At 65.4% G+C, this 176,217-nt stretch carries 162 protein-coding genes, 1 tRNA gene, 2 rRNA genes and 1 pseudogene; 120 read left to right on the top strand and 46 right to left on the bottom strand.

The annotated features are described in order from the left end of the window. Window positions 1-93 precede the first annotated feature (93 nt). Window positions 94-209, top strand: a 5S ribosomal RNA gene (gene rrf / locus GEV37_RS15785). 168 nt (window positions 210-377) lie between these two features. Further along, window positions 378-974 (top strand): isochorismatase family protein, encoded by a 597-nt coding sequence (locus GEV37_RS15780; protein WP_227391224.1) that lies wholly within the window; start codon window positions 378-380, stop codon window positions 972-974. Here the strand turns inward: GEV37_RS15780 and yaaA are convergent. Beyond that, window positions 949-1,728: a peroxide stress protein YaaA gene (yaaA, locus tag GEV37_RS15775; RefSeq protein WP_227391223.1), complete on the bottom strand. Its 780-nt coding sequence runs from the start codon at window positions 1,726-1,728 to the stop codon at window positions 949-951. The genes GEV37_RS15780 and yaaA overlap by 26 nt on opposite strands. A gap of 109 nt (window positions 1,729-1,837) precedes the next feature. After that, window positions 1,838-2,869 (bottom strand): NADP(H)-dependent aldo-keto reductase, encoded by a 1,032-nt coding sequence (locus GEV37_RS15770; RefSeq protein ID WP_227391222.1) that lies wholly within the window; start codon window positions 2,867-2,869, stop codon window positions 1,838-1,840. Window positions 2,870-3,111: 242 nt separating this feature from the next. On the opposite strand from GEV37_RS15770, the gene GEV37_RS15765 reads away from it, so the two are divergent. After that, a complete protein-coding gene (locus tag GEV37_RS15765) occupies window positions 3,112-3,597 on the top strand; it encodes a tetratricopeptide repeat protein (protein ID WP_227391221.1) in 486 nt (161 codons plus the stop codon). Window positions 3,598-3,605: 8 nt separating this feature from the next. Then, the gene (locus tag GEV37_RS15760; protein ID WP_227391220.1) at window positions 3,606-4,127 is read left to right on the top strand and encodes a 3'-5' exonuclease family protein; all 522 of its coding nucleotides are present in this window, start codon (window positions 3,606-3,608) and stop codon (window positions 4,125-4,127) included. 45 nt (window positions 4,128-4,172) lie between these two features. On the opposite strand, the gene GEV37_RS15755 is transcribed toward GEV37_RS15760, so the two are convergent. The 4 genes from GEV37_RS15755 to GEV37_RS15740 are packed head-to-tail and all read right to left on the bottom strand — an operon-like array spanning window position 4,173 to window position 6,028. Beyond that, a complete protein-coding gene (locus tag GEV37_RS15755; RefSeq protein ID WP_227391219.1) occupies window positions 4,173-4,718 on the bottom strand; it encodes an LOG family protein in 546 nt (181 codons plus the stop codon). Between the two features lie 32 nt (window positions 4,719-4,750). Continuing rightward, window positions 4,751-5,269: a DUF501 domain-containing protein gene (locus GEV37_RS15750; protein ID WP_227391218.1), complete on the bottom strand. Its 519-nt coding sequence runs from the start codon at window positions 5,267-5,269 to the stop codon at window positions 4,751-4,753. Between the two features lie 18 nt (window positions 5,270-5,287). Beyond that, entirely contained in the window at window positions 5,288-5,584 is a 297-nt protein-coding gene (locus GEV37_RS15745; protein ID WP_227391217.1) for a hypothetical protein, read from the bottom strand. A gap of 42 nt (window positions 5,585-5,626) precedes the next feature. After that, window positions 5,627-6,028, bottom strand: coding sequence for an acyl-CoA thioesterase (locus tag GEV37_RS15740; RefSeq protein ID WP_227391216.1), 402 nt, complete (start codon window positions 6,026-6,028; stop codon window positions 5,627-5,629). A 76-nt stretch (window positions 6,029-6,104) separates the two neighbouring features. On the opposite strand from GEV37_RS15740, the gene GEV37_RS15735 reads away from it, so the two are divergent. Continuing rightward, on the top strand, window positions 6,105-6,461 hold the full coding sequence (locus GEV37_RS15735; protein WP_227391215.1) for a hypothetical protein: 357 nt from the start codon (window positions 6,105-6,107) through the stop codon (window positions 6,459-6,461). 1 nt (window position 6,462) lies between these two features. Here GEV37_RS15735 and GEV37_RS15730 read toward each other — a convergent pair whose 3' ends face one another. Further along, window positions 6,463-6,894 (bottom strand): hypothetical protein, encoded by a 432-nt coding sequence (locus GEV37_RS15730; protein WP_227391232.1) that lies wholly within the window; start codon window positions 6,892-6,894, stop codon window positions 6,463-6,465. A gap of 39 nt (window positions 6,895-6,933) precedes the next feature. Between GEV37_RS15730 and GEV37_RS15725 the strand changes: the two genes are divergently transcribed. Then, window positions 6,934-8,106 (top strand): MalY/PatB family protein, encoded by a 1,173-nt coding sequence (locus tag GEV37_RS15725; RefSeq protein ID WP_227391214.1) that lies wholly within the window; start codon window positions 6,934-6,936, stop codon window positions 8,104-8,106. Here the strand turns inward: GEV37_RS15725 and GEV37_RS15720 are convergent. From GEV37_RS15720 to nikA, 7 genes are all read right to left on the bottom strand, one after another. Beyond that, entirely contained in the window at window positions 8,100-9,038 is a 939-nt protein-coding gene (locus GEV37_RS15720; RefSeq protein WP_227391213.1) for a co-chaperone YbbN, read from the bottom strand. The genes GEV37_RS15725 and GEV37_RS15720 overlap by 7 nt on opposite strands. 123 nt (window positions 9,039-9,161) lie before the next feature. Continuing rightward, entirely contained in the window at window positions 9,162-9,515 is a 354-nt protein-coding gene (locus GEV37_RS15715) for a hypothetical protein (RefSeq protein WP_227391212.1), read from the bottom strand. Between the two features lie 35 nt (window positions 9,516-9,550). After that, entirely contained in the window at window positions 9,551-10,378 is an 828-nt protein-coding gene (gene nikE / locus GEV37_RS15710; RefSeq protein WP_227391211.1) for a nickel import ATP-binding protein NikE, read from the bottom strand. Next, window positions 10,375-11,154 (bottom strand): ATP-binding cassette domain-containing protein, encoded by a 780-nt coding sequence (locus tag GEV37_RS15705; protein ID WP_227391210.1) that lies wholly within the window; start codon window positions 11,152-11,154, stop codon window positions 10,375-10,377. Before GEV37_RS15705 ends, nikE begins: the two co-directional genes overlap by 4 nt. Beyond that, entirely contained in the window at window positions 11,151-12,017 is an 867-nt protein-coding gene (gene nikC / locus GEV37_RS15700; RefSeq protein ID WP_227391209.1) for a nickel ABC transporter permease subunit NikC, read from the bottom strand. Before nikC ends, GEV37_RS15705 begins: the two co-directional genes overlap by 4 nt. After that, window positions 12,014-12,958 (bottom strand): nickel ABC transporter permease subunit NikB, encoded by a 945-nt coding sequence (nikB, locus tag GEV37_RS15695; RefSeq protein WP_227391208.1) that lies wholly within the window; start codon window positions 12,956-12,958, stop codon window positions 12,014-12,016. The genes nikC and nikB overlap by 4 nt, the downstream gene beginning before the upstream one ends. Continuing rightward, window positions 12,958-14,526: a nickel ABC transporter substrate-binding protein gene (gene nikA / locus GEV37_RS15690; RefSeq protein WP_227391207.1), complete on the bottom strand. Its 1,569-nt coding sequence runs from the start codon at window positions 14,524-14,526 to the stop codon at window positions 12,958-12,960. Before nikA ends, nikB begins: the two co-directional genes overlap by 1 nt. A gap of 247 nt (window positions 14,527-14,773) precedes the next feature. Here nikA and GEV37_RS15685 point away from each other — a divergent pair, with 247 nt between their 5' ends. From GEV37_RS15685 to GEV37_RS15675, 3 genes are all read left to right on the top strand, one after another. After that, entirely contained in the window at window positions 14,774-15,427 is a 654-nt protein-coding gene (locus GEV37_RS15685) for a DUF1826 domain-containing protein (RefSeq protein ID WP_227391206.1), read from the top strand. An 83-nt stretch (window positions 15,428-15,510) separates the two neighbouring features. Further along, window positions 15,511-15,678, top strand: a complete 168-nt coding sequence (locus GEV37_RS15680) for a TraR/DksA family transcriptional regulator (RefSeq protein WP_386111657.1) — start codon at window positions 15,511-15,513, stop codon at window positions 15,676-15,678. 11 nt (window positions 15,679-15,689) lie between these two features. Beyond that, on the top strand, window positions 15,690-16,757 hold the full coding sequence (locus GEV37_RS15675) for a CobW family GTP-binding protein (RefSeq protein ID WP_227391205.1): 1,068 nt from the start codon (window positions 15,690-15,692) through the stop codon (window positions 16,755-16,757). A 109-nt stretch (window positions 16,758-16,866) separates the two neighbouring features. Here GEV37_RS15675 and GEV37_RS15670 read toward each other — a convergent pair. Then, a tRNA-Met gene (locus GEV37_RS15670) sits at window positions 16,867-16,943 on the bottom strand. Window positions 16,944-17,211: 268 nt separating this feature from the next. On the opposite strand from GEV37_RS15670, the gene phbB reads away from it, so the two are divergent. After that, complete coding sequence (gene phbB, locus GEV37_RS15665) at window positions 17,212-17,958, top strand: acetoacetyl-CoA reductase (RefSeq protein ID WP_227391204.1); 747 nt, start codon at window positions 17,212-17,214, stop codon at window positions 17,956-17,958. A 77-nt stretch (window positions 17,959-18,035) separates the two neighbouring features. On the opposite strand, the gene GEV37_RS15660 is transcribed toward phbB, so the two are convergent. After that, on the bottom strand, window positions 18,036-20,822 hold the full coding sequence (locus GEV37_RS15660; protein WP_227391203.1) for a DUF349 domain-containing protein: 2,787 nt from the start codon (window positions 20,820-20,822) through the stop codon (window positions 18,036-18,038). Window positions 20,823-21,014: 192 nt separating this feature from the next. Between GEV37_RS15660 and minC the strand changes: the two genes are divergently transcribed. From minC to sbcB, 4 genes are all read left to right on the top strand, one after another. Further along, on the top strand, window positions 21,015-21,755 hold the full coding sequence (gene minC, locus GEV37_RS15655) for a septum site-determining protein MinC (RefSeq protein WP_227391202.1): 741 nt from the start codon (window positions 21,015-21,017) through the stop codon (window positions 21,753-21,755). Between the two features lie 155 nt (window positions 21,756-21,910). Beyond that, a complete protein-coding gene (gene minD, locus GEV37_RS15650) occupies window positions 21,911-22,729 on the top strand; it encodes a septum site-determining protein MinD (RefSeq protein ID WP_227391201.1) in 819 nt (272 codons plus the stop codon). Next, window positions 22,726-22,977: a cell division topological specificity factor MinE gene (gene minE / locus GEV37_RS15645; protein ID WP_227391200.1), complete on the top strand. Its 252-nt coding sequence runs from the start codon at window positions 22,726-22,728 to the stop codon at window positions 22,975-22,977. Before minD ends, minE begins: the two co-directional genes overlap by 4 nt. 101 nt (window positions 22,978-23,078) lie before the next feature. Continuing rightward, window positions 23,079-24,575: an exodeoxyribonuclease I gene (sbcB, locus tag GEV37_RS15640; RefSeq protein WP_227391199.1), complete on the top strand. Its 1,497-nt coding sequence runs from the start codon at window positions 23,079-23,081 to the stop codon at window positions 24,573-24,575. A 12-nt stretch (window positions 24,576-24,587) separates the two neighbouring features. On the opposite strand, the gene GEV37_RS15635 is transcribed toward sbcB, so the two are convergent. Together GEV37_RS15635 and GEV37_RS15630 are read right to left on the bottom strand one after the other, a co-directional pair. Then, window positions 24,588-27,440, bottom strand: a complete 2,853-nt coding sequence (locus tag GEV37_RS15635; RefSeq protein WP_227391198.1) for an insulinase family protein — start codon at window positions 27,438-27,440, stop codon at window positions 24,588-24,590. Continuing rightward, window positions 27,440-28,126, bottom strand: a complete 687-nt coding sequence (locus GEV37_RS15630; RefSeq protein WP_227391197.1) for an SOS response-associated peptidase — start codon at window positions 28,124-28,126, stop codon at window positions 27,440-27,442. Before GEV37_RS15630 ends, GEV37_RS15635 begins: the two co-directional genes overlap by 1 nt. A 214-nt stretch (window positions 28,127-28,340) precedes the next feature. Between GEV37_RS15630 and GEV37_RS15625 the strand changes: the two genes are divergently transcribed. Beyond that, window positions 28,341-28,955 (top strand): TetR/AcrR family transcriptional regulator, encoded by a 615-nt coding sequence (locus GEV37_RS15625; protein WP_227391196.1) that lies wholly within the window; start codon window positions 28,341-28,343, stop codon window positions 28,953-28,955. Between the two features lie 53 nt (window positions 28,956-29,008). Beyond that, a complete protein-coding gene (locus GEV37_RS15620) occupies window positions 29,009-29,638 on the top strand; it encodes a 1-acyl-sn-glycerol-3-phosphate acyltransferase (RefSeq protein WP_264477834.1) in 630 nt (209 codons plus the stop codon). Here GEV37_RS15620 and GEV37_RS15615 read toward each other — a convergent pair. Beyond that, window positions 29,635-30,909: an HlyC/CorC family transporter gene (locus GEV37_RS15615; RefSeq protein ID WP_227391194.1), complete on the bottom strand. Its 1,275-nt coding sequence runs from the start codon at window positions 30,907-30,909 to the stop codon at window positions 29,635-29,637. The genes GEV37_RS15620 and GEV37_RS15615 overlap by 4 nt on opposite strands. 84 nt (window positions 30,910-30,993) lie before the next feature. Then, a complete protein-coding gene (locus tag GEV37_RS15610; protein ID WP_227391193.1) occupies window positions 30,994-31,791 on the bottom strand; it encodes a cytochrome C assembly family protein in 798 nt (265 codons plus the stop codon). A 217-nt stretch (window positions 31,792-32,008) separates the two neighbouring features. On the opposite strand from GEV37_RS15610, the gene ffh reads away from it, so the two are divergent. From ffh to GEV37_RS15555, 11 genes are all read left to right on the top strand, one after another. Next, entirely contained in the window at window positions 32,009-33,418 is a 1,410-nt protein-coding gene (ffh, locus tag GEV37_RS15605; RefSeq protein ID WP_227391192.1) for a signal recognition particle protein, read from the top strand. A gap of 320 nt (window positions 33,419-33,738) precedes the next feature. Continuing rightward, complete coding sequence (gene rpsP, locus GEV37_RS15600) at window positions 33,739-33,987, top strand: 30S ribosomal protein S16 (RefSeq protein ID WP_007111767.1); 249 nt, start codon at window positions 33,739-33,741, stop codon at window positions 33,985-33,987. Between the two features lie 46 nt (window positions 33,988-34,033). Beyond that, entirely contained in the window at window positions 34,034-34,576 is a 543-nt protein-coding gene (gene rimM, locus GEV37_RS15595; RefSeq protein ID WP_227391191.1) for a ribosome maturation factor RimM, read from the top strand. Between the two features lie 17 nt (window positions 34,577-34,593). Continuing rightward, window positions 34,594-35,355 (top strand): tRNA (guanosine(37)-N1)-methyltransferase TrmD, encoded by a 762-nt coding sequence (trmD, locus tag GEV37_RS15590; protein ID WP_227391231.1) that lies wholly within the window; start codon window positions 34,594-34,596, stop codon window positions 35,353-35,355. Window positions 35,356-35,492: 137 nt separating this feature from the next. Further along, on the top strand, window positions 35,493-35,849 hold the full coding sequence (gene rplS, locus GEV37_RS15585; RefSeq protein ID WP_227391190.1) for a 50S ribosomal protein L19: 357 nt from the start codon (window positions 35,493-35,495) through the stop codon (window positions 35,847-35,849). Between the two features lie 115 nt (window positions 35,850-35,964). Further along, the gene (gene xerD / locus GEV37_RS15580; protein WP_227391189.1) at window positions 35,965-36,846 is read left to right on the top strand and encodes a site-specific tyrosine recombinase XerD; all 882 of its coding nucleotides are present in this window, start codon (window positions 35,965-35,967) and stop codon (window positions 36,844-36,846) included. A gap of 4 nt (window positions 36,847-36,850) precedes the next feature. After that, a complete protein-coding gene (locus GEV37_RS15575) occupies window positions 36,851-37,615 on the top strand; it encodes a DsbC family protein (protein WP_227391188.1) in 765 nt (254 codons plus the stop codon). Between the two features lie 77 nt (window positions 37,616-37,692). After that, window positions 37,693-39,009, top strand: a complete 1,317-nt coding sequence (locus tag GEV37_RS15570) for a homoserine dehydrogenase (protein ID WP_227391187.1) — start codon at window positions 37,693-37,695, stop codon at window positions 39,007-39,009. A gap of 4 nt (window positions 39,010-39,013) precedes the next feature. Continuing rightward, the gene (gene thrC, locus GEV37_RS15565; RefSeq protein ID WP_227391186.1) at window positions 39,014-40,408 is read left to right on the top strand and encodes a threonine synthase; all 1,395 of its coding nucleotides are present in this window, start codon (window positions 39,014-39,016) and stop codon (window positions 40,406-40,408) included. Further along, a complete protein-coding gene (locus GEV37_RS15560) occupies window positions 40,408-42,216 on the top strand; it encodes a single-stranded-DNA-specific exonuclease RecJ (protein WP_227391185.1) in 1,809 nt (602 codons plus the stop codon). The genes thrC and GEV37_RS15560 overlap by 1 nt, the downstream gene beginning before the upstream one ends. A 32-nt stretch (window positions 42,217-42,248) precedes the next feature. After that, window positions 42,249-42,866: a YitT family protein gene (locus tag GEV37_RS15555; RefSeq protein WP_227391184.1), complete on the top strand. Its 618-nt coding sequence runs from the start codon at window positions 42,249-42,251 to the stop codon at window positions 42,864-42,866. Between the two features lie 69 nt (window positions 42,867-42,935). On the opposite strand, the gene GEV37_RS15550 is transcribed toward GEV37_RS15555, so the two are convergent. Both GEV37_RS15550 and GEV37_RS15545 read right to left on the bottom strand, forming a co-directional pair. Further along, on the bottom strand, window positions 42,936-45,197 hold the full coding sequence (locus tag GEV37_RS15550; protein ID WP_227391183.1) for a heavy metal translocating P-type ATPase: 2,262 nt from the start codon (window positions 45,195-45,197) through the stop codon (window positions 42,936-42,938). Further along, window positions 45,194-45,622, bottom strand: coding sequence for a MerR family transcriptional regulator (locus GEV37_RS15545; protein WP_227391182.1), 429 nt, complete (start codon window positions 45,620-45,622; stop codon window positions 45,194-45,196). The genes GEV37_RS15550 and GEV37_RS15545 overlap by 4 nt, the downstream gene beginning before the upstream one ends. A gap of 243 nt (window positions 45,623-45,865) precedes the next feature. Here GEV37_RS15545 and GEV37_RS15540 point away from each other — a divergent pair, with 243 nt between their 5' ends. The 8 genes from GEV37_RS15540 to rimI all read left to right on the top strand — a co-directional run bounded on the left by GEV37_RS15540 (window position 45,866) and on the right by rimI (window position 53,665). Further along, window positions 45,866-47,221: an OmpP1/FadL family transporter gene (locus GEV37_RS15540; RefSeq protein ID WP_227391181.1), complete on the top strand. Its 1,356-nt coding sequence runs from the start codon at window positions 45,866-45,868 to the stop codon at window positions 47,219-47,221. 174 nt (window positions 47,222-47,395) lie between these two features. After that, window positions 47,396-48,494 (top strand): peptide chain release factor 2 gene (prfB, locus tag GEV37_RS15535; protein ID WP_338035137.1). Its coding sequence is split into 2 segments (ribosomal slippage): window positions 47,396-47,470 and window positions 47,472-48,494, totalling 1,098 coding nucleotides; the frame shifts between segments, so codons are not numbered across the junction. A gap of 112 nt (window positions 48,495-48,606) precedes the next feature. Continuing rightward, on the top strand, window positions 48,607-50,118 hold the full coding sequence (lysS, locus tag GEV37_RS15530; RefSeq protein ID WP_227391180.1) for a lysine--tRNA ligase: 1,512 nt from the start codon (window positions 48,607-48,609) through the stop codon (window positions 50,116-50,118). Between the two features lie 63 nt (window positions 50,119-50,181). Continuing rightward, window positions 50,182-50,568, top strand: a complete 387-nt coding sequence (locus GEV37_RS15525) for a hypothetical protein (RefSeq protein WP_227391179.1) — start codon at window positions 50,182-50,184, stop codon at window positions 50,566-50,568. 87 nt (window positions 50,569-50,655) lie between these two features. Beyond that, on the top strand, window positions 50,656-52,056 hold the full coding sequence (locus GEV37_RS15520; RefSeq protein WP_227391178.1) for an MFS transporter: 1,401 nt from the start codon (window positions 50,656-50,658) through the stop codon (window positions 52,054-52,056). Window positions 52,057-52,098: 42 nt separating this feature from the next. After that, window positions 52,099-52,419: a BolA family protein gene (locus GEV37_RS15515; RefSeq protein ID WP_227391177.1), complete on the top strand. Its 321-nt coding sequence runs from the start codon at window positions 52,099-52,101 to the stop codon at window positions 52,417-52,419. Then, window positions 52,416-53,228, top strand: a complete 813-nt coding sequence (locus GEV37_RS15510) for a hypothetical protein (RefSeq protein WP_227391176.1) — start codon at window positions 52,416-52,418, stop codon at window positions 53,226-53,228. The genes GEV37_RS15515 and GEV37_RS15510 overlap by 4 nt, the downstream gene beginning before the upstream one ends. Further along, window positions 53,225-53,665 carry a ribosomal protein S18-alanine N-acetyltransferase gene (gene rimI, locus GEV37_RS15505; protein ID WP_227391175.1) on the top strand — a complete coding sequence of 147 codons (441 nt, stop codon included), beginning with the start codon at window positions 53,225-53,227 and terminating at the stop codon, window positions 53,663-53,665. The genes GEV37_RS15510 and rimI overlap by 4 nt, the downstream gene beginning before the upstream one ends. Here rimI and zapB read toward each other — a convergent pair. Both zapB and rsmD read right to left on the bottom strand, forming a co-directional pair. After that, complete coding sequence (zapB, locus tag GEV37_RS15500; protein WP_227391174.1) at window positions 53,662-53,847, bottom strand: cell division protein ZapB; 186 nt, start codon at window positions 53,845-53,847, stop codon at window positions 53,662-53,664. The genes rimI and zapB overlap by 4 nt on opposite strands. A gap of 92 nt (window positions 53,848-53,939) precedes the next feature. Then, complete coding sequence (gene rsmD / locus GEV37_RS15495) at window positions 53,940-54,542, bottom strand: 16S rRNA (guanine(966)-N(2))-methyltransferase RsmD (protein WP_227391173.1); 603 nt, start codon at window positions 54,540-54,542, stop codon at window positions 53,940-53,942. 90 nt (window positions 54,543-54,632) lie between these two features. Here rsmD and ftsY point away from each other — a divergent pair, with 90 nt between their 5' ends. The 4 genes from ftsY to rpoH all read left to right on the top strand — a co-directional run bounded on the left by ftsY (window position 54,633) and on the right by rpoH (window position 58,855). Then, window positions 54,633-56,114, top strand: a complete 1,482-nt coding sequence (gene ftsY / locus GEV37_RS15490; RefSeq protein ID WP_227391172.1) for a signal recognition particle-docking protein FtsY — start codon at window positions 54,633-54,635, stop codon at window positions 56,112-56,114. After that, window positions 56,111-56,779, top strand: coding sequence for a cell division ATP-binding protein FtsE (gene ftsE, locus GEV37_RS15485; protein ID WP_227391171.1), 669 nt, complete (start codon window positions 56,111-56,113; stop codon window positions 56,777-56,779). The genes ftsY and ftsE overlap by 4 nt, the downstream gene beginning before the upstream one ends. After that, window positions 56,776-57,822 (top strand): permease-like cell division protein FtsX, encoded by a 1,047-nt coding sequence (gene ftsX, locus GEV37_RS15480; protein WP_227391170.1) that lies wholly within the window; start codon window positions 56,776-56,778, stop codon window positions 57,820-57,822. Before ftsE ends, ftsX begins: the two co-directional genes overlap by 4 nt. Before the next feature lie 166 nt (window positions 57,823-57,988). Beyond that, entirely contained in the window at window positions 57,989-58,855 is an 867-nt protein-coding gene (gene rpoH, locus GEV37_RS15475) for an RNA polymerase sigma factor RpoH (protein WP_227391169.1), read from the top strand. A gap of 82 nt (window positions 58,856-58,937) precedes the next feature. On the opposite strand, the gene slmA is transcribed toward rpoH, so the two are convergent. The 5 genes from slmA to coaBC are packed head-to-tail and all read right to left on the bottom strand — an operon-like array spanning window position 58,938 to window position 63,662. After that, on the bottom strand, window positions 58,938-59,546 hold the full coding sequence (gene slmA / locus GEV37_RS15470) for a nucleoid occlusion factor SlmA (RefSeq protein WP_227391168.1): 609 nt from the start codon (window positions 59,544-59,546) through the stop codon (window positions 58,938-58,940). Window positions 59,547-59,562: 16 nt separating this feature from the next. Next, on the bottom strand, window positions 59,563-60,462 hold the full coding sequence (argB, locus tag GEV37_RS15465; protein WP_227391167.1) for an acetylglutamate kinase: 900 nt from the start codon (window positions 60,460-60,462) through the stop codon (window positions 59,563-59,565). A gap of 53 nt (window positions 60,463-60,515) precedes the next feature. Further along, window positions 60,516-61,898: a phosphomannomutase/phosphoglucomutase gene (locus GEV37_RS15460; protein WP_227391166.1), complete on the bottom strand. Its 1,383-nt coding sequence runs from the start codon at window positions 61,896-61,898 to the stop codon at window positions 60,516-60,518. Between the two features lie 34 nt (window positions 61,899-61,932). Beyond that, window positions 61,933-62,400: a dUTP diphosphatase gene (dut, locus tag GEV37_RS15455; protein ID WP_227391165.1), complete on the bottom strand. Its 468-nt coding sequence runs from the start codon at window positions 62,398-62,400 to the stop codon at window positions 61,933-61,935. Beyond that, window positions 62,397-63,662, bottom strand: a complete 1,266-nt coding sequence (gene coaBC / locus GEV37_RS15450; protein WP_227391164.1) for a bifunctional phosphopantothenoylcysteine decarboxylase/phosphopantothenate--cysteine ligase CoaBC — start codon at window positions 63,660-63,662, stop codon at window positions 62,397-62,399. The genes dut and coaBC overlap by 4 nt, the downstream gene beginning before the upstream one ends. Window positions 63,663-63,822: 160 nt before the next feature. Here coaBC and radC point away from each other — a divergent pair, with 160 nt between their 5' ends. From radC to GEV37_RS15420, 6 genes are all read left to right on the top strand, one after another. Next, entirely contained in the window at window positions 63,823-64,497 is a 675-nt protein-coding gene (gene radC, locus GEV37_RS15445) for a RadC family protein (protein ID WP_227391163.1), read from the top strand. A 226-nt stretch (window positions 64,498-64,723) separates the two neighbouring features. After that, the gene (gene rpmB, locus GEV37_RS15440; RefSeq protein ID WP_038481085.1) at window positions 64,724-64,960 is read left to right on the top strand and encodes a 50S ribosomal protein L28; all 237 of its coding nucleotides are present in this window, start codon (window positions 64,724-64,726) and stop codon (window positions 64,958-64,960) included. A gap of 47 nt (window positions 64,961-65,007) precedes the next feature. Further along, on the top strand, window positions 65,008-65,163 hold the full coding sequence (gene rpmG, locus GEV37_RS15435) for a 50S ribosomal protein L33 (protein ID WP_227391162.1): 156 nt from the start codon (window positions 65,008-65,010) through the stop codon (window positions 65,161-65,163). Window positions 65,164-65,346: 183 nt separating this feature from the next. Continuing rightward, window positions 65,347-66,165 carry a bifunctional DNA-formamidopyrimidine glycosylase/DNA-(apurinic or apyrimidinic site) lyase gene (gene mutM / locus GEV37_RS15430; RefSeq protein WP_227391161.1) on the top strand — a complete coding sequence of 273 codons (819 nt, stop codon included), beginning with the start codon at window positions 65,347-65,349 and terminating at the stop codon, window positions 66,163-66,165. 39 nt (window positions 66,166-66,204) lie between these two features. Further along, a complete protein-coding gene (locus tag GEV37_RS15425) occupies window positions 66,205-67,395 on the top strand; it encodes a class I SAM-dependent rRNA methyltransferase (RefSeq protein WP_227391160.1) in 1,191 nt (396 codons plus the stop codon). Window positions 67,396-67,425: 30 nt separating this feature from the next. Then, window positions 67,426-67,866 (top strand): acyl-CoA thioesterase, encoded by a 441-nt coding sequence (locus GEV37_RS15420; protein WP_227391159.1) that lies wholly within the window; start codon window positions 67,426-67,428, stop codon window positions 67,864-67,866. A gap of 44 nt (window positions 67,867-67,910) precedes the next feature. Here the strand turns inward: GEV37_RS15420 and GEV37_RS15415 are convergent, their stop codons facing one another. Next, window positions 67,911-68,159, bottom strand: coding sequence for a SlyX family protein (locus GEV37_RS15415; RefSeq protein WP_227391158.1), 249 nt, complete (start codon window positions 68,157-68,159; stop codon window positions 67,911-67,913). Between the two features lie 168 nt (window positions 68,160-68,327). On the opposite strand from GEV37_RS15415, the gene GEV37_RS17000 reads away from it, so the two are divergent. Then, a complete protein-coding gene (locus GEV37_RS17000; protein WP_275951408.1) occupies window positions 68,328-68,864 on the top strand; it encodes a cold-shock protein in 537 nt (178 codons plus the stop codon). 67 nt (window positions 68,865-68,931) lie between these two features. On the opposite strand, the gene GEV37_RS15405 is transcribed toward GEV37_RS17000, so the two are convergent. From GEV37_RS15405 to map, 7 genes are all read right to left on the bottom strand, one after another. After that, window positions 68,932-69,321, bottom strand: a complete 390-nt coding sequence (locus GEV37_RS15405; RefSeq protein ID WP_227391157.1) for a hypothetical protein — start codon at window positions 69,319-69,321, stop codon at window positions 68,932-68,934. Then, window positions 69,318-70,490, bottom strand: a complete 1,173-nt coding sequence (gene dapE / locus GEV37_RS15400; protein ID WP_227391156.1) for a succinyl-diaminopimelate desuccinylase — start codon at window positions 70,488-70,490, stop codon at window positions 69,318-69,320. The genes GEV37_RS15405 and dapE overlap by 4 nt, the downstream gene beginning before the upstream one ends. Then, on the bottom strand, window positions 70,477-71,502 hold the full coding sequence (gene dapD, locus GEV37_RS15395; protein ID WP_227391155.1) for a 2,3,4,5-tetrahydropyridine-2,6-dicarboxylate N-succinyltransferase: 1,026 nt from the start codon (window positions 71,500-71,502) through the stop codon (window positions 70,477-70,479). Before dapD ends, dapE begins: the two co-directional genes overlap by 14 nt. A 41-nt stretch (window positions 71,503-71,543) precedes the next feature. After that, the gene (locus GEV37_RS15390) at window positions 71,544-71,891 is read right to left on the bottom strand and encodes a Spx/MgsR family RNA polymerase-binding regulatory protein (RefSeq protein ID WP_227391154.1); all 348 of its coding nucleotides are present in this window, start codon (window positions 71,889-71,891) and stop codon (window positions 71,544-71,546) included. Window positions 71,892-71,924: 33 nt separating this feature from the next. Further along, entirely contained in the window at window positions 71,925-73,121 is a 1,197-nt protein-coding gene (gene dapC / locus GEV37_RS15385; protein WP_227391153.1) for a succinyldiaminopimelate transaminase, read from the bottom strand. 109 nt (window positions 73,122-73,230) lie between these two features. Then, window positions 73,231-75,921: a [protein-PII] uridylyltransferase gene (locus GEV37_RS15380; RefSeq protein ID WP_227391152.1), complete on the bottom strand. Its 2,691-nt coding sequence runs from the start codon at window positions 75,919-75,921 to the stop codon at window positions 73,231-73,233. Beyond that, entirely contained in the window at window positions 75,921-76,709 is a 789-nt protein-coding gene (gene map / locus GEV37_RS15375) for a type I methionyl aminopeptidase (RefSeq protein ID WP_227391151.1), read from the bottom strand. Before map ends, GEV37_RS15380 begins: the two co-directional genes overlap by 1 nt. Window positions 76,710-77,038: 329 nt before the next feature. On the opposite strand from map, the gene rpsB reads away from it, so the two are divergent. The 18 genes from rpsB to tilS all read left to right on the top strand — a co-directional run bounded on the left by rpsB (window position 77,039) and on the right by tilS (window position 97,756). After that, window positions 77,039-77,785: a 30S ribosomal protein S2 gene (gene rpsB, locus GEV37_RS15370; protein WP_227391150.1), complete on the top strand. Its 747-nt coding sequence runs from the start codon at window positions 77,039-77,041 to the stop codon at window positions 77,783-77,785. 187 nt (window positions 77,786-77,972) lie between these two features. Beyond that, window positions 77,973-78,842, top strand: coding sequence for a translation elongation factor Ts (gene tsf / locus GEV37_RS15365; RefSeq protein ID WP_227391149.1), 870 nt, complete (start codon window positions 77,973-77,975; stop codon window positions 78,840-78,842). A gap of 113 nt (window positions 78,843-78,955) precedes the next feature. After that, on the top strand, window positions 78,956-79,723 hold the full coding sequence (gene pyrH, locus GEV37_RS15360; RefSeq protein ID WP_227391148.1) for a UMP kinase: 768 nt from the start codon (window positions 78,956-78,958) through the stop codon (window positions 79,721-79,723). A gap of 4 nt (window positions 79,724-79,727) precedes the next feature. Then, window positions 79,728-80,285, top strand: a complete 558-nt coding sequence (gene frr / locus GEV37_RS15355) for a ribosome recycling factor (protein ID WP_227391147.1) — start codon at window positions 79,728-79,730, stop codon at window positions 80,283-80,285. An 85-nt stretch (window positions 80,286-80,370) separates the two neighbouring features. After that, entirely contained in the window at window positions 80,371-81,156 is a 786-nt protein-coding gene (gene uppS / locus GEV37_RS15350) for a polyprenyl diphosphate synthase (RefSeq protein WP_227391146.1), read from the top strand. After that, on the top strand, window positions 81,149-81,970 hold the full coding sequence (locus GEV37_RS15345) for a phosphatidate cytidylyltransferase (RefSeq protein ID WP_227391145.1): 822 nt from the start codon (window positions 81,149-81,151) through the stop codon (window positions 81,968-81,970). The genes uppS and GEV37_RS15345 overlap by 8 nt, the downstream gene beginning before the upstream one ends. Then, window positions 81,967-83,187, top strand: coding sequence for a 1-deoxy-D-xylulose-5-phosphate reductoisomerase (gene ispC / locus GEV37_RS15340; RefSeq protein WP_227391144.1), 1,221 nt, complete (start codon window positions 81,967-81,969; stop codon window positions 83,185-83,187). The genes GEV37_RS15345 and ispC overlap by 4 nt, the downstream gene beginning before the upstream one ends. A gap of 3 nt (window positions 83,188-83,190) precedes the next feature. Further along, entirely contained in the window at window positions 83,191-84,549 is a 1,359-nt protein-coding gene (gene rseP / locus GEV37_RS15335) for an RIP metalloprotease RseP (RefSeq protein ID WP_227391143.1), read from the top strand. 100 nt (window positions 84,550-84,649) lie between these two features. After that, window positions 84,650-87,001, top strand: a complete 2,352-nt coding sequence (gene bamA / locus GEV37_RS15330; RefSeq protein WP_386111687.1) for an outer membrane protein assembly factor BamA — start codon at window positions 84,650-84,652, stop codon at window positions 86,999-87,001. 71 nt (window positions 87,002-87,072) lie between these two features. Then, window positions 87,073-87,570, top strand: a complete 498-nt coding sequence (locus GEV37_RS15325; RefSeq protein WP_227391142.1) for an OmpH/Skp family outer membrane protein — start codon at window positions 87,073-87,075, stop codon at window positions 87,568-87,570. A 53-nt stretch (window positions 87,571-87,623) separates the two neighbouring features. After that, window positions 87,624-88,661 carry a UDP-3-O-(3-hydroxymyristoyl)glucosamine N-acyltransferase gene (gene lpxD / locus GEV37_RS15320; RefSeq protein ID WP_227391141.1) on the top strand — a complete coding sequence of 346 codons (1,038 nt, stop codon included), beginning with the start codon at window positions 87,624-87,626 and terminating at the stop codon, window positions 88,659-88,661. Between the two features lie 133 nt (window positions 88,662-88,794). Continuing rightward, window positions 88,795-89,238 carry a 3-hydroxyacyl-ACP dehydratase FabZ gene (fabZ, locus tag GEV37_RS15315; protein ID WP_227391140.1) on the top strand — a complete coding sequence of 148 codons (444 nt, stop codon included), beginning with the start codon at window positions 88,795-88,797 and terminating at the stop codon, window positions 89,236-89,238. After that, window positions 89,235-90,002, top strand: a complete 768-nt coding sequence (gene lpxA, locus GEV37_RS15310; RefSeq protein ID WP_227391139.1) for an acyl-ACP--UDP-N-acetylglucosamine O-acyltransferase — start codon at window positions 89,235-89,237, stop codon at window positions 90,000-90,002. Before fabZ ends, lpxA begins: the two co-directional genes overlap by 4 nt. 90 nt (window positions 90,003-90,092) lie before the next feature. Next, complete coding sequence (gene lpxB / locus GEV37_RS15305; protein WP_227391138.1) at window positions 90,093-91,265, top strand: lipid-A-disaccharide synthase; 1,173 nt, start codon at window positions 90,093-90,095, stop codon at window positions 91,263-91,265. Further along, complete coding sequence (rnhB, locus tag GEV37_RS15300) at window positions 91,265-91,891, top strand: ribonuclease HII (RefSeq protein WP_227391137.1); 627 nt, start codon at window positions 91,265-91,267, stop codon at window positions 91,889-91,891. The genes lpxB and rnhB overlap by 1 nt, the downstream gene beginning before the upstream one ends. Before the next feature lie 32 nt (window positions 91,892-91,923). After that, complete coding sequence (gene dnaE / locus GEV37_RS15295; RefSeq protein WP_227391136.1) at window positions 91,924-95,433, top strand: DNA polymerase III subunit alpha; 3,510 nt, start codon at window positions 91,924-91,926, stop codon at window positions 95,431-95,433. A 102-nt stretch (window positions 95,434-95,535) separates the two neighbouring features. Beyond that, window positions 95,536-96,492, top strand: a complete 957-nt coding sequence (locus GEV37_RS15290) for an acetyl-CoA carboxylase carboxyltransferase subunit alpha (RefSeq protein WP_227391135.1) — start codon at window positions 95,536-95,538, stop codon at window positions 96,490-96,492. Beyond that, entirely contained in the window at window positions 96,473-97,756 is a 1,284-nt protein-coding gene (tilS, locus tag GEV37_RS15285; protein ID WP_227391134.1) for a tRNA lysidine(34) synthetase TilS, read from the top strand. Before GEV37_RS15290 ends, tilS begins: the two co-directional genes overlap by 20 nt. Here the strand turns inward: tilS and ppx are convergent. Continuing rightward, window positions 97,742-99,274 carry an exopolyphosphatase gene (gene ppx / locus GEV37_RS15280; RefSeq protein WP_227391133.1) on the bottom strand — a complete coding sequence of 511 codons (1,533 nt, stop codon included), beginning with the start codon at window positions 99,272-99,274 and terminating at the stop codon, window positions 97,742-97,744. The two genes, tilS and ppx, sit on opposite strands and share 15 nt — an antisense overlap. A gap of 431 nt (window positions 99,275-99,705) precedes the next feature. Between ppx and rho the strand changes: the two genes are divergently transcribed. The 7 genes from rho (at window position 99,706) to GEV37_RS15245 (ending at window position 106,286) form a co-directional block, all read left to right on the top strand. Beyond that, window positions 99,706-100,965, top strand: coding sequence for a transcription termination factor Rho (rho, locus tag GEV37_RS15275; protein WP_227391132.1), 1,260 nt, complete (start codon window positions 99,706-99,708; stop codon window positions 100,963-100,965). 33 nt (window positions 100,966-100,998) lie between these two features. Further along, a complete protein-coding gene (gene ubiD / locus GEV37_RS15270; protein ID WP_227391131.1) occupies window positions 100,999-102,495 on the top strand; it encodes a 4-hydroxy-3-polyprenylbenzoate decarboxylase in 1,497 nt (498 codons plus the stop codon). 34 nt (window positions 102,496-102,529) lie between these two features. Continuing rightward, window positions 102,530-103,324 (top strand): ferredoxin reductase domain-containing protein, encoded by a 795-nt coding sequence (locus GEV37_RS15265; protein WP_227391130.1) that lies wholly within the window; start codon window positions 102,530-102,532, stop codon window positions 103,322-103,324. Window positions 103,325-103,691: 367 nt separating this feature from the next. Next, window positions 103,692-103,847, top strand: a complete 156-nt coding sequence (locus GEV37_RS15260; protein ID WP_227391129.1) for a hypothetical protein — start codon at window positions 103,692-103,694, stop codon at window positions 103,845-103,847. Between the two features lie 4 nt (window positions 103,848-103,851). Continuing rightward, complete coding sequence (locus tag GEV37_RS15255; RefSeq protein ID WP_227391128.1) at window positions 103,852-104,916, top strand: 3-deoxy-7-phosphoheptulonate synthase; 1,065 nt, start codon at window positions 103,852-103,854, stop codon at window positions 104,914-104,916. 74 nt (window positions 104,917-104,990) lie between these two features. Beyond that, window positions 104,991-105,500, top strand: a complete 510-nt coding sequence (locus GEV37_RS15250) for a DUF3087 family protein (RefSeq protein WP_227391127.1) — start codon at window positions 104,991-104,993, stop codon at window positions 105,498-105,500. A gap of 39 nt (window positions 105,501-105,539) precedes the next feature. Further along, the gene (locus tag GEV37_RS15245) at window positions 105,540-106,286 is read left to right on the top strand and encodes a C-type lysozyme, inhibitor (RefSeq protein WP_227391126.1); all 747 of its coding nucleotides are present in this window, start codon (window positions 105,540-105,542) and stop codon (window positions 106,284-106,286) included. Here the strand turns inward: GEV37_RS15245 and GEV37_RS15240 are convergent. Next, window positions 106,283-107,359 carry a metal-dependent hydrolase gene (locus tag GEV37_RS15240; RefSeq protein WP_227391125.1) on the bottom strand — a complete coding sequence of 359 codons (1,077 nt, stop codon included), beginning with the start codon at window positions 107,357-107,359 and terminating at the stop codon, window positions 106,283-106,285. The two genes, GEV37_RS15245 and GEV37_RS15240, sit on opposite strands and share 4 nt — an antisense overlap. 194 nt (window positions 107,360-107,553) lie before the next feature. On the opposite strand from GEV37_RS15240, the gene gloA reads away from it, so the two are divergent. From gloA to GEV37_RS15165, 14 genes are all read left to right on the top strand, one after another. Next, window positions 107,554-107,994, top strand: a complete 441-nt coding sequence (gene gloA / locus GEV37_RS15235) for a lactoylglutathione lyase (RefSeq protein ID WP_227391124.1) — start codon at window positions 107,554-107,556, stop codon at window positions 107,992-107,994. Window positions 107,995-108,024: 30 nt separating this feature from the next. Beyond that, the gene (locus tag GEV37_RS15230; protein WP_227391227.1) at window positions 108,025-108,468 is read left to right on the top strand and encodes an META domain-containing protein; all 444 of its coding nucleotides are present in this window, start codon (window positions 108,025-108,027) and stop codon (window positions 108,466-108,468) included. A gap of 3 nt (window positions 108,469-108,471) precedes the next feature. Further along, complete coding sequence (gene cysQ / locus GEV37_RS15225; protein ID WP_227391123.1) at window positions 108,472-109,242, top strand: 3'(2'),5'-bisphosphate nucleotidase CysQ; 771 nt, start codon at window positions 108,472-108,474, stop codon at window positions 109,240-109,242. A gap of 234 nt (window positions 109,243-109,476) precedes the next feature. After that, window positions 109,477-109,743: a 30S ribosomal protein S20 gene (gene rpsT / locus GEV37_RS15220; RefSeq protein ID WP_018918970.1), complete on the top strand. Its 267-nt coding sequence runs from the start codon at window positions 109,477-109,479 to the stop codon at window positions 109,741-109,743. Between the two features lie 75 nt (window positions 109,744-109,818). Beyond that, a complete protein-coding gene (gene murJ, locus GEV37_RS15215; protein WP_227391122.1) occupies window positions 109,819-111,390 on the top strand; it encodes a murein biosynthesis integral membrane protein MurJ in 1,572 nt (523 codons plus the stop codon). Window positions 111,391-111,491: 101 nt separating this feature from the next. Beyond that, the gene (ribF, locus tag GEV37_RS15210) at window positions 111,492-112,547 is read left to right on the top strand and encodes a bifunctional riboflavin kinase/FAD synthetase (protein WP_227391121.1); all 1,056 of its coding nucleotides are present in this window, start codon (window positions 111,492-111,494) and stop codon (window positions 112,545-112,547) included. A 7-nt stretch (window positions 112,548-112,554) separates the two neighbouring features. Further along, entirely contained in the window at window positions 112,555-115,386 is a 2,832-nt protein-coding gene (gene ileS / locus GEV37_RS15205) for an isoleucine--tRNA ligase (RefSeq protein ID WP_227391120.1), read from the top strand. Between the two features lie 28 nt (window positions 115,387-115,414). Beyond that, window positions 115,415-115,918 carry a signal peptidase II gene (gene lspA, locus GEV37_RS15200; protein ID WP_386111697.1) on the top strand — a complete coding sequence of 168 codons (504 nt, stop codon included), beginning with the start codon at window positions 115,415-115,417 and terminating at the stop codon, window positions 115,916-115,918. Window positions 115,919-115,926: 8 nt separating this feature from the next. Beyond that, complete coding sequence (gene fkpB, locus GEV37_RS15195; RefSeq protein WP_227391118.1) at window positions 115,927-116,370, top strand: FKBP-type peptidyl-prolyl cis-trans isomerase; 444 nt, start codon at window positions 115,927-115,929, stop codon at window positions 116,368-116,370. Between the two features lie 145 nt (window positions 116,371-116,515). Further along, the gene (gene ispH / locus GEV37_RS15190; RefSeq protein WP_227391117.1) at window positions 116,516-117,469 is read left to right on the top strand and encodes a 4-hydroxy-3-methylbut-2-enyl diphosphate reductase; all 954 of its coding nucleotides are present in this window, start codon (window positions 116,516-116,518) and stop codon (window positions 117,467-117,469) included. 62 nt (window positions 117,470-117,531) lie between these two features. Continuing rightward, window positions 117,532-117,924, top strand: coding sequence for a type IV pilin protein (locus GEV37_RS15180; RefSeq protein WP_338035136.1), 393 nt, complete (start codon window positions 117,532-117,534; stop codon window positions 117,922-117,924). Further along, complete coding sequence (locus GEV37_RS15175; RefSeq protein ID WP_227391116.1) at window positions 117,924-118,316, top strand: type IV pilus modification PilV family protein; 393 nt, start codon at window positions 117,924-117,926, stop codon at window positions 118,314-118,316. Before GEV37_RS15180 ends, GEV37_RS15175 begins: the two co-directional genes overlap by 1 nt. A gap of 10 nt (window positions 118,317-118,326) precedes the next feature. Then, window positions 118,327-118,797, top strand: a complete 471-nt coding sequence (locus GEV37_RS15170) for a PilW family protein (RefSeq protein ID WP_227391115.1) — start codon at window positions 118,327-118,329, stop codon at window positions 118,795-118,797. Beyond that, complete coding sequence (locus GEV37_RS15165; RefSeq protein ID WP_227391114.1) at window positions 118,778-119,260, top strand: pilus assembly PilX family protein; 483 nt, start codon at window positions 118,778-118,780, stop codon at window positions 119,258-119,260. Before GEV37_RS15170 ends, GEV37_RS15165 begins: the two co-directional genes overlap by 20 nt. Window positions 119,261-119,331: 71 nt before the next feature. Here GEV37_RS15165 and GEV37_RS15160 read toward each other — a convergent pair whose 3' ends face one another. Further along, on the bottom strand, window positions 119,332-119,850 hold the full coding sequence (locus tag GEV37_RS15160) for an Hcp family type VI secretion system effector (RefSeq protein ID WP_126950157.1): 519 nt from the start codon (window positions 119,848-119,850) through the stop codon (window positions 119,332-119,334). Window positions 119,851-120,497: 647 nt separating this feature from the next. On the opposite strand from GEV37_RS15160, the gene tssB reads away from it, so the two are divergent. The 24 genes and pseudogenes from tssB to GEV37_RS15040 all read left to right on the top strand — a co-directional run bounded on the left by tssB (window position 120,498) and on the right by GEV37_RS15040 (window position 154,135). Then, a complete protein-coding gene (gene tssB / locus GEV37_RS15155; RefSeq protein WP_227391113.1) occupies window positions 120,498-121,007 on the top strand; it encodes a type VI secretion system contractile sheath small subunit in 510 nt (169 codons plus the stop codon). A gap of 49 nt (window positions 121,008-121,056) precedes the next feature. After that, window positions 121,057-122,541, top strand: coding sequence for a type VI secretion system contractile sheath large subunit (gene tssC / locus GEV37_RS15150; RefSeq protein ID WP_227391112.1), 1,485 nt, complete (start codon window positions 121,057-121,059; stop codon window positions 122,539-122,541). A 1-nt stretch (window position 122,542) separates the two neighbouring features. Beyond that, window positions 122,543-122,986, top strand: a complete 444-nt coding sequence (tssE, locus tag GEV37_RS15145) for a type VI secretion system baseplate subunit TssE (RefSeq protein ID WP_227391111.1) — start codon at window positions 122,543-122,545, stop codon at window positions 122,984-122,986. An 18-nt stretch (window positions 122,987-123,004) separates the two neighbouring features. Continuing rightward, complete coding sequence (gene tssF / locus GEV37_RS15140; RefSeq protein WP_227391110.1) at window positions 123,005-124,765, top strand: type VI secretion system baseplate subunit TssF; 1,761 nt, start codon at window positions 123,005-123,007, stop codon at window positions 124,763-124,765. Continuing rightward, the gene (gene tssG, locus GEV37_RS15135) at window positions 124,729-125,751 is read left to right on the top strand and encodes a type VI secretion system baseplate subunit TssG (protein WP_227391109.1); all 1,023 of its coding nucleotides are present in this window, start codon (window positions 124,729-124,731) and stop codon (window positions 125,749-125,751) included. The genes tssF and tssG overlap by 37 nt, the downstream gene beginning before the upstream one ends. Window positions 125,752-125,754: 3 nt before the next feature. After that, entirely contained in the window at window positions 125,755-127,131 is a 1,377-nt protein-coding gene (gene tagH, locus GEV37_RS15130) for a type VI secretion system-associated FHA domain protein TagH (protein WP_227391108.1), read from the top strand. Continuing rightward, window positions 127,128-127,667 carry a type VI secretion system lipoprotein TssJ gene (gene tssJ, locus GEV37_RS15125; protein ID WP_227391107.1) on the top strand — a complete coding sequence of 180 codons (540 nt, stop codon included), beginning with the start codon at window positions 127,128-127,130 and terminating at the stop codon, window positions 127,665-127,667. The genes tagH and tssJ overlap by 4 nt, the downstream gene beginning before the upstream one ends. Continuing rightward, on the top strand, window positions 127,667-129,001 hold the full coding sequence (gene tssK / locus GEV37_RS15120) for a type VI secretion system baseplate subunit TssK (RefSeq protein WP_227391106.1): 1,335 nt from the start codon (window positions 127,667-127,669) through the stop codon (window positions 128,999-129,001). The genes tssJ and tssK overlap by 1 nt, the downstream gene beginning before the upstream one ends. Window positions 129,002-129,004: 3 nt before the next feature. Then, window positions 129,005-129,841 carry a type IVB secretion system protein IcmH/DotU gene (gene icmH, locus GEV37_RS15115; RefSeq protein ID WP_227391105.1) on the top strand — a complete coding sequence of 279 codons (837 nt, stop codon included), beginning with the start codon at window positions 129,005-129,007 and terminating at the stop codon, window positions 129,839-129,841. 8 nt (window positions 129,842-129,849) lie between these two features. Beyond that, a complete protein-coding gene (tssH, locus tag GEV37_RS15110; RefSeq protein ID WP_227391104.1) occupies window positions 129,850-132,453 on the top strand; it encodes a type VI secretion system ATPase TssH in 2,604 nt (867 codons plus the stop codon). 4 nt (window positions 132,454-132,457) lie between these two features. Next, a complete protein-coding gene (locus tag GEV37_RS15105; protein ID WP_227391103.1) occupies window positions 132,458-134,050 on the top strand; it encodes a sigma-54 interaction domain-containing protein in 1,593 nt (530 codons plus the stop codon). Continuing rightward, entirely contained in the window at window positions 134,047-134,694 is a 648-nt protein-coding gene (gene vasI, locus GEV37_RS15100; RefSeq protein ID WP_227391102.1) for a type VI secretion system-associated protein VasI, read from the top strand. The genes GEV37_RS15105 and vasI overlap by 4 nt, the downstream gene beginning before the upstream one ends. A gap of 9 nt (window positions 134,695-134,703) precedes the next feature. Beyond that, on the top strand, window positions 134,704-136,152 hold the full coding sequence (tssA, locus tag GEV37_RS15095) for a type VI secretion system protein TssA (RefSeq protein ID WP_227391101.1): 1,449 nt from the start codon (window positions 134,704-134,706) through the stop codon (window positions 136,150-136,152). An 83-nt stretch (window positions 136,153-136,235) separates the two neighbouring features. Then, window positions 136,236-139,871 (top strand): type VI secretion system membrane subunit TssM, encoded by a 3,636-nt coding sequence (tssM, locus tag GEV37_RS15090; RefSeq protein WP_227391100.1) that lies wholly within the window; start codon window positions 136,236-136,238, stop codon window positions 139,869-139,871. Then, window positions 139,855-140,439: a GNAT family N-acetyltransferase gene (locus GEV37_RS15085; protein ID WP_227391099.1), complete on the top strand. Its 585-nt coding sequence runs from the start codon at window positions 139,855-139,857 to the stop codon at window positions 140,437-140,439. The genes tssM and GEV37_RS15085 overlap by 17 nt, the downstream gene beginning before the upstream one ends. A gap of 78 nt (window positions 140,440-140,517) precedes the next feature. Next, a complete protein-coding gene (locus tag GEV37_RS15080; protein WP_227391098.1) occupies window positions 140,518-141,402 on the top strand; it encodes a type VI secretion system PAAR protein in 885 nt (294 codons plus the stop codon). Continuing rightward, complete coding sequence (locus GEV37_RS15075; RefSeq protein ID WP_227391097.1) at window positions 141,396-141,875, top strand: hypothetical protein; 480 nt, start codon at window positions 141,396-141,398, stop codon at window positions 141,873-141,875. Before GEV37_RS15080 ends, GEV37_RS15075 begins: the two co-directional genes overlap by 7 nt. Window positions 141,876-141,930: 55 nt before the next feature. After that, window positions 141,931-143,907 (top strand): annotated as a pseudogene (locus tag GEV37_RS15070) (type VI secretion system Vgr family protein); the annotation flags it as partial. Window positions 143,908-143,952: 45 nt separating this feature from the next. Beyond that, window positions 143,953-147,726: an RHS repeat-associated core domain-containing protein gene (locus GEV37_RS15065; protein WP_422822642.1), complete on the top strand. Its 3,774-nt coding sequence runs from the start codon at window positions 143,953-143,955 to the stop codon at window positions 147,724-147,726. A 732-nt stretch (window positions 147,727-148,458) separates the two neighbouring features. Then, the gene (locus GEV37_RS15060) at window positions 148,459-148,635 is read left to right on the top strand and encodes a hypothetical protein (protein WP_227391096.1); all 177 of its coding nucleotides are present in this window, start codon (window positions 148,459-148,461) and stop codon (window positions 148,633-148,635) included. Between the two features lie 156 nt (window positions 148,636-148,791). Beyond that, window positions 148,792-149,811, top strand: a complete 1,020-nt coding sequence (locus GEV37_RS15055; protein ID WP_227391095.1) for a tryptophan--tRNA ligase — start codon at window positions 148,792-148,794, stop codon at window positions 149,809-149,811. Between the two features lie 179 nt (window positions 149,812-149,990). Then, complete coding sequence (locus GEV37_RS15050) at window positions 149,991-151,019, top strand: AI-2E family transporter (protein WP_227391094.1); 1,029 nt, start codon at window positions 149,991-149,993, stop codon at window positions 151,017-151,019. 44 nt (window positions 151,020-151,063) lie between these two features. Next, window positions 151,064-152,290, top strand: a complete 1,227-nt coding sequence (locus tag GEV37_RS15045) for a YeeE/YedE family protein (protein WP_227391093.1) — start codon at window positions 151,064-151,066, stop codon at window positions 152,288-152,290. A 168-nt stretch (window positions 152,291-152,458) separates the two neighbouring features. Then, the gene (locus GEV37_RS15040; protein WP_227391092.1) at window positions 152,459-154,135 is read left to right on the top strand and encodes an NAD-dependent malic enzyme; all 1,677 of its coding nucleotides are present in this window, start codon (window positions 152,459-152,461) and stop codon (window positions 154,133-154,135) included. A gap of 159 nt (window positions 154,136-154,294) precedes the next feature. Here the strand turns inward: GEV37_RS15040 and acnA are convergent, their stop codons facing one another. After that, the gene (gene acnA / locus GEV37_RS15035) at window positions 154,295-157,030 is read right to left on the bottom strand and encodes an aconitate hydratase AcnA (protein WP_227391091.1); all 2,736 of its coding nucleotides are present in this window, start codon (window positions 157,028-157,030) and stop codon (window positions 154,295-154,297) included. 277 nt (window positions 157,031-157,307) lie between these two features. On the opposite strand from acnA, the gene trxB reads away from it, so the two are divergent. Continuing rightward, window positions 157,308-158,258 (top strand): thioredoxin-disulfide reductase, encoded by a 951-nt coding sequence (gene trxB, locus GEV37_RS15030; RefSeq protein WP_227391090.1) that lies wholly within the window; start codon window positions 157,308-157,310, stop codon window positions 158,256-158,258. On the opposite strand, the gene GEV37_RS15025 is transcribed toward trxB, so the two are convergent. After that, complete coding sequence (locus GEV37_RS15025; protein ID WP_227391089.1) at window positions 158,237-158,773, bottom strand: GspH/FimT family pseudopilin; 537 nt, start codon at window positions 158,771-158,773, stop codon at window positions 158,237-158,239. The genes trxB and GEV37_RS15025 overlap by 22 nt on opposite strands. 101 nt (window positions 158,774-158,874) lie before the next feature. Between GEV37_RS15025 and thiO the strand changes: the two genes are divergently transcribed. After that, window positions 158,875-159,978, top strand: a complete 1,104-nt coding sequence (thiO, locus tag GEV37_RS15020) for a glycine oxidase ThiO (protein WP_227391088.1) — start codon at window positions 158,875-158,877, stop codon at window positions 159,976-159,978. Window position 159,979: 1 nt separating this feature from the next. Here the strand turns inward: thiO and GEV37_RS15015 are convergent, their stop codons facing one another. Beyond that, window positions 159,980-160,243, bottom strand: a complete 264-nt coding sequence (locus GEV37_RS15015; protein ID WP_227391087.1) for a PP0621 family protein — start codon at window positions 160,241-160,243, stop codon at window positions 159,980-159,982. A 148-nt stretch (window positions 160,244-160,391) separates the two neighbouring features. On the opposite strand from GEV37_RS15015, the gene GEV37_RS15010 reads away from it, so the two are divergent. Further along, entirely contained in the window at window positions 160,392-162,023 is a 1,632-nt protein-coding gene (locus GEV37_RS15010) for an NAD+ synthase (RefSeq protein WP_227391086.1), read from the top strand. 78 nt (window positions 162,024-162,101) lie between these two features. On the opposite strand, the gene GEV37_RS15005 is transcribed toward GEV37_RS15010, so the two are convergent. Both GEV37_RS15005 and GEV37_RS15000 read right to left on the bottom strand, forming a co-directional pair. Beyond that, window positions 162,102-163,784 carry a methyl-accepting chemotaxis protein gene (locus tag GEV37_RS15005; protein WP_227391085.1) on the bottom strand — a complete coding sequence of 561 codons (1,683 nt, stop codon included), beginning with the start codon at window positions 163,782-163,784 and terminating at the stop codon, window positions 162,102-162,104. Window positions 163,785-164,046: 262 nt separating this feature from the next. Beyond that, window positions 164,047-164,871 (bottom strand): outer membrane protein assembly factor BamD, encoded by an 825-nt coding sequence (locus tag GEV37_RS15000; protein ID WP_227391084.1) that lies wholly within the window; start codon window positions 164,869-164,871, stop codon window positions 164,047-164,049. 162 nt (window positions 164,872-165,033) lie between these two features. On the opposite strand from GEV37_RS15000, the gene rluD reads away from it, so the two are divergent. The 5 genes from rluD (at window position 165,034) to ilvN (ending at window position 172,177) form a co-directional block, all read left to right on the top strand. After that, a complete protein-coding gene (rluD, locus tag GEV37_RS14995; protein WP_227391083.1) occupies window positions 165,034-165,993 on the top strand; it encodes a 23S rRNA pseudouridine(1911/1915/1917) synthase RluD in 960 nt (319 codons plus the stop codon). After that, on the top strand, window positions 165,990-166,757 hold the full coding sequence (gene pgeF, locus GEV37_RS14990) for a peptidoglycan editing factor PgeF (RefSeq protein WP_227391082.1): 768 nt from the start codon (window positions 165,990-165,992) through the stop codon (window positions 166,755-166,757). The genes rluD and pgeF overlap by 4 nt, the downstream gene beginning before the upstream one ends. A 140-nt stretch (window positions 166,758-166,897) precedes the next feature. Beyond that, the gene (gene clpB / locus GEV37_RS14985) at window positions 166,898-169,486 is read left to right on the top strand and encodes an ATP-dependent chaperone ClpB (RefSeq protein WP_227391081.1); all 2,589 of its coding nucleotides are present in this window, start codon (window positions 166,898-166,900) and stop codon (window positions 169,484-169,486) included. 475 nt (window positions 169,487-169,961) lie between these two features. Further along, complete coding sequence (locus GEV37_RS14980) at window positions 169,962-171,686, top strand: acetolactate synthase 3 large subunit (protein ID WP_227391080.1); 1,725 nt, start codon at window positions 169,962-169,964, stop codon at window positions 171,684-171,686. Beyond that, complete coding sequence (ilvN, locus tag GEV37_RS14975; RefSeq protein ID WP_227391079.1) at window positions 171,686-172,177, top strand: acetolactate synthase small subunit; 492 nt, start codon at window positions 171,686-171,688, stop codon at window positions 172,175-172,177. Before GEV37_RS14980 ends, ilvN begins: the two co-directional genes overlap by 1 nt. A gap of 66 nt (window positions 172,178-172,243) precedes the next feature. Here the strand turns inward: ilvN and ilvY are convergent, their stop codons facing one another. Beyond that, on the bottom strand, window positions 172,244-173,131 hold the full coding sequence (gene ilvY / locus GEV37_RS14970; RefSeq protein ID WP_227391078.1) for an HTH-type transcriptional activator IlvY: 888 nt from the start codon (window positions 173,129-173,131) through the stop codon (window positions 172,244-172,246). 184 nt (window positions 173,132-173,315) lie between these two features. Here ilvY and ilvC point away from each other — a divergent pair, with 184 nt between their 5' ends. The 3 genes from ilvC to GEV37_RS14955 form a co-directional block, all read left to right on the top strand. Further along, window positions 173,316-174,332 carry a ketol-acid reductoisomerase gene (ilvC, locus tag GEV37_RS14965; protein ID WP_227391077.1) on the top strand — a complete coding sequence of 339 codons (1,017 nt, stop codon included), beginning with the start codon at window positions 173,316-173,318 and terminating at the stop codon, window positions 174,330-174,332. 149 nt (window positions 174,333-174,481) lie between these two features. Further along, window positions 174,482-175,357, top strand: a complete 876-nt coding sequence (gene pssA / locus GEV37_RS14960) for a CDP-diacylglycerol--serine O-phosphatidyltransferase (RefSeq protein WP_227391076.1) — start codon at window positions 174,482-174,484, stop codon at window positions 175,355-175,357. 491 nt (window positions 175,358-175,848) lie between these two features. Beyond that, window positions 175,849-176,217 (top strand): 16S ribosomal RNA (locus GEV37_RS14955); the annotation flags it as partial.

Here is a 176,217-nt window from a genome sequence, read left to right as displayed (position 1 = left end):
TGACAACGAATGAAAGAACACCGGATACGTGCCGAGAACGCTCGGCAGAGACGCCACGAAACACGCCCAGCATGATGTACATTGACAGTTACGCCTGACGACCATAGCCTGCGTGAACCACCCGATCCCTTGCCGAACTCGGAAGTGAAACCGCAACGCGCCGATGGTAGTGTGGGGTCTCCCCATGCGAGAGTAGGTCATCGTCAGGCACCTATCCGAAAAATCCCCCGTCTCCTCGAGGCGGGGGATTTTTTTTGTGCCTGCGAAACGACTTTTTACTTTTGTCCTCTTCGGTGTTTGAACTCGGACGGTCATCGCGGTACAACGAAACGCTCCACCTCGACTAGAATCCACCTCGACTAGAAAGAGGTAATCCGATGCGATTGAGCGCCAATGATAGCCTGCTGCTGATGGTCGATTTTCAGGCGGGGCTTCTGCCCGCGATAGGCGATGCCGACGCCGCCGTGCAGGAGGCAGCCTGGCTTGGCGGCGTGGCAGGCGAGCTTGGCGTGCCGGTCTGGCTCACCGAGCAGGCGCCGGAGAAGATCGGCCACAGCGTGAACATGCTGACCGAGCGCCTGGGGCCTCATCAGGTATGGGAGAAGCGCCACTTCGGTGTGACCGAAGAGCCCGGCTTCATGCGTGCGCTCGAGGTGACCGGGCGACGTCAGGTCGTGATCTGCGGCGCCGAGGCGCACATCTGCGTACTGCAGAGCGCGCTGGGCCTTCTTCAGTCAGGGTACGAGCTCTACTGGTTGGTGGATGCCAGCGTCAGTCGACGGCGGCAGGAAGCCTTGCTTGCTCTGGCACGCGTTCAGGGCCACGGCGGTATCGGCGTCAGCGCCGACATGGTGGCCTACGAGTGGCTCTACCGCTGTGACGGCGAGCTTTTCAGCCGAGTCCATCGCCACTTTCTCAAGCCTCGCGCCGGGCGCGAGGTAACGTTTTTCAGCGCTGATTCTCGCCCCGCGTGAAGACCAGCGTGCCGGCCTCGGAGGCGCCGGGGTCGAACGTGTAGCCTGCCACGTCGAAGGCCTTGAGCTTTTCCGCCGAGTCGATCTTTTCGCGAATGATCCAGGCGGCCATCAGCCCACGCGCCTTCTTGGCGTAGAAGCTCACGATCTTGAACGTGCCATTCTTCTCGTCCTTGAAGACCGGGGTGACGATATCGGCATCGAGTTTCTTGGTATCCACTGCCTTGAAGTACTCGTTGGAGGCCAGGTTGACCAGCACTTTCGAGCCGCTCTCGTCGACGGCTCTGGAGAGCGCCTGGGTGATCGTCGGCTTCCAGTAGGCGTAAAGGTCCTTTCCCGACGGGTTCGCCAGCTTGGTACCCATTTCCAGCCGGTAGGGCTGAATCAGATCCAGCGGGCGCAGCAGCCCATAGAGTCCCGACAGAATACGCAGGTGCGTTTGCGCGTAGCGATTGTGAGCGTCATCGAAGGTGTCCGCTTCGAGTCCCGTATAGACATCGCCCTGGAACGCCTGGGCGGCGGGCTTGGCGTTATCCAGGGTGAATGGGGTCTCCCACTCCTCGAAGCGCGCCGCATTGAGCCCGGCGAGCTTGTCGCTGATACCCATGAGCTCGCTGATTCTCTGCGGCGAGTAGTCACGCAGCAGATCGATCAGCGCTTGGCTCTGGTCGAGAAAGTCTGGCCGGGTCACTTCCCGAGTCGTCGACGGGGTCTCGAAATCCAGCGTCTTGGCCGGCGAGATAACGCTTAACATCGCATGCTCCTTGTACGCAGCGCCAAGGCTGCATCGATCCATGGTGAGGGCCCATGATAGCAAGCCCCGGCCTAGGCCGGGGCTATAGGGGCGATAGGTGGCGTTGCATTTAAGGGCTTGGGTTGGAGAGGCGGCGGTGGATCGCCTCGATGCCTTCGAGTACCTCGTCGCCGAGCTTCAGCGCTTCGCTCTCGAGGTTGGACTCGAGCTGCTCCATGGTCGTCGCGCCGATGATGTTGCTGGTCAGAAACGAGCGCGAATTGACGAAGGCGAGCGCCATCTGGGCCGGGTCGAGCCCGTGCTCCCGGGCAAGCGCCACGTAGGCCTGGGTAGCCTCTTCGGCCTGGGGCGAGGTGTAGCGCTTGAAGCGCTCGTACAGCGTGAGGCGACCCTTGGCCGGCTGGGCGCCGTTCAGGTACTTGCCCGACAGCACCCCGAAGGCCAGCGGCGAGTAGGCCAGAAGCCCGACGTCCTCACGATGGGCGATCTCTGCAAGGCCCACTTCGAAGGAACGGTTCAGCAGATTGTAAGGGTTCTGGACCGACGCCACGCGGGGCAGGTCGAACGTCTCGGCCAGCTGGAGCATGCGCATCACGCCCCAGGGCGTCTCGTTGGAAAGCCCGATCGCGCGGATCTTGCCCGCGTCCACCAGCGCCTTGAGCGCCTCAAGCGTCTCCTTGAGCGGCGTGGCATCGTGGTCATCTGTGGCGGTGTAGCCGAGCTGGCCGAAGAAGTTGGTCTTGCGCTCCGGCCAGTGCAGTTGATAGAGGTCGATGTAGTCGGTCTGCAGGCGCTCGAGACTGGCATCGATGGCCTGGTGGATGTGTTCCCGGTTCATGCGCGCGCCACCGCGAATGTGCTCGATGCCCGGGCCCACCGCCTTGGTGGCCAGAATTACGTCGTCGCGCGCGCCGCGCGCCTTCAGCCAGCTGCCGACGTACGTCTCGGTGAGGCCCTGGGTCTCGGCCTTGGGAGGAACCGGATACATCTCGGCGGTGTCGATGAAGTTGATGCCGAAGGCCACGGCGCGGTCGAGTTGCTCGTGGGCTTCGGCTTCGCTGTTCTGTTCACCGTAGGTCATGGTGCCCAGGCACAGACGACTCACGTCGAGGCCGGTTCTGCCGAGTGGACGGGTTTGCATGGTGCGCTCCTTGTGCGGTTGGATGCTGCGTCGCAGGCCGACTCAAACGGTGCGACGATGACGAGTCAGGGCATGTTAGCGAGGCGCGTCCCATGCGGCAAATGAAGGGGGTTGAGTCGAGGCGAAGGCAAGCGTATGCTTGCCAGCCCATTTACCGGCCAGGCGCCGGATCATCGTAGGGTTGGCCGCACGCTAAGGGTTCGGCTGATCAGGCTTTCAACAGACAGGCAGGGTGGTTTGCCATGCCGCAGGCATCATCTTTGTTCATTCGGCTGGAGTTTCGTCTGGCCGAACAGCTGTTTCGTTCCCGGTGGCTGTTGCCGCATTCGCCCCGCACCCAGCGGCTGACCATGCGCCTCTACAAGCGCTGCGCCGAAGCGGGGCATCCGGATGCGCTGTCGACCTACGGGCGGATGCTGTTTCAACGCAGCCGCTCGCCCCAGGACAAGGCGCGCGGCGCGCGCTACGTGCTCGAAGCCGCCCAGGCCGGCGATGTCCAGTCCCAGTACCAGGCCGCTCAGATCCACGAGCACGGCTGCGTGCAGTACCCGTGCCGCGAGGACTACGCGGTTACCTGGTACGCCCGCGCGGCCCAGGCCGGGCATCGGCTCGCCGCCGAGCGCCTTGCCCGCGCCTATCGACTGGGCGAGCTGGGGCTTTCCCGAGACAGCGAGCAGTCGGCCTACTGGGCGAGTATCGCCAGCCCCGCACCGCTGGTCGCGGCCTAGGTATGAGCATGACGGCACCGGCGATGGAGACGCTGCCCACTGTGCTGGACATCGAGGCCTCCGGCTTCGGGCGTGGCAGCTACCCGATCGAGATCGGTCTGGCCCGCGCCGATGGCAGCTGCTGCGCGTTCTTGATCCAGCCCTTGGATGAGTGGACGCACTGGGACCCCAAGGCGGAGCTTCTGCACGGCATCTCGCGGGAGCGACTCTTTCAGGAAGGGTATCCGGTGCGCCAGGTCGCCCGCTGGCTCAACGACGAGCTGGCAGGGCTGGGCAAGGCCTACAGCGACAGCTGGGGTTACGACAACACCTGGCTTTCACTGCTGTTCCACCATGCGGGTATGCTGCCGCGCTTTCGGCTTGAGGCGCTGCGAATTCTGCTGACCGAACCGCAGCAGGCGCTCTGGAGCCAGACCAAGGAAGCGATCATCGGTGACCAGCCCATCCAGCGCCACCGCGCCGGCGACGATGCGCGCCTTCTGCAACTGACCTACCAGCATACCCGCTGCGCCGCCGAACAGGGCACCTGAAGGCCCCGTCATCCTTGGCGGTGGCCGATGCCGAGGGATGATGCGTCAGGCCAGGCGGTCTTCCAATTGCTGAATGAGCGATGCAGGCGACTCGGCGTCGAGCAGCATGGTACGAGTCGCCTGCGCAAGAAACCCCTGCTCGACGGTGTTGTCCAGAAATCCGAGTAGCGGCGCGTAGAAGCCGTCGGTATCGAGCAGCGCCAGCGGTTTCTCGTGAAGCCCCAGGTAGCCCCAGGTCCACACCTCGAACAGCTCCTCGAAGGTGCCGATGCCGCCGGGCAGCGCCACGAAGGCATCGGCGTGGGCCGCCATGGTGGCCTTGCGCTCGTGCATGTTGGTCACCCGGATCAGCTCGGTCAAGCCAAAGTGGGCCTGCTCTCGCTCCACCAGATGATCCGGCATCACGCCGATCACCTCGCCGCCGGCCTCGAGCGCTGCATCCGCCAGCGCCCCCATCAACCCGATACGTGCACCGCCGTATACCAGCGTGTGACCGCGTTCGGCCATCAGCGCCCCAAGCTCCCGTGCCTGCTTCATGAACGCCGGGCTTCGGCCCTCGCGCGAGCCCAGATAAACGCAAATTCGCGCCATGTCGATTCCTTGATGATGAGTGACGCGCCGGGCTAGACGAAGCGGTCGATGCCGTAGTGCTCGTCCATCCACGCCCCGATCACGTTATGACTACCCAGGTGGTGGGCGTATTGCGTGTGCAGACAGCGTATCTGCTGCCAGTTGCTGATGCCACCGACGCCGCGCTCGGTCAGCACCTCACGGTAGCCCAGCCGCTCGACCTGCTCGCGCTGAGCATCGCTCATGAACGACCAGCGCGCCGCCACGTAGTCGCGGTGGCTCTGCTGATAGCGTTCGAGAAAGTCGGGTTCCTCCTGAAGACGCTGCTCCAGGGACTTGATCACGCCCACCGCCTCGACCCGAGAGATCTCGATCTTGAGCACGTCCGAGCAGAGCCAGTAGAGGGTAGGAAAGGGCTTGCCGTCGACGATCGGTGCCATGCGCAGCGCCAGCGGTGTCCCCGCAGCGTCCGTCGCGGCGACGGCTTCGATACCGCGCGGCGCCCGGCCGAGCTGCTGGGTGATGATCGCGAGCTCGCGCTCGTCGGGGGCGTGGTCGGTGCGAATTACCATCGTGACACTCTCTTGGTATTACTCGTCTTGGACGAATTTGGTGGAGCGGCCCACGGCGCGAAAGAAGCAGCGATTGAGCTGTTCGGGGGAAGCCACGTAGTGCCAGGTGCGCTCGCAGTACTCGGCGGCGCGGGCCATCAGGACGTCGTAGAGACGATTGAACGGGGCATCATAATCGTAGGGGTCGGCGCCGAACAAGCGGATGTGCGGATAGTCGGCGAAGCGCTCCAGAAAATAGTGCTCCAGGTGCTTCTCGACGGCACGGTGGCGCTCGGTATCGTCCGGGTCTATCCACAGGGTGTAGCGAATGGCCATGGTGGGCTCCCGTCGTGTGGGGCGAAAGGCTCGCGTGCGGCCTCAGCTCGGGGCATCCTGCAGGTGATGCGTCAGTGACTCGCGCAGCTCGCCTTCGATGGGAACCGCGCGCTTGGCGTGGTGGTCGTACTGGATGAGCACCGTATGCCCGAGGTTGGTCAGGGTATCGAACTGGCGCGCTTCCTGGGTCACCGTGAAGGAACTCGTGCCCAGGCGCGTCAGGTAGGTACGCAGTTCGATGTCGTGACCGTAGAACAGTTCCACCCGGTAGTCGATCTCCATGCGCGCCATGATCAGCCGCCACTGGCGCGGATTCAGATCCGGCGTGAAGAGCTTGAAAAGATCGTTGCGGGCGAGTTCGAACCACGCCGGCAAACGGGTGTTGTTGATGTGGCCGAGGGCGTCGGTATCATAAAACGCGGGTTCGATATGGCGAGTGAACATTGAAAAAGCCTTTCAGGAGTGTGAGCGTCACCCTGCAGAATTGCCTCCCCGGCGCACCCGGTCAAGGTATTGCACCGTGAGCGCGCGCGAGGACAAGGCCGCACCGCCGCTTGCGCCGCCGCCCCGGCCCGAGGGCTGCGAGCTCTGCCATCGCCAGGCGGCGCTGACCAAGCACCATCTGATTCCCCGCACCCTGCACAACAAGGCGCGCTATCGAAAGCGCCACAGCCGCGAGGAGCGGCTCACGGCCATCGCCTGGCTGTGTCACCCCTGCCACAAGCACATCCACCGCCTCTACAGCGAGCGCGAGCTGGCCGACCGCTTCTCGAGCGTCGAGGCGCTCGCAGGCGATCCGGCCATAAGCGCCTTCGCGGCCTGGCTTGCCACCAAGCCAGCAGGCTTCAAGCCCAAGTCGCCCACGCGCAAGCGCTAGCTCATACCAGCCGCAGACCTTGCTGGTCGCGCCAGGCGGCGTCCAGGGCCTTTTCGAGCGGCGCCTTCAGGTGCTCCGGCAGGGCGTCGCGTGCCTGTTCCCGAGAATCGAAGGCGCGGTTCTTGAGCCAGCAATAGGCCCAGGCGCAGGCCTCGGCTTCGCTTTGCGGCGCCGGGCGGGCAGGCATCTGGTTGAGCAGGAACACCGCGGTGCGCGGTGCCCACAGCGGCATCGTGCCGGCGCTATCCTCGCTCCAGCGCGCCAGCTCCTCGCCGCTGGGGGTGGTCTCGGGCGTGCCGAGCTTGGCGACCCGGGCGGTCTCGGCCAGAATCAGCGCCAGCTGATCGGCATCCGCCTGGCCTTGGGAGCGCCACTGCTGCAAGAGCGCGGCTAGCCCTGCGCGCACCTTGGTGTAGAAGTCGTTTTGCGGCATGCTCATCGTCCGTCTTGTCGATCTCAAGTGAGAAGTATCATGGCTTTTGATTTTGCCACGCCTGTCGAGCGGCGCCACCCCGAAGGCGGCTACCCGTCCCAGAAATGGCACCGCTACGCCGAGGACATCCTGCCGCTCTGGGTCGCCGACATGGATTTTCGCGCACCGCCTGTGGTGGTCGAGGCGCTGAAGGCGCGCATCGACCACGGCGTCTACGGCTACGGCGAGATTCCCGCCTCGCTGACGGAGGCCCTGTGTCGCTGGAGCGCGACCCACTACGACTGGGTCATCGAGGCCGACTGGCAGCACTGGCTGCCCGGCGTGGTGCCGGCGCTGCACTTTGCCGCGCTGGCCTTGACCGACCCCGGCGATGCCATCCTGTCCGTCGCGCCCATCTACCCGCCGTTTCTGGCCGTGGCAGAGCGCACCGGGCGGCAAGCGCAGACGGCGCTACTCGCCGAGCCCGACGCTCCCGGCGAGCCCTGGCGGCTCGACATCGCCGCCCTGGAGGCCTCGATCACCCCGCAGACCAAATTGCTGCTCTGGTGTCACCCTCACAACCCGACCGGGCGAGTGTGGCGCGAAGAGGAGTTGGCGGGGCTGGCCGCGCTGGTCGAACGCCACGACCTGTGGGTGGTCTCCGACGAGCTTCACTGTGACCTGCTGCTCGACGAAGGCGCCCGGCACCGGCCGCTGGCCGCACTCTTCCCGGCGCTCGCCCGGCGCACCATCACGCTCTGGGCGCCTTCCAAGACCTTCAACCTGGCGGGGCTGACCAGCGCTTGCGCGGTGATTCCGGACCCACAGGTCCGCCAGCGCTTCGCCGCCGCTTGCAAGGGGCTGCTCCCGGACGTCAATGTGCTCGGGCTGGTGGCCGCCGAAACCGCCTATCGAGACGGCGAGCCCTGGCGCCAGGAACTGCTGGCGGTGCTGCGCACGCATCGCACGATGCTTGAATCACACGTGGATCGCTGGCCGGGCGTCGAGATGAGCCCGCCCCAGGCAACCTATCTCGCATGGCTGGACGTTCGCCGGGCGGGGCTGGGCGAGGCGCCCTACCAGGCGCTCAAGGAGCGGGCGGGCGTGGCGCTTTCTGACGGCGCCGCTTTCGGGCGCCCCGGCTTTCTGCGCTTGAATTTCGGCACCACCGCTGCCCAGCTGGCGGTGGCGCTGACGCGGATGGATCGCGTGCTCGGCGAGCAGGCTCAGTAGAGCAGGGCGAAGAGCTTGCGCCGGTAGGCGACGGTCAAGGGGTGGTCGGCGCCAAGGGCGTCGAACACTTGGAGGAGGGTCTTGCGCGCCGCGTCGTCCTCGAAGGCGCGGTCACTTTTCATCAGCGCAAGAAGCCCTTCGAGCCCCTGGTCGTAGTCGCCGTCGGCCACCTGGCGAAGTGCGCGCTGGTAGCGCGCTTCGCTGTCATCGCGATCGCCGAGCGCGCTGATCGCATCAACGCTCCAGGCGCGCTCGCCGAACTCGATGCTGGCGCGCACGCCCCGGGCAGGGGCGGCGTCGCGCTCTTCCGGCGGCAGGTTGTCGAGCAGCGCGCGGGCTTCGTCGATCTGGCCCTCGCTCACCAGCACGCGGGCAAGTGCCACCTGATAGGCGTAGTGCTCGGGATACTGGGTCATCAGCGTCTGGTAGAGCTCGCGGGCGGTGGCGGTGTCACCGGACTCCAGCGCGGCTTCGGCCTGCTCCTCGGGGCTCATCGAGGCGCCTTCCGGCGCCTTGAGGTAGCGCCCCAGCCACTCGCGCACCTCCTTCTCCGACAGTGCCCCCTGAAACCCGTCGACCAGGCCGCCCTGGCTCACGAGTTTGACGTCGGGCACCGAGCGTACCCCGAGCTGGGCGGCGATCTCCGGATTGGCCTGGCCATCGAGGGTGGCCAGCAAGAAGCCACCGGCGTACTCGAGGGCGAGCCTCTCGAGCACCGACAGCAGCTGGCGACAGGCATCGCTCTCCGGCGAGAAGCTGGCCAGCAGCACCGGCACCTGCATCGAAGCTTCCAGCACCTGCTGGACGTTGGCGGCGCCGAGTTCGATGACGACGTCTTCGCGAGCGACGCTACCGGGTGTGCCAGCGGCAGGCGCCTGGCCTGCCGGCTCGGAGGTCAGGGTATTGCCGGTGCGGGGATCAATGATCGTCATGGCTATCTGCGCTCTGCTGAAAAGAAAACAAGGGAAGCATGGCACAGGATATGTAGGCAAGGCGGGCGATATTCAAGCGGTGTCGGCCATGCGACACCGCTTGCCACCGCCTTCGGGCGTGGCTTACTGCTGTTCGTCGAGCGCGTCCTGCATCTGGTCGAGCATGGCGTACATGTCGTCGCACAGCGCCTGGGAGGGTTCGTGGTCCATGCCCGGCTCCATCATTTCGAGCTCCGCCTGATGACGGCTCAGCACCTCTTCGGCGTTGCCGGCGCGGGTGATCTCCTCCATGGAGGCAGAAAGCTCCTCGGCGCTCTTGCCCTGCTCCATCTGGTTGGCGGCGAAGGCTTCGAACTGGTCGTAGAGGCTCTGGTTGGCGGCCATCAGCGCCTCGGTCGAGCACGCCTGATCCTGGGCGAACACGCCCGGTGCGGCCAGCAGGCCCGTGAGGCCGAGCAAGAAAGCGGTCTTCTTCATTGGATCGTGTCCCATGCAAAGTGATGATAAGGCGCTCAACAGACCCGCTCCGGCGCCAGATGTTCCCTCGCGGTCGACAAACGCCGGGGAAGCGCAGGCAGCACCGCTTCGGCGAGTGCGCGCCCTTCGCTGGAGACGAGCGACAGTGGCGCGCTCACGGCGGCGTTCTCCACCACTCGGCCACGCTCCATCACCAGCACCCGCGAGCAGACGCGCTCCACCAGGCGCAGGTCGTGGGTCACGAAGAGAAACGCCACGCCCTGCTCCCGGGAGAGCAACGCGAACAGGTCGAGCATCTGGATCTGCAGGTGCAGGTCCAGGTTGGAGACCGCCTCGTCGAGCACGATCAGCGATGGGTTCGATGCCAGCGCCCGGGCGATGCATACCCGCTGCAGCTCGCCACCGCTGAGCTCGAAGGGATAGCGGTGCGCCATGGGGGCGGCAAGCCCGGCTCTCTTCAGCAGTTTGACAATACGCCCGGCGTGGCGCGCGCGCGGCAGATCGGTCAGGTGAATCAGCGGTTCGCCGATGATCTCGGCGACGGTCAGGCGCGGGTTCACCGCCCCCTGGGGGTCCTGGAACACCATCTGCACCCGGCGGCGAAAGTCGCGCCGGCGCGCCTTGTCGAGCCGTGAAAGCGCCGCCCCCTCGAACAGTACTTCGCCCCGGGTCGGCGTCTCGAGTCCGGTCAGAAGCCGTGCCAGCGTGCTCTTGCCACAGCCGCTGCGTCCCAGCAGGCCGACGATCTCGCCGGGCTGGAGCTCGAGCGACACGTCCTCGAGCACCGCCACCGCTGTCCGGGTGCGAAAAAGCGATGTACGCGAATAGTGATGATGGACGTCGCGGGCGGACAGCAGGCTCATGGCGTGATCTCCTGGGCGGGGTAGAGCGACAGGTGCGCCGCCACCAGCGCCCGGGTGACGGCGTGGCGCGGCTGGCGAAAGATCGCCTCCACCGGCGCGCTCTCCTGAACACAGCCTTGGTCCATCACCAGTACCCGGTCGGCCAGGCGGGCGACCACTCCCATGTCATGGGTGATCAGCAGGATGCCCAGCCCGAAGCGCTCGCGAAGCCCCGCCAGCAGGTCGAGGATCTCGCGCTGGTGGATCACGTCGAGGTCGGTGGTGGGTTCGTCGGCGAACAGAAACGGCGCCTCGCTCGCCAGGGCCAGGGCGATCATCGCGCGCTGCAGCATGCCGCCGCTCATTTCGAAGGGGTAGAGGCCGAGCAGTCGCTGCGGTTCGTCGAGTCCCGCCTCGCGCAGGGCGCGGTGAATACGCTCCTTCCAGCAGCTTTTCTCCATCCCCAGCGCCTGGAGAGTCTCCTCGGCGTGATCACCCAGCGTCCTGACCGGGTTGAAGGCGCTGCGCGGGTTCTGCAGCACCGACGCCACCACGCGGCCGCGAAGCCGCTCCGGGGCGATCGGCGCGCCGTCGAGCCAGACCTGGCCGCCCTGGCGGCGGGTGCCGGCGGGCAGGGCGTCGAGGGCCGCCGCGCAGGTCAGCGACTTGCCCGAGCCGCTGGCGCCGACCAGTGCGACCACCTCGCCCCGGGCGAGGGTGAGCGAGACACCGTCCACCAGGCGGATTGCGCCGGCATCGACGGCGATGTCCACGAGGTTCAGCGTCTGATGGCTCACGAGGCGTACTCCCGGCGCAGTTGGGGGTCGAGGCGGTCGCGCAGCGCGTCGCCCAGCAGGTTGAAGGCCATGACGCTCAGAAACAGCGCAAGCCCCGGCCACAGCATCAAAAGCGGTTCGGTCCAGACGAACTGGCGGGCGTCCGAGAGCATCACGCCCCACTCCGGCGTCGGCGCGGCCACGCCAAGACCCAGAAACGACAGACCCGAGACGTGCAGCATGATATGGCCGATATCGAGCGAGGCCAGCACCGCCAGCTGCGACAGCGTGGCGGGCAGCAGGTGGCGGATGAAGATGCGCGTTCGGCTGGCACCGGCCATGGCGGCGGCGCTGATGAAATCGCGGTGCTTGAGTGACAGCACGATGCCGCGCACGATGCGCGCGTACCAAGCCCAGTGGGAGAGGGCGATGGCGATCACCACGTTGGTCAGCCCGGTGCCGAGCACGCCGATCATGAACAGCGACAGCACGAAGGTGGGGAAGGTCAGGAAGATATCGGTCACGCGCATGATCACCTGGTCGGTGCGCCCGCCGACGAACCCCGAGGTGCCGCCGATCACGATGCCCAGCGCCAGCATCAGCGCAAGCGTCACGGCGACCACCCCGAGCGAGAGCCGGGTGCCGGCCATCAGCCGGGCGAAGATGTCGCGGCCCAGGTGGTCGGTGCCCAGCCAGTGGCGCTCACTCGGCGCCTGGAGCCGGTCGGCGAGCGCTACCGCATTGGGGTCGAAGGGTGAAAGCCAGGGGCCGACCAGAGCGGCCGCCATCAGCAGCGCCACCAGGGCGAAGGCCAGCCGCGTGGTCGGGCGCGCTTGGCGCCAGAGCGAAATAGCGGGCGACGAGGAGAGGACATGAACGCTCATTGGACCCCCTGCCGGGAAACCCGGATGCGCGGGTCGGCAAAGGCGTAGACGATGTCCACGACCAGGTTGCAGACCACGAAGATCGTCACCATCAGCAGCGTGAAGCACTGGATGACCGGATAGTCGCGGTTGAAGATCGCGGTGATGGCGAAACGCCCTACGCCCGGCCAGCCGAAGATGCTCTCGATGATCAGCGTGCCGCCGATCAGCTCGCCGATATGCATGCCCGTGGCGGTGATGATCGGCAGCAGAGCATTGCGAAACACGTGGGAAGACTCCACGTCGCGCTCGGCGAGCCCGCGCAGGCGGGCGTAGCGCACGTGGCGCTGGCCCTGCACCTCCAGCATGCTGGCGCGCAAGAGCCGCGCGTTGATCGCAAGCGACATCAGCGAGATCGCCACCGCCGGCATGATCAGGTGCGTCACCCCCCCGCGGCCCATGGGCGGCAGCCACCCCAGGTAGATGGAAAACAGTGCCACCAGCAGAAAACCGAGCCAGAAGTTCGGCATGGAGACGCCGACGAAGGCGATCAAACGTACCAGGTGGTCCGGGCCGCGGTGGTGGTGACGCGCCGCCCAGCGGCCCAGCGGAATCGAGACCAGCAGGGTGAGGGCGAGCGCAACGCCTGCAAGCTCGAGTGTGGCGGGCAGGTAGTGCATCAGGTCCTGGAACACCGGGCGCTGGGTCGCGTAGGAGACGCCGAAGTCCAGGCGCACCGCGCTTGAAAGCCAGTCCAGGTACTGCACCGCGAGCGGCCGGTCGAGCCCGAGTGTTATGCGGGCGTGCTCCAGGGCCTGCTCCGTGGGCGGTACCTGGGAAAGTCGCAGGTAGTCCATGGCCGGGTCCGACGGTCCCAGGTGCAGGAGCAAGAAGATCACCAAGGAGGCCGCCAGCAGCAGCACCGGCAGAAGCAGCAGCCGCCGGGCGATGAAGCCCCCCATCAGTCGTTCACCATGGGTGTGATGCGTTCGAAGGGGATCTCGCTGGTCATGGCACCGAAGGGAATCGGGCCAAGCGCAGGATCGGCCACGGCGATCACGTTGGTGTAGGTCAGGGGCAGGTAGACGGCAGCGTCGTGCAGGCGGTTCAAGAGACGTGCATAAAGTGCCTGGCGCTCGTCTTCATCGACGCTTGCGAGAATCTCGTCGATCAGTGCGTCGATCTCGGGCTTGTCGTCGAGGCCCGACTGCGCCTGGTAGTCGGCGTGGGAGGGCGTGCGCATGGAGCTGATGAAAGCGTGCGGGTCGAAAGGGGCACCCCAGGTGCGATTGAAGATCATCCCGAAGCGGCCGTCGCGCTGGCGCGCGTAGACGCTGCTCTCCTCCTCGCCGATCAGGCGCACCAGCATGCCCAGCGTCATCAACTCCGCCTGAACGATCTCGGCCAGCGACTTGGCGACGGCGTCGTTGCCGACGAATACCAGCTCTATCTGCAGCGGCTGGCCGTCGCGCTCACGCACGCCGTGGTCCAATGTCCAGCCCGCCGCATCCAGTAGCGTGGCGGCGCGGGCGGTGTCGAAGTCATACGCGGCGAGGCCGACATCGGCATAGGGAACGCTAGGCGCGAAGAGCGTGTCTGCCGGCACCTGGGTACCGTGGAAGACGCTCTCGATCATGCTCGCCTTGTCGACAGCGTGGTTGATCGCCTGGCGCACGGCGAGCTCCGCGGTAGGGCCGTGCTGGCTGTTGAGTGCCAGCATCAGCGTTTCCGCCGGAGGCGAGAGCGCGGTGGTGTACTCGCCGCTTTCGGCCAGGCGAGCGAAGGTGTCCGGCGAGATCGGCCCGTCGGCGCCATAGATCAGATCGATCTCACCGGTCTGCAGCGCGATGGCGCGGGTGTTGGGATCCACGATCACCTTCATGTTGACCTCATCAAGCGCCGGCGCCTCGCCCCAGTAGGTCTCGTTGCGCGCGAAGCGGTCGAACTCGCCCAGCCGCGTCTCGGCCAGTACCCAGGGCCCGGTGCCGATCGGTGCGCGAATGCCGTGGGCGGACGTGCGATCAATCAGCTGCGACGGCGCGATGAAGCGAAACGGGCGCGGCAGCGCCAGGTCCTGCAGCACCGGGTAGTAGGGCGAGGCCAGGGTCAGCGCGACGGTGTGCGCGTCCAGCGCCTCGACGCCTGCGATGGCGTCGGTCAGCCCGAGCCAGGCGTGACGCTCGCGGTTGGCGAGAACGGCCTCGAAGTTGGCCACCACCGCCGCTGCGTCGAAGGGCTCGCCGTTGGAGAAGGTGACATCGTCGCGCAGCGTGAACGTATAGGCGAGACCATCCTCGGAGACGTCCCAGCGCTCGGCGAGCCAGGGGATGATCGTACCGTCGGCCTGGTAGCGTACCAGCGGCTCATACACCATCGCCTGGGCGAACATCTGGTTGGGGGTATAGAGGTGCGGATTCAGCGGGCCTACATTGCTTGGCCAGGAGACGTCGAGTCGTGTCTGCGCCACCGCTTGCCCGGCAAGCCCTAGCGTGAAAAGGAGTACCGTCAGGGCACCAAGAGCCGCGCGCATGCTTACCTCGATCGTCTTGAAAAGAATGAAGAAGGCAGGAAATTATCATACTTGCGCGGTCGGGCGTAGGGCGCGCCCACGTGCGGCCAGCATAAACGACGCTTGCCAGACCATAAAGTCAGATCGCTGTGCGTTATATGTTATGATATAACGTAATTATATGCGGCGAGTAGCCATGACCCGCGGGCATTTCTCGACACGCTTTATCTCGACTCGATGTACTCGCAATTTCTAAAAGGAGGCATCCGTGCCATTACATCCGATTTCTCGGCCAGCCGCCTGGCCCGACCATGCGGCCATCGGCGACGACATCAGCGTCTTACCGCGTATCTTCGAGGACGCGATCAACCTCGCGGTGCTCACGCGCCCGCTCGGCGCCGATGTGGTGCTCAGTGCCCAGGCCCAGTGCCAGACCGATCGCGACTGGCAGTACGCCTGGCTTGGCGGCATCGACGACGCCTTCAAGGCGGATCTGGCGCGACACCTGCCCGCGCCCCAGGCCGGAGCGGCGCTGATCGATGACGTGGCGACCATCGCCGAGGCGATTGCCTTTCTGTTCGAGACCGAGACGGTTGGCATCCGGCTGCGTCTGCTCAACCGCGCCATGTGCCCGCGCTTTCACTGCGATAACCTGCCCGTTCGACTGGTCGCGACCTACGTGGGCCCGGGCAGCGAGTGGCTGCTGGAGCACGCTGTCGACCGGGCCGGCCTCGGTGCGCCCCGTCCGGATCGCCCCGAGATCATTCGCGACCCGGGGGCGATCCAGCAGTTGGCCCCCGGCGACATCGCACTGATCAAGGGCAGCGGCTGGGTCGGATGTGAAGAGCGGGCGCTGGTCCACCGCAGCCCGACGCTGACACCCGGCGAGAAGCGGCTTTTGATGACCATCGACCCGGCGTGATGTGAATGTGCACTCTTGTGCGATCGTATTTTCGAGGAGGAACTTCGCTTCTCGCGCGCCAGGCCGACCGCGAAAGCCGGCGGATGAAGAACATCGATGCTGCCCTGACGCGTATCGAAAACGGAAAGTACGGCTTCTGCGAGGAGACCGGCGAGCCCATCGGCATCCCAAGGCTGCTGTTTCGCCCCACCGCGCGGCTCTGCATCGAGGCAAAGGAGCGCCAGGAAAACCATTATCGCAAGGCCAGATGAGACTGAACGTCATGACCGATAAAGCGCTGATTCCGATCAACATCCTTACCGGCTTTCTGGGCAGCGGCAAGACGACGCTGCTCAACCGGTGGGTGCACCAAAGCTCCATGCACAACACCTTGGTGGTGATCAACGAGTTCGGCGACATTGGCCTCGACCATCAACTGATCACCCAAAGCGACGAGCAGGCGGTGATCGAGATGAGCAGCGGCTGCCTGTGCTGCACCCTGCGCGGCGATCTGAGCCGCACCCTGCAGGAGGCGCTGAAGGATCTCGAGGCGCGCGGAAAGCCCGCTCCCGCCAGGGTGGTGATCGAGACCACCGGGCTTGCCGCACCCACATCGCTGTTGCAGCTTTTGATGATGGATCGCTGGCTGGCCCACCACTTCAGACTCGACAGTGTCGTGACCTGTGTCGATGCGATCAACGGCGACGCGACCCTCGACGCCCATGACGAATCCCGCCAGCAGGTGGCGGTGGCGGACAAGCTGTTGATCACCAAGACCGACCTCACTGACGAGTCGGGCGTGTCGCGCCTGGCCAACCGGCTGGCGCGGCTCAACCCCGCCGCCGAGCAGTGGCAAGTGGTGGACGGCGAACTCTCCGCCTCGCTGCTGGTGGGGGCCGGGCTCTCCCGCGACGGGGAGGCAGGCTTTCAGGCCGAGGGGTGGCTCAAGGCGGGGCAGTACACGATTACTCCAACGCCGGCCCACGCCGGCACCGCGATTTCGCTCGGCAATGCCCACGCTCGCCACGATACCACTCGCCACGCAAGCGGCATCAACGCCTTCTGCTTCACCGTGGAGGAACCCATCGCCCCGGAGACCCTCGATAACTGGCTGAATATCCTGATGTCGCTGATGGGCGAGAAGATGCTGCGGGTCAAGGCGGTGGTGCATCTGACCGACCGGGAGGCGCCGCTGGCACTGCACGGGGTGCAGCACATCTTCCACCCGCCGGTAACGCTGCCGGTGGCGAGCGTCAAGGATCGTATTTCACGGTTCGTGTTCATCACCCAGCACGTCTCGCCGGAGACGGTAGCCGAGATGTACCACTTCTTCAGCGCCTCGAAGGTGTAGGTGGCCAACGTGACGCCAGGACGGCAGCTTTCTGGACTTTCCTTGCGCCCGCTCAAGTAACGGACACGAAAAAGCCGCTACCTTTCGGTAGCGGCTTTTTCGTAGAAGATGGTAGCGGGGACCGGATTTGAACCGATGACCTTCGGGTTATGAGCCCGACGAGCTACCAGACTGCTCCACCCCGCATCAACGTGGGGCGTATTCTACCTAAGTAGCGGTTAGAGTCAAGAGGAAAGAATGAAAATGCGTCGAAACGGCGTGGGTGTTATCACCCTGCAACAATGGGCGAGTAACGCTATGCTGTCAGGGGGCCTTGAAGAGCGGCGATGGCCCCTGGCGGAAACAACAACAGCGTGCGCGAGGGACAGGTAGGCTCGCGCGCCCATTCAGAATGGCTTGCGACACCGCCCGTCTTGTCGGGTCTGGGTCATTCGTTCTCTCGGGGAGGTAGTCAATGGCTAGTCAGTCCCAGGTAGCTTGGGTCACGGGTGGTACGGGCGGGATCGGCACGGCGATCTGCCGATCGTTGGCGGCAGCGGGCTATTTCGTCGTCGCCGGGTATCGCAACCCGGAGAAGGCGAAGACGTGGCTCGAGAGCCAGAGGGCCGACGGTTTTGACAACATGGCGCTGTCCGGCGTGAATTTGTCGGATTACCATGCGTGCATCGATGCCGCGCGTGAGATCACCGAAACACATGGCCCGATCAGCGTGTTGGTGAACTGCGCCGGCATCACCCGCGATGGCACGATGAAGAAGATGTCCTATGAGCAGTGGGACGAAGTGATCGACACCAACCTCAACAGCGTCTTCAATACCTGTCGCAGCGTCGTCAACGCCATGCTTGAGCAGGAGTACGGGCGCATCATCAACATCTCCTCGATCAACGGACGCAAAGGGCAGTTCGGGCAGGTCAACTACGCCGCCGCCAAGGCCGGCATGCACGGTCTGACCATGTCGCTGGCTCAGGAGACCGCCACCAAGGGCATTACGGTCAATACCATTTCACCAGGCTACATCGCCACCGACATGATCATGGCGATTCCCGAGAAGGTGCGCGAGGCGATTCGCGAGACAATCCCGGTCAAGCGCTACGGTACCCCGGAGGAGATCGGGCGACTGGTGGTGTTTCTGGCCGACAAGGAGTCCGGCTTCATCACCGGCGCCAACATCGACATCAACGGTGGCCAGTTCATGGGCTGAGGTTTGCCGCCACGCGGCGACGAGCACGCAGCAATGACAAAGGGAGGCTTCGGCCTCCCTTTTGACTGTGTCGCCCGCTAGACGCCGAGCGGGCGCGACAGCCGCTCCAGAAGGCGATCGAATTCGCCGACCTCTCGCTCCCAGAGCGCCAGGGGCATCGGCCCCAGCGCCAGAAGTTCCGCGAGCACGCGCTCGATCTCCTCGGCCTGACGGCGTTCACCGCCGAGCCCGTCGTTCAGGCGCTCGACCTGGATGGCCAGGCGCAGCGGCTCGTCCCGGGGGCTGACACTGCCCAGCGCCAGCAGCGAGAGATGTACGCGAAGCCGCGCCAGGGCGTCCTGCAGTGCCGCCTCATCGGGTGGGGAAGCCTGCAGGCGGGCGGCGTTGCGGCGCTGGTGGGCGGCGGCGAAGGCGCCCGCCGGGAGCGCCGTGCCGGCATCGACCGGGGCAGCGAGCTCGTCGGTAAATGCAGCCTGATCCGCCTCCAGGTGCGCCTTTACCAGCGCGCTCAGCGCGTGCCAGCGGTGAATGACCTCTGCCCCCTCCAGGCGGGAAAGACGGTCGCGACGGGCGCGCACGATGCCGCTCAGCCTTCGCTGCATGCCTTCGCTGCGGCGGTTGTGGGGCAGCGGTTCGAGCGCGGCGGCGCGGCCCAGGAAGGCGTCGAGCGTCGCCGCGTCACTTGCCTGACGGGGTTGCCAGGCGTCCATCTCGTCGATCAGCGCCTGCAGCGTGTCGAGCGCCTGCTGGCGCTGGGCCGCCAGGGCATGCTTGTCGGCATCGCGCTGGGCGAAGAGTCGGTCGCAGGCGGCCTTGAAATGCTTCCACAGCGCCTGCTCCTCGCCCTTGGGCGCCCGCCCCAGCGCCCGCCAGCGGCGCTGGAGCGCCTTGGCCTGCTCGATGCGCTCGCCAAGCGGTGCGCCGTGCGACTCGAGCAGCGCCTGGGCCTCGTCGATCAGCGCGCGCTTGTCGCCGGCGATCTGCTCGGCCCGGGAATCGATCAGCGACTGCAGTCGGTAGCGCGCCTTGCCGAAACGCTGGCCGATAGCCTCGGAGGCCTCGCGCGGGACCGGGGCGTAGGTGCGCCACTGGTGGCGGGCCTTGTCGCGAATCTCACGCAGCGCATCCGGGTCGGCGTGCTCGGAGGGCTGGTCGCACAGCGTCTCGAGCTGTTCGCACAGCGCTTCGCGATGGCGAAGGTTGGTTTGGCGCTCTTCGTCCTGGGCCTGATGCCAGTCCGCCAGGCGCTGATGAATGCGCTCGGAGGCGGCGCGAAAGCGCGCCGAGAGTTCACGGCTGGCCGCCGCATCGCCCAGCGACGACCACTCCTTGATCAACTGGCGGTGGTGACGGTCCCGCGCCGACTCCGCCATGTGCGGATCGGCGGCCAGCACTTCGATGCTGGCACATAGTTGCTCGCGCTTTGGCCCGGCGACGAAGCCGCGCCAGTCGCGAAGCTCGGCGAGCTTCGCGCCGAGCTGCCTGAGGCGCGACTTGAGCGGCTTGCCCGCCGGCTCGGTCAGCGCCTCGAAGGTGGGCTTCAGGCGCTGATGCAGACGGCTGGCGCTCTTGAAGGCGCCGCGTTCGATCAGGTGTTCCAGGGTATCGAGCTCTGCCTCGAGCGTCTCGAGGGGCGGCGTTTGCTGTGCCTCTCGGGTTCGCTCCAGCGTCAGCAGCTGGCGGGCACGTTGCAAAAGCGCCGGTCGGGCCAGTCCGTCCGGCCACGCGCAGCGGGGAGCCAGCTCGCTCAGCGTCGCAATATCGTGCTGAGTCACTGCGCCCTCGATTGCCTCCTGATGCGTCTGCCAGCGCTGCCAGGCCTCCATCACCCGCTCGGAGGCGGCAAGCGCCACCGTAAAGCGCGCCTGGCTCGACTCGGCAGGGGCGTGCACGTCCGACAGCGACTGCCAGCGCTGGCCGAGCAGCCGGCGCTGGGCGCTCAGGCTGTCGATATCCTGGGAGGTGAGCGTCTCGGTGTGGTAGAGCCCCTCGATGCTCTCCTCGAGCCCTTCGAGCAGTTGCTCGCGGGTGCTGTCCGCTTCGCTGCGGCGCGCCTGGCGCACTTGGCGTGCCTGTTCCTGGGTCTCGTGATCGCTGTGCGTCTTGTGCGCGCGCAGGATCGCCTGGTGAAAGCGACGCTCCTGCTCGGCGCTGGGCGACTGGTCGAGGGCGCGCCATTCGCGCTCGAGGTGCCTGAGCCGGCCACCGTAAAGAGGCTCCCAAGGGGTATTGGCATGCTGTTCGAGTTTCGCGAGCAGTTCGTCGCGGCGCGCCGCCTGGCGGTCGTGCCACTCGGCGTCATGGCGCAGCTTCGCCAAGGCGTCGCGGGCCAGGCGCGCGACCTGGCGATCGCGGCGCGCCTCTTTCAAGAGCCGCTTCAATCCCTGTTCGCTCTCGACGCGCTGCGCCGCCTGCTGGCGAACGGCGGCCACGCCGTTGTGGCAAGCCTGGTGGACCAGGTCGCTTTCATCGTCGAGGCGAGCGAGGGCGGCCAGGCGGAGTTCCAGGTTGTCGCCGTTCAGGGCGACCTCGCCGGCAAGCCCCGGATGATCGAGGCGCTCGATGAGCTCGCGCCGGGTGCGCAGGTCTGCCTTGCCCAGGCGTCCGGTCAGGCCATCGCGCACGGCGTCGAACCAGGCGGGCTCGTCGCGATGGCGCGAAAAGCGCGCCACCAGGGTCTCGAGATCGTCAAGGCGGACCAGGGCCTGACGCTGGATGTCGTGCTGAGGGTCGTCGGCGAGCGCCTTCAAGGCGTCGCGCTGGTCGGCGTACTGCGGGTCGAGTTGATCGAGTGCCTGGCGGCGGACCTCGGGGTCGGGATGCTGCCACCGAGGCGCGAACAGGCGTCTTAACAGTGCGTGCATGAATCTTCCTGCAAGAGAGGCGTCGCGTGAAAAAAGTCAGTCGTCGGCATTTTGGTTGTTGCAGTCACCGGCGCTGTCGCTTAGTTTTGCCAGTAGCCATGTGACGTCGCCCGGCGAATCCGGCGGGCCATCACATCCCGGGCGCGAAACTGCGCTTGTTCCATCCTATCCGACATGACATGGAGTTCGGCCATGAGCCTCAATGCCGATAGCGCCGACAACGCCTTCACCTTCAAAGGCGGCATGCTGCCCATGACCGTCATGGAGTTGAGCAGTGCCGATCCCGAGCAGATCAGGCGTCAGCTGGCCGGCAAGCTCTCCCAGTCCCCCGCCTTCTTTCAGCATACACCGGTTGTGCTGAGCGTGGAAAAACTCGATGAACCGCACCTGTCACTGGAGCGCATCTGTGCAGTGTGCCGCGACCACAAGCTTCTGCCGGTGGCAGTGCGCGGCGGCCCGGAGCCGGTTCGCCAGTCCGCCTGGGCGCTGGGCCTGGGCTGGTTCGCCCCGGTCGAGGAGGCGCGTGCGCGTACCCTGGAAAGCGTCGAGCGCGTCGAGGCGCCGGTGGAACCCGCTGCCCCGGTCGAGCTCGAGGCGCCCACGGCGGCGACGCGGCTCTACCGCGGCACCGTGCGCTCGGGCCAGCAGGTGAGCGCCGCCGAAGGCGATCTGATCGTGATCGGTGCGGTCAACGCCGGCGCCGAGGTGCTGGCGGCGGGCAGCATCCATGTCTACGGGGCGCTCAGAGGCCGGGCGCTGGCAGGCATCCATGGCAATACCCAGGCGGGTATCTACTGTCGCGAGCTCGAGGCGGAGCTTCTGTCGGTGGCGGGCAACTACAAGCGCCTTGAAGATATCGATCCCAAGCTTCTGGGGTGTGCGGCCCAGGTCCACTTCAGCGAAGAGCAGCTCGAGATCAAGGCGTTGGTCTAGCCGCGCAGGCGAACGGTGTAGCGACGTGGCGGCCGCTTTTCGTTAGAGTAGAGGCTGGATCGACACGTCATATGATTGACATTGATGTTCTCGTTGCGCGCGATGACGACAACAAGACGCCCGCGCCGGCAGCGACCTCTGAAAGGAAATGACTCTTGGCCAAGATTATCGTAGTGACCTCAGGTAAAGGGGGGGTCGGCAAAACCACCAGTGCGGCGGCCATTTCGACGGGGCTGGCGCTTCGCGGCAAGAAGACCGTGGTGATCGACTTCGACGTCGGCTTGCGTAACCTGGATCTGATCATGGGCTGCGAGCGCCGCGTGGTATACGACCTGGTGAACGTGATCCAGGGCGAGGCGGGGCTCAACCAGGCGTTGATCCGCGACAAGCGGGTGGAGAACCTGTTCATCCTGCCTGCCTCGCAGACCCGCGACAAGGATGCCCTGACCAAGGAGGGCGTGGCCGAGGTGCTGGAGCAGTTGAAGAGCGACTTCGACTATATCCTGTGCGACTCGCCCGCCGGCATCGAGCGCGGCGCGCAGCTCGCCATGTACTTCGCCGACGAAGCCGTGGTGGTCACCAACCCCGAGGTCTCCTCGGTGCGCGATTCCGACCGCATCCTCGGGTTGCTCGGCTCCAAGACCCAGCGCGCCGAGCAGAGTCTCGATCCGGTCAAGGAGCACCTGCTGATCACCCGCTACAACCCGTCGCGGGTGACCTCCGGTGACATGCTGACCCTCGAGGACATTCGCGAGATCCTGGCCATCAACCTGCTCGGGCTGATTCCCGAATCAGAAGCGGTGCTGCGGGCATCGAACCAGGGCGTGCCGGTCACCCACGACGCCGCGAGCGACGCGGGTCAGGCCTACGCCGACACCGTCGCGCGGCTGCTCGGCGAAGAGGTGCCGCTGCGTTTTCACGAAGTTCAGCGCAAGAGCCTGCTGGGCCGGATGTTCGGGGGAGGCCGTCGATGAAATTACTGGAGTTCCTTAAGCGCGAGCGCAAGAAGTCCGCCTCGGTGGCCAAGGAGCGCTTGCAGATCATCGTTGCTCACCAGCGCAGCCAGCGTGGCCAGCCCGACTACATGCCGATGCTCGAGCGCGAGCTGCTGGAAGTGATTCGCCGCTACGTGCATGTCGATGACAACGCCATCCAGATCTCGCTGGACAGAGAGGACAACTGCTCGGTGCTCGAGCTCAACGTCACCCTGCCCAAAGGTTAGGCGAGCGTTGCGCGTCGGGGGCGACGCGGGTTGTGCTAGGCTAGAACGTTGATGCCCATCAGTACGTTAGGGCACGAACACGTTCACGGGAGTACTAGCCCATGGCGCCAGCCAACGCCGCCCCCGCCAGCTTTCTCTGGCACGATTACGAGACCTTCGGCGCCGACCCGCGCCGCGACCGTCCGGCCCAGTTCGCCGCGATCAGAACCGACGCCGACCTCAACGAGATCGGTGAGCCCATCGAGCTCTACTGCCGGCCCAGCGACGACGCGCTGCCACACCCCGCTGCCTGCCTGATCACCGGCATCACTCCCCAAAAAGCCCGACGCCACGGCGTGCCCGAGGCGGATTTCGCCGGGCGAATCCAGGCCGTGATGAGCGAGCCCGGCACCTGCGTGGTGGGCTACAACAGTCTGCGCTTCGACGACGAGGTCTCGCGCAACCTGTTCTACCGCAACTTTCTCGACCCCTACGCCCGCGAATGGCAGAACGGCAACTCGCGCTGGGACCTGATTGACGTGGTGCGCGCCTTCTATGCGCTGCGACCCGACGGCATCACCTGGCCCGAGCGCGAGGACGGCGCGCCGAGCTTCAAGCTCGAGGCGCTGACCGCCGCCAACGGCATCGAGCACGCCGGCGCCCACGACGCCCTGGCGGACGTGCGCGCCACCATCGCCCTGGCACGGCTTCTGCGCGATCGCAATCCCAAGCTCTTCGACTACCTGCTGGGGCTGCGCGGCAAGCGCGCCGTGGCACAGCAACTCGATATCGCCAGCGCCAAGCCGGTGCTGCACATCTCGCGGCGCTACCCGGCGAGTCGCGGCTGCAGTGCGCTGGTGATGCCACTCGCCGAACATCCGACCAATCCCAACGGGGTGATCGTGTTCGATCTCGGCGCCGACCCTGCCGAGCTTCTGTCGCTCGGCGTCGAGCAGATCCGCGAGCGGGTCTTCGTCAGCCAGCAGGACCTGGCCGAGGGTGAGTCGCGCATTCCCTTGAAGGTGATCCACATCAACCGCTGCCCGGTGGTGTTCCCCGCCTCGGCGCTCAAGGACGTGCAAGGCCCCAAACAAGGCGACTACGGCGAAATCCAGGCGCGTCTGGGCATCGACGTGGATCAGTGCCGGGTGCACTGGAAGACGCTTCGCGACAGCGCCGCTCAAGTGGCGCAGAAGGTCATCGAGGTGTTCGGCGCGGGTTTTGATGAGGGTCCTCAGGATCCGGACCTGATGCTCTACTCCGGCAGTTTCTTCTCCCCCGCGGATCGCCAGCAGATGCAGCGGGTGCGCGAGACCTCGCCCTGGGATCTGGTCGGCGCGCGCTTCGCCTTCCAGGACCCGCGCCTCGAGGAGATGCTGTTTCGCTTTCGGGCACGCAACTACCCCGAAACGCTGGAAGGCGAGGAGCGCGAGCAGTGGGAGGCGTTTCGCTGGGCGCGGCTCAACGATGCCGCCGTCTCCGGCTTCACCCTGAAAGCCTTCGCCCGGGAGATCGAGCGCTACAACCAGCAGAGCCTGACCGACTACCAGCGCCAGATCCTCGAAGAGGTAGTGATGTTCGTGGAGGCGATGCTGCCCGCCCAGGCGTTCGACGCCTGAGCGGGCCCGCGTTCAGCGCGTTTCGGCGCTGCGCGGGAAGGGCGACAGAGTCGCGCGGAAGGCGGTCAGGTCGCTTGGCTCATCGTGCGGGTCGAAGCGAACGTCCAGGGTACGCGCCATTAGGGCTGGCCACGCGGCCTGAATGCGCTCGGGGCTTACCGTCATCACCTCCTTGGCAAGCGCCTCGCGGCGATCAAAGCGCACCGGGTCGCGAGCGGTGGCCTGCCAGTAGCGGTTGGCCATGCCGGCGAGGCTGGTGTCGCGCTCCAGCAGGCGATCCGCCAGCGCCCGGCGGTAGGGGGCGAGGGTAGCATCGTCGAGGGTGTCGAGCTCTTCGCCCGCGCTTTCCAGGAACGCATCGATGCGGTGGGCGATCTCGTCGCTCTCGACATCGGCAGACTGCACCATGAAAGCGATACCCGGAGCGTCGAGCAGCGGCGAGTAGCCAGCGTTGACGACGTAGCCGAGCTGCTGCTCGGTGCGCAGGCGCTGGTAGAACGGCGTGCCCAGCCACTGGGCGATCACGCCGAGGGTCGCCTGCTCCTGCACGCTCTCGTCGCGCCCCTGTGCGTAGCGCAGCACGAGCGACTCGTCCCGGGCGCTGTCCGGATGCAGTACCTGGCCGCCTTCGTCGATGGCCAGCGGCGTCAGGTTGGCCACCTCGTCTCTTTCGAGCCGCGGGCGCAGGGCGTCGCGGATGAGATCCGCCTGGGCGCGGGCCTCGTCGGCGTCTAAGTTGCCCACCGCCATGGCGTCCACGTAGAGCGAAGCAAGAAAACGCCGGCGGAAATCCTCGAGGTGATGGCGTTCGAGGCGCTCGCTTGCCCGGTAGAGCTCGGTGCTCGACCACTGCGGGCGCATCAACGCCTCGCTCAGGGCGCGTCCGGCCTGGCCGTAAAGCGCGGCCTGCGGAGCGTTGCGCCACTCTCGAGCGAGCTGGTAGCGCACCCGGTCGAAGACCTCATCGGTGATCGGCGCGCGTTCGAGCTGCTCGATCGCCTGCTCGATGAACGGCGTCTGGCCGTCGCGCCAGCCCGAGAACGACAGCGTCATGCCGCGGGCATGGGGGTAGGCGCTGAACGACTGACCGGCGAGCCAGGCGGGGTAGAGGGTAGTGCTCAGGCTATCGTTGAGCCAGCCGGCGAGCATCCGGGTCAGCACCGCTTCCTCGGCGGAGTAGCTCGCACTCGGATGCTGGAGGCTGATACGCCACTCCACGCTCGGGGTGTTGAAGCGGCTGTCCTGCATGTGCCATACCCTGAACGAGGGCGTCTCGACCAGTATGCTCGGGGCTTTGTCCTGGCCCGGTTCCAGGGTCAGGTCATGGGCGATGAAGGGGTTGGGCGCGGGCAGCGAGAGCCCGCCCAGCGCCTGTCCGCTGGCGGGCGGTGCGGCCAGGGCGCGCCACTGGGTGTCGAACCAGGGCGAGACGGTGTCGCTCTCGATGTCCGCCGCCGAGTAGACGCGAATCATGTTGTCCGGCGTGAGCGCGTCGAGGTAGCGCGCCTGAGTGTCGTCGTCCATGGCGTCCATACGGTAGGGGGCGTACTGGACATCCTCCACTGGATAGCGCGACAGGCTCATGGCGAGCTGGGTGGCCTCGCTCTGGGCGTCGCCGTGCTGCTGAAAGCGAAACGCCTGCTCGGCGAGCGTGGCTTGCTCATCGAAACGCCACTGCTCGATGCCTTCACGGCGAATCTCGTCGACGGCAGCGAACAGGGTCGCCTGCACGTCCTCGAGGCGCTCGGCGCCGCGCGGCGTCAGGCTGATAGCCACGGTGAACAGCGCGTGCTCGCCGTCACCGCGGCCCACGCCCGCCGACAAGCCGTCCGCCAGACCCGCCTTGCGCAGCACGGCGAGCAGGCTGCCCTCGCTCTCATCGCCCAGCAGGTGGGCGATGAGGCTTGCGGGCTTGGTGCGGTAATACTGGATCGGGTCCGGCACCGGGAAGTACACGTTCAGCTGGCGACGATCCAGCAGCGACTGACGCTCGAGGTACAGGGGAAGCTCGTCGGCCAGCGCCAGCGGAGCGTCGATGGTGGGCGCCGTCAGGCCATTGTCGGGAATGTTGGCGAAGCGCTCGACCACCCACTCCTCCAGCGTATCCAGCGGCTGCGGGGCGATCACCGCCAGGTTCATGACGTTGGCGTCATAGTGGCTATGGTAGAAGTCGATGATCCGCTCGCGCAGCGACGCCTCGCCGGTGGCGGGGTCGGCCAGCGTCTCGCGGCTGCCCACGGCGAAGCCAGTGGTGGCGTTGTCCGGATTCAGCACCTGGTCGAGCACGTCGTTCTCGCGGCGCGACTCGTCGCGAATGCGCGCCATGTACTCGGAATGGATGATGTTGCGCTCGCTCTCGAGCTGGTCGGCGTTGAACAGCGGCGACAGGAAGAACGCGCTGAAGCGGTCGAGCGCCCCGGGCAGCGCTTCAGGGGCGACGTCGAAGAAGTAGTTGGTGTCCTGCTGTGACGTGAAGGCGTTGTGCGAGCCCGCGTTGTCGGCGATGTAGCGCTGGTAGGCGTCCGGCTCCGGGTAGGGCGTGGTGCCAAGAAACAGCATGTGCTCGAGAAAGTGGGCAAGCCCCTCGAGGTCGTCCGGATCCTGGGCGCTGCCTACCCGCACGTTCATCGAGGCGGCGGCCTTGTCGGCGTCCGGGTCGCTGACCAGCAGTGCCTGCAGGCCGTTCTCCAGCGTCAGCACGCGGTAATCACGCGCATCGTACTCGCTCTGCACGGGCGTGAGCGTGTCGAGCACCGGGCTCTCTTCGGCCCACAGGGTGGGGGCGTACCAGGCCAGGCTCAGCACCGCGCCGGTCAGGGCGTAGCGCATCGAGGGAGGGGGGACGAGTTCGCTTAGGCGTAGCATCAGGGCTCCAGGGGCACGGTCCAGCGCAGCATGGGTCCTTGCGGATGGGCACAGGACACCGACTGGTGGGCAGGGTTGTTGACATGCTTTGATACCGGAAAAGCGCCCAACAGTTCCAACGGCGCCGGCACAAGCAGCGCTTCGAGGGTGGCGGCGGCGGTCTCGGGGGAAAGCCAGGAGGCCAGCGCTTCGGGCGCAATCACCACCGGCAGGCGGTCGGTCAGCGAGGCCAGGCAGACGTTGGCGGGCACCGTGATCAAGGCAGTGGAGTCGGTGAACTCGGTCAGCGTGGTGTGATAGCGACACCACAGCGCGCCGAGCAGCAGCGGCGCGCGGTCCGTGGCAGTGACCAGGTACGGCTGCTTGCCGCCGGGGCGCGACTGCCAGACGTAGAACCCGGTGACCGGAATCACGCAGCGCCGCGCCCGAAAGGCCTCGTCGAACATCGGCCGGCGCGACAGCGACTCTGCCCGGGCGCAGTGCGGGGCATGGTCGAGCACCTCGAGCCAGGGCGGGGTCAGCCCCCAGAAAAGATGGCGGTGGCGATAGATGCCCTGCTCCAGGCGAATGGCCGAGACCGGCCGACGCGGCGCGAGATTGGGCGATTCGATGAAGGCGTTCGCGTCGTGAAGCTCCGGCACTCGGCGGGAGAGCGCCAGGCGCTGCACATGGAGGCGTCCCGTCATGCGTGTCTCCTTGTGGCCCGAAGATAGGCCGGTGCCGAAAAAAGTCGTCGACCGCGCAAAAACGCCTTGGTCCAAAAGGTAACAAGATTGCGCTAAATGTCGTGGTCGAGTATCGAAAACAGTGTTCGATAGAGGTATCCTATCTTATATTACCCACTCGCTCACGCTTAAGTGCGCTGAGATCGTCTTGTTTGCCTGACCTTAAGAGATCGCCATGGCCCGTCCCAGACAGCATGCGCCCGATGCCCTTCATGCACAGGTCATGCGCGCCTGCGACGAGTGGCTGGCCTCACGGCCGGTCCACGGTCTGTCGCTGCGTGCCCTGGCAAGAGAGGTCGGCTGCGCGCCGAGTACGCTGCTCAAGCTCTATGGCAGCTTCAACAACCTGTTGCAGCACGTCAACGTCGAGACGTTGGCGCGCCTTCAAAAGACCATCGAGAGTTTGACCGAAAACGAGCCCGAGCCTTGGCTGCGTGCGCTGGCCCATGCCTACTGGCGCTTTGCCGAGCAGGGATGCTACCGCTGGCAACTGCTGTTCGATCACCCTTTGGCGGAGGAGGGCGAGCTCGACCGTCGCCAGAGCGATCTGATCGAGGCACTGTTTACTCAGGTGGAGAGTTCGCTGACCCGCTACCAGCCGGCGCTCGATGATCTCGAGGCGCGCCGGCTCGGCCGTACGCTATGGGGCAGCGTTCACGGGCTCGTCCAGCTCGGGCTCAACGAGCGCCTGGGCTACTGGCAGGGCCACCAGCTCAAGGTCGACGAACTTCTCGAGCAGCTTTTGAGTACGGTGCTGGCGGGGCTTCGCGCCCGTGAGGCGCATTCGTGAAGTGGCTGATTCGACCGACGCGCTGCGTGCTGCGCCATGCGATCTATTTCAGCATGCGCGCAAGCTACCGTATCCGCGTTCAGGGGCGTGAATACCTGCCCGCCAAAGGCGCAGCGCTGGTGGTGTGCAACCATGTAAGCTTCATGGACGCGCTGGTGCTTGGCGGCTGCAGCCCGCGGCCGCTGCGTTTCGTGATGGACCAGCCGATCTTCGATTCGCCCTGGCTCAAGTGGTGGTTTTTGCTGGTCGGCGCGATTCCCGTCGAGTCCGAGCGGCGCAACACCGCCGGGCTCAGGCGCACCCTCGACCAGATCAGCCAGGCACTGCGCGACGGCGAGGTGGTGATGGTGTTTCCCGAAGGGCGTCTGACCCCGGATGGCGAGATCCACCCCTTCCGCCGCGGCCTCGAGACGATGCTGGCCCGCGATAACGTGCCGGTAATTCCCGCGGGGCTCGCCGGGCTCTGGGGGTCGTGGACCTCCCACTGTGGCGGGCGGGCGCTCAAGAAGTGGCCCTCGCGGTTTCGCGCACCGGTCAGGCTCTACTTCGGTGCGCCAGTGATGACCCATGAGGCCGAGGGGGTGGCGCTGCGCCACTTTCTCGAGGCCCGGGTGAAGGCGCTCAAGACCGCAGGCGATGTGGACATCGCCCGGCGGTACCGGGGCAGCGCCGAGCGCGACTAGCGCCTGGGCAGGCGAATCACCGGCCAGCAGCGCGCTGAGGTGATCAAATTGTCGCGAATCTCGAGAATCTCCATGCGTGTGTTACCGATCTGCAGCGACGCTGACCCTTCGGGGAAGGCTTCGAGGTGCTCGAGAATCAGTCCGTTCAAGGTCTTGGGACCGTCGGTAGGCAGCTGCCAGCCAAGCATCTTGTTGATCTCGCGAATGTTGGCGGTGCCCTCGATCACGTGGCTACCGTCGTCCTGCTGATGAATCTCCTCGTCCTCGGAGACGTCGGTGGTGAATTCACCGACGATCTCCTCGAGGATGTCCTCCAGCGTCACCAGTCCCTCCACGTCGCCGTACTCGTCCACCACGATGCCGATACGTCGCTTCTGCTTCTGGAAATTCAAGAGCTGGGTGTGCAGCGGCGTGGATTCCGGGATGAAGTAGGGCTCGCGCGCCTCCTGCACCACCGCCGCCTTGGTCACCTCCTCCTTGGAGAGAAAACGCGCCGCGTTTCTCAGGTGCAGCATGCCGATGATGTTGTTGATGTCGCCCTTGTAGACCGGAAGCCGCGTGTGCTGGCTGGTGCGGATCTGGGCAAGTATCTCCTCGAGCGGATCATCCAGGTCGATCCCCAGCACCTCGTGGCGCGGCACCATGATATCGTTCACGGTGACGTTCTCCAGATCCAGAATCGACAGCAGCATCGCCCGGTGGCGGTAGGGGATCAGCGTGCCCGCCTCGTGCACCACGGTACGCAGCTCGTCGCGAGTGAGGCTATCACCGCCGTTCTCCACGCTCTTGACGCCGACCAGTCGCAGAAGACCGTTGGAGACCGCGTTGACCACCCACACCAGCGGGTACAGAAGCTTCAGAAGCGGCTCCAGCGCCATCGAGGCAGGGTAGGCGATGCGCTCGGGCTTGATCGCCGCGTAGGTCTTCGGCGTCACTTCCGAAAACACCAGAATGGTGATGGTCAAGAGCGCCGTGGAGATCGCCGGGCCCGACACCTCGCCGAAGAAGTGGATCGCGATGATGGTGGCGATGGAGGCGGCGAGGTTGTTGACGAAGTTGTTGCCGATCAGGATGACGCCGATCAGCCGGTCCGGGCGGGTCAGAAGGCGCATCACCCGCTTGGCGCGCTTGTCGCCGCTGCCTGCCTGGTGGCTGAGCCTGTAGCGGTTGATCGACATCATGCCGGTTTCGGAGCTCGAGAAGAAGGCGGATAGCAGCACCAGCAGGCCCAGCAGGCCGAACAGTAATCCCAGCGGGAATTCGTCGCTCAAGTCGAAAGTTCCTTTATGGCGTATCAAGCTCGTTTTTAGAAGCAGCGGCGGGGCGCTGTCAAGGCGCCCTCGTTCGAGGTGCGGTCAGCGGGCGAGGACTATTTCCAGCACGAACTTGCTGCCGAAGTAGGCCAGTACCAGCAGCAGGCCGCCGCCGAGCGTCCAGCGCACCGCGCGCATGCCGCGCCAGCCGAAGCGGTAGCGCCCGACCAGGAGCGTGGTGAAGATACCCCAGGCGGCGATCGACAGCACCGTCTTGTGCACCAGGTGCTGGGCGAACAGGTTGTCCAGAAAGATCAGGCCGCTGGCGATCGACAGCGTCAAGAGCGCAACGCCGGCCCAGATCAGCTCGAACAGCACCCGCTCCATGGTGGTCAAGGGTGGCAGCGACTGCACGATGCCGCGAATGTGGTGATGGCGCAGCGCCTGGTTCTGAAGCCCCACCAGCACCGCCTGCACCGCCGCGATGGCCAGCATCGCGAAGGCGAGTGCCGAACTTGTCGCGTGAATCAGGATACCCGGGGTGAGTCCGGTATGGCCGCCCTGGCTCGGTAGCCACGTGGCGAAGATCAGCGCCACCCCGGCCAGCGGGAACAGCGCGATGCCCGCGTTGAGCACCGGCTTGAACAGGCTCGCCACCAGCAACACGTTGACCACCACCGCCATTAGCAGCGTGGCGCTGGTGGTGAAGCCCGGCAAGAGTCCCGGCGTCTGGTTGATCAGCATCACCACCACCGGAATATGCAACAAGAGACCCAGCGCCGCGATCAGACGAACCATGCCCCGGCGCGGCGGCACCCGGCGAAACAGCGTCATGCCCTGCCAGACGGCGGCAGCGATATAGAGTACAAAAGCGATGGTGGCGAGAGGGAGCGCCTGCATGATGCTATCCGTGCGCTGGCCGCGCGTCGTTGAGAAAAAAAGGGCAGTGAAGACAAGTCGGTGCGAGCTAGAGACTAGCGCCTACTATAACCAATCGTAAAGCGTCGCACAGCACCGCGCGGCGAACAGCCATAGAGACTCACAGGCGGAGCGCGTATAATCTCGCCCACACGTGCCCGGCTGCGAGCCCGGCGTCAGCGACAAAGGCAGAGGCCCCATGTTCCAGAATCTGAGCGAGCGTCTTTCCCAGACGCTGAAGTCGATCAAAGGCCAGGCGCGCCTGACCGACGACAACATCAAGGACACCCTGCGCGAGGTGCGCAAGGCGCTTCTCGAAGCGGACGTGGCGCTACCCGTCGTCAAGGCATTCATCGAGCGCGTACGCGAGCGTGCCGTCGGCCAGGAGGTCTCGAAGAGCCTCTCGCCGGGCCAGCAGTTCGTCAAGATCGTCCAGCAGGAGCTCGAGGCGATCATGGGCGAGGCCAACGAGGGGCTCAACCTCAAGGGGTCGCCCTCGGTCGTCCTGATGGCCGGCCTTCAGGGCGCGGGCAAGACCACCTCGGTCGCCAAGCTCGCCCGCTTTCTTCGCGAGCGCGAGAAGAAGAAGGTGCTGGTGGTCTCGGCGGACGTCTATCGCCCTGCGGCCATCGACCAGCTCGAGACCCTGGCGAAGGAAGTCGAGGTCGACTTCTTCCCATCGCACTCCACTGAAAAGCCCGTCGACATCGCCAATGCCGCGATCAAGCACGCCAAGATCCAGTTCCACGACGTGGTGCTCGTCGATACCGCAGGCCGTCTGGCGATCGATGAAGCGATGATGGCGGAGATCCAGGCGCTGCACAAAGCAGTCTCGCCCCAGGAAACCCTGTTCGTCGTCGATGCCATGACCGGCCAGGATGCGGTCAACACTGCCAAAGCGTTCCACGAGGCGCTGCCGCTGACCGGTGTGATCCTCACCAAGGCCGACGGCGATGCCCGTGGTGGCGCGGCGCTTTCCGTGCGCCACGTCACCGGCAAGCCGATCAAGTTCATGGGCGTGGGCGAGAAGGTCGACGCCCTCGAGCCCTTTCATTCGGACCGCGTCGCCTCGCGCATCCTCGGTATGGGCGACATGCTCTCGCTGATCGAGGAAGCCGAGCGCACCGTCGACAAGGACAAGGCCGCCAAGCTCGCCAAGAAGGTGAAGAAGGGCGACGGCTTCGACCTCGAGGATTTCCGCGAACAGCTCCAGCAGCTCAAGAAGATGGGCGGCATGGGCGGACTGCTCGGCAAGCTCCCCGGCATGGGCCAGATGGCCGAGCTTGCCCAGGGTCCGGGGCCCGAGAAGGAGATGGGCAAGCTCGAGGCGTTGATCAACTCGATGACCCCCGCCGAGCGGCGCAAGCCCGAGATCATCAACGGCTCGCGCAAGCGGCGCATCGCCGCCGGCGCCGGCCTTGACGTACCGGCGCTCAATCGCCTGCTCAAGCAGCACAAGCAGATGCAGAAGATGATGAAGAAGGCCGGCAAGAAGGGCGGCATGCAGAAGATGATGCGCGGCATGTCCGGCATGATGGGCGGCGGCGGCCCGGGAGGCCCCGGTGGCATGGGCGGCATGGGTGGCCCGGGCGGGCTGCCCTGGCGCTGAGTATTGTTTGATGCCTGACGCCCGAACGCGGCAGAGGTGTTCAAGTCGATTGACGCCTTGAGAGTTTTCTGGCTGTCAGGCTTTCAAAGCGGTTCGCGTTTGCGTAGAATGCGGCCTCTTCATGCGTGGGTGTTGGCGATCGGTGCGTTTATCGCACGGATTAGGCCTGCCAATGAAGCGTAAAAAGGGTGCACCGCAAGCACTTGGACGACATCGCGTCGACCGGGCGAGCAGTGTGCCGCAAAACTGCATGATGAGTGTTCTGGTGGCGATGTCGCCATGCTCCACTCTCGTAACCTCAACCGAAGGATAGTTATCGTATGGTTACCATTCGTTTGGCACGTGGTGGCGCCAAGAAGCGTCCCTTTTATCACCTCACCGTGACCGACTCGCGTAACGCCCGTGATGGTCGTTTCATCGAGCGTATCGGCTTCTTCAACCCGGTCGCCCGTGGTCAGGAAGAGCGTCTGCGCGTCGATCTGGATCGCGTCGTTCACTGGCAGAGCCAGGGTGCGCAGCTCTCCGGTCGCGTTGCTGAGCTGGTCAAGGAAGCACGCAAGCAGGCGTAAGCCTGTTGGCGCGAGACAGGATGATGCACCGTAGGAGCCTTGGTTCATGACGCGTTCAGACGCAGGCCAGACCGACGAGCACGTGGTGCTCGGCAAGCTGACCAGCCCCCACGGGGTGAAGGGTTGGCTCAAGGTCTACTCCTACACCAATCCTGTCGACGGTATTCTGGAGTACCCCGAGTGGTGGGTGCGCCGCGGGGAGACCCTCGAGCGCATGACCGTCGTTCAGGGGCGTCGGCAAGGCAAGGCGCTAGTGGTGCAGCTTGAAGAGATCGACGACCGGACTGCTGCACAAGCGCTGGCCCAGGCCGAGATCCTGCTGCCCAAGGGCGTTCTGCCCGAACTCGCCGACGACGAGTATTACTGGCACGAGCTCGAAGGCCTCGCCGTCTTCACTCGGTCAGGCGAACGGCTCGGACGGATCAGCTATCTGTTCGAAACCGGCGCGAACGATGTCATGGTGGTACGCGGCGATCAGGACGCCATCGACCGGCGCGAGCGGCTTGTGCCGTTTCTGCCCGATGACGTGGTGCTCGAGGTGGACCGCGAGGCGGCCCGCATGGTCGTCGAGTGGGACCCCGAGTTTTGAGCGACGAGACGCCCGCGATGTGGATCGGCGTGGTATCGCTGTTCCCCGAGATGTTCGAGGCCATGACCCAGCAAGGGGTGGTGGGGCGAGCGATCGAGCGCGGCCAGATCGAGCTCGGGTTCTGGAACCCGCGGGATTACGCCACCGACAAGCATCGTAGCGTGGATGATCGGCCCTACGGCGGCGGCCCCGGCATGTTGATGAAGGTCGACACGCTGCGCGGCGCGATCCACGATGCGAAGGCGCAAGGCCAGGCGCTGACCGGCCGCTCCCCCAAGGTGATCTACCTGTCACCCCAAGGGCGCAAGCTGGATCAGAACGGCGTCGAGACCCTGGCGAGTGCCGGCCCCCTGGTGGTGGTCGCCGGTCGCTACGAGGGCATCGACGAACGCGTGGTCGAATGTGACATCGACGAAGAGTGGTCGATCGGCGACTATGTGCTCAGCGGCGGCGAGCTGCCCGCCATGGTACTGATCGACGCGGCGGCAAGGCTGATCCCCGGCGTACTGGGGCATCACGACTCCGCCATCGAGGACTCGTTCAGCGACGGCCTGCTGGACTGCCCGCACTATACCCGTCCGGAAGTGATCGACGGCAAGCGGGTGCCGGATGTGCTGCTCAGCGGTCATCACGGCGACATCAAGCGCTGGCGCTTGAAGCAGTCGCTCGGCAGGACCTGGCAGCGTCGACCCGACCTGCTGGCCGGTCGCGAGCTTGATGCCGAGCAGCGGCGTCTGCTCGACGAGTACATCGAGGAACACGCCAAGGCTACCTCGTAGCGTTGGCGGCGGTGCAGGGCCAAGGCACCTGCGTCACCCATGACGACTCCCGCGTGGCTCGTTTCGAGCGCCGGGATCACGGTTCGCCCCTTCCACGACTGCGTGGCGAACCATCACGTTATTCAGGAGCAAGACAGATGAGCAGCAAGAACAAGGTGATCCAGGCGATCGAAAACGAGCAGATGAGCAAGGAAATTCCGAGCTTTGCACCGGGTGACACCATCGTCGTCCAGGTCAAGGTCAAGGAAGGTACCCGCGAGCGTCTGCAGGCCTTCGAAGGCGTTGTCATCGGCAAGCGTAACCGCGGCCTGAACTCCGCTTTCACCGTGCGCAAGATCTCCCACGGTGTCGGCGTCGAGCGTACCTTCCAGACCTACAGCCCGCTGGTCGACTCCATCGAAGTCAAGCGTCGCGGCGACGTTCGTCAGGCCAAGCTGTACTACCTGCGCGAGCGCAGCGGCAAGTCGGCGCGTATCAAGGAAAAGCTGGCTTAATCGCCGCTTTTTCCCCGGGTGTCTCGGCGCCCGGGTACGCAAGACCCCGTCTCCGCTCTGCGGGGCGGGGTTTTTTATTGGCGCCGTTCAATCAAGAACGCAAGAGCGTTAACCTATGAGCGACATCGATGCCTTTCTTGACGCCCTGTGGCTGGAGCAGGGCGCAAGCGATCATACGTTAGCGGCCTACCGGCGTGACCTGGACGCCTGGCAGCACCACCTGGAGCAGGCCGGCGAAACGCTGTTTTCGCCCACGCCCGAGCGCTGCCCCGCCTGGCTCGAGGCGCGCCGCGCGTCGGGCTACCAGGCGCGCAGCAACGCCCGGCTGCTGTCGTCGTTGCGAAGCTTCTACCGCTGGGCGCAGCTGAACGGGCGCGTCGAGCACGACCCGCTCGTCGACATGGCGCTGCCTGTGGTGCGCCCGAGCCTGCCGGACACCCTCGAGGAGGAGGAGGTCGAACGGCTGCTGGCCGCGCCGGACGTCGCCATGCCGCTGGGCCTGCGCGACCGCGCCATGCTGGAGCTGCTCTACGCCTGCGGGCTGCGGGTGTCGGAACTGGTGGGCCTGACCACCGACGCGGTGAATCTGCGCCAGGGCGTGGTGCGGGTGCGTGGCAAGGGCGACAAGGATCGTCTGGTGCCGATGGGCGAAGAGGCCGGCGAGTGGCTCGAACGCTACCTGGCGAGCGGCCGCCCCGCCCTGATGGCGGATGTCACGCGGCCGGCGCTGTTTCCCGGGCGGGGCGGCAAGGCAATGACGCGCCAGACCTTCTGGCACCGCATCAAGCGCCACGCAACGACCGCCGGCATCAACCGGCCGCTGTCACCGCATACGCTGCGCCACGCCTTCGCGACGCATTTATTGAATCATGGCGCCAATTTGCGTGTCGTACAGCTGCTTCTCGGACACAGCGACCTGTCCACGACGCAAATCTACACGCACGTTGCCCAGGCGCGCCTGGAGCAGCTGCACGCCGATCACCATCCACGAGGTTGACAACATGCGCCACCGCACGACGTTCATGACGCGAAGCATCCTGGCCGGCCCGGGCCTGGCAACATTGCTGGCGCTGGGGGCAGGCCTTGGTGCGCTGCCGGCGCTGGCCGATGCCCCGGCGCTTGCCGAGCGCCTTGAAGTGAACGGCCAGCCCATGCCGGTCGAGCGCGTCGTCGAGACGCCAATGGAGGGCATTTACCAGGTGCGCCTGGAGAACGGCGAATCCTTCTACTCCAACGCCGATGGCAGCTACTTTCTGGTCGGGGACCTGTTCGAGAACGCCGACCAGGGGCTCGTCAATCTGACCGAGCAGGCCAAGAATCAGGAGCGCGTCGAGGCGCTTGCCGCTGTGCCGGAGCGTGATCGCTTCGTGTATCGCGGCGTGGACGAGCCCCGGGCCACGGTGGTGGTCTTCACCGATCCGACCTGTCCCTACTGCGAGCGCCTGCACGAGACTCTTCCCGAGCTCAACGAGCGCGGCATCGCGGTTCACTACCTGGCCTTTCCACGGGCGGGCATGGAGAGCGACGCTGCTGCCACGATCCAGCGCGCCTGGTGTTCGGACAACCGCACCGAGGCGATGAGCCGCGCCCAGCGGCGCGAGCCGGTCAGCGGCGAGATCTGCGACAACCCGGTGGCCGAGCAGTATCAGCTCGGCATGGCGCTCGGCGTCCAGGGGACGCCGGCGATCATCCTGCCCGATGGCCGGATGGTACCGGGGTTCGTGCCGCCGGATCGCCTCGCCGACATGTTAGGCTTGAACGACTAGACAGCCGCTTCGGGCGGCGCACGCCAATTCAACGTCAAGACGCAGCACCTTGAGTGCGTATCAAGAGGGGAAGTATTTTGAAACCGGTAAGAGTAGGCCTTTGTGGTTTGGGAACCGTCGGTGGCGGCACGTTCAACGTATTGACGCGTAACGCCGACGACATTACCCGTCGCGCCGGCCGTCCGATCGTCATCGAGCAGGTCGCCCATCGCAGCATTCACCCCGATTGCGACATTACCGGCATCAACGCCACCACGGACGTGTTCGCGGTGGCGACCAACCCCGATATCGACGTGGTGGTAGAGCTGATCGGCGGCTACGACCTGGCCCGTGAGCTGGTGCTGACCGCCATCGAGAACGGCAAGCACGTGGTCACCGCCAACAAGGCGCTGATCGCCGTCCACGGCAACGAGATCTTCCGCGCCGCCCACGACAAGGGCGTGATCGTGGCCTTCGAGGCGGCGGTCGCCGGCGGCATTCCGGTCATCAAGTCGCTGCGCGAGGGCCTGGGTGCCAACCGCATCGACTGGGTGGCGGGCATCATCAACGGCACCGGCAACTACATCCTGACTCACATGCGCGACGAAGGTCGCGCCTTCGAGGACGTGCTCGCCGAGGCCCAGGCCCTGGGTTACGCCGAAGCCGACCCGACCTTTGACGTCGAGGGCATCGACGCCGCCCACAAGCTGACCATTCTCGCCTCCATTGCCTTCGGCGTGCCGCTGCAGTTCGAGAAGGCCTTCACCGAGGGCATCGCGCGCATCACCGCCGAGGACGTCGATCAGGCGGACAACCTGGGTTACATCATCAAGCACCTGGGGATCTGCAAGCGCACCGAGGGCGGGCTCGAGCTTCGCGTGCACCCGACGCTGATTCCCAAGGAGCGCCTGCTCGCCAACGTCCATGGCGTGAAGAACGCCATCGCCGTGATGGGCGATGCGGTCGGCCCGACCCTCTACTACGGCGCCGGCGCCGGCGCCGAGCCCACTGCCTCGGCGGTGGTGGCGGACATCCTCGATGTCGCCCGCGACATCGCCACCGACCACCACTACCGCGTGCCGTATCTCGCCTTCAGCGGCATCGACGATGGCGACAACGACCTGCCCATCATGCCGATGGAAGAGATCACCACCGCCTACTACCTGCGCCTTCTGGCGGTGGATCGCCCCGGCGTATTGGCCCGCGTGGCGACCATCCTGGCCGAACAGAGTATCTCCATCGAGGCGCTGATCCAGAAGGAAGCCACCGAAGGGGAGCTGGTGCCGATCATCCTGCTGACCCACCGTACCCGCGAGCGCCAGATGAACGAGGCGATCCGGGAAATCGAGGCGATGGCGGACATCGCAGGCCCCGTCACCCGCATCCGCGTCGAAAGCCTGGACGAAGGAGAGTAAGCATATGCGCTACATCAGCACGCGGGGCCAGGCCCCGGCGCTTTCGTTCGAAGAAGTGGTGCTCACCGGCATGGCCAGCGACGGCGGCCTCTACGTGCCCGAAGAGATCCCCGCGTTTTCCCGCAAGGAGCTCGCCGACATGGCCGGGCTCTCCTACGCCGAGATCGCCTTTCGGGTGATGAAGCCGTTCGTCAACGGCGAGATCGACGATGCGACCTTCAAGCGCCTGGTGACCGATGCCTACGCCACCTTCAGCCACGACGCGGTGGTGCCGCTCAAGCAGCTCGATGCCAACCACTTCCTGCTCGAGCAGTTCCATGGCCCGACGCTCGCCTTCAAGGATGTTGCGCTGCAGCTTCTCGGTCGCCTGCTCGACCACTTTTTGAAAAAGCGCGGCGAGCGCGCGGTGATCATGGGCGCGACCTCCGGTGATACCGGCTCGGCGGCCATCGAAGGCTGCCGCCACTGCGACAACCTGGACATCTTCATCCTGCACCCGCACAACCGCGTCTCGGAAGTGCAGCGCCGCCAGATGACATCGGTGCTTGCCGACAACGTCTTCAATATCGCCATCGAGGGCAACTTCGACGACGCACAGGCGATGGTCAAGGCGAGCTTCGCCGACCAAGGCTTCTTGCAGGGCACCCGGCTGGTGGCGGTCAACTCGATCAACTGGGCGCGCATCATGGCCCAGATCGTCTATTACGTGGCCGCCGGCGTCGCACTCGGCGCGCCGCACCGCGAGGTAAGCTTCTGCGTGCCGTCGGCGAACTTCGGCAACGTCTTCGCCGGCTACATGGCCTACAAGATGGGGCTGCCGGTGAAGCAGTTCATCATCGCCACCAACGCCAACGACATCCTGCACCGCACGCTCGCCGCCAACGACTTCTCCAAGAAGGAGCTCGAAGCGACGCTTGCGCCGTCGATGGACATCGTCGTGTCCTCTAACTTCGAGCGCCTGCTTTTCGATGCCTACGAGCGCGACGGCAAGGCGGTGGCGGCACTGCTCGAGCGCTTCCAGCAAGAGCCCACAGCGCTTGCCGAGGCGCCGCTTTCACGCCTGCGCGAGAAGTTTTCGAGCTTTAGTGTGGACGACGCCACCATTCTGGAAGTGATTCGCGAAGCGCACCAGCGCACCGGCGAGATGCTCGACCCGCACACCGCCACCGGCTACCGCGCCGCCGAGCGTGCACGCAGCGACCAGACCACGCCCATGGTGACGCTGGCTACCGCCCACCCGGCCAAGTTCGCCGAAGCGGTGGTCAAGGCGGGCTTCCAGGGTGTGCCGCTGCCCACCCATATGGACGATCTGCTCGAGCGTGAAGAGCGCTACACGGTGCTGCCCGCCGAGCTCGAAAGCGTGCAGCGCTTCGTGGCCGACAACCGGCGCCCGGGGTAGTGACCGACTTGAGTGCCGCCCCCGCCACGCTGTTGCAAGACGCCAGCCGTCCTCGACTGACGCCTCGTCCCCTGGACGAGGCGGTCTACGCCCGCGCCCAGCAGGAGGGGCTCTCGGAGCTTCAGGCCAGGCTTCTCGCCTCGCGCCTGCCGGGCTACACCGAGCCCTTGGCACCGCTGGTTTCGCCGAGTCTTCGCTATCTCGCCCACCCCGAGAAGCTGGCGGACGCTCGGCGCGGCGCCGAGCGCATCGCAAGAGCCGTTGCCGAGGGCGAATCGATCGGCATCCTCACCGACTACGACGTCGACGGCATCACCTCCCACGTGGTGATCAGGCGTACGCTGGTCGAGCTTTTCGGCGTGCCGCAGTCGAAGCTTCATAGCCTGATCGGTCACCGCATCAACGACGGTTACGGCATCAGCCTGCCGCTGGTCGAGCGCACGCTGGCGCTGTCGCCGCGCCCGAGCGTGGTGATCACCGCCGACTGCGGAAGCAGCGACGAGCCGCGCATCGCGCGCCTGAAGGCAGCCGGCATCGACGTGGTGGTGAGCGATCACCACGCGCTGCCCTTGGCCGGCCCGCCGGAATCCGCCTACGCCTGCATCAACCCGACCCGCGATGATTGCGACTATCCGGACAAGACCATCGCCGGCTGCATGGTGGCCTGGCTTCTGATGTCACTGGCCCGCGGCGTGCTGATCGAGTGGGGCGAGCTGAGCCCGGCCACGCCCAAGCTCTCGCCCTGGCTCTCCTATGTGGCGCTGGGGACCGTTGCCGACTGCGTGTCGCTCGGCGCAAGCCCCGCCAACCGTGCAGTGGTCAGTCACGGACTCACGTTGATCAACCGCATGGACGCTGCCTGCTGGCGGGCGATGGCGGCGCGGCTCGGCACCGACAGCGTGCCCTTCAGCGCCGAGACGCTGGCCTTCCAGATGGGCCCGCGCATCAATGCCCGCTCGCGTCTCGACGACCCCTACGCCGCGCTTCACTACATGCTCGCCGAGAGCGACGTGGTGGCCAACCGCCAGCTCGAGGTACTCGACCAGGACAACCAGTCGCGCAAGGCGATCGAGGCGGACATGGCCGACGAGGCCAAGCGTCTGGCGCTGCCCGCCATCGAAGCCGGCGAGCCCGCCGTGGTGGTGTTTCTCGAGGATGGCCATGCCGGCGTGCAGGGCATCGTCGCCTCGCGCCTGGTGCAGGCCTTCGGGCGCCCGGCGGTGGTATTAACTCGCGCCGCCGCGCCCCACATGCTCACCGGCTCCGGGCGCTCGATCGAGGGGCTGCACCTGCGCGACGCGCTGGCGCGTACCTTCGAGCTTGCCCCCGAGGCACTGCCGCGCTTTGGCGGCCATGCCGGTGCGGCCGGAGTGGGGCTAGCCGAAGAGCAGTATGAGGCGTTCAAGGCGGCGTTCCTGCAGGCCGTGGTCGAGCAGCTCGGCGAGACGCCGCGCACGCCCCAGCTCTTGACCGACGGTACGCTCGGCGCCGCCCAGCTCAATCTGGCCACACTCGACGAGATCGACGCCCTCGGCCCCTTCGGGCGCGAGTTCGAGGCGCCGCTGTTCCAGGGCGAGTTCATCGTCGAGGCGCTGCGCCCGGTGGGCGGTGAGGGCATCCACCTGATGCTGGAGCTCTCCCAAGGCCCCGTGACCTGCAAGGCGATCTGGTTTCGCGCACTGACGCCGGGCGAACTGCCGGCTTTTGGCGTGGGCGATACGCTTGCCTGCGCGTTCAAACTCAACCGCAACCGCTGGCGCGGCCGGGAGTCGCTGCAGCTCATGATCGAATACGCCGAAGCGGTTTGAGCGGGATGAACCAACAATAAAAGGACGCTTCAATGCGCGTGGAAGATCTCCCCGAGGATCGGCACACCTTGGTCGAAGACGCCATGGCGATGTTGCTGGGCACGCTGTTCGTGGCGCTCGGGGTGACGTTCTACACCCAGGCGGTGCTGCTCACCGGCAGCACGGCGGGGCTTGCGCTGTTGCTCAACTACCTGAGCGGCTGGGGATTCGGCGCCTGGTTCTTCGTCATCAACCTGCCGTTCTACTACCTCGCGATCAAGCGTATGGGCTGGAGCTTCACCCTGCGCACCTTCATCGCCATCGGCCTGGTGTCGCTGTTCTCGGAGCTCACCCAGGGCTGGGTGGTGTTCGAGGGCTTGCCCTCGCTCTACGCCGCGGTGATGGGGGGGGCGCTGATGGGGATCGGCATGCTGATGCTGTTTCGCCACCGTACGAGCCTTGGCGGTATCAATATCCTCGCGCTCTACCTGCAGCAGCGCCACGGCCTGCGGGCGGGCTACGTGCAGCTCGCCATCGACGGGGTAATTCTCGCCGTTGCGCTCACCCAGCTGCCGCTGGATCGCGTGGCGTTTTCAGTGCTGGGCGCGCTGACGCTGAACCTCATCATCGCGTTCAACCACAAGCCCGGGCGCTATATCGGCGTCAGCTGATGCCGCCCTTCCAGAACCAGGCGACGATCAGGCCGATCAGCGTGAGCCCTGCGAGGTTGACCAGTAGCGTCATGCGTTCTTCTCCTTGGCGGGTGTCCAGCGCCGCAGGCGGTTGGCGTTGCCGACCACGGTGATCGAGGAGAGCGACATGGCAACGCCTGCGATCATCGGCGAAAGCAGAGTGCCGGTCAGCGGGTAGAGAGCGCCGGCGGCAATGGGAATGCACAGCACGTTGTAGCCGAAGGCGCCGACCAGGTTCTGCTTGATGTTGGCAAGCGTGGCGCGACTGATCTCGATGGCCGAGGCCACCCCGTGCAGTGAACCGCGCATCAGGGTCATGCCGGCACTCTCGATGGCGATATCGGTGCCCTGGCCGATGGCGAAGCCGACGTCGGCGCGGGCCAGCGCCGGGGCGTCGTTGATGCCGTCCCCTACCATGCCCACCACCTCGCCTTCTTGCTGCAGGCGCTCGATGAACGCGTGCTTCTCCTCCGGCGCCATGCCGGATTCGAACTCGGTAATGCCGGTTTGCCTCGCGATGGCGGCAGCGGTGTGGTGATTGTCGCCGGTCAGCATGACCACCTTCATGCCATCTGCCTGCAGCCGCGCGACCGCGTCAAGGGCGTCACTGCGCAGCGGATCGCTGACACCGAACAGCGCGATCGGCGCGTCGGCTCTGGCGAGGTAGACGAGCGTGCGCGCCTGCGCCTCCAGCGCCTGCGCTTGTGATGCGGCGGGCGCGAGATCGACGCCGGCCTGCTCCAGCAGCCGGGCGCTGCCGAGCAGCAGCCGCTCGCCATCGACGGTGTACGCCCGAACGCCCTGACCGGTGACGCTCTCGAAGTCGCGGATCGCGGCGGGAGTAGCGCCCCCGGCCTCGGCGTGGTTGACCAGCGCAGCGGCGAGCGGGTGCTCCGAGCCGCGCTCCAGCGTCAGGGCGAGGCCGAGCGCGGTCGCGGCATCGCCTGCGAGGATGTCGGTGTCGGTGACCCGGGGCTTGCCTTCGGTCAGCGTGCCGGTCTTGTCCACCACCAGCGTGGTCAGGTGGCTTGCACGTTGCAGCGCCGCGCCGCTTCGCACCAGCACTCCCTGCTCGGCGGCCTTGCCCACGCCGATCATGGTGGAGATCGGCGTGGCCAGGCCCAGGGCGCAGGGACAGGCGATGATCAGCACCGTGGTCGCCGCCACCAGCATGTGGATCACCCGCGGCTCGGGGCCGAGGTTGAACCAGGCAAGCGCCGCCAGCACCGCGACGATCATCACCGCCGGTACGAATACTGCAGAGACCTTGTCCGCCAGCTCGCCGATCGGCGGGCGCGCGTTCTGGGCGCTGGCCACCTGCTCGGTGATCCGGCCCAGGCGCGTGTCGCTGCCCACGCGGGTGGCGCGGTAGACGAGCCCGCCCGCGCCGTTGACGGTGCCGGCGCTGACCTCGTTGCCTGGTTGCCTGGGAACCGGCAGCGGCTCGCCGGTGAGCATCGATTCGTCGATATGGCTCTGGCCTTCGACCACCAGCCCGTCCACTGGCAGGCGCTCGCCGGGGCGTACGCGCAGGTGGTCGCCTTCGCGCACTGCGTCGATATCGACTTCCTGCTCGATGCCATCGCGCAGCACCCGGGCGGTGCGGCTTTGCAGTGCCAGCAGGCGTTTCAGGGCGCTGCTGGTGCGCCCTCGGGCGCGAAGCTCCAGGGCGTTGCCGAGCAGGATGAGCCCGACCACCATGGCCGAGGCCTCGAAGTAGAGCCCTTGGGCGGCGGCGGGAAGCCAGGGTGCGAACAGCACTACGACCATCGAGTAGACCCAGGCGGTCCCGGTGCCCAGCGCCACCAGCGTATCCATATTGGCCTGTCGGCGCTGAAGGTTGTGCCAGGCGCCGACGAAGAAGTGGCGCCCAGGAAAGGCGAGTACGTAAAGCGTCAGAAGCCCCACCGCCAGCCAATAGAGCCTTCCGGCCCCCACCGGATGCGGATGGAAGACCCCCATGCCGAGCATCAGCGGCACGGCCAGCGAGAGCGCCACGGCGCTGCCGTGCAGGCGCTGGCGGTAGGTGGCCGCGTCCTGCTTGGCGCGCGCGCGCTCGGCCTCGCGCAGATCGACGATCGGCTCGGCCTGGTAGCCCGCGCCGGCCACGGCGTCGATCAGCGCCTGGCGTTCGGCGTGGCCGGCCACCTGGGCGACGTGGGTGGCGAAGTTGACACTCGCCGTCTCGACGCCGGGGGTGGCCGCGAGCGCCCGCTGCACGCTTTTGACGCAGCCGGCACAGGTCATGCCGCCGATGGAGAGGCGCTGCACCGGCGCACGCGATGCCATGGTGGTTCGTTCGTCGTTCATGGGGCCTCCTGGGAGCGCGTGTCGTCGGGGAAGCTTTCGATCAGCCGGCACAGGCTATGGCCGTCCGGGGCGGCGTCGGGCATCTCCTGCCAGCTCTGCAGTGCCTGCTCCATGCGCCGTGCCAGGGCTTCGAGCTCCTCGATGCGCGCGCGAATCTGGGGCAGGCGGCTTGCCAGCAGATCGCGCACCATCGGGCAGGGCGAGTCGCCGTGATCGGCGTGGCGCAGGATGTCGCGGATCTCGGCCACGCTGAAGCCGAGCTTGCGCGCCCGCTGGATGAAATGCAGCCGCTCGAGGTCGGTCGCACAGTAGAGGTGATAGCCGTTGTCCGGATGACGCTCGGGGGAGAGCAGGCCCTCGCGGGTATAGTGGCGCACCGTTTCCGGCGTCACGTGGCCGTGTCTGGCGATGTCGCTGACTTTCATGCGGTGTCGTCCCGTCGCTGTAGGTCTTCAGTGTAAAACCCTTGTGCCACCCAAAGGTCAAGCGAGTGCCTGGCAAGGTGGTTGCCACGGCCCTAAGACTAATGGATGGGCCCGAAACGAAATAAAACGAGCGTTTGCCCCTTGAACCCGCGCCGACATTGGGCGAAAACTACTCCTCGTGACGTATTAAAATAACCTAGGCGGGTGGCAACGCTCGTCGGATCATCGGGAAAGAGGCTCACTATGTATAACAACGTCAAGAAGCTCGCGCTGGTCTCTGCCGTGGCCGCCGCGGCCTGGGCGAGCCAGGCCAGTGCTGGCGGCTACCAGATCAACGAACAGAGCGTCAGCGGGCAGGGCTACGGCCACGCCGGGCGCAGCTCCAACGTCAACGACGCCACCATCGTCTTCGGCAACCCGGCGGGCATGTCGTTTCTGGATCGCGCGCAGATCACCGCCGGCGGCACCTACCTGAATCCCAAGACCAAGATCAGCAACGTGGAGGCCAGCCGGACACTGGATTCCGGCGTGGCGCTGGGCGGCGCGCCCAACGGCATCCAGGTTCCCGTCGGCGGCATCCCGGGCACCAACGAAGGCGACATGGTACCGGGCACGCTCGTCCCCTTCGCCTTCTACGCCCACCCGGTCAACGAGCGTCTCGCCTTCGGTTTCGGCGTCTACGCGCCGTTCGGCTCCAAGACCGACTACGAAAAGAACTTCCAGGGCCGCTATTTCGGCGACTATACCGAAGTGACCGTGATGACCGCCCAGCCGACGGTCTCCTACCGCTTCAACGACCAATGGTCGGTGGGCGTGGGCGTGACCTACAACAAGGTGGACGGCGAACTGCGTCGCCAATTGCCCTCCGGGCCCGCCTTCAGCGCCGCCACGGATATCGACTCGCGGGTTGAAGGCGACGACGAGGCCTGGGGCTACAACCTCGGCGTGATCTACCAGCCGGTGCCGGAGACCACTTTCGGCCTGACCTACCGCTCCAAGGTGGACTACACCCTCGAGGGCAGCTTCGCCGCTACCGACCCGCTGGGTAACGTGGTGCGCTCGGACCCCAACGCTTCTCTCGACCTGACCACGCCGGAGACGGTCAACTTCTCCGTCACCCAGCAGATGAGCGACCGCCTCAAGCTGATGTTCGGCACCTCTTGGGTGCGCTGGAGCCAGTTCGACGAGATTCGCGTCACCGGCACGAGAGGCGACGTCATCACCCAGGAAACCCAGGACTACACCAATGCCTGGGCCTTCGCCACCGGCGGCGAGTACCAGCTGACGCCAGAGCTTGCGCTGCGCGCGGGCCTGACGCTCGACTACACCCCGACCAGCGACGAGCACAGAAGCGTGCGCATTCCCTCGGACGACCGGCGCATCTTCTCGATCGGCGCCGGCTGGACGCCGATCCCCGATCTCACCCTGGACGTCGCCTACTCCTACCTGACCGAGCGCGGCACCCACGTCGAGCAGCAGCGCCGCGACCTGCTGGCAAGTGCGGCGACCGGTGGGGCTGCGGTGGGTGGCGCCAACTACGCAGCGGACTACAAGAACGAAGCCCACGGCTTCGGCGCGCAGTTGACCTACCGCTTCTAGAAAAATACAGCAAGACCTCAATCTCGAACGAACCCGGCGCCAGCCGGGTTTTTTCGTGGGCGCCACGGGGAGGATGCACCGGCGCCCGGGTTTCCGTTACACTAGGCGGTCATCGCCAGAAGGCGACCCTCCTTTTCGTACCCGACCCCTTTTTGACCAGACAAGGCGCGCTGCATGTTGGAAACCAATCCGATTCATACCCAGATCAAGGACCTGTCTGAGCGGACAGACGTTCTTAGGGGGTATCTTTGACTATGCCGAGAAGAAGGATCGGCTAGAGGAAGTCACCCGCGAGCTCGAGGACCCGAACGTCTGGAACGATCCGGACTACGCCCAGAAGCTGGGCCGCGAGCGCGCCTCGCTCGAGACGATCGTGGCGACCATCGACGAGCTCGACCAAGGCCTTGGTGATAGCCAGGACCTTCTGGAACTCGCCGAGATGGAAGAGGACGAGGCCACCGTCGAGGAGGTCAGCCGCGAGCTCGACACCCTGCAGGCGTCGCTCGAGAAGCTCGAGTTCCGGCGCATGTTCTCCGGCGAGATGGATCCCAACAACGCCTACATGGACATCCAGTCCGGCTCCGGCGGCACCGAAGCCCAGGACTGGGCGAACATCCTGCTGCGCATGTACCTGCGCTGGGCGGAAAGCCACGGCTTCAAGGCCGAGATCGTCGAGGTCTCCGCCGGCGAGGTGGCGGGCATCAAGTCCGCGTCGATCCATATCCAGGGCGATCACGCCTTCGGCTGGCTGCGCACCGAAACCGGCGTTCACCGCCTGGTGCGCAAGAGCCCCTTCGACTCGGGCGGTCGTCGCCACACCTCCTTCGCCTCGGTGTTTCTCTCCCCGGAGATCGACGACAGCTTCGAGGTCGAGATCAACCCGTCGGATCTGCGCGTGGACACCTACCGCTCCAGCGGCGCCGGCGGCCAGCACGTCAACACCACGGATTCCGCGGTGCGCATCACTCACGAGCCGACCGGCATCGTGGTGGCCTGCCAGAACCAGCGCAGCCAGCACGCCAACCGCGATTTCGCCATGAAGCAGTTGAAGGCGAAGCTGTGGGAGCACGAGATGCAAAAGCGCAACGCCGCAAAGCAGGAAGCGGAGGACTCCAAGGCCGACATCGGCTGGGGCAGCCAGATCCGCTCCTACGTGCTCGACGACCAGCGCATCAAGGATCTGCGTACCGGCGTGCAGTCCAGCAACTGCGACAAGGTGCTCGACGGCGACCTGGATCAGTTCATCATCGCCAGTCTCAAGCAGGGCCTTTGATGCTTTGCGGGCCGCCGGCGCGGCCCGCTGGCGTCTGAAAGCGTATTCCTTCGAATACCGCCTTCGAACACGACCTTCGAAACCGATCTTCGACATACATACAGGGTGCCGGATGGCTAACCAAGACGCGTCTCCCGCTGAAAACGAGAACCACCTGATCGCCGAGCGCCGCGCCAAGCTCGCCAAGCGCCGCGAAAGCGCCACCGCCCAGGGCAAGAGCGCCTTCCCCAACGACTTTCGCCGCGACAGCCTGACCGTCGAGCTCGATGCGCAGTTCGGCGACAAGGAGAAGGACGAGCTCGAGGCGCTGGATCACCACGCCGCCGTGGCCGGGCGCATCATGCGCAAGCGCGGCCCCTTCATCGTCATCCAGGACGTCGCCGGCCAGATCCAGCTCTACGTCGACAAGAAGGGCCTGCCCGCCGACGTGCTCGAGGACGTCAAGGGCTGGGACATCGGTGACATCGTTGCCGCCCGTGGCCCGGTGCACAAGTCCGGCAAGGGCGACCTGTACGTGATGATGAAGGAAGTGGCGCTGCTCACCAAGAGCCTGCGCCCGCTGCCCGACAAGTTTCACGGCTTGACCGATCAGGAGGCGCGCTACCGCCAGCGCTATGTCGATCTGATCATGAACCCGCAATCGCGCAAGGCCTTCGAGACCCGTGCGGCGGTGATCGCCTCCCTGCGCCGCTTCTTCGAGGCGCGTGGCTTCATGGAGGTGGAAACCCCCATGCTCCAGCCGATCCCCGGCGGAGCGACGGCGCGCCCGTTCGTCACCCATCACAACGCGCTGGACATGGACATGTACCTGCGTATCGCCCCGGAGCTCTATTTGAAGCGTCTGGTGGTGGGCGGCTTCGAGCGCGTCTTCGAAATCAACCGCAACTTCCGCAACGAAGGGCTCTCGACCCGGCACAATCCCGAATTCACCATGGTCGAATTCTACTGGGCCTACGCCGACTACAACGACCTGATGGACATGACCGAGGCGATGCTGCGCACCGCCGCCGAGGAAGTGCTGGGCACCACCATGCTCACCTACCAGGGAGCGAGCTACGACTTCGGTCAGCCCTTCAAGCGTTTGACCCTCAAACAGTCGATTCTCGATCACGGCGACGGCATCGTGGCAGCGGATCTCGACACCCTCGAGGCGGCGCGGGCCACCGCCGGGAAGCTCGGCATCAAGGTGAAGGAGAGCTGGGGCCTGGGCAAGCTGCAGACCGAGATCTTCGAGGAAGTGGCCGAGCACAAGCTCGACCAGCCGACCTTTATCACCGAGTACCCGGCGGAGGTCAGCCCGCTGGCCCGGCGCAGCGATTCAGACCCCTTCGTCACCGACCGGTTCGAGTTCTTCGTCGGCGGTCGCGAGATCGCCAACGGCTTCTCGGAGCTCAACGACGCCGAGGACCAGGCCGAGCGTTTTCGCGCCCAGGCCGCGGAGAAGGACGCAGGCGACCTCGAGGCGATGTACTATGACGCCGATTACGTGCGCGCGCTCGAGTACGGCATGCCGCCGACGGCGGGCGAGGGCATCGGCATCGACCGGCTGGTGATGCTGTTCACCGACAGCCCCTCGATTCGCGACGTGCTGCTGTTCCCGGCGATGCGCCCGGAAGTCGAGTAAAAGTTGGTAAGGGCGCGTCTTAGCGCCCATAATGGTCAACGTTTCGACGGCGAGGAGAATCCCATGAAACTGCTTAATCGCTCCGCTCTGAGCGTCAGGCCGACCCAGCCCTTCGTGGACTGGATCAACGCGCTGGAACCCACCACGGGCGACGACGACCTGACGCTTGCCGACGTCGAACGTGAAAGTACCATCTACCTGATTCCGGAAATGGATACGCCGGAGGCGCTCGAGACCCTCGTGCGCGATCGCTGCGTCGAGATCCTCGAGACCGAGCTTCGCGCCTGGGAAGAGGACGAGCGCCAGTGGCCACAGACGCTGGACTGGACGCTGTTCCAGACGTTTCTGAACGTCGAGCACAGCTATCTGGCCATCGACCTGGATGATGAGACGGCACTGGAAATTTCCGATGTCGACGACGCGTTGCTGCTCGACAACGACCCAGACTAGCGTTGCCGTCACGCGCTTTTCCTGTTTGCCAGAACCGGCCTCGGCCGGTTCTGGCGTTTAGCGGCGGCCTGAAGGAATCCCCCACCCATGCGACTCTTCGAAACCCGCCCCGGCGATGACGGCCTGCCGGGGCCGGAACGGGCCCTCGCGGTGCTGGCGTTGGTGACCGGCACTCTGATGGCGGTGGTCGATACCACCATGATCAACCTGGCCCTGCCCATCATCGCCGCCGATCTTGGCGCCTCCGCCTCGCGGTCGGTGTGGATCACCAACATCTTCCAGGTGGTGTGCGCGGCCTTTCTCCTTGTGTTCGCCGGGCTCAGCGAACTGATCACTCGGCGCAGGCTCTACCTGCTGGGGCTTTCCACCTTCGTTGTCGCCTCGCTGGGCGCGGCGCTTTCGCGCAATCTCGAGATGCTGCTGGTGTTTCGCGCCTTCCAGGGGCTCGGTGCGGCGGCCACGCTCTCCATCGGGCCATCGCTCTACCGGCTGATCTTTCCGTCACGCCTTCTGGGCAGCGCCCTGGGCCTGAGCGCGCTGGTGGTGGCAGGGGGCTACGCCGCCGGCCCGACACTCAGCGGGGTGATCCTGTCGTTTGCCGACTGGCCGTGGCTTTTCGCCCTCAACGTGCCGCTCGGGCTCTGCTCGCTCTACTTCGCCGCCAAGGCCTTGCCCCGGGACCCGGCGCGCCAGGGCAGCTTCGACGTGGCCGGCGCCCTCTACTCGATGGCGATGCTGGCGAGCTTCTTTCTGGCCATGGACGGCGTGGGGCACGCTGCCTATCTAGAGGCGGGTGCCTGGAGCGCGCTCTGCGTGGTAGCGGCGTTTGCCTTCGTGCGCCGCCAGCGCCGCGCCGCCTATCCGCTTTTGCCGCTAAGCGTCTTCAGCGAGATGCGCTTCACGCTTGCGGTCTCCGCCTCGGGGCTCGCCTTCATCGGCCAGGGACTGACTTTCGTGGCGCTGTCGTTCTTCTACCAGGACCAGATGGGGCTCTCGCCGCTGGAGACCGCCTGGCTCTTCACTCCCTGGCCGCTGGCCATCATGGTGGTGGGGCCGCTGGCCGGGCGCCTGGCGGACAAGGTCAACCCGAGCGTGCTGTCGAGCGTTGGCCTTGCTTTTCTGATCGTCGGACTGGTAGCGCTGGCGCTGGTCGACGAGAGCACCTCGGCGGCGGGCAGCCTCTGGCGCACGGCGCTGTGCGGCATCGGCTTCGGGCTTTTTCAGCCGCCCAACAACCGCGAGATGATGGCGAGTTTGCCGGTTGCGCGCAGTGCCAACGTCTCCGGGGTGATGAGCACCATGCGTACCGTGGGGCAATCCTTCGGCGTTGCCGTGGTGGGGGCCGCCCTCGCCCTGGGGCTCGCCGTGCAGGCAACGCTCTGGTTCGGCGCCTTCACCACCTTGCTGGCCCTGGTAGCGAGCCTCTCCCGGGTATCGCTTGCCGGGCGCGCCCTCGTTGAACGTCGGGCATCGTCGAGGCGCGACTAAGGGCGTACAATGGCAGGCGTTTATCTAACCAGGAGGCCCGCCATGGCGCTGCAGACACATATCGAGAACAAGTTGGCGACGCTTTCGCCAAACGTGCTGCAGGTGGAAAACGAAAGTCATCTGCACAACGTGCCGGCCAATTCCGAGACCCATTTCAAGGTCACGCTGGTGTCCGAGAGCTTCGAGGGAATGATGCCGGTCAAGCGCCACCAGCAGATCTATGCGCTGCTGGCCGACGAGCTCTCGGGCCCGGTCCACGCCCTGGCGCTGCACCTTTACACGCCCGGTGAGTGGTCGGCGCGCGGTGGCCAGCGGCCGAACTCGCCGGACTGTCTTGGCGGTCAGCGCGGCAGCGGAAAGTGACTCCGGAAGTCACCCGACGCCACTACCTGGACGCCATGGGCATTACCGCCTGGGCGTGCCGCTACCAGTTGCCCGGCGCCGCCCCGACGCCAGCCTGCGAGTGGGAGGAGCCGACGCACGCCGTGGCGCCACGCCAGCAGCTGCACGCGCTGCTCGACGAGCCGAGCCCGCCGGCGCCTGCCAGAGCACCCGCCGCGCCCGGTGCCGACACCGCCACCCGGTCCGCCAAGTCTGCCCGGGCGCTGCTCGGCGATATCGCCCTGCCGGATCAGGCGAGCGAAGTGCCAGTACCCGCCGTCAAGACGCCGTCCGCCCCTGAAAGCGCTCCCTCGGCCGAGCCTGTGGTGTTCACGATGACGTGGCTTTGCATCGGCGGTCGCTGGCTCAGCCTGCACCCCGGCGAGCTCACCGCCCTGGAGCAGCGCCTGCTCGGCAACCTGCTCGCCGCCGCCGACGTGCTCGAAAGCGAATTGCCCGCGCCGACCACCTTCGCCTGGCCGCCCATGGCGGGGGTGTTCACGCCCGAGGACCCGCTGGAAGAAGCGCGCGAAGGACTCGCCGCCTTCGTTGCCGGCGCCGCTTCACGCCAGGGCTGGCAGCTGGAGCGCCTGCTATGGTGGGGCGACGATGACGATACCGCCAGTACGCTCGCGACGGTGCTCGATCTCAACGAACAGCGAAGCCAAACCCTGGAGCTCCCTCTCTGGCGGGCGCCGAGCCTGGCGACCCTGCTCCAGGGTTCGGCCGCCAAGCGCGCGCTCTGGCCGGCGCTTGCACGTCTGGCCGACAGCTCCACGAGAACACCTTGATTCACCCCTTGACGCGCGCCAACGAAGAAGCGCTTTGCGCCCTGGAGACGCGCGCCCGGAGTGGGGTGAGCGCGCGCACGCTCAAAGAGGCGCTCGAAAGCGATACCCAGGAGGTGCTCGGCTATCACGACGGCACAGTGCTTACGGGGTATGCGCTGGTGACACGCCTGCCTTTCGAGGCGGAGCTTCAGGCGATCGGCGTGCTGCCTGAGCGGCGAGGCGAGGGGATGGGGCGAGCACTGCTGCAAGCGGTGATCGTTCAGGCACGCGCGTGGCAAAGCGAGCGCGTGCTTCTGGAGGTACGGGCGGGCAATCTGGCGGCGATCACGCTCTACGAGCGCCTGGGGTTCGGCATCGATGGCCGCCGCAAGGGGTACTACCCGGCCATCGAGGCGGCCGGGCGGGAGGATGCACTCTTGATGTCGAGGGGGCTCTAGGCGCTTTCGCTGGACTCGAACTTCGCGAGCACGCCCTGCAGGCGACGCTCCCACTCCTCGTGCTCCTGCTTGAATTGCTCGTTCTCGCGGCGCAGCTCTTCGTTCTCGAGCTTGAGGAGCTCCAGCGCCTCGACGGTATCGGTGACTTTCTGCTCTAGCTGATTGAATAGTTCAAGGCTCATGCCTACCTCCAGAAGACGGGACAGAACGCATCGCCCACGGTGAGTGACGCGTCAGGGCAGCAGCGTAACGCCGCGTTTGGGCCGCGGCAAGCCTAGCCGCGCCGATAGAGTCGGGCGATGCTCTCGCCGGCGCCGGTTTCCCGATGAAGCTGCCAATTGGCGGGCACCACCGGGGCGAGCGCGCGCTCGGTCTCCAGATAGATCAGCGCCTCGTCACCGAGCCAGCCGCCCTGCTCCAGCGCCTGGCAGCAGGGCTCGGCCAGCCCCTGGCCGAAGGGCGGATCGAGGAAGACCAAGTCGAACGCAGAGGCGCTTTGGTCAAGAAAGCCGCCAGCATCCGTCGTGATCACCCGGGCATTTTCTGCCCCCAGGGTCGCGAGGTTGTCGCGGATCAGCTCGGCCACCGCCGCCTCCCGCTCGATGAACACCGTCTCTCGCGCCCCGCGCGACAGCGCCTCGATGCCCAGCGCCCCGGAGCCCGCGAAAAGATCCAGCGTGCGACAGCCGGAAAGCGTCGGGCCGAGCCAGTTGAACAGCGTTTCGCGGACACGATCCGGCGTCGGGCGAAGCCCGGGAAGGTCGAGCACGGGGAGCTGGCGGCGGCGGTAGTCGCCGCCGATAATACGTAGCTTGCCAAGGGCCTTGGACGAGCCCCGGGGGGCCGCCGCCCTGCGTGATGAGCGTTGTCGTTTCATGCGGGCGATTGTAGCTGCCGCGTTGTCCAAAGTCTTGGTCGGCGGTGGTAGGATGGGCACAATGTTCCCCTTTTTTCGTTGGATACCCTCATGTTCGGTTTCTTGAAGCGCAAGAAAAAGCAGGATTCTCAGCAGCACCCGACGCCGGAAGAGGCGCGCACGCCAGACCTCGCCTCGACCCCGGAACCCGAGCAGGGGCCAGAGCCTTTGCTCGAGACGCCGCCGACCGAGCCGGCGCCCGCCAGGCCCGAGCCCGAAACGCCGGAGATAGCGCCGACGCCGGAGACGCCCGAGGTTGAGCCGGAGCCCGCAAAGCCCGAAGTCGAGCCCGGGCCCGAAACGCCCGAGATCGCGCCCAAGCCCGAAACGCCCGAACCCGAAAAGCCCGAGGTCGAGCCGACCCCGAAAACACCCGAGATCGAGCCCGAACCGGCCTCCCCGGAGGTTGAGCCCGAAAAGCCTGCGCCAGAGGTGGAGCCGGTACCTGACACCCCGGAAATCGACCCCGAGCCCGCCCCGCCGGAAGTCGCGCCCACGCCTGCCGCACCGGAAATCGAGCCGGCTACCCCCACGCCGGCCCCGAGCCCCGATGAAAAGCCGGTGGCGGTCGAGAAGTCGGTGGCCGAGAAACAGGGGTGGTTTGCCCGCATCAAGTCCGGGCTCGGACGCACCCGGGCCAACCTGACCGATGGTCTGGCGGATCTGTTTCTGGGCAAGAAGCAGATCGACGACGAGCTGCTCGAGGATCTCGAGACCCAGCTTCTGATGGCCGATGTCGGCATCGAGGCGACCACCGAGATCATCGAATCGCTGCAGGCGAGAGTCTCGCGCAAGGAGCTTGCCGACGCGCAGGCGCTCTACAAGGGGCTGCAGGAGGAGCTTGCACGTCTGCTCGCGCCGGTATCGACACCGCTCACCCTCGACAAGTCCGACGAGGGCCCCTTCGTGATCCTGGTGGTGGGCGTCAACGGCGCCGGCAAGACCACCACCATCGGCAAGCTGACCCAGCGCTTCCAGCGCGAGGGCAAGAGCGTGATGCTCGCTGCCGGCGACACCTTCCGCGCGGCGGCGGTCGAGCAGCTCAAGGTGTGGGGCGAGCGCAACCGCGTGCCGGTCATCGCCCAGCACACCGGCGCCGACAGCGCCTCGGTGATCTATGACGCGGTGGCCGCGGCCAAGGCGCGTGGCGTCGACGTGCTGATCGCCGACACCGCAGGGCGGCTGCACAACAAGAGCCACCTGATGGAGGAACTCAAGAAGGTCCATCGGGTGATGAAGAAGCTCGACGCCACGGCGCCCCACGAGGTGATGCTGGTGCTCGACGCGGGCACCGGCCAGAACGCCATTTCCCAGGCCAGCACCTTCAACGAGGCGGTGCCGGTCAGCGGCATCACGCTGACCAAGCTCGATGGTACCGCCAAGGGCGGGGTGATCTTCGCGCTCGCCAAGCAGCTCGAAACGCCGATTCGCTTCATCGGCGTCGGCGAGGGCCTCGATGACTTGCGCCCCTTCGTCGCCGACGAATTCGTCACGGCGCTTTTTGACCGGCCCGAGGATGACGGCCGCGCATGATCGCTTTTGAGCACGTCGGCAAGCGGTACGGCGGGCGCTTCGAGGCGCTGGCCCACCTGAACTTTCACGTCGCCCCGGGGGAGATGGTATTCCTGACCGGCCACTCCGGCGCGGGCAAGAGCTCGCTTCTGCGCCTGATCATGCGCCTGGAGAAGCCCACTCGGGGCCGGGTCGTTGTTGCCGGCCACGACATCGCCACGCTCCACCCGAGCCAGGTGCCGTTCTATCGCCGCCAGATCGGCGTGGTGTTCCAGGACCACCAGCTGTTGTTCGATAGAAGCGTGTTTAAAAACGTGGCGCTGCCGCTGGAGATCCAGGGGCTCGAGCCTCGCGAGTCCGCGCGCCGGGTGCGGGCGGCGCTCGACAAGGTGGGGCTCCTGCATCGCGAGAAGGCGCTGCCGGTAGAGCTTTCCGGCGGCGAACAGCAGCGCGTGGGCATTGCCCGCGCCGTGGTCAACAAGCCGGCCTTGCTGCTTGCCGATGAGCCCACCGGTAACCTCGACCCGCACCTGTCCGCCGATATCATGGGCCTGTTCGAGGATTTCAACCGCATCGGCACCACGGTGATGATCGCAAGCCACGACCTGGCGCTGATCGCCAGGCTCAAGCACCGCATTCTGCGCCTGCGCGATGGGCGGCTGATCGCCGACGAGGGGGCCGTATGAAGCGCCCGACGCCTTCGGAGCCGTCCCGCCGCCAAGGCGCGGTCAGCCGTCGCCGGGCGAGCGCCGTCCCCGACCGACGCGCCCCCGCGCCCAAGCCCAAGCCGCGTGCCACCGGGCCAGGGCTTGGCAGCCGGGCACGGGCCTGGGGGCGCCATCACCGGGCGATGCTCGCCGACAGCCTCCAGCGGCTGGTGCGCCATCCGCTGGGCAGTCTGCTCACCATGCTTGCCATCGCCATCGCCCTGGTGCTGCCCGCCGCGCTCTGGCTGACGCTCGACAGCGCCCGGCTGCTGGATGCCGAGCTCGACGAAAGCGCTACGCTCACCGTCTATCTCGAACCGGCAGTGGATCAGGCCCAGGCCGAACGCATCGAGGAGGCGGTAGGCGCCGAGGCGGGCGTCGGCGAGACCCGCTTGATCAGCGCCGAGGAGGGCATGGCCACGTTCCAGCGCTCGTTGGGTCTCGATGATACCCTGATGGGACTCGAGGAGAATCCGCTGCCGGCGAGCATCGTGATTCACCCGCAAAGCGTCGATCCCGGTGCCATGGAGGCGCTCGCCGGGCAGCTCGAGGGGCTGGCCGGGGTGGACGAGGTGCGCCTGGATCTCGCCTGGGTCGAGCGGCTTCGCCATCTGGCCAATCTCGGTCGGCGGGTGGCGCTGGCGCTCGGCGTGCTGTTCGGCTTCGGCGTGCTTCTGGTGGTCGGCAACACCATTCGGCTGGCGGTGGAGAGCCGACGCCGGGAGATCGAGGTGGTGATGCTGATCGGCGCTACCCACGCTTTCGTGCGTCGGCCATTTCTCTACAGCGGGGCGTGGTACGGCTTCGGTGGCGGGGGGCTGGCGCTTTTGCTGCTGGGGCTTGGCAACCACTGGCTGTCGCTGCCGGTGGCGGCACTGGCGGCGAGCTACGGGGCGGACTTCAGCCTGCCGCAACTGGACGTTGCGGGCTCTACAATTCTGCTCGCTTGCAGTACACTGTTAGGCTGGTTGGGAGCATGGCTTGCGGTGTCGCGCCACCTCGCCAGCATTCGTCCGCGCTGAGTCAGGGTATGCGCGCGGCGCCGGTCGACCGGCAACATGAACCTTGAAAGCATTTGATGGTCATAACGAACATTCCGACACTGCCATGTTGATCGCGCCGCGCCATACCCGGCCACGTCGATGACAACAGCAGGTCAACCAAGATAGGTGAAAGGAGACCTTCTGCATGAGCACTAGTCTTCTACCGGTGGGGCAGCTTTCTCCGGGAAACGACCTCGGCGGCTACATTCAAGCGGTCAACGGCATCGCCGTACTCACTGTCGAAGAAGAGCGCGAGCTCGCGTATCGCCTTCACGATGACGGCGACCTGGAAGCGGCGCGTCGCCTGGTTCTTTCCCACCTGCGTTTCGTGGTTCACATCGCACGCAGCTACTCCGGCTACGGCTTGCCCCAGGCGGACCTGATCCAGGAGGGCAACGTGGGGCTGATGAAGGCGGTCAAGCGCTTCGACCCCAACCAGGGCGTGCGCTTGGTGTCGTTTGCGGTGCACTGGATCAAGGCCGAGATTCACGAGTTCGTGCTGCGCAACTGGCGTATCGTCAAGATCGCTACCACCAAGGCGCAGCGCAAGCTGTTCTTCAACCTGCGCAGCGCGAAAAAGCGTCTGGCCTGGCTGAACAACGACGAGGTCAACGCCATTGCCAAGGATCTCGACGTCAAGCCCGAGATCGTGCGCGACATGGAAGGGCGGCTGTCGGCCTTCGATGCCGGCTTCGACGCCTCGCCTGGCGAGGACGAAGAGAGCCCATACCCGGCGCCGGCGCAGTTTCTCGACGATGCCTCCATGGACCCGGCGACCCAGCTCGAGGACAGCGACTTCGAGCAGGACTCGACCCGCCGCCTGCAGCTGGCGCTCGGCGAGCTCGATGACCGCTCGCGAGACATCCTGCAGCGCCGTTGGCTGACCGACAACAAGTCGACCCTGCACGATCTGGCGGACGTCTACGGTGTCAGCGCCGAGCGTATTCGCCAGCTCGAGAAGAACGCCATGAAGAAGCTGCGCCAGAAGATGGGCGAGCCGCTCGCCGCCTGACGTCGGCAGTGACGCGTAAAGCAGTGACGCGTAAAAAAGCCCCGGCACTGCCGGGGCTTTTTCGTGCCTGGCCACGAGCGGCTCAGGCGGGCTGGGCGCTCTGGCGCAGCAGCTGGCGCGAGATCAGGGCCCACTGGTCCTCCCAGTACTCGGTGGGCGCGCGCTTGAAGTCGCTACGCACGTACTGGGCGATGCGCCCTTCGGCCTGGGCGATCAGAAGGTTCGCCGCCGCCGGGGCGGGAATGCTCGGGCGCAGCCCTTCGCGAAGCTCCGCCTCGCGCAGGATCTGCTTGAGCTGCGTCTCCAGGCGCTCGAAGAGCTGATGGACCCGCTGGCGGAGCCTGGCGGTCTCGCCGGTGAGCACGTCGCCGCCGAGCACCCGGGCAAGGCCGGGGTTCTTCTCGGCGAAGCCCAGCAGCAGCGCCAGGATCGTCGCGCAGCGCGCCTCGGCCTCGGGCTTGTCCTCGAGAATGCGCGTGATGCGGGCGAACACGCTCTCCTCGATGAAATCGATCAGCCCCTCGAACATGCGCGCCTTGCTCGGAAAGTGGCGGTAGAGCGCCGCTTCCGAGACGCCGACCTGACGAGCGAGCGCGGCGGTGGTGATGCGCTTGCCGCTGTCCTCCTCGAGCATGATGGCCAGCGCCTGCAGAATCTGATCGCGGCGGCGAGGTTTGTGGTCGTCGCTCATGGTGGTGACCCCTCGCTTAGCTCGCGTCGCTGATCAACGTGCCGACACCTGCGTTGGTGAATATTTCCAGCAGCACCGCATGGGGCACGCGCCCGTCGATGATGTGGGCGCTGTTGACACCACCTTTCACCGCCTCCAGCGCGCAGCGAATCTTCGGAAGCATCCCTCCGTAGATGGTGCCGTCCTCGATCAGGCCGTCCACCTGGGCGGTGGTCAGCCCCGTGAGCACGTCGCCTGCGCCGTTCATCAGGCCCGCCACGTTGGTCAAAAGCATCAGCTTCTCGGCACACAGCGCCTCGGCGAGCTTGCCGGCGACCAGGTCGGCGTTGATGTTGTAGCTGTGACCCTCGGCGTCGACGCCGATCGGGGCGATCACCGGAATGAAGTCGCGGGCGGCGAGCATTTCAATCAGATCGGTGGAGATCGACTCCACTTCGCCGACATGACCGATGTCGATGATCTCCGGGGCGGTCATCTCAGGGGTCTTGTGCTCGACCTTGAGCTGGCGGGCGCGGATCTGGGCGCCGTCCTTGCCGGTCAGGCCGATCGCCTTGCCGCCGCACTGGTTGATCAGGTTGACGATGCTCTTGTTGACCAAGCCCCCGAGCACCATCTCTACTACGTCCATGGTCTGGGCGTCGGTGACGCGCATGCCGTTGACGAAGCGCGACTCGATGTTGAGCTTCTCGAGGAGGCTGCCGATCTGCGGGCCGCCGCCGTGCACCACCACCGGGTTGATGCCGACCTCCTTCATCAGCACGATGTCGCGGGCGAAGGAGTCGATCAGGGCGTCTTCGGTCATGGCGTTGCCGCCGTACTTGACGACCACGGTCTTGCCGGAGAACTGCTGGATGTAGGGAAGCGCCTCTGACAGCACTTCCACGACGACCTTCGGGTCGCGGCTTTCTGGATTCATTGCGTTATCCCTTGGCTTTTATCTTTTAATGGCGACGCACGCGATCCGCGCCATCAGTGCAGCGCGGTGATATCGAGCGTCGGCGCCGCCTTGGCGAGCGCGGCGGCGAAGCGCGTCTTTATCTCGTTCAATGCCGCTTCGCTTTCCCCTTCGAAGCGAAGCACCAGTGCCGGCGTCGTGTTCGATGCCCGGCATAGCCCGAAGCCCTGCGGGTAGTCCACGCGAAGGCCGTCGAGGGTGGTCTTGATACCTTCGCCGAAGTCGCCGACCCTGGCAAGCGCTTCGATCATGGCGAATTTTTCTTCGTCCGGTACCGTCAGGTTGATCTCCGGGGTGCTGATTTCCTGAGGAAAACGCTCGAACAACGTGTCCGCATCTTCCCCGCAACCGGCGAGGATCTCGAGCAGCCGCGCCGCGGCGTAGAGGCCGTCGTCGAAACCGTACCAGCGCTCCTTGAAGAAGATATGTCCGCTCATCTCGCCGGCAAGCTGCGCGCCGGTCTCACGCATGCGTGCCTTGATCAGCGAATGGCCGGTACGCCACATCTCGGGCTCGCCGCCGGCATCACTGATCACCCGGGCCAGGGTGCGGCTGCACTTGACGTCAAAGATCACCGTGGCGCCCGGCTGGCGCTCGAGCAGGTCGGTGGCGAACACCGCGAGCAGATGATCCGGATAGATCATGCGCCCGCGCGGGGTCACCACGCCCAGGCGGTCGCCGTCGCCGTCGAAGGCGAGCCCGATGTCCGCGCCGGTCCGCTCGACCTCGTCGATCAGCGCGACCAGATTCTCCGGCTTGCCGGGATCCGGGTGGTGATTCGGGAAGTGGCCGTCGATCTCGTCGAACAGCGGCGTGGTCGTCACACCCAGACGGCGAACGAGCTCGGGGCCGAGTTCTCCGGCCACGCCGTTGCCGCAATCCACCACTGCGTGCAGCGGGCGCTTCACGCTCACGTCGCCAAGAATGCGCTCGAGGTAAGCGGCGCGCACGTCGACCTCGCGGCAGCGGCCTTCTCCTGCGACGAGTTCGCCTCGGCTGATGCGCTCGTAGAGCGCGGTGATGGCGGCGTTGGCGAGCGTCTCGCCGCCGAGGACGATCTTGAAACCGTTGTACTCCGGCGGGTTGTGGCTGCCGGTGATCATCACCCCGGAGCTTGTCTCGCCGAGCGTATGGGTGGCGAAGTAGAGCACTGGGGTGGGCACCCGGCCGATGTCGATCACCTCGACCCCGGTGCTCGTCAGCCCGGCGATCAGCGCCTTCTTGAGCCGAGGCCCGGAGAGGCGGCCGTCGAAGGCCACGATCACCGCGCGCTCGCCGCGCGCGATCGCTTCGCTGCCGATTGCCTTGCCGATCAGGGCGGTGCCCGCCTCGGTGAGGGTGTCGTCCACCACGCCGCGGATGTCGTAGGCGCGAAATATCGAAGCGGGTACCGTCATGGGCGACTCCTGAAGTCAGCCGAAGGGAAAGGGCTCAGCCGCGCCCGGTGCTGCCGAAGCCGCCGTCGCCGCGCGCGCTCTGCTCGAAGCTGTCGACGATCTCGAGGCTCGCCTGGACCACCGGCACCAGCACGTACTGGGCGAGGCGCTCGAAGGGCTCGATAGTGAAGCTCTCCTGGCCGCGGTTCCACACCGAGATCTTGAGTTCGCCCTGATAGTCCGAGTCGATCAGCCCCACCAGGTTGCCGAGCACGATGCCGTGCTTGTGGCCAAGCCCCGAGCGGGGCAGGATCACGCCGGCCAGGGTCGGATCCTCGATGTGGATGGCAAGGCCGGTGCGCACCAATTGGCACTCGCCGGGGGGCAGCGTCAGCGGCGCGTCGAGCAGCGCGCGCAGGTCCATGCCGGCGGCGCCGGCGGAGCCGTAGGTGGGAAGGTAATCATGCAGGCGTTCGTCGAGCACCTTGCACTTCAAGGTGCGCTGTGACGCGGTAAGGCTCATGGAGCGGCTCCATCGGGGTTGACGGTCAATGAAAGGGCGTGGTCGATGATCAGGCGTGCCAGCGCGCGCTTGGGCTGCGCCTTTGCATCGAGGCTCTCGATGCCCGCCGGGGTGCGCCAGAAAAGCATCGCGGCGTTGTCGTCGCTGCCGAAACCGAGGCCTTGGCGTGCCACGTCGTTGGCCACCACGAGATCGAGGTTCTTGCGGGCGAGCTTGTCGGTGGCGTAGCGGGAAACATCCCGGGTCTCGGCGGCGAAGCCCACCACGAAGGGACGCTCGCCAGGCTCGAGGGCGGCTACGGCGGCGATGATGTCCGGATTTTTGGTGAGGGTCAGGGTGAGCGTGTCGCCTTCATCCACCTTCTTGAGCTTGTGCTCGGCGGCGTGCTCGGCGCGGTAGTCAGCCACGGCGGCGCAGCCGATGAACAGTGCCGCCTTTGGGGCGAGACGCAGCGCCTGCTCATGCATCTCGAGGGCACTCTCCACGTCGAGGCGGGTGACGCCCGGCGGGGTGGCCAGGTTGACCGGGCCGCTGATCAGCGTGGTATCGAACCCCGCTTCCACCGCGGTGGCGGCCAGCGCGTAGCCCATCTTGCCGGAGCTGTGGTTGGAGAGATAGCGCACCGGGTCGAGCGCCTCGCGGGTGGGGCCGGCGGTGATCACCGCACGCGGGCGGGGCGTCGTCGTCGGTGGGGCGAGGCGTCGGGCGAGGGCCTCGACAATCGCCTCGGGTTCGCTCATGCGTCCGGGGCCGACATCGCCGCAGGCCTGCTCGCCGGCGGCGGGGCCGATCACCTGCCAGCCATCCTCACCGAGCAGGGAGGCGTTGCGCCGGCTCGCCGGGTGGCGCCACATCGCCTGGTTCATGGCCGGGGCGATCAGCCGGGGCGCCTCGCAGGCCAGGCTCAAGGTGGTGAGCAGGTCATCCGCCAGGCCGTGAACGAGCCGGGCGATCAGATCCGCTGTGGCCGGGGCGACGAGCAGCGCGTCCGCCCAGCGGGCGAGCTCGATATGCCCCATGCCGGCCTCCGCCGCCGGGTCCAGAAGCGACGTGCGCACCGCCTCGCCGGAGAGGGCTTGCAAGGTGAGCGGCGTGATGAACGCCTGGGCGCCGTCGGTCATCACCACGCGTACCTCGCCGCCGGCCTGCTTGATCAGCCGGACGATCTGGGCGCTCTTGTAGGCGGCAATGCCGGCACTGACGCCGAGAAGGATACGCTTGCCGACAAGCGATGCGCTTGGCCATGCCTGGTTCGAAGCCATGTTCACTCCACGATGAGACCCGCTCGAGCCGGGCGCCGAGCCCGCTCCAAAGGTGCTCACCATACCATTCGGGCGCCTCTTTTGGCAGATTTGCCCGCCGCCTTCCAGGCAAGGTATGGTGAGTATCGAGGTTTGATTTGGACAGTGGGGGGGGGAGGTGATGGGGATCAATCACTGGCCCGAGGGCGAGCGCCCGCGGGAAAAGCTGCTGACGCTGGGTGCCCAGGCGCTCTCCGACGCGGAGCTTCTGGCGATCTTTCTGCGCGTTGGCGTGAAGGGCCGCTCGGCGGTCGACCTGGCCCGCGACCTGCTTTCCCGCTTCGGCGGCCTGCGCCCCTTGCTGGAGGCGAACCAGAGCGCTTTCTGTCAGGCCCACGGGCTAGGCGCGGCCAAGTTCGCCCAGCTTCAGGCGACCCTCGAGCTTTCGCGGCGCCACCTGGCTGCCCAGCTCGCCCGAGGAAACGCCTTGACCTCCCCGGCGCTGGTGCGTCACTACCTGCGCTCGCAGCTCAGACACCTCGGCCACGAGGAGTTCGCGGTGCTGTTTCTGGATACCCAGCATCGAATCATTCGCTACGAGGCGCTGTTTCGCGGTACACTGGACAGCGCATCGGTCTATCCACGCGACGTTGCCAAGCGGGCGCTGGAGCTCAACGCCGGCGCCGTGATTCTGGCGCACAACCACCCCTCCGGGGTAGCCGAGCCAAGCGACGCCGACCGGCGAATCACCGAGCGCCTGAGCCAGGCGCTGGGGCTTTTCGACGTGCGCGTGCTCGACCACTTCGTGGTGGGTGATGCCGATGTGATCTCTTTTGCCGAGCGCGGCTGGCTATAACCAAAAGCCGGACGTTCGACCGCCAAGCGGGTCTTTTTGCCGCTTCGGGCACGCTTTTGCTTGCCGCCGGGTGGTCGCTCTGGTATAAAGTGCCACCTTTAAACTTGGGTTGAATAACGGATCTGGGTACAGCTAGGCCTTAACTGCGTCGACTCCCTCCCTTCCGGTTTGCCCGACAGTTTTGAACACTCAGGCTTATACCCTGGCCAAGCGGTTGGAGGCTCTCATGTCCAAAGTATGTCAGGTTACCGGCAAGCGTCCGGTAACTGGTAACAACGTTTCACACTCCCAGCGTAAGACGCGTCGTCGTTTCTTGCCGAACCTGCACACGCACCGTTTCTGGGTCGAATCCGAGAACCGTTTCGTGAAGCTGCGCGTCTCTTCCAAGGGCATGCGCATCATCGACAAGAAAGGCATCGAAACCGTGCTGGCCGACATCCGCAAGCGCGGCGACGCCATCTAAGCACGCTCAACGCCATCTGTTAGCGACCTATTCTGGGAGATTGAACCATGCGCGACAAGATTCGTCTGGTATCCAGCGCCGGTACCGGCCATTTCTACACCACCGACAAGAACAAGCGGAACACCCCCGACAAGTTCGAGTTCAAGAAGTACGATCCGGTGGTCCGCAAGCACGTGATCTACAAGGAAGCCAAGATCAAGTAACCTCGGTTGCATGATCGGCTTTCACCGCAGGCGAGCGCCTGTCGAAGACCCGGCCCTGAAAGCCGGGTCTTTGTATTTATATATTTGTATTTGCATATCTGTATTTGCATATCTGTATCTATACATCCGGCGTGGCAAGCCGCCACGCCACCGTCATGATCGATGGCCATCATGAGGTGCCCCATGCCCGAACTGCCCGAGGTCGAAACCACCCGTCGCGGTATCGCACCCTACCTCGAAGGGCGCGAGATCACCGAAGTGCGCGTGCGCAATCGCCGCCTGCGGGTGCCGGTACCAGAAGACCTCGAGGCGCGTCTGGTGGGTGCTCGGGTCGGTTCGATCACTCGGCGGGCCAAGTACCTGCGCCTGCCGATCGAAGGGCAGGGGACGCTGCTCTGGCATCTGGGCATGTCCGGCAGCCTGCGTATCGCCCGTGTGGGCGACACGCCCAAGAAGCACGATCACGTCGACGTGATCACCGACGAGGGCTCGGTGCTTCGCTACCACGATCCGCGCCGCTTCGGCTTCGTCGACTGGCAGCAAGGTGACGAAACCCGTGACCCGCGCCTCGTTCATCTGGGCCCGGAGCCCTTGGGCGAGGCCTTCGACGGCGAGTGGCTCTACCGGCTGTCGCGCGGCAAGCGGGTGGCGGTCAAGCCGTTTCTGATGGACAACAAGGTGGTGGTCGGGGCGGGCAACATCTACGCCACCGAGGCGCTGTTCATCGCCGGGATCGATCCGCGCCGAAGCGCCGGGCGCATCTCGCGGGCGCGCTACGATCATCTGGCGACGGCGGTCAAGGAGGTGCTGGCCGCCGCCATCACCCAGGGTGGCACGACCCTTCGCGACTTCGTCAGCGGCCAGGGCGAGCCCGGCTACTTCGCCCAGCGGCTCAACGTCTACGGGCGCCACGACCAGCCGTGCCCGCGCTGCCACACGCGGCTCAAACGTATTACCCTGGGCCAGCGGGCGAGTGTTTTCTGTCCGGGCTGCCAGCGTTAAACTCAACCTCATGCTTTGCCGATGCTTTTGGAGAGACCTGTGACCCAACGCCTGCGCTTGAACAAGAATGCCGATCGCCGCCTGAAGGCGGGGCATCTTTGGATCTACTCCAACGAGGTGGATACCAAGGCGACCCCGCTCAAGGAGTTCGCCGCCGGCGAGGCCGCGCTGATCGAGGCCTCCAACGGCAAGGCCCTGGGGGTCGCCTACGTGAACCCGCACTCCCTGATCAGCGCGCGCATCATGTCGCGTGATCCGGAGATGCGCCTGGACCGCTCGCTGTTCGTCCACCGCTTCAACCAGGCGCTGGCGCTGCGCCAGCGGATGTTCGACAAGCCCTTCTACCGCCTGATCCACGGCGAGGGTGACCTGCTGCCGGGGCTGGTCATCGACCGCTTCGGCGACGTGCTGGTGGTGCAACTCAACACCGCTGGTATGCAGGCGCTGGCCGACGAGATCGTCGACGCGCTCGAGAAGGTGATCAAGCCCGAGGTGATCGTGTTTCGCAACGATACCGGCGGGCGTCGCCAGGAGGGGCTGGAGGCCCAGGTCGAAGTCGCCAAGGGCGTGCTCCCCGACGAGGTACTGATCGAGGAGAACGGCGTGCGCTTCGCGGTGCCGGTGCTCGACGGCCAGAAGACCGGCTGGTTCTATGACCACCGCGTCAACCGCGCCTGGCTCAACGCCCAGGTGGCGGGCAAGCGGGTGCTGGACGTGTTCAGCTACGTGGGCGGCTGGGGCGTGCAGGCGGCGGCCAGCGGCGCCTCCGAGGTGCTCTGCGTGGACGCATCAAGCAAGGCGCTCGAGCAGGTGGCGCGCAACGCCGAGCTCAACGGTGTGCAGGAGCAGGTCGCCATCGGCGAAGGCGATGCTTTCGAGGCGCTAGCCGCGCTCAAGGCCGACGGCGAGCAGTTCGACGTGGTGATCCTCGACCCGCCGGCGTTCATCAAGAAGCGCAAGGACATTCCCAACGGCGAGCGCGCCTACGCACGGCTCAACCGCGAGGCGATGCGCCTGTTGGGCCGCGATGGCCTGCTGCTGTCGGCCTCCTGCTCGATGCACCTGGCGCACGACCGGCTGGTCGACGTGGTGCGCGGCGCAGTGCGCCACCAGGACCGCCACGGCCAGCTCATTTTCCAGGGCCACCAGGGGCCGGATCACCCGGTGCATCCGGCGATTCCCGAAACCGCCTACCTCAAGGCGCTGGGCGTGCGCGTCTACCGCGACTGATCCTGCCCTATGAGCCCGCAAGGAGTACCCATGGAGTGGGGTCTGCCGACGCCCTTCACGCTCGAGATCGTCGTCGAGGAGTCGGCGATCGACGCCTTTGGACACGTCAACAACGGCGAATACCTGCGCTGGGTCGAGCAGATCAGTTGGGCCCACTCCGAGGCGCTGGGGCTGGATCTGGCCCGTTATCGGGCGCTCGATCGGGCGATGGTGGTACATCGCCACGAGCTCGACTACCTTTCTCCGGCCTTTGCGGGTGACGCGCTGGTGTTGGCCACCTGGATTGTCGCCTGCGACGGACGCACGAGCCTCACCCGGCGATTCGAGCTCAAGCGCGCGGGTGAGGCCCGCACGCTGCTCGCCGCCCGCACGCGCTTTGCCTGCGTGGCACTCTCCACCGGCCGACCCAAGCGCCTGCCCGAGGAGTACCGGCGCCTGTACGGCGCAGCCGTGGTGGACGAGTCCGAGTGATCTGATAAACCGCGCTCGATGTCGCTGTAAACCTCACCGACAGATCAATAGTGCGGAGGTACGTCGTCTTCCAGGCGATGTGCCCCGCCATCGTTCTGGGCGCTTAGGGCCTGGTGCTGCTCCCGCAGTCGTTCGCGCATCAGGGCACTGAGCTGTTCGAGCTTGTCGAGCCGGCGCTCCTGCTGGGCGACGGCCTGATCCAGGGTATCCAGCCAGTGCTCCTGGTAGGCGAGCCTGGTTTCCAGTGCCTCGAGACGTTGGTCGAGCGTGGCAGGCGTGGCGTGATCGGGCATGGTAAGATCGTTTCCTCGTCGGGCAGGCTCGGTGTGAACGAGCCTGCCCGGCGTGTGGTTTAAATCGAGTTCGCATCAGCATTTATCGCCAATGAGAGGGGTTGCTATAATCGCTTCGAGTATTTTCCTTTGTTTGGTACTTCTACAACAAGAGAGCTTTTAACATCTATGAACCCAAAAGTTGTTGTTCGCTGTTTATTGATCAGTGTGTTGCTCGCCGCGCCCACGCCATTGCTGCTGGCCGGTCTCGTTCATCTGACCGACGCACCGCTTGCCGAGCAGTGGCTGTCGGAACTCGCCATCATCGGCACGGCGGGTGTGTATGTCGCCGTGGCGCTGGGTAGCTTCATCATGCTGCTGGTCGGCACGCTCGCGGCGGCCGCTTTTGCGCCACCGGTGGTCGTCGCCGCCGAGTACGCGCGTGCGGTTCCCGCCGCTCGCCAGCCGGCCGCGATGGTGGACGAGGAGCCCGAGGACGTGATCGACCCCAACGACGGGCGCGAAGAGGGCGAGGTGAAGTGGTTCAATACCAACAAGGGCTACGGCTTCATCACTCGCGATAATGGCGAGGACGTGTTCGTCCACTTTCGCGCCATTCGTGGCCGTGGCCCGCGCATGCTGGCTGAGGGCCAGATCGTGCGCTATCACGTGATCCAGAACGACCGCGGCCTGCAGGCCGACGACGTGAGCATTATCGAATCGTAGTTCGCTTAGACGACTCGCTCCCTGCCATCGGCCCCGCTTTGCGGGGCCGATGTCGTTGGGGCGTCGCTCAGCGCCCGGAGTCCGGCCAGGTGATCGCCTGCTCGCGACCGTCCGCCAGCACCTGCCAGAAGGCGTCGGGGTCGTCGCCCGGGTGCCAGCCGCCCAGCGAGCAGCGCACTTCCACGCCCAAGGCCTTCGCGACGGCCTGCGCGCAGGCGCGGTCGTCCTCCCAGGGCGTGTGGGGGCTGTCGAACCAGAGGCTCGCGAAGCCGTCGGCGGCCTTCTCCACCAGCAGGATTGGCACGTCGTGATCGAGGTGTCGCCCGCGTGTCTTCCACTTGCCCTTGCCCGCCGGTGCCAGGGCACTCGTGGCAAGCGTCTGGCCGAGCCACGCCTCGAGGGTGTGCTGGTCGACGGTTTTCAGATACACCTCGATGTCCGGAAAGCGTTCGCTCATGGCGTGCTCCCTGCCGGTGTGAACAGTGCTTCCAGCGTGGCCTCGTAGATGCGGCTGAGCGACTCGAGATCCTCGGCGCGTACGCGCTCGTTCACCTTGTGGATGGTGTCGTTCAAAGGGCCGAGCTCGACCACTTGGGCGCCGAGCGTGGCGATGAAGCGCCCGTCCGAGGTGCCGCCGCTGGTCGAGAGCGCGGGACGCTGCGCGGTGACCGCTTCCACTCCGGTCATCACGGCATCGACCAGCGCGCCCTCGGCGGTGAGAAACGGCTCGCCATTGAGCGTCCAGTCGATGTGAGCGTCGAGCCCGTGGGCATCGAGGATCGCCTCGGTGCGCGCCTTAAGCTGCTCGCAGGTCACCTCGGTGGAGTAGCGGAAGTTGAACACCACTTCGATCTCGCCGGGAATCACGTTGGTGGCCCCGGTGCCGGCGCGAAAGTTGGAGATCTGGAAGCTGGTCGCCGGGAAGAAGTCGTTGCCCGCGTCCCAGTGCTCGCGGGTCAGCGCCTCGAGCGCCGGCAGCGCCTGGTGGATGGGGTTTTTCGCCAGGTGCGGGTAGGCGACATGGCCCTGCACGCCCTTGACGTGCAGCACCCCGCCGAGCGAGCCGCGCCGACCGTTCTTGATCACGTCGCCAAGCGTGGCGGTAGAGGAGGGTTCGCCGACGATGCAGTAATCCAGGCGCTCGTTGCGCTCGCGCAGATGCTCGACCACCGCACGGGTACCGTCGATGGCCGGACCCTCTTCGTCGGAGGTGATCAGAAAGGCGATGCGCCCGTCGTGCTCCGGGGCGCGCTCGACGAAGCGCTCGACGGCGGTGACCATCGCCGCAAGGCTGCCTTTCATGTCGGCGGCGCCGCGTCCGCACAGCATGCCGGCGTCATCGATGCAGGGCGAGAACGGCGGGAATTCCCAGCTCGTGTGCGGGCCGCTCGGCACCACATCGGTGTGGCCGGCAAACGCCAGCACCGGGCCGTGGTGGCCGCGCACCGCCCAGAAATTCTCCACGTCGCCGAAGGGCAGGCGCTCGATGTGGAAGTCGAGCGCCGCCAGGCGTTCGATCAGCACCGCCTGGCAGCCCTCGTCGTCCGGCGTGACCGAGGCGCGGCTCAACAGATCGAAGGCCAGCGCCAGGGTCGGCGACAAGCCCGTGGGCTCAGTTATGGGCATGCAGCGCCTCGTTCAACGCCACGGCGCTCTTGTTGGTCAGGCACTCCACACGGCCGGTCTGCGAGTTGCGGCGCAGCAGCAGATCGTTTTGGCCAGCGAGCTCGCGCCCGGAGACGGTCTTGACCTCGTTTCTGGCGTCGTCGAGCAAGGTGATCTTGGTGCCGGCGGTGACGTAGAGCCCCGCTTCAACGGTGCAGCGATCACCGAGCGGAATACCGATGCCGGCATTGGCACCGATCAGGCAGCCTTCGCCCACCTTGATGACGATGTTGCCACCGCCGGAGAGTGTGCCCATGGTCGAGCAGCCGCCGCCGAGATCCGACCCCTTGCCGACGAACACGCCCGCCGAGATGCGCCCTTCGATCATGCCCGGGCCTTCGGTGCCGGCGTTGAAGTTGACGAAGCCTTCGTGCATCACCGTGGTGCCTTCGCCCAGATACGCTCCCAGGCGCACGCGGGCGGTGTCGCCGATGCGAATGCCGGTGGGTACCACGTAGTCGGTCATCTTGGGGAACTTGTCGACGCAGTCCACGGAGAGCGGGCGGCCCGCCAGGCGCGCCTTCAGGTGGCGTTCGGGCAGCTCTTCGATGTCGATGGCGCCTTCGCTCGACCAAGCGACGTTGCGCAGCAGGCCGAACATGCCGGTCAGGTCGATGCCGTGGGGCTTGACCAGGCGATGCGACAACAGGTGCAGCTTGAGATACACCTCGGGCACGCTCTGCGGCGCCTGGTCGGTGTCGATGAACATGGCCACCAGCGGGCGCTTGCTCTCGGCAAACGCCTCGGCGATGGCCGCCTGCTCGGGGTGGCCAGCCTCGCCAAGCGCCGCTGCCAGCGCCCGGCACTGCTCGGGCAGAAAGCTGACTGCCTGGGTGCCGGCCGGGGCGTCGAGCGCCTGCTGCGCGGCGGCCACGAGGGCGGCGTCGGGGGCGAGAAGCGGGGCCGGGTAGTAGATTTCCAGCCAGTCGCCCTGGGTGTTTTGCGTGCCGATTCCAAGCGCGAAGCTCAGCATAAAGCGTCTTCCTTTCAAATCATCAGTGGGGAGGTGTTCGGTTACGGGGCGAGGTCGTCGTAGTCACCCTCTTGATAGCCGACCAAGAGGGTCTGGCCGTCGAGTTCGAGCAGCGGGCGCTTGAGCAGCGTCGGGTGCTCGAGCAGCAGCCGGCGTGCCGAGGTGGCGTCGAGGCTCTCCTTCTGCTCGGTGGAGAGCTCGCGCCAGGTCTTGCTGCGCTTGTTGATCGCCTTCGAGAGCGGTACCTGCTCGAGGATGTGCTCAAGCAGGCTCGCCGACAGCCCATCCTTGCGCAGGTCGTGGGTGGTGTAGGCCAGCCCTTTCTCGTCGAGGGCGCGGCGCGCCTTGCGGCAGGTGTCGCAGGTGTCGATCTTGTAGAGTGTCAGCATGGTGCCTCCGCGGGCGTCGTGGTAGTGGGCGCTCTAGCCGCGCTCGATCATGCGGCGCAGGCGCCGGGCCGCCTCGAGCGTCGGCTCGAGTTCCGCTACCAGCGCCAGCCGCAGGCGCCCGGCACCGGGATTGACGCCCTGGGCGTTGTCGCGGCCCATGAGGCTTCCCGGGAGAACGCTTACGTGCTCCTCGCGATAGAGCCGCTTCGTGAAGGCGATGTCGTCGCCACCGGGCACGGCGGGCCATAGATAGAAGCTCGCCTCTGGGGCGGGAAAATCCATCACCGGCGCCAGTACCTTAGTCACCGCCGCGAACTTCTCACGGTAGGCGTCGCGATTGGCGCGCACGTGCGCCTCGTTCTGCCAGGCCGCGATGGACGCGCGCTGAACCGGCAGCGACATCGCGCAGCCGTGGTAGGTGCGGTAGCGCTTGAAGGGAGCGAGAAGCGTGGCGTCGCCAGCCACGAACCCGGAGCGAAGCCCCGGCAGATTCGAGCGCTTGGAGAGCGAGTGGAACACCACGCAGCGGCGGAAGTCGCCGCGGCCGAGCTCGGCGCAGGCCTGCAGAAGCCCCGGGGGCGGTGCGGCCTCGTCGAGATAGAGCTCCGAGTAGCACTCGTCCGAGGCGATGATGAAATCGTGCTCGTCGGCAAGTTTGATCAGTGCCTTGAACTCGTCCATCGTGGTCACTGCGCCGGTCGGGTTGCCCGGCGAACACAGAAACACGATCTGCACGTCCTGCCAGGTCGTCGCGCTCACCGCGGAAAAATCCGGGCGAAAGCCGTTCTCGGCGGTGCAGTCGAGATACAGCGGCGTGCCGCCGGCCAGGAGCGTGGCGCCTTCGTAGATCTGGTAGAAAGGGTTGGGTACCGCCACCTTGGCGGCGCGGGTGCGGTCGAGGGCGGCCTGAACGAAGGCGAAGATCGCCTCGCGGGTGCCGTTGACCGGGATCACCTCGTGCTCGGCATCGAGGGCGTCGAGCGCGAAGCGCGATACCGCCCAGTCGGCGATGGCCTGACGAAGCTCGGGGAGCCCGTTGGTCGCCGGGTAGCGAGCCATCTCGTGCTGGTGGGCGACGAGGGCTGCCAGCGCCTCCGGGTACGGGGCGTGCTGCGGCTCGCCGATGGTCAGGGCGATGGCGTCGAGCCCGGCGGGCGGGGTCAGGCCCTTTTTCAGCGCCGAGAGCTTCTCGAACGGATAGGGGTGCAGGGCGTTGAGATCGGGGTTCATGGTGTGTCCGTCGATGGGCCGGGCCGCGCGAAGGCGCGTCGAGTGAGTCAGCGATTATAAGCAAGCCCTCCGGGCACCTCAAACCCGCGCCTAGGGGCTTGCCTGGCGCTCAGACGCTCAGCACCTCGATCAGCCGCTGACGCAGCTCCTGCTGGCGCGCCGGATCGGTGAGCGGCTCGCCGGCCTTGGTGGTGATGAAGAAGACGTCCTCGACCCGCTCGCCGAGGGTAGCGATCTTGGCCGCCGAGAGCGCGATGTCCTGCTCCATGAAGATGCGCCCGACCCGGGCCAGAAGCCCCGGGCGGTCGGGGGCGGTGAGCTCCAGGAGGGTGCGCTCGTTGGCCGGGTCCTGCTCGATCAGCACGTCGGTGGGCACCTTGAAGTGCTTGAGCTGGCGCGGCGTGTGGCGGGTGACGATCTCCGGATAGTCGTCCGGGTCGTCGAGCTCCTCGACCAGGTGCCGGCGCATCTCCTCGATGCGAGCCGGCTCGCGGATCGGCTGGCCGTGGCTGTCGAGCACGATGAACGTGTTGAGCGTCCAGTCGTTGTGGGAGGTGGCGATGCGTGCATCGTGGATCGACAGCCCCAGCTGCTCCATGGCCGCGGCGGTGGCGGCGAACAGGTCATCCACCGAGCGGGTGTGGATGAACACCTTGGTGCCGCCTTCGGCCATGTCCTCGGTAGGCGCGCTGATCAGCACCAGTGGAAGCGTCGAGCCCTCGTGGGCGAGGTTCTGATGAGCAAGAATGCCCTGGGTCTGCCAGACGATTTCGCTCGGCGCGTACTGCAGGAAGTAGTCCTCGCCGAGGGACTTCCACAGCGCATCGATCTGGCGACGATCGACGCCCAGGCTCGAGAGCAGCGAGCGCGCCTCACAGCGGGTCTCGCGCACCCAGTCGTCGCGATCCGGCGGATTCTCGAGTCCGCGGCGCAGCGCCCGCTTGGTCTCGGCGTGGAGCTGGCGCAGAAGCGACGCCCGCCAGCCGTTCCACAGCGTCGGGTTGGTGGCGTTGATGTCCGCCACGGTGAGCACGTAAAGATAATCCAGCCGGGTGTCGTTGCGCACCACGCGGGCGAAGTCGCGAATGACGTCCGGGTCGCTGATGTCGCGCTTCTGCGCGGTCATCGACATCAAGAGATGGTGCTCCACCAGCCACCTCACAAGGTTGGTATCGTGCTGGGAGACGTGATGGCGGCGGCAGAACTGCTCGACGTCGAGCGCGCCGATCTCCGAGTGATCGCCGCCGCGCCCCTTGCCGATATCGTGGAAGAGACCGGCGATCCACAAAAGGTCGAGCCGGGGCAGCTGGTGGATCAACGTGGCCGCGACCGGGAAGTCCGCCCGCGCCTCGGGCTTTCTGAACCCGTGCAGGAACTTGAGCAGGCGCAAGGTGTGGGCATCGACGGTGTAGATATGGAACAGGTCGTGCTGCATCAGCCCCACCGCGCGGCCGAACTCCGGCAGATACTTGCCGAGGATGCCGTAGCGATTCATGCGTCTGAGCTGGCGCGGCACGTTGCCCGGCGCGCGCAGGATCGCCATGAACAGGCGCTGATGGCGCGGGTCCTCCCGGTAGTGGTCGTCGATCTGGTGGCGATGATCGCGAATCAGGCGGATGGTATCGGCGCGCACGCCCTCGATCTCGGGGTGCCGGGCCATCAGCAAAAACAGCTCGAGCATCGCCTCGGGGTGGTCGCGAAAAAGCGTTCGCGAGCGTACCTGGATGTAGCCGCCCTTGGTCTCGAAGCGCTCGTTGAGCGTGACCGTCTCGAGCTTCGCGCGCGCGCGCAGGATCACCTCGTCGAAGTGCTGGAGCAGCATGTCGTTGAGCCCGGCGAGTGCCGTCACGTGGCGGTAGTAGCGCTTCATGAACTGCTCGACGGCGAGTCGCTCCGGCGTGTCCTTGAAGCCGAACATCTCGGCGATGGTGCGCTGATGATCGAACAGCAGGCGATCCTCGGCGCGGTCGGTGAGCATGTGCAGCGCGTAGCGCACCTGCCACAGAAATGCCTGGCCCTGGCTCAGGATTCGAAGCTCGGCGTCGTTCATGAAGCCGCGGGCAACGATGTCGACGTACTGCTCGGTGTCGAAGTGACGCTTGGCCACCCAGCCGATCATCTGGATGTCGCGAAGCCCGCCCGGCGAGCTCTTGAGGTTCGGCTCGAGGTGATACTCGGAGTTGTTGTAGCGGTAGTGGCGGCTGATCTGCTCTTGCCACTTGGCCTCGAAGAAGCGATCCGCTGGCCAGATGTGCTCCGGCGAGAGCCTTTCGCGCATGGCGTTTCGCAGCCGCTCGGGCCCGCTGATGAGGCGCGATTCGAGCAGGTTGGTGATCACCGTGACGTCGGCGTTCGCCTCGCGCTCACAGTCATTCAGCGAGCGCACGCTGTGGCCGATCTCGAGGCCGATGTCCCACAGGAAGGTGACGAAGGCGGTGAGCGGCTCGCGGTAGGCGCTGTCGTCGTCCTGCTCCAGCAGCAGCAAAAGATCGACATCGGAGTGCGGGTGCAGCTCACCGCGCCCGTATCCGCCGACGGCGATCAAGGCGATCCCGTCGTCCGGCCAGGCGTGGCGCTCCCAGGCGATCGCCAGAAGCTGGTCGAGATACCAGGCGCGCCCGCGCACCAGGTCGCGAATGTCACTGCCGGCGCGAAAGCGCTCGTCGAGCCGCGCCTGGATCTCCCTGAGCGCAGCCTTGAACGGCGCGATGGGGGAGCGGGAGCCGGCGAGTTCCGCGCGAAACGCCGCGAGGTCGAAAAGCGTGGTGTCCGGCTCGAACCGGTGGTGGTGGAGAAGCATCAGTTCAAGAAGCTGAAGTCTTCGTCGCTGCGCGCGGTCAGCACCTCGACGCCGGTCTCGGTGACCAGCAGCGTGTGCTCCCACTGGGCAGAGAGGCTCTTGTCCTTGGTCACGGCGGTCCAGCCATCGCGCAGCACCTTGGTCTTGTAGCCACCCACATTGATCATCGGCTCGATGGTGAAGCACATGCCGGGCTCTAACGCGATGTCGGCGGAGGGGGCGTAGCCGTCGTAGTGCAGAAACTGCGGGTCCTCGTGGAAGTCCGCGCCGATGCCGTGGCCGCAGAAGTCGCGCACCACCGAGTAGCCGTGGCCTTCGGCATGCTTCTGGATCACCCTGGCAAGCTGCGAGAGGCGAACGCCGGGCTTGACCTCGGCAATGCTCTTGTAGAGACACTCTTGGGTCACGCGGCAGAGCCGCTCGCCCTGGATGGTCTCGCCGATGACGAACATCATGCTCGAGTCGCCGTGGTAGCCGTCCGGCGTCTTCACGGTGATGTCCAGATTCATGATATCGCCGTTCTTCAGGGCCTTATCGAAGTCCGGGAAACCGTGGCACACCACGTGGTTGATCGAGGTGCAGGAGGAGTGGGTGTAGCCGTGGTAGCCGAGCGTGGCGGGCACCGAGCCGAGCTCGTTGACGATGAAGTCGTGACAGCGCTTGTCGATCTCGCCGGTGCTGACGCCGGCGGTCACGAAGGGGGTGATCATCTCGAAAACCGCCGCCGCCTGGCGACCGGCTTCGCGCATTTTCTCGATTTCTTCCGCTGTCTTGATGGGAACGTTCATGAAGTCTCGATATGGCGTGTTGAATCGGCGAGAAGCCGCAAAGTGGCCCGAATTCGGCGGGTGCGGCTTCATCTTGGCAATGATCTATGGTATAAAGCCGCGCGCTTTACTGCAATCTTCGATCCCGTCCCGGCGGAATAAAGACGGCGGTCAGGCTCATTTGAGGGCGTCGCCAGAAGCGGCGCCGAACAGCAAGCCTTGAAAACACACATGCACCGGCACATGGTCCCGGGTGCCGCTGGCCTCGCAAGGTGCTTTGATGGCGCTGAGTCCACCGGTCGGATCCATGGGGTGCGTGGAGGCCTAACCCGAGTTTCAGGAGTTTTACCATGGCACAACACGTCAATATGCGTGACCTGCTCAAAGCGGGCGCCCACTTCGGTCACCAGACCAAGTACTGGAACCCGAAGATGAGCAAGTTCATCTTCGGCGCGCGCAACAAGATCCACATCATCAACCTCGAGCACACCCTGCCGGCGCTGAACGAAGCGATCGACGTGGTCGAGAAGATGGCGTCGTCCAACAACAAGATTCTGTTCGTTGGTACCAAGCGCAGCGCCAGCAAGATCATCAAAGAAGAAGCCAATCGCGTCAACCAGCCGTTCGTCAACCATCGCTGGCTGGGCGGCATGCTGACCAACTTCAAGACCATTCGCCAGTCCATCAAGCGTCTGCGCGAGCTTGAAGCCATGCGCGAAGACGGTACGTTCGAGAAGCTGACCAAGAAAGAAGTACTGATGGCCACGCGCGAGCAGGAGAAGCTCGAGCGCTCCATCGGCGGTATCAAGAACATGGGCGGCCTGCCGGACGCGCTGTTCGTGATCGACGTCGACCACGAGCGTATCGCGATCAACGAAGCCAACAAGCTGGGCATCCCGGTCATCGGCGTGGTCGACACCAACTCCAACCCCGATGGCGTGGACTACGTCATTCCGGGTAACGACGACTCCATCCGCGCGATCCAGATCTACGTGAAGGCGATCGCCGATGCGTGTGGTCGTGCCAAGGAAGGTCGTCCGGACGAGTTCGTCGAAGTGACCGACGAGCAGGCTTCCGCCGAAGCCGCCGCCGAGTAAGGCGTCGACGGATGCGGCGGCAGTCGCGTCGCATTGCGTCAAGGGGGCCCCGGCCCCCTTTTTCCCGCTTGGCGGGCAGATTCACGCCGGGCTTGAAGCCGGCGCCGCGCTCCCGTGAAAGGGTCACGAAGCCCTGTTAGCGTGTAGCGTGTTTAACTCTCAAGCATCTTTTCAGAGGTGAATTCTCATGGCAGCTATCAGCGCCTCGCAGGTTAAAGAACTGCGCGAACGTACTGGCCTTGGCATGATGGAGTGCAAGAAGGCACTGACCGAAGCCGATGGTGACATCGATGTCGCGATCGAGAACCTGCGCAAGAGCTCGGGTCTCAAGGCGGCCAAGAAAGCCGGTCGTACCGCCGCCGAAGGCACCGTGGTCACTCGCGTGGCCGAGGACGGCAGCTACGGTGTGATGGTCGAGATCAACTCCGAGACCGACTTCGTTGCCCGTGACGACAACTTCATCAACTTCGCCAGCAAGGTGGTGGACGCCTTTTACGCGGCGAAGAGCGATGACGTGGCCGCCGTGACCGCCGGTGAAATCGAGACCGCGCGCGAGCAGCTGGTCCAGAAGATCGGCGAGAACATCGGCGTGCGTCGTGCCGTCGTCGTCAATGCCGTCGAAGGTGGCCTGGTCGGCGAGTACGTTCACGGCGGCCGTATCGGCGTTCTGACCGTGCTCAAGGGTGGCAACACTGACGTCGCGAAAGACGTGGCGATGCACGTGGCGGCGATCAACCCTGCTGTGGCACATCCGGGTGACATGCCCCAGGAACAGCTCGATCAGGAAAAGGCCATCATCCTGGCCCAGCCGGATATGGCCGGCAAGCCCGAGCAGATCGCCGAGAAGATGGTTCAAGGCCGCCTCAAGAAGTACCTGGCCGAGAACAGCCTGACCGAGCAGCCCTTCGTCAAGGACCCCAACCAGTCCGTCGCCGAGTTCGTCAAGGCGGCCGGTGGTGAAGTGGTCAGCTTCACGCGCTTTGAAGTAGGCGAAGGCATCGAGAAGGAAGAAGTCGACTTCGCCAAGGAAGTCATGGAACAGGCTGGCCGTCGCTAAGGTCATAGGTTCCAGTTCGAAAACGGGCGTGCGCGCAAGCGCACGCCTTCGCGTATCCGGCTCCTGCAAATGGGTCCGCTGCGCATTCCTGCCTTGCTATGTGGAGAGATGCCATGTCACGTGAAGTTCCAGAAGCCAACGCCCTCGCCGGCAAGATGGACAAGTCGAAGTCCAAGTACAAGCGCATTCTGCTCAAGCTCTCGGGCGAGGCGCTGATGGGCGAGCACGATTTCGGCATCGACCCGGCGGTGCTCGACCGCATGGCGCTCGAGATCGGCCAGCTGGTCGGCATCGGCGTGCAGGTCGGGCTTGTGATCGGCGGCGGCAACCTGTTTCGCGGTGCGGCACTCAACGAGGCGGGCATGGACCGGGTGACCGGCGATCACATGGGAATGCTGGCAACGGTGATGAACGCGCTCGCCATGCGCGATGCACTGGAGCGTTCCAACATCCGCTCGCGGGTGATGTCGGCGATTCCCATGAGCGGCGTGGTGGAGCACTACGACCGCCGCACGGCCATTCGCTACCTGACTTCCGGCGACGTCGTGCTGTTCTCCGCCGGCACCGGCAACCCGTTCTTCACCACCGACTCCGCGGCGTGTCTGCGCGGCATCGAGGTGGACGTGGACGTGGTGATTAAAGCCACCAAGGTGGACGGCGTGTACAATAAGGATCCGGTCAAGTACCCGGATGCGGTCAAGTACGACCAGCTCTCCTACGACGATGCCCTCGAGCAGAAGCTCGGCGTGATGGATTTGACCGCCATCTGTCTGGTGCGTGACCATGACATGCCGGTACGGGTATTCGACATGAACAAGCCTGGTGCCTTGCTCAACCTCGTCGTCGGGGGCAAGGAAGGCACGCTGATAGACAGAGGATGAACACGTGATTAACGACATCAAGAAAGATGCCGAAACGCGCATGAAGAAAAGCGTCGACGCGGTGCACACCAACTTCAACAAGATCCGTACCGGACGGGCGCACCCGAGCATCCTGGACGCGGTGACCGTGGAGTACTACGGCGGCCAGGTGCCGTTGAACCAGGTGGCTTCGGTCACCGTGGAAGACGCGCGTACCCTTACCGTCTCGCCCTGGGAGCAGCCCATGGTGCCGAAGATCGAAAAGGCGATCATGACCTCGGATCTGGGCCTCAACCCGTCGAGTGCCGGCAACGTGATCCGCGTACCGATGCCGATGCTCACCGAAGAGACCCGCAAGACCTACATCAAGCAAGCCCGCGCTGAAGCCGAGAGCGCCCGTGTGGCGATCCGCAACGTGCGCCGCGACGCCAACGGCGACTTCAAGTCCCTGCTCAAGGACAAGGAGATCACCGAGGACGACCAGCGCCAGGGCGAGGACGAGATCCAGAAGCTCACCGACAAGTACATCGCCGAGATCGACAAGGCGCTGGCGGCCAAAGAGCAGGACCTGATGCAGGTCTGATCGTCTTCTTCACCCAGCCCGGGAAGATTCGTCTACCCGGGCGACTGCATGGCCTATTTATGACTGAACGTTGGTGCGAGAACCCATGACGTCGCCGCAGTTTCCCGCCAGTACGCCAAGCGACGCGCGCGCTTCTCTCGCCGGGGAGCCAAGCCCCCTGCACGTCGCCATCATCATGGACGGCAACAACCGCTGGGCGCGCGCGCGCGGGCTCTCCGGTGTGCGTGGCCATCGGGCCGGCGTCGAGGCGGTGCGCGCGGTCATCCAGCGCGCCGCCGAACGCGGCGTGAAGACGTTGAGCCTGTTCGCCTTCTCCAGCGAGAACTGGAAGCGTCCGGCCGCCGAGGTCAACGCGCTGATGGAGCTCTTCTTGATGGCGCTCAAGCGCGAGGTCAAGAAACTCAACGAGCGCAACATTCGCCTTTCGATCATCGGTGAGCAGCAGGGCTTCTCCCACGCCATCCAGAAGCATATTCAGCGCGCCGAGGCGCTGACCGCCGACAACACCGGCATGCATCTGGTAATCGCCGCCAACTACGGCGGCCAGTGGGACATCGCTCGCGCCAGCCGTCAGCTTGCCGAGGAGGTGGCGGCGGGCACGCTCGACCCGGTTGAGATCGACGAGGCGTGCCTGGATCGCGCCATGAACGTGAGTGACGTGCCGCCGGTGGATCTGTGCATCCGCACCAGCGGCGAGCAGCGGCTCTCCAACTTTCTGCTCTGGCAGCTCGCCTACGCCGAACTCTACTTCTCTCCGCTTTACTGGCCGGACTTCGGCGCGGCGGCGTTCGACCACGCTCTGAACGACTTCTGCACGAGGCGCCGACGCTTCGGCATGACCGACGAACAAATAGAGGCGCAAGGTGCTTAGACAGCGGATCATCACAGCAGCCTGGTTGGCTCCCGTCACGCTGATCGGCCTGTTTGGACTACAAGGCGGCGCCTTTGCGCTGTTCACCGCTTGCGTGGTGCTGCTCGGCGCCTGGGAGTGGACCAACCTGGCCGGTGTTCAAGACCGGATGGCGCGGCTCAAGCTCGTCGCCCTGACGGCGCTCTTCATGGCCGCGCTCTGGGCCGGCGGGGCTGCCTTCGCCACCTGGCCCCTGTGGCTCGCCGCATTTGGCTGGGCGGTCAACCTCTACTGGGTGAGCCGCTATCCGGACAAACGTGAGCAGTGGCAGGGCCAGGCGATGCGTCTGGCCATGGGGCTTTGGGTGCTTCTGCCCTGCTGGGTGGGCTTCAACGTGCTGCGCGAAAGCGGCGCGGTGTGGCTTCTGTTCGTGCTGCTGCTGGTGTGGTGCGCCGATATCGGCGCCTACTTCGCCGGGCGGCGCTTCGGGCGGCGCAAGCTCGCCCCGCGCGTGAGCCCGGGCAAGAGCTGGGAGGGTGTGTACGGGGCGCTCACGGCCACCTTCGTGCTGGCGGTGGGCTTTGCCCTCTGGCAGCCGATGGGGGCGAGCGGCGGGGTGATCCTCGTGCTGATGACGGCGCTGGTCACCTTCGTCTCGGTGCTCGGTGATCTTTTCGAGAGCATGCTCAAGCGCTTTCGCGACATCAAGGACTCGAGCAACCTGCTGCCCGGCCACGGCGGCGTGCTCGATCGCATCGACAGCCTGACCGCCGCCATCCCGCTCTTCGCGCTGTTGTTCATCGAGGTGCTCAGCGCCCGGGTGGCGGCGCTATGACATCCTCGACCCGTCAGCGGATCACCGTACTTGGCGCCACCGGCTCTATCGGCAAAAGCACGCTCGACGTGATTGAGCGCCACCCCGAGCGCTACCGGGTGCATGCGCTGACCGCCCACACCTCGAAGGAGACGCTGCTCGAGCAGTGTCTGACGCACCGGCCGGACGTGGCGGTGCTCGACGCCGCCGCGGATGCCGCCTGGCTCGAGGCCGAACTCGCCCGCGCGGGCCTCGCCACCACCGTGACCTACGGGGTCGAGGCGCTGTGCGCCGTGGCTCGCGACGCGCGGGTCGATACCGTGATGGCGGCGATCGTCGGCGCGGCGGGGCTTCTGCCGGCGCTTGCCGCTGCCGAGGCGGGCAAGCGGATTTTGCTTGCCAACAAGGAGGCGCTGGTGATGAGCGGGGCGCTGTTCATGGAAGCGGTCGAGCGCTCCGGCGCCACGCTTCTGCCGATCGACTCCGAGCACAATGCCATCTACCAGTGTCTGCCGCCTCGCCACCGCGGCGGGCTCGACCGTCACGGCGTTCGCAAGCTGCTGCTCACCGCCTCCGGGGGTCCGTTTCGCCAGTGGGACGCGCAAGAGATCGCCGTGGCTACCCCGGAGCAGGCCTGCGCGCATCCCAACTGGTCGATGGGGCGCAAGATCTCCGTGGATAGCGCCACGCTGATGAACAAGGGCCTCGAGCTGATCGAGGCGTGCTGGCTGTTCGACGCCGCTCCCGAGCAGATCCAGGTGGTGGTGCATCCGCAGAGCGTGATCCACTCGATGGCTGCCTACAGCGACGGCTCGGTAATCGCCCAACTCGGCAATCCCGACATGCGCACGCCGATCGCCTATGGGCTGGCCTGGCCCGAGCGGATCGACTCGGGCGTCGAGACGCTGGATCTCTTCCAGATCGCACGGCTCGACTTCGAGGCGCCGGACGAAGCGCGCTTTCCCTGCCTGCGTCTGGCGCGGGAGGCGATGCAGCGCGGCGGCAGCGCGCCGGCGGTGCTGAACGCGGCCAACGAGGTCGCGGTGGAGGCCTTCCTGTCCGGCGAGCTCGCCTTCGGCGCCATCGCCCAGGTGGTGGCAGACGTGATGGCACTGCCCTGCGAGCACCGCGCGGACACTATCGAAGAGATTCTGGCCGCCGATCGCTGGGCGCGGGAGCAGGCGCAGAGCCTGCTCGAGAGCGAACATGCAGCGGACGTCACGTCGGCAAAGGAGTAGCCTGTGGGACTTTTGCAGAACATCCTGGCAGTGCTCGTCGTACTGGGGCTGCTGGTCACCTTTCACGAGTTCGGTCACTTCTGGGTGGCGCGGCGCTGCGGCGTCAAGGTACTGCGCTTCTCGGTGGGGTTCGGCAAGCCGTTCTGGTCGACGACCGATCGCCACGGCACCGAGTTCGCCGTGGCCGCGATACCGCTGGGCGGCTACGTCAAGATGCTCGACGAGCGCGAGGCGCCGGTGCCGGAGGACCAGCTCGACCAGGCCTTCAACCGCAAGAGCGTCTGGGCGCGCATCGCCATCGTCGCCGCCGGGCCGCTCGCCAATTTCCTGCTGGCGCTGGTGGCCTACTGGGCGCTGTTCGTGGCGGGTACCACCACTGTCGCGCCGATCGTCGGCGATATCACCCCGGACTCCCCCGCCTACGAGGCAGGCCTTCCCGAAGGCGCGGAGATCACCGCGATCCAGAGCGATCCCGTGCGCTCCTGGGAAGAGGTCAACCTCAAGCTCATCTCGCTGATCGGCTACAGCGGCGAGCTTGCCGTCGAGGCGCGCCCGGAAGGGGCGAGCCAGGCGCGCGACTATGCCTTGCCGGTGCAGAGCTATCTTGCCCGTCAGGACCCGCCCCAGCCGCTCGAGAGCCTGGGGTTCATGCCCTGGCGGCCGAGCGTGCCGGCGGTGATCGGCCAGGTGGTCGACGGCGACGCCGCCGCCGAGGCGGGGCTCGAACCCGGCGATCGTATCGTCTCCATCGACGGCGCGCCGGTGACGGACTGGGCGGCGTTCGTCTCGATCATTCGCGAAAGCGGCGGTCGCACGCTGGAACTTGGCGTCGAGCGCGACGACGCGTCGATGGCGCTGTCGCTGGTGCCGCAACGCAAACCACTGGAGAACGGCGCCGAGGTTGGGTACATTGGCGCAGGAGTGACGCCGGTCGACTGGCCCGAGGCGCTCTTGCGCGAGGTTCGCTACGGCCCGCTCGAAGCCGTAGGGCAGGCGTTCTCTCGCACCGGCGAGATGATCGTGCTCACCGTGGATGCGATACGCAAGATGCTGGTCGGGTTGATCTCGCCCTCGAATCTCTCCGGGCCGATCACCATCGCGCAGATTTCCGGTGACTCCGCCCGCGCGGGAATGGAAGCGTTCGTCGGCTTTCTGGCCTACCTTTCGATCAGCCTGGGTGTATTGAACCTGCTGCCGATTCCCGTGCTCGACGGTGGCCACTTGCTTTACTATTTCATCGAGGTCGTACGTGGGCGTCCAGTGTCGGAGCGAGCTCAGGCAATGGGACTGCGTATCGGGCTCGCCATGATAGGGACGCTCATGGTGATGGCTCTCTACTTCGATCTGATGCGCCTCTGGTAATGACGCGTGTAGCGCGTGGGATGCCTTGTCATCCGCCTGCACAAATGTATATGGTGCCTGTTTGGAAAAACCGGCAGACCAACGCGAGCGAACTGACTGCATGAAAATCAAGACCCTTGGAATGGCGGCACTGCTGCTGGCAGGTGCAAGTAGCGCCCAGGCACAATCCTTTGACGTTTCGGACATTCGTGTGGAAGGGCTTCAGCGGGTATCTGCCGCCTCGGTCTTCAATGCCTTCCCCGTCAGCACCAACGACCGCGTCAGCGAGCAGCAACTGGCAGAGGCGGCGCGCAGCCTGTTCGCCACGGGCCTTTTCGAGGACGTCTCGCTCGCCCGTGAAGGCGGTGTACTGGTCATTCAGGTCGTCGAGCGCCCGACCATCGCGCGACTCAACATCGCCGGCAACGACCAGATCTCCACCGAGGATCTACGTCGTGGTCTGCGCGAGTCCGGCCTGTCTGAAGGACAGGTACTGCAGCTTTCCACTCTCGAGGAGATTCAGCGCGAGCTCGAAGGGGTCTATCAAGCCCAGGGGCGCTACAGCGCGCGGATCCGCACCGAGGTCGAGGAGATCGACGAAGGTCGCGTGCAGGTCAACATCAACATCAACGAAGGCGAAGTGGCGACCATCCGCCAGATCAATATCGTCGGCAACGAGGCCTTCGACGAAGAGACCCTGCGCAACGTGTTCGAGCTCGAGGATCGTCCGGGACGCTTCTTCGGCTGGTTCTCCAACGACGAGTACTCCCGCGAGGCGCTGTCCGGTGACATCGAGCGCCTGCGCTCGTTCTATCTCGACCGCGGCTACATCAACTTCGACGTCGTCTCTACCCAGGTCTCCATCGGCCCGGAGCAGTCGGACATCTACATTACCCTCAACATCGACGAGGGCGAACAGTACCGAGTGGGTGACATTCGCTTCGCCGGCGATCTTCAGATCGGCGAAAGCGAAGCGCGCAACCTGTTGGAAGTGCAGAGCGGCGACGTCTTCTCGCGTGCCCAGGTCAATGCCTCCACCGAGGCACTACGCAGTCGCCTGGGCGCCGAGGGCTTCGCCTTCGCCGAGGTGCGAGGCGTGCCCGAGCCGACCGGCAGCGGCGACGCGGTGGATCTGGTGATCGCCGTCGAGCCGGGCCAGCGCGCTTACGTGCGCCGCATCGAGTTCTACGGCAACACCACCACGCAAGACGAGGTGCTGCGTCGCGAGATGACCCAGATGGAAGGCGCGCCTGCCTCTACCGAGTCGATCACCCAGTCGCGCCAGCGCCTCGAGCGCCTGGGCTTCTTCAGCCAGGTGGAGGTGGACACCCAGCCGGTGCCCGGCCAGCCGGATCTGCTCGACGTTACCTACAACGTTGAGGAGCAGCCCTCGGGCTCGGTCTCGGCGAGCGTGGGCTTCTCTCAGAGTGCCGGCGTGATCTACGGCGTGGGGCTTGCCCAGAACAACTTCCTGGGTACCGGTAACCGCGTCAATATCGGCGCCCAGCGAAGCGACACTTTCACCAGCGTCAACTTCGCCTTCACCGACCCCTACTGGACGCTGGACGGCATCTCGCGCGGCTATAACGTCTTCTACCGCGAGACCGACTACGCCGACTCGGACATCTCGACGTTCTCGACCGACGCCTACGGCGCCGGCATCAACTTCGGCTACCCGGTCAGCGAGCTCTCCCGGCTCAACTTCGGTGCCAGTATCGAAGATCTGACCGTCAAGACCTACTTTGACACCGCCTCGGAAATCCGTCGCTACGTCGAGGAGCAGGGTGAGGACGCCCAGAGCCTGAAGCTCACCGCCAGCTGGACGCGCAATAACCTGAACCGCGGCATCATGCCCACTGCCGGCAGCTACCAGCGCCTGTCGCTCGAGACCGGCGTGCCGGGCAGCGACGCTGAGTACTACAAGGTGCGCGCTCGCGCCCAGCAGCTCTTCCCGATCAACGAAGAGCAGACCTGGGCGCTGAAGTTCTCGGGTAATCTTGGCTATGCCGATACGCTCGGCACCAACGACCCGTTCCCGTTCTACGAGAACTTCTATGCCGGTGGCCTCGGCTCGGTGCGTGGCTTTACCTCCAATACCCTGGGTCAGCGCACCACGCCGGCCCGCGAGGGCGGTCGCGACCGTACGCTCGGCGGTAACGTGCTGGTCGAGGGTAGCGCCGAGGTGCTCTTCCCGCTGCCCTTCATCGAGGACCAGCGCTCGATCCAGACGTCGTTGTTCGTCGATGCGGGTAACACCTTCCTGAGCTCTTGCTACGACGTGCTCGACGAGGATGCGGGCCGTCAGCGCTGCAGCTCCGGCGTGGACATGGGCGATCTGCGTTACAGCGCAGGTATCGGCCTCTCCTGGCTGACGCCGGTAGGTCCTTTGACCTTCAGTGTCGCCGAGCCGCTCAACGACGAAAGCGGCGACGACACGCAGTTCTTCCAGTTCTCGCTGGGTCAGACGTTCTAATTCAGACGCTCTAACTCAGACGTTCTAACATGGATGGCGCCGTGCGCCTCTCGCCTTGAAAAGGAGTTAACATGCGTAAATTGACGGCAGCGGTGTGTCTTTTCGGGGCGATGGCGCTGCCTGCCTACGCCGCCGAGGTCGCCGTGCTCGACTGGCGTGCCGCCTTGATGAACACCCAGTCGGCACAGAGTTCGCTGAGCCAGCTCGAAAGCCAGATCGGTAGCCAGCAGCGCGAGGCCCAGGGCCTGGGCAACGAACTCCAGCAGCTTCAGCAGCGCCTGCAAAACGAAGGCGAGACCATGGGCCAGGCCCAGCGCGACGCCCTGATCGCCGAGCTTCAGCAGAAGGGCAGCCGCTTCGAGCAACTGCGCCGCGAGGTGCTTCAAGCCCAGCAGGCCTCCGAGCAGCAGTTCTTGCAAGGCGCCGAGACCAAGCTCGAGCAGGCCGTCGAACAGGTACTTGCCCGCCATAATCTCGACGTGCTGGTCGAGCCCAACGGCGTGCTGCACTCCTCGACGGATCTGCCGGATGTGACCAACGAGGTCACCCAGATCTTCGACTCGCTCTAAACTCATCGAATGGACGGTGCGGCATGGTCGCACCAACGTTATTGTGGGCTCCCATGACGCACGCTTCTCACCCCATCACGCTGGCTGATATCGCTCGCCACCTGGATATCGCCTTCGACGGCGACGCCAGTCGGCCGATTCGTGGATTGGCGACGCTCAAGGAGGCCGGGCCCGACCAGGTCGCCTTTCTGGCCAACCGTGCCTATCTGAAGGATCTGGCCTCGACCCGGGCGGCCGCGGTGCTGCTGCATCCGGAGCACGGCAAGAACTGCCCGGTACCGCGGCTCGAGACGGAAAACCCCTATCTTGGCTATGCCAGGATCTCCCAGCTCTTCGATCCGCTGCGCGCCCGCGACGTGCCCGGCGTGCACGATACCGCCGTGGTCGCCGAGGACGCGGTGCTGGGCGAGGGCGTGGTGATCCAGGCCAATGCGGTGATCGAATCCGGCGTGACGCTCGGCGCTCACGTGGTGGTCGGCGCCGGCAGCGTGGTGGGAGCGGACAGCTCCATCGGCGACGGCTCGCGCCTTCACGCCAACGTCACCGTCTGCCATGGGGTGGTGATCGGCAAGCGCGTGGTGCTGCAAAGCGGCTGCGTGATCGGTGGCGATGGTTTCGGCTTCGCCCACGATGGCGCCGGCTGGCACAAGATCGCCCAGCTCGGCGGCGTGGTGCTTGGCGACGACGTCGAGGTGGGCAGCTGCTCGAGCATCGACCGAGGGGCGCTCGGCGACACCCTGATTGGCTGCGACGTCAAGATCGACAGCCAAGTCCAGATCGCCCATAACGTCACCATCGGCGATCACAGCGCCCTGGCGGGCTGCGTGGGCATTGCCGGCTCCACCCGGGTGGGCAAGCACTGCATGCTCGGCGGCGGTGTCGGTCTTTCGGGCCACCTGACCATCTGTGACGGGGTTCAGGTCACCGGCATGAGCCTGGTCACCAATTCGATTCTCGAGCCCGGCGTCTACTCCTCGGGCACCGGGGCGATGAACAACACCCAGTGGCGCAAGAACGCCGTGCGTTTCAAACAGCTCGACGACATTGCCAAGCGTTTGAACAAGTTGGAAAAAAATAGCAGAAGCGAATGACCCATCGTTTTAAAAGGGGCCATCGGTGGTTCTGGGCCCGAAGGCGGGGGTATAATTCGCCCACGATACCAGCGGGCGTGCTGGCGTTTGCCCGATCGAGAATCGGGTTTTTTGTCTTTTTTGAGGTCTGACGATGGTTATGGATATCAACGAGATTCGCGAATACTTGCCCCACCGTTATCCGTTCTTGCTGGTGGATCGAGTGACGCAGTTGACTGTGGGCGAAACCATCGTTGCGTTCAAGAACGTCAGCATCAACGAGCCTTTCTTCAACGGCCACTTCCCGCATCACCCGATCATGCCCGGCGTGCTGGTGGTCGAGGCGCTGGCCCAGGCCTGCGGCATCCTCGGCTTCAAGACGGTCAACAAGCTGCCCGCGGATGGCTATGTCTACTATCTCGTCGGCAGCGACAACGTGCGCTTCAAGCGCCCGGTGATGCCCGGCGACCAGCTGCGCCTGGAAGCCAACGTGATCAAGGGCAAGCGCGGTATCTGGAAGTTCGCCTGCAAGGCGACGGTCGATGGCGAGCTTGCCTGCGAGGCGGAAATCATCTGCGCCGAGAGGAAGGTGGCTTGATACATCCTACTGCACTGATCGATAAAGCGGCGCGCCTGGCCGACGATGTCGAGGTTGGCCCGTTCAGCGTCATAGGCCCTGACGTCGAGATTGGCGCGGGCTCCGTCATCGGCCCGCACGTGGTGATCAAGGGGCCGACGGTGCTGGGCGAGCGTAACCGCATCTTCCAGTTCGCCTCCGTCGGCGAGGATTGCCAGGACAAGAAGTACGCTGGCGAACCCACACGCCTGGTGATGGGCGACGACAACGTGGTGCGCGAAGGGGTGACCCTGCATCGCGGTACGGTCCAGGATCGCAGTGAAACCACCATTGGTTCGCGCAACCTTTTCATGGCCTACGTCCACGTCGGCCACGACTGCGTGATCGGCGACGACTGCGTCCTCGCCAATCAGGTAACGCTGGCCGGACACGTCACCGTCGGCAACTTCGCGATCCTCGGCGGTCTTTCGGCGGTACATCAGTTCTGCCACTTCGGCGACTACGCCATGGCCGGCGGCGGCTCGATCATCACCAAGGACACCCCGGCCTACATGATGATCAACGGCAATCCCGCCGAGGCGCGCGGGCTCAACCTGGTCGGGCTCAAGCGCCGCGGCTTCAGCCGCGAGGCGATCAGTGCCCTGACCGTCGCCTACAAGTTGGTCTACCGCCAAGGGCTGACCGTCGAGCAGGCCGTCGAGCAGATGCGCGACCGCTTCGATCTCGACGAGGTCAAGCACTTCGCCGACTCGATCGAACGCGCCACCCGCGGCATTGTCCGCTAGCGGCGTCCGTCGTCGACGTTTGATATTCCCGAGTGGCGCGATGCGCCGCTCGCTCTCGCTTCACGAAACGCCTCTTCAGGACGATCGATCATGGCCTTGACGCGTGTCTTCCTCGTTGCCGGCGAGCTCTCGGGGGATCTTCTGGGCGCCGGCTTGATGCGCGCGCTGCGTGCTCGCCACCCGGACGTCGAGTTTCGCGGCATCGGCGGCCCGCGGATGCAGGCCGAAGGCATGCAGAGCCGTTTTCCGCTCGAGACGCTCTCGGTGATGGGGCTGGTCGAGGTGCTCAAGCATCTGCCGGAGCTGGTCGGCGTGCGCCGCACCCTCTACCGCGAAGCGCTCGCCTGGCAGCCGGACGTGATGATCGGCATCGACGCGCCGGACTTCAACACCGGCCTCGAACTCAAACTACGCCGTGCGGGCATCAAGACCGTGCACTACGTGAGCCCCTCAGTGTGGGCCTGGCGGCAGGGGCGGGTGAAGAAAATCGCCCGCGCCGTCGATGCCATGCTGACGTTTTTGCCCTTCGAGGCGGACTTCTACCAGCGCCACCGGGTACCCGTCACCTTCGTCGGTCATCCGCTGGCCGACGAGATGCCGCTGGCCACCGACCGTGCGACAGCTCGACAGGCGCTCGATCTTGCGCCCGAGGGGCCGCTGCTGGCGGTGCTTCCCGGTTCGCGAGCCAACGAGATCCGCTTCATGGGTGCAACGTTTCTCGATGCCATCGAAACGCTTTGCCGCCGTCATCCGTCGCTTGGGGTGGTGATTCCCGCTGCCACGGCGTCCCGCCAGCGCGAGCTTTCCACGCTGCTCGAGAGCTACCCTGCGCTGAGCGAGCGAGTCACGCTGATCGAGGGGCGTGCCCGCGAGGCGATGGTGGCCAGCGACGCGGTGCTCTTGACCTCCGGCACTGCCGCCCTCGAGGCGATGCTGTGCCACCGGGCGATGCTGGTGGCCTACAAGATGGCGCCGGCCACCCACTGGCTGGCGAAGAGGCTGGTCAAGACGCGCTGGATCTCGCTGCCCAACCTGATCGCCCAGGAAGCCCTCGTCCAGGAACTGATCCAGGAGGAGGCAACGGCGGAAGCCATCGTAGATGCGCTTGACGATCTGCTGGCCGACGAGACCGCCCGTCAGGCCCTCGAGATGCGTTTCGCCCAGATGCACGCCGCGCTGCAGCGTGGCGCGAGCCATCGCGCGGCGCTGGCGGTCGAGGCGGTGGCGGCGGGCCTGGCACTGCCTGGCGAGGGCGATGCCTGATGGCCAGGCGAGCGAAGACGCCCCTCGAGTACCCGCCGCTGGAGATTCCCTACGCCGGCGAACGTCTCGCCGGGGTGGACGAGGTCGGCCGCGGGCCGCTGGTGGGAAGCGTGGTAGCGGCGGCGGTGATCCTCGATCCGGCGCGGCCGATCGAAGGGCTCGGCGACTCAAAGACCTTGAGCGCCAAGCGGCGCGAGGCGCTCGACACGCTGATTCGCGAGCGGGCGCTGGCCTTCTGCGTGGCCGAGGCGAGCCCGGCCGAGGTCGATGCGCTCAACATCTACCACGCCACGCATCTGGCCATGCGCCGGGCGGTTGACGGCCTCGCGCCGCAAGCGGAGTATCTGCTGGTGGACGGCAATCGGCTGCCCAGCCATGCGTTGCCTGGACAGGCGGTGGTGAAGGGCGACGCTCGCCATCCGGCGATCGCGGCGGCGTCGATCCTCGCCAAGGTGGCCCGCGACGCCCAGATGGTGGCGCTCGACGCGCGCCACCCGCACTACGGTTTCGCCCGCCACAAGGGCTACCCGACCCGGGAGCACCTGGCGGCACTCGCGGCCCACGGGGCGCTCGACGAGCATCGCAGAAGCTTCGGGCCGGTCAAGCGGCAGCTGGCGCTTTTCTAGGCACACTCATTTTTACCAGTGGTGAATTTCCCATGACGCCTCCTTTCGTTCATCTGCGCGTGCACAGCGAGTACTCCCTGGTCGATGGCCTGGTGAAGCTGAAATCGCTGGTGAGCACCACCGCCAGCCGCGACATGCCGGCGACTTCGCTGACCGACGAGACCAACCTGTTCGGCCTGGTGAAGTTCTACAAGGCCGCCCAGGGCGCGGGGCTCAAGCCGATCATCGGTTCTGACTTGTGGCTCGCCAACCCCCACGACGAGACGCACCCCTATCGCCTGACGCTTCTGGCGATGAACGACGTCGGCTATCGCAACCTCACCGAGCTGATCTCGAAGGGGTGGAGCGACGGCCAGCGCCAGGGCCGGGCGCTGTTGCAGAAGCAGTGGGTGCTCGAGCAAAGCGAAGGGCTGATCGCGCTCTCCGGTGGGCGCGAAGGGGAGATCGGCCGGCATCTGCTCAGCGACCATACCCGCGAGGCCCGCGCGCTGCTCGACGAGTGGCAGGCCGCCTTTCCCGACCGCTTCTATCTCGAGCTCACCCGCACCGGCCGCCCGCTCGAGGAGGACTGCGTGCATGCAAGCGTGGCGCTGGCGCTCGAGTCCGGCGCGCCGGTGGTGGCGACCAACGACGTGCGCTTTCTCGAGCGCGACGACTTCTGGGCCCACGAGACCCGGGTGGCGATCGGCGAGGGCAAGGCGCTAGACGATCCGCGCCGCGAGCGCCGCTATACCGAGGAGCAGTACCTCAAGAGCCCTGAGGAAATGGCGGAGCTGTTCGCCGATATCCCCGAGGCGCTCGAGAACAGCGTGATGATCGCAAGGCGCTGCAGCGTCGACGTGCGCCTGGGCGAGATTTTCCTGCCGGAGTTCGAGATCCCCGAGGGCATGACCCAGGACGAGTTCTTCAGGAAGGTCTCCCACGATGGCCTCACCGAGCGCCTCGACTTCCTGTTTCCGGTGGACCGCTACCCGCGCGAGGGCAACGAGTACAAGGAGATCGATGCGCGCTACCGCGAGCGGCTGGAGTTCGAACTCAACGTCATCATCCAGATGGGCTTTCCCGGCTATTTCCTGATCGTGATGGACTTCATCCAGTGGGCCAAGGACAACGACGTGCCGGTGGGGCCGGGGCGCGGCTCCGGTGCGGGCTCCTTGGTGGCCTACGCGCAGAAGATCACCGATCTCGATCCGATCGGCTACGACCTGCTGTTCGAGCGCTTTCTGAACCCGGAGCGGGTCTCGATGCCCGACTTCGACGTCGACTTCTGCATGGAGAAGCGCGACCGGGTCATCGAGTACGTGGCGGACCGCTACGGGCGTAACGCCGTGTCCCAGATCGTCACCTTCGGCACCATGGCGGCAAAAGCCGTGGTGCGCGACGTCGCCCGTGCCCAGGGAAGGCCCTATTCTCTCGGTGACAAGCTCTCCAAGCTGATTCCGTTTGAAGTGGGCATGACGCTCGCCAAGGCGATCGAGCAGGAGCCGGCGCTCAAGGAGTTCGTCGAGACCGACGAGGAGGCCGAAGAGATCTGGGAGATGGCGCTCAAGCTCGAGGGCACCACGCGCGGCACCGGCAAGCACGCAGGCGGCGTGGTGATCGCGCCGACCAAGCTCACCGACTTCTCGCCGCTTTTGTGCGACGAGGATGGCGCGGGGCTGGTGGTGCAGTTCGACAAGAACGACATCGAGGACGCCGGGCTTGTGAAGTTCGACTTCCTGGGCCTGCGCACGCTGACCATCATCGACTGGGCGCTGGAGATGGTCGACAAGGTGCGCGATGCGGCGGGCCAAGGGGCGCTTAACATCGACGCCATCCCGCTCGACGATGGCAAGACGTTCGAAATGCTCAAGCGCGCCGAGACCACGGCGGTGTTCCAGCTCGAATCCCGCGGCATGAAGGAGCTGATCAAACGCCTGTTGCCGGATTCCCTCGACGACATGATCGCCCTGGTGGCGTTGTTTCGCCCGGGCCCCCTGCAGTCCGGCATGGTGGACGACTTCATCAACCGCAAGCACGGCCGGGCGGAAGTATCTTATCCACACCCGGATTACCAGCACGAGCTGTTGAAACCTGTGCTCACGCCCACCTACGGCATCATCCTGTACCAGGAGCAGGTGATGCAGATCGCCCAGGTGATGGCCGGCTACAGCCTCGGCCAGGCGGACATGCTGCGCCGAGCGATGGGCAAGAAGAAGCCCGAGGAGATGGCCAAGCAGCGTGCCGGTTTCATGGACGGCTGTGCGGCCAACGGCATCGACAAGGACCTGGCAGGCAACATCTTCGACCTGGTGGAGAAGTTCGCCGGTTACGGCTTCAACAAGTCGCACTCGGCGGCCTACGCGCTGGTCTCCTACCAGACCGCCTGGCTCAAGGCGCACTATCCGGGGCCCTTCATGGCGGCGGTCATGTCCACCGAGATGGACAACCTCGACAAGGTGGTGCCCTTGATCGAGGAGTGTCGCAACCTGAAGCTCACCGTGACGCCACCGGACGTCAACGTCGGGGGCTACAAGTTCACCGTCGATACCGATGCCCGCGTGGTCTACGGGCTCGGCGCGATTCGCGGCGTGGGCGAGGGGCCGATCGGTGCCATCGTCGCCGCGCGCCAGGAGGGCGGGCCGTTCAAGGATCTGTTCGACTTCTGCCGGCGCATCGACCCCAAACGCATGAACAAGCGCACCCTGGAGGCGCTGATTCGCTCCGGCGCCTTGGATAATCTCGGCCCCAACCGGGCGGTACTGTTCGCCGCCATGGAAGATGCCCTCAAGGCGGCAGCGCAGAACCACGCCAACCAGAGCCTGGGCATGCTCGACATGTTCGGCGACGCCTTCGCCGCCGCCGAGGAGGATACGGCGGTGGATGTCTACGCCGAGTATCGCCACGCTCGGGAGTGGTCGGACCGCGAGCGGCTTTCCGGCGAGAAGGATACCCTCGGGCTCTATCTCACCGGTCACCCGATCGACGAGTACGAGCGCGAGCTCAAGCGCTTCGTCTCGACGCGCATCAGCGACCTCAAGCCCTCCCGCGAACCCCAGCGGGTGGCGGGGCTTGTAGTGGCGATGCGCACCATGAAGTCCAAGCGCGGCGATACCATGGCCTTCGTGACCCTGGACGATCGCACAGGGCGCATCGAGGCCTCGGTCTTCGGCGAGCTGTTCGAACAGCTCAGAGGCCAGAATCTCGACGGCCAGGTGCTGATCGTCGAGGGCGATGTGTCGAGCGACGACTTCTCCGGCGGACTCAAGCTTCGCGGCAAGGAGGTCACGCCGATGGTGGCGGCCCGGCTGCGCTACGGTCAGGGGGTGGAGGTCGCCCTCGACGCGGCGCAGATCAACGGCCGGCTGGTGGAGAGCTTGCGCGACTGCCTCGACCCCTACCGCGACCCACAGGGGCTTCCGGTGCACCTGCATTACCGCCATAGCGCGGCGACGGGGTGGCTGGCACTCGACCAGAGCTGGAGCGTGACCCCGAGCGACGACCTGCTGCAGGCGCTGCGCGACGTCGAGGGGCAGGTGGGTATCCAGCTTCGCTACCGGTAGCGTTGGGCTGCGCGCCTTGCGCGCGTAGGCCAAGGTGCGATAATGCACGTTTGACTGACGTCTTCGATCAGGTTTTTTACAGGCAGCTTACAGGCAGAGCCGATGAATCCCAATTATCTCGATTTTGAACAGCCCATTGCCGAGCTTCAGGCGAAGATTGAAGAGCTGCGCTTGGTGAGCTCCGGTAGCCAGGTCAACCTCTCCGACGAGATCACCCGGCTCGAGGAGAAGAGCCGCAAGCTGACGGAATCGATCTTCAAGGACCTCACTCCCTGGCAGGTCTCGCAGATTTCGCGCCACCCCCAGCGCCCCTATGCGCTGGACTACTTCGCGTCGGTCTTCACCGATTTCGACGAGTTGCACGGTGATCGCAACTTCGCCGACGACGCCGCGCTGGTCGGCGGCGTGGCGCGCCTCGACGACGCCCCGGTGATGGTCATCGGCCACCAGAAAGGCCGCGACGTGAAGGAGAAAGTACGCCGCAACTTCGGCATGCCGCGCCCGGAAGGCTACCGCAAGGCGTGTCGTCTGATGGAGATGGCCGAGCGCTTCAAGATGCCGGTGCTCACCTTCATCGACACCCCCGGCGCCTACCCCGGCATCGACGCCGAGGAGCGCGGCCAATCCGAGGCGATCGCCTACAACCTGGCGGTGATGTCGCGGCTCAAGACGCCGATCATCTCCACCGTGGTGGGCGAGGGCGGCTCCGGCGGGGCGCTGGCCATCGGCGTGTGTGACGAGCTGCACATGCTGCAGTACTCCACCTACTCGGTGATCTCGCCGGAAGGCTGCGCCTCGATTTTGTGGAAGAGCGCCGAGCGCGCCTCGGACGCCGCCCAGGCGATGGGCATCACCGCCGAGCGCCTGAAGGAGCTGGGCTTCGTCGATGAGCTGATCAAGGAACCGCTGGGCGGCGCCCATCGTCATCCTCAGACCACCGCCGAGCGGGTCAAGCAGGCGCTCACCGAGAGCCTCGACCGACTCAAGGTCATGGACACCGACGCGCTGCTCGAGCGCCGCTATGAGCGGTTGATGAGCTATGGCGCCCCCGCCGCCTGATCTTTCGCGGCTGCTCGACGACGCCCTGGCGGAGACCCCGCCGGGGCGTCGCGTTTGGGTCGCCCTCTCCGGCGGGCTCGACTCTTCGCTGCTGGTGAGCCTCGCTGCCCCGGCCTGTCGCCGGGCGGGGCGGGCGCTGGCCGCGCTGCACGTCGACCACGGCCTGCAGCCCGCCGCCTCCGTCTTCGCCGCGCACTGCCAGGCGCTGTGTCGCGATCTCGACATTCCCCTGCACGTCGCCCGAGTGGCGGTCGAGGCACAGGGCGAGGGGCTGGAAGCCGCTGCCCGACGGGCGCGCTACCGGGCCTTCGCCGACATCGTGCCTGCGGGCGACACGCTATGGCTTGCTCAGCACCAGAACGATCAGGCCGAGACGTTTCTGCTCGGCGCGCTGCGCGGCAGCGGCGTGCGCGGGCTCGCCGCCATGCCTCGTCGACGCCTCTGGCAGGGCGTTGCGCTGGTGCGCCCCTGGCTCGGCGTCTCTCGCCGCGAACTCGAAGACGCCGCCCGCCGCATCGGCCTGGACGGGTGCCGGGACCCCACCAACGACGACCTCGCCTTCGATCGCAACTACCTGCGCCATGGCGTGCTGCCCGCGCTCGCCTCGCGCTGGCCCGGCGCTACTGCGGCCTTGGCGCGCAGCGCGACGCTGGCGGGCGAAGCCGATACGCTGCTGGCGCAGTACGCAGGCCAGGACCTCGACGCCCTGGCCGTCGCGCCGGGCTGCATCGATGCGCTGGCGCTCAAGCGAATGGCGCCCGCGCGCCAGCGGCTATTGGTGCGCACGCTGTGTCAGCGTCAGGCGCTGCCCACCCCGCCCGCCGCGCGGCTCGAGAGCCTGCTGGCGCAGCTCGGCGCCGCACCGGATGCCACCGTGCGCGTCATCTGGCCCGGTGCTGAGGCGAGGCTCTGGCGCCAGAGGCTCTATCTGATGATGCCGCTTGAGCAGCCCGCGCACTGGGAGACTCTCTGGAACGGCCGTGAGCCGGTCACCACCCCCGAAGGGCCGCTTTCGCTGACCATGTGCCCGGAGGGAGCGGTGACATTGCGCTATCGCCAGGGCGGGGAAGTCATCGAGCTCGCCGGGCGTGGGCGGCGCAATCTCAAGCGCCTACTGCAGGAGGCGGACGTGCCGCCCTGGGAGCGCGAGCGGGTAGTGGTTGTCATGCAGGCTGAGCGCTGCCTGGGTGCCATCGATGCCTTCGGACAGGTGCTGTTCGCGGCGCGCGGGGTGGCCTTCAGGGCAGCGTTAAACGAGGGTTAGCGAGAAGCCCGCTGCCTGCAGGTAGGCCTGCTCCTGTTCGAGGTCGGTGCTCAAGAGCGTCGGCTCGCGGGTTTCGGGCAGGGTCAGCGTCAGGGTCTGTTCGCTGGCGGTCACGCCGGGCACCGTCGGTGGTTCTTCCGGGCGCGAGTGGTTGAGCAGTACCGCTAGGCGCAGGAGTCGCGCGAGGCGGGCGCCGGCGTCACGCTGGGCCGGCGGCAGCGCCTGCCACTCCTTGACCGGGAACTTGCGCCGGTGGGCGCGCACCAGGTGCGCCAAAAGCCGCTGCTCCGGGCGCGAGAAACCGGCCAGGTCCGAGTGCTCGAGCAGGTACGCCCCATGGCGATGAAACTGGCTGTGGGAGATCGCAAGGCCAATCTCGTGCACCAGGCACGCCCAGTGCAGAAAATGCCCCTGCTCCTCGGAGAGTCGCCAGGGGCCCTTCACTCGATCGAACAGTTGCCGGGCGGTGCGCGCGACGTTCTCCGCCTGGCGGGTATCGACGTCGTAGATACGCTGCAGATGGGTCAGGGTCTTGGCGCGGGTATCCTCGGCGGTGTTGCGCCCGGCCATGTCGAACAGCACGCCTTCGCGCAGCGCGCCGTCGGCAAAGCGCATCTTTTCGAGCGAGAACGCCTCGAAAATGGCGCCGAGGATCGCGACGCCTGCGGGAAACACCCGGGCGCGGTCCGGCTTGAGGCCATCCAGTGCCACCTTGTCGAGGCTCTTGCACTTGATCAGCCGTTCGCGCAGCTTCTTGAGCCCGGCGCGGGTGATCACGCCCTCCTGGGGCGTGTCCTGGTAGGCGTGGAGGACGCTCGCTGCCGCCTTGATGGTACCGCTGGAGCCCACCGGGTCGTCCCAGCCCAGCCGCTGGTAGGGGCGCTGGATGTTGGCGAGCTCGGAGAGGGCGGCGAGCTCGGCACGGCGCATGCGCTTTTCCGAGAGTTCGCCATCGGGGAAGTAGCGGCTGGTGTAGGTCACGCAGCCCATGCGCAGGCTCTCGAGCGCCCTGGGCTCGAAGGCCTCGCCGATGATGAACTCGGTAGAGCCGCCGCCGATGTCGACGATCAGGCGACGCCCGTTTTCCGCCAGCGCGTGGGCCGCACCCAGGTAGATCAGTCGCGCCTCCTCGCGTCCGGCGATGATCTCGATGGGGTGACCGAGCTGCGCTTCGGCCTGCTCGATGAAGTCCTGGCTGTTGTGGGCGTCGCGCAGGGCGTTGGTGCCCACTACGCGAAGGTTCGTGGCTTCTATGTCGTTGAGAAACGGCGCGAAGCGGGCCAGGCACTCGAGCGCGCGCTGCATCGCGGCCTCGCTCAGGTAGCCGCTGTCGTCGAGCCCGGCGGCGAGCTGAACCTTTTCGCCCAGGCGGGCGACCACTTGAAGGCGCTCGTTGGCGTAGTTGGCCACCAGGAGATGGAAGCTGTTCGAGCCGAGGTCGATGGCGGCCAGGCGCGTGGGCGCTGCGCTCTCGAGGGTCGAGGTCGCGTCGGCGGCGAGTGACATATCCTTTGGCATGCGGGATCCTTCCAGTGGTCTAGGGCAAGGTTGCGTGGCCTCGCGACCGTTGTCAATTGCCCGGGGCTTGCGTTTGTCGCGGGGCTTGACTACCATCGAACTACTGGCCCGTTCCAAACGGCTGACCGGGTGGCCCGTCGAACAGCGCACCGTTTCGTCGCCCCCGATTCAAGGCTTCAGCCTGGAACCTTCCAACACCGGCCGGAATTCCAAGTCGTCAGAGCCCGTTGACCCTGCCCGCACCCGGGTCAGGTCGTACCAATCAGATGTAAAGCACCTTCGTCGAGCATGGCCTGCGCCCTGGCGTGAACGGCTCTATCGCTCGACCTTTCCAGCGGGATCTGAACGCATCATCTGGCGGAACGTCAACGCCTCCTGTCTTATTCCCGGCGCCTGGCGCCAGCTTCCATGAGCAAGTTTCTAACACACCGATGAATCTCACCGAACTCAAGCAAAAATCCGTTCCCGAGCTGCTCGATATCGCCCGCGAAATGGGTATCGACAACCTGGCTCGCTCGCGCAAGCAGGACATCATCTTCGCTATCCTCAAGAAGCACGCCAAGAGCGGTGAGGATATCTACGGCGACGGTGTGCTGGAAATCCTTCAGGACGGCTTCGGCTTTCTGCGCAGTGCCGACAGCTCCTATCTGGCCGGGCCGGACGACATCTACGTGTCGCCGTCGCAGATTCGTCGCTTTAACCTGCGCAAGGGCGACTCGATCTCCGGCAAGATCCGCCCGCCGAAAGAGGGCGAGCGCTACTTCGCCCTGCTGAAGGTCAGCCAGATCAACTTCGACCGCCCGGAAAACGCCAAGCACAAGATTCTCTTCGAGAACCTGACGCCGCTGTTCCCCGACGAGCGGCTGCGCATGGAGATCGGCAACGGCTCCACCGAAGATCTGACCGCACGGATCATTGATCTGACCGCGCCGATCGGCAAGGGGCAGCGCGGGCTTCTGGTCTCGCCGCCGAAAGCCGGTAAGACCTTGATGCTGCAGAATATCGCTACCTCGATCACACGCAACAACCCCGAGTGCCACCTGATCGTGCTGCTGATCGACGAGCGCCCGGAGGAAGTGACCGAGATGTCGCGTACCGTGCGCGGCGAAGTGGTCGCCTCCACCTTCGATGAGCCGCCGGCACGTCACGTGCAGGTCGCCGAGATGGTGATCGAGAAGGCCAAGCGCCTGGTCGAGCACAAGAAGGACGTGGTGATCCTGCTCGACTCCATCACCCGTCTGGCGCGCGCCTACAACACCGTGGTGCCGAGCTCCGGCAAGGTGCTGACCGGTGGTGTCGATGCCCACGCACTCGAAAAGCCCAAGCGCTTCTTCGGTGCGGCGCGTAACATCGAGGAGGGCGGCAGCCTCACCATCATCGCCACAGCCCTGGTCGACACCGGCTCCAAGATGGACGAGGTGATCTTCGAGGAGTTCAAGGGAACCGGCAACATGGAAGCGCATCTGGACCGCAAGCTGGCCGAAAAGCGCGTCTTCCCGGCGATCAACATTCGCCGCAGCGGCACCCGTCGCGAGGATCTGCTGGCTTCCGAAGACGAGATGCAGCGCATGTGGATCTTGCGCAAGCTGCTGAATCCGATGGAAGATACCGCCGCGACGGAGTTTTTGATCGACCGTCTCAAGGACACCAAGACCAACCTCGAATTCTTCGAGGCGATGAAGCGCCGCTAGGGCAGGTCAGCGCGAAAGAACGGGGAAAGGCTTTTGAAATATAACGACTTGCGAGATTTCATCGCCGCCCTCGAGGCGCGCGGTGAACTCAAGCGAATCCAGGTGGAGGTGGATCCTTACCTGGAGATCACCGAAATCTGCGATCGTACCCTGCGCGCCGGCGGCCCGGCGCTTCTGTTCGAGAACGTCAAGGGCCACGACATGCCGCTGCTGGGCAACCTGTTCGGCACGCCGGAACGGGTGGCGCTGGGCATGGGGCAGGAGTCGGTGAGCGCGCTTCGCGAAGTCGGCAAGCTCCTGGCCTTTCTCAAGGAGCCGGATCCGCCCAAAGGTTTGAAGGATGCCTGGGAGAAGCTGCCCATCTTCAAGCAGGTGCTGAGCATGGGACCCAAGGTGGTGCGCAAGGCGCCGGTGCAGGAGGTGGTGTTCGAAGGCGACGAGGTCGATCTCGACACGCTTCCCATCCAGCACTGCTGGCCCGGCGACGCCGCCCCCCTGGTTACCTGGCCGCTGGTGATCACCAAGGGGCCGCACAAGAAGCGCCAGAACCTCGGCATCTACCGTCAGCAGAAGCTCGGCAAGAACCGCCTGATCATGCGCTGGCTCTCCCACCGCGGTGGGGCGCTGGACTTCCAGGAGTTCCAGAAGGCGCATCCCGGCGAACCCTTCCCGGTAGCGGTGGCGCTCGGCGCCGATCCGGCGACGATTCTGGGTGCGGTAACTCCGGTGCCGGACTCGCTCTCCGAGTACGCCTTCGCCGGGCTCTTGAGAGGCTCGCGCACCGAGCTGGTCGCGTGTCACCACGCGGATCTCGAAGTGCCGGCCTCCGCCGAGATCATCCTCGAAGGCTTCATCTACCCCGACGATATGGCGCCGGAAGGCCCCTATGGCGATCACACCGGCTACTACAACGAGGTCGACACCTTCCCGGTGTTCACCGTCACGCGCATGACCCGCCGGCGTGATGCGATCTACCACTCGACCTACACCGGGCGTCCGCCGGATGAGCCGGCGATCCTGGGTGTGGCGCTCAACGAAGTGTTCGTGCCGATCCTCAACAAGCAGTTTCCGGAAATCGTCGACTTCTACCTGCCGCCGGAAGGGTGCTCCTACCGCATGGCGGTGGTCACCATGAAGAAGCAGTACCCCGGCCACGCCAAGCGCGTGATGATGGGGGTATGGAGTTTCCTGCGCCAGTTCATGTACACCAAGTTCGTGATCGTGCTCGACGACGATGTCGATGCGCGCAACTGGGAAGACGTGATGTGGGCGATCACCACGCGCATGGACCCGGCCCGCGATACCGTGATGGTCGAGAACACGCCGATCGACTATCTGGACTTCGCCTCGCCGGTTTCCGGGCTCGGCTCCAAGATGGGACTCGATGCCACCAACAAGTGGCCCGGCGAGACCGACCGCGAGTGGGGCACGCCCATCGTCATGGATGAGGCGGTCAAGGCGCGGGTCGACGAGCGCTGGGAGTCGCTGGGTATCGGCATCGAGCTTCCCGCCTCGCGCCACGGCGGTTGAACCGATCGCGAACGAATTTTCACAAGAGGCTTTCATGAGCACAACGACGCCGAGCGCGCCCGCGCGTCAAACGGTTACCTGTCAGATCATCGATGTCGTCGACTTGAGCCCGAGCGTTTTGGGTGTCACCCTCAAGGGCGACCCGGCGGCGATAGACCATCTGCCGGGCCAGTACCTCGAGCTCGCGCTCGACTCACACACCTGGGTGCCGTTTTCCATCGCCAGCCACCGTCGGGGGGATGGCGTGATTGAACTTCACATCCAGCACCGCCCGGAGCGTGAAAACTCCGCCCGACTGCGCAGGCTCTTGACCCTGTCCGGCGAGCTCGACGTGCGCCTGCCCGGCGGCGAGTGCGTGCTCGACATGACGAGCACGCGCCCCTTGCTGCTGATTGCCGCCGGCACCGGGTTTGCCCAGATGAAGGCGATCGTCGAGGCGGTGCTCGAAGCGCAGCCCAGGCGCGGCGTGTTCATCTGGTGGGCGGCTCGCGAGCACGACGACCTCTACGCCGAGCAGCTTGCCAGCGACTGGGCGGCGCGCTTCGATAACGTCCATTTTCACGCGGTCACCGAGCTCGAACTCGCCCGGCCGCTGGCCGAGAGCCCGCGCATCGCTCATCACCAGGGGCGCATCGACGACGTGCTCGAGCGGGCGCTGCCGACGCTCGGCTTCGACGATGCCCGCGTGGCCGTCGCCGAGTGCGATGTCTATCTCTCCGGCTCACCGGGCATGGTCTACGCCTGCGTGGACGTGCTCGAGGCTCACGGGGTGAGCGCGCAGCGGCTGTTTTCGGATGTCTTCGCCTACGCCCCGCGCCCGGCGAAATAGTTCTTCTGTCTGCAAGATAGTCCTTCAGCCTGCGCAGTTGTCATTTGGCACGGATGCAGGCAGGATAGAGCTACAACGCTTATCGAGCAGGCCCTTTGGCCTTGACCGGACGACACCATGACTTCTCTGACTCACGCACCGCTGACTCTCATCGCGCCTCGCTTGACGGCGCGGTCAGCGTGCGTGTTCGGTCAGTACGTCTATTGGTTTAGCCCCGGTATGCCGAGGGCGGGCGCCTAGCCGCGCCCGCAGGCATACCGAGACCCGGTTGCCTGCCGAACGCAAGAGCCCCGGCGGGACGACCCGCCGGGGCTCTTGCGTTTCGGGTACCCGAGGATTCACGACACTTTCATCGAGGAGTTGCACCATGACCGCTTACACCAACGCTTTCGCTGCCTTCATCCAGGGGTATGGTTATGGCTGGCGATTTAGCGTCGCGCGGTCGGAACAGGCAGCCACCTCCGGCCGGGCCAACGTGGGTGGCACAACCGAAACCCGATGTCCCTTGCCGAACGAGAATTGAAACCATGAACGCACCGATGACCGCCACCCCTTCCCATCTCCAAGCTTCTGCTACGGCGTCCACGCCCCTGCCACTGCCAGCGGAGCTGCTCGAGCGCATTCGCGTCGATGCCGCCCTGAGCGAGCGACTCGACCGGCAGCGCCAGGCCGTCCAGCGCATCCTCGCCGGCGACGACAAGCGGCTTTTGGTCGTGGTCGGCCCCTGCTCGATCCATGATCCGGACGCCGCCCTCGAGTACGCCGACCGGCTCGCCACGCTCAGCGAGGCAGTCAGCGGGCAGCTTTTGCCGGTGATGCGCGTCTACGTCGAGAAGCCGCGCACCACCGTTGGCTGGAAGGGCATGGCCTACGACCCGGACCTGAACGGCGAAGGCGACATGGCGCGCGGGTTGACCCGCTCGCGGGAGTTGATGCACGCCGTCGCCGCACGCGGCCTGCCGGTGGCCACGGAGCTTTTGCAGCCCATGCTCGCGCCGTATCTCGAGGATCTTCTGAGCTGGGTGGCGATCGGCGCGCGCACCACCGAGTCCCAGCTCCATCGCGAGCTCGCCAGCGACCTGCGCGCTGCGGTGGGGTTCAAGAACGCCACCAGCGGCGACCTGCAGGTGGCCATCGACGCCATGCAGTCCGCCGCCCACCCGCACCAGCGCTTCGCCCAGGACGCCCAGGGCCGCCCGGTGATGCGCCAGAGCGCCGGTAATGCGCACACCCACGTGGTGCTGCGTGGCGGCCACGGCGAGCCCAATTATCAGGCGCATCACGTGCGCGCCGCCACCGCCCGGCTGCGCGAGGCGGGGCAGAACCCGCGGCTGATGGTCGATTGCAGCCACGCCAACGCGCGCAAGGATCACCGCCGCCAGAGCGAGGTGATGCTCGACGTGCTCGACCAGCGGCGCGAAGGCGATACCGACCTGGTGGCGCTGATGCTCGAAAGCCATCTTCACGAGGGCAAGCAGGCGCTCGACGCCGGGGCGCTGCGCTACGGCGTCTCCGTGACCGATGCCTGCGTGGGCTGGGAAACCACCGAGCATCTTCTCAAGACCGCCGCCGAGCGCCTGGCCGGCCAGTGACCTTGCGTTGGCGGGCGCGCTTGCCAAGGCCGGGCATCGCCGTATGATGGGCGCTATTTGAGCGGAGACGAGCGATGGCCTTCACCCTGCAAGAGCAGAGCCCCGCGCGCTACCGGCGCAAGGCGCGCATGATCAGCGTGATGATGGTCGGCCAGTTGATCATCTTCGGCATGCTGTTCTCGCTTCTGTTGAGCAGCGTGCTGGAGAGCGCCCTGTGGGCCCACGGGCTCGGCATCCTGCTGGGGCTTCTTGCCACCAGCGCCCTGTTCGCGGTGCTCAAGGAGCGCCCCTGGATGGCCGAGATCAACTATGTCTGGCAGCTCAAAAGCCACCTGTCGCGCATCAATGGCTACCAGGGCGCGCTCACCCGGGAGGCAGGGCAGGACAACCGCGCCGCGCTCGATATCCTGAGCTTCTACCACGCGGGGATCAATCAGGTCGTCGCGCTCAATGATCGTGCCCCGCAGGACGCCGAGCGCCAGGCGCAGAAGGCGCGGATCACCGAGCGGCGCCGTGCGCTCGGCATGCCCGAGCAGGCGGCAAGCTTCGATCCGAACGATCTCGGCGCCTTCACTCGCGACTAGCGCGCAACGCTTGCCGTCAGAAAAATACAGGGAACCCCCATGCTCGATTCGACCCTTCTCAAGTCGACTCTCTTCAGGGCGACGTTTCTCAAGGGCGTGGGCGCGCTTTGCCTCGGGGCCGGCCTTGCCGGCTGCGCCAGCGCGCCGACGCCACCGCAGGCGACCCCTATCGCCGACAATGCCGCGCCATTTCTACCCTCGGCGCTGTTTCCCGGCAGCGCCGACGGCTTCCAGGCCTGGCACTGCCAACCCGCCAACCAGCACCTCATCGGCGCCGACAACGGCCAGACGTTGCGGCTGTGGTCGTTGCACGGCGCCTGGCAGTTGCCCCGGGCGGTGGTGGCCGACGGCGCGCGCTATCAGGACGGCGACATCAGCTTCTGGGATCGCGGCGAGCGCGCGCTGGTGGAAACCCCGCGTGGCCAGCTCCAGTGCCAGCAGGCGGGCGAGCGCAAGGCGCTGACCCGGGCCGGTAATCCCGGCGTGATGTTCAAGGCCGAGGGGCGAGAGCCTTCTTGGCAGGTGACGCTTGCCCACGACGTGCCGACGCTTGCCATCGAGACCGCTACGGCGCCGGCTACGCACCAGCCCTACATGATCAGCGTGCTGGACAACCAGGCCGGGCGGGTGGTGCTCGAGAGCGCCGACGTCGAGCCCTTCTTTCGCCTGCGCATCGACGCTGGCGCCTGCTTTGACAAGGCGAGCGGCGCGCCGTACCCCGCCCGGGTCACGCTCACCTATCAGGGCGAGCAGTACAGCGGCTGTGGCCAGGGCATCGCGCCTTAGGGCGCCTGACAGCCGTAGCGCGTATTTGCCACCCGCCATTCGGGCGTGATCAAGGCACTGGCACACAGCGCGTTCTCGTCGCCCAGTGCCCGGCGGACGAGTTGCCCCAGCGCTTCACGGCTCAGGCCTCGCTGCGAGGGGCGCTGCTCGCTCGCCGCCACCGCTTGCCACTCGCCGTTCTCACGGGTCGCCAGGGTGAAAGTGAACGGGTGAAAGCCCGGAAATCCCAGGCGCAGGTCGGTGGCGGTCAGCGTTTCCATGCTGTCGATGGACTCGATGTCGTAGCGCAAGAACATCCCGCTGAACCAGGCGAGCCGTTCTCCCTTGGCTGTCGCAAGGGCGATCTTCTCGAGCGGCTGCTGCTCGCGCTGGAAGGTCTCGAGGCGCGGCGCCTCATTGTCGAAGACGCTGACGAGACTCTCGACGTACCGCTCGTTTTCCACCACCGTGGCCCGCCACAGCAGGATGTTGAAGGGCGTAGGCTGGACGATGCGCGGCGCCTGTGACAGCTCCTGCGCCTCGAGCACCGGCGCCAGGCGTGCCTCGACCACGCCCTTCATGCCCGCTGCCATCAGCAGATAAAAACTCGAGAACAAAAGCCCGAGGGCGCAGTAGTGCACGACCCGGCGCGACACGCAGGCGGCGACGAGTCCGCCCAGCAGCGCCAGGGTGTAGAGCGGGTCGATGATGAACACGATCGGCCAGGCGGCGGGGACGACGTCCAGCGGCCAGAGCAGTTGGGTGCCGTAGGTGGTCAGCGCGTCGAGCATCGGGTGGGTGACCAGCGCCAGGGTGAAGAAGCACCACCAGCGGGCAAGCGACAGGCGTGGACGGACGAAGTATCGGCACACCAGCGCCAGCAGGGTGCCAAGCCCCGTCAGCACGAACAGCGAATGGCTGAAACCGCGGTGCTCGGTGACGTTGGCGATGGCGTCGCCGTAATCCAGCGCCACATCGAGATCCGGCAGGGTGCCCAGCAGCGCGCCGATCAAGACCGCCTTGCGGCCCAGACGTCGGCCCATGACGGCGCCGCCCACGGCAGCCCCCAGGGCGGCTTGTGTGATCGAGTCCACGGTGATTCCTTGGTAAGAGAGCGGGAAAGTGGCGTTATTGTGCGACATTGTTGTTGTCGCCGTCGCGTGTAGCGGTGTTGTACAGATTAAACGCTGGCGCTGCACTTCAGCGATTGCTCAATCCCGGCTATTCTGTTCCCATTATCCCGCTTGCATCTTCACTTATCGCGACCGATAGATAGAAGGGAGTCTCTATGCAGTTTCTACATACCATGGTGCGTATTCGCGACATCGACGCTTCACTGCGTTTCTACTGCGATCTGCTGGGCCTTCAGGAGGTGCGTCGCAAGGAGAGCGAGAAGGGCCGCTTCACGCTGATCTTCCTCGCCGCGCCGGAAGACGCCGAGCGCTCCGAGCGCCTCACCGCCCCGGAGCTCGAGCTGACCTACAACTGGGACCCGGAAGAGTACGACGGCGGGCGCAACTTCGGCCATCTCGCCTACCGCGTCGATGACATCTACGCGCTGTGCGACAAGCTCCAGCAGGCCGGCGTCACCATCAATCGCCCGCCGCGCGATGGCCACATGGCCTTCGTCAAGTCGCCGGACGGCATCTCCATCGAGCTTCTGCAGAAAGGCGAGGCGCTGCCCGCCCAGGAGCCCTGGGCCTCCATGGAAAACAGCGGCAGCTGGTAACGCATAGGAGCGTTTGGGGTGAAAAGACACTTGTTGAGCGTTTTGGCCGTGAGCACCGCGCTGGTGCTCGCCGCTTGCAGCAGCACGCCGGATAACGCGTCCCGCGCGCCGGTCTCCCAAGGCGATGGCGGGCTTTCCGGGCCGTTGGTGGGCGCGCGCTGGAATCTGCTGCTGATGGGCACCGACGAACGCCTGTCCATGCCACAGCCGGCGTTTTTCCAGATCACGCGCGACGGCAAGATTGCCGGCAGCGATGGCTGCAATACCTTCAACGGCACGGTCGGGCTGGGCGAGAGCCAGCGCATCGAAGTGGGCGAGCTCGCCACCACGCGCATGGGCTGCGCCAAGCTCGAGGACGCCAAGCGGGTGACCGGCATGCTCGAGAACGCCTACCGCTACCTGATCGATCACGACCGGGTGGTGTTCTTCGGCCCGGACAGCCGCGTGCTCGGCGGCTGGCGCAAGGCGAACTAGGCCTTGACGGCGGACCAGGCCCGGCTCGAGGCGGTGTGGCGCATCGCGCGCGACGCCGCCAAGGCCATCATGACGCTCTACCGCAACGAGATCGCGGTCACGCTTAAGGCCGACCAGAGCCCGGTCACCCAGGCCGACCTGCTCGCCAACCGGCGCATCGTTGCAGCGCTCGAGCGCCTCGATCCCGCCACGCCGATTCTCTCCGAAGAAAGCGTGGAGCGCTTTTCGGGCCCCGGGCCCGACGCCACCTACTATTTGGTCGATCCGCTGGACGGCACCAAGGAGTTCATCAAGCGCAACGACGAGTTCACCGTCAACATCGCGCTGATTTGCCAGGGGGCGCCGGTGCTCGGCGTGGTGGTGGCGCCGGCGCTCGACGAAAGCTATCTGGCGGCCCGTGGGCTGGGCGCCTTCAAGGTGAAAGGCGAAAGCGACTGGCGACCCATTCGTACCCGGGCGCCGGGCACCGAGGGGTTTCACGTGCTGGGCAGCCGCTCCCACCGCGACGCGCGCCTCGACGACTGGCTGCGCGCACTCGGCCCGCATCGGGTGACGCCCATGGGCAGCTCCTTGAAGGCGTGCCGGATTGCCGAAGGCGCGGCGGACGTCTATCCCCGCTTCGGGCCGACCAGTCTGTGGGATACCGCCGCCGCTCAGGCGGTGGTCGAGGCGGCCGGCGGCTGCATGATCGACGCCCAGGGCCACCCGCTGAGTTATGCCGCCCCGCGTCAGGTGCAGAACCCGAGCTTTTTCGTCTGGGGACGCCGTCCCTGAGCGGTTGACAAGCGCTGGCAAGGCAGGGCATTGCGTGATAGACTTCGCCATCCTCTCAGACAAGATCCGTGGACGGGCAGCGATCAAGCTGCGCGTTTCACTCTCTGGCAGAGCAGAAAAGCTCGCCGGATCAATTGGTTGTTACGGAAATGTCGAGCACTGGCCACGGCCAGTCGACAGACACATAGTTCATTCGTTGCCGATCAGGCAACCCTATTCTCCAAGGAGATACCAGTGGCGAACAGCAAGCAAGCTCGCAAGCGCGCCCGCCAGGCCGAGACTCGTCGCGTCCTGAAAGCCAGCCAACGCAGCATGGTCCGCACCTACATCAAGCGCGTGATCAAGGCGATCGGTACCGGTGACCACGCCAAGGCAATGGAAGAGTTCAAGGCCATGCAGCCGGTCGTCGACCGCATCGCCGACAAGGACGTGCTGTCCAAGAAGAAGGCCGCACGCCTGAAAAGCCGCTTGAACAAGCGAATTAAAGCGCTGGCAGCGTAAGCCGGCAGCGTCTTGGAAAAACCGGCTACGGCCGGTTTTTTTGTGCCCGTACCCACCCAGGATCGACGGACCACGATGACCGAACCCTCCTCTGAACCGACCCAGGTCGCCAAGCGCGGATTGATGCACTCGGGGCTGGTGGTCAGCTCGATGACCATGCTGTCCCGCGTGATGGGGCTGGTACGCGACGTGGTGGTGGCGATGTTCCTCGGCGCGGGCAACGGAGCGGATGCGTTCTTCGTCGCCTTCAAGATTCCCAACTTCCTGCGCCGGCTGTTCGCCGAAGGAGCCTTCAACCAGGCCTTCGTGCCGGTGCTGTCGGAGTACTCGACACGCCGCGACAAGCAGGAGATCCGCGAGCTTCTCGACGCCGTGGCGGGCAGTCTCACCGCGCTTCTGGCGCTGATCACGGCCCTTGCCATGCTCGCCGCGCCCTGGCTGATCTGGCTGTTCGCCCCGGGCTTCGGGCGCGATCCGGAGAAGCTTGCGCTGACCGCGGACATGCTGCGGCTGACCTTCCCGTATCTCTTGCTGATCTCGCTGACCGCGTTCTCCGGCGCCGTGCTCAATACCTGGAACCGCTTCGCCGTTCCCGCCTTCACGCCGGTGTTCTTGAACCTGTCGCTGATCGGCGCGGCGCTCTTTCTGATGCCGCTGATGGAGGAGCCCGCCATGGCGCTGGCCTGGGGGGTGCTGATCGCCGGCGTCGCCCAGCTTGCCTTCCAGGTGCCGTTTCTCTACCGCCTCGGGCTTCTGCCCACGCCCTGGCCCAACTTTGCCCACGACGGCGTCAAGCGCATTCTCAAGCTGATGGCGCCGGCACTGTTCGGGGTCTCGGTGTCCCAGATCAACCTGCTGCTCGATACCATATTGGCCTCGCTGCTGGCGGCGGGCAGCGTCTCCTGGCTCTACTACTCGGACCGCCTGGTGGAGCTGCCGCTCGGGGTGTTCGGCGTGGCGATCGGCACGGTGATCCTGCCCGCTCTCTCCAAGCGCCACGCCGAGCGCTCCGGCGAGCACTTCGCGCGAATGCTCGATTGGGGCATTCGCATGGTGCTGCTGCTCGGTGTGCCCGCCGCCCTGGCGCTGGTGGTACTGGCCGAGCCGCTACTGATCACGCTGTTCCACTACGGCGCGATGACCGACAGCGACATCCAGATGTCGGCGATGAGCCTGCGCGCCTACGCCGTGGGGCTGGTGGCCTTCATGCTGATCAAGGTGCTGGCGCCGGGCTTCTTCGCGCGCCAGGACACCAGGACACCGGTCAAGGTCGGCATCATTGCCATGGTGGCCAACATGGTGCTTAACCTGATCCTGATCTGGCCGCTGGCTCATGCGGGGCTGGCGCTGGCCACGGCGCTCTCGGCGTTTCTGAACGCGGGACTACTCGGCTACCTGCTGCACCGCGAGCGGGTGCTGGTATTTCAGCCCGGCTGGGGGCGCTACGCGGTGCAGCTGCTGGGCGGCAGCGCCCTGATGGGGGCGGCGCTCCATGCGGCCGCGCCGCCCTGGCAGGCCTGGCTCGATGTCGGCCTTTCACTTCGGGTGAGCTGGGCGCTGGGGCTGGTGGTGCTGGGCGGCGGGGTCTATTTCGCCTGGCTGGGGGCCTTGGGGCTGCGGCCGCGCCATTTCAGGATCCAGAGCTGAGCCGCAGGCAATCTTGACTGCACCTTCGAGGCGCGTTCGTTATAATCGAAGGCTTTATCGACGGGCACGTTGACTGGCACGCATTAACCGACCGAGGGGCCATGCACGTTATACGAGGTCTGCACAATCTAGACGCCAGCGCGCGCGGCTGCGTTGCCACCATCGGCAACTTCGACGGCGTGCATCGCGGCCATCAGGCGATACTCGAGCAGTGCCGCGAGCACGCCGCGCACCTTGGCGTGCCGCTGACGGTGGTGGTGTTCGAGCCCCAGCCCCGGGAGTTCTTCGCCGGCGAGCAGGCGCCGCCCAGGCTCACGCGCCTGCGCGAGAAGGTGCGCCTGCTGGGCGAGCTCGGCGCCGAACGGGTGCTGTGCCTGGCCTTCAACGAGGCGCTTCGAAGCCTCACCGGGCGTGAATTCATCGATCGGGTGCTGATCGAGGGGCTCGGCGTGAAGCACTTGGTGGTTGGCGACGACTTTCGCTTCGGCTGTGACCGGCGTGGCGATTTCGAGCTGTTGAAGGCGGTAGGCGACGCCGAGGGGTTCGGCGTGGAGCACACCCGCACTTTCACCCTGGACGACGAGCGGGTGTCGAGCACGCGGGTGCGCACGCTGCTCGCCAGCGGCAACTTCGCCGCCGCCGAGCGCCTGCTGGGCCGGCCCTATTCGCTCGCCGGGCGGGTGGTGCGCGACCAGCAGCTTGGGCGCACCATCGGCGCGCCGACGGCCAACCTGCCGCTGCTGCCGAAGCCTTTGACGCTACGCGGGGTGTTCGCGGTGATCGGCGAGCTCGAGGATGGCCGGCGCTACCCCGGGGTCGCCAACGTGGGCTTTCGGCCCACGGTAGGCGCCACGCGGCCGACCCTCGAGGTGCACCTGTTCGATTTCGACGGCGATCTCTACGGTACGCGGCTGACGGTGATTCCCTGCGCGCGCCTGCGCGGCGAGGTGAAGTTCGACGACTTCGCGGCGCTGAAGGCGCAGATCCAGCGTGACCAGGCGCGGGCGCGGCGCTACTTCGGTTTGACGAACACGACTTCCAACGCGACTTTCGCACGCCCTGCAGGCGAGGGCTGGCTGGCTTCGGCGCCGCTCGGGCGAGAGGCCGCTTCTTCTGATTTCCCTTCGGCGGACGACGCCGATGCTAACGACGGCTGACCGGACTATGGACTACAAGCACACGTTGAACCTGCCTGACACCGACTTCCCCATGCGCGGCATGCTGCCCAAGCAGGAGCCGGGGCGCGTCTCGCAGTGGCAGGACATGAACCTCTACCAGCGTCTGCGCGAAGCGCGCGCGGGTGCGCCGCTGTTCGTGCTTCACGACGGCCCTCCCTACGCCAACGGCAGCATCCATATCGGTCACGCGCTCAACAAGATCCTCAAGGACATCATCGTCAAGTCCAAGAACCTGGCCGGGTTCGACGCGCCTTACGTGCCGGGCTGGGACTGTCACGGCCTGCCCATCGAGCACAAGGTGGAGACGACCCACGGCAAGCATTTGGAGCCCGCGAAGGCCCGTGCGCTGTGCCGCGAGTACGCAGCCGCCCAGGTCGAGACCCAGCTTGCCGACTTCGTGCGCCTCGGGGTGATCGGCGACTGGGATCACCCGTATCGCACCATGGACTTCGCCAACGAAGCCGGGGAGATCCGGGCGCTGGCCGACATGGTCGAAGCGGGCTTCGTGTTCAAGGGCCTCAAGCCGGTCAACTGGTGCTTCGACTGCGGCTCCGCCCTGGCCGAGGCCGAGGTGGAGTACCAGGACAAGAAGTCCGACGCCATCGACGTCGCCTTCCCGGTGGAGGATGCCGACAAGCTGGCCGCGGCCTTCGACCTCGAGAGCCTGGCCAAGCCTGCCGCCGTGGTCATCTGGACCACCACGCCCTGGACGATTCCCGCCAATCAGGCGCTCAACGTCCATCCGGAATTCACCTACGCGCTGGTCGACACCGGCGAGCGCCTGCTGCTGCTCGCCGAGGAGCTGGTCGAGAGCTGCCTGGCGCGCTTTGGCCTCGACGGCGAGGTGATCGCCACCGCCAAGGGTCAGGCGCTCGAGCTGATCGATTTCCGCCATCCGCTCTATGATCGCCGCTCGCCGGTCTACCTGGCCGATTACGTCGAGAGCGAGATCGGCAGCACCGGCATCGTCCACTCCGCGCCCTCTTATGGCGTCGACGACTTCAACACCTGCCGCGCCTACGGCATGAGCTTCGATGACATGCTGAACCCGGTGCAGGGCAACGGCGTTTATGTGGATGATCTGCCGCTGTTCGGCGGACAGATGATCTGGAAGGCCAACCCTAAGATCGTCGCGGCTCTCGACGAGGCCGGCGCCTTGATGGCCCATACGCCCATCACCCACAGCTACATGCACTGCTGGCGCCACAAGACCCCGGTGATCTACCGCGCCACCGCCCAGTGGTTCGTGGGCATGGACATCGCGGGCAAGGATGGCAAGACCCTTCGCCAGCGGGCGCTGGAGGCGATCGAGGCCACCCAGTTCACCCCGGCCTGGGGCAAGGCGCGGCTGCACAGCATGATCGCCAACCGTCCGGACTGGTGCATCTCGCGCCAGCGCAACTGGGGCGTGCCGATTCCGTTCTTCCTGCACAAGCAGACCGGCGAGCTGCACCCGCGCACCGTCGAGCTGATGGAAGAAGTCGCCAAGCGCGTGGAAGAGCAGGGCATCGACGCCTGGTTCAGCCTCGATCCGCAGGCGCTGCTCGGCGCCGAGGCCCATGACTACGACAAGGTGATGGACACCCTCGATGTCTGGTTCGACTCCGGCACCACCCACCGCCACGTGCTCCGGGGTTCCCACCCGCAGGGCCACGAGAGCGGCCCGCGGGCGGATCTCTACCTGGAAGGCTCGGACCAGCACCGCGGCTGGTTCCACTCGTCGCTCTTGACCGGTTCTGCCATTGACGGCCACGCCCCTTATCGCCAGCTTCTGACCCACGGCTTCACGGTGGACGCCCAAGGGCGCAAGCAGTCCAAATCGCTGGGCAACGTGGTCGCCCCGCAGGCGGTGATGGACAAGCTCGGCGCGGACATCCTGCGCCTGTGGGTCGCCTCGACGGACTACTCCGGCGAGATGGCGGTATCCGACGAGATCTTGAAGCGCACCGCCGACGTCTACCGGCGTATCCGCAATACCGCGCGCTTTCTGCTGGGTAACCTCAACGGCTTCGACCCGGCGACCAATCAGGTGGCGTTCGACGACATGATCGCCCTGGACCGCTGGATCGTCGACCGCGCGCTGCAGCTTCAAGCGCGCATCCAGACCGCCTACGACGAGTATCGCTTCCGCGACGTCTACCAGCAGGTGCACGACTTCTGCGCCCGCGACCTGGGCGGCTTCTACCTGGACATCATCAAGGATCGCCAGTACACCACCCAGCCCGATTCGCTCGCCCGGCGCAGTTGCCAGAGCGCGCTGTACCACGTGATCGAGGCGCTCAGCCGCTGGATCGCGCCGATCCTCTCCTTCACCGCCGAGGAGATCTTCGAGCACATCCCCGGTGAGCGCGGCGACAGCGTGCTGCTCGAGACCTACTACGAGGGGCTCGAGGCCCTCGACGACGACGCACCCATGGGGCGCGCCTTCTGGGAGCGGGTGCTCGAGGTCAAACAGGCGGTCAACAAGCGCCTGGAAGAGGCGCGTAACGAAGGCGAGATCAAGGGGTCGCTGGATAGCCAGGTGACACTTTTCGTGAGCGACGAACTCGACGCCGTGCTCTCGCGCCTGGAGGACGAACTGCGCTTCGTGCTGATCACCTCCGAGGCGACGCTTGCGCCGCTTACCAAGGCTCCGGAGGGCGCGCACAGCGAGCTCGAAGGTCTCAAGGTGGCGGTGACGCCGAGTCCTTATGAGAAGTGCGAGCGCAGCTGGGAGCGCCGCCCGGACGTGGGCAGCCATCCGGAGCACCCGACGCTGTGCGAGCGCTCGATCCTGAACCTGCCGGACGGCCCGGGCGAGGTGCGCCGCTATGCCTGATTCCGTTGCTCCGATGGCTCGACCGCCCATGCGCCAGCCGCTTCGTTGGCTGTGGCTCGCCGTGGCGGTCATCGCCCTGGATCTGTCGAGCAAGTACGCGCTGAGCCATATGCTCGTCTACAATCGCCCGGTAGAGGTGCTGCCGTTCTTCGATCTGCGTCTTTTGCACAACACGGGCGCCGCGTTCAGCTTCCTGGCCAGCCACCCCGGCTGGCAGCGATGGTTCTTCGCCATCGTCGCCGTAGGGGCGAGCATCGGCCTGACGGTGTGGCTGTCGCGCATTCGCGCCGACGAGAAGCTGCTCGCGATCTCGCTGCCCTTGATCATCGGCGGGGCGCTGGGCAATCTGTTCGACCGGCTGGTGCACGGCTACGTGGTGGATTTCCTGTCGTTTCACGTCGCCGGCTGGTACTACCCGGCCTTCAACGTGGCGGACATCGGCATTACCCTGGGCGCCATCGGGCTGATCTGGGAATCCTTCATGGGCGACCGGCGCCGTCGCAAGGCCGCACCGGCCGACAGCACCCACTAGGAGCACGCATGGACTACGTCATCGACGAGGGTATGGAGATTACCCTGCACTTCACCCTGAAGCTCGAGGATGGCACGGTGGTCGACTCTACCAGGGAGAAAGCCCCGGCCACCTTCACCTTCGGTGATGGCAACCTGCCGCCGGGCTTCGAGCATCCGATCAAGGGGCTCGCGCCGGGTCAGCAGGGCGCCTTCGAGATCACCCCGGAGCACGCCTTCGGCCAGCACAATGCCCAGAACATCCAGCTGCTCAAGCGCGCCGACTTCGGCGACGACGAGCCGGAGGTCGGCATGGTGATGTCCTTTGCCGACAAGGCGGGCACCGAGCTTCCTGGCGTGGTCAAGACCATCGACGGCGATCGGGTCGAGGTTGATTTCAATCATCCCTTGGCCGGGCGTACACTGACCTTCGAGGTCGAGGTGCTCGACGTCAAGCCGGCCACCACGCACTGAGCCCGGCACGCCCCGCTGCGAACCGAACGCGTTCGGCGCGCGGTTGTCTGGTAGAGTACAGGCTTTCATCCATCAAGCGATGCTCACGCATCAAGGCGCCTTTATGCACGCACCCCATACAGAGCCTTCGGAATCGACGCATCCGATGACCATTCAGTTGGCCAATCCCCGCGGTTTCTGCGCCGGGGTGGACCGCGCCATCGATATCGTCAACCGGGCACTCGACGTGTTCGGCCCGCCGGTCTACGTGCGCCACGAAGTGGTCCACAACAAGTTCGTCGTGGATTCGCTGCGCGAGCGCGGCGCGGTGTTCGTCGAGGAGCTCGACGAGGTGCCGGACGATGTCATCGTGATCTTCTCCGCCCACGGCGTCTCCCACGCGGTCCAGGAGGATGCCGACCGGCGCGGGCTCAAGGTGTTCGATGCCACCTGCCCGCTGGTTACCAAGGTGCACATGGAGGTGCTGCGCTACGCCAAGCGCGGTCAGGAGTGCATCCTGATCGGCCACCAGGGGCACCCGGAGGTCGAGGGCACCATGGGGCGCTACGATACCTCCTTCGGCGGGCGCATCTATCTGGTCGAGGACGAAGAAGACGTCGCCAATCTCGAGGTCGAGAATCCGGCGACGCTTTCGTTCGTCACCCAGACCACGCTGTCGATGGACGACACCGCCAAGGTGATCGACGCCCTGCGCGACAAATTCCCGGAGATCCAAGGCCCGCGCAAGAACGATATCTGCTATGCCACGCAGAATCGTCAGGACGCGGTGCGCGAACTCGCCGCCGAAAATGACCTGATCCTGGTGGTGGGCAGCCCCAACAGCTCCAACTCCAACCGCTTGCGCGAGCTCTCCGAGCGCATCGGCACGCCCGCCTACCTGATCGACAACGCCGAGCAGATCCAAAGCGCCTGGCTCGAGAACGTCTCGCGCATCGGCGTCACTGCCGGCGCCAGCGCCCCGGAAGTGCTGGTGAAGGGCGTGATCGAACGGCTCAAGGGCCTCGGCGCGACCGATCCCACCGAGCTTGCCGGTCGCGAGGAGAACATCACCTTCTCGATGCCCAGGGAGCTGCGTGAACAGGTGATCGTCAGCGGGTAATGCAAACGACGGGCGTTTTGGCCATACTGGGCGTATGGGCTAACTAAAACGAGACCTGTCGAGTGGCTTCTTTCCTAACGGGCCGCGCCGCTGTCCAACGGTGGCGCTCACGCGGCTTCACCCTCATCGAAATGCTCGTCACGGTGGCGATCGTGGCTATCCTGGCGGGCATCGCTTACCCAAGCTATCAGCGCTATCTACACCATTCGCTTCGCGCCGATGCCCAGGCGGGGCTGGTCAACGCCGCCGCCGACCTCGAGCGCTGCTATGCGCGAAATCAGCGTTACGCGGGCTGTTCGATCTCCCCGACCTCCCCCGACGGCCGCTATCGGCTCGCCTTCACCGCCGGCGCCGGCGGCTACCTGCTCACTGCCACCACCGACAAGAACGACGGCTGCGAAACGCCGCTGGCGCTCGATGGGCTAGGTGAGCGCTTTCCCACGGCGTGCTGGTGATGAGCGGCCAGCGCGGCTTCTCCTTGGTGGAGGCGCTGATCGCGCTGGTAGTTCTGTCGCTCGGGCTGGTCGGCGCAGCCGCCATGCAGCTCAAGGCGCTGGATAGCGCTGACGAAGGCTACCGCCGGGCGCTGGCGAGCGTGGCCGCGCTGGATGCCCAAGAGCAACTCTGGGCAGCGTATCGGCATACCAAGCAGTGCGCCGAGATCGAGGTCGGGCGTATCGAAAGCGCCTGGCGACGGCACTGGTTCCAGCACCCGGAAGCGGCGCTGGCAGAAACGGCGTGGGGCAGTATCCAGCGTGACGCCTGCGACTTCCAGATCACCATTGTCCACGCGGCGCCGGGCAGTGCGCCGTTTGCCTTTCGTTTCGAGCTACCCGTCAAACCCTAGGAGGAGGCGCATGAGCGAGCAGGGCGGTTACACTCTCAGCGAGGTGCTGGTGGCGCTGGCTATCGCGAGTCTGCTGGTCATCGCCGCTGGTCAGCTGCTGCTGACAAGTGTCACCACCTTTGCTCACGTGGAGCGCCTGGGGCGCCAGCAGGAGAGCCTGGTGTACACCGCCACCGTGCTCGCCGATCGCCTGCGCCGCCATGATCTCGTCCATGCCTCGAGCGAGACGCTGTTTCATCTGCGCTGCCAGGGCGTGGCCGAGAAGTGCCGCTGCACTGTCCTGGATCTCGCCGCCGCGCAGCCGCTGGCGTCCTTCGACCGGCACGGCGAGGGCGCCTGCGCGCGCGATGAACCGCTGGGCGTCGCCGGTGAAAACGGCGCGCTCAACGTCGCTCTGCCGCTGGGCCCGCAAGGGCGTGATGTCGTCTTTCACGTCACTCCTCGCCAGGGCGTGCTGAGCGATGCCGGCGCGTCGCCCTGAGCCGGGCGCGGGGTCGCCGACCCGCCAACGCGGTGCGGTTCTGGCGCTCGTCATCGTGGTGATGGCGAGCGCGCTGATGCTGGGGATCGTCGGTGTCCAGTCGGCGCTGATCGACCAGCGTCTGGCGGCCAACTATCGTGCCGCCCTGCAGGCCCAGATGCGCGCCGAGCGCGCCGCCGGATGGGCGCTGGCGCGCTTCGACACCCTCGCCTGGGAGCAGGCACCCAGCATCGACGAGCAGCCCCTACGCTGGTCGACGCTCGCCCGCCACCCGGCGGTCTCTTTTGCCTGTGCCGAGCGCAGCTGCCTGTTCTTGCCGGTGCTGCGTCGCGGCGAGCGATGGGCCCTCGCCCTGGGCGTGGTTCACGACGATACCGCCGAGGAGACATTGATCGCTCACAGCGAAGCGGTGTTCGTGCGCTTGGAGCATGACGACGCGAGTACGCGGGTCAGGTGGGAATAAGTGCGGCCAGGCGGTGACGCACGAAAAAACCCCTTCGCGAAGAAGGGGTTTTCCGGGCAGAGCGAAAGCGTTTAGCCTTCGATCGGCGCGCGCCAGTCGTCGGAACCGGAGGTGCCGGCGACGGTGTGTTCCCAGTCGATCTTGCGGTAGGCCAGGGACACGTCCATCAGTTGGGTGAACTCGGCCTTGTTGATGTCCTGGGCGTGCGGCATGCGCAGGTTGATGTCGACGATGGTGGCGTCGGTCAACGTAGTGGTGAAGAAGTGCTCCTGCTTGCCCTCGACGGAGGTGCGGTACCACTTCAGCGCCACATTGGGCAACATTTCACCGGAAGCCAGGGCGTTGTACATCAGCGGCACGGCCTTGTTCAGCGCGACGGTGAAGACGAACGGTTTATGCGCACGCTGGCCGGAAGGCTGGCCGGACTGCGGGTCGGTCGGAACGGTCACGACATGCTTGAATTCCTGGACCAGCATTTCGTCTTCATGACCTTCCACGTAGATGTTGCCTACGGAATCAGGGGTGAAGGCGCCGGCGGTGATGTTGCCCTGGGTCTGGCCTTCGATGCTGATATAGCAAGGTGTCGGCATGATGGATCTCCTTTATCGTGAGTGAACAGGGCGATATCGCCCGATGAACGCTTAATAAAGGGCAAGGCGCATGCCAAGAAAAAATATCCTTTTTTTTACATGCGGTTAGTTTTAAATCGTATTTTAAGGCTAATTTATATTAGGCAATAGGCTGCCTATTTTCAGGCAACCCATTGCCTGATGGGCAAGGGGTTGCCTGTATTTTCGAAGCGTCACTGCTCTGCTTTTGCGTAAATCTCCTCTTCGCCTTGTTTCTCATCGATTAAGAAACAACTTGTCCGTTTATCGATGCACCTATCACTGTTTTTGGTCGGAAGTTATACGTGACTTCTTATTAAAAGCACCGGAAATATAACTTTTGACGTAAGAAAACCGTGTCTTTTTTATTAAGACATTGCTGACAGCTAATGTAAGAAATGTCTTACAAACACGTTTTCAAAAGTTAAGGAAGATTGGTTGCAAGGTTAAATTCGGCAAAAAGTCGCCTAAATGTTCCTAACGTGCAGATACGACATGTTCGCATCGAACGCCTTGCATCTTAGTGTTTAAAAATGACCCATTGGCGCCGTCAAAGCAGATTCGTTAGCGTTTATAGATTGACGAATATTGACTGAAACGTTCGATTTTTTCACTTTCAGGACGCACTCATGGCTAAACAAGGCACCGTCGCACCCAAAGAACGCATCAACATCAAGTACGTTCCGGCCACCGGTGACCAGCAGGCGGAGTCGGAGCTGCCGCTGAAGCTGCTGGTAGTAGGCGACTTCAAGGGCGGCGAAGAAGAAACGCCCATCGAGGAGCGCCAGGCCGTCTCGGTAGACAAGAACAACTTCCAGTCGGTGATGCGCGAGGCCGGTCTTACGCTCACGACCTCGGTCACCAACCGTCTCGAGGAGAGCGAAGAGCCTGACGAGATGGCCGTGGATCTTTCCTTCAAGTCCCTCGAGGACTTCTCGCCGGACGCCATCGCCAAGCAGGTGCCGGAGCTTCGCAAGCTGGTCGAGCTGCGCGATGCGCTGGTGGCCTTGAAAGGCCCCTTGGGTAACGTACCCGCTTTTCGGGATCGTTTGCAAAAGCTGCTGGAGAGCGACGAGGCGCGCCAGCAGCTGCTGAGCGAGCTGGAGCTTCTGGATACAGATTCCAAGGGCGACGAGTGAGTCGCCGGGTTTCCCCGTGGCACTTCCTACCCAAATGCGAGGCTAAACGATGAGCAAGACGGCTAAACAGCACTCCCCGGCGGCCCAGGCGGAGACCGAAGAGGTTTCGTTGCTGGATCAGGTCATGGCGCAGACCCGCATGGCACCCGCCGATGAAGGCTACGACGTGGCCAAGCAAGGCGTCGCCGCTTTCATTGCCCAGCTGCTGGCGGGCGACGAGTCGACGCCCAAGGTCAACAAGTCCATCGTCGACGACATGATCATCGAGCTCGATCGCAAGATCAGCCATCAGGTGGACGAGGTGCTGCACAACCAGGAGTTCCAGCAGCTCGAATCCGCCTGGCGCGGCTTGAAGCTTCTGGTCGATCGCACCGACTTTCGCGAGAACATCAAGCTCGACGTGCTCCACGCCACCAAGCAGGAGCTGCTCGAGGACTTCGAGTTCGCGCCGGAAGTCAGCCAGAGCGGGCTCTACCACCACGTCTACAACGCGGGATACGGCCAGTTCGGCGGCGAGCCCGTGGCTGGCATCATCGGCCACTACGACTTCTCGCCTTCGACGCCGGACATGAAGCTTCTGCAGTACACCTCTGCCGTCGGCGCCATGGCGCATGCACCCTTCATGTCCTCGGTGGCGCCGTCGTTCTTCGGCATCGACAGCTTCGAGGAACTGCCCAATATCAAGGATCTGAAGGCCATCTTCGAAGGGCCGAAGTATGCTCGCTGGCGCAGCCTGCGCGACTCCGACGACGCGCGCTATCTGGGCCTGACCGCGCCGCGCTTTCTGCTGCGCACGCCTTACGATCCGATCGAGAACCCGGTCAAGACCTTCAACTACCGCGAGACGGTCAGCGAAGATCACGAGCACTACCTGTGGGGCAACACCGCCTACCTGCTGGCCGAGCGGCTCACCGACAGCTTCGCCAAGTACCGCTGGTGCCCGAACATCATCGGCCCGCAAAGCGGCGGTGCCGTCGAGAATCTGCCGGTACACACCTACGAGGCCTTCGGTCAGTTGCAGGCGAAGATCCCGACCGAGGTGCTGATCACCGACCGGCGCGAGTTCGAGATGGCCGAAGAGGGCTTCATCTCGCTGACCATGCGCAAGGGCAGCGACAACGCCGCGTTCTTCTCGGCCAATTCGGTGCAGAAGCCCAAGACCTTCCCCAATACCGCGGAAGGCAAGGCGGCGGAGACCAACTTCAAGCTCGGCACCCAGTTGCCCTACATGTTCATCATCAACCGCCTGGCACACTACGTGAAGGTGCTCCAGCGCGAGCAGATCGGCTCCTGGAAGGAGCGCCAGGACCTGGAGCGCGAGCTCAACGCCTGGATTCGTCAGTACGTAGCCGACCAGGAGAACCCGCCGGCGGACGTGCGCAGCCGTCGCCCGCTGCGTGCCGCGTCGATCCAGGTATCGGACGTCGAGGGCGAGCCGGGCTGGTACCAGGTGTCGATGTCGGTGCGCCCGCACTTCAAGTACATGGGGGCGAACTTCGAGCTCTCCCTGGTGGGTCGTCTCGACAAGGAGTGAGGTGAACCACGCTATGGCCACGCACAGCAATGGGCGCCTGGGCAGCCGATTGTTCGAGCGCCTGGCGACCTCTCACCAGCCGCAGGCGCTCACCGAGCAGAACCGGTTGGCCGAGGTGGTGGAGTCGATCAAGCGTCACCTGGTGGAGCTTCTCAACAGCCACCCGGGCAACAGCGCCTGCGCGCCGGAGCTGGGGCTTCTGGATTTCAACGATGCCACCATCGGCGTACTCGACCTGGAGCTCAACATCCAGCAGGCGATTCGCCAGTGCATCGAGCGCTTCGAGCCACGGGTGAAGCGGGTGGAGGTGGAGTCGCTGCCCAACGCGGGCGACCCCCTCCAGCTGCGCTTTCAGGTGCACGCCACCGTCGACCTCGGCCACGACCGCACCCAGGCCACGATCGATCTGCTGCTCAACAACAAGCGCTATCAGTGCCTCGACTGACGGCGCGGCGAGACACCCATGCTCAACCGCTATTATCGCGATGAACTCAACTTCTTGAAGCGCCAGGGCCGGGAGTTCGCCGAGGCGAACCCCGGGCTCAGCCGCTTTCTCTCCGAGCGCAGCACCGACCCGGACGTCGAGCGCCTGCTGGAGGGCTTCGCCTTTCTGACCGGGCGAATGCGCGAGAAGGTGGAGGACGAGTTCCCCGAGCTGACCCACTCGCTGATCGGCATGCTGTGGCCCAACTACCTGCGCCCGGTGCCGAGCATGGCGGTGGTGCAGTTCACGCCGGCCTGGCACGTGCTGAGCCAGCGTCAGCAGGTGGCGCGCGGCACCGAGCTTTCGAGCATGCCGGTGGAGGGCACGACCTGCCTGTTTCGCACCTGCCACGACGTTGCGCTCCATCCGCTGGCCCACGCTGGTGTCACCGCGCGCCACACCCGCGAGAGTTCCATCGTCGAGCTCGCGCTCGACGTGCACAGCGACCAGCCGATGAACGAGCTCGGGCTCGATTCGCTGCGCCTTCACCTGGGCGGCGACGGCTACACCGCGCGCACGCTCTACCTGTGGATGAGTCACTACCTGGAGTGCCTCGAGCTCGAGGTGGACGGCGAGCGCCGGACCCTGCCGACGAGCGCGCTGCGCGCCGTGGGGTTCGATGCCGATCAGGCGCTTCTGCCGTATCCGCGCAACGTCCATCAGGGCTATCGCATCCTGCAGGAGTATCTCTGCTTCCCCGAGGCGTTCCACTTTTTCGATGTCCACGGGCTGGCCGACGTGATGCCGGTCCGCACGGCTTCGCGGGTGACCCTGCGCTTCATGTTCAAGCGCCCCTTGCCCACGGACGCGCGCCTGCAGGACGAGCACCTGGCGCTCTACTGCACGCCGGCGATCAACCTGTTCGAGCACGACGCCGAGCCGATCGACCTGACCGGCGAGCGCAGCGAGTACCGCATTCGCCCGAGCAGCAAGGCGCCGTCGCACTTCGAGGTGTTCAGCATCGACGAGGTGGAGGGCCGCCTCGAGGGCAGCGGCGGTGCCCAGAGCGGCGACCGGCGCTATGTGCCCTTCGAGAGCTTCCAGCACCAGATCGAACGCGACCGCGGCCGCGAGTCGCTCTACTACCGCGCCCGGGTCGGCGCGAGCCTGCGCGGCGATGGCTTCGATCATGACATCGCCTTCGTGCGCGGCGACGAAGCCGAGTGCCTGGGACGGCGCGAGACGATATCGCTGCGCCTGACCTGCAGCAATCGCGAACTGCCCGAGCAGTTGACGGTGGGCGACATCTGCGTGGAGACCGAGAACAGCCCGACCTTCGCCGGATTTCGCAACATCACCCGGCCCACACCGGTACTGCGCCCCGCCATCGACGACAAGCTCTTGTGGGTGCTGATCTCGAACCTGTCGTTGAACTACCTGTCGCTGCTCGACCGCGACGCGCTCTGCGCGGTGCTCAAGGCCTACGACTTTCGCGCGCTGGTCGACCGCCAGGCCGAACGCATCGCGCAAAAGCGCCTGTCGGGCATCGTCACTATCGATACGCAGCCGGTGGATCGGCTGCGCCGGGGCCTGCCGGTGCGCGGTCTGCGCTCGGTCATGACCCTGGACCAGGAGGCCTTCGGCGACGAAGGCAGCCTGTATCTGTTCGGCAGCGTGCTGGCGCGCTTTTTTTCGCTGTACGCCAGCATCAACGCCTTTCACGAGCTGCAGGTCATCAACCGGCACAACCAGGAGCGCTACGTATGGAGCATGCAGGAGGGGCAGCAGCCCCTGATGTAGTGCCGGCGCCACTGGTGGACCGGGCGCGCCGCTACGAATTCTTCCAGCTCGTCGAGCTGCTGCACCGCCGTCACGACGACGACCTGGAGCCGCGGCCTGGCGGTAGCGTGCCCGCATTGTCACGGGTGAACTACCGCACCTCGGCGTCGCTGGGCTTTCCCGGCAGCGACGTGCTGGCGCTCGAGGCCGGCGAACGCGGCCAGTACGCCATGGAGGTGAGCTTTCTGGGCCTGCAAGGCGCGCAGTCGCCGCTGCCGAGCTACTACCTGGAAGCCCTGGCCCACGCCTCGGCTCACCAGGAGGGCAGCGCGGGGGATTTCCTGGATTTCTTCAACCATCGCCTGCTGACCCTGATGCACCGCAACTGGCGCAAGTACCGCCACCACGTGCGCTACCAGGACAATGCCCGGGACGGTTTCTCGGCAGCGGTATTCGCCCTGGTGGGGCTGGCCGATGAAGGGCTGCGCGGCGAGACGCCGATCAACTGGAGCAAGATGCTCGCCTACGCCGGACTTCTGGCGGGGCGCTCGCGCTCGCCGGAGGTGGTCTGCGGCATCGTCAGCCACTGCTTCGATCTGGCCCGCGTCGAGATCGAGCAGTGGGTCAAGCGCTGGGTGGAGATTCCGCTCGACCAGCGCAGTCGCGCCGGGCTCGGCGCCATGACGCTGGGCCAGGACATGGTGGCCGGCGAGCGCGTCGCCGACGTGCAGGGCAAGTTCGCCCTGTGCCTGCGCGGGCTGACCCTGGAGCGGTTTCGCGACTTCCTGCCCGATGGCCAGGAGCACGCGCCGCTCAAGACCCTGGTGAGCTTCGTGCTGCGCGAGCCTCTGGCCTACGACCTGGAGATCGAACTGCTGGAGAGCGAGGTCAAGCCGATGCGTCTGGGTGACGCGGGCTCGTGCCAGCTGGGCTGGACCACCTTCGTGGACCCCGAGAGCGACGAAGAGAGCACGCGTCGTCGCGTCCGTATTCAAATGACGAGTTAAGCCATGCAAGCCGACCCGTTTGACGCCATCACTCTGGTGGTCCTGAACAGCGAACAGCTCGAGGGCCGCTCCTCCAGCAGTCACGTCTTCCAAAGCGACGGCGGCACGCTCGGTAGCGGCGAGTTCGATGGCTGGCTGCTTCAAGACCAGGCGCGACGCATCAAGCCGCACCACGCCGAGATCACCAAGGTCGATGGCAAGTTCTGCCTGGTGGATACCAGCGGCTACACCTTCATCAACGGCGCCACGCTGCCAGTAGGGCGCAACCGCAAGGTCGCGCTGCGCGACGGCGACGAGCTGACCGTGGGCGTCTATCGGCTCAAGGTGCATCTGGGCAACCGCCACGCCTGGCAGCCGGGCATGCATTCGCTCACCACCCTGGTCGACGACGAGCAGGATGACGTCACCCGCGACGTCGGCACCGGGCCGTTGCAGCGCGAGCGGAATGGCGAGCTCGAATTCGATCAGCGCGAGGACCCGATCGAGGCGCTGGGCGGGGTGATCCCCGGCTCGCTCCAGCACGACCCGATGAGAGCGCTCGACGACAGCGAGCCGAGCAGCCGCGGTATCGACCCGCTGGAGGAGCTGCCGTTCACCCGCCACGAGCACTACGGTCAGAGCGCACGCGAACCCCGCGAGGAGGCAGTACGCCTTCCCGATATCAAATCCCTAACCGGTACGAGAACGCAGAGGAGCATAGACATGGATGAGCGGCAACTGAACGACCTGGAACGCTCGGTAGGCGAACAACTGGAGGACCGCTGGCAGGCGCCAAGGTCGCAGGAGCTGAGCCACGTCGGCGCCGACCCGCTGCTCCGGGGTCTGGGGCTCGATCTTGCGTTTCGTGACAGCGGCGAGCAGCAGGCGTTTCTCGAGGAGGCCGGGCAGACCCTGCGCGCCACCATCGACGGGCTGCGTACCCTGCAGCAGGCCCAGAACGACAGCAGGTACCCGCTGCGCGACCGCCGCCTCCAGCCCATCGAGGACAACCCGCTGCGCCTGGGGCTCGATTTCGAGCAGACCGCCGAGACCATGTTCTCGGCCCAGCGCAGCTACGTGCACCTCTCCGCGCCGGAGGCGGTGGCCGAAAGCCTGCGCCACCAGGGCCAGCACCAGGCCGCGGTCGAGGAGGCGATCAAGGACGCGCTGGGGGCGATTCTCGATGCCTTCTCGCCGGAGGCGATGCTCAAGCGTTTCCACGCCTACCGGGGCGCGGGCAACCGCATCGAGAACGAGGAGGGCTGGGCCTGGGAGATGTACCAGCACTACTACCGCGAGCTCAACTCGAACCGCCAGCAGGGCTTCCAGAAGCTCTTCTGGGAAGTCTTCGAACAGGCCTACGATCAGTCCGTGCGCCGCCAGCAGCGGGAAACGCCATGAGCACCGCCACGTTCGCACGGCTGGCAGGTATTGCCTGTCTGTGCCTGCTGTTTGCTGGCTGCGCTTCGACCCGGGAGGCCGCAGGCAAGTCCTGGCAGGTCATGCGCGACCCGTCGATCCCGGTGGGCTACCCGGAAGATCGTCCGACGCTGGTCGATTTGAGCATGGTCGCCGAGCCGGACGTGAACCCCAATGTCGAGGGTGAAGGGACGCCGCTGCGCTTCCAGCTTCTGCAGCTCAAGGACGACTCGATGCTGATGGCCGCGGACATGGGCCAGCTCAGCGCGGATCTGGAGGAGGCACTGGGCACCAACTACCTGGCCCATGACGACTTCACGTTGCTGCCGGGCCAGTGGAAGTTCTACGAGCCCTTCGAGGTCGACGAACAGACGCGCTACATCGGGCTGATCGCCTTCTACGCCACCCCCAACGAGGCCGAGTGGAAGAAGATCGTGAAGGTGAAAAGCCGCGCCGAACACTATCACCTGCTCGTTCACCTCCGTGACAGCGAAGTCGAGCTAAGGAAGGAGGAGTAATGGCCAGTCGTAACCGTGTGGTCTGGAGCGAGGGGCTGTTCATCAAGCCTCAGCACTTCCAGCAGCAGCAGCGAAGTCTCGAAGGGCTTCTGGATACGCGGCTCAAGGGCGTGAGCCATTATCTCTACGGCTTTCTGACCCTCGAGCTCAACCAGGAATTCCTGAGCTTCGGGCGCATCGCCCTGAGTCGTGCCAGCGGCGTGATGCCGGACGGCGTGGCGTTCCACCTGCCCGGGGACGATCTGGAGCCCGCCGCACTCGAGGTCGCTGACGCCAGCCTCACCAACCAGGTGGTATACCTGGGCATTCCGCTTGCCACCGACGGTGTCGGCGAGGTGCGCTGGCCCGAGGACGATTTGCCCGCGCGCTACCGGATGACCACGCGCAGCGTGCGCGATCTGCACTCTCAGGAAGGTGCCTCGGCAGAGCTCGACGTCGCTCGCGTCTCGCCCCGGCTGTTGCTCGAGCGCGACGATCGCAGCGGCTACGCGTGCCTTGCGGTGGCGCGCATCGTCGAGCGCCGCCCGGACGGAAGCCTGGTGCTCGACGAACAGTTCCTGCCGACGCTTTTGAACGTTCAGGCGGCGCCTGGCCTTCAGCGCTTCGTCGGCGAGATGGCGGGGCTGATGCGCGAACGCGCGCGCAACATCGCCCAGCGCCTTTCCACGCCCCACCAGGCGGGGGTGGCGGACGTCGCCGACTTCATGCTGCTGCAGCTTCTCAACCGCGCCCAGCCGCGCTTTCAGCACCTGGCGCGCCTGGGCCAGCTCCATCCGGAGCGTCTCTACGACACCATGCATGAAGTCGCCTGCGAGCTGATCACCTTCACCGACGAGTCGCGCCTGCCGCCGGAGTGCCCGGCCTACGACCACGATCACCCGGAGCGCGCCTTCAAGCCCTTGATGCGGATGCTGCGCCAGGCGCTCTCGACGGTGCTCGAGCCCCGCGCGGTGGCGATCCAGCTGCAGTCGCGCCGCTTCGGCCTGCTGGTGGCGCCGCTGTCCGACGCAAGCCTGATCGAGTCCGCCCAGTTCATCCTCGCGGTGCGCGCCGACATGCCGAACGAGCGGCTGCGCAAGCTGTTCCTGCAACAGACCAAGGTGGCCAGCGTCGAGCGCATTCGCGATCTCATCAGCCTGCAGCTGCCGGGCATTCCGCTCGAGCCGCTGCCGGTGGCGCCGCGGGAGCTGCCCTACCACGCCGGCTATACCTACTTCCAGCTGGATCGCCAGAGCGAGGCCTGGAGCATGCTCGACGGCGCCAGCGGCTTCGCGTTCCACGTGGCCGGGGAGTTCCCGGGCCTGGAAATGCAGTTCTGGGCGATCAGGAGTTAAACCATGCAACAGCTAGCGACCGATGGGCAGAACACGACGAACCGCGCGGCGATGAAAGGGCGCCACGAGGACTTGATCAACGAACGCGGGCTCGAGCACCTGATCCACAGCCACGCCGAGCAGCTCGACGCCGACGAGGACTACTGGTTCCGGCTGCGCGGGCACAACCTCAATCCGCTGGTCGACGCCGCCGGAAGCCTTCTGGGCATGGTGGTGCGGGTACGCCAGCTTGATCACGTTTCCGATGTCGAGCGCCTCTACCGCCAGGTGGTCGACGAGATCGCCGCCATCGAGATCGAGCTGACCGAGCAGGGCTACGACCGGGCGACGCTGCTGGCCTACCGCTACGTGCTGTGTTCGTTCATCGACGAGGCGGTCATGGGCATGCCCTGGGGGCGCCAGAGCAAGTGGGCGGAGCACTCGCTGCTCACCCGCTTTCACAACGAGACCTGGGGCGGCGAGAAGGTGTTCTCGATCCTCGCCCGGCTCCAGCAGGAGCCCAAGCGCTACCGCGACATGCTGGCTTTCATCTACCTGTGCCTGTGCTTGGGGTTCGAGGGGCGCTACCGGGTGATGTCCCACGGTCGCGACGAGTACGAACAGATCGTGCGCGCCCTCGGCGACCAGCTCTCCTCGCTCGAGCCGGTCGGTGAGGACACGCTCACCCATCCGCTCGACAACGTGGTCAAGGGCCGCCGGCGCCGGGGGAGCAATTTCCCCCTCTGGGGCATCTTCGCGCTGTTCGGCGTGGCCATGGTGGCGGTGTACTGGGGCTTTGCCTACTCGCTCGATCAGCAGGCCGAGCAGATCACCACGCTTCTCAACCAACTTTACCGTTAGGAGATGCCATGCTCAGGGTAGAGCTGCCGGCGCTGATCGACCGGCTCAACGCGATCGCCAGGCAAGGCCTCGAACAGGCCGCCGTACTGTGTGCCCAACAGGAAGCGCCGGAAGTCACCGCCGCCCATCTGCTTCAGGCGCTGCTCGACCAGCCCTTGTGCGACGTGCGCCTGCTGTGCGAGCAGATGGACGTGGACGTCGAGGCGCTGCGCGCCGCGCTTGCCGAGGAGACCCGCCCGCCGCGCGCCATGGAGGTGACCACACCGAGCTTCTCGCCGCTGCTGGTCGAGCTTCTGCAGGATGCCTGGCTTCTCGCCGCCACCGAGTACCAGCACACGACGCTGCGAAGCGGGGCGATCTTCACGGCGCTGTTGCATACGCCGGAGCGCTATCTCGGCCCGGGCTCGCGGCGGCTGCTCGCCGACATCAATCGCGAAAACCTGCGCCGGCGCCTCGACGCGCTGACGGCGGACTCCGCCGAAGCCCCGCAGGAGGCCACGGATACGACGCCGCGCCAGCGCACCGCCGGCGACGACAGCGCGCTTTCGCGCTTTGCCACCTCGCTCACCGAGCAGGCGCGCCGGGGCGAGCTCGACCCGGTGCTCGGCCGCGACCCGGAGATCGACCAGATGCTCGATATCCTGGGGCGGCGGCGCAAGAACAACCCGATCGTGGTCGGCGATGCGGGGGTAGGCAAGAGCGCGGTGGTCGAGGGTCTGGCCGCGCGCATCGTGGCGGGCCAGGTGCCGGCGGCGCTGGCCGGGGTCGAGCTTTTGACGCTGGATCTGGGCGCACTTCAGGCCGGGGCGGCGGTCAAGGGCGAGTTCGAGAAGCGCCTCAAGGCGGTGATCGACGAGGTCAAGGGCGCCGCGCGGCCCACCCTGTTGTTCATCGACGAGGCCCACACGCTGATCGGCGCCGGCAACCAGGAGGGCGGCGGCGACGCAGCCAACCTGTTGAAGCCGGCCCTGGCCCGGGGCGAGCTCAAGACCATCGCCGCCACCACCTGGCGCGAGTACAAGAAGTACTTCGAGAAGGACCCGGCGCTCTCCCGGCGTTTCCAGCCCGTGGCGCTGTCCGAGCCGAGCATCGATCAGGCGCTGGTCATCCTGCGCGGCTTGCGAGACGTCTACGAGCGCGCCCACGGCGTGCTGATCGGCGACAGCGGCCTGCGCGCCGCCGCCGCGCTCTCGGCGCGCTACCTGGCCGGGCGCCAGCTGCCGGACAAGGCGATCGACGTGCTCGATACCGCCTGCACGCGGCTGGCCCAGGCGCTGGATACCCCGCCGCGCCAGCTGAGCCATCTCAAGAGCGCGCATACCGCCGCCGTGCGCGAGCGTGACCAGCTCGCCCGCGAGACACTCTTGGGCCGTACCCAGGAGCCCGCCCGGCTCGAGACGCTGAAAGAGCGCCTGGCCGGGCTCGAGGAGGAACTCGCCACGCTGGAGGCGGCTTGGCAGGCGCAGCGCGACTGCGTCGATGCCATCGTCGCCCTGCATCGCCAACTGCTCGACGCCGAACCGCAAAGCGATCCCCAGGCGCTCCACGCCGAGCTCGCCGAGCGCGAGGCCGAACTGCAGCAGTTGCAGCACGCCTTCGCGCTGGTCAATCCAAGTGTGGAGGAGGCGCAGATCGCCCAGGTGATCGGCGACTGGACCGGGGTGCCCGTCGAGCGCATGACCAGCGACGAGCTGACCCGCCTGACCGAGCTGCCCGAGCATCTGGGTCAGCTCATCAAGGGCCAGGACGTGGCCATCGAGCGCATCCACCGCCACCTGCTCACCGCCCGGGCGGACCTGCGCCGACCGGGGCGTCCCTTGGGGGCGTTTTTGCTCGCCGGGCCCAGCGGCGTGGGCAAGACCGAGACCGTGGTGCAGATCGCCGAGCAGCTCTACGGCGGGCGCGAGTTTCTGACCACCATCAACATGTCCGAGTACCAGGAGAAGCATACGGTCTCACGGCTGATCGGCTCGCCGCCGGGCTACGTTGGCTTCGGCGAAGGCGGGCTGCTCACCGAAGCGATCCGCAAGCGTCCTTACTCGGTGGTGCTGCTCGACGAGGTGGAAAAAGCTCACCCGGACGTGCTCAACCTGTTCTACCAGGCCTTCGACAAGGGCGAGCTCGCCGACGGCGAAGGGCGGCTGATCGACTGCAAGAACGTGCTGTTCTTCCTCACTTCGAACCTGGGCTTCGAGCAGATCAACCGCCATCACACCGATCCCGCCGCCTTGGATGAAGCGCTCTACCCGGTGCTGGCCGACTTCTTCAAGCCGGCGCTGTTGGCGCGCATGGAAGTGGTGCCCTACCTGCCGCTAGATGGCGATACGCTGCGCGACATCGTCGCGGCCAAACTCGACACGCTGGCCCGGCGCATTCGCGCGCGCCACCGCGAGGCCGAGGTGGTGCTCGACGATGCCCTGCGCGAGGCCATCTGCGTGCGCGCCACGCGCAGCGAGAACGGCGCGCGGATGCTCGAGTCGGTGATCGACGGCGAGCTGTTGCCGCCGCTCTCCCGAGCGCTTCTGGAGCGCATGGCCCGCCGCGAGACGGTATCGCGCGTGGTGCTCGGCGTCGACGCCGAACGTCAGGCCTTCGAGGCGGAGGTCTCGTGACGCCATGACGCTTGTCGCCCGCTCCATTGATCCCCCGACCTCGGCATTGGCGGCCATGCCGCTGGCGCTGACGCTGGTGGAGAGTGCTTCGCTCCAGACGCTGCGCCGTCAGGCGGCCAATCTTCTGCGCCGCCAGCTGGGGCTTGCGATGGTGGAGTGCCTGTACATCGACGGCAGCGGGCGCTGGGTGGGACGCGACGATGCGGCAGAGCGTTTCGACTGCGCCGATTTCAGCCACCCCTACGCCCATGTGATTCGCAGCGACAAGGCGCTCGGCCTGACCGTGACGGAGGCCCGACTGCGTCTGGATCACGACGGGTTCCAGGCGCAGATCGCGTCACTGGGTGCGCGCCAGCGCCTGCAGCTGCGCCCGCTGCGGGCACCGGATGGCCGGCGCGAGTGGCTCGGGGTGCTGCTGCTGGCCGGCGACCCGGCGCTGTTCGAGACGCTGTTCGACGCCCCCGGGATGGCCGCCTTCGAGGCGCTCTTGTGCCGGCTGTGGGCGCGGCTGGCCCGGGAGCACGGCGAACGCCAGCGCTCCCGTGTGCTCGAGGAATCGCTCTCCAAGCTCAACGACGGCGCCCGTCGCCAGGCCCTGGCGGATCGCCTGGGCACGCGTCTGCTGGGGCGCTCGAGCGCCATGCAGACGCTGCGAAGCCACGTGGTGCGCGCCGCCGAGACCAACCTGGCGGTACTGCTGCAAGGCGAGACCGGTACCGGCAAGGATCGCGTGGCCCAGGCGATCCACGAGCTCTCGGCTCGCGCCCAGGCGCCGTTCATGGCGATCAACTGCGCGGCGATCCCCGAGACGCTGCTGGAGTCGGAGCTGTTTGGCCACGTCAAGGGGGCGTTCTCCGGGGCGGAGCAGAACCGTGAAGGGCTGATCGCCAAGGCCCACGGCGGCACGCTGTTTCTCGACGAGATCGGCGACATGCCGCTGGCGCTCCAGGCCAAGCTCCTGCGCGTGCTGGAAAGCGGCCGCTACCGGCCCCTCGGCGCCAGCGACGAGCGCTGCGCGGATCTTCGCGTGGTGGCCGCCACCCACCAGCCGCTTCGCGAGCAGATCAAGGAGCAGCGTTTCCGGGCGGATCTCTATTATCGGCTGGGGCAGTTCCCGATCACCCTGGCACCGCTCGCCGAGCGGCGCGATGACATCGAGATTCTCGCCCAGGCCTTCATCGGCGACTTCTGCGCCCGTGAAGAGCGCGGCGACATGGGGATCACCCCGGCGGCGCTGCGGCTTCTTTACCGGCGTGACTACCCGGGCAACGTGCGCGAGCTCAAGAACGTGATCGATTACGCCTGTGCCATGACGCCACCCGGCGCGGACATCGGCGTCGATCACCTGCCCTTTGAGCAGCCGCTCGAGAAGTCGTCGGTTGCGACATCCGAAAACGACACGGCGGGCGAGGCCGGGGCGATGGTGCCCAACGAAATCGACGATCTTCGCCAGGCCCTGCGCGAGATCGAATCCTCGATCATTCGCCAGCGGCTGCAGCGCTTCGGCGGCAACCGCGCCCAGGCGGCGCAGAGCCTGGGACTGCCCAAGCGCACGCTGGCGCATAAATGTCAGCTACTGGAGCTGGATACCAAATGAACGTGACGTTTGCAAAACGCCGCTGGCTATATGGCGCGCTGTTGACCCTGGGCCTGACGAATCTCGCCACCGCACAGGAGCCGGGCGCGCTGCTGGAGCAGGCGCGCAGCTGCGCCCAGGAGGGCTCGCGCCTGGAGCGTCTGAACTGCTACGACGCGCTGTTTCTCGACGCCGCGCCTTCCGAGGCGTCGGACGAGCTGCCTGCGCTCTGGTACGCCATCGAGCGTCAGGAGGCCGGCCGCGAGGAGGGCGACATGGGGCTGATCGCGAACCAGACCCAGGACGACATCCTGATCAGCGTGCCGGCGCTCGGGACCACCCCGCCGCGCCCGATCATGGTGCTGGCCTGCGAGAAATGGATCACGCGCTTTCAACTGCACCTGCCCGAGCCCCTCGGTCAGGCCCGAGTGGAGGTGCGCCTGAGCGGCGACAACGGCAGTGTCACCCAGCAGTGGCGGGTGCGCGACGGTGGCCGGGTCGTCGGCGGCGGCCGGGGCCTGCCGGCCATCGAGACGCTGCGCCAGCTGCTCGGTGCCAGCACCGTCACCCTGCAAAGCGACGTGGCCGCCCTCGACGGGCTGCGCTTCGACGTCACCGGCCTTCGCCAGGCCATCGATCCGCTGCGCGACGCCTGCGGCTGGTAAGGAGGAACGATGAGAATCACCGCGGAATCCCAGCTGGCGTCACTGCTTGCCCCGCTGCCCGACAACGCCGACGGGGCGCCGGTGGGCGAGCCGGTGGAGGAGGGCAGCGACTACCTGGCGCTGGACGAAGAGATGATGAAGATCGGCTCGCTCCAGCATGGCGGCATCGACTGGGAGCGGGCCGAGACCCTGGCGGTGCGCCTGCTCGCCGAGTGTGGCAAGGACCTGAAGGTGCTGGGCCATCTGCTGCACTGTATGCAGCACGGCGGTAGCGGCGTGCGCTTCGCGCTGTCGCTGCGCCTGCTGGCCCGAGCCATCGCCGCGCCTTGGTGGGAAAGCGCCTACCCCTTTGCCGGCAAGCGTGGAGCCAAGCTGCGCCCGCGGCTGTTCCAGCAGTTCGTCCAGCGCAGCGTCAAGCTCGTCGATACGCTCGATTTCCATAACGCCCAAGACGAGCTCGAGGCCTGCGAGACGTCGCTTGGCGAGCTGGCCCAGGAAGTAGCCAAACGCTCGTTGCCCCACCAGACGCTCGACGAGCTGACCCGCAAACTCGGCGACAAGCGCCCGGCCCAGGACGCCGCGCCACCGGCTCCAGGAGCGCCCGCGGCGCCTTCCGAGGCGGCGCCTTCGACTCCGCGCGAAGCGCCATCAGCGACGGCGGCCAAGGCACCGGAGCTTCGCCTGGAGGCGGGCAACGAACGCGCCAACCGCCAGGCGCTGCTCAACATGGCGGAGTTTCTCGCCGAACAGTCGCCAGGCGAGCCGCTCGCCTACCGCCTGCGCCGCTACGCGATCTGGAGCACGATCCAGGCGCTGCCGGGTGCCAACGCCAGCGGCAAGACCGAGCTTGCGCCGGTTTCGGCAGACCGCACGGCGGAGTATCGCGAGGCGATCAGCAAGGGGGGTGACGAGGCACTCTGGGCGCGCATCGAGAAGAGCCTGGCGCTGAGCCCCTACTGGCTCGAAGGCCACCGGCTGAGCGCGGGGCTGGCGAAAACCCTGGGACACATGCGCTGCGCCGAGGCGATTCGCGACGAGACCCAGCGCTTCGTCGAGCGCTTGCCGGGCATCGAGGCGCTCACGTTTCAAAGCGGTGCTGCATTTCTCGACGACGAGACCGCACGCTGGCTGCACAGCGGCCCGGGCGGTGGTAGCGCGCCGGAAAGCGGTGGCGAGGCGTGGCAGCAGGGGCTCGAGGAGGCGCGCGAGGCGCTCGAGCAGGGCAATACCGGCGCGGCCCTGAAGGTGCTGGATAGCGGCCTGAGTGCGGCGCGCTCGCCCCGGGAGAGCGCCTACTGGCGCCTGGCCAGCGCCGAGCTGATGAGCGAAGCGGGGCTTGGGAGCCTCGCGCGTCAGCATTACGCCACGTTGCAGCAGACCGCCACCGAGCTCGCGCTGGAGCAGTGGGAGCCCGCGCTGGTGTCGCGCCTCGACGCCGCCTTGAAACAGACGCCCTAGCGACAGCCAGGCATTTTTCACCCCCGGGATTAACCGGTGATCATCATTAAAGGGACGAGGGACGAAGGCTCATGTGGTCAACCTTGAAATCGACGCTAAGCCGCTGGGTGCCGGGCTTCTCCAGGGCACAGACAGCGAAGAACCGGGCCAACGCCCATGCCAACAAGGCGCGCGGGCTGTCACGGCTCTCCATGGTGCTGTGGGCGGTCCTGGTGCTCCTGCTGCTGGTGGCGATCTGGTGGTTCGGGCCCGGTTGGGAAATCGGCGGCGTGACGCCACTGGCGCCCTTCGTCAATCGCGTGGCAGCTACCTTGGTCATCGTGGCGCTGGTCGCTGTGGTGTGGGGCGTGCGCCTGGCGCGTCGGCTGCGCGAGCTCGATACCGAACGCGCCCAGGAAGCGGCGCTCCAGCAGGACCCGATCCTCGCCCAGATCGAGCGCCAGGAGACCTCGCTCAATGCCGTGCTTGGCGAGATCACCGAGAGCCTGGGCGGCGGCAATGCCCGCTACCGGCTGCCTTGGTACCTGGTCATGGGCGTCGAGAACGCCGGCAAGACCAGCCTGATCAACCGCTCCGGGCAGAACTTCGCCCTGACCCACGTGATGAAGGCGTCCGGGCAGAGCAGTAAGCAGGGCCAGCTCGGCTTCGACTGGTGGATCGGCGACCAGGCGGTGCTGATCGACCCGGACGGCGAGCTGCTGACCCAGGGCGCCATGGAAGGCGGCGAGCCCCAGGAGCTTCAGCGCCGGCTTTGGGATCACTTCGTCGACTGGCTGGAGCGCAACCGTGCCCAGCGCCCGCTGGACGGCGTCGTGCTGGTGCTCGACCTGGCGCGCCTGAGTCACGCCCAGGTCGCCGTGCGCAAGGCCTACGCGGCCCTCTTGCGCAGCCGCCTGCGAGAGCTGATGGAGCGCCACGGCGCCCGGCTTCCGGTCTACGTCACTTTCAGCAAGATGGATCTGCTGCATGGCTTCGACGACTTCTTCCGCCACTACTCGCGCGCCGCGCGCAAGGCGCCGCTGGGCTTCACCTTCACGCCGGGCTCGATGGAGACACCAGGGCAGTGGGAGCGCGAGTTCGCGGCGGACTTCGATGCGATGCTGACGCGCCTGAACCAGCTGTTGCCCACCATGCTCGCCGAGTGTCGCGACCGCGAGGAGCGCGAGTCGGTGTTTCGCTTCGTGCGCCAGCTCGCCGGGCTTCGCGACGTACTGCTGGGATTTCTGACCGAGTCGCTTTCCAGCGACCGCTTCTCCACGGCGGCGATGGTGCGCGGTACCTACTTCACCTCGGTGTACCAGCAGGGCGTGCCGGAGGACCCCTTCGTCGACGCTGCCGCGCGGCGCTACGGCATGGACGACAGCGTTCAGCCCGCCCACCGGGCTACCCGCAGCGCCCTCTACTTCACCGAGGAGCTGTTCGACAAGGTCATCTACCCGGAGGCGGGACTGGCGGCGGACAACGCCCGCGTCACTCGGCGCCGGGAGCGCGCGCGCAACGCAAGTCTGGCCTTCTGCGCGGTGCTTGGCGTGGCGCTGGTGGGCGGCTGGACCCACTTCTACCAGAAGAACAGCGTGTCGCTATCCGCGGTGGAGGAGCGTGCGGAAACCTTCCTGGCCACCCAGCCCGACGCCTTCCAGAGCGACGATCCCAGCGGCCGTGAGCTGCTCGAACCGCTGGACCGGCTGCGCTACGCCATGCAGACCTTCGGCGAGTACCGCACCCATACGCCGTACTTCGCCGACATGGGGCTCTACCAGGGCCACGTGATCGGCGCCCAGGTGGAGCGGGCGTACCTGGCCATGCTCGAGAACCAGTTCCTGCCGGCATTGATGATCGGCATCATGGACGACATGAACCGTGCCGAGGAGGGCAGCAACGAGAAGCTCGCCCTGCTGCGGGTGCTGCGCATGATGTCCGACCAGAGCGGCCGCCAGACCGAGCGGGTGGAGCGCTACATGGCCAACCGCTGGCAGGGTTACTTCCCGCAGCAGGCCGACGTGCAGCAGCGCCTGATGGGGCACCTCGACTACGCCATGGCCCACAGCGACCTGGAGGGCCGCATCGAGGCGGGCAGCCCCCGCGCCGAGCAGGCCATGGCGCCGCTTGCGGGCAGCATCGAGGCCGCCCAGCGGGATCTCTTGCGTCAGCCCATCGACGAGCGGGTCTACGCCGCGCTCAAGGCCGCCGGCAACCGCCGCGGCGAGCCGCTGGATCTGCGTCGCAGTGTCGGCACGCTCTTCAACACCGTCTTCATGGCTCGCAACGACGACCCGGAGCATGTGCGCTTGGCGTACCTGGTGACTCGCGACGGCTTCGAGAACTATTTCCTGCAGGAACTCGACCGCGCCGTGGAGCTCGCCCTGATCGACGTCTGGGTACTGGGCCAGCGCGACGACATCGACTTCAGCGAGGCGGACAAGGAGCAGCTGCAGGTGGCGCTGCGCGAGCACTACGTCAGCGACTACCAGGTGAGCTGGCGCGACGCGCTGCGCGATATCCGCCTGGTACCGCTGCCGGACATCCACCAGGCCATCGTGGTGGCGGACGCCCTGGTCGGCGCCCAGCGCCCGCTGGACCGGCTGCTCGATGCGGTTGCGCGCAACACCAGCCTCTACCCGGAGCTGCCCGAGGATGACGATCAGGCCCGCGAGGCGCTGCGTCAGTCCCAGCGCTACCAGCTGGCGCTGGCCATCGAGCAGCCGTTCACGCCGATCAACCGGCTCGGTCAGGCGGACAACGACAACCCGTCGTCGCTCACCGAGATCAAGGTCGCCATCACTCAACTTCGCGACTACCTGCGCGAGATCGAGGAGTCCAGCGATTCGGGCCGCAGCGCCTTCGTCAGCGTGCGTGACCGTCTATCGCTGCGCGGTAGCGACCCCCTCGAGAACCTCAAGCGCATCGCCGACGACACGCCGGAGCCGGTCGGGCGCATGCTGCACCAGTTGGCCGACCAGAGCTGGGAGCTGATGATGGCCAGTGCCACTCGCCACCTGGAAAGTCTGTGGCTCGACGATGTGGTCGCGCCCTACCAGGAGCGCCTGGCGGGCCGCTATCCGCTCGCCCCCGGCGCCTCCCGGGAAGTGGCGCTCAGCGACTTCGAGGACTTCTTTGCCCCCGGCGGCATCCTCGACACCTTCTATCAGGATAGCCTGCAGCCCTTCATCGAGGGGGCGCCGGAGTACCTGACCGACGCCGAGGGCAACTCGCTCTTGCGTGAAAGCCTCTACACCGCGGTGGACCAGGCTGAGCAGATTCGCCGCGCCTACTTCAGCCGCGACGGCGCGCTCGACGTGGAGTTCGCTCTGGAGCCGGTGAGCCTGAGCGCCAACAAGCGGCGCAGCGTCATCAGCGTCGATGGCCAGCTGATCGAGTATGCCCACAGCGCCAGCCAGCGGGTATCGATGATCTGGCCCAATTCCCTGCGCGGCGGCACCGAAAGCCGCATCACTTTGGTGCCCAGCGAGGTCAACCGCTCGCCCAGAAGCGTCGCCCAGGACGGCGCCTGGGCGTGGTTTCGCCTGCTCGAGCAGGCCGATATCACAAGTGTGAGCGAGCGTGAGCTGGAGCTTCGCTTCAACGTGGATGGCGGCACCATGCGCTACCGGCTCTACGCCGGCGGCGCGCCCAACCCCTTTACCCGGCCCCTGGCGGCGGGCTTCCAGCTGCCCTCCGCCCTCTACGCCGAGCGAGGTGGCCATGCTGACGCCATTTAAAAAGCTGTTTTCCCGCGCGGACAAGCCCGCCTCGCGCCACCGCCGCCAGCGCACCCGCCACTCGCGCCCGCTGGAGAAGGCCCGCGACGAGGATATCGACGGCTTTCTCGAGGCGGTGGTTCAGGCGGACGCCAAGGGCCAATCGCCCTGGGTACTGCGTGACGACACCGCACTGCAGACGCTGCGCCGCGCGCTGGAGTTCACCGTGCACCGCGGCCTCTGGCTGCAGCGCGACGACGGCCAGGTGGCCCACTGGCAGGGGCGGCTTCTGTCGCTGCGCCACGGCGAAGGGCCGCCCTTGGGCATGGTGCTGGCCTGCCGCCCGGACGACGAGGCCGCCTGGCAGATCCGCTTTTTCTTCATCAGCCGCGAGTGGAAGGGCAGCGGCCACGGCACGCGACTGCTGCGCGCCCTGCGCGTCACCCTGAGCGGCGTGCCGCTGCAGACGCGCCTGCCACTGGCCTGCCAGAGCGCCATCGACAGCCTCGAGACGGCGGGCTTCACCCGCCAGTACGTGGACGCCTTGGAAGTCGCTAGTTTCGAGGCACCCGCTAAGTGGAATGAGTAGCCCGCCAGCGCAACAGCAAAGCGGCAAGCAGGACGAATACGCGGAACCAGAACCGGAACAGCAGCAGGAGCAGCGACAATGGGCCAGAAATTCGTACTCGTAGGCGATATGGGAACCGACCACGATGGCTTTCCCCCGACGCCTGTCGCCGCCGGCAGCGCCACGGTGATCATGGATGGCAAACCGATGGCCCGCGTGGGCGATCCATTGGAGCCCCACGACAAGCCCAATCATCCCAAGCACCCACGCGCGATTGCTCAAGGTTCCGGCACGATTCTGATCGACGGCAAGCCCGCGGCGTTGACGGGCCATGCGGTCGATTGCGGCGGCGTGGTGATCGGTTCTGGCTCCGGGGAAGGAGGTAGCACTATAACGGGAGGTCATACCGCCTCCAGCGCTCTTTCTTCGGTAGCTGCCGGAATGGTAAACACCAATGGCACTCACGAAGCATCGAGTGAACCCTCTGAATCGTCATCCTTGAGTTCGCAGGGGGAGAATTGGTTGAAAGGGGTCGAGGAGTTGCGCCTGCACCCTTACGATGATCAAACAGGTCGTCCAATAGAGCGATGGGTACCGGGTGCAACGATTGGATATGGCCATTTAATTTCCCGTCAGGAGTGGCCAACTTACAAAGATGGTATTACTCAAGAACAAGCCGAGCAGATATTTCAGGACGATATTTCGCCTTTTGTCGACGCTGTCAATCGTGCCATAGAAGTGCCTCTTGAAGAGCATCAAGCAGATGCAGCCTACATACTTGCCTATAACATCGGTGTTGGCGGTTTTAATTCTTCATCTGTCGTAAAGCTGCTGAATGATCCTGAAGCGCAGACTCCTTACGCATCACTTGAAGATGCCTGGAAAGCATGGAATATCTCTAACGGGCAGGTTAACCAAGGTCTTATTAATCGTAGAAAAGCCGAATGGGATATGTTCTCGAAAGGAGTGTATGAAACATGGTAAATCTGACTGCTTTCTCCTTTTTGTTTTTTTGGTTATTACCTATTGCCTCTACGCAGGCTAAAAGTGTCGATGAGAGCGTATTAATTGACTCCGTTTATGGTCTGTATGAGGTACATCTCATAGAGCGCTATCGCGGTGGATTGACCACCCGTGAAGAGGCTTTGCTACGTCAGGACTCTAGAATTTCCGTACAGGAAGATGTCTTTACTTTCTGGAACGACGACGGGTGTGAGAATCCACATTATGCCATAGAAAATCATTACGTGAATGAAATAGAGGGAGAGGTTCCAAGCAGCAGTGAAAGGTATGGTAATTTCTATGGCTATGGTGAAGATCGTAACGTTATCAATGAGTTGAGCGTATTCTGTGATGAAAACGATGATGCTACGTACTCCTTCGAAATAGTTAACGGTGAGTTATGGCTGTTTTTGGATGGATGGTTTTATCAGTTGCAACGGACAGCCGTCAGATGAAAGCGGCGGTACCCATGTCAATACAAGTATCCATTGAAAACAGAGGCATAGTAGTATGAACAATGTAAAATTTACGCTCACTATTCCCGGCGTCGATGACGTCGCGGTCATCGACTTCACCCACCGCGAGGCCCTCTCCGAACCCTTCGCGCTGACCGCCACCCTCGCCAGCCGTGATGGTGATCTGGACGCGGCCGAGCTGCTCGATCGCGAAGCGACGCTCACCGTATGGCAGGACGGCGCGCCGCTGCGCCAGGTCCACGGTATCATCAGCGAGTTCGGTCGCGGCGATCGCGGCCACCGGCGCACCTTCTATACCCTCACGCTGCGCCCGGCGCTGTGGCGCACGTCGCTTCGCCACAACTCGCGCATCTTCCAGAAGGTGGACCCCCTCACCATCATCAACACCCTGCTGGACGAGCGCGGCATCACCGATGTGGCCTTCGCGGTCAGCCGAGAACCCGCCGAGCGCGAGTACTGCGTGCAGTACCGCGAGACCGATCTCGCCTTCATCGAGCGCCTCGCCGCTGAGGAAGGACTATTCTATTTTCACCTGTTTGATGAGAAAGGCGAAGACAGTGACGGCGGCGCCCACCGACTGGTGTTCTCCGACGACCCGCAGGCACTGACCAACCTGGGCGAGCGCACCTACCACAGCCGCGCCGGCGGCACGCCGCCCACGCGCCATGTGCGCAAGCTCAGCCACACCGCCCGGGTCGCCGCCGCCAGCGCCCAACTCAAGGACTACAGCTTCAAGAACCCCGCCTACGCCCAGCTCCACGACCACGAAGGCGAGGATATCGCGGACCACGGCCAGCAGAGCGACTACGAGCACTTCGACTACCCCGGACGCTACAAGCAGGACGCCTCCGGCAAGCCCTTCACACGCATCCGCCTCGAACATCTGCGCCGCGATGCCACCACGGCGAGTGCCGAAAGCGATCTGCCGGAACTCGCCCCCGGCGTGCGCTTCAGCCTCACCGGCCACGATACGCAGAACCTCAACCGCGACTGGCAGGTGGTGGCGGCCGAGCACACGGGCGAACAGCCCCAGGCGCTGGAAGAAGATGGTATGACCCAGGGTGACGCCAGCGGCATGACGCGTTACACCAACCAGATCACCCTCATGCCCGGCGACGCCCCCTGGCGCGCCACCCCCAACCCCAAGCCTCGCATCGACGGCCCCCAGGTGGCGTTCGTGGTCGGCCCCGAGGGCGAGGAGATTCACTGCGATGAGCACGGCCGGGTGAAAGTCCAGTTCCCTTGGGACCGCTACGCCGAACCCGACGACACGGCCAGCTGCTGGGTGCGCGTCTCCCAAGGCTGGGCCGGTGGTGGTTACGGCAGCATCGCCATTCCCCGCATTGGCCACGAAGTCATCGTTTCGTTTCTGGAAGGCGACCCGGACCAGCCGCTGGTCACCGGGCGGACGTACCATGCTGTCAATACGCCGCCGTATTCGCTGCCCGAACACAAGACCCGTACCACCATCCGCACCCAGAGCCACAAGGCGGAGGGCTTCAACGAACTGCGCTTCGAGGACGAAGCAGGGGAAGAGCAGATCTGGCTCCACGCCCAGAAGGATCTGGAGCTGCTGACCCTCAACGACCGCACCGAGGAGATCCGCAATGACAGCTTTCTCAAGGTGCACCGCAATCGTCTCAGTGAGATCCATCACGATGATCACCTGACGGTCCACAACGACCGCTTCACCCACATCGAGGGCGACGACCACCTGCAGGTAGACCAGACCCGCCACGAGCGGTACGGCGAGGCGCAACTGCTGGAAGCGGGGCAGGAGGTTCACCACAAGGCGGGCACGCAGATCGTGCTGGAAGCCGGTGCCGAGATCACCCTCAAGGCTGGCGGCAGCTTCATCAAGCTCGACCCGAGCGGTGTGACCATTGTGGGCTCTCAGGTACGCATCAACTCCGGCGGCAGCCCCGGCCGTGGCCGAGGTCAGGCGATCGTGCTGCCGCGCCTACCCGGCGAGGCCGAACCGGAAGAGAGCGAGGACGTCACCCTCGAGCCTCACCAGACGCCCACACTCACAAGCGAGATCGCCGCCGCCTCGCCGGTGGCTTTCGACGACATCGACATCACCGACGGCCTGGCGAGCAACTGCAGCGCCTGCCAGCCCGCCGTGGGCAGCCCGGTCAACCCGCTGCTGGGCGCCAAGCTGCTGCCCGCCGAGACCGATTTCGCGCTGCCCGCGCCGCGCCCGTTCGTATTCAGCCGCGGCTACCTTTCCAGCAACGCCACCGTCGGCCCGCTCGGCCAGGGCTGGTCGCTGCCCGGGGCCAGCCTGTCGCTGTCACTTCGTGACGACGCCTGTGTCGTTCACGACGCCCAGGGCCGCGAGATCACCTTTGGCGCGCTGGCCCCCGGGCAAGCGCGCTTTTCTCCCACCGAACAGCTCTGGATTCGTAGGGGCGGCGCGGTGGAGGAGGGCGATAATCTTGCCCCGCGCTGGACCTTGCTCGATGATGCGCTGCGCGACGACGACTCACGCATCGTCCTGAGCGATACCGGCGGCCTCTACTACGTGTTCACGCCCTCGGCGACGCCCGGCGCTCAGGGCGCCACATCGCTGGTGCTGGCCGAGGAGCGCGACCGCAACGGCTATACCACCGCCTATCAGTGGGAGGCGGACCTGCTCACCCGCGTCATCGACAGCGCCGGGCGCCACTACCAGTTCATCTACGAGTCTCTGTTGCCCGAGCGGCCCGGTGACGCTGGCCAGCGACTCACCGGCGTGAAGCTGGCCAGGGAGGCGGACGGCAGCGCCGCCGATGACTGGCTGGTGCGCTACTCCTTTAGCGCCCTAGGGGATCTGCTCGCCGTGCGCCATCGCCACGGCGAGATGGTGCGCGAGTTCGAATGGGACAACCACCTGCTCACCGCCCACCGGGTGCCCGGCGGCATGGAAGCCCACTACACCTGGGACCGCCACGCCCCGGACGGCCGCGTCGTGGGCCAGCAGGAAGCCGGCGGCCTCGCCCGGCGTTACGAGTATCACATCGATCACACCCAGGTCACCGACAGTCTGGGCCGCGAGGAGCGCTACCACTTCGTGGGCAGCGGCCCCGGCAAGCGCTGGACCGCCCACACCCGCGCGGACGGCTCGCGCATCGAATTCCGTTACGACCGCGCCGGACACAAGATCGCCACGGTGGACCCACTCGGCCGCGAGACGCTGATCGAGCGCGACGACAGCGGCCAGGTCATCGGTCAGACCACGCCGGACGGCCAGCGCTGGGCGATCGAACGCAATGCCCTGGGTAACACGGTCCGCATGGAAGGACCGGAGAACCAGCGCTGGCAGATCGCCCGCGACGAGCGCGGCCAGCCCGTCGACATCACCGCCCCGGAAGGCACCACCACGTTCGCCTACGCCGACGAGCGCCTGCCGGACCGCCCCACCACGGTGACCGACCCGGTGGGCGCCACCCACCAGCGGGAGTGGAACGCGCTGGGCCAGGTCACTGCCGAGATCGACTGCTCCCAGCAGCGCACCGAGTACGCGTATGATCATCATGGCTATCTGGCCAGCGCCACCAACGCCCTGGGGGAGAACACGCGTACCCAGCACGACGCGCTGGGCCGGCGCACCGCCACCCAACTGCCCAACGGCCTTTACTGGCACCATCATTACAATCCGCAAGGGCGGCTGGTCGAAGTGGAAGGCCCCCAAGGCTTCCGCCAGCAGTTCTTCTTCGACGAGCACGGCCGCCCGGCCCAGCGCATCGAGGCCGACGGCAGTCAACAGTTTACCGCCTACGACGACGTGGGCCGCCTGAGCGAGCTCACCCTGGGCAACGGCGCCGTCTATCGCTTCGCCTATGACGGCATGGACCGGCTGGCCAGTGACACCGGCCCGGACGGCCGCGAGCAGCAGTACCGCTACGACGCGGCGGGCCAGCTGATCGAACGCATCGAGGCCGGCCGCCCCGGCCCGGACGGCCAGCCGCTTGCCACGCGCTACGAATACGATGCCGCTGGTCGCCTTGCGGCGCGCCACTTACCCGCCACCGAGCACGCCCCAGCAAGCCAGGAGCAGTACCGTTGGGGCGCTAACGGCCAACTGTTAAGTGTGACCAACGAACACGGCGAGGTCGCGTTCAGCTACGACGATGCCCAGCGACTGGTTGGCGAGCAGCAGCGCCACGCCGCTATTGATGGTGGTAGTGCCTGGCAGTGGCAGCAACATCACATGCTCACCGCCAACGGTGCCCCACAGCAGAGTCAATTCGGCGACCTGCCCGCGCTCGAGTGGCATACCTACGGCAGCGGCCACCTGCACGGCCTGAGCGCCCCGGAACTCAACCTGGCCATCGAGCTGACCCCCGATGCGCTGCACCGGGAGACCCGGCGCCAGATGAGCCTGACCGGGAGCGACCAGACCCAGCCGCTGATCCTGGAGCGCGGCTACACGAATCTGGGGCAGCTCGACCACCTCACCCTAAGCGGCGCGCAGGCAAGCAATGGCCAGCAGTACCAGTACGACGCTCTGGGCCGGATGAGCTTCCGCGCCCTGCAGGGCGAGAGCGCCCAAGTGATTGCGTATAGCTACGATGCCGCCGGCCGCCTCACCGGCAGCCAGCACGGTGACCAGGCCCACCGCTACGCCGTAGACGCGGCGGGCAACCCCCTCGACGGCCAGCAGCCGGTCACTGACAACCGCCTCACCCAGCACAACGGCACCCGCTACCGCTTTGATGGCGCAGGCAATCTGATTGAGCGGCAGCAGCCGAGCGGTGAGCGCCTGACCATGGGCTATGACGGCGCCAACCGGCTCGTAAGCCTCACCCGCACCAGCGCCTATGGCCCTACCATGGAAGCCGCCTACCGCTACGACGCCCTGGGCCGCCGGATCAGCAAGGCCGTGCGCCATGCCAACGGCACCGCCACCACCACCCACTACGGCTGGGACGGCGACCGCATCGTGCGGGAAGAGTCCGAAAACCAACGCTCGACCATCGTCTACGAACCGGGCAGTTTCGTACCGATGCTACGAATCGATGATACCCAACAGGGGCAGCAACTGAGCGCCTTCGTCACGGATGCGATCGGCACGCCGATGCAGCTCGTGGCTGCCAGCGGCGATATTCAGTGGCAAGGCCAGCCCGATGACTGGGCGGCGGTGAAGGATGTACGTGGCAGTGCCCGTCAGCCGATACGGTTTCAGGGGCAATGGCAGGATGAGGAGAGCGGGCTCTACTACAACCGGCATCGGTATTATGATCCGCAGCAGGGGCGGTATGTGAGTCAGGATCCGATTGGGTTGCTCGGTGGTACGAACTTGTATGGGTATGTCGCGAATCCAGCAGAGATGGTGGATCCGCTAGGGTTAAATGCTTGGGAAGCCATCAAGTTTCATTCTAAAATGATACCTCGCTTCATCCGAGACGAGGGTATGGATGTATTGACACGTACCGCTACGGTTGTTGGTGGCGGTGGTCAAGTCTTATTGGGAGGGGCTCTCTGTAAGACAGTAATGGGTTGTGTAGCGGGCGCGCCTATTGCAGGCCTTGGTGTTAGTAATATTGAGGAAGGTTTCTCTGAGAATGGTAGGGGGTTTGCACGCGAAGCAGCCGTTAATCAGTTGGGAGACCAATGGGGAAATTTAGCCATTGAGGGTGCAAATTTAGGTACTTCTGTTGGAGGGCTCCTAAGGCCGATACAGAAGCCTGGAACATTTCAGCTGTTTCGTAGTTTACCTGAAGACTTCGTGCCAGCTTATCAAAGCGCAACTGCGACAGGTCTAACTATTGAAGCTGGCTCTGCAGGAATGGGTGCTTATAGTGGAGTTAATAGTTTTATGGAAAGTAATGAGGAGTGTCAAAAATGATGGATTTTATATTGTTTGTTATATCTATTTTAATTTTTTTTATAGCTAAATTGTTAAATAAAAATGTAAATAAAATAGGGAAAAATATAACCTTGCTATCTTACTCGGCTATAATTTTTATTATATTTGCAATTGGAGGGGCGGTAGATGGCGAGCTTTTTTATAAAAAAACAGCTTATTCAATAATGATAATTTACGTAATGGTTGTTATTTGTGCAGTGTATGTCTGGAAGACCGTCAGTAAACTTCAGAGTTCATAGAGCAGCTATGATGATTTTAAGGCTTAAATTCAATCAATAGTTGTAAGATGAGCTTCTGCATCCTGTAGGGTGATCACTCTCAGGTGATTGCGTGTAGCTACGTCTCCACCGGGAGTGTCACAAGCAGTTAGCACGGCAATAAGACCCACTACTACGCGGTCGCCGGTAACCGTTTAGACGGCCAGCTGACGATTTCGGATAACCACTTGGGTCAGCCCAACGACATCCGCTACCGCTACGATGACGCAGGCAATATGATCGAGCGGCTACAACCCGACGGCGAGCGCCTTATGGTGGGCTATGAATGCGCTAACTATTTAGTAAGCGTGATCCACACTAGCACCTACGCTACGGCCCTACCACGAAAGTCGTCTAACGCTAAGACGTCTTAGAGCGTCGAATCAGAAGACCGTCCCTCATGTCAACGGCACCACTGCCATCACCCCGGCCTTGCCAAGGTAGTGCGTTCGTCTTGCTATGGCTGCTTCCCGGCCTTGCCGGGCTGGTGACCGATGGGTTCTTGAAAAGGGGCACGTTGCTGCCGGCTCGCGTACTGATCATGTTCGCTGTCACTCTCCTCTTTGCTACCGCCATGGGCGTGCTCTATCGCCATATCATGCTGGCGGCAGCGAGTGATGAAGCGGGGTAGCGGACCTGCCGGACGTGGAAAAGGCTCGATGACATTAGCGCGTTGTGGCTAAAGACACGTGATCGCGGGTTTTGTGTTCTCCCAGGCGACGCCTTGCCGGCCGGGCATGTACAATCCTTTCTTTCATCGACCTTCCAAACGCTGGACCGATCCGCTATGAACAACGCCAAGACCCGTGTGCTGACGGGGATTACCACTACCGGCACGCCCCATCTGGGGAACTATGTGGGCGCCATCAAGCCGGCCATCGAGGCGAGCCAGGACCCGAACGTGCAATCGTTCTATTTCCTGGCCGACTACCATGCGCTGATCAAGTGCCAGGAACCGAGCCGGGTGCAGCAGTCGCGCCTGGAGATCGCCGCCACATGGCTGGCGCTGGGCCTCGATACCGACAACGCGATCTTCTACCGCCAGTCGGACGTGCCCGAGATTCCCGAGCTCATGTGGATGCTCTCCTGCGTGTGCGCCAAGGGCCTGATGAACCGTGCCCATGCCTATAAGGCGGCGGTGGCCGACAATGAAGAAGCGGGCAACCAGGATGCCGATAAAGGCATCACCATGGGGCTGTTCGGTTACCCGGTGCTGATGGCGGCGGACATCCTGATGTTCAACGCCAACAAGGTGCCGGTGGGGCGTGACCAGATCCAGCATATCGAGATGGCCCGCGACATCGCCGGCCGCTTCAACCACCTGTTCAAGGGCGATTACTTCGTACAGCCCGAGGCGGTGGTGGACGAGAAGACCGAAGTGCTGAAGGGCCTCGACGGGCGCAAGATGTCGAAGAGCTACGACAACACCATCCCGCTGTTTTCGCCGGAGAAGAAGCTTCAGAAGCTGGTCCGCAAGATCAAGACCAACTCGCTGGAGCCTGGGGAGCCGAAGGACCCGGCCACCTGCACGCTGTTCCAGATCTACTCGGCGTTCGCCAGCGACGATGAAACCCAAGCGATGCGCGAGCAGTACGCGGCGGGCATCGGCTGGGGCGATGCCAAGAACCAGGTGTTCGACTACCTGAACGCCCAACTGCGTGAACCCCGCGAGCGCTACACTGCGCTGCTGGAAGACCCGGGCCATATCGAGGCGGTGCTGCAAAAGGGCGCCGAGCGCGCCCGCGAGGAGGCGACCCGCACCATGGAGCGTCTGCGTGCGGCGGTGGGGTTGGGGCGCTTCGTCTAAGCTTGCTTCCCGATGTGAACGCTACCCTGAGCCCTGCCCATCGGCAGGGCTTTTTTGTGCCTGGGGGATCACTTGCCAGTGCGTTGAGCCGGGGGTGCGTTAAACTGGAGCCTGAGGGAAGACATTGCTTCGGCGTTGGGCACGATTCGTGTCGCCGGGCTTTACAAAAGGATCATTGAATGCAATCGACGTATCGTCATCAAACGTTCACCGAAAAGGCGATGATCGTGCTGGCGCTGGGGATTCTCGCGCTGGTGCTGTGGAAGCTGGTGGGGCTTGTGCTGCTGATCTTCGGGGCGGTGGTGGGGGCGTGCATCCTGCAGACCTGCATGGTGCCGCTGCTCAAGTGGGGGCTGCCGCGCTGGCTGGCGCTTTTGATCGTGATCGTGGCGCTGACGCTTTTGCTGGCGGCGATCAGCGTCGCCTTCGGCTCCCAGGTGGCCTCCGAGCTCGAGTCGCTCTCGTCGCTGCTACCGGATGCATGGCAGCAGCTTCAGGAGCGCCTGGAAGGTTCGCCGCTGGCGCCTTTGATGGAGAACGCTGGCGAGCGGGCGGGGTCGATGTTCGAGAACGGCCTGGGTCAGGTCGGCATGGTGGTGGTCTCGATGGGCGGCAGCCTGGTCAACTTCTTCGCGTTGATCGTCGGTATGGTGTACTTCGCTGCCCAGCCGGGGGTCTACCGCCGCGGGCTGTTGCTGCTGGCGCCGATCAAGAGCCGCGACCGTCTGGGCGAGGCGCTGGACAAGAGCGGCAAGGCGCTGCGCTTCTGGCTGGGCGGGCAGCTCGTGGCCATGGCCGTGACCGGTATCCTGGTCGGGGTGAGCATGTGGCTGATCGGTGTACCCGCGCCGCTGGGTCTCGGGTTGATCGCCGGGCTGCTGGACTTCGTGCCGCTGGTGGGGCCATTGATCGCCGCTATCCCGGCACTTCTGCTGGCCTATACGGTCAGTCCTGAAACCGCGCTGTTCGCGCTGATCGCCTACGTGATCATCCAGCAGATCGAGGGCAACGTGCTGCAACCGCTGGTGCAGCAGCGCGCGGTCAACCTGCCGCCGGCCATGCTGCTGTTCTCGCTGTTCGCCGCCAGTACGCTGTTCGGCATGACGGGGGTGCTTCTGGCTGCGCCGCTCACGGTGATCGGTTTCGTGCTGGTCAACACGCTCTACGTGCAGCGCGAAGAGGACGAGACGTCGAAAGACGAGGCGTGAGCCTCGCTGGAATTCGTGGAATCATTGAAAGAGAAAGGTGTGCTATGTCGACAAATCCCGCCTCCTTGGAGGCCGAAACTCCTGCCAGCAAGTACCGGGTGCCGCTGATCGCGATGGCCGCGGTGGTGTTCGGTGCGCTCTTGATCGGCGTGTTCTTCAGCGCCAATACCGGCATGCTGATGATCGTCGGTGCACTGCTGGGCGTGGTGCTCTATCACGCCGCCTTCGGCTTCACCGCGGCCTGGCGGGCGTTCATCACCGAGCGCCGCGGCCGCGGTCTGCGTGCGCAGATGGTGATGCTGGCGCTTGCCGTGCTGCTGTTCTTTCCGGCGCTTGGGGCGGGCGAGCTGTTCGGCCGGCCGGTGTCCGGGCTCGTGTCGCCCATTGGCGTGTCGGTCGTCGTCGGGGCGTTCATCTTCGGGCTCGGCATGCAGCTCGGCGGCGGCTGCGCCTCGGGGACGCTGTTCACTGCCGGTGGCGGCAACGCACGCATGCTGATCACGCTGCTGTTCTTCATCGTCGGTTCGGTGATCGGCACCGCGCACTTCGCCTGGTGGCAGAGCCTGCCGGCCTTCGCGCCGGTGTCGCTGGTCGACGTGGCCGGGCCCGGCGTGGGTATCGCCATCAGCCTGGTGATCTTCGCCGCCATCGCCGCCCTGACCGTGGTGCTGGAGAAGGGCCGTCATGGGCAGCTGGAGAAGGCGCCCAAGGTGGCCAAACCCGGCCGTGCGCGCTGGTTGGAAGGCCCCTGGCCACTGGTCGCCGGCGCCGTGGCGCTGGCGCTCTTGAACTTCGCCACGCTGGCGCTGGCCGGGCGCCCCTGGGGCATCACCTCGGCCTTCGCGCTATGGGGGGCGAAGGTGTTCGAGTTCATCGGCGGCGACGTTTCCCAGTGGGGCTACTGGCAGTCCGAGTCCAACGCGGCGGCGCTCTCCTCCAGCATCTTCTCGGACATCACCACGGTGATGAACATCGGCATCATGCTCGGCGCCCTGGCGGCGGCGCATCTGGCCGGGCGTTTCGCGCCGAACTTCAACATTCCCCTTCGCTCGGTGATTGCGGCGATTCTCGGCGGGTTGATGCTCGGCTACGGCGCGCGGCTCGCCTTTGGCTGCAACATCGGCGCCTACTTCAGCGGTATCGCCTCGGGCAGCCTGCACGGCTGGATATGGATGGTGGCGGCCTTTGCCGGCAACATGCTGGGCGTGAAGCTGCGCCCGCTGTTCTTCGACGGCGTGGAGGGTCGAAAACCCAAGGCCAAGACCGCCTGACGCTAACTGATTGATGTCCAATGCCCCGCCCTAAAAGCGGGGCATTTTCTTTGCTCAAAGCAGGTGCAGGTGCCACCTTTGTCGTAGTAGCGTGATACATTATGCCGTCATAACCGTAAACGCTTGAAATTGCTGCGCTGCAGCAGTAATGGACGAGAAGAGAGCCCTATGACTCAAAGTAAACGCCCCTTGTACATTCCTTACGCCGGTCCTTCCTTGCTCGAAATGCCGCTATTGAACAAAGGCAGTGCGTTTACTCAGGAGGAGCGGGTCGCCTTCAATCTGATCGGTCTTCTGCCCCAGAAGGTCGAGACCATCGAAGACCAGCTGGAGCGCAGCTACCGCCAGTACCAGCAGTGTCATAGCGACCTCGACCGCCACATCTACCTGCGCGCCATCCAGGACGACAATGAGACGCTCTACTTCCGCCTCGTCTCCGAGCATCTCGAGGAGATGCTGCCGATCATCTACACGCCGACCGTGGGCCAGGCGTGCCAGGAGTTCTCCAACATCTACCGCAATCACCGGGGCCTGTTCATCAGCTACCCGGACCGCGAGCACATGGACGACATCCTGCGCAGTGCCACCAAGGACAACGTCAAGGTGATCGTGGTCACCGATGGCGAGCGGATCCTGGGCCTGGGGGATCAGGGCATCGGCGGCATGGGCATCCCGATCGGCAAGCTGGCGCTCTACACCGCCTGTGGTGGCATCAGCCCGGCCTACACGCTGCCGATCATGATCGACGTGGGCACCAACAACCAGGCGCTGCTCGACGACCCGATGTACATGGGCTGGCGCCACGAGCGGGTCGGCCAGGAAGAGTACGATGCCTTCATGGCGGAGTTCATCGCCGCGCTCAAGCGGCGCTGGCCCAACGTCCTGCTGCAGTTCGAGGATTTCGCCCAGGCCAACGCCGTGCCGCTTCTGGAGCGCTACCGCAACGAGCTGTGCTGTTTCAACGACGACGTGCAGGGCACTGCCTCCGTCGTGGTGGGCACCTTGATGGCCGCCTGCCAGGCGCGCGAGGAGACCATCGCCCAGCAGCGCGTGATGTTCGTCGGCGGCGGTTCGGCGGGCTGCGGCATCGCCGAGCAGGTGGTGGTCGCCATGCAGGCGGAGGGGCTGACCGAGCGCGAGGCCCGCGAGCGCATCTTCGTGATCGACCGCGAAGGCCTGATGACCACGGACCAGACCTGGCAGCGCGATTTCCAGCGCCGCCTGGCCCACGACCCCGCGCTGGTGGCCGGGTGGAACGGCCAGGGGCTCGAGGAGACCATCGCCAGGGTCAAGCCGACGGTGCTGATCGGCGTGTGCGGCCAGCGCGGGATCTTCACCGAGCAAGTCGTTCGCACCATGCACGCCGGCTGCGAGCACCCGGTGATCATGCCGCTTTCCAACCCCACCTCCCAGGCGGAAGCGGTGCCCGAGGACGTGATTCGCTGGACCGATGGCCAGGCGCTGGTCGCCACCGGCAGCCCCTTCGCGCCGGTGGTCTACAATGGCCGCACCTATCCGATCGCCCAGTGCAACAACGCCTACATCTTCCCGGGGATCGGCCTTGGCGTGGTGGCGGCCAAGGCGCACCGCGTGACCGACGAGATGCTGATGAGCGCCTCCCGGGCGCTCGCCCGCGAAGCGCCGCTGGTGAAAGAGGGCAAGGGCGCACTGTTGCCGCCGCTGTCGAAAATTCGCGAGATCAGCCAGGCGATCGCCTTCGAGGTCGCGGCAACCGCCCAGCACAACGGCGTGGCGCTGACCACCAGCGGTACCCAGCTGCGCCAGGATATCGAGAGCGCGAGCTGGGACCCGGACTACCGCGCCTATCGTCGGCGCGCCGTCTAGATCTTCATCGCCCGGCCATTCGCCACCCCCAAGCGCCGCTGCCTTTGCAGCGGCGTTTTCGTTGCGGTGAAAACGGTGTGGCCAAAACGTCATGACGAAAACGTCGCGACGAAAAAAAGCCCCCACGATGTGGGGGCATGCAAGCATTGGGGGTAGTACCTAGGCTGCGCCGATCATTTTGCGCAGCACGTAGTGAAGGATACCACCGTGGCGGTAGTAAGCCAGCTCGTTGAGGGTATCGATGCGGCATTTCGCCTCGAGGGTGCGCTCGCCGTCGGCGTTCTTGAGGGTCACCTTGACGGTGGCGCCGGGGCTCAGGTCGGCCAGGCCCGCGATCGAGATCTCCTCGTCACCGGTCAGCCCCAGGGTCTGGCGGCTCTCGCCTTCCGGGAACTGTAGCGGCACCACGCCCATGCCGATCAGGTTGGAGCGGTGGATACGCTCGTAGGATTCGGCGAGTACCGCGCGCACGCCGAGAAGGCGCGTGCCCTTGGCTGCCCAGTCGCGGGAGGAGCCGGTGCCGTACTCCTTGCCCGCGATCACGACCAGCGGCGTACCCTCCTGCTGGTACTTCATGGCGGCGTCGTAGATCGACATCTGCTCGCCGCTCGGCACGTGGCGAGTTTCGCCGCCGACCACGCCGTCTAACATCTCGTTCTTGATGCGCACGTTGGCGAAGGTGCCGCGCATCATCACCTCGTGGTTGCCGCGCCGCGAGCCGTAGGAGTTGAAGTCCACGGGCTTGACGCCGTGCTCCTGCAGGTAGCGCCCGGCGGGGCTGTCCGGCTTGATCGAGCCCGCCGGCGAGATGTGGTCGGTGGTGACCGAGTCGCCTAGCATCGCCAGTACGCGCGCGTTGTCGACGTCCTCGATGGGGTCGGGCTCGCGGCCCATGCCCTCGAAGAAGGGCGGGTGCTGGATATACGTGGACTCCGGCCACTGGTAGACCTGGCTTTCCGGCACGTCGATCGCCTTCCAGGTCTCGTCGCCTTCGAACACCGCGCCGTACTCCTTGCGGAACATCTCGGTATTGACCTTCTCGACCGATTCGGCGATCTCCGCCTGGGAGGGCCAGATATCCTTGAGATAGACCGGGTTGCCGCTTGAATCCTCACCCAGCGCTTCGGTCGCCAGGTTGCACTGCACGTTGCCGGCCAGCGCGTAGGCGACCACCAGGGGCGGCGAAGCGAGCCAGTTGGTCTTGACCAGCGGATGCACGCGGCCTTCGAAGTTGCGGTTGCCCGAGAGCACCGAGGCCACCGCCAGGTCACCCGCGTTTACCGCCTTCTCGATTGCCTCGGGCAGCGGCCCGGAGTTGCCGATGCAGGTGGTGCAGCCGTAGCCCACCAGGTTGAAACCCAGCGCGTCGAGGTCGTCGTTCAGGTTCGCCGCGGCCAAGTAGTCGGTGACCACCTTGGAGCCCGGGGCGAGCGAGGTCTTGACCCAAGGCTTGGTGGCCAGTCCCTTCTCGCGCGCCTTGCGAGCGAGTAAGCCTGCCGCCATCATCACGCTGGGGTTGGAGGTGTTGGTGCAGGAGGTGATCGCGGCGATCACCACCGCGCCCGGGTTGAGGCGGAAATTCTGGCCGTCATAGGCCACGTCCTGGCTGTCGTTGTGCTCGAAACTGCGCTCGATGCCCACGGCGGTCTGGCCGCCTTCGGAGGAGAGCTTGCCGGTCTCGGTGCTGGGCTGGCTCTTGCCGTCGTCTTCCATCACCTTGGCGAAGGCGTCGGGCATACGCTTGAGCGATACCCGATCCTGCGGGCGCTTGGGTCCGGCCAGGCTCGCCTCGACGGTACTCATGTCGAGGCCCAGGGTATCGCTGAAGACCGGCTCGTCGCCGGGCTCGCGCCACAGCCCCTGCTCCTGACAGTAGGCTTTGACCAGCGCGATCTGGTCATCGTTACGGCCGGTCAGGCGCATGTAGTTAAGGGTTTCGTCGTCCACCGGGAAGAAACCACAGGTGGCGCCGTACTCCGGCGCCATGTTGGCGATGGTGGCGCGATCCGCCAGCGGCAGATCCTTCAGACCGTCGCCGTAGAACTCGACGAACTTGCCCACCACGCCTTTCTTGCGCAGCATCTCGGTCACGGTGAGCACCAAGTCTGTCGCGGTGATGCCTTCCTGAAGCTTGCCGGTCAGCTTGAAGCCGATGACCTCGGGAATCAGCATCGACACCGGCTGGCCGAGCATCGCGGCCTCGGCCTCGATACCGCCCACGCCCCAGCCGAGCACGCCCAGGCCGTTGATCATGGTGGTGTGGGAGTCGGTGCCTACCAGGGTGTCGGGGAAGGCGAAGGTCTTGCCGTTCTCTTCTTTCGTCCACACCGACTTGCCCAAGTACTCCAGGTTCACCTGGTGGCAGATGCCGGTACCCGGCGGCACCACGCTGAAGTTGTCGAAGGCCTGCTGACCCCAGCGCAGGAACTCGTAGCGTTCGCGGTTACGCTGCATCTCGATCTCGACGTTCTCGTCGAAGGCCGTGGCGTGGCCGAACTCGTCGACCATCACCGAGTGGTCGATGACCAGATCCACCGGAGAGAGCGGGTTGATGCGCGCGGGGTCCTCGCCGAGCTTTTCCACCGCGGCGCGCATCGAGGCGAGATCCACGACTCCGGGGACCCCGGTGAAGTCCTGCATCAGCACGCGGGCGGGGCGATAGCCGATCTCGCGGCTCGACTTGCCCTCCTTCTGCCAGTCCACCAGCGCCTGCATGTCGTCGCGCTCCACGCTCTCGTCGTCGGCGAAGCGCAGCTGGTTCTCTAGCAGAATCTTCAGGGTCTTGGGCAGGCGGTCGATGTTGCCGAGCGCCTCGGCGGCGTCTGGCAGGCTGTAGTAGGCGTAGGATCGATTTCCTACCTCGAGGGTCTTGAGCGTGTCGGGAGTCGTGCTCATTGCTTTCTCCTGTGTTGATCTGGACATTGGCCGGTGGAGATGCGGCGCCACGGTTGCGCGTTTTCTTTTACGTACCTTATTAATAGCACATGGGTATTTTCAGGCAGCCTTTCAATCCATCTTAGTCTAATGGCGTAGTCTTACCCTTGTAATCACTTGTACTTGACGCCATTTCAGGCAGACTCTCCTGCTCGATTCCCATACTCGGCTCCCGGGGCTAGCGTCAGGCGCCGACGCGCCCGCCGGGCCGTTCGCTTTCAAGTACAGAGGTAGTGGCATGGAAACACGTCATGAACGTTTGATTATTCTTGGCTCCGGGCCGGCCGGCTACACCGCGGCGGTGTACGCCGCCCGCGCCAACCTGAAGCCGCTGCTGATCACGGGGCTTCAGGCCGGCGGCCAGCTGACCACCACGACCGACGTGGACAACTGGCCCGGCGAGGCCGAAGGCATCCAGGGGCCGGCGCTGATGGAGAAGATGCAGGCCCATGCCGAGCGCTTCAATACCGAGGTGCTGTTCGATCACATTCACGAGGTGAGCCTCGGTGAAAAGCCCTTCACCCTGAAGGGCGATAGCGGCACCTATACCTGCGATGCGCTGATCGTCGCCACCGGGGCCAGCGCCCGCTACCTGGGCCTGCCCTCGGAGCAGCAGTACATGGGCCAGGGCGTGTCCGCCTGCGCCACCTGCGACGGTTTCTTCTACCGCAACCAGGAGGTGATCGTGGTCGGCGGCGGCAATACCGCCGTGGAAGAGGCGCTGTATCTCTCCAACATCGCTTCGAAGGTGACCTTGGTACACCGTCGCGACACGCTGCGCGCCGAGAAGATCCTCCAGGACAAGCTGCTCGAGAAGGTCGAGGCGGGCAAGATCGCGCTGGAGTGGTTCCAGCAGGTGGACGAAGTGCTGGGCGATGCAAGCGGCGTCACCGGCGTGCGGGTGAAGTCGACCCTGGACGGTACCACCAAGGAGATTCACGCCCCGGGCCTGTTCATCGCCATCGGCCACAGCCCCAATACCGGCATCTTCGAGGGCCAGCTCGCCATGAAGGGCGGCTACATCACCGTCAACTCCGGGCTCGAGGGCAACGCCACCGCGACCAGCGTACCCGGCGTGTTCGCCTGCGGCGATGTGATGGATCATATCTACCGCCAGGCGATTACCTCGGCGGGCAGCGGCTGCATGGCCGCGCTCGACGCCGAGCGCTATCTCGACGGCATCGCCTGATCGGTGCACGTCGGAGGCGCGGGGTCGAGGCGCAGCCGCCCCAGTTGACTGAGCACCAGCCGGCGCCCGAGGGCGCCGCTGCACAGTTCGAAACGGCCGTTGTAGCCGCTGGCATGCCCAAGGCGAGTGTAGCGAACCTGCGGCCAGCCGCGGTTGTAGGTGATATGACTGCCCTCGCGCGCCGGAAAGAGACGGATCACGTGGTGGCGGTCGATCTCGCCCTCCGGCGCGCCTGTGACGACCGCCAGGGGGCGGCGCCAGTCCGACGTGCAGCGCAGGGCGGTATCGACCGGGCACAGCGTCACCGTGGTACGGCGGGTAATGGCCGTGTTGCGCGCCAGCGAAAACGCCTGCTGAAAGCGGTTGACGTCGCTCGTGAGCGCCGCCCTGTGTCCCAGCGATTGCAGGACGGGCAGGGCGCCCGCAAATGTAATGCCGGCGATCGTCAGTGCCACGATCAGCTCCAGAAACGTGAAGCCGCCGGCGCGCGAGAAGCGTGTCGAAACGAGAGGCATGGGCGTCACCTTTGCTTGGCCTGCGTTCAGACTAGAGGCTGACGAGCCCGGGACGTGTAAGCCGATGCCTAAAGGCGTGTAGGCAATGAAGGACGATTATCGTGAGTGATTTCTTAATCATCGGTGGCGGCGTGATCGGCATGATGACCGCGCTGCAGCTGGCGGATGCCGGTCAGCGGGTACGCATCCTCGAGCGCGGTGCCTGCGGGCGCGAGGCCTCCTGGGCCGGTGGCGGCATCGTGTCGCCGCTCTACCCATGGCGCTACCCGACATCGATTTCCGAACTCTCTCGCTGGTCCGAGGGCGCCTATCCGACCCTGGCGCTGCGCCTGCTCGAAGAAACCGGCATCGACCCGGAGTATCGTCAGAAGGGGCTCTTGTACCTGAGTGTCGAGGACGACGACGCGGCCCTTGCCTGGGCACGGCGTCTGGGCAAGCCGCTGGAGCGGGTGAGCAGCGCCTTCGTGCGCGAGAAGGAGCCGCGCGCCGGCGTAGATGGCGAGCAGGGCGCGCTGTGGATGCCGACGCTCGGCAGCGTGCGCAACCCGCGCCTGGGCCAGGCGCTGCGGGCAAGGCTTGCCGCCATGCCCGGCGTCACCCTGAGCGAACACCAGGATGTTAAAGGGTTCGTCGAACGCGACGGCCAGGTGATCGGCGTGAAGACCTCGCAAGGGGAGTATCAGGCGGAGCGCATCGTGCTGTGCGCCGGGGCGTGGACGGCAACTCTTCTGGCCACTCTTGGCATCCCCCTGCCGATTCGTCCGGTGAAGGGGCAGATGATCGCCTACCAGGCGCCCAAGGGGCTCATCGAGCGCGTCGTGCTCAAGAGCGGGCGCTACGTCATCCCGCGCGGCGATGGCCTTTTGCTGGTGGGCTCCACTCTCGAGGAAGCGGGCTTCGACAAGGCCACCGACGAGCACGCCCGCGCCTCGCTCGAGCAGAGCGCCGAGGAGATCGTGCCGGCCTTGGCCAGCTACCCGGTGGCGCACCACTGGGCGGGGTTGCGGCCCGGCTCACCCGGAGGAGTGCCGTTCATCGGCGCGCTCCCAAACCAGCAGCGGCTCTACATCAACGCGGGGCACTACCGCAACGGGCTGGTGCTGGCACCGGCGTCCACCCACCTGCTGGTAGATACGCTGCTCGATCGTCCGCCATTGATCGATCCTGCGCCTTTCGCACCCGGCGCCGAGCGGCCCGCCGTGTAGCTCAGGACGGGTCGCGGTCTTTCTGCTCCTGGATGTAGCGCTCGCGGTGGGCGCTGGAGCAGAACCATTTCTCCTCGAAGCGCAGCGCCTCGCTTTCCGGCACGTGCACGTCGCACCAGCGGCAGCGCACCATGGCGCTGCCTTCGACACGCTCTGGCGGCTGCTTTTGCTGGGAAAGTTTGTGCTGGCGGTACAGGCTGTAGAGTTTCAGCCCCGCGTAGAACAGGACTGCAAAGATCAGTAGCCGAATGATCAACAGATTCATCCTTTTATCACTCTCGGGTGGAGGCGCATGGCCTTTGCCTGCGGCGGGCGCTTGCGGGACAATGGCCCGCCCGGTACGGTTGTCAGGAGGCGTTTCGAATCGCCCCTCCCATGCCTTGTTTCAGGATTCTCAAGAGATTTGAACGCCCATGCAAGATCTAACGCTGGTAATGGCCCAACTCGACCCCCTGGTAGGGGACATCCCCGGTAACGCCGCCCGCGCCATCGAAGCCGTGCGCGAGGCGCGCATCGAGCACCGAGCGGACGTGGTGGTCTTTCCCGAGCTGTTCTTGACGGGCTACCCGCCGGAGGATCTCCTGTTGAGAGCCTCGGTGGAGTCGCGCCTGGAAGCCGCCCGTGCCACCATGGCGGAGAAGGTCGCTCGCGACGTGCTGGTGATCATTGGCTACCCCGGCGTGCGCGACGGCAAGCGTTACAATCTGGCGGGCGTGCTCTACAACGGACAGTGGCAGGCGGAGTACGCCAAGCAGGCGCTGCCCAACTACCAGGTGTTCGACGAGCAGCGCTACTTCGTGCCGGGTCGCGAGCCGCTGGTGTTCGAACACAAGGGCGCCCGGCTCGGCCTTCTGATCTGCGAGGACCTGTGGGAGAGTGCCCCGATCGCGGCGGCCAAGGAAGCCGGCGCCGACGTGCTGGTGACCCTCAACGCCTCGCCCTATCATCAGGAGAAGCCCAGCGAGCGCCTGGCGCTGTTCGAGCAGCGCGCCCGCGCTGTGAACCGGCCGATCGTCTACGTCAACACCATCGGCGGTCAGGACGAGCTGGTGTTCGACGGCGGCTCGAGCGTGGTCGATGCAAACGGTGCGCTCAAGGTGCTCGCGCCCTACTGGCAGGCGGGGCTGATGCCGGTACGCTTCGTCGAGTCCGGCGGTGAGTGGGTGCCACAGGCCGGCGAGATCGAGGAGGTCGCCTCCAAGGAGGAGAGCCTCTACTGCGCGCTGGTCACCGGGCTTCGCGACTACGTCAACAAGAGCGGCTTTTCGGGTGTGGTGCTGGGGCTCTCCGGCGGTATCGATTCGGCGCTTTCGCTCGCCATCGCGGTGGACGCCCTCGGCCCGCAGCGGGTGCAGGCGGTGATGATGCCGTACCACTACACTGCGGACATCTCGAAAGAAGATGCCGCCCAGCAGGCCGAGATGCTCGGCGTCGAGTATCAGGTCATGCCTATCGCGCCGATGGTCGAGGCCTTCACCGAGACGCTAGCAGATAGCTTCGCCGGCACCGAGCGCGATACCACCGAGGAGAACCTGCAGTCGCGCTGTCGCGGCGTGCTGCTCATGGCGATCTCCAACAAGAAGGGGCTGATGGTGCTTACCACCGGCAACAAGAGCGAGATGGCGGTGGGCTATGCCACGCTCTACGGCGACATGGTCGGCGGCTACAACGCCCTCAAGGACGTCTACAAGACCGGCGTCTACAAGCTTGCACGCTGGCGCAACACCCAGTCGCCGGCGATGCCTGAGCGGGTGATCGAACGTCCGCCGAGTGCGGAGCTCGCCCCGGGCCAGCAGGACAGCGACTCGCTGCCCGGCTACGACGTGCTCGACGCGATCCTCGCCCGCTATATCGAAGGCGACATGAGCGCCGAGGCGATCATCGACGCGGGCTTCAAGAAGGCGGACGTCTACCAGGTGGTGAAACTGGTAGACCGCTGCGAGTACAAGCGCCGCCAAGCGCCAGTGGGCGTGCGTGTCACCTCGCGCGGGTTCGGGCGCGACCGCCGCTACCCCATTGTCAACGGCTGGCAGCCCGGCGACTGAGCCGCCCGCCCGACACCACATCGCTCGTCTGAAGAAAAGCCAAGCACCGTGCTTGGCTTTTTCACGTCTTGCCAGGGCTCAGAAGCTTTCCCAGGCGGGCGTCGAAGGGCCGGCTATCGCGGCGCGAGGGCCGTACGCTTTGGCATCGTCCCCAGCCAGTGAGCGGGCGGAAGTTGGCGCCATGGCGCTGGAAGCGGGCAGCTTGAACGTCTGCATGGCCTGGATGAGCTGCTGGGCGTTGTGGCGCAGCGTGTTGGCGGCGCTGGCGCTCTCGTTGACCAAGTGGGCATTGTCCTGGGTCATCTGGTCCATTTCCGATACCGCCTGGTTGATCTCGTGCACGCCGGCGCTTTGCTCGGCGCTGGCGCTGCTGATCTCGTTCATGATGACGTTGACCCGCTCGATGGCCTGGATGATCTCGTCCGTCGAGCGGCTGGCCACGTCGGCACGCTCGTTGCCATGCTTCACCCGCTCCAGATTCTTGGTGATCAGCTCGCTGATCTCCCGGGCCGCATCGGCGCTGCGCTGGGCGAGGTTGCGCACTTCGCTGGCCACCACGGCGAAGCCGCGACCGTGTTCGCCGGCGCGCGCCGCTTCTACCGAGGCGTTCAACGCCAGGATATTGGTCTGAAAGGCGATGGCATCGATGGTCGAGATGATACCGGCGATCTCCTGTGAGCTCTGGTCGAGCTCGTTCATGGTCGCTGTCATCTCGCGCACCGCCTTGCCGCCATGGCTTGCGGTGGCGCTCGCCTTTGTCGCCTCGTGGCTTGCCCGCTCGGCGTTTTCGGCGTTCAGAGTGACGGTACCGCTTAGCTGTTCCATGGCGGAGGCGGTCTGGGCCAGGGCGCTGGACTGCTGCTCGGTGCGCGAGGCGAGGTTACCGTTGCCTTCGGCGATCTGTTCGCTGTTGCTGGCCACCGCCTCGGCGCTGGCGCGCACCTTCAGCACCGTCTCCTGCAGCCGTTCGGCCATGGCGAGCTGGGAAGCCATGATGCCCTTGGCGTTCGCTGGATTTCTGCCCTCGGCGGCGGCCAGATTGCCATCGCCAATGGCGCTTGCGAACGCCTGCACCTCGAAGGGCTCCGCACCCAGCTCGCGCAGCAGCTGGCGCGATAGCCCGTACGCCATGAAGCCGCCCAACAGCAGCGCGGCCAGCGTCAGCCCCAGCATCAAGTGTTGAAAGCCCGATGCGGCGTCTCTGGCGTGAGCGGTAGCGGTATTGTTGAGCTGCTCCTGCAGGTCGATGAACCGATTGATGCGCGAAAGCCACTCGGCGTAGGCGGGGCCGGCGCGCTCGATCAAGAGCGCCTGGGCGCCGCCGATGTCGCCGGCCAGACGCGCGGCGACCACCGCTTCGGTGAGTTCCAGCGTCAGCGTTCGCTGCTCGGCGATGTCATCGAGAAAGCGCGCCTCCTGCTCTGGTCCGGGCACCTCGCGGGTGATGGCCGTCATGGCCTGGTCGGCAGCGCGGTAGTCGCCCTGCAGGCGCTGCATCTCGGCGTCGAGAACGCGATAGCGCTCGTCGGTGGTGGTGATCACGATGTCGCGCAGGGCGATAGCGCGGTCGTGGACGCTGCCGCGCCAGTTGATGGCGTAGCGCTGCTTGACGGCATTCACGTCGTTGATCTCGGTGAGATCGCGGCTGATCTGGTTGACCTGATAAATGCCGATGGCGGTCAGGGCGGCAAGACACAAAAGCAGAGTGGTGAAAGCGATAGTCAGGCGGGTGGCTATCTTCAAGTTCCGTTGGCTAGGCACGTCGTTCCCTCGATCACAATGATGACACTCATGAACCGAAGCGGTTCAAGGAGCGCGAGTTATTCTGTTTTGAGAGGAGGTTAGACGATTGTATAAAATTTGTATAAATTTTATTTGTAGCGTTTTATTGCGTACTGATCGCGATATCTTTTGTCAAATTCATTGATTCCAATGAGTTGAATGTTGACCCCGGCAGTATATCGATAATAAAACGCCCCCGGCGTATGCCGGAGGCGTCGAAGAAACGTACAGGAACGTACTGTCAGCGTTCGGAGCCGCCGTGCTTGGGCACGAAGCGCCCGCCACGCAGCTGCTCGTGGTTGGGGGCGTTCTCGCGCAGCACCGCCAGCACTTCACCGGCGCGGTCGTCCATGCCCAGCCCCTGGTAGCCTTCGACCATGGTGGCCAGGGCGTCGCGGGTGGCGTTGGCTTCGGGGAAGTTCTCGATCACCCAGCGACCGCGTTCGACGGCGGCGAGATAGGCGCCGCGGCGCAGGTAGTAGTCCGCCACGTGCAGCTCGTGCTGGGCCAGAAGCTCGCGCAGGTAGACGATGCGCTGCTGGGCGTCCGGCGCGTACTCGCTTTGCGGGAAGCGCTGGATCAGCTCACGGAAATCGTTGTAGGCGTCCCGCGAGGCGCCGAGGTCGCGCTTGGAGATGTCGATCAGGCGCAGTCGCTCGAGGCTGAAGCGCCCGGCCTGCCAGGCGGAAAGCCCGCGCAGGTAGTAGGCGTAGTCCGCCTGCGGGTGATCCGGCTGCAGGCGAATGAAGCGGCTGGCCGCAGCGCGAGCCTCTTCCCAGTCACCGTTTTCGTAGTAGGCGTAGATCAGCTCGAGCTGGGCCTGTTCCGCGTGGGCACCGAAGGGGTAGCGGGTGTCCAGGGCCTCGAGGCGCTCGATGGCGATCGGATAGCGGTTGTCCTCCAGGGCGGTGCGCGCAAGCTCGTAGAGTTCGCGCTCCTGAACGCCAGCGAACTCGCCTTGGTCCTCCTGTTCGGCATCGTTGTTGTTGCTGCTGGCACAACCTGCCAACAGGGCAAGACTAAGGGCTACGGCGCCGAAGCGGCTGGCGGTGGAGAAAACGCGCATCATCATCCTCGTTGCAAACAAGCCTCAATCACCGAAAAGCGAAGATGGCCATAAGTAGAAATGGTAGAATAGGTCGCAATCGGCCCACTATAAAACACCTTGGCGCAAAACGCAGGCATCGCCGTGTTTCACCAGGGTGCCCGTGTCTTCAAGAGGTTCTGCATGTCGCACATCATTAGAGCCACGCACCAGGTTCCAGAGACCTTGGCTGGCGCGCGGTTGGACCAGGCCGCCGCCGAGTTGTTCAGCGACTACTCCCGTGAGCGCCTGAAAACCTGGATCAATACCGGCGAGCTGACCGTGGATGGCGCCAAGGCCAAACCCAAGGCCAAGCTCCACGGGCTCGAGACGCTCACCCTCCAGGCGGCACTGGAGGAGGATACCCGCTTCGAAGCCCAGGAAATTCCGCTGGAGATCGTCTTCGAGGACGATGCGGTGATCGTGCTCGACAAGCCGGCGGGCCTGGTGGTCCACCCGGCGGCGGGCAACCCGGACGGGACGCTTCTGAATGCACTGTTGTACCACTGCCCGGCGCTTGCCGAGGTGCCGCGCGCCGGCATCGTCCATCGGCTCGACAAGGACACCACGGGGCTGATGATGGTGGCCAAGACCTTGACCGCACAGACCCGGCTAGTCGAGCAGCTCCAGGCGCGCAGCGTCTCGCGCCAGTACGACGCGGTGGTGATCGGCAGGCCCGTGTCCGGTGCCACGGTGGACGCGCCGATCGGGCGCCACCCGAAGGATCGCAAGCGTCAGGCGGTCACGGCTTCCGGCAAGCCGGCGGTGACCCACTACCGCGTGGTCGAGCGCTTTCGCGCCCACACCCACGTGCGCTGTCAGCTCGAGACCGGGCGTACCCACCAGATCCGTGTGCACATGGCCCATGCCCGCTACCCGCTGATCGGCGACCCGCTCTACGGCGGGCGCCCCAAGCTTCCGCCCGGCGCCGGCGAGTCGCTCAAGGAGATTCTGCGCGAGTTCCCGCGTCAGGCGCTGCACGCGCGCAAGCTGAGCTTCATCCATCCGCTCAGCGAGGAGGCGATGACCTTCAAGGCGGAGCTTCCCGATGATCTGCTGATGCTGTTGGATTACCTGCGCGAAGATAGCGAGACCATGCGATGAGCGATGCCATCGACCTGCGCCCCACGCTGCTGGTGCCGGACTGGCCGGCACCGAGCAGCGTGCGGGCCTTCGTGACCACCCGCGAGACCGGGCCGAGCCAGGGCGACTTCGCCGCCTTCAACCCGGCGGCCCACGTCGGCGACAATCCGGATCACGTGGCGCTGTGCCGCCGACGGCTGCAAAAGGAGATCGGCGACGACCGCCCGCTGCTGTGGCTCGATCAGGTGCACAGTGCGCGGGTACAGCAAAGCTTCCAGGAAGGCGCCCCGCAGGCGGATGCCTCTACCGTGAGCTCCGCCGACTACGCCTGCGTGGTGCTTACCGCCGACTGCCTGCCGGTGCTGTTCTGCAATCGTCAGGGCACCCAGGTGGCGGTGGCCCACGCCGGCTGGCGCGGACTCGCCAGCGGCGTGCTCGAGGCGACGGTAGCGGCAATGAACTGCGCCGCCGACGATATCCTGGTGTGGCTGGGCCCGGCGATCTCCAACGCCCAGTTCGAGGTGGGACCGGAGGTGTTCGGCGCCTTCGTCGGCGCCCAGCCGGAAAGCGCGGAGGCCTTCGAGCACAGCCCCTACCGGCTCAACCACTACATGGCGGATCTCTACCGGCTGGCGCGCTTTCGCCTCGAGGCCCTGGGAATCCACCACATCAGCGGCGGACACTTCTGCACCGCCTGCGAATCGCGCTTCTACTCCTACCGGCGCGACTCCGGACGTACCGGGCGCATGGCGAGCGTCATCTGGCTCGCCGAACGCTCCGCCTGAACGCCATTTTCCCGCCCGGCGACTCTTGAAAGCTTGTCAGGCTGACACCATTTAATTTGTCAAGCCAAACCTCTTGGTAAATTGAACATCGTCAGGGGCACGCCGCGCGTCCAAGTGCGCGGCCATCCCGGGAGAACGCCATGCGATTCGATAAATTCACCGCCAAGCTCCAGTCCGCCATCGCCGATGCGCAGTCGCTCGCTGTCGGCCAGGGTCATAACCAGCTCGAGCCGGTCCACTTGCTGCTCTCGTTGCTCGATGCCCGCGACACCGGCATCAAGGCGCTGATCGAGAAGGCCCATGGGTCGAGTTCGCGCCTGCGCGACGCGCTCAAGCGCCAGCTCGACGACCTGCCCAAGGTCAGCCAGTTCGACGGCGACGTGCAGCCTTCCCGCGAGCTGATCAAGCTTTTCAACCTCACCGACCGCGAAGCGCAAAAGCGCGGCGACCAGTTCATCGCAAGCGAGCTGGTGCTGCTCGCCGCGCTGGACGCGGGCGGCGGCGCGGCCAAGGCGCTGAAGGAGGCGGGCCTCGAGCGTAAAAAACTCGAAAGTGCCATCGAGGGCCTGCGCGGTGGCGCGAGCGTCGATGACGCCAACGCCGAGGATCAGCGCGAGGCGCTCGACAAGTACACCCTCGATCTCACCCAGCGGGCACTTGACGGCAAGCTCGATCCGGTGATCGGCCGCGACGACGAGATTCGCCGCACCATCCAGGTGCTCCAGCGGCGCACCAAGAACAACCCGGTGCTGATCGGCGAGCCTGGCGTTGGCAAGACCGCCATCGTCGAAGGCCTGGCCCAACGCATCGTCAACGGCGAAGTGCCGGAAGGGCTCAAGGACAAGCGCGTGCTATCGCTGGACATGGGCTCCTTGCTTGCCGGCGCCAAGTTTCGCGGCGAGTTCGAAGAGCGCCTGAAGGCGGTGCTCAAGGAGCTCTCCCAGGAAGAGGGCCGGGTGATCCTGTTCATCGACGAGCTGCACACTATGGTCGGCGCCGGCAAGGCCGAAGGCGCGATGGATGCGGGCAACATGTTGAAGCCCGCGCTTGCCCGGGGTGAGTTGCACTGCGTCGGCGCGACGACGCTCGATGAGTACCGCCAGTACATCGAAAAGGATGCGGCGCTGGAGCGCCGCTTCCAGAAGGTGCTGGTCGACGAGCCCTCGGAAGAGGACACCGTGGCGATCCTGCGCGGCTTGAAAGAGCGCTACGAGGTGCATCACGGCGTGGCGATCACAGATTCCGCGATCATCGCGGCGGCCAAACTCTCGACCCGCTACATCACCGACCGCCAGTTGCCGGATAAAGCCATCGACCTGATCGACGAGGCTGCCTCGCGCATTCGCATGGAGCTCGACTCCAAACCCGAGGAGATGGACCGCCTCGATCGGCGCCTGATCCAGCTCAAGATGGAGCGCGAGGCGCTCAAGAAGGAGACCGACGAGGCGACGAAGAAACGTCTCGAGGCGTTGAACGACCACATTTTTGATCTCGAGCGCGAGTATGCCGACCTCGACGAGATCTGGAAGGCCGAGAAGGCCAGCATCCAGGGCGCGGCCCAGTTCAAGGCGGAGCTCGAGCAGGCGCGCACGGACCTCGAGCAGGCTCGCCGCCAGGGCGATCTCGGCCGCATGTCGGAAATCCAGTACGGCCGGATTCCCGAGCTCGAGAAGAAGATTCTCGAGAGCGGCGAGGGCGAGGCGGATACCGCCAGCCACCGGCTCTTGCGCTCCAACGTCACCGAAGAGGAGATCGCCGAAGTGGTGTCGCGCTGGACCGGCATTCCGGTCTCGAAGATGCTCGAAGGCGAGCGCGACAAGCTCTTGCGCATGGAAGAGGCGCTGCACGAGCGGGTCATCGGCCAGGACGAGGCGGTCGAGGCGGTGGCCAACGCGGTGCGCCGCTCCCGGGCCGGGCTTGCCGACCCCCACCGGCCCAACGGCTCGTTCCTGTTTCTCGGCCCGACCGGGGTGGGCAAGACCGAGCTTTGCAAGTCGCTGGCCAACTTCCTCTTCGATACCGAGGAGGCGATGGTGCGCATCGACATGTCCGAGTTCATGGAGAAGCACTCCGTGGCGCGGCTGATCGGCGCGCCTCCCGGCTACGTCGGCTTCGAGCAGGGCGGCTACCTGACCGAAGCCGTACGCCGCAAGCCCTACTCGGTGCTGTTGCTCGACGAGGTGGAGAAGGCTCATCCGGATGTGTTCAACATCCTCTTGCAGGTGCTCGAAGATGGACGGCTGACCGACGGCCAGGGCCGCACGGTGGATTTCCGCAACACCGTGATCGTGATGACCTCGAACATGGGCTCGGACATCATCCAGCGCATGGGCGGCGAAAGCGGAGGCGACGCGGGCTATGAAACGATGCGAAGCGCGGTGATGGAAGTCGTCGGCAATCACTTCCGCCCGGAGCTGATCAATCGCATCGACGAGGTGGTGGTGTTCCACGCCCTCGGCCAGGAGCAGATCCAGGCGATCGCCTCGATCCAGCTCGAGCGCCTGAAGGCGCGCCTCGCCGAGCACGGCCTGAGCCTTGCGATCAGCGACGAGGCGATGGCGCAGCTCGCGGTGGTCGGCTTCGACCCGGTGTTCGGGGCGCGCCCGCTCAAGCGCGCGATCCAGAGCCGCATCGAGAATCCGTTGGCTCAGGATCTGCTCGCCGGCAGGTACGCCCCGGGCGACACCGTGCATATTCGCGCCGAAGACGATCATCTGGTTTTCGACTGATCGAACCGCTATGCGTGATCAGGCCCGCCGCCTTGCGGCGGGCTTTTTTGTGCGCGGCCCGCACCCGCCTGTTTGATCGTTGGTATATCGTTATGCACGATGCGCTGTTCAAAGGCCCGCGCCTGTGGTTGACAGCTTCGAGGCGTTAATGGAACCTTAGGGGTTCCTGATTTGCGGACGCGGAATCCACGGGTAACCCCCCATCCCCGCGTGAAGGGTAGGCCTTGTTTGCCTCTACCCGCCGAAGGACTTCCGGGCCCAGGTCAACCGCCTGGCCTGGCCAATGCCCCGACGCGGTGAACCGCCGCGATAAGGAAGCGGCTTTCTGGCCTTTTCCGATGAGAGTGCAGGCCCCAACCGGGCCGTATGCCAGGGTTTGGCATCAGGTGTCGGCACCGCCGGCAGCGGCATACCGCCGCACTCGACCCCGCAGAACGCTGCGGATCGCACTCGAGACCTCCAGGGGAGAATTACTGTGGAATTGCTTTCCGGCGCAGACATGATCGCCCGCTTCTTGAAAGACGAGGGCGTTGAGTACATCTATGGGTATCCGGGCGGGGCCGCGCTGCATATTTATGACGCGCTCTTCCGCCAGGACGACGTCAAGCACATCCTGGTGCGCCACGAGCAGGCCGCGACCCACGCCGCCGACGGCTATGCGCGCGCCTCCGGCAAGCCCGGCGTGGTGCTCGTCACCTCCGGGCCTGGTGCAACCAACGCTGTGACCGGCATTGCCACCGCCTATATGGATTCGATTCCGATGGTGGTGCTGTGTGGTCAGGTCATGAGCCACCTGATCGGCGACGACGCTTTCCAGGAAACCGACATCGTCGGCGTGACCCGCCCGATCGTGAAGCACAGCTTCTCGATCCGTCACCCAAGCGAAATTCCGGAAGTGCTGAAAAAGGCCTTCTACCTCGCTTCGACCGGCCGGCCCGGCCCGGTGGTGGTGGACATCCCGAAGGACATGACCGCCCCGACCGAGCGCTACGAGTACGTTTACCCGAAAAAGGTCAAGCTGCGCTCCTACAACCCAGTGACCCGCGGCCATACCGGCCAGATCAAGAAGGCCGTCGAGCTCATGCTCAAGGCCAAGCGCCCGGTGTTCTACACCGGCGGCGGCGTGGTGACCGGTTGTGCCAGCGAAGGCCTGACGGATCTGGTCAAGAAGCTCGGCTTTCCGATCACCACTACGCTCATGGGCATCGGCGCCTACCCGCAAAGCGACAAGCAGTGCCTCGGGTGGCTCGGCATGCACGGCTCTTATGAGTCCAACATGGCCATGCATCACGCGGATCTGATTATTGCCATTGGCGCGCGCTTCGATGACCGGGTGACCAACAACACCTCGAAGTTCTGCCCCACGGCGAAGATCATCCACGTCGACGTCGACCCGAGCTCGGTCTCCAAGACCGTGCGCGCGGACGTGCCGATCGTCGGCCCTGCCGGCAGCGTCATCGACGAGATGATCAGCCTGGTGCAGGGGCGCACGGTGGAAAATGCGGGCGCGCTCACCGAGTGGTGGGAGAAGATCGACGGCTGGCGAGGAGAGCGCGAAGGCAAGCTTTACGAGCCCTCGAAAACCGGCGAAGCGCTCAAGCCACAGGAAGTGGTCGAGGCGGTCTGCCGCGTGACCCGGGGTGAGGCGTTCGTCACCACGGACGTGGGTCAGCACCAGATGTTCGCGGCTCAGTACTACAAGTTCGACAAGCCCAACCGGCTGATCACCTCCGGGGGGTTGGGCACCATGGGCTTCGGCTTCCCGGCGGCCATGGGCGTGAAGATGAGCTACCCCGACGACGACGTGGTGTGCATCACCGGTGAAGGCAGCTTCCAGATGATGATGCAGGAGCTCTCGACCTGTAAGCAGTACGGGGTGGGGGTGAAGATCGTCAACCTGAACAACCAGTCGCTCGGCATGGTGCGCCAGTGGCAGGACTTGAACTACAAGTCGCGCCACGCCCACTCCTACATGGAATCCCTGCCGGACTTTCACATGCTGATCGAGGCCTACGGCTTCACCGCGATCACCGTGACCACGAAAGAGGAGCTCGCGCCTGCGCTCGAGCGGGCGTTCGCCGACAAGCACGAGCTGGTCTTTCTCGACATCAAGGTCGATCCCTTCGAGCACGTCTATCCGATGCAAGTGCCGCTCGGCGCGATGCGTGACATGCTGCTGTCCAAAACGGAGCGTACCTGATGCGTCATATCATCTCGATTCTGCTGGAAAACGAACCGGGTGCACTGTCACGGGTGGTTGGGTTGTTCTCCCAGCGTAACTACAACATCGAAACCCTCAACGTTGCCCCGACCGAGGACCCGTCGCTGTCACGCCTGACGGTCACCACCATCGGCGACGACCGGGTGATCGAGCAGATCACCAAGCATCTCAACAAGCTGATCGACGTGGTCAAGCTGGTCGATCTGACCGAGGGTAACCACATCGAGCGCGAGCTGATGCTGGTCAAGGTGAAGGCGCTGGGGGCGGCCCGCGACGAGGTCAAGCGCACCGTGGACATCTTCCGCGCGCAGATCGTCGACGTCACGCCGAGTCTCTACACCGTGCAGATCACCGGCGACGCCGCCAAGCTCGATGCCTTCCTGCAGGCCATGGCGCCGGTGGGCATTCTCGAAGTGGCGCGCACCGGGGTTTCCGGTATCGCCCGCGGCGACAAGGTGCTGTCGCTCTAAGTCAGAAGCTCGCGACCGGCCGCCCTTCGGGGCGGCTTTTTTGTGCGCGCACGGCATAAAAAGCGCTCATCGCTCGCTGACCGTGGCCCAGAACGCATCGATCATCGGCGTCTTGAGCCGCCGGTTGAGCACGCACAGCCCGACGTCGTAGTGGGGCAGCTCCGGTTTCACCGAAAGCACCTGCACGCGCTCGGCGAGCGGGCTGTTCTCCAGCACGATTCTGGGCACCACGCCCACGCCAAAGCCCAGCCCCACCATGCTGACGATCGCTTCGTGGCCGGCCACCTGGGCGTAGATACGCGGCGCCACGCCCATCGCCTTGAACCAGGTGTTGGCGTACTCGCGCGAAAGCCCGGCTTCCGAGAGGATCATCGGCACCCGGCGCCACTGCTCGGCGGTGGAGCTCTCCGGCGCCTCGGGCAGCCAGTCGTAGGGCTGGGTGGGGGCGATGAACAGAAGCGGCGAGCGGGTGAGCGACTTGAAGGTCAGAGCCGTGGGGGGAATGCGCGGGCGCGGGGTGATCGCCATGTCGTCCTGGCCCTCGAGCACTCGGGCCATCGCCTCGGCGGGGTCGCCGGTGTGCAGCTTGAGCTCGATGCCGGGGTGGCGCAGGCGCACGTCGCTCAAGAGCTCGTAGAGGAAGCTGTAGCTGGCGGTCACCGAGCAGTAGATGCTGATCTCGCCGTGAAGCTCCGTGGCATCTGCTGCGAGGGTGCGCTTTTGTAGCTCCCACTGCTCCAAGGCTTCCTGGGCGTAGCGCAGGAAGGTCTCTCCTTGGGGCGTCACGGTAACGTGACGGTTGTCACGTTCGAACAGCCGCGTGCCGAGTTCGCTCTCGAGCTGGCGGATCGAGCGGCTCAGCGTCGAGGGGCTGAGATGACAAAGCTCGCTGGCACGGCCGAAGTGGCGCGTCTCGCCCAGGGCCAGCGCATGTTTGAGCAGGCGAAAATCCATTCGGGTCTCGGCGTTTCATTTTGTGAAATAGTGTCTTGCAAATATAGCGTTTTACGCAACGAAGCGGTAGGCGTAGAGTCTTCTTAAACGCCGCATCCTAGCGCCACACGAGATGGCGCAGGTGGCCGTCAACGCTGACACCGCTACAACGATACCGCTCGTTCACGACTTCTGGAGACGCACCATGCACGTTTACTACGACAAAGATTGCGACCTGTCCTTGATCCAGGCCAAGAAGGTCACGATCGTCGGCTACGGCTCCCAGGGCCACGCCCACGCCAACAACCTGAAAGAGTCCGGCGTCGACGTGACCGTGGCGCTGCGCAAGGGCTCCTCGTCCGCCGCCAAGGCGGAAGCCGCGGGTCTCAAGGTGGCAAGCGTGCCGGAAGCGTGCAAGAGCGCCGACGTGGTGATGATTCTCGCTCCGGACGAGAACCAGAAAACCATCTATGAAAACGAAGTGGAACCGAACCTGAAGGAGGGCGCCACCCTCGCTTTCGCTCACGGTTTCAACATCCACTACAACCAGATCGAGCCGCGCAAGGATCTCGACGTCATCATGATCGCGCCGAAGGCGCCGGGCCACACCGTGCGCTCCGAGTTCGTCAAGGGCGGCGGCATTCCGGACCTGATCGCGATCCACCAGGACGCCTCGGGCAACGCCAAGGAGCTCGCGCTCTCTTATGCCGCCGGCGTCGGCGGTGGCCGCAGCGGCATCATCGAGACCACTTTCAAGGACGAGACCGAAACCGATCTGTTCGGCGAGCAGGCGGTACTCTGCGGCGGCGCCGTCGAGCTGGTCAAGGCTGGCTTCGAGACCCTGACCGAAGCGGGCTATGCGCCGGAAATGGCTTACTTCGAGTGTCTGCACGAACTCAAGCTGATCGTCGATCTCATGTACGAAGGCGGCATCGCCAACATGAACTACTCGATCTCCAACAATGCGGAGTACGGCGAGTACGTGACCGGTCAGGAAGTCATCAACGACCAATCCCGCGCCGCGATGCGCAACGCCCTCAAGCGCATCCAGACCGGCGAGTACGCCAAGATGTTCATCAGCGAAGGCAACAGCAACTATCCGTCGATGACCGCGCGTCGCCGCTTGAACGCCGAGCACGAGATCGAGCAGGTCGGTGCCAAGCTTCGCGGCATGATGCCGTGGATCGCCGCCAACCAGCTGGTCGACAAGAGCAAGAACTGATCCCCCGGGTCGGGTGGCAGTGAAAAGCGGGGTGCGTCGATCGCACCCCGCTTTGCGTTATGCTGGCGCGCCGATAGCCATGGTCGCGGCCTGGGTAGCGTGTAGAATGAAACTCTGTCACTCACGACTTCACCCAAGGGACGACGAACATGACTCAGGATGCGCGCGATCAAGAGCCCGGCCATACGCCGCCGCCTTACAATCCTCACAACGATACCGATTCGGTCAGCAACGAGGATCTCGCCACGGCGTTTCTGCGCGAGACCGAAGTCGTCGAAGAAGCGGTGGAAGATGGCAAGAAGATTCGCCGCAAGGGGATCTATCTGCTGCCCAACCTGTTCACCACCTCCGCGCTCTTCTCGGGATTCTTCGCCGTGGTCGCCGGCATCAACGGTGAGTTCAGCGCTGCGGCCGTCGCCATCTTCATCGCCATGGTGCTCGATGGCCTCGACGGGCGCGTGGCGCGCATGACCAATACCCAGAGCGCCTTCGGGGCGGAATACGACAGCCTCGCGGACATGATCTCGTTTGGCATGGCGCCGGCGCTGGTGGCGTTCACCTGGATTCTGCAGGATATCGGCAAGACCGGCTGGGTCGTCGCCTTTCTGTACGTCGCCTGCGCCGCGCTGCGCCTGGCGCGCTTCAACGTGCAGATCGGCAGCACCGACAAGAAATGGTTCATCGGCCTGCCCAGCCCGTCGGCAGCCGCGGTGGTGGCGGCCAGTGTCTGGACTTTCCACAGCTTCGATGCCGATGCCTTCGGCTTCAAGCTGCTGATGCTGGTGGTGGTCGGCGCGGCGGGCGTGCTGATGGTCAGCAACATTCGCTACTACAGCTTCAAGGACCTCGATTTCAAGAAGCCGGTACCTTTCGTGGTGCTGCTCGCGGTAGTGCTCGGGTTCGTGATGATCTCTGTGGAGCCTTCGGTCATGCTGCTATTGCTGTTCGGCGCCTACGTGCTCTCCGGCCCCATCTACGCCGGCATGCGCAAGGCCAAGCGTACCGGCGAAGCGACCAAGCCTTGAATGTTTCGGTGCTTGAGTGATCTTTTCTGAAAAAGCCCTTGCACTCCCGGCAGCGAATCCGTAAAGTACGCATCCGCTGCCGGGGATGCCCAGCGTTTCCAGCGGTGAAGAAGGGTAAAACCCTCGGTTTGTCAGGAGGTTAGCGAGATGTTCGAGGCTGACGTCCATCGCGAAATCAGCGGTTGACAAACACCATGGAATGCGTAGAATACGCCTTCCTCGCTGAGGCAAGCGGCTCCGGTCATCGAGCCAATGTCGAGCTTCAGCGAATCGCTCTTTAAAAATATGATCAGGTAATTCATGTGGGCGTTTGCCGATGAGGGTGACAAGTCACCAAATATCAAGGCAGACGAACACGGCGATACTCTTCCTATCGCTACTTTTCAAGTAGCGTTGTGGAATCAGTATCACAGTAACTTCGTTTGAACCTTGAGCCAAGTTTGATCCGCTTTTGTTGTCTTCGGACGACATGCAAGGATCACATCGATCTTAAACTGAAGAGTTTGATCATGGCTCAGATTGAACGCTGGCGGCAGGCTTAACACATGCAAGTCGAGCGGTAACAGGGGAAGCTTGCTTCCCGCTGACGAGCGGCGGACGGGTGAGTAATGCATAGGAATCTGCCCGGTAGTGGGGGATAACCTGGGGAAACCCAGGCTAATACCGCATACGTCCTACGGGAGAAAGGGGGCTTCGGCTCCCGCTATCGGATGAGCCTATGTCGGATTAGCTAGTTGGTGGGGTAACGGCCCACCAAGGCGACGATCCGTAGCTGGTCTGAGAGGATGATCAGCCACATCGGGACTGAGACACGGCCCGAACTCCTACGGGAGGCAGCAGTGGGGAATATTGGACAATGG

It is taken from the genome of Vreelandella malpeensis, from assembly GCF_020622355.1.
Lineage (GTDB): Bacteria > Pseudomonadota > Gammaproteobacteria > Pseudomonadales > Halomonadaceae > Vreelandella > Vreelandella malpeensis.
The sequence above is the reverse complement of the archived record's forward strand: the minus strand, read 5'-3'. Positions and strand labels throughout refer to the sequence as shown.

What these genes read in the sequence shown, in the direction of transcription:
- GEV37_RS15780 (WP_227391224.1), top strand. Translation starts at nt 378, where the DNA reads ATGCGATTGAGCGCCAATGATAGCCTGCTGCTGATGGTCGATTTTCAG.
- yaaA (WP_227391223.1), bottom strand. Translation starts at nt 1,728, where the DNA reads ATGTTAAGCGTTATCTCGCCGGCCAAGACGCTGGATTTCGAGACCCCG.
- GEV37_RS15770 (WP_227391222.1), bottom strand. Translation starts at nt 2,869, where the DNA reads ATGCAAACCCGTCCACTCGGCAGAACCGGCCTCGACGTGAGTCGTCTG.
- GEV37_RS15765 (WP_227391221.1), top strand. Translation starts at nt 3,112, where the DNA reads ATGCCGCAGGCATCATCTTTGTTCATTCGGCTGGAGTTTCGTCTGGCC.
- GEV37_RS15760 (WP_227391220.1), top strand. Translation starts at nt 3,606, where the DNA reads ATGACGGCACCGGCGATGGAGACGCTGCCCACTGTGCTGGACATCGAG.
- GEV37_RS15755 (WP_227391219.1), bottom strand. Translation starts at nt 4,718, where the DNA reads ATGGCGCGAATTTGCGTTTATCTGGGCTCGCGCGAGGGCCGAAGCCCG.
- GEV37_RS15750 (WP_227391218.1), bottom strand. Translation starts at nt 5,269, where the DNA reads ATGGTAATTCGCACCGACCACGCCCCCGACGAGCGCGAGCTCGCGATC.
- GEV37_RS15745 (WP_227391217.1), bottom strand. Translation starts at nt 5,584, where the DNA reads ATGGCCATTCGCTACACCCTGTGGATAGACCCGGACGATACCGAGCGC.
- GEV37_RS15740 (WP_227391216.1), bottom strand. Translation starts at nt 6,028, where the DNA reads ATGTTCACTCGCCATATCGAACCCGCGTTTTATGATACCGACGCCCTC.
- GEV37_RS15730 (WP_227391232.1), bottom strand. Translation starts at nt 6,894, where the DNA reads ATGCCGCAAAACGACTTCTACACCAAGGTGCGCGCAGGGCTAGCCGCG.
- GEV37_RS15725 (WP_227391214.1), top strand. Translation starts at nt 6,934, where the DNA reads ATGGCTTTTGATTTTGCCACGCCTGTCGAGCGGCGCCACCCCGAAGGC.
- GEV37_RS15720 (WP_227391213.1), bottom strand. Translation starts at nt 9,038, where the DNA reads ATGACGATCATTGATCCCCGCACCGGCAATACCCTGACCTCCGAGCCG.
- GEV37_RS15715 (WP_227391212.1), bottom strand. Translation starts at nt 9,515, where the DNA reads ATGAAGAAGACCGCTTTCTTGCTCGGCCTCACGGGCCTGCTGGCCGCA.
- nikE (WP_227391211.1), bottom strand. Translation starts at nt 10,378, where the DNA reads ATGAGCCTGCTGTCCGCCCGCGACGTCCATCATCACTATTCGCGTACA.
- nikC (WP_227391209.1), bottom strand. Translation starts at nt 12,017, where the DNA reads ATGAGCGTTCATGTCCTCTCCTCGTCGCCCGCTATTTCGCTCTGGCGC.
- nikB (WP_227391208.1), bottom strand. Translation starts at nt 12,958, where the DNA reads ATGGGGGGCTTCATCGCCCGGCGGCTGCTGCTTCTGCCGGTGCTGCTG.
- nikA (WP_227391207.1), bottom strand. Translation starts at nt 14,526, where the DNA reads ATGCGCGCGGCTCTTGGTGCCCTGACGGTACTCCTTTTCACGCTAGGG.
- GEV37_RS15680 (WP_386111657.1), top strand. Translation starts at nt 15,511, where the DNA reads ATGAAGAACATCGATGCTGCCCTGACGCGTATCGAAAACGGAAAGTAC.
- GEV37_RS15675 (WP_227391205.1), top strand. Translation starts at nt 15,690, where the DNA reads ATGACCGATAAAGCGCTGATTCCGATCAACATCCTTACCGGCTTTCTG.
- phbB (WP_227391204.1), top strand. Translation starts at nt 17,212, where the DNA reads ATGGCTAGTCAGTCCCAGGTAGCTTGGGTCACGGGTGGTACGGGCGGG.
- GEV37_RS15660 (WP_227391203.1), bottom strand. Translation starts at nt 20,822, where the DNA reads ATGCACGCACTGTTAAGACGCCTGTTCGCGCCTCGGTGGCAGCATCCC.
- minC (WP_227391202.1), top strand. Translation starts at nt 21,015, where the DNA reads ATGAGCCTCAATGCCGATAGCGCCGACAACGCCTTCACCTTCAAAGGC.
- minE (WP_227391200.1), top strand. Translation starts at nt 22,726, where the DNA reads ATGAAATTACTGGAGTTCCTTAAGCGCGAGCGCAAGAAGTCCGCCTCG.
- sbcB (WP_227391199.1), top strand. Translation starts at nt 23,079, where the DNA reads ATGGCGCCAGCCAACGCCGCCCCCGCCAGCTTTCTCTGGCACGATTAC.
- GEV37_RS15635 (WP_227391198.1), bottom strand. Translation starts at nt 27,440, where the DNA reads ATGCTACGCCTAAGCGAACTCGTCCCCCCTCCCTCGATGCGCTACGCC.
- GEV37_RS15630 (WP_227391197.1), bottom strand. Translation starts at nt 28,126, where the DNA reads ATGACGGGACGCCTCCATGTGCAGCGCCTGGCGCTCTCCCGCCGAGTG.
- GEV37_RS15625 (WP_227391196.1), top strand. Translation starts at nt 28,341, where the DNA reads ATGGCCCGTCCCAGACAGCATGCGCCCGATGCCCTTCATGCACAGGTC.
- GEV37_RS15620 (WP_264477834.1), top strand. Translation starts at nt 29,009, where the DNA reads ATGCGCGCAAGCTACCGTATCCGCGTTCAGGGGCGTGAATACCTGCCC.
- GEV37_RS15610 (WP_227391193.1), bottom strand. Translation starts at nt 31,791, where the DNA reads ATGCAGGCGCTCCCTCTCGCCACCATCGCTTTTGTACTCTATATCGCT.
- ffh (WP_227391192.1), top strand. Translation starts at nt 32,009, where the DNA reads ATGTTCCAGAATCTGAGCGAGCGTCTTTCCCAGACGCTGAAGTCGATC.
- rpsP (WP_007111767.1), top strand. Translation starts at nt 33,739, where the DNA reads ATGGTTACCATTCGTTTGGCACGTGGTGGCGCCAAGAAGCGTCCCTTT.
- rimM (WP_227391191.1), top strand. Translation starts at nt 34,034, where the DNA reads ATGACGCGTTCAGACGCAGGCCAGACCGACGAGCACGTGGTGCTCGGC.
- trmD (WP_227391231.1), top strand. Translation starts at nt 34,594, where the DNA reads ATGTGGATCGGCGTGGTATCGCTGTTCCCCGAGATGTTCGAGGCCATG.
- rplS (WP_227391190.1), top strand. Translation starts at nt 35,493, where the DNA reads ATGAGCAGCAAGAACAAGGTGATCCAGGCGATCGAAAACGAGCAGATG.
- xerD (WP_227391189.1), top strand. Translation starts at nt 35,965, where the DNA reads ATGAGCGACATCGATGCCTTTCTTGACGCCCTGTGGCTGGAGCAGGGC.
- GEV37_RS15575 (WP_227391188.1), top strand. Translation starts at nt 36,851, where the DNA reads ATGCGCCACCGCACGACGTTCATGACGCGAAGCATCCTGGCCGGCCCG.
- thrC (WP_227391186.1), top strand. Translation starts at nt 39,014, where the DNA reads ATGCGCTACATCAGCACGCGGGGCCAGGCCCCGGCGCTTTCGTTCGAA.
- GEV37_RS15555 (WP_227391184.1), top strand. Translation starts at nt 42,249, where the DNA reads ATGCGCGTGGAAGATCTCCCCGAGGATCGGCACACCTTGGTCGAAGAC.
- GEV37_RS15550 (WP_227391183.1), bottom strand. Translation starts at nt 45,197, where the DNA reads ATGAACGACGAACGAACCACCATGGCATCGCGTGCGCCGGTGCAGCGC.
- GEV37_RS15545 (WP_227391182.1), bottom strand. Translation starts at nt 45,622, where the DNA reads ATGAAAGTCAGCGACATCGCCAGACACGGCCACGTGACGCCGGAAACG.
- GEV37_RS15540 (WP_227391181.1), top strand. Translation starts at nt 45,866, where the DNA reads ATGTATAACAACGTCAAGAAGCTCGCGCTGGTCTCTGCCGTGGCCGCC.
- lysS (WP_227391180.1), top strand. Translation starts at nt 48,607, where the DNA reads ATGGCTAACCAAGACGCGTCTCCCGCTGAAAACGAGAACCACCTGATC.
- GEV37_RS15525 (WP_227391179.1), top strand. Translation starts at nt 50,182, where the DNA reads ATGAAACTGCTTAATCGCTCCGCTCTGAGCGTCAGGCCGACCCAGCCC.
- GEV37_RS15520 (WP_227391178.1), top strand. Translation starts at nt 50,656, where the DNA reads ATGCGACTCTTCGAAACCCGCCCCGGCGATGACGGCCTGCCGGGGCCG.
- GEV37_RS15515 (WP_227391177.1), top strand. Translation starts at nt 52,099, where the DNA reads ATGGCGCTGCAGACACATATCGAGAACAAGTTGGCGACGCTTTCGCCA.
- zapB (WP_227391174.1), bottom strand. Translation starts at nt 53,847, where the DNA reads ATGAGCCTTGAACTATTCAATCAGCTAGAGCAGAAAGTCACCGATACC.
- rsmD (WP_227391173.1), bottom strand. Translation starts at nt 54,542, where the DNA reads ATGAAACGACAACGCTCATCACGCAGGGCGGCGGCCCCCCGGGGCTCG.
- ftsY (WP_227391172.1), top strand. Translation starts at nt 54,633, where the DNA reads ATGTTCGGTTTCTTGAAGCGCAAGAAAAAGCAGGATTCTCAGCAGCAC.
- ftsE (WP_227391171.1), top strand. Translation starts at nt 56,111, where the DNA reads ATGATCGCTTTTGAGCACGTCGGCAAGCGGTACGGCGGGCGCTTCGAG.
- ftsX (WP_227391170.1), top strand. Translation starts at nt 56,776, where the DNA reads ATGAAGCGCCCGACGCCTTCGGAGCCGTCCCGCCGCCAAGGCGCGGTC.
- rpoH (WP_227391169.1), top strand. Translation starts at nt 57,989, where the DNA reads ATGAGCACTAGTCTTCTACCGGTGGGGCAGCTTTCTCCGGGAAACGAC.
- slmA (WP_227391168.1), bottom strand. Translation starts at nt 59,546, where the DNA reads ATGAGCGACGACCACAAACCTCGCCGCCGCGATCAGATTCTGCAGGCG.
- argB (WP_227391167.1), bottom strand. Translation starts at nt 60,462, where the DNA reads ATGAATCCAGAAAGCCGCGACCCGAAGGTCGTCGTGGAAGTGCTGTCA.
- GEV37_RS15460 (WP_227391166.1), bottom strand. Translation starts at nt 61,898, where the DNA reads ATGACGGTACCCGCTTCGATATTTCGCGCCTACGACATCCGCGGCGTG.
- dut (WP_227391165.1), bottom strand. Translation starts at nt 62,400, where the DNA reads ATGAGCCTTACCGCGTCACAGCGCACCTTGAAGTGCAAGGTGCTCGAC.
- coaBC (WP_227391164.1), bottom strand. Translation starts at nt 63,662, where the DNA reads ATGGCTTCGAACCAGGCATGGCCAAGCGCATCGCTTGTCGGCAAGCGT.
- radC (WP_227391163.1), top strand. Translation starts at nt 63,823, where the DNA reads ATGGGGATCAATCACTGGCCCGAGGGCGAGCGCCCGCGGGAAAAGCTG.
- rpmB (WP_038481085.1), top strand. Translation starts at nt 64,724, where the DNA reads ATGTCCAAAGTATGTCAGGTTACCGGCAAGCGTCCGGTAACTGGTAAC.
- rpmG (WP_227391162.1), top strand. Translation starts at nt 65,008, where the DNA reads ATGCGCGACAAGATTCGTCTGGTATCCAGCGCCGGTACCGGCCATTTC.
- mutM (WP_227391161.1), top strand. Translation starts at nt 65,347, where the DNA reads ATGCCCGAACTGCCCGAGGTCGAAACCACCCGTCGCGGTATCGCACCC.
- GEV37_RS15420 (WP_227391159.1), top strand. Translation starts at nt 67,426, where the DNA reads ATGGAGTGGGGTCTGCCGACGCCCTTCACGCTCGAGATCGTCGTCGAG.
- GEV37_RS15415 (WP_227391158.1), bottom strand. Translation starts at nt 68,159, where the DNA reads ATGCCCGATCACGCCACGCCTGCCACGCTCGACCAACGTCTCGAGGCA.
- GEV37_RS17000 (WP_275951408.1), top strand. Translation starts at nt 68,328, where the DNA reads ATGAACCCAAAAGTTGTTGTTCGCTGTTTATTGATCAGTGTGTTGCTC.
- GEV37_RS15405 (WP_227391157.1), bottom strand. Translation starts at nt 69,321, where the DNA reads ATGAGCGAACGCTTTCCGGACATCGAGGTGTATCTGAAAACCGTCGAC.
- dapE (WP_227391156.1), bottom strand. Translation starts at nt 70,490, where the DNA reads ATGCCCATAACTGAGCCCACGGGCTTGTCGCCGACCCTGGCGCTGGCC.
- dapD (WP_227391155.1), bottom strand. Translation starts at nt 71,502, where the DNA reads ATGCTGAGCTTCGCGCTTGGAATCGGCACGCAAAACACCCAGGGCGAC.
- GEV37_RS15390 (WP_227391154.1), bottom strand. Translation starts at nt 71,891, where the DNA reads ATGCTGACACTCTACAAGATCGACACCTGCGACACCTGCCGCAAGGCG.
- dapC (WP_227391153.1), bottom strand. Translation starts at nt 73,121, where the DNA reads ATGAACCCCGATCTCAACGCCCTGCACCCCTATCCGTTCGAGAAGCTC.
- GEV37_RS15380 (WP_227391152.1), bottom strand. Translation starts at nt 75,921, where the DNA reads ATGCTTCTCCACCACCACCGGTTCGAGCCGGACACCACGCTTTTCGAC.
- map (WP_227391151.1), bottom strand. Translation starts at nt 76,709, where the DNA reads ATGAACGTTCCCATCAAGACAGCGGAAGAAATCGAGAAAATGCGCGAA.
- rpsB (WP_227391150.1), top strand. Translation starts at nt 77,039, where the DNA reads ATGGCACAACACGTCAATATGCGTGACCTGCTCAAAGCGGGCGCCCAC.
- tsf (WP_227391149.1), top strand. Translation starts at nt 77,973, where the DNA reads ATGGCAGCTATCAGCGCCTCGCAGGTTAAAGAACTGCGCGAACGTACT.
- pyrH (WP_227391148.1), top strand. Translation starts at nt 78,956, where the DNA reads ATGTCACGTGAAGTTCCAGAAGCCAACGCCCTCGCCGGCAAGATGGAC.
- uppS (WP_227391146.1), top strand. Translation starts at nt 80,371, where the DNA reads ATGACGTCGCCGCAGTTTCCCGCCAGTACGCCAAGCGACGCGCGCGCT.
- ispC (WP_227391144.1), top strand. Translation starts at nt 81,967, where the DNA reads ATGACATCCTCGACCCGTCAGCGGATCACCGTACTTGGCGCCACCGGC.
- bamA (WP_386111687.1), top strand. Translation starts at nt 84,650, where the DNA reads ATGAAAATCAAGACCCTTGGAATGGCGGCACTGCTGCTGGCAGGTGCA.
- GEV37_RS15325 (WP_227391142.1), top strand. Translation starts at nt 87,073, where the DNA reads ATGCGTAAATTGACGGCAGCGGTGTGTCTTTTCGGGGCGATGGCGCTG.
- lpxD (WP_227391141.1), top strand. Translation starts at nt 87,624, where the DNA reads ATGACGCACGCTTCTCACCCCATCACGCTGGCTGATATCGCTCGCCAC.
- fabZ (WP_227391140.1), top strand. Translation starts at nt 88,795, where the DNA reads ATGGTTATGGATATCAACGAGATTCGCGAATACTTGCCCCACCGTTAT.
- lpxB (WP_227391138.1), top strand. Translation starts at nt 90,093, where the DNA reads ATGGCCTTGACGCGTGTCTTCCTCGTTGCCGGCGAGCTCTCGGGGGAT.
- rnhB (WP_227391137.1), top strand. Translation starts at nt 91,265, where the DNA reads ATGGCCAGGCGAGCGAAGACGCCCCTCGAGTACCCGCCGCTGGAGATT.
- dnaE (WP_227391136.1), top strand. Translation starts at nt 91,924, where the DNA reads ATGACGCCTCCTTTCGTTCATCTGCGCGTGCACAGCGAGTACTCCCTG.
- GEV37_RS15290 (WP_227391135.1), top strand. Translation starts at nt 95,536, where the DNA reads ATGAATCCCAATTATCTCGATTTTGAACAGCCCATTGCCGAGCTTCAG.
- tilS (WP_227391134.1), top strand. Translation starts at nt 96,473, where the DNA reads ATGGCGCCCCCGCCGCCTGATCTTTCGCGGCTGCTCGACGACGCCCTG.
- ppx (WP_227391133.1), bottom strand. Translation starts at nt 99,274, where the DNA reads ATGCCAAAGGATATGTCACTCGCCGCCGACGCGACCTCGACCCTCGAG.
- rho (WP_227391132.1), top strand. Translation starts at nt 99,706, where the DNA reads ATGAATCTCACCGAACTCAAGCAAAAATCCGTTCCCGAGCTGCTCGAT.
- GEV37_RS15265 (WP_227391130.1), top strand. Translation starts at nt 102,530, where the DNA reads ATGAGCACAACGACGCCGAGCGCGCCCGCGCGTCAAACGGTTACCTGT.
- GEV37_RS15260 (WP_227391129.1), top strand. Translation starts at nt 103,692, where the DNA reads ATGACCGCTTACACCAACGCTTTCGCTGCCTTCATCCAGGGGTATGGT.
- GEV37_RS15255 (WP_227391128.1), top strand. Translation starts at nt 103,852, where the DNA reads ATGAACGCACCGATGACCGCCACCCCTTCCCATCTCCAAGCTTCTGCT.
- GEV37_RS15250 (WP_227391127.1), top strand. Translation starts at nt 104,991, where the DNA reads ATGGCCTTCACCCTGCAAGAGCAGAGCCCCGCGCGCTACCGGCGCAAG.
- GEV37_RS15245 (WP_227391126.1), top strand. Translation starts at nt 105,540, where the DNA reads ATGCTCGATTCGACCCTTCTCAAGTCGACTCTCTTCAGGGCGACGTTT.
- gloA (WP_227391124.1), top strand. Translation starts at nt 107,554, where the DNA reads ATGCAGTTTCTACATACCATGGTGCGTATTCGCGACATCGACGCTTCA.
- murJ (WP_227391122.1), top strand. Translation starts at nt 109,819, where the DNA reads ATGACCGAACCCTCCTCTGAACCGACCCAGGTCGCCAAGCGCGGATTG.
- ribF (WP_227391121.1), top strand. Translation starts at nt 111,492, where the DNA reads ATGCACGTTATACGAGGTCTGCACAATCTAGACGCCAGCGCGCGCGGC.
- ileS (WP_227391120.1), top strand. Translation starts at nt 112,555, where the DNA reads ATGGACTACAAGCACACGTTGAACCTGCCTGACACCGACTTCCCCATG.
- lspA (WP_386111697.1), top strand. Translation starts at nt 115,415, where the DNA reads ATGCGCCAGCCGCTTCGTTGGCTGTGGCTCGCCGTGGCGGTCATCGCC.
- fkpB (WP_227391118.1), top strand. Translation starts at nt 115,927, where the DNA reads ATGGACTACGTCATCGACGAGGGTATGGAGATTACCCTGCACTTCACC.
- ispH (WP_227391117.1), top strand. Translation starts at nt 116,516, where the DNA reads ATGACCATTCAGTTGGCCAATCCCCGCGGTTTCTGCGCCGGGGTGGAC.
- GEV37_RS15175 (WP_227391116.1), top strand. Translation starts at nt 117,924, where the DNA reads ATGAGCGGCCAGCGCGGCTTCTCCTTGGTGGAGGCGCTGATCGCGCTG.
- GEV37_RS15170 (WP_227391115.1), top strand. Translation starts at nt 118,327, where the DNA reads ATGAGCGAGCAGGGCGGTTACACTCTCAGCGAGGTGCTGGTGGCGCTG.
- GEV37_RS15165 (WP_227391114.1), top strand. Translation starts at nt 118,778, where the DNA reads ATGCCGGCGCGTCGCCCTGAGCCGGGCGCGGGGTCGCCGACCCGCCAA.
- GEV37_RS15160 (WP_126950157.1), bottom strand. Translation starts at nt 119,850, where the DNA reads ATGCCGACACCTTGCTATATCAGCATCGAAGGCCAGACCCAGGGCAAC.
- tssB (WP_227391113.1), top strand. Translation starts at nt 120,498, where the DNA reads ATGGCTAAACAAGGCACCGTCGCACCCAAAGAACGCATCAACATCAAG.
- tssC (WP_227391112.1), top strand. Translation starts at nt 121,057, where the DNA reads ATGAGCAAGACGGCTAAACAGCACTCCCCGGCGGCCCAGGCGGAGACC.
- tssF (WP_227391110.1), top strand. Translation starts at nt 123,005, where the DNA reads ATGCTCAACCGCTATTATCGCGATGAACTCAACTTCTTGAAGCGCCAG.
- tssG (WP_227391109.1), top strand. Translation starts at nt 124,729, where the DNA reads ATGGAGCATGCAGGAGGGGCAGCAGCCCCTGATGTAGTGCCGGCGCCA.
- tagH (WP_227391108.1), top strand. Translation starts at nt 125,755, where the DNA reads ATGCAAGCCGACCCGTTTGACGCCATCACTCTGGTGGTCCTGAACAGC.
- tssJ (WP_227391107.1), top strand. Translation starts at nt 127,128, where the DNA reads ATGAGCACCGCCACGTTCGCACGGCTGGCAGGTATTGCCTGTCTGTGC.
- tssK (WP_227391106.1), top strand. Translation starts at nt 127,667, where the DNA reads ATGGCCAGTCGTAACCGTGTGGTCTGGAGCGAGGGGCTGTTCATCAAG.
- icmH (WP_227391105.1), top strand. Translation starts at nt 129,005, where the DNA reads ATGCAACAGCTAGCGACCGATGGGCAGAACACGACGAACCGCGCGGCG.
- tssH (WP_227391104.1), top strand. Translation starts at nt 129,850, where the DNA reads ATGCTCAGGGTAGAGCTGCCGGCGCTGATCGACCGGCTCAACGCGATC.
- GEV37_RS15105 (WP_227391103.1), top strand. Translation starts at nt 132,458, where the DNA reads ATGACGCTTGTCGCCCGCTCCATTGATCCCCCGACCTCGGCATTGGCG.
- vasI (WP_227391102.1), top strand. Translation starts at nt 134,047, where the DNA reads ATGAACGTGACGTTTGCAAAACGCCGCTGGCTATATGGCGCGCTGTTG.
- tssA (WP_227391101.1), top strand. Translation starts at nt 134,704, where the DNA reads ATGAGAATCACCGCGGAATCCCAGCTGGCGTCACTGCTTGCCCCGCTG.
- GEV37_RS15085 (WP_227391099.1), top strand. Translation starts at nt 139,855, where the DNA reads ATGCTGACGCCATTTAAAAAGCTGTTTTCCCGCGCGGACAAGCCCGCC.
- GEV37_RS15080 (WP_227391098.1), top strand. Translation starts at nt 140,518, where the DNA reads ATGGGCCAGAAATTCGTACTCGTAGGCGATATGGGAACCGACCACGAT.
- GEV37_RS15075 (WP_227391097.1), top strand. Translation starts at nt 141,396, where the DNA reads ATGGTAAATCTGACTGCTTTCTCCTTTTTGTTTTTTTGGTTATTACCT.
- GEV37_RS15055 (WP_227391095.1), top strand. Translation starts at nt 148,792, where the DNA reads ATGAACAACGCCAAGACCCGTGTGCTGACGGGGATTACCACTACCGGC.
- GEV37_RS15050 (WP_227391094.1), top strand. Translation starts at nt 149,991, where the DNA reads ATGCAATCGACGTATCGTCATCAAACGTTCACCGAAAAGGCGATGATC.
- GEV37_RS15045 (WP_227391093.1), top strand. Translation starts at nt 151,064, where the DNA reads ATGTCGACAAATCCCGCCTCCTTGGAGGCCGAAACTCCTGCCAGCAAG.
- GEV37_RS15040 (WP_227391092.1), top strand. Translation starts at nt 152,459, where the DNA reads ATGACTCAAAGTAAACGCCCCTTGTACATTCCTTACGCCGGTCCTTCC.
- acnA (WP_227391091.1), bottom strand. Translation starts at nt 157,030, where the DNA reads ATGAGCACGACTCCCGACACGCTCAAGACCCTCGAGGTAGGAAATCGA.
- trxB (WP_227391090.1), top strand. Translation starts at nt 157,308, where the DNA reads ATGGAAACACGTCATGAACGTTTGATTATTCTTGGCTCCGGGCCGGCC.
- GEV37_RS15025 (WP_227391089.1), bottom strand. Translation starts at nt 158,773, where the DNA reads ATGCCTCTCGTTTCGACACGCTTCTCGCGCGCCGGCGGCTTCACGTTT.
- GEV37_RS15015 (WP_227391087.1), bottom strand. Translation starts at nt 160,243, where the DNA reads ATGAATCTGTTGATCATTCGGCTACTGATCTTTGCAGTCCTGTTCTAC.
- GEV37_RS15010 (WP_227391086.1), top strand. Translation starts at nt 160,392, where the DNA reads ATGCAAGATCTAACGCTGGTAATGGCCCAACTCGACCCCCTGGTAGGG.
- GEV37_RS15000 (WP_227391084.1), bottom strand. Translation starts at nt 164,871, where the DNA reads ATGCGCGTTTTCTCCACCGCCAGCCGCTTCGGCGCCGTAGCCCTTAGT.
- rluD (WP_227391083.1), top strand. Translation starts at nt 165,034, where the DNA reads ATGTCGCACATCATTAGAGCCACGCACCAGGTTCCAGAGACCTTGGCT.
- pgeF (WP_227391082.1), top strand. Translation starts at nt 165,990, where the DNA reads ATGAGCGATGCCATCGACCTGCGCCCCACGCTGCTGGTGCCGGACTGG.
- clpB (WP_227391081.1), top strand. Translation starts at nt 166,898, where the DNA reads ATGCGATTCGATAAATTCACCGCCAAGCTCCAGTCCGCCATCGCCGAT.
- ilvN (WP_227391079.1), top strand. Translation starts at nt 171,686, where the DNA reads ATGCGTCATATCATCTCGATTCTGCTGGAAAACGAACCGGGTGCACTG.
- ilvY (WP_227391078.1), bottom strand. Translation starts at nt 173,131, where the DNA reads ATGGATTTTCGCCTGCTCAAACATGCGCTGGCCCTGGGCGAGACGCGC.
- ilvC (WP_227391077.1), top strand. Translation starts at nt 173,316, where the DNA reads ATGCACGTTTACTACGACAAAGATTGCGACCTGTCCTTGATCCAGGCC.
- pssA (WP_227391076.1), top strand. Translation starts at nt 174,482, where the DNA reads ATGACTCAGGATGCGCGCGATCAAGAGCCCGGCCATACGCCGCCGCCT.